Origin of the sequence: Bradyrhizobium sp. AUGA SZCCT0160 (assembly GCF_018130105.1) — a bacterium.
Lineage (GTDB): Bacteria > Pseudomonadota > Alphaproteobacteria > Rhizobiales > Xanthobacteraceae > Bradyrhizobium.
In genome coordinates this window covers 1-228,120 of sequence record NZ_JAFCMD010000006.1, presented here as the reverse complement: position 1 = coordinate 228,120, position 228,120 = coordinate 1, and the positions used below count along the sequence as shown (strand labels likewise).

The 228,120-nt window shown below is 63.0% G+C and carries 215 protein-coding genes, 3 tRNA genes and 3 pseudogenes (1 of these 221 only partly in view); 137 read left to right on the top strand and 84 right to left on the bottom strand.

Annotated elements, in window-relative coordinates; translation table 11 throughout:
- Window positions 1–114, bottom strand: partial view of a hypothetical protein gene (locus tag JQ558_RS12825; protein ID WP_212293839.1) — the 5' end (the start) only. 915 nt of this gene lie to the left of the window's left edge; only the first 114 of its 1,029 coding nucleotides appear in the window; it begins with the start codon at window positions 112–114; the stop codon falls past the left edge of the window.
- A 118-nt stretch (window positions 115–232) separates the two neighbouring features.
- Window positions 233–913 (bottom strand): leucyl/phenylalanyl-tRNA--protein transferase, encoded by a 681-nt coding sequence (gene aat / locus JQ558_RS12820; protein ID WP_212293838.1) that lies wholly within the window; start codon window positions 911–913, stop codon window positions 233–235.
- Between the two features lie 115 nt (window positions 914–1,028).
- Here aat and JQ558_RS12815 point away from each other — a divergent pair, with 115 nt between their 5' ends.
- A complete protein-coding gene (locus JQ558_RS12815) occupies window positions 1,029–2,000 on the top strand; it encodes a tripartite tricarboxylate transporter substrate binding protein (RefSeq protein ID WP_212293837.1) in 972 nt (323 codons plus the stop codon).
- Window positions 2,001–2,116: 116 nt separating this feature from the next.
- Here the strand turns inward: JQ558_RS12815 and JQ558_RS12810 are convergent, their stop codons facing one another.
- From JQ558_RS12810 to JQ558_RS12765, 10 genes are all read right to left on the bottom strand, one after another.
- Complete coding sequence (locus tag JQ558_RS12810) at window positions 2,117–3,208, bottom strand: sensor histidine kinase (RefSeq protein WP_212206689.1); 1,092 nt, start codon at window positions 3,206–3,208, stop codon at window positions 2,117–2,119.
- Window positions 3,205–3,645 (bottom strand): response regulator, encoded by a 441-nt coding sequence (locus tag JQ558_RS12805; protein WP_212206692.1) that lies wholly within the window; start codon window positions 3,643–3,645, stop codon window positions 3,205–3,207. Before JQ558_RS12805 ends, JQ558_RS12810 begins: the two co-directional genes overlap by 4 nt.
- Window positions 3,642–5,174 (bottom strand): CHASE3 domain-containing protein, encoded by a 1,533-nt coding sequence (locus JQ558_RS12800; RefSeq protein WP_212293836.1) that lies wholly within the window; start codon window positions 5,172–5,174, stop codon window positions 3,642–3,644. Before JQ558_RS12800 ends, JQ558_RS12805 begins: the two co-directional genes overlap by 4 nt.
- 122 nt (window positions 5,175–5,296) lie before the next feature.
- Window positions 5,297–6,658: an acetyl-CoA carboxylase biotin carboxylase subunit gene (gene accC, locus JQ558_RS12795; protein ID WP_212206696.1), complete on the bottom strand. Its 1,362-nt coding sequence runs from the start codon at window positions 6,656–6,658 to the stop codon at window positions 5,297–5,299.
- 24 nt (window positions 6,659–6,682) lie between these two features.
- Complete coding sequence (gene accB, locus JQ558_RS12790; protein ID WP_192739824.1) at window positions 6,683–7,174, bottom strand: acetyl-CoA carboxylase biotin carboxyl carrier protein; 492 nt, start codon at window positions 7,172–7,174, stop codon at window positions 6,683–6,685.
- A gap of 56 nt (window positions 7,175–7,230) precedes the next feature.
- Window positions 7,231–7,698: a type II 3-dehydroquinate dehydratase gene (aroQ, locus tag JQ558_RS12785; RefSeq protein WP_212293835.1), complete on the bottom strand. Its 468-nt coding sequence runs from the start codon at window positions 7,696–7,698 to the stop codon at window positions 7,231–7,233.
- A gap of 234 nt (window positions 7,699–7,932) precedes the next feature.
- On the bottom strand, window positions 7,933–8,652 hold the full coding sequence (locus JQ558_RS12780; protein ID WP_212206716.1) for a DUF1236 domain-containing protein: 720 nt from the start codon (window positions 8,650–8,652) through the stop codon (window positions 7,933–7,935).
- A gap of 200 nt (window positions 8,653–8,852) precedes the next feature.
- Window positions 8,853–9,785, bottom strand: a complete 933-nt coding sequence (locus JQ558_RS12775; RefSeq protein WP_212293834.1) for a hypothetical protein — start codon at window positions 9,783–9,785, stop codon at window positions 8,853–8,855.
- A 137-nt stretch (window positions 9,786–9,922) separates the two neighbouring features.
- Complete coding sequence (locus tag JQ558_RS12770) at window positions 9,923–10,690, bottom strand: DsbA family protein (protein WP_212293833.1); 768 nt, start codon at window positions 10,688–10,690, stop codon at window positions 9,923–9,925.
- A 114-nt stretch (window positions 10,691–10,804) separates the two neighbouring features.
- Entirely contained in the window at window positions 10,805–12,205 is a 1,401-nt protein-coding gene (locus JQ558_RS12765; RefSeq protein WP_212293832.1) for a M48 family metalloprotease, read from the bottom strand.
- 237 nt (window positions 12,206–12,442) lie between these two features.
- Between JQ558_RS12765 and JQ558_RS12760 the strand changes: the two genes are divergently transcribed.
- The 3 genes from JQ558_RS12760 to JQ558_RS12750 all read left to right on the top strand — a co-directional run bounded on the left by JQ558_RS12760 (window position 12,443) and on the right by JQ558_RS12750 (window position 15,729).
- Complete coding sequence (locus JQ558_RS12760; protein ID WP_212293831.1) at window positions 12,443–13,630, top strand: pyridoxal phosphate-dependent aminotransferase; 1,188 nt, start codon at window positions 12,443–12,445, stop codon at window positions 13,628–13,630.
- A 108-nt stretch (window positions 13,631–13,738) separates the two neighbouring features.
- Window positions 13,739–14,290 (top strand): biotin transporter BioY, encoded by a 552-nt coding sequence (locus JQ558_RS12755; RefSeq protein ID WP_212293911.1) that lies wholly within the window; start codon window positions 13,739–13,741, stop codon window positions 14,288–14,290.
- A 110-nt stretch (window positions 14,291–14,400) separates the two neighbouring features.
- The gene (locus JQ558_RS12750; protein WP_212293830.1) at window positions 14,401–15,729 is read left to right on the top strand and encodes a dicarboxylate/amino acid:cation symporter; all 1,329 of its coding nucleotides are present in this window, start codon (window positions 14,401–14,403) and stop codon (window positions 15,727–15,729) included.
- 86 nt (window positions 15,730–15,815) lie between these two features.
- Here the strand turns inward: JQ558_RS12750 and JQ558_RS12745 are convergent, their stop codons facing one another.
- Entirely contained in the window at window positions 15,816–18,992 is a 3,177-nt protein-coding gene (locus JQ558_RS12745; RefSeq protein WP_212293829.1) for a ribonuclease E/G, read from the bottom strand.
- A 741-nt stretch (window positions 18,993–19,733) separates the two neighbouring features.
- Here JQ558_RS12745 and JQ558_RS12740 point away from each other — a divergent pair.
- The 5 genes from JQ558_RS12740 to JQ558_RS12720 all read left to right on the top strand — a co-directional run bounded on the left by JQ558_RS12740 (window position 19,734) and on the right by JQ558_RS12720 (window position 27,022).
- Window positions 19,734–21,038 carry an N-acetylmuramoyl-L-alanine amidase gene (locus JQ558_RS12740; protein WP_212206732.1) on the top strand — a complete coding sequence of 435 codons (1,305 nt, stop codon included), beginning with the start codon at window positions 19,734–19,736 and terminating at the stop codon, window positions 21,036–21,038.
- A gap of 257 nt (window positions 21,039–21,295) precedes the next feature.
- Complete coding sequence (locus tag JQ558_RS12735; protein ID WP_212206734.1) at window positions 21,296–23,809, top strand: penicillin-binding protein 1A; 2,514 nt, start codon at window positions 21,296–21,298, stop codon at window positions 23,807–23,809.
- A gap of 181 nt (window positions 23,810–23,990) precedes the next feature.
- Window positions 23,991–25,122 (top strand): peptide chain release factor 2 gene (gene prfB, locus JQ558_RS12730; protein WP_212206736.1). Its coding sequence is split into 2 segments (ribosomal slippage): window positions 23,991–24,059 and window positions 24,061–25,122, totalling 1,131 coding nucleotides; the frame shifts between segments, so codons are not numbered across the junction.
- A gap of 17 nt (window positions 25,123–25,139) precedes the next feature.
- Window positions 25,140–26,012 (top strand): NAD(P)-dependent oxidoreductase, encoded by an 873-nt coding sequence (locus JQ558_RS12725; protein WP_212293828.1) that lies wholly within the window; start codon window positions 25,140–25,142, stop codon window positions 26,010–26,012.
- Between the two features lie 80 nt (window positions 26,013–26,092).
- Entirely contained in the window at window positions 26,093–27,022 is a 930-nt protein-coding gene (locus tag JQ558_RS12720) for a DMT family transporter (RefSeq protein WP_212293827.1), read from the top strand.
- Between the two features lie 6 nt (window positions 27,023–27,028).
- Here the strand turns inward: JQ558_RS12720 and JQ558_RS12715 are convergent, their stop codons facing one another.
- The 4 genes from JQ558_RS12715 to JQ558_RS12700 all read right to left on the bottom strand — a co-directional run bounded on the left by JQ558_RS12715 (window position 27,029) and on the right by JQ558_RS12700 (window position 30,790).
- Window positions 27,029–27,223, bottom strand: a complete 195-nt coding sequence (locus JQ558_RS12715) for a hypothetical protein (protein ID WP_212206742.1) — start codon at window positions 27,221–27,223, stop codon at window positions 27,029–27,031.
- Window positions 27,224–27,381: 158 nt separating this feature from the next.
- Window positions 27,382–29,565: a carbamoyltransferase C-terminal domain-containing protein gene (locus JQ558_RS12710; protein WP_212293826.1), complete on the bottom strand. Its 2,184-nt coding sequence runs from the start codon at window positions 29,563–29,565 to the stop codon at window positions 27,382–27,384.
- A 3-nt stretch (window positions 29,566–29,568) separates the two neighbouring features.
- Window positions 29,569–29,757 (bottom strand): hypothetical protein, encoded by a 189-nt coding sequence (locus tag JQ558_RS12705; protein ID WP_212293825.1) that lies wholly within the window; start codon window positions 29,755–29,757, stop codon window positions 29,569–29,571.
- Between the two features lie 19 nt (window positions 29,758–29,776).
- Window positions 29,777–30,790, bottom strand: coding sequence for an AraC family transcriptional regulator (locus JQ558_RS12700; RefSeq protein WP_212293824.1), 1,014 nt, complete (start codon window positions 30,788–30,790; stop codon window positions 29,777–29,779).
- A 114-nt stretch (window positions 30,791–30,904) separates the two neighbouring features.
- On the opposite strand from JQ558_RS12700, the gene JQ558_RS12695 reads away from it, so the two are divergent.
- From JQ558_RS12695 to JQ558_RS12685, 3 genes are read left to right on the top strand one after another with little or no spacing between them, the layout of a single operon-like run.
- Entirely contained in the window at window positions 30,905–31,096 is a 192-nt protein-coding gene (locus JQ558_RS12695; protein ID WP_212293823.1) for a hypothetical protein, read from the top strand.
- On the top strand, window positions 31,065–31,514 hold the full coding sequence (locus JQ558_RS12690; RefSeq protein ID WP_212293822.1) for a cupin domain-containing protein: 450 nt from the start codon (window positions 31,065–31,067) through the stop codon (window positions 31,512–31,514). The genes JQ558_RS12695 and JQ558_RS12690 overlap by 32 nt, the downstream gene beginning before the upstream one ends.
- A 29-nt stretch (window positions 31,515–31,543) precedes the next feature.
- Window positions 31,544–33,034 (top strand): NAD(P)/FAD-dependent oxidoreductase, encoded by a 1,491-nt coding sequence (locus tag JQ558_RS12685; RefSeq protein ID WP_212293821.1) that lies wholly within the window; start codon window positions 31,544–31,546, stop codon window positions 33,032–33,034.
- 257 nt (window positions 33,035–33,291) lie between these two features.
- Here JQ558_RS12685 and JQ558_RS12680 read toward each other — a convergent pair whose 3' ends face one another.
- Window positions 33,292–34,641: a M23 family metallopeptidase gene (locus JQ558_RS12680; protein WP_212273714.1), complete on the bottom strand. Its 1,350-nt coding sequence runs from the start codon at window positions 34,639–34,641 to the stop codon at window positions 33,292–33,294.
- Between the two features lie 101 nt (window positions 34,642–34,742).
- The gene (locus JQ558_RS12675) at window positions 34,743–35,552 is read right to left on the bottom strand and encodes a peroxiredoxin (RefSeq protein WP_212293910.1); all 810 of its coding nucleotides are present in this window, start codon (window positions 35,550–35,552) and stop codon (window positions 34,743–34,745) included.
- 228 nt (window positions 35,553–35,780) lie between these two features.
- Here JQ558_RS12675 and JQ558_RS12670 point away from each other — a divergent pair, with 228 nt between their 5' ends.
- Window positions 35,781–39,521, top strand: a complete 3,741-nt coding sequence (locus tag JQ558_RS12670; RefSeq protein WP_212293820.1) for a DUF3971 domain-containing protein — start codon at window positions 35,781–35,783, stop codon at window positions 39,519–39,521.
- A 95-nt stretch (window positions 39,522–39,616) separates the two neighbouring features.
- Window positions 39,617–40,720, top strand: a complete 1,104-nt coding sequence (locus JQ558_RS12665) for a mandelate racemase/muconate lactonizing enzyme family protein (RefSeq protein WP_212293819.1) — start codon at window positions 39,617–39,619, stop codon at window positions 40,718–40,720.
- Between the two features lie 9 nt (window positions 40,721–40,729).
- Here the strand turns inward: JQ558_RS12665 and JQ558_RS12660 are convergent, their stop codons facing one another.
- The 3 genes from JQ558_RS12660 to JQ558_RS12650 form a co-directional block, all read right to left on the bottom strand.
- Window positions 40,730–41,491, bottom strand: a complete 762-nt coding sequence (locus tag JQ558_RS12660; RefSeq protein WP_212293818.1) for a Crp/Fnr family transcriptional regulator — start codon at window positions 41,489–41,491, stop codon at window positions 40,730–40,732.
- Between the two features lie 103 nt (window positions 41,492–41,594).
- Complete coding sequence (locus tag JQ558_RS12655) at window positions 41,595–42,014, bottom strand: response regulator (RefSeq protein WP_212273717.1); 420 nt, start codon at window positions 42,012–42,014, stop codon at window positions 41,595–41,597.
- A gap of 25 nt (window positions 42,015–42,039) precedes the next feature.
- A complete protein-coding gene (locus JQ558_RS12650) occupies window positions 42,040–42,207 on the bottom strand; it encodes a hypothetical protein (protein ID WP_212206770.1) in 168 nt (55 codons plus the stop codon).
- Window positions 42,208–42,450: 243 nt separating this feature from the next.
- On the opposite strand from JQ558_RS12650, the gene JQ558_RS12645 reads away from it, so the two are divergent.
- The 3 genes from JQ558_RS12645 to JQ558_RS12635 all read left to right on the top strand — a co-directional run bounded on the left by JQ558_RS12645 (window position 42,451) and on the right by JQ558_RS12635 (window position 44,504).
- A complete protein-coding gene (locus JQ558_RS12645; protein WP_212293909.1) occupies window positions 42,451–43,659 on the top strand; it encodes a sensor histidine kinase in 1,209 nt (402 codons plus the stop codon).
- A gap of 111 nt (window positions 43,660–43,770) precedes the next feature.
- The gene (locus JQ558_RS12640; RefSeq protein ID WP_192739493.1) at window positions 43,771–44,085 is read left to right on the top strand and encodes a hypothetical protein; all 315 of its coding nucleotides are present in this window, start codon (window positions 43,771–43,773) and stop codon (window positions 44,083–44,085) included.
- A gap of 128 nt (window positions 44,086–44,213) precedes the next feature.
- Entirely contained in the window at window positions 44,214–44,504 is a 291-nt protein-coding gene (locus tag JQ558_RS12635; RefSeq protein WP_211994952.1) for a GlsB/YeaQ/YmgE family stress response membrane protein, read from the top strand.
- Window positions 44,505–44,534: 30 nt separating this feature from the next.
- Here JQ558_RS12635 and JQ558_RS12630 read toward each other — a convergent pair whose 3' ends face one another.
- Window positions 44,535–45,782, bottom strand: coding sequence for an MFS transporter (locus tag JQ558_RS12630; protein WP_212293817.1), 1,248 nt, complete (start codon window positions 45,780–45,782; stop codon window positions 44,535–44,537).
- 55 nt (window positions 45,783–45,837) lie between these two features.
- A complete protein-coding gene (gene tyrS, locus JQ558_RS12625) occupies window positions 45,838–47,091 on the bottom strand; it encodes a tyrosine--tRNA ligase (protein WP_212293816.1) in 1,254 nt (417 codons plus the stop codon).
- A 176-nt stretch (window positions 47,092–47,267) separates the two neighbouring features.
- Here tyrS and JQ558_RS12620 point away from each other — a divergent pair, with 176 nt between their 5' ends.
- The gene (locus JQ558_RS12620) at window positions 47,268–48,371 is read left to right on the top strand and encodes an anhydro-N-acetylmuramic acid kinase (protein WP_212293815.1); all 1,104 of its coding nucleotides are present in this window, start codon (window positions 47,268–47,270) and stop codon (window positions 48,369–48,371) included.
- Window positions 48,372–48,489: 118 nt separating this feature from the next.
- Window positions 48,490–49,167: a glutathione S-transferase family protein gene (locus JQ558_RS12615; RefSeq protein ID WP_212293814.1), complete on the top strand. Its 678-nt coding sequence runs from the start codon at window positions 48,490–48,492 to the stop codon at window positions 49,165–49,167.
- 95 nt (window positions 49,168–49,262) lie between these two features.
- Here JQ558_RS12615 and JQ558_RS12610 read toward each other — a convergent pair.
- The 3 genes and pseudogenes from JQ558_RS12610 to JQ558_RS12600 all read right to left on the bottom strand — a co-directional run bounded on the left by JQ558_RS12610 (window position 49,263) and on the right by JQ558_RS12600 (window position 51,638).
- Window positions 49,263–49,773 (bottom strand): annotated as a pseudogene (locus JQ558_RS12610) (DUF1697 domain-containing protein).
- A 15-nt stretch (window positions 49,774–49,788) separates the two neighbouring features.
- Window positions 49,789–50,436: an alpha/beta hydrolase gene (locus tag JQ558_RS12605; protein ID WP_027536583.1), complete on the bottom strand. Its 648-nt coding sequence runs from the start codon at window positions 50,434–50,436 to the stop codon at window positions 49,789–49,791.
- 260 nt (window positions 50,437–50,696) lie between these two features.
- Window positions 50,697–51,638 carry a LytTR family DNA-binding domain-containing protein gene (locus tag JQ558_RS12600; protein ID WP_212293813.1) on the bottom strand — a complete coding sequence of 314 codons (942 nt, stop codon included), beginning with the start codon at window positions 51,636–51,638 and terminating at the stop codon, window positions 50,697–50,699.
- A 31-nt stretch (window positions 51,639–51,669) separates the two neighbouring features.
- On the opposite strand from JQ558_RS12600, the gene JQ558_RS12595 reads away from it, so the two are divergent.
- The 11 genes from JQ558_RS12595 to JQ558_RS12545 all read left to right on the top strand — a co-directional run bounded on the left by JQ558_RS12595 (window position 51,670) and on the right by JQ558_RS12545 (window position 61,297).
- The gene (locus JQ558_RS12595) at window positions 51,670–52,884 is read left to right on the top strand and encodes an acyltransferase family protein (RefSeq protein WP_212293812.1); all 1,215 of its coding nucleotides are present in this window, start codon (window positions 51,670–51,672) and stop codon (window positions 52,882–52,884) included.
- Window positions 52,885–53,060: 176 nt separating this feature from the next.
- Window positions 53,061–54,221, top strand: a complete 1,161-nt coding sequence (locus JQ558_RS12590; protein ID WP_212293811.1) for a cysteine desulfurase family protein — start codon at window positions 53,061–53,063, stop codon at window positions 54,219–54,221.
- Window positions 54,222–54,311: 90 nt separating this feature from the next.
- Window positions 54,312–55,793, top strand: a complete 1,482-nt coding sequence (sufB, locus tag JQ558_RS12585; protein ID WP_212206809.1) for a Fe-S cluster assembly protein SufB — start codon at window positions 54,312–54,314, stop codon at window positions 55,791–55,793.
- A gap of 5 nt (window positions 55,794–55,798) precedes the next feature.
- On the top strand, window positions 55,799–55,987 hold the full coding sequence (locus JQ558_RS12580) for a hypothetical protein (protein ID WP_212293810.1): 189 nt from the start codon (window positions 55,799–55,801) through the stop codon (window positions 55,985–55,987).
- A 30-nt stretch (window positions 55,988–56,017) separates the two neighbouring features.
- A complete protein-coding gene (gene sufC, locus JQ558_RS12575) occupies window positions 56,018–56,773 on the top strand; it encodes a Fe-S cluster assembly ATPase SufC (protein WP_192739479.1) in 756 nt (251 codons plus the stop codon).
- 20 nt (window positions 56,774–56,793) lie between these two features.
- Window positions 56,794–58,119 (top strand): Fe-S cluster assembly protein SufD, encoded by a 1,326-nt coding sequence (gene sufD, locus JQ558_RS12570; RefSeq protein ID WP_212293809.1) that lies wholly within the window; start codon window positions 56,794–56,796, stop codon window positions 58,117–58,119.
- Complete coding sequence (locus JQ558_RS12565; RefSeq protein WP_212293808.1) at window positions 58,116–59,363, top strand: cysteine desulfurase; 1,248 nt, start codon at window positions 58,116–58,118, stop codon at window positions 59,361–59,363. The genes sufD and JQ558_RS12565 overlap by 4 nt, the downstream gene beginning before the upstream one ends.
- The gene (locus tag JQ558_RS12560; RefSeq protein WP_212206817.1) at window positions 59,360–59,731 is read left to right on the top strand and encodes an SUF system Fe-S cluster assembly protein; all 372 of its coding nucleotides are present in this window, start codon (window positions 59,360–59,362) and stop codon (window positions 59,729–59,731) included. The genes JQ558_RS12565 and JQ558_RS12560 overlap by 4 nt, the downstream gene beginning before the upstream one ends.
- Before the next feature lie 9 nt (window positions 59,732–59,740).
- The gene (locus JQ558_RS12555) at window positions 59,741–60,154 is read left to right on the top strand and encodes a VOC family protein (RefSeq protein ID WP_212206819.1); all 414 of its coding nucleotides are present in this window, start codon (window positions 59,741–59,743) and stop codon (window positions 60,152–60,154) included.
- 145 nt (window positions 60,155–60,299) lie between these two features.
- Window positions 60,300–60,689, top strand: coding sequence for an iron-sulfur cluster assembly accessory protein (locus JQ558_RS12550; protein ID WP_212206826.1), 390 nt, complete (start codon window positions 60,300–60,302; stop codon window positions 60,687–60,689).
- Between the two features lie 149 nt (window positions 60,690–60,838).
- Complete coding sequence (locus tag JQ558_RS12545) at window positions 60,839–61,297, top strand: TfoX/Sxy family protein (protein WP_212206834.1); 459 nt, start codon at window positions 60,839–60,841, stop codon at window positions 61,295–61,297.
- Between the two features lie 63 nt (window positions 61,298–61,360).
- On the opposite strand, the gene JQ558_RS12540 is transcribed toward JQ558_RS12545, so the two are convergent.
- The 3 genes from JQ558_RS12540 to JQ558_RS12530 form a co-directional block, all read right to left on the bottom strand.
- Entirely contained in the window at window positions 61,361–62,428 is a 1,068-nt protein-coding gene (locus tag JQ558_RS12540; protein WP_212293807.1) for a GGDEF domain-containing protein, read from the bottom strand.
- A gap of 149 nt (window positions 62,429–62,577) precedes the next feature.
- A complete protein-coding gene (locus JQ558_RS12535) occupies window positions 62,578–64,107 on the bottom strand; it encodes a DEAD/DEAH box helicase (RefSeq protein ID WP_212293806.1) in 1,530 nt (509 codons plus the stop codon).
- Between the two features lie 317 nt (window positions 64,108–64,424).
- A complete protein-coding gene (locus tag JQ558_RS12530) occupies window positions 64,425–65,465 on the bottom strand; it encodes an AraC family transcriptional regulator (protein WP_312014983.1) in 1,041 nt (346 codons plus the stop codon).
- Between the two features lie 159 nt (window positions 65,466–65,624).
- On the opposite strand from JQ558_RS12530, the gene JQ558_RS12525 reads away from it, so the two are divergent.
- The 4 genes from JQ558_RS12525 (at window position 65,625) to JQ558_RS12510 (ending at window position 71,552) form a co-directional block, all read left to right on the top strand.
- Window positions 65,625–67,511: a winged helix-turn-helix domain-containing protein gene (locus JQ558_RS12525; protein WP_212293805.1), complete on the top strand. Its 1,887-nt coding sequence runs from the start codon at window positions 65,625–65,627 to the stop codon at window positions 67,509–67,511.
- Window positions 67,512–67,660: 149 nt separating this feature from the next.
- Window positions 67,661–69,163 (top strand): caspase domain-containing protein, encoded by a 1,503-nt coding sequence (locus JQ558_RS12520; RefSeq protein WP_249127937.1) that lies wholly within the window; start codon window positions 67,661–67,663, stop codon window positions 69,161–69,163.
- Between the two features lie 150 nt (window positions 69,164–69,313).
- Window positions 69,314–70,573, top strand: a complete 1,260-nt coding sequence (locus JQ558_RS12515) for an FAD-dependent oxidoreductase (RefSeq protein WP_212293804.1) — start codon at window positions 69,314–69,316, stop codon at window positions 70,571–70,573.
- Window positions 70,574–71,219: 646 nt separating this feature from the next.
- A complete protein-coding gene (locus JQ558_RS12510; RefSeq protein ID WP_212293803.1) occupies window positions 71,220–71,552 on the top strand; it encodes an outer membrane protein in 333 nt (110 codons plus the stop codon).
- A gap of 92 nt (window positions 71,553–71,644) precedes the next feature.
- Here the strand turns inward: JQ558_RS12510 and JQ558_RS12505 are convergent, their stop codons facing one another.
- From JQ558_RS12505 to parE, 4 genes are all read right to left on the bottom strand, one after another.
- Window positions 71,645–72,415, bottom strand: coding sequence for an SDR family NAD(P)-dependent oxidoreductase (locus JQ558_RS12505; RefSeq protein ID WP_211994988.1), 771 nt, complete (start codon window positions 72,413–72,415; stop codon window positions 71,645–71,647).
- A 35-nt stretch (window positions 72,416–72,450) separates the two neighbouring features.
- Complete coding sequence (locus JQ558_RS12500; protein ID WP_211994991.1) at window positions 72,451–72,636, bottom strand: hypothetical protein; 186 nt, start codon at window positions 72,634–72,636, stop codon at window positions 72,451–72,453.
- Between the two features lie 285 nt (window positions 72,637–72,921).
- Window positions 72,922–73,773, bottom strand: coding sequence for an outer membrane protein (locus JQ558_RS12495; RefSeq protein ID WP_212273736.1), 852 nt, complete (start codon window positions 73,771–73,773; stop codon window positions 72,922–72,924).
- Between the two features lie 254 nt (window positions 73,774–74,027).
- A complete protein-coding gene (gene parE, locus JQ558_RS12490; RefSeq protein ID WP_212293802.1) occupies window positions 74,028–76,085 on the bottom strand; it encodes a DNA topoisomerase IV subunit B in 2,058 nt (685 codons plus the stop codon).
- 228 nt (window positions 76,086–76,313) lie between these two features.
- Between parE and JQ558_RS37215 the strand changes: the two are divergent.
- The 7 genes and pseudogenes from JQ558_RS37215 (at window position 76,314) to JQ558_RS12455 (ending at window position 82,676) form a co-directional block, all read left to right on the top strand.
- Window positions 76,314–76,761 (top strand): annotated as a pseudogene (locus JQ558_RS37215) (PEGA domain-containing protein).
- A gap of 249 nt (window positions 76,762–77,010) precedes the next feature.
- Complete coding sequence (locus JQ558_RS12480; RefSeq protein ID WP_192740860.1) at window positions 77,011–77,541, top strand: DedA family protein; 531 nt, start codon at window positions 77,011–77,013, stop codon at window positions 77,539–77,541.
- Between the two features lie 217 nt (window positions 77,542–77,758).
- A complete protein-coding gene (locus JQ558_RS12475) occupies window positions 77,759–78,748 on the top strand; it encodes an MBL fold metallo-hydrolase (protein WP_212208773.1) in 990 nt (329 codons plus the stop codon).
- A 260-nt stretch (window positions 78,749–79,008) separates the two neighbouring features.
- Window positions 79,009–79,704 carry an FMN-binding negative transcriptional regulator gene (locus JQ558_RS12470; protein WP_212208771.1) on the top strand — a complete coding sequence of 232 codons (696 nt, stop codon included), beginning with the start codon at window positions 79,009–79,011 and terminating at the stop codon, window positions 79,702–79,704.
- Window positions 79,701–80,678: an N-acetyl-gamma-glutamyl-phosphate reductase gene (gene argC / locus JQ558_RS12465; RefSeq protein WP_212208770.1), complete on the top strand. Its 978-nt coding sequence runs from the start codon at window positions 79,701–79,703 to the stop codon at window positions 80,676–80,678. Before JQ558_RS12470 ends, argC begins: the two co-directional genes overlap by 4 nt.
- 194 nt (window positions 80,679–80,872) lie before the next feature.
- Window positions 80,873–81,466: a class I SAM-dependent methyltransferase gene (locus JQ558_RS12460; RefSeq protein WP_312014848.1), complete on the top strand. Its 594-nt coding sequence runs from the start codon at window positions 80,873–80,875 to the stop codon at window positions 81,464–81,466.
- A gap of 28 nt (window positions 81,467–81,494) precedes the next feature.
- Window positions 81,495–82,676 (top strand): MFS transporter, encoded by a 1,182-nt coding sequence (locus tag JQ558_RS12455; RefSeq protein ID WP_249142443.1) that lies wholly within the window; start codon window positions 81,495–81,497, stop codon window positions 82,674–82,676.
- 21 nt (window positions 82,677–82,697) lie between these two features.
- On the opposite strand, the gene JQ558_RS12450 is transcribed toward JQ558_RS12455, so the two are convergent.
- Both JQ558_RS12450 and JQ558_RS12445 read right to left on the bottom strand, forming a co-directional pair.
- Entirely contained in the window at window positions 82,698–83,096 is a 399-nt protein-coding gene (locus tag JQ558_RS12450; RefSeq protein ID WP_212208766.1) for an MAPEG family protein, read from the bottom strand.
- 71 nt (window positions 83,097–83,167) lie between these two features.
- Window positions 83,168–84,973 (bottom strand): alpha/beta hydrolase, encoded by a 1,806-nt coding sequence (locus JQ558_RS12445; RefSeq protein WP_212293799.1) that lies wholly within the window; start codon window positions 84,971–84,973, stop codon window positions 83,168–83,170.
- A gap of 299 nt (window positions 84,974–85,272) precedes the next feature.
- On the opposite strand from JQ558_RS12445, the gene JQ558_RS12440 reads away from it, so the two are divergent.
- From JQ558_RS12440 to JQ558_RS12415, 6 genes are all read left to right on the top strand, one after another.
- Window positions 85,273–85,563 (top strand): hypothetical protein, encoded by a 291-nt coding sequence (locus JQ558_RS12440; RefSeq protein WP_212273814.1) that lies wholly within the window; start codon window positions 85,273–85,275, stop codon window positions 85,561–85,563.
- Between the two features lie 279 nt (window positions 85,564–85,842).
- A complete protein-coding gene (locus tag JQ558_RS12435; protein ID WP_212273740.1) occupies window positions 85,843–87,063 on the top strand; it encodes an LL-diaminopimelate aminotransferase in 1,221 nt (406 codons plus the stop codon).
- Window positions 87,064–87,142: 79 nt separating this feature from the next.
- Window positions 87,143–88,462, top strand: coding sequence for a homoserine dehydrogenase (locus JQ558_RS12430; protein WP_212293798.1), 1,320 nt, complete (start codon window positions 87,143–87,145; stop codon window positions 88,460–88,462).
- A 107-nt stretch (window positions 88,463–88,569) separates the two neighbouring features.
- Window positions 88,570–89,568, top strand: a complete 999-nt coding sequence (gene glpX / locus JQ558_RS12425) for a class II fructose-bisphosphatase (RefSeq protein ID WP_192740849.1) — start codon at window positions 88,570–88,572, stop codon at window positions 89,566–89,568.
- A gap of 11 nt (window positions 89,569–89,579) precedes the next feature.
- Complete coding sequence (locus JQ558_RS12420; protein WP_212208760.1) at window positions 89,580–90,029, top strand: GNAT family N-acetyltransferase; 450 nt, start codon at window positions 89,580–89,582, stop codon at window positions 90,027–90,029.
- A 105-nt stretch (window positions 90,030–90,134) separates the two neighbouring features.
- Window positions 90,135–90,854 carry a haloacid dehalogenase type II gene (locus JQ558_RS12415; RefSeq protein WP_212293797.1) on the top strand — a complete coding sequence of 240 codons (720 nt, stop codon included), beginning with the start codon at window positions 90,135–90,137 and terminating at the stop codon, window positions 90,852–90,854.
- Window positions 90,855–91,003: 149 nt separating this feature from the next.
- On the opposite strand, the gene JQ558_RS12410 is transcribed toward JQ558_RS12415, so the two are convergent.
- Both JQ558_RS12410 and JQ558_RS37850 read right to left on the bottom strand, forming a co-directional pair.
- Entirely contained in the window at window positions 91,004–92,089 is a 1,086-nt protein-coding gene (locus JQ558_RS12410; protein WP_212293796.1) for a methyl-accepting chemotaxis protein, read from the bottom strand.
- 243 nt (window positions 92,090–92,332) lie between these two features.
- Complete coding sequence (locus tag JQ558_RS37850) at window positions 92,333–92,467, bottom strand: hypothetical protein (RefSeq protein WP_283814169.1); 135 nt, start codon at window positions 92,465–92,467, stop codon at window positions 92,333–92,335.
- Between the two features lie 282 nt (window positions 92,468–92,749).
- On the opposite strand from JQ558_RS37850, the gene JQ558_RS12405 reads away from it, so the two are divergent.
- The 3 genes from JQ558_RS12405 (at window position 92,750) to JQ558_RS12395 (ending at window position 95,606) form a co-directional block, all read left to right on the top strand.
- Window positions 92,750–93,175: a hypothetical protein gene (locus JQ558_RS12405; RefSeq protein WP_212208751.1), complete on the top strand. Its 426-nt coding sequence runs from the start codon at window positions 92,750–92,752 to the stop codon at window positions 93,173–93,175.
- 202 nt (window positions 93,176–93,377) lie between these two features.
- Window positions 93,378–94,418, top strand: coding sequence for an HD-GYP domain-containing protein (locus JQ558_RS12400; protein ID WP_212208749.1), 1,041 nt, complete (start codon window positions 93,378–93,380; stop codon window positions 94,416–94,418).
- Window positions 94,419–94,499: 81 nt separating this feature from the next.
- Complete coding sequence (locus JQ558_RS12395) at window positions 94,500–95,606, top strand: DUF2336 domain-containing protein (RefSeq protein ID WP_212293795.1); 1,107 nt, start codon at window positions 94,500–94,502, stop codon at window positions 95,604–95,606.
- 129 nt (window positions 95,607–95,735) lie between these two features.
- Here JQ558_RS12395 and JQ558_RS12390 read toward each other — a convergent pair whose 3' ends face one another.
- Window positions 95,736–95,948, bottom strand: a complete 213-nt coding sequence (locus tag JQ558_RS12390) for a dodecin (RefSeq protein ID WP_212208747.1) — start codon at window positions 95,946–95,948, stop codon at window positions 95,736–95,738.
- Between the two features lie 977 nt (window positions 95,949–96,925).
- On the bottom strand, window positions 96,926–98,119 hold the full coding sequence (locus JQ558_RS12385) for a GNAT family N-acetyltransferase (protein ID WP_212293794.1): 1,194 nt from the start codon (window positions 98,117–98,119) through the stop codon (window positions 96,926–96,928).
- 129 nt (window positions 98,120–98,248) lie between these two features.
- On the opposite strand from JQ558_RS12385, the gene JQ558_RS12380 reads away from it, so the two are divergent.
- Window positions 98,249–99,301 (top strand): polysaccharide deacetylase family protein, encoded by a 1,053-nt coding sequence (locus JQ558_RS12380; protein WP_409410509.1) that lies wholly within the window; start codon window positions 98,249–98,251, stop codon window positions 99,299–99,301.
- Between the two features lie 9 nt (window positions 99,302–99,310).
- Here JQ558_RS12380 and JQ558_RS12375 read toward each other — a convergent pair whose 3' ends face one another.
- Window positions 99,311–99,517 carry a DUF2842 domain-containing protein gene (locus tag JQ558_RS12375; protein WP_192733494.1) on the bottom strand — a complete coding sequence of 69 codons (207 nt, stop codon included), beginning with the start codon at window positions 99,515–99,517 and terminating at the stop codon, window positions 99,311–99,313.
- Between the two features lie 107 nt (window positions 99,518–99,624).
- On the opposite strand from JQ558_RS12375, the gene JQ558_RS12370 reads away from it, so the two are divergent.
- A complete protein-coding gene (locus JQ558_RS12370; protein ID WP_212293792.1) occupies window positions 99,625–100,716 on the top strand; it encodes a COX15/CtaA family protein in 1,092 nt (363 codons plus the stop codon).
- A 119-nt stretch (window positions 100,717–100,835) separates the two neighbouring features.
- On the top strand, window positions 100,836–101,648 hold the full coding sequence (locus tag JQ558_RS12365) for an FTR1 family protein (protein WP_212208140.1): 813 nt from the start codon (window positions 100,836–100,838) through the stop codon (window positions 101,646–101,648).
- Between the two features lie 14 nt (window positions 101,649–101,662).
- Here the strand turns inward: JQ558_RS12365 and nadC are convergent, their stop codons facing one another.
- The 8 genes from nadC to JQ558_RS12325 all read right to left on the bottom strand — a co-directional run bounded on the left by nadC (window position 101,663) and on the right by JQ558_RS12325 (window position 109,873).
- Window positions 101,663–102,532, bottom strand: a complete 870-nt coding sequence (gene nadC, locus JQ558_RS12360; RefSeq protein WP_212293791.1) for a carboxylating nicotinate-nucleotide diphosphorylase — start codon at window positions 102,530–102,532, stop codon at window positions 101,663–101,665.
- On the bottom strand, window positions 102,529–104,082 hold the full coding sequence (locus JQ558_RS12355) for an L-aspartate oxidase (RefSeq protein WP_212293790.1): 1,554 nt from the start codon (window positions 104,080–104,082) through the stop codon (window positions 102,529–102,531). The genes nadC and JQ558_RS12355 overlap by 4 nt, the downstream gene beginning before the upstream one ends.
- Window positions 104,079–105,065: a quinolinate synthase NadA gene (nadA, locus tag JQ558_RS12350; protein WP_212293789.1), complete on the bottom strand. Its 987-nt coding sequence runs from the start codon at window positions 105,063–105,065 to the stop codon at window positions 104,079–104,081. Before nadA ends, JQ558_RS12355 begins: the two co-directional genes overlap by 4 nt.
- Window positions 105,066–105,119: 54 nt before the next feature.
- Entirely contained in the window at window positions 105,120–106,076 is a 957-nt protein-coding gene (locus JQ558_RS12345; RefSeq protein WP_212272913.1) for an NrtR DNA-binding winged helix domain-containing protein, read from the bottom strand.
- 31 nt (window positions 106,077–106,107) lie between these two features.
- Entirely contained in the window at window positions 106,108–106,644 is a 537-nt protein-coding gene (locus tag JQ558_RS12340; RefSeq protein ID WP_212293788.1) for a hypothetical protein, read from the bottom strand.
- A gap of 230 nt (window positions 106,645–106,874) precedes the next feature.
- Entirely contained in the window at window positions 106,875–108,155 is a 1,281-nt protein-coding gene (locus JQ558_RS12335) for an O-acetylhomoserine aminocarboxypropyltransferase (RefSeq protein WP_192733486.1), read from the bottom strand.
- 182 nt (window positions 108,156–108,337) lie between these two features.
- A complete protein-coding gene (locus tag JQ558_RS12330) occupies window positions 108,338–108,922 on the bottom strand; it encodes a CoA-binding protein (RefSeq protein ID WP_212293787.1) in 585 nt (194 codons plus the stop codon).
- Between the two features lie 126 nt (window positions 108,923–109,048).
- Entirely contained in the window at window positions 109,049–109,873 is an 825-nt protein-coding gene (locus JQ558_RS12325; RefSeq protein WP_212293786.1) for an enoyl-CoA hydratase, read from the bottom strand.
- Between the two features lie 95 nt (window positions 109,874–109,968).
- On the opposite strand from JQ558_RS12325, the gene JQ558_RS12320 reads away from it, so the two are divergent.
- The 6 genes from JQ558_RS12320 (at window position 109,969) to JQ558_RS12295 (ending at window position 113,643) form a co-directional block, all read left to right on the top strand.
- The gene (locus JQ558_RS12320) at window positions 109,969–110,397 is read left to right on the top strand and encodes a PaaI family thioesterase (RefSeq protein WP_192733483.1); all 429 of its coding nucleotides are present in this window, start codon (window positions 109,969–109,971) and stop codon (window positions 110,395–110,397) included.
- A 154-nt stretch (window positions 110,398–110,551) separates the two neighbouring features.
- Window positions 110,552–111,016: a 50S ribosomal protein L13 gene (gene rplM, locus JQ558_RS12315; protein ID WP_212032288.1), complete on the top strand. Its 465-nt coding sequence runs from the start codon at window positions 110,552–110,554 to the stop codon at window positions 111,014–111,016.
- Between the two features lies 1 nt (window position 111,017).
- Complete coding sequence (rpsI, locus tag JQ558_RS12310) at window positions 111,018–111,494, top strand: 30S ribosomal protein S9 (protein ID WP_212272920.1); 477 nt, start codon at window positions 111,018–111,020, stop codon at window positions 111,492–111,494.
- A 239-nt stretch (window positions 111,495–111,733) separates the two neighbouring features.
- Window positions 111,734–112,951: a GGDEF domain-containing protein gene (locus tag JQ558_RS12305; RefSeq protein ID WP_212208131.1), complete on the top strand. Its 1,218-nt coding sequence runs from the start codon at window positions 111,734–111,736 to the stop codon at window positions 112,949–112,951.
- A gap of 51 nt (window positions 112,952–113,002) precedes the next feature.
- The gene (locus tag JQ558_RS12300) at window positions 113,003–113,239 is read left to right on the top strand and encodes a hypothetical protein (protein WP_192733479.1); all 237 of its coding nucleotides are present in this window, start codon (window positions 113,003–113,005) and stop codon (window positions 113,237–113,239) included.
- Window positions 113,240–113,340: 101 nt separating this feature from the next.
- Window positions 113,341–113,643 (top strand): antibiotic biosynthesis monooxygenase, encoded by a 303-nt coding sequence (locus JQ558_RS12295; protein WP_212208130.1) that lies wholly within the window; start codon window positions 113,341–113,343, stop codon window positions 113,641–113,643.
- Window positions 113,644–113,649: 6 nt separating this feature from the next.
- Here the strand turns inward: JQ558_RS12295 and JQ558_RS12290 are convergent, their stop codons facing one another.
- The gene (locus tag JQ558_RS12290; RefSeq protein ID WP_212208129.1) at window positions 113,650–114,756 is read right to left on the bottom strand and encodes an AI-2E family transporter; all 1,107 of its coding nucleotides are present in this window, start codon (window positions 114,754–114,756) and stop codon (window positions 113,650–113,652) included.
- 253 nt (window positions 114,757–115,009) lie between these two features.
- Here JQ558_RS12290 and JQ558_RS12285 point away from each other — a divergent pair, with 253 nt between their 5' ends.
- From JQ558_RS12285 to JQ558_RS12270, 4 genes are all read left to right on the top strand, one after another.
- Window positions 115,010–115,711, top strand: coding sequence for a hypothetical protein (locus JQ558_RS12285; protein ID WP_212293785.1), 702 nt, complete (start codon window positions 115,010–115,012; stop codon window positions 115,709–115,711).
- Window positions 115,712–115,934: 223 nt separating this feature from the next.
- Window positions 115,935–116,705, top strand: a complete 771-nt coding sequence (locus JQ558_RS12280; protein ID WP_212208127.1) for a gamma-glutamyl-gamma-aminobutyrate hydrolase family protein — start codon at window positions 115,935–115,937, stop codon at window positions 116,703–116,705.
- 385 nt (window positions 116,706–117,090) lie between these two features.
- On the top strand, window positions 117,091–119,397 hold the full coding sequence (locus JQ558_RS12275) for a PAS domain-containing sensor histidine kinase (RefSeq protein ID WP_249142441.1): 2,307 nt from the start codon (window positions 117,091–117,093) through the stop codon (window positions 119,395–119,397).
- 48 nt (window positions 119,398–119,445) lie between these two features.
- On the top strand, window positions 119,446–119,844 hold the full coding sequence (locus JQ558_RS12270; protein WP_212272930.1) for a RidA family protein: 399 nt from the start codon (window positions 119,446–119,448) through the stop codon (window positions 119,842–119,844).
- Between the two features lie 113 nt (window positions 119,845–119,957).
- On the opposite strand, the gene glnA is transcribed toward JQ558_RS12270, so the two are convergent.
- Together glnA and JQ558_RS12260 are read right to left on the bottom strand one after the other, a co-directional pair.
- Window positions 119,958–121,367 (bottom strand): type I glutamate--ammonia ligase, encoded by a 1,410-nt coding sequence (glnA, locus tag JQ558_RS12265; protein ID WP_212293784.1) that lies wholly within the window; start codon window positions 121,365–121,367, stop codon window positions 119,958–119,960.
- Window positions 121,368–121,523: 156 nt separating this feature from the next.
- Entirely contained in the window at window positions 121,524–121,862 is a 339-nt protein-coding gene (locus JQ558_RS12260) for a P-II family nitrogen regulator (RefSeq protein WP_027537227.1), read from the bottom strand.
- Window positions 121,863–122,227: 365 nt separating this feature from the next.
- On the opposite strand from JQ558_RS12260, the gene JQ558_RS12255 reads away from it, so the two are divergent.
- Complete coding sequence (locus JQ558_RS12255; protein WP_212293783.1) at window positions 122,228–123,727, top strand: NAD(P)H-hydrate dehydratase; 1,500 nt, start codon at window positions 122,228–122,230, stop codon at window positions 123,725–123,727.
- 516 nt (window positions 123,728–124,243) lie between these two features.
- Here JQ558_RS12255 and JQ558_RS12250 read toward each other — a convergent pair.
- Both JQ558_RS12250 and JQ558_RS12245 read right to left on the bottom strand, forming a co-directional pair.
- A complete protein-coding gene (locus tag JQ558_RS12250) occupies window positions 124,244–125,329 on the bottom strand; it encodes an enolase C-terminal domain-like protein (RefSeq protein WP_212293782.1) in 1,086 nt (361 codons plus the stop codon).
- 10 nt (window positions 125,330–125,339) lie between these two features.
- On the bottom strand, window positions 125,340–126,668 hold the full coding sequence (locus JQ558_RS12245; RefSeq protein ID WP_212293906.1) for a multicopper oxidase domain-containing protein: 1,329 nt from the start codon (window positions 126,666–126,668) through the stop codon (window positions 125,340–125,342).
- A 137-nt stretch (window positions 126,669–126,805) separates the two neighbouring features.
- Here JQ558_RS12245 and JQ558_RS12240 point away from each other — a divergent pair.
- The 8 genes from JQ558_RS12240 to JQ558_RS12205 all read left to right on the top strand — a co-directional run bounded on the left by JQ558_RS12240 (window position 126,806) and on the right by JQ558_RS12205 (window position 135,360).
- A tRNA-Leu gene (locus JQ558_RS12240) sits at window positions 126,806–126,890 on the top strand.
- A gap of 164 nt (window positions 126,891–127,054) precedes the next feature.
- Window positions 127,055–128,416 carry a trigger factor gene (gene tig, locus JQ558_RS12235; protein ID WP_212272938.1) on the top strand — a complete coding sequence of 454 codons (1,362 nt, stop codon included), beginning with the start codon at window positions 127,055–127,057 and terminating at the stop codon, window positions 128,414–128,416.
- A gap of 250 nt (window positions 128,417–128,666) precedes the next feature.
- Window positions 128,667–129,302 (top strand): ATP-dependent Clp protease proteolytic subunit, encoded by a 636-nt coding sequence (locus JQ558_RS12230; protein WP_212001188.1) that lies wholly within the window; start codon window positions 128,667–128,669, stop codon window positions 129,300–129,302.
- Window positions 129,303–129,731: 429 nt separating this feature from the next.
- A complete protein-coding gene (clpX, locus tag JQ558_RS12225) occupies window positions 129,732–131,006 on the top strand; it encodes an ATP-dependent Clp protease ATP-binding subunit ClpX (RefSeq protein WP_027537232.1) in 1,275 nt (424 codons plus the stop codon).
- Window positions 131,007–131,329: 323 nt separating this feature from the next.
- Window positions 131,330–133,753: an endopeptidase La gene (gene lon / locus JQ558_RS12220; RefSeq protein WP_212208120.1), complete on the top strand. Its 2,424-nt coding sequence runs from the start codon at window positions 131,330–131,332 to the stop codon at window positions 133,751–133,753.
- A 105-nt stretch (window positions 133,754–133,858) separates the two neighbouring features.
- On the top strand, window positions 133,859–134,260 hold the full coding sequence (locus JQ558_RS12215) for a GFA family protein (protein WP_212293781.1): 402 nt from the start codon (window positions 133,859–133,861) through the stop codon (window positions 134,258–134,260).
- A gap of 52 nt (window positions 134,261–134,312) precedes the next feature.
- Window positions 134,313–134,389, top strand: a tRNA-Val gene (locus tag JQ558_RS12210).
- Between the two features lie 110 nt (window positions 134,390–134,499).
- Complete coding sequence (locus tag JQ558_RS12205) at window positions 134,500–135,360, top strand: class I SAM-dependent methyltransferase (RefSeq protein WP_212293905.1); 861 nt, start codon at window positions 134,500–134,502, stop codon at window positions 135,358–135,360.
- A 64-nt stretch (window positions 135,361–135,424) separates the two neighbouring features.
- Here JQ558_RS12205 and JQ558_RS12200 read toward each other — a convergent pair whose 3' ends face one another.
- The 3 genes from JQ558_RS12200 to JQ558_RS12190 form a co-directional block, all read right to left on the bottom strand.
- Window positions 135,425–135,592, bottom strand: a complete 168-nt coding sequence (locus JQ558_RS12200; RefSeq protein WP_212208119.1) for a hypothetical protein — start codon at window positions 135,590–135,592, stop codon at window positions 135,425–135,427.
- Between the two features lie 111 nt (window positions 135,593–135,703).
- Window positions 135,704–136,960, bottom strand: a complete 1,257-nt coding sequence (gene pepT, locus JQ558_RS12195; RefSeq protein WP_212293780.1) for a peptidase T — start codon at window positions 136,958–136,960, stop codon at window positions 135,704–135,706.
- 104 nt (window positions 136,961–137,064) lie between these two features.
- Window positions 137,065–137,364 (bottom strand): HU family DNA-binding protein, encoded by a 300-nt coding sequence (locus JQ558_RS12190; RefSeq protein WP_212208117.1) that lies wholly within the window; start codon window positions 137,362–137,364, stop codon window positions 137,065–137,067.
- A 227-nt stretch (window positions 137,365–137,591) separates the two neighbouring features.
- On the opposite strand from JQ558_RS12190, the gene JQ558_RS12185 reads away from it, so the two are divergent.
- A tRNA-Asp gene (locus tag JQ558_RS12185) sits at window positions 137,592–137,668 on the top strand.
- Window positions 137,669–137,828: 160 nt separating this feature from the next.
- On the opposite strand, the gene JQ558_RS12180 is transcribed toward JQ558_RS12185, so the two are convergent.
- A complete protein-coding gene (locus JQ558_RS12180) occupies window positions 137,829–138,029 on the bottom strand; it encodes a hypothetical protein (RefSeq protein WP_212208116.1) in 201 nt (66 codons plus the stop codon).
- An 829-nt stretch (window positions 138,030–138,858) separates the two neighbouring features.
- Here JQ558_RS12180 and JQ558_RS12175 point away from each other — a divergent pair.
- The 26 genes from JQ558_RS12175 (at window position 138,859) to JQ558_RS12050 (ending at window position 161,191) form a co-directional block, all read left to right on the top strand.
- Complete coding sequence (locus JQ558_RS12175; protein ID WP_192733458.1) at window positions 138,859–139,224, top strand: NADH-quinone oxidoreductase subunit A; 366 nt, start codon at window positions 138,859–138,861, stop codon at window positions 139,222–139,224.
- Window positions 139,215–139,811, top strand: a complete 597-nt coding sequence (locus JQ558_RS12170) for an NADH-quinone oxidoreductase subunit B family protein (RefSeq protein WP_192733457.1) — start codon at window positions 139,215–139,217, stop codon at window positions 139,809–139,811. The genes JQ558_RS12175 and JQ558_RS12170 overlap by 10 nt, the downstream gene beginning before the upstream one ends.
- Before the next feature lie 12 nt (window positions 139,812–139,823).
- Window positions 139,824–140,435, top strand: coding sequence for an NADH-quinone oxidoreductase subunit C (locus JQ558_RS12165; protein WP_212293779.1), 612 nt, complete (start codon window positions 139,824–139,826; stop codon window positions 140,433–140,435).
- A gap of 2 nt (window positions 140,436–140,437) precedes the next feature.
- Window positions 140,438–141,628, top strand: coding sequence for an NADH-quinone oxidoreductase subunit D (locus JQ558_RS12160; protein WP_192733455.1), 1,191 nt, complete (start codon window positions 140,438–140,440; stop codon window positions 141,626–141,628).
- Window positions 141,625–141,945, top strand: a complete 321-nt coding sequence (locus JQ558_RS12155) for a hypothetical protein (RefSeq protein ID WP_212272942.1) — start codon at window positions 141,625–141,627, stop codon at window positions 141,943–141,945. The genes JQ558_RS12160 and JQ558_RS12155 overlap by 4 nt, the downstream gene beginning before the upstream one ends.
- Window positions 141,946–141,947: 2 nt before the next feature.
- Complete coding sequence (locus JQ558_RS12150) at window positions 141,948–142,916, top strand: FkbM family methyltransferase (RefSeq protein ID WP_212293778.1); 969 nt, start codon at window positions 141,948–141,950, stop codon at window positions 142,914–142,916.
- A gap of 3 nt (window positions 142,917–142,919) precedes the next feature.
- Window positions 142,920–143,531, top strand: coding sequence for an NADH-quinone oxidoreductase subunit NuoE (gene nuoE / locus JQ558_RS12145; RefSeq protein ID WP_212293777.1), 612 nt, complete (start codon window positions 142,920–142,922; stop codon window positions 143,529–143,531).
- Window positions 143,528–143,743: a hypothetical protein gene (locus tag JQ558_RS12140; RefSeq protein ID WP_212272943.1), complete on the top strand. Its 216-nt coding sequence runs from the start codon at window positions 143,528–143,530 to the stop codon at window positions 143,741–143,743. The genes nuoE and JQ558_RS12140 overlap by 4 nt, the downstream gene beginning before the upstream one ends.
- Before the next feature lie 18 nt (window positions 143,744–143,761).
- On the top strand, window positions 143,762–145,087 hold the full coding sequence (gene nuoF, locus JQ558_RS12135; protein ID WP_212293776.1) for an NADH-quinone oxidoreductase subunit NuoF: 1,326 nt from the start codon (window positions 143,762–143,764) through the stop codon (window positions 145,085–145,087).
- A 9-nt stretch (window positions 145,088–145,096) separates the two neighbouring features.
- Window positions 145,097–145,306, top strand: coding sequence for a hypothetical protein (locus JQ558_RS12130; protein WP_212293775.1), 210 nt, complete (start codon window positions 145,097–145,099; stop codon window positions 145,304–145,306).
- A 13-nt stretch (window positions 145,307–145,319) separates the two neighbouring features.
- The gene (locus JQ558_RS12125; protein WP_212293774.1) at window positions 145,320–145,808 is read left to right on the top strand and encodes a hypothetical protein; all 489 of its coding nucleotides are present in this window, start codon (window positions 145,320–145,322) and stop codon (window positions 145,806–145,808) included.
- Between the two features lie 7 nt (window positions 145,809–145,815).
- Window positions 145,816–147,891: an NADH-quinone oxidoreductase subunit NuoG gene (gene nuoG, locus JQ558_RS12120; RefSeq protein WP_212293773.1), complete on the top strand. Its 2,076-nt coding sequence runs from the start codon at window positions 145,816–145,818 to the stop codon at window positions 147,889–147,891.
- A 10-nt stretch (window positions 147,892–147,901) separates the two neighbouring features.
- A complete protein-coding gene (gene nuoH, locus JQ558_RS12115) occupies window positions 147,902–148,942 on the top strand; it encodes an NADH-quinone oxidoreductase subunit NuoH (RefSeq protein WP_212293772.1) in 1,041 nt (346 codons plus the stop codon).
- A 7-nt stretch (window positions 148,943–148,949) separates the two neighbouring features.
- On the top strand, window positions 148,950–149,444 hold the full coding sequence (gene nuoI, locus JQ558_RS12110) for an NADH-quinone oxidoreductase subunit NuoI (protein WP_192733447.1): 495 nt from the start codon (window positions 148,950–148,952) through the stop codon (window positions 149,442–149,444).
- A 9-nt stretch (window positions 149,445–149,453) separates the two neighbouring features.
- Window positions 149,454–150,092 carry an NADH-quinone oxidoreductase subunit J gene (locus JQ558_RS12105; protein WP_212293771.1) on the top strand — a complete coding sequence of 213 codons (639 nt, stop codon included), beginning with the start codon at window positions 149,454–149,456 and terminating at the stop codon, window positions 150,090–150,092.
- A complete protein-coding gene (gene nuoK, locus JQ558_RS12100) occupies window positions 150,089–150,397 on the top strand; it encodes an NADH-quinone oxidoreductase subunit NuoK (RefSeq protein WP_028162793.1) in 309 nt (102 codons plus the stop codon). Before JQ558_RS12105 ends, nuoK begins: the two co-directional genes overlap by 4 nt.
- Before the next feature lie 8 nt (window positions 150,398–150,405).
- A complete protein-coding gene (gene nuoL / locus JQ558_RS12095; protein ID WP_212293770.1) occupies window positions 150,406–152,487 on the top strand; it encodes an NADH-quinone oxidoreductase subunit L in 2,082 nt (693 codons plus the stop codon).
- Window positions 152,487–153,995, top strand: coding sequence for an NADH-quinone oxidoreductase subunit M (locus JQ558_RS12090; RefSeq protein WP_212293769.1), 1,509 nt, complete (start codon window positions 152,487–152,489; stop codon window positions 153,993–153,995). Before nuoL ends, JQ558_RS12090 begins: the two co-directional genes overlap by 1 nt.
- A gap of 10 nt (window positions 153,996–154,005) precedes the next feature.
- Window positions 154,006–155,445 carry an NADH-quinone oxidoreductase subunit NuoN gene (gene nuoN, locus JQ558_RS12085; protein WP_212208105.1) on the top strand — a complete coding sequence of 480 codons (1,440 nt, stop codon included), beginning with the start codon at window positions 154,006–154,008 and terminating at the stop codon, window positions 155,443–155,445.
- Window positions 155,446–155,506: 61 nt separating this feature from the next.
- Entirely contained in the window at window positions 155,507–156,319 is an 813-nt protein-coding gene (locus JQ558_RS12080) for a biotin--[acetyl-CoA-carboxylase] ligase (RefSeq protein ID WP_212293768.1), read from the top strand.
- A complete protein-coding gene (locus tag JQ558_RS12075) occupies window positions 156,319–157,989 on the top strand; it encodes a ribonuclease J (RefSeq protein WP_212272950.1) in 1,671 nt (556 codons plus the stop codon). Before JQ558_RS12080 ends, JQ558_RS12075 begins: the two co-directional genes overlap by 1 nt.
- 40 nt (window positions 157,990–158,029) lie before the next feature.
- On the top strand, window positions 158,030–158,434 hold the full coding sequence (gene mce, locus JQ558_RS12070) for a methylmalonyl-CoA epimerase (RefSeq protein ID WP_212208102.1): 405 nt from the start codon (window positions 158,030–158,032) through the stop codon (window positions 158,432–158,434).
- Between the two features lie 6 nt (window positions 158,435–158,440).
- On the top strand, window positions 158,441–158,716 hold the full coding sequence (locus JQ558_RS12065; protein ID WP_212272951.1) for a DUF1467 family protein: 276 nt from the start codon (window positions 158,441–158,443) through the stop codon (window positions 158,714–158,716).
- 72 nt (window positions 158,717–158,788) lie between these two features.
- Window positions 158,789–159,136 (top strand): hypothetical protein, encoded by a 348-nt coding sequence (locus JQ558_RS12060; protein WP_212208100.1) that lies wholly within the window; start codon window positions 158,789–158,791, stop codon window positions 159,134–159,136.
- Window positions 159,137–159,175: 39 nt separating this feature from the next.
- Window positions 159,176–160,486 (top strand): S-methyl-5-thioribose kinase, encoded by a 1,311-nt coding sequence (gene mtnK / locus JQ558_RS12055; RefSeq protein WP_212293767.1) that lies wholly within the window; start codon window positions 159,176–159,178, stop codon window positions 160,484–160,486.
- A gap of 333 nt (window positions 160,487–160,819) precedes the next feature.
- Window positions 160,820–161,191, top strand: a complete 372-nt coding sequence (locus tag JQ558_RS12050; protein ID WP_212293766.1) for a hypothetical protein — start codon at window positions 160,820–160,822, stop codon at window positions 161,189–161,191.
- Window positions 161,192–161,587: 396 nt separating this feature from the next.
- On the opposite strand, the gene JQ558_RS12045 is transcribed toward JQ558_RS12050, so the two are convergent.
- The 4 genes from JQ558_RS12045 to JQ558_RS12030 form a co-directional block, all read right to left on the bottom strand.
- Window positions 161,588–162,619, bottom strand: a complete 1,032-nt coding sequence (locus JQ558_RS12045) for an ABC transporter permease (RefSeq protein ID WP_212293765.1) — start codon at window positions 162,617–162,619, stop codon at window positions 161,588–161,590.
- Between the two features lie 12 nt (window positions 162,620–162,631).
- Window positions 162,632–164,134, bottom strand: a complete 1,503-nt coding sequence (locus JQ558_RS12040) for a sugar ABC transporter ATP-binding protein (RefSeq protein WP_212293764.1) — start codon at window positions 164,132–164,134, stop codon at window positions 162,632–162,634.
- A gap of 6 nt (window positions 164,135–164,140) precedes the next feature.
- Entirely contained in the window at window positions 164,141–165,160 is a 1,020-nt protein-coding gene (locus JQ558_RS12035; RefSeq protein ID WP_212272961.1) for a sugar ABC transporter substrate-binding protein, read from the bottom strand.
- A gap of 155 nt (window positions 165,161–165,315) precedes the next feature.
- Window positions 165,316–165,720, bottom strand: a complete 405-nt coding sequence (locus JQ558_RS12030) for a globin (RefSeq protein ID WP_212272963.1) — start codon at window positions 165,718–165,720, stop codon at window positions 165,316–165,318.
- Window positions 165,721–166,220: 500 nt separating this feature from the next.
- Between JQ558_RS12030 and JQ558_RS12025 the strand changes: the two genes are divergently transcribed.
- The 16 genes from JQ558_RS12025 to dnaE all read left to right on the top strand — a co-directional run bounded on the left by JQ558_RS12025 (window position 166,221) and on the right by dnaE (window position 185,054).
- Entirely contained in the window at window positions 166,221–166,595 is a 375-nt protein-coding gene (locus JQ558_RS12025; RefSeq protein WP_212272964.1) for a DUF2946 domain-containing protein, read from the top strand.
- 93 nt (window positions 166,596–166,688) lie between these two features.
- On the top strand, window positions 166,689–168,875 hold the full coding sequence (locus tag JQ558_RS12020) for a TonB-dependent receptor domain-containing protein (protein WP_212293763.1): 2,187 nt from the start codon (window positions 166,689–166,691) through the stop codon (window positions 168,873–168,875).
- A 94-nt stretch (window positions 168,876–168,969) separates the two neighbouring features.
- Window positions 168,970–169,473, top strand: a complete 504-nt coding sequence (locus tag JQ558_RS12015) for a copper chaperone PCu(A)C (protein WP_212293762.1) — start codon at window positions 168,970–168,972, stop codon at window positions 169,471–169,473.
- Window positions 169,474–169,568: 95 nt separating this feature from the next.
- On the top strand, window positions 169,569–170,090 hold the full coding sequence (locus tag JQ558_RS12010) for a YcnI family protein (protein ID WP_212293761.1): 522 nt from the start codon (window positions 169,569–169,571) through the stop codon (window positions 170,088–170,090).
- Between the two features lie 5 nt (window positions 170,091–170,095).
- Complete coding sequence (locus JQ558_RS12005) at window positions 170,096–171,661, top strand: CopD family protein (RefSeq protein ID WP_212293760.1); 1,566 nt, start codon at window positions 170,096–170,098, stop codon at window positions 171,659–171,661.
- A gap of 6 nt (window positions 171,662–171,667) precedes the next feature.
- A complete protein-coding gene (locus tag JQ558_RS12000) occupies window positions 171,668–171,925 on the top strand; it encodes a hypothetical protein (RefSeq protein WP_212293759.1) in 258 nt (85 codons plus the stop codon).
- Window positions 171,926–172,439: 514 nt separating this feature from the next.
- A complete protein-coding gene (locus tag JQ558_RS11995; protein WP_212293758.1) occupies window positions 172,440–173,732 on the top strand; it encodes an IS4 family transposase in 1,293 nt (430 codons plus the stop codon).
- Between the two features lie 328 nt (window positions 173,733–174,060).
- A complete protein-coding gene (proS, locus tag JQ558_RS11990) occupies window positions 174,061–175,383 on the top strand; it encodes a proline--tRNA ligase (protein WP_212032165.1) in 1,323 nt (440 codons plus the stop codon).
- A gap of 94 nt (window positions 175,384–175,477) precedes the next feature.
- Window positions 175,478–176,758 carry a lipoprotein-releasing ABC transporter permease subunit gene (locus JQ558_RS11985; RefSeq protein WP_212001436.1) on the top strand — a complete coding sequence of 427 codons (1,281 nt, stop codon included), beginning with the start codon at window positions 175,478–175,480 and terminating at the stop codon, window positions 176,756–176,758.
- Entirely contained in the window at window positions 176,758–178,038 is a 1,281-nt protein-coding gene (locus tag JQ558_RS11980; protein ID WP_212293757.1) for a lipoprotein-releasing ABC transporter permease subunit, read from the top strand. Before JQ558_RS11985 ends, JQ558_RS11980 begins: the two co-directional genes overlap by 1 nt.
- A gap of 7 nt (window positions 178,039–178,045) precedes the next feature.
- Complete coding sequence (locus JQ558_RS11975; protein WP_212208240.1) at window positions 178,046–178,744, top strand: ABC transporter ATP-binding protein; 699 nt, start codon at window positions 178,046–178,048, stop codon at window positions 178,742–178,744.
- A gap of 352 nt (window positions 178,745–179,096) precedes the next feature.
- Window positions 179,097–179,843 carry an outer membrane protein gene (locus JQ558_RS11970; protein ID WP_212208086.1) on the top strand — a complete coding sequence of 249 codons (747 nt, stop codon included), beginning with the start codon at window positions 179,097–179,099 and terminating at the stop codon, window positions 179,841–179,843.
- A 250-nt stretch (window positions 179,844–180,093) separates the two neighbouring features.
- Complete coding sequence (locus JQ558_RS11965) at window positions 180,094–180,258, top strand: hypothetical protein (protein WP_312014766.1); 165 nt, start codon at window positions 180,094–180,096, stop codon at window positions 180,256–180,258.
- A 45-nt stretch (window positions 180,259–180,303) separates the two neighbouring features.
- Entirely contained in the window at window positions 180,304–180,459 is a 156-nt protein-coding gene (locus JQ558_RS11960) for a hypothetical protein (RefSeq protein ID WP_212208084.1), read from the top strand.
- A gap of 56 nt (window positions 180,460–180,515) precedes the next feature.
- Window positions 180,516–180,770: a hypothetical protein gene (locus tag JQ558_RS11955; RefSeq protein WP_212208083.1), complete on the top strand. Its 255-nt coding sequence runs from the start codon at window positions 180,516–180,518 to the stop codon at window positions 180,768–180,770.
- 777 nt (window positions 180,771–181,547) lie between these two features.
- A complete protein-coding gene (gene dnaE, locus JQ558_RS11950) occupies window positions 181,548–185,054 on the top strand; it encodes a DNA polymerase III subunit alpha (protein WP_212293756.1) in 3,507 nt (1,168 codons plus the stop codon).
- 12 nt (window positions 185,055–185,066) lie between these two features.
- On the opposite strand, the gene JQ558_RS11945 is transcribed toward dnaE, so the two are convergent.
- Genes JQ558_RS11945 through JQ558_RS11925 form a run of 5 tightly spaced genes read right to left on the bottom strand, consistent with a single transcriptional unit; the run spans window position 185,067 to window position 189,128 of the window.
- Window positions 185,067–186,212, bottom strand: a complete 1,146-nt coding sequence (locus JQ558_RS11945) for an acyl-CoA dehydrogenase family protein (RefSeq protein WP_212293755.1) — start codon at window positions 186,210–186,212, stop codon at window positions 185,067–185,069.
- 12 nt (window positions 186,213–186,224) lie between these two features.
- Window positions 186,225–187,052 (bottom strand): SDR family NAD(P)-dependent oxidoreductase, encoded by an 828-nt coding sequence (locus tag JQ558_RS11940; RefSeq protein ID WP_212293754.1) that lies wholly within the window; start codon window positions 187,050–187,052, stop codon window positions 186,225–186,227.
- Window positions 187,053–187,065: 13 nt separating this feature from the next.
- The gene (locus JQ558_RS11935) at window positions 187,066–187,482 is read right to left on the bottom strand and encodes a MaoC family dehydratase (RefSeq protein WP_212208080.1); all 417 of its coding nucleotides are present in this window, start codon (window positions 187,480–187,482) and stop codon (window positions 187,066–187,068) included.
- Window positions 187,479–187,934: a MaoC family dehydratase N-terminal domain-containing protein gene (locus tag JQ558_RS11930; RefSeq protein ID WP_212208079.1), complete on the bottom strand. Its 456-nt coding sequence runs from the start codon at window positions 187,932–187,934 to the stop codon at window positions 187,479–187,481. Before JQ558_RS11930 ends, JQ558_RS11935 begins: the two co-directional genes overlap by 4 nt.
- Window positions 187,935–187,943: 9 nt before the next feature.
- Window positions 187,944–189,128, bottom strand: coding sequence for a lipid-transfer protein (locus JQ558_RS11925; protein ID WP_212293753.1), 1,185 nt, complete (start codon window positions 189,126–189,128; stop codon window positions 187,944–187,946).
- 97 nt (window positions 189,129–189,225) lie between these two features.
- Here JQ558_RS11925 and JQ558_RS11920 point away from each other — a divergent pair, with 97 nt between their 5' ends.
- The 3 genes from JQ558_RS11920 to JQ558_RS11910 all read left to right on the top strand — a co-directional run bounded on the left by JQ558_RS11920 (window position 189,226) and on the right by JQ558_RS11910 (window position 192,111).
- Complete coding sequence (locus tag JQ558_RS11920; RefSeq protein ID WP_249142440.1) at window positions 189,226–189,924, top strand: TetR/AcrR family transcriptional regulator; 699 nt, start codon at window positions 189,226–189,228, stop codon at window positions 189,922–189,924.
- Window positions 189,921–191,477, top strand: a complete 1,557-nt coding sequence (locus tag JQ558_RS11915) for a long-chain fatty acid--CoA ligase (RefSeq protein WP_212293752.1) — start codon at window positions 189,921–189,923, stop codon at window positions 191,475–191,477. The genes JQ558_RS11920 and JQ558_RS11915 overlap by 4 nt, the downstream gene beginning before the upstream one ends.
- 214 nt (window positions 191,478–191,691) lie before the next feature.
- Window positions 191,692–192,111, top strand: a complete 420-nt coding sequence (locus JQ558_RS11910; RefSeq protein WP_212208076.1) for a CBS domain-containing protein — start codon at window positions 191,692–191,694, stop codon at window positions 192,109–192,111.
- Between the two features lie 113 nt (window positions 192,112–192,224).
- Here the strand turns inward: JQ558_RS11910 and JQ558_RS11905 are convergent, their stop codons facing one another.
- A complete protein-coding gene (locus JQ558_RS11905) occupies window positions 192,225–192,692 on the bottom strand; it encodes an aminoacyl-tRNA deacylase (RefSeq protein WP_212208075.1) in 468 nt (155 codons plus the stop codon).
- A 384-nt stretch (window positions 192,693–193,076) separates the two neighbouring features.
- Here JQ558_RS11905 and JQ558_RS11900 point away from each other — a divergent pair, with 384 nt between their 5' ends.
- The 11 genes from JQ558_RS11900 (at window position 193,077) to fabZ (ending at window position 205,011) form a co-directional block, all read left to right on the top strand.
- Window positions 193,077–194,075 carry a 30S ribosomal protein S2 gene (locus JQ558_RS11900; protein WP_192733409.1) on the top strand — a complete coding sequence of 333 codons (999 nt, stop codon included), beginning with the start codon at window positions 193,077–193,079 and terminating at the stop codon, window positions 194,073–194,075.
- A 129-nt stretch (window positions 194,076–194,204) separates the two neighbouring features.
- Window positions 194,205–195,128: a translation elongation factor Ts gene (gene tsf, locus JQ558_RS11895; RefSeq protein ID WP_212293751.1), complete on the top strand. Its 924-nt coding sequence runs from the start codon at window positions 194,205–194,207 to the stop codon at window positions 195,126–195,128.
- 70 nt (window positions 195,129–195,198) lie between these two features.
- Entirely contained in the window at window positions 195,199–195,915 is a 717-nt protein-coding gene (gene pyrH, locus JQ558_RS11890) for a UMP kinase (protein WP_212208073.1), read from the top strand.
- 71 nt (window positions 195,916–195,986) lie between these two features.
- Entirely contained in the window at window positions 195,987–196,550 is a 564-nt protein-coding gene (gene frr / locus JQ558_RS11885; protein WP_212001459.1) for a ribosome recycling factor, read from the top strand.
- Between the two features lie 57 nt (window positions 196,551–196,607).
- Window positions 196,608–197,363 carry an isoprenyl transferase gene (locus JQ558_RS11880; RefSeq protein WP_212293750.1) on the top strand — a complete coding sequence of 252 codons (756 nt, stop codon included), beginning with the start codon at window positions 196,608–196,610 and terminating at the stop codon, window positions 197,361–197,363.
- The gene (locus JQ558_RS11875; protein WP_212293749.1) at window positions 197,360–198,208 is read left to right on the top strand and encodes a phosphatidate cytidylyltransferase; all 849 of its coding nucleotides are present in this window, start codon (window positions 197,360–197,362) and stop codon (window positions 198,206–198,208) included. Before JQ558_RS11880 ends, JQ558_RS11875 begins: the two co-directional genes overlap by 4 nt.
- 4 nt (window positions 198,209–198,212) lie before the next feature.
- Window positions 198,213–199,436, top strand: a complete 1,224-nt coding sequence (dxr, locus tag JQ558_RS11870) for a 1-deoxy-D-xylulose-5-phosphate reductoisomerase (RefSeq protein WP_212293748.1) — start codon at window positions 198,213–198,215, stop codon at window positions 199,434–199,436.
- Window positions 199,437–199,478: 42 nt separating this feature from the next.
- A complete protein-coding gene (gene rseP / locus JQ558_RS11865) occupies window positions 199,479–200,630 on the top strand; it encodes an RIP metalloprotease RseP (protein WP_212293747.1) in 1,152 nt (383 codons plus the stop codon).
- Window positions 200,631–200,803: 173 nt separating this feature from the next.
- Window positions 200,804–203,356 carry an outer membrane protein assembly factor BamA gene (gene bamA, locus JQ558_RS11860; protein ID WP_212293746.1) on the top strand — a complete coding sequence of 851 codons (2,553 nt, stop codon included), beginning with the start codon at window positions 200,804–200,806 and terminating at the stop codon, window positions 203,354–203,356.
- 132 nt (window positions 203,357–203,488) lie between these two features.
- Window positions 203,489–204,553: a UDP-3-O-(3-hydroxymyristoyl)glucosamine N-acyltransferase gene (gene lpxD, locus JQ558_RS11855; RefSeq protein ID WP_212293745.1), complete on the top strand. Its 1,065-nt coding sequence runs from the start codon at window positions 203,489–203,491 to the stop codon at window positions 204,551–204,553.
- A complete protein-coding gene (gene fabZ / locus JQ558_RS11850) occupies window positions 204,553–205,011 on the top strand; it encodes a 3-hydroxyacyl-ACP dehydratase FabZ (RefSeq protein ID WP_212208065.1) in 459 nt (152 codons plus the stop codon). The genes lpxD and fabZ overlap by 1 nt, the downstream gene beginning before the upstream one ends.
- On the opposite strand, the gene JQ558_RS11845 is transcribed toward fabZ, so the two are convergent.
- The gene (locus JQ558_RS11845; RefSeq protein ID WP_312014981.1) at window positions 205,008–205,301 is read right to left on the bottom strand and encodes a KTSC domain-containing protein; all 294 of its coding nucleotides are present in this window, start codon (window positions 205,299–205,301) and stop codon (window positions 205,008–205,010) included. The genes fabZ and JQ558_RS11845 overlap by 4 nt on opposite strands.
- 154 nt (window positions 205,302–205,455) lie before the next feature.
- Here JQ558_RS11845 and lpxA point away from each other — a divergent pair, with 154 nt between their 5' ends.
- Genes lpxA through lpxB form a run of 3 tightly spaced genes read left to right on the top strand, consistent with a single transcriptional unit; the run spans window position 205,456 to window position 208,321 of the window.
- Window positions 205,456–206,259 (top strand): acyl-ACP--UDP-N-acetylglucosamine O-acyltransferase, encoded by an 804-nt coding sequence (gene lpxA / locus JQ558_RS11840; RefSeq protein ID WP_212293743.1) that lies wholly within the window; start codon window positions 205,456–205,458, stop codon window positions 206,257–206,259.
- A 20-nt stretch (window positions 206,260–206,279) separates the two neighbouring features.
- Window positions 206,280–207,137, top strand: coding sequence for an LpxI family protein (locus tag JQ558_RS11835; protein WP_212272999.1), 858 nt, complete (start codon window positions 206,280–206,282; stop codon window positions 207,135–207,137).
- The gene (gene lpxB, locus JQ558_RS11830) at window positions 207,137–208,321 is read left to right on the top strand and encodes a lipid-A-disaccharide synthase (RefSeq protein ID WP_212293742.1); all 1,185 of its coding nucleotides are present in this window, start codon (window positions 207,137–207,139) and stop codon (window positions 208,319–208,321) included. The genes JQ558_RS11835 and lpxB overlap by 1 nt, the downstream gene beginning before the upstream one ends.
- A gap of 104 nt (window positions 208,322–208,425) precedes the next feature.
- Here the strand turns inward: lpxB and JQ558_RS11825 are convergent, their stop codons facing one another.
- From JQ558_RS11825 to gltX, 3 genes are all read right to left on the bottom strand, one after another.
- Entirely contained in the window at window positions 208,426–208,830 is a 405-nt protein-coding gene (locus tag JQ558_RS11825; RefSeq protein ID WP_212293741.1) for a GFA family protein, read from the bottom strand.
- A 149-nt stretch (window positions 208,831–208,979) separates the two neighbouring features.
- Window positions 208,980–210,284: a citrate synthase gene (gene gltA / locus JQ558_RS11820; RefSeq protein WP_212293740.1), complete on the bottom strand. Its 1,305-nt coding sequence runs from the start codon at window positions 210,282–210,284 to the stop codon at window positions 208,980–208,982.
- 159 nt (window positions 210,285–210,443) lie between these two features.
- Entirely contained in the window at window positions 210,444–211,868 is a 1,425-nt protein-coding gene (gene gltX / locus JQ558_RS11815) for a glutamate--tRNA ligase (RefSeq protein WP_212208059.1), read from the bottom strand.
- 163 nt (window positions 211,869–212,031) lie between these two features.
- On the opposite strand from gltX, the gene JQ558_RS11810 reads away from it, so the two are divergent.
- Complete coding sequence (locus JQ558_RS11810) at window positions 212,032–213,711, top strand: glutamine--tRNA ligase/YqeY domain fusion protein (protein WP_212293739.1); 1,680 nt, start codon at window positions 212,032–212,034, stop codon at window positions 213,709–213,711.
- Window positions 213,712–213,749: 38 nt separating this feature from the next.
- Window positions 213,750–214,142 (top strand): nuclear transport factor 2 family protein, encoded by a 393-nt coding sequence (locus JQ558_RS11805; RefSeq protein ID WP_212208057.1) that lies wholly within the window; start codon window positions 213,750–213,752, stop codon window positions 214,140–214,142.
- Between the two features lie 21 nt (window positions 214,143–214,163).
- Here the strand turns inward: JQ558_RS11805 and JQ558_RS38110 are convergent, their stop codons facing one another.
- Window positions 214,164–214,550 (bottom strand): SPOR domain-containing protein, encoded by a 387-nt coding sequence (locus tag JQ558_RS38110; RefSeq protein ID WP_212293738.1) that lies wholly within the window; start codon window positions 214,548–214,550, stop codon window positions 214,164–214,166.
- A pseudogene (locus tag JQ558_RS37205) lies at window positions 214,454–214,962 on the bottom strand (hypothetical protein); the annotation flags it as partial. The pseudogene JQ558_RS37205 and the gene JQ558_RS38110, both read right to left, overlap by 97 nt.
- 429 nt (window positions 214,963–215,391) lie before the next feature.
- On the opposite strand from JQ558_RS37205, the gene JQ558_RS11795 reads away from it, so the two are divergent.
- The gene (locus JQ558_RS11795) at window positions 215,392–215,754 is read left to right on the top strand and encodes an SPW repeat protein (RefSeq protein WP_212293737.1); all 363 of its coding nucleotides are present in this window, start codon (window positions 215,392–215,394) and stop codon (window positions 215,752–215,754) included.
- 662 nt (window positions 215,755–216,416) lie between these two features.
- Here JQ558_RS11795 and JQ558_RS11790 read toward each other — a convergent pair.
- Together JQ558_RS11790 and JQ558_RS11785 are read right to left on the bottom strand one after the other, a co-directional pair.
- Entirely contained in the window at window positions 216,417–217,487 is a 1,071-nt protein-coding gene (locus JQ558_RS11790; protein ID WP_212293736.1) for a dienelactone hydrolase family protein, read from the bottom strand.
- A gap of 728 nt (window positions 217,488–218,215) precedes the next feature.
- Window positions 218,216–219,214, bottom strand: a complete 999-nt coding sequence (locus JQ558_RS11785; protein ID WP_212293735.1) for a tripartite tricarboxylate transporter substrate binding protein — start codon at window positions 219,212–219,214, stop codon at window positions 218,216–218,218.
- 295 nt (window positions 219,215–219,509) lie between these two features.
- On the opposite strand from JQ558_RS11785, the gene JQ558_RS11780 reads away from it, so the two are divergent.
- The gene (locus tag JQ558_RS11780) at window positions 219,510–221,819 is read left to right on the top strand and encodes a ComEC/Rec2 family competence protein (RefSeq protein WP_212293734.1); all 2,310 of its coding nucleotides are present in this window, start codon (window positions 219,510–219,512) and stop codon (window positions 221,817–221,819) included.
- 42 nt (window positions 221,820–221,861) lie between these two features.
- Here the strand turns inward: JQ558_RS11780 and JQ558_RS11775 are convergent, their stop codons facing one another.
- The 5 genes from JQ558_RS11775 to JQ558_RS11755 form a co-directional block, all read right to left on the bottom strand.
- Window positions 221,862–222,284, bottom strand: a complete 423-nt coding sequence (locus JQ558_RS11775) for a hypothetical protein (RefSeq protein ID WP_212273022.1) — start codon at window positions 222,282–222,284, stop codon at window positions 221,862–221,864.
- Window positions 222,285–222,423: 139 nt separating this feature from the next.
- Entirely contained in the window at window positions 222,424–222,663 is a 240-nt protein-coding gene (locus JQ558_RS11770) for a hypothetical protein (protein ID WP_212001546.1), read from the bottom strand.
- A gap of 228 nt (window positions 222,664–222,891) precedes the next feature.
- Window positions 222,892–223,599, bottom strand: coding sequence for a transcriptional repressor LexA (gene lexA / locus JQ558_RS11765; RefSeq protein ID WP_192733386.1), 708 nt, complete (start codon window positions 223,597–223,599; stop codon window positions 222,892–222,894).
- Between the two features lie 213 nt (window positions 223,600–223,812).
- The gene (gene glp, locus JQ558_RS11760) at window positions 223,813–225,024 is read right to left on the bottom strand and encodes a gephyrin-like molybdotransferase Glp (RefSeq protein WP_212293733.1); all 1,212 of its coding nucleotides are present in this window, start codon (window positions 225,022–225,024) and stop codon (window positions 223,813–223,815) included.
- 12 nt (window positions 225,025–225,036) lie between these two features.
- On the bottom strand, window positions 225,037–225,663 hold the full coding sequence (locus tag JQ558_RS11755) for an HAD family phosphatase (protein WP_212293732.1): 627 nt from the start codon (window positions 225,661–225,663) through the stop codon (window positions 225,037–225,039).
- A gap of 160 nt (window positions 225,664–225,823) precedes the next feature.
- Between JQ558_RS11755 and JQ558_RS11750 the strand changes: the two genes are divergently transcribed.
- A complete protein-coding gene (locus tag JQ558_RS11750; RefSeq protein WP_249119724.1) occupies window positions 225,824–226,120 on the top strand; it encodes a hypothetical protein in 297 nt (98 codons plus the stop codon).
- Window positions 226,121–226,294: 174 nt separating this feature from the next.
- Here the strand turns inward: JQ558_RS11750 and JQ558_RS11745 are convergent, their stop codons facing one another.
- The 3 genes from JQ558_RS11745 to JQ558_RS11735 all read right to left on the bottom strand — a co-directional run bounded on the left by JQ558_RS11745 (window position 226,295) and on the right by JQ558_RS11735 (window position 227,484).
- Entirely contained in the window at window positions 226,295–226,534 is a 240-nt protein-coding gene (locus JQ558_RS11745; RefSeq protein ID WP_212273027.1) for a PilZ domain-containing protein, read from the bottom strand.
- A gap of 68 nt (window positions 226,535–226,602) precedes the next feature.
- Window positions 226,603–226,785: a hypothetical protein gene (locus JQ558_RS11740; protein WP_212293731.1), complete on the bottom strand. Its 183-nt coding sequence runs from the start codon at window positions 226,783–226,785 to the stop codon at window positions 226,603–226,605.
- A 219-nt stretch (window positions 226,786–227,004) separates the two neighbouring features.
- Window positions 227,005–227,484 (bottom strand): GNAT family N-acetyltransferase, encoded by a 480-nt coding sequence (locus JQ558_RS11735; RefSeq protein WP_212208045.1) that lies wholly within the window; start codon window positions 227,482–227,484, stop codon window positions 227,005–227,007.
- Between the last annotated feature and the right edge of the window lie 636 nt (window positions 227,485–228,120).

Sequence of the window (228,120 nt, the reverse complement as noted above, 5' to 3'; positions counted from 1 at the left end):
CATGATGAATGTGAGCGGCGGCGGCACGCTGGCAACGGCCTGTTCGGCGCCGTGGATCGCGACGAAGTTTTCGCCGGGCCGGGCCGCCGGTGTCGCGTGCAGCGCGTTGCTCATCTGAGCGATCCCTGTCGTTGTCGGAGGCGGAGCATTCCCAGCGGCCCTGCAAACAGGGATAAGAGAGGTCACGGGGAGGGGCTGTGACGGATGTCACAATGCCAAACAGGACAGGTCTTCAGCCGCGCGCCGCGATGATCGCGAGTGCGTCGGCGCCGCTGACCGGGCGATCGGACGGCAATTTCAGAAAATCCGCTGGCTCGCCCGTGATCGCCCGGTCGAGCATGGTGCGGTAACGGCGCCTGGAAATTTCGACCGCGCCGAAGCTCTTCAAATGCTCCGTGACGTATTGCGTGTCGAGCAGCTCAAACCCTCCCGCGATCAGACGCGCCACCAGATGCACCAGCGCGACCTTCGAGGCATCTCTGGCGGTGTGGAACATGCTCTCGCCGAAGAAGGCGCGGCCGAGGCTCACGCCATATAATCCGCCGACCAGATCGTCGTTCTGCCAGACCTCGACGCTGTGGCAGTGCCCGATCTGGTGCAGTCCGACATAGAGATCGCGGATCCGCTTGTTGATCCAGGTGTCGTCACGCCCGGTCTGCGGCGCCGCGCAGCCCGCAATGACCGCCTTGAAGGCGGTGTCGACGGTGACGGTGAAGGCGTCGGAGCGCACGGTGCGCGCAAGCCGCGAGGCGATGCGAAAGCCGTCGAGCGGGATCACTCCGCGCATTTCCGGCTCGACCCAGAACAGGGTGGGGTCGTCGGCGCTTTCGGCCATCGGGAAGATCCCGCAGGCATAGGCGCGCAGCAGCACCTCTGGCGTGATTTCGGAAACGGCAGACTCGCGCGATGTCATGGCGGGAGAATAGCAGGGAGCCGGTGGCCTGTGCTATGCCTTGAAAAAAAGCGGCGGCACGGCCTGGATCCCGGGAAAGAAGAAGTACGGCCGCCGGAGGACTGGACGAAAGAAAATGAACCGACGCCGCTTCCTGCAATACTCGATTTCAACCGCTGCAGCCGCCGTATTGCCTACCGCCTCACGCGCGCAGCAGTACCCATCAAAAATCATCCGTTTTCTTGTCGGATTCCCTCCGGGCGGCTCGGCCGATTTGACGATGCGCCAATTTGCACATCGCCTCGATGCAGTATTGGGCGCCAAGCATCTGATCGAGAACGTTCCTGGCGCATCTTCGACACTGGCGGCCGTGCAGGCCCTGCGCGCCGAACCGGATGGACATACGCTTTATCTCGGCTCGAACGTCGCCCAGGTGATCGCGCCGACGATGCTGAAATTATCGTATGATCCACTGACGGCGCTTGCGCCGATTTCCCAGGTTACAACGAATTCGAATCTCGTCGCCGTATCAGCCGGGTATGGCGTGAAGAACTGGGCAGAATTCCTGGCGAAAGCCAAGGGAGAGCGCGATGGGGTGTTCTATGGAACCTCCAACGTCGGCTTCCAGATCCCGGCCGTCCAGATCTCCAAGATCGCCGGGATCAAGCTTGTCAATATTCCCTTCAAGGGCGGCGCTGAAACCGTTACCGCGGTGCTGGGTGGCAACATTCCGATGATCATCGGAACGCCCCCATCGATCCTGCCGCATGTCAACTCAGGTGCACTTGTAACGCTGTGCGCAACGAGCGCGGAACGCTCCTCCGTCATGCCGGAAATTCCGGGAGCCAACGAAGTTGGCCTCAAGGGAATGGATTCGGTTGGGTGGTTTGGCCTCTTCGCACCCGCGAAGACCCCTGTTGCCGTCGTGAAAAGGCTGCACGAGGCGATCCAATCGGTGATAGGGGACAAGTCGCTGCAACAGGCACTCAGCAAGGAAGGTTTGGAGCTGCGGGGCTCCGCGAGTCCGGAGCGCTTTGCGAGCTTCCAGAAGAAGGAGTTCGAAGAGACCGCAGCGATCATACGCGAGGCCGGACTTGCGCCGACCTAAAGCGTTTTCGAGCGAAGTGGATGCCCGGTTCGCGTGAAGAAAACGCGTCAAAATAAGAGTCTAGGCGCCGGGGCGCTTTCTTAGCAGGTCGCGGTTCAAATTCCGCAAAAGGCCTATTACCCCGCCGCGGCTTCATTCGGCCGCGGCGCCGGCTTGTTGACGCGGGCAAAGCGCAGCACGATCTTGGTGCCGGCATGATCGGGATCGCGCGCGACGTCGGCTTCGAGCTTTGATGCCATGGCCGAGACGATGCGCTGTCCCATGCCGGTCGAACGCGGGTCGGCCTTGACGTTGAGGCCCACGCCGTCGTCGGTGATCGACAGCAGGAGTTCGTCGCCGAGAGGCTTGAGCTCGACGTGGATCGGGCCGGCGCCGTCGGGGTAGGCGTATTTGACGGCGTTCATGATCAGCTCGTTGACGATGATGCCGATCGCGACCGCACGATCGGGGTCGATCTCGATGGGCTCGGCCTTGAGCGTCAGCCGCGACATCCGATTGCCCTCGGCCGAGCGCCGCAGGTCCTCCAGCAGCGCCTCGAGATACTGGTTCAAGAGCACACTCTTCAGATCGTGCGAGGTGTAGAGCCGGCGATGGACCTGGGCGACCGCGGCGACGCGCCCCATCGCATTGGTGAGCGCCGCCTTGACGTCGTCCTGAACAGCGGAATTGGCCTGCAGGTGCAGCAGCGAGGCGATGATCTGCAGAGAGTTGCCGACGCGGTGATTGACTTCGCGCAGCAGCACCTCGCGCTCGGCGGCCAGCGCCGCGTAGCGGTCGCGCGAGGCGTGGACTTCGGCCTCGGCCTCGTCGCGGGCTCTTTGAATCTCCGCCTGCCGCAGCGCGCCGTTAACGGCGACCTGGAGCAGGGGAATGAACTCGCCCTGCACGTCCTTGACGAGATAGTCCGCCGCGCCCGCCTTCAGCGCGGTGACGGCAATCGCCGAATCCTGCGAGGCCGTGACGAACACCACCGGCGGCGCCCCCGGGATCGCCAGAATCCGTTCCAGCGTTTCGAGGCCGTCGAGACCCGGCATGTACTGGTCGAGCGCAATGGCGTCGATGCCGCCTTGCGCCAGGCGGTCGAGGCCCTGCTGGCCATCGGCGGCATGCACCACCTTGAAGCCGAGCCGCGTCAGGCCGCGATCGACCAGCCGCGCCAACCCGGCGTCATCATCGATATACAGCAGTGTCGGCGTGGCTGTTGTCATGTGGCGGCTGGCGGTACCTGGATGACGGAAAAGAACAGGCCAAGCTGGCGAATGGCGTTGGCGAAGCTTTCGTAATTCACCGGCTTGGTGATGTACACGTTACAACCGAGGTCGTAGCAACGCTTTATTTCATGGGAATCGTCGGTCGTGGTCAGCACCACGACCGGGGTCGTCTTGAGATATTTGTTGTCCTTGACCTGCTTCAGGATATCGATGCCCGACGCGTCGGGCAGGTTGAGATCGAGCAGGATCAATAGCGCGTTGCCCTTGTGAACAAGGCCCGTTCCATCCTTGCCGAACAGGTACTTCAGCGCGGCTGTACCGCTGGTGAACGGGATGATCTCGTTGTTGACACCGGAACGGCGGATGTTCCGCTCGATCAGGCGGGCGTGGCCCTCGTCGTCCTCGATCATGATGATAGTGACTGGATTACTCATGACTGTGTGTTCCGGTTACGAATGGTCCAATTGATCGGCAGTGTAATCGTGAATGTGCTGCCGTTGTGAAGTTCCGAGGCGACCGACAGGGTTCCGCCGAGCCGCCGCACCAGCGCGCGGACGTGCGCAAGGCCGATGCCTTGCCCAGGTTTGTCCTGGGTTCCGGCGCGGCGGAACAGCTCGAAAATGCGCTGATGGTCCTTGGGGTCAATACCGCGCCCATTGTCGGTGATCTCGAAAATAGCAAAGCCGAGTTTGGTGCGGCCGCGCACCTGGATGTCGCCGGGAACGCCGGTCTTGAGGTATTTCAGTGCATTTTCGATCAGATTGGAGAAAATCTGCTCCAGCGCCAGGCGGTCGCTGACGATGTTCGGCAGCGGCTCGATGCGGATCTGGGCCTGGGCTTCAGCGGCCTGGTGCGCCACCGTCGCGACAATGCCCTCGATCAGTTCGCGGGTTTCGATCCGAACCGGTTCGAATTCGCGCCGGCCTTCGCGGGTGAGGTTGAGGATGGCCGAGATCAGCCGGTCCATCTTGGCGATCGAGGATTTGATGAAGCCCAGCGCCTCGGTGAAGTCTTCCGACAATTGCTTGTCGGGTCCTTCGAGGACGGGCTCGGCGCTATCGGTGGCGTTGTCAGCCGTCGCCGGCGCGGCCGATTGCGCGCGCGCCAGGGTCGCGATCCGCTTGAAGATGTCGCTGCGCAGTTCCTCGAGCTCGCTGGTAAAGCCCATGATGTTCACCAGCGGCGAGCGCAGATCGTGGCTGACGATATAGGCGAAGCGCTGGATCTCGTCGTTGGCTTCGCGCAGATCGGCGGTGCGCTCGTCGATCGTGGTCTCGAGGTGGATATTGTTGTCGCGCAATTGGGTTTCGGCATCGTCGCGGGCGCGCGAGGAGCGGCGCACCAGGAAGATCGAGATGCCGGCGAGCGCGATCACGAGGCCGGAACCCGCCACCGTCACCGCCGAGGCCAGTTGCTGCGTGCGGTCCGCGGTCGCGGTGCGCAGGGCGAACAGCCGGTTCTCCTCGGCGCGCATCGCGTTGCTGAGGTCGCCGATCTTCTGGACGGCGTCGCTGTTGCCGGCCTCACGCAGCATCGCGATGCCGCCGGCGAGGTCGTTGCGTTTGACGAATGCGATGGCCTTGGCAAATTCGGCAAGCCGGGCTTCGACCGGCGGCCGCAGCCGCCGGGCGTTCTCGGCCTGGACCGGATTGTCCGAGGTTAGCCGGATCAGCTTGTCGATATCGGGGAGGATGGTCGCGGTGGCGGACTCGTGCTCGGTCAGGAAGCGAGGCTCTGAGGTCAGGAGATAGCCGCGCGCCGAGCTTTCGGCGCGGCGGATCTGCAACAGCAAGGTCGAAAGCTGGTTCTCGACCTCGACCGTATGCACGACCTTGCCGCTATCCTTGCGGGCCTCATGGACGAGAATGACCGATAAGGCGCTGATCCCCACCAGCACCGAAAATCCCGCCGCAAGCAGCAGGATTTGCCCCAAAGCGCGGCGGCGCTGGGCTTTAGTGTTCACAATGATCTCGCGTCATGAACAAACGAAACAAACCGCCCCTGCCAGACAGGCCCCCAATACCGCTCAACGCCCAGGGGGAACGATTGGTTCCACGGGCAAAAGGGGCCGGTTCAGGGCGTTACTCAGGAAGTCTTGGTCTTTTCGGCCTGGCCGGCGAGATACTGCTCCAGCCAATGGATGTGGTAGTCGCCGTCGATGATACCGGGCTCGCGGACCAGGGCGCGGAACAGCGGCAGGGTGGTCTCGATACCTTCGACCACCATCTCGTCCAGCGCGCGGCGCAGCCGCATCAGGCATTCGCCGCGGGTCTTGCCGTGAACGATCAGCTTGCCGACCAGCGAGTCGTAATAGGGCGGGATGACGTAACCCTGATAGACGGCGGAATCGATCCGGACGCCGAGGCCGCCGGGTGGATGGAATTGCGTGATCTTGCCCGGCGAGGGACGAAACGTCTGCGGATTTTCCGCATTGATGCGGCATTCGATGGCGTGGCCGATGATGGCGATCTCGTCCTGCGTCGCCGGCAGGTCGCCGCCGGCGGCGATGCGGATCTGTTCCAGCACGAGGTCGATATCGGTGATGCTTTCGGTGACGGGATGCTCGACCTGGATGCGGGTGTTCATTTCGATGAAATAGAACTCGCCGTCCTCGTACAGAAACTCGATGGTGCCGACACCGAGATATTTCATGTCCTGCATCGCCTTGGCGCAGGTGGCGCCGATCTTGGCGCGTGCGGCGGCAGAGAGAACCGGTGAGGGGCCTTCCTCCCAGACCTTCTGGTGACGGCGCTGCAGCGAACAGTCGCGTTCGCCGAGATGGATGGCACCGCCGCGGCCATCGCCCAGCACCTGGATCTCGATGTGGCGCGGCCTGGTCAGATATTTCTCGAGATAGACCGAAGCGTCGCCGAACGCGGATTTGGCCTCGTTGGAGGCGGTCGAGAGCGCCATCAACAGCTCATCGGCCGTGTGCGCGACTTTCATGCCGCGTCCGCCGCCGCCGGCAGCGGCTTTGACCAGCACCGGAAACCCGATCGCCTTGCCGATCGCCATCGCGTCGTCTTCGGGGCCGACCGCGCCATCGGAGCCGGGCACCACGGGAATGCCGAGCTTCTTGGCGGTCTTCTTGGCTTCGATCTTGTCGCCCATCAGGCGGATGTGCTCGGCTTTCGGGCCGATGAAATGCAGATTGTGCTCGGCGAGGATTTCGGCGAAGCGGGCGTTCTCGGACAGGAAGCCGTAGCCGGGATGCACCGCATCGGCGCCGGTGATCTCGCAGGCCGCGAGCAGCGAGGGGATGTTGAGATAGCTGTCTTTTGACGGCGGCGGCCCGATGCAGACGCTTTCGTCGGCAAGCCGCACATGCATCGCGTCGGCGTCGGCGGTGGAATGCACGGCGACCGTGGAGATGCCGAGTTCCTTGCACGCACGCAGCACGCGAAGGGCGATCTCGCCGCGATTGGCTATCAGGATCTTGTCGAACATCGCAGCGCCTGACGTTGACGGATTCTATTCAATGATCACCAACGGCTCGCCGAATTCGACCGGCTGGCCGTCCTCGACGAGAATCTGCGTCACGGTGCCCGCGCGCGGCGATGGAATCTGGTTCATCGTCTTCATGGCTTCGATGATCAGCAGGGTCTGTCCCACCGACACCTTGGTGCCGACCTCGATGAATGGTTTGGCGCCGGGTTCGGGCGCCGAGTAGGCGGTGCCGACCATCGGCGAGGGGACTGCGCCGGGGTGTTTGGCCAGATCGGCGATCGCCGCCGGCGTCACGTTCGCGGCCGGTGCCGCATGCGCCGACGGGGCCTGCTGGTAATTGCCCGGCATCGAAGCCGTGACGGTGATGTTGCGCGCCACGCGTACCCGCAGGCCCGCGCGCTCGATCTCGATTTCGGTGAGGCTGGTTTCGTCGAGCAGCAACGCCAGTTCGCGGATCAGCGCACTGTCGTCGCTCTTGAAATTTGCGGCTGATTTGTTGTCAGGCTTGCTAGCCATATGCGGGGTCCGGAATTCTCTGGGTGATGACGGCTGAAGCGCCAGGCTTTTGATTATCAGGCTTTTGCCTTGACGCCGATTTTGGCGGCAAGGCCGTTGATTGCGAGCCGGTAGCCGTCGATGCCGAAGCCGCACAGCGACGCGAAGGCGGCCTTGGCCGTGAACGAATGGTGCCGGAAACTCTCGCGGGCGTGGATATTGCTGATGTGCACTTCAACGGTCGGGATTTTCACCCCGACCAGCGCGTCATGCAGCGCGATCGAGGTGTGGGAATAGCCGCCGGCATTGATGATGATGCCGACCATTTGCTTGGCGCGGGCCTCGTGGATGAAATCAATCAGCTCGCCTTCGCGGTTGGACTGCCGGCAATCGGCCACGAGGCCGAATTGCGTCGCCGTCTCCGCGCACAATTTCTCGACATCGGCGAGAGTGGCATGGCCATAGGTCTCGGGCTCGCGCGTCCCCAACAAATTGAGGTTCGGGCCGTTGAGGACGAGGATTGTCGGGGCAGGGGCCTGGGCCATCCAGAATTCCAGCAAAAGGGGGCGGGTAGGTCGCGGGGTTATAGGTAACAACGCGGCCAAGGGGAAGCCTGATGGGGGTTTTGAACACCCTTCAAGCGCCTCAACCGGTTCGTAAAAAGGCCTATGGAACCTACGGAAATCACTCATTAACCAAGGTTAAAGAGCGCGAAGTCCCGACGCAAAAGGGGCGGGCATTGCTGCCCACCCCCCAATTGCCGTCACTTGCGAAGGACGTTAGCCCTCGATGATGTAGACGATCTCATGCGTCTGCGGGCGCACGATCACATAGCGGCCTTTGACCAGGATGACCTGATAGCCGCGCCATTCCGGATAGATCTCGACGATCCGCGGCGGAAGCGGATAGAAGGTGACCGAGCTCGGAACCCGCGTGCCAACCGAGATATTGAAGTTGACGTTGGTGGTTTCCCGGATGCTCGTCTCCGACTTGATGGCGGTTGTGATCTGCGAGCGCTTTTCAGCCGGAGGTGCTGCGGTTGCCGAAGTCGCGGCGTTGCCGGTGGTGGCGCCCGACTTGCTGTCGGTCTGGGCCGTGCCGGTCTTGCTGTCCGCCGCACCCTTGCTGTCGGTTGCGCTCTTGGAGTCCATGCCGGTCTTGCTATCGCGGCCCTCGGCCTTCATGTCCTTGCCGCCCTTGGGTTCGGTCTCGGAGCGCATGCTCTTCTCACCGGCGGGCGACTTGGTGTCCTGAGCGCTCTTGCTCGACGGCATCTTCTCGTTGGATTCCGCGCCCTTTGCGCCCTTCATGTCGGAAGCGCCGCCGCTATCGCGCTGCATCGTGCCCGACCCGGCACCGCCCGGTGACGGCGCGGTCTGCTGGGTCGCGGGACCAGCCGACGGCGACTCTTTGCTCATGCCGGTGCCCTGCGCATTTGCAAAGCCCGTTCCGGCGATCAGTGCCGCGACGGCGGCTGAAATCAGAAAACGATTAGACATAGAATTCTCCTCACGTGGATGCATTGCCCGCACCGACAACGAAAGGAGATGTGCGATGTTCCTGCCCAATCGCGGTTCCATCAGATTAGTTTGATGAATGCGGGGTGAATTTGAAACTCAACTTGGCAAGACGCGTTTTCTTGACCCGAACCGTTGCCCCCCGCATCAAGTTCGGGGCAGGCGTTCGCTCGAAAACGCTGTTAACCGCAGGCCCAGTCGAACTCCATCGTTTCGAGATCGAGCTGAGCGTTGCCGCCGCCGAAATTGAAGCCGCCGAAATGCTCTTCGATTTCGAGATAGGTCGCGCTGTACTTCGGCGTCCATTGGCAGGGAAACATCGTGCCGCCGAGATGATTGCGCCCGGACAGCCGCTCCAGTTCGAACCGCTCGGCGCCCTTGCTGTAGGGCGCGATGTAATCGCCGAGTTCATCCTTGTGCAACAGCTTGTCGCGCGGCGGACGGCCGACATTGGGATCGCCGTCACGCACCGCGACCGCAATGCCGTAGGCGTGGTGGCCGATCTCGGGCACGCGCCCGAACAGCCGGTACCAGTACTTGTTGGCGATCTCATCGACGCTGTCATAGCTGGCGATCTGAAGATCGAAAACCGCGCGCGCCGAACCGCTCTCAAGCCAAGGCGGCGCCGGATTCGCTTGCAGCAGCGCGTTGCCGGCGAGGCGAGGGGGCTGACACAGCGGTCCTGCGAACTCGGCTTCCGTCAACCAGATCGCTGCGAAATTGTGGTCGATGACGTCTTTCATCCGGAATTCCATCCGGTGCCGGTTCTGCTTGTAGAGCCAGAACGGCAACAGATCGGGATCGGCCGGACGGTCCGATGCCTCCGACGTGAGATATTCGGCGATCGTCTCGACTTCGCTCGGCTCGTCATGCTGCTGATCGGCGAACATCGTGAGCGCGACATAGTCCGCGCCTTTGGTGCGATACTGCTCGGGCAGCTTCAGCGTGAAGCAGGGCTGCATCGGAAAGCCGTCATACGGGCTGAGCGGCCATTGGCTCTCGCTAATTCCGGGCGGCAGGCCGTAGCACCAGCCGTGATCGGTATTGGTCCCGCGGGCGGGCGCGGTCTTGAGGAGTTCGAGGTCGTAGGCGGTGGTTGGCGGCGTCAGGCTCATGCGGGGGTCCTGTTGGTGCGAGCCCTGTTAGTGCCTGGTAGCGTCGCCGCGGTTCAGCCTCAGCAGGCATGCGGCAAAAAAAATCCGGCTGCGATGCAGCCGGATTTTGTCCGTCGAATGATACAGGGCGTCTGGCTTCAGCAGGTCGCCTTGCCGCAGCGGGCGATGCTGATCTTTTCCTTGAGGGTCTCGACGCCGACTGCGCCGATCACGACCTGCTTGCCGATCACATAGCTCGGGGTGCCGTTCATGCCCATGGCCTCGGCGAGCTTCATGTTCTCCTCGAGGGTGGCGCGGATTTCGGGGCTTGCCAGATCCTTTTCGAGCCTGGCCATGTCGAGGCCGGCTTCCTTGGCGACCGCAAGCGCGCGGGCCTTGTCGGCGGCACCGCGGCCGGTGAGCAGCTTCTGGTGGAAGTCGAGATATTTCTTTCCGGTCGGATCCTGCATCCGCACCGCGACCCCGACCTGGGCGGCTTCGACTGAACCTGTGCTCAGCACCGGGAATTCCTTAAGCACGACCTTCAGCTTGGGATCGCCCTTCATCAATTCCATCATGTCGAGCATCGCGCGCTTGCAGTAGCCGCAATTGTAATCGAAGAACTCGACGAAGGTGACGTCGCCGTCCTTGTTGCCGAGCGTCACGTTGCGCGGCGAGTTGAAGATCGCATTGGCGTTCTTGGCGATGCTGGCCTGATGCTTCTCGGCTTCGGCGGCGGACTGGCGCCTGGTCAGTTCGGCCATCGCCTCTTCCAGCACCTCGGGATGGGCGATCAGGTACTCCCGGACGATGTTCTCGATGTCTTTGCGCTGGACATCGGAAAAGCTCTGCGCGGAAGCCGGCAGCGACGCGCCGCACAGGGCGATCGCGAACAGGGCGGAAGCAAGGTGACGGAGCAAAGGCATCGGTAAATCCTTGGGTGGCGAGTTCCGGGCCGTTCTCATGAAGGCCGGCACTTGGAATACGCTTGGTGTCCAGGTTCGGTTGTCGTGCAACTCAGTTTATTTCCGGTAGCGGCGCTAGTTGCTTCTTTGGCCGGGAAGCGGTTTGGCGCTCACAATATCGTCAGCTTTGACCCATCCCGGGGTCCCGATCGCGAACCGCGTCTTGGCTCGCGAGGCGAGGTCGCGCGCGGTCTTGTTGTCGCCGCGGAGGTACGCGGCCTGGGCCGATGCCAGATCGGCCTGCGCGTAGTCGCCCTTGCGGCCATAGGCCATCGCGAGCTGCATGTAGCCGATCGGGGCTTCGGTCTCGCGCGCCAGCGCCGCGCGCAGGATGGCGATCGCCTCTTCAGTGTAGGCCTTGTTGTCGGACGCCACCAGCGCCTGCCCAAGCAGCATCTCGATGAGCGGGGCGTTGTTGGAAAGCTGTACCGCCTTGCGCAGCGGCGCGATGGCCTCGGCCGGCTTGCCGCCTTCCAGCAAAGCCTGTCCGCGGAGTTCGTAGAAATAGGCATTGGCCGGTTGCAGCTGGATCAGGCTGTCGATCTGGGCCAGCGCGCTGCGCAGGTCGCCATGCAGATAGGTGGTGATGGCGCGCGCATAACGCGCGGGCACGCCGGTGTTGGACAGCGGATAGCGCCGGAAGACGGTGTCCTGCCGCTCCATGAAGCCGGAGATCTTGGCGCGCACCATGTCGTGGCGCATTTGCAGGGCGGGGTCGTCCTTCTTGTCCCAATAGGGGCTGGAACGCGCGAGCTCTTCCAGGGCGCGGACGCGCTCGGCCGGCATCGGGTGCGACTGCACGTAGGGGTCGGCGCCGCGCGCCGCGAACAGGCTCTCATCGGAGAAGCGCTTGAAGGTCTCAAACATGCCGCGGGCCGACTGGCCGGTGGCATTGAGGAATTTCACCCCGGCCTTGTCGGCGTTTTCCTCCTGCTGCCGCACATAGGAAAGCAGAGTGCGCTTGATCACCTCGGCGGGTGCCGACATCGCGGCGGCGCCGGCATTGGCCAGGCCGCTGTTGCCGCCACCGCGCGAGCCCGCCACCATCGCGCCGGCACCGAGCAGCATGGCGATGATCATCTGGGTCTGCGCTTCCGCCAGCCGCTCGCGAAGTTTTGAGAGGTGACCGCCGGCCAGATGGCCGGTCTCGTGCGCGAGCACGCCGATGATCTGGTTCGGTGTCTCCGATTGCATCATCGCGCCGTAGTTGACGAAGATGCGGCGACCGTCGGCAACGAAAGCGTTGAAGACGCCTTCGTTGATAATCACCATCTGGATGTTCTGCTTCTCCATGCCGGCGGCGCGCAGGATCGGCCTTGTGTAGTCGCGCAGCAATTGCTCCGACTCGGTGTCGCGCAGCACCGGGGGGCCCTTGTTCTGGGCCGCCGCGAGCGTCGGCGTCATGACAAGCGCGGCCGCCGTGGCGAGGGCGGTCAGTTTCAGCGTCGTTTTGCGGTGCGCATGGCGGAACAACATGAAGCGATCTATTGGGCGTTGGCGGCGGAACTGGCAGTCATCGGCGCTCGGGCCGAGCAGCCCTGATTAGATCAGAACCGAACGCCAGTCTCTTGTTTTGACGCTTTTTTTCTTCCCGCGGACCAGTATCCACTTGGCTTGAAAGCGCTATAAGGAGCCACCGAATACGGCCAGTCTGGGGCGGTAACGGGCGCCGGAACTCGAAATCGGGCTTGACCGATCAAATTGCAGATAGCGATGCTCGAATCGACTCTTAGGGACGCTGCGAACACCCTGCTAACGGCTTCCAGCCGGAGCGATGTTCCACCTTTCATGGTGATGGACGTGATGGCGGCGGCGGCCCGCATCGAGGCGGCCGGCGGCCACGTCATTCACATGGAGGTCGGTCAGCCGGCAGCGCCCGCTCCAAAGACCGCGCTGGCGGCGGCGCGTCTTGCGCTCGACGACGGCCGGATTGATTATACCTCCGCGCTCGGCATTCCCTCGCTGCGGGCGCGCATCGCCCGGCACTACCGCGATACTTACGGCTGTAGCATTGATCCTGAGCGGATCGTGGTCACCACGGGCTCGTCGGGCGGCTTCATCCTGGCCTTTCTTGCGATGTTCGAACCGGGCGACCGCGTGGCGGTGACCGTGCCCGGTTATCCGCCGTACCGGCACATCCTCACCGCGCTCGGCTGCGAGCCGGTGCTGATCGAGACCACGAGCGCGACACGCCACGCGCTGACCGGCGAAGCCTTGCTGGCGGCGCATCGCAAGACGCCGCTCAAGGGCGTGCTGGTCGGCAGTCCCGCCAATCCGACGGGAACCATGATGTCGCGGGAGGCGCTCACCAGCCTGATGGCGGCGGCCGAGAGCGCCGGCATTCGCTTCATCTCGGACGAGATCTATCACGGTCTCGATTACGCGTTCCCGGCGGTGTCGGCCGCCGAGTTGTCGCCGCAGGCGCTGGTGATCAATTCATTCTCGAAATATTTCTGCATGACCGGCTGGCGCGTCGGCTGGATGGTGGTGCCGGAGCCGCTGGTGCGGCCGATCGAGCGGTTGCAGCAGAACCTGTCGATCTCGGTGCCTACGCTGTCGCAGATCGCAGCCGAGGCCGCGTTCGAGGGGGCGGCGGAAATGGAAGCGATCAAGCGCGGCTATCAGGAGAACCGCCGCATCCTGATCGATGGATTGCCGAAGGCCGGCCTGACCAATTTCCTGCCGGCCGACGGCGCGTTCTATCTCTATGCCGACGTCTCGCAGTTCACATCCGACAGCTTTGAATTCGCCAGCCGGATGCTGGAGAAAGCCCACGTCGCGGCCACGCCGGGCGTCGATTTCGACCCGATCCACGGACGCGCCTTTGTTCGCTTCTCCTATGCGCGCTCTTCCGACGAGATGCGCGAAGCCGTGGCCCGCATCGCGAAGTGGCTCGGGTAGGGCGCATCAGCCACCATCACTCATCCATATCTGCCATCTAATCGGGGAACCATCTTGTCCGACACATCTCAGCCTGTCGCTGCACCGCATTTTCCGCTCGCCGCCGTTCTGTGGCCGCATCCTGCAGATCGCTCCGGTCTGTTGCGCGGCGTGATCCTGGTTGCATTGGGAACCGCGCTGCTGACCCTGTCGGCAAAGGTCAACCTGCCGTTGCCCTACGTGCCGATGACGCTGCAGACGCTGGTCGTATTGATGATCGGGGCGGCCTATGGCTGGCGCCTCGGCAGCGCAACCATCGTGGCCTATCTCGCCGAAGGCGCGATCGGATTTCCGGTATTCGCGGGCCCCACCGGCGGTCTTGCGCCGTTGCTCGGTCCCACGGCCGGGTATCTCTACGGCTTCGTGGCGGCGGCCTTCGTCACGGGATGGCTGAGCGAGCGTGGCTGGGATCGGTCAGTACCCCTGCTTTTCGTCGCCATGGGACTCGGCCACGTCATCATTCTTGCGGCCGGGTTTGCCTGGCTGGCATTTGGCATCAAGCTCGGCGTTGAAAAGGCGTGGCTGGTTGGAATAGCGCCGTTCATCGCGGCGTCGCTGATCAAGAACGCGCTCGGCGCTACGCTCATGCCTTTGTTGCGGCGCCCATTCGACCGCCGCTGACCGATCAACCCCGCAGCAATGCCCCTGATTTCCGCTGGCTGAAATAATTTTGGCTATGCTAGCGGGCGGAGGTGTGGCAGAACGCCGCAGGTTGAACGGGAATATACGTCATGGCGGCAACGATTGCGGCTGACGCGCCGGTGCGAGCAGGCAAGGCCTGGTACAAAATCCTCTACGTCCAGGTGCTGATCGCCATCGTGCTCGGTGCGCTGGTCGGCTGGCTGTGGCCGGCGCTCGCGACCAACGACTGGATCAAGGCGCTCGGTGACGGCTTCATCAAGCTGATCAAGATGGTGATCGCGCCGATCATCTTCTGCACCGTGGTGTCGGGCATCGCCCATATCCAGGACGCCAAGAAGGTCGGCCGCATCGGCATCAAGGCGCTGATCTATTTCGAAATCGTCTCGACCTTTGCGCTGGTGATCGGGCTGCTCGTCGGCAATCTGGTCAGGCCGGGCCACGGCTTCGGCGGCGCGATGGCTGACGCGGCCAAGGTCGCCGGTTTTGCCAAACAGGCCGAGGCCCAGAAGTCCGTCGATTTCTTCCTGCACATCATTCCCGACACCGTCGTCGGCGCGTTCGCGCAGGGTGAAATCCTGCAGGTGCTGCTGTTTTCGATCCTGTTCGGCTTTTCGCTGATGGCGCTTGGCAAGCGGGGCCATACGATGCGTTCCTTCATCGACGACGCCGCGCACGCGGTGTTCGGCGTGATCGCAATCGTGATGCGGGCCGCGCCGATCGGCGCGTTCGGCGCCATGGCCTACACGATCGGCAAGTTCGGCACCGGCGCCATCGTGAACCTGATCGGGCTGATCGCGACCTTCTATCTCACGGCGGCGCTGTTCGTCCTGGTCATGCTCGGCACCATCGCGCGCATGGTCGGATTCTCGATTCTCAAGTTTCTGTCCTACATCAAGGACGAACTCCTGATCGTGCTCGGCACCTCGTCGTCCGAAAGCGCGCTTCCGTCGCTGATGGAAAAGCTGGAGCGGCTCGGCTGTTCCAAGTCGGTCGTCGGCCTCGTGGTGCCGACCGGCTACTCGTTCAACCTCGACGGCACCAACATCTACATGACGCTGGCGACGCTGTTCATCGCGCAGGCGCTCGGTTTCGATCTCACGATAGGCCAGCAGATTACTATCCTGCTGGTGGCGATGCTGACCTCGAAGGGCGCCTCGGGCATCACAGGTGCGGGCTTTATCACGCTGGCGGCGACGCTCGCCGTGGTCGATCCGCGGCTGGTGCCCGGCATGGCGATCGTGCTCGGCATCGACAAGTTCATGAGCGAGTGCCGCGCGCTGACCAACCTCTGCGGCAACGGCGTCGCCTGCGTCGTGGTGTCGTGGTGGGAGGGCGAACTCGATCAAGAGAAGCTGCACGCCAATCTCAACAGGCAGATCGATCCGACCGACATGGAGACGGCGCTGACGACCGATTGACGATCGCTTTTTTGAGGATCGCGTTGTTGCAACAAAAAACCGCCCGGTGTTGCCGGGCGGTTTTTCCGTTTGAATTCAGGTCGTCCTTACTCGCCGCTGCCGAAACGCCGTGACCACCAGCCGGCCTTGCGCGGCGCGGCTTCGCTGGCCGCGGCAGGCGCGGGTTCAACAGGCGCGGGAGCAGGGGCCGTTGCCGCCGGCTCCGCCTCGCTATGGCTGACGGCCGGTGCGGGCTCGGACGGGGCGCTGGTCAGGAACGAGACTTTTTCGCGCACGGTCGAACGCCGCCGCGCGGCGGCCCGGTCGGCCTCCTGTGCGGTTTCCTCGGGCGTCGGCGTCGGCGCGCTGCTGACGGTTTCGGGCGAGGCGTGTTCGGCGGGCTGCCACTGCGGTTGCGGCGGCTGCGAAACGGGCTCGGGTTCGACCAATGTCGGCGCCGGCTCGGCCGAGGGGCCGTCGAAATCGGCAACCGCGCTGGCGACTTCCGAAACCGGGGTCGGTCCGAGTTCGTCCGAGATCGATCCGGCGAGACCATCTTCCGGTCCGCTGCCACGCCGGCGGCGTCCACCGCGACGTCCGCGACGGCGCGGGCGGCGCTCGCCGTTTGGTCCCTGTTCGCCGCGCGCAACAGCACCCTGTTCGTCGCCCTCGTCGTCGTCGGCTTCGCCGTCGTCGGCAACCGTGACCGCGCCATCAGCGCTTTCGGGTGCAACGCGCAGGGCGTCATTGTCGTCGCGCGGGGCTGCCCCTTCACGCGGCTCGCCACGGCCGCGGCGGCGCCGGCGGCGCTTGCGGCGGTGGCCGTCGGCTTCGCTTTCACCGGCGACTTCTTCGCCGCCGGCGGCTTCCTCGGTCAGGCCTTCGGTTTCTTCGGTCTCGACTTCACCTTCGATGTCGAACGGCTCTTCGTCGTCATAGGCTTCCTCGACCTGGGACGGGAACGCCGCGGCCTGCGCCGCCAGCAAGGCCTTGGCGGCTTCCAGCGTGTGCACCTGTTCGCCGCGATCGATGATGAACGATTGCTGGCCGGCCACCGTGGGATCGGCAACGATCGCAAGCGTGACCTTGAAGGCGTTTTCGAGATCGCGCAGATGGCCGCGCTTGTGGTTGAGGACGTAGAGCGCGACGTCGGTGCGGGTGCGCACCACCAGATTGTGGGTCGCGCCCTTCATCAGAATTTCTTCGATGCCGCGCAGCAATTGCAGCGCCACTGACGACACCGAGCGGACATGGCCGCTGCCGCCGCAATGCGCGCAGGGCTCGGTCGAACTCTCCAGCACGCTGGCGCGGATGCGCTGGCGCGACATTTCCAACAGGCCGAAATGCGAGATGCGGCCGACCTGGATGCGGGCGCGGTCCTGCCGCAGGCAGTCGCTTAGCTTGCGCTCGACCGCGCGGTTGTTGCGCTTCTCGTCCATGTCGATGAAGTCGATGACGATCAGGCCGGCAAGATCGCGCAGACGCAGCTGCCGCGCGACTTCCTCTGAGGCTTCGAGGTTGGTCTTGAGCGCGGTGTCCTCGATGTGGTGCTCGCGGGTCGATCGGCCGGAGTTGACGTCGATCGAGACCAAAGCTTCGGTCTGGTTGATGACGATGTAGCCGCCCGAGCGCAGTTGCACCGTCGGCGAGAACATCGCATCGAGCTGGCTCTCGACGCCCATCCTTGAGAACAGCGGCTGGCCGTCGCGATATTGCCGGACCGCCCGCACGTTCGAGGGCATCAGCATCTTCATGAAATCGCGGGCTTCATCGTAGCCGGCCTGGCCGGCGACCTGGATTTCGTCGATTTCCTTGTTGTAGAGGTCGCGCAGCGAGCGCTTGATCAGCGAGCCTTCCTCGTAGACCAGCGTCGGGGCCTGCGACTTCAGCGTCATGTCGCGCACGGTTTCCCACATGCGGATCAGATATTCGAAGTCGCGCTTGATTTCGGGCTTGGTGCGCGAGGCGCCGGCGGTGCGCAGGATGATGCCCATGCCCTCGGGCACGTCGAGATCCTGCACCACTTCCTTGAGCCGCGAACGGTCCTGGGCCGAGGTGATCTTGCGGCTGATGCCGCCGCCGCGGGCGGTGTTGGGCATCAGCACGGCGTAACGGCCGGCCAATGACAGATAGGTGGTCAGCGCCGCACCCTTGTTGCCGCGCTCTTCCTTGACGACCTGCACCAGCATGACCTGGCGGCGCTTGATGACTTCCTGGATCTTGTACTGGCGGCGCGGACGGAAGGCGCGCTCCGGCACTTCCTCGAGCACATCGTCGCCACCGACGGATTCGACGACTTCCTCTTCGGCATCGTCGCCATCGTCTTCATCATCGTCGTCTTGCTCGTCGCCTTCCGGCGCGGGGGCACGATCCTCATGGGAGGCGGCGGCGTATTCCTCGCCGGCATACTCGGCGCGCGGCGCGTCATCGGCATGGGCGGCGTTTTCGAGCGCGTGTTCGTCGCCGTGCCGTGCATCGTGCGCCGGCTCGTCGTGATGCGCATGAACCTCGTGGCTTTCGGCGCTGGCCGTTACCTCTGCCGGCGCGGCGACGGCCTCAACCGGTGCCGCATCGGATTGGAATGAAGCTACCGGGGCTTCGGCCGCGGCATGATCAGGGGTGTTATCCTGGACGTGTTCTTGGACGCGATCTTGGGCGTGCTCTTCGAGGTGGTCTTCCTGGGGGCGACCCTGTTCATGCGAATGATCGTCGTGATCATGCGCAACATACCCATGATCGTGGCCGTGGTCGGCTGTATCGGCGGGATGGTGATCGCCATCATGGGCGCGGGCTTCGTCGGGGTGTGCGCCTTCATGCAAGCGCTGCGCCTCGCCCTCATAGGGCTGGGCGGCCTGCGCCGGATCGATCGCGGCGTTTTCGACGACGTCGCTCTGGACCCGTTCGCCATGGCCGCGGCGGCGGGCGTTGCGGTGGCGCGAACGGCCGCGGTGACGGTTGGAGGAGCGGTTCTCGCTCTCTTCCTCGGCCTCGCGATGGGCGCGTTCGTCGGCCTCGATCAGCGCCTGCCGGTCGGCGACCGGGATCTGGTAATAGTCGGGATGGATTTCGCTGAAGGCCAGGAAGCCGTGGCGGTTGCCGCCATATTCGATGAAGGCCGCCTGCAGCGACGGCTCTACGCGCGTGACCTTAGCGAGGTAGATATTGCCGCGCAGTTGTTTGCGCTGGGCGGTCTCGAAATCAAATTCTTCGACGCGATTGCCGCGGACCACGACGACCCGGGTCTCTTCCGGGTGGGTGGCATCGATCAACATCTTGTTGGGCATTTTGGAGCTCTTGACGGCGGCGGGCGCGGTGCATGGCGCGCGCATATTGCGCGGCCCGGTGACGCGACGGTCCACCTGATTCGGGGGTGAGGGGAAGGCCAAAACGCAAACCTTGGCGCCGCGCCGAACGGGGAGCCACCGGAACAAAACGACGTGCGAAGCTTTCGCTTCGCGTCGGCGCGATCGTTCCGTGGATCCTGGTCGGCAACACAGTCTGGCGCATCAAGCGTCGGCCCGTCTGAACATGTTGGCGGCAAAATTGACCGCCGTGTCTATCGCTGAAGGCCCGGCGCGGCGCATTCGCGCTCGCCGGCCATCGCATATCGGACCATTTTGGGGTCCAGATAATCAGTTCTGCCGTGTCTCAAACCGTCCCTGGAGCAAGATAGTACCTTGCAAGTTAGTACCTGGGATCGGACGCCGCTCGGGCTCGAAACCGCCTCTCCGTGTCAGCCGCGCGCAGCGCTGGCTGGTGGAGGGATCGGGAAAGACGCAGGTCCCTTCGACTTGGAAGGTTCCGGCGCTGCACCGGGAGGCTGAACGCGACACAACCGGGAGTATTAGCCGTCAGCACCTCGTACATACGTGGATTGCCCGCCGGGTGCAAGGGAGCGTCAGGGAGCGTCAAGGGCAGCGTCGCAGCACGGCAACACTCATCCCTTTTCGCTTTTCGACCCTTAAGCTTCGATTAACCCTGTGGTTCTAATGCGGTAAGAGGGCTGCCTCGGAGGCGTCGAATCGTTGGCTAACCGCGCAAATCACCGGGTTTTGCTGGGGTGCGGCCTGTTGTGCGCCGCAGCATTGGCGTGTGCCAATTTCATCACCCCGAGCGCTGCGCAGGGGCCTTCGCCTGGACCGGCTGCGGCAAGCGCCTCGAATTTTCCGGTCGCCTCCGATGCAAGGCTGGCCGGCGACAGCAAACAAACCCGCTTCGTCCTCGATCTCGACAGGCCGATCCAGTTTCGCGCCTTTGCGCTGGCCGATCCCTATCGCGTGGTCGTCGATATTCCCCAGGTCAGCTTCAAGCTGGCCGCGGGCACCGGCAGCACGGGGCGCGGGCTGGTCAAGGCGTTCCGCTATGGCCTCGTCATGCCGGGCGGTTCGCGAATCGTGTTTGACCTGACGGGACCGGCCAAGGTCGCCAAATCCTATGTGCTGGAAGCGGCCAACGACCAGCCGCCGCGGCTGGTGCTGGAGCTGGAAGAGGTGGACCGGACCGCCTTCGTGCAGTTGCTGGCGCCCGAGAATCGCCCCGAACTGCGGCCGGCGATTGCTTCCGCCAATGCCGCAGTCGGGCCGGACGATGCACCGGCGGCGGCAAAGCCCGCGCAGGCGCAGGATACCCGTCCCCTGATCGTGATCGATCCCGGCCATGGCGGCATCGACAACGGCACCCAGGCCGGCGGCGAGATGGAAAAGAATCTGGTGCTGGGATTTGGCCTCGCGCTGCGCGATCGCATCGAGAAATCAGGCAAATACCGCGTCGTCATGACCCGTACGGACGATACGTTCATTCCCTTGAACGACCGCGTCAAGGTCGCGCGCACCCAGTCGGCCGCGCTGTTCGTCTCGATCCACGCCGACGCCCTGCCGCGCCGGGAGGGCGATGCCCACGGCGCCACCATCTACACCTTGTCCGACAAGGCCTCCGACGCTGAAGCCGAGCGGCTGGCCGAGGCCGAGAACAAGTCGGACGCCATTGGCGGCGTCAATCTCACCGACGAGCCGACCGAAGTCGCCGACATCCTGATCGACCTCGCGCAGCGCGAGACCCGAACGTTTTCAAACCGGTTCGCCCGCATCTTGATGGGCGAGATGAAGACCACGGTGCGGATGCACAAGCACCCGTTGAAATCCGCCGGCTTCCGCGTCTTGAAGGCGCCGGACGTGCCCTCGGTGCTGGTCGAACTCGGCTATGTCTCGAACAAGGGCGACCTTGAGCTCCTGATGTCGGAGAACTGGCGGAACAAGACCGTCGGATCGATGGCGCAGGCGATTGATGCATTTTTCGCCAAACGGCTGGCAACCGCCGGACCCGGCAAATGAAAAGCCGTATGAAAATGCTGATTAAATGCACGCGATGCTGTGAAGGAAGCCCTAGTTTGGCCACAGCGGCAGCGGTATAGAAAACTACCGCAGGGTCTTCGGAATCGGCCATTATTGTCCGTCGGCCCCTTTATTGTTGGTACGCGCAACGACGGGTCCGTCGGGCGAGGGCTTGAGCGCTTCGATTTGCGCTTGGATTTTGATGGCAAGGCAGACGCCGCAAGTCACGGCGCAAGGGTTGGAACGGAACTTCGATCATGCGCTTGCTGGTGCGGTTTTTGGGATTCTTGTTCGCTGCCGGAACCGTGGTGTTCCTGGTGGGCGTCGCCGGCGTCGCCGGCGCGATCTGGCATTTCTCCAAGGACTTGCCGGATTATTCGCAGCTTCAGGATTATGAACCGCCTGTGATGACGCGCGTGCACGCCTCAGACGGCGCGCTGCTCGGCGAGTATTCCAAAGAGCGCCGACTCTATCTGCCGATCCAGGCGGTGCCGAAACTCGTCATCAACGCGTTCCTCGCCGCCGAAGACAAGAACTTCTACGAGCATGGTGGCATCGACTTCACCGGCATGGCGCGCGCGGCGGTGCTGTATGCGCAGAACTACGGCTCCAACCGCCGGCCGCAGGGTGCGTCGACCATCACCCAGCAGGTCGCAAAGAACTTCCTGTTGACCAATGAGGTCTCCTTCGCCCGCAAGATCAAGGAAGCCTTGCTGGCGATGCGTATCGAGCGCGCCTATTCGAAGGATCGCATCCTCGAACTCTATCTCAATGAAATCTATCTCGGCCTCGGCGCCTACGGCATCGCGGCGGCGTCGCTGGTCTATTTCGACAAGTCGGTGAACGAGCTTACGATCTCGGAAGCCTCGTATCTGGCGGCGCTGCCGAAAGCGCCGGCGGCGCTGCATCCGGTGCGCAACCGCGACCGCGCGATCGAACGCCGCAACTACGTTGTCGATCGTCTCGTCGAAAACGGCTGGATCAAGCAGGCCGATGCCGACAAGGCGCGCAAGGATCAACTCCTGGTCACCAGCCGCGGTACCGGCGCGCATATCTTCGCCGGCGAGTATTTCGCCGAGGAAGTCCGGCGCGACATCTTCGAACGTTACGGCGAAAAGAAGCTCTATGAAGGTGGCCTCTCGGTCCGGGCGACGCTCGACCCGAAGATGCAGGTGATGGCGCGCAAGACCATGGCGGCCGGCATGGTCAATTACGATGAGGCGCAGGGCTGGCGGGGTGCGCCAAGCAAGCTCGACATTACCGGCGATTGGGGCGTGAAGCTGGCCGACGTCAAGGCGCTGAGCGATATCTCGCCCTGGCGGATGGCTGTGGTGCTGGAGACCAGCGACCAGTCGGCCCGGGTCGGTTTCCAGCCCGGTCGCGAGCTCGGCGGCGCCGTCGCCAAGCAACGGCAGACCGGCATCATCACCATCGATGGCGTCAAATGGGCCAAGGCGGCGTCGGGGCCGACCAAGGGCAGAACGCCGACTTCGGTCGCGCAAGTGCTCGCACCGGGCGACGTGATTTATGTCGATCCGCTGTTCGGCAAGGACGGCAATCCGGTGGAGGGGCAGTATCGCCTGCGCCAATTGCCTGAAGTGTCGGGTGCGATGGTGGCAATGGATCCCTGGACCGGCCGCGTGCTGGCCATGGTCGGCGGATTCTCGTTCGACCAGAGCCAGTTCAACCGCGCGACGCAGGCGTACCGGCAGCCGGGTTCCTCGTTCAAACCGCTGGTCTATTCAGCGGCCATGGACAATGGCTACACGCCGTCGACCGTGGTGGTCGACGCGCCGATCGAAATCGATCAGGGGCAGGGCGCCGGCGTCTGGCGCCCGGAAAACTATTCGTCCGGCAAGTACAACGGTCCGGTGACGCTGCGCAATGCGCTGCGGCAGTCGCTCAACACGGTGACGGTGCGGCTGGCGCAGGACATCGGCATGCCCCTGATTGGCGAATATTCGCGGCGCTTCGGCGTTTACGACGAACTGCCGAACTATCTGTCCTATTCGCTCGGCGCCGGCGAAACCACGGTCATGCGCATGGTCACGGCCTATTCGATGTTCGCCAATGGCGGCCGCCGCGTGAAGCCGACTTTGATCGATCGCATCCAGGACCGCTACGGGCACACCATCTACAAGCATGACGCGCGCGAATGCCGCGGCTGCGACGCGCCCGGCGGCTGGAAGAATCAGCCCGAACCGCAACTGGTCGACCGCCGCGAGCAGGTGCTCGATCCGATGACGGCCTATCAGATCACCTCGATGATGGAATATGTCGTGCAGGCCGGCACCGCGACTGTCGTGAAGGAAGTCGGCAAGCCGATCGCCGGCAAGACCGGAACCACCAACGATGCGAAGGACGCGTGGTTCATCGGCTTCTCGCCGGACCTCGTGGTCGGCATCTATGTCGGCTACGACAAGCCGCGCACCCTCGGTGGCAAGGCGACCGGCGGTGCGCTGGCCGCGCCGATCGCACGCGACTTCCTCAAGCTCGCGCTCGCCGACAAGGCCGCGATCCCGTTCAAGGTGCCGGCCGGAATCAAGCTGGTTCGCGTCGATGCCAAGAGCGGCATGCGCGCAGGTCCCGGCGAAGGTGGCCGGACCATCCTGGAAGCCTTCAAGCCGGGTACAGCTCCGCCGGATAATTACTCCGTCATTGGCGTGGCCGATGCCGATGGGCGCGCCCCGCAGGGATATCAAGGCGGATATCAGGGGGGATACCAGTCGCCCGACTCCGGCCACATCATGCGGCCCGGCGGGCTGTACTAGGCTCGTTGGTGTGAAGAAACCGCTTGGGACCGAACCCCAGGCGGATTGCGCTTTGTGAGAGACGCCGCTACATCCCTGCGAACACTAACTCTATATGTTGACGCGTTTTCTTCACGCGAACCAGTACCCACTTCGCTTGAAAACGCTATATTAGCGGTTTGCACCGCAGATCAGAGACACCATGCGCGCCGAAGTCGAACGCCTCGTTGAAGAGATCAAGCAGTCAGTCGGGCTGCTGAGGAGGCATCTTTGACGTTGAACAGTCCACGGCACGGCTAGCCGAGCTGAACAAGCTCGCCGAAGATCCCAATCTCTGGAACGATCCGCAGAAGGCCCAGAAGCTGATGCAGGAGCGCACCTCGCTGGAGGATGCGCTGCAGGGCATCGGCAAGGTCGAGCGCGAACTCAGCGACAATGTCGAGATGATCGAACTCGGCGAAGCCGAGAACGATGCCGGTGTCGTCACCGAAGCCGAGAACGCACTGAAGGCGCTGAAAAAGGAAGTGGCGCGCCGCGAGCTCGAGGCGCTGCTGTCGGGCGAGGCGGACCGGTTCGATTCCTATCTCGAAGTCCATGCCGGCGCGGGTGGCACCGAAAGCCAGGACTGGGCCGAGATGCTGCTGCGCATGTATACGCGCTGGGCCGAGAAGCACGGCTTCAAGATCGAATACCTGGAAGAGACGCAAGGCGAAGAAGCCGGCATCAAATCCGCCACCATCCAGATCTCGGGCCACAACGCCTATGGCTGGCTCAAGACCGAGGCGGGCGTGCACCGGCTAGTTCGGATATCGCCGTACGATTCCAACGCACGCCGGCACACCTCGTTCTCGTCGGTCGCGATCTTTCCCGTGGTCGACAACAGCATCAAGATCGACATCGCGGAGTCCGACGTGCGCACCGACACCATGCGCTCCGGCGGTGCCGGCGGTCAGCACGTCAACAAGACCGAATCCGCGGTGCGGCTGACGCATATTCCGACCGGCGTCGCCGTGGTCTGTCAGGCCGGCCGCTCGCAGCACAAGAACCGCGCGCAGGCCTGGGACATGTTGCGCGCGCGGCTCTACGAAATCGAGCTGAAGAAGCGCGAGGAACAGGCCGCGGCGGATCAGGCCGCCAAGACCGATATCGGCTGGGGTCACCAGATCCGCTCCTACGTGTTGCAGCCCTACCAGATGGTCAAGGATCTGCGCACCGGTGTGCAGACCTCGGACACGTCGGGCGTGCTCGACGGCGATCTCGATGAGTTCATGGCCGCGACGCTGGCACAGCGTGCGTTCGGCACCTCGCCCGGTTCGGTCGAGGATGTGGATTAACCCATGACAATTTGCCCATGACGACAGTCGCTTTCATCGGCCTCGGCCGCATGGGGCACGGCATGGCGGGCCGCTATCTCGATGCCGGCTTTTCGGTTGCGATCTGGAATCGCAGCAAGGCGAAAGCCGAAGATCTAATCACGCGCGGCGCGCGCTGGGCGGCCTCACCGGCAAACGCGGCCGATGGCGCGGATGCCGTCGTCACCATGGTCGCCGATGACGGAGCGTCTCGCGCCGTGTGGCTCGGCCAGGATGGCGCGGCCGCGAAGATGAAGCCCGGCACGCTGGCGATCGAATGCTCCACGGTGTCGTACCAGCACGCGCTCGACCTGGCGCGTGAACTGCGCGGGCGCGAGTTGATCTACATCGATTGCCCCGTCACCGGCCTGCCGAGCGCGGCGGCCGCCGGGAAGCTGACGCTGCTGGTTGGCGCCGACACAGCTGATCTCGATCGGGCAAAACCATATCTGGCGCCGATCAGCGACATAGTCCGGCACTTTGGCGCTGTCGGCACCGGCACCGTCTTCAAGCTGATCAACAATCTGATGGGCGCGGTGCAGATCGCAAGTCTGGCCGAAGGCATCGCGATGGCCGAGCAGGCAGGGCTGGACATGAACCTCGTGGCGGAAGCGCTGGCGACCGGCGCGGTCGCGAGCCCGCAGGTGATCCGCCATTCAAAGCGCATGGTGGCGCGCGACTTCTCCGGCGCGTCGTTCACGGCGGCGCTCCGCCACAAGGATGCCGCCTATGCGGTGCAGTTGGCCGAAAGCCTGCTGGCCCGAACGCCGCCGGTCGGCCGCGCCGCGGTGGAAGCCTATGCCCATGCCAAGGCCGAGATGCCCGACGACGACGAAGGCAGGATGATCGAGATCGTGTCGCGCCCGAAATAGGCGCGTACGTGTTCGGAAATCGGGTGGGCAAGGCTCGCGGGCCGGAATAGATCTGCGCCGAATGCAGATATGAGCCGTACATGACCACCGCCGACAACCGGATCGACGCCCGCGACTGGTCGCTGCTCGGCGTGCTTTCGATCCTGTGGGGCGGCTCGTTCTTTTTCAACGGCGTGGTGCTGCGCGAATTGCCGCCGTTGACACTGGTGCTGCTGCGCGTGGCGCTGGCCTCGATCATCCTGCTGCCGCTGCTATGGGTCTACCGGATCGATTTTCCAAAAGGCATTGCAGGCTGGAAGCCGTTCTTCGCGATCGGGCTTTTCAACAACGTGCTGCCGTTCTCGCTGATCGTGGCGGGGCAGACGACGATCCCGAGCGGGCTGGCCTCGATCCTCAACGCCACCACGCCGTTGTTTACCGTTGTGGTGATGGCGGCGGCCGGTGAAGAGAAGCTGCAGGTGCGGCGGATCGCGGGCGTCGTGGTGGGCTTGATCGGCGTCGTCATCCTGCGTGGCTGGAGTTTGGACGGCGACGGATTCTGGAGCGGGCAGGGCATCGGCATCCTGCTCTGCCTCGCCGGCGCGTTCAGCTATGGCCTGTCGGCGCTCGTGGCGCGACGGCTGCTGTCGAACTCGCCGCCGCTGGGGACGGCGACGTTTCAGTTGCTCGCTTCGAGCGTCATGATGGTGATTGTCGCCGGCTTCGTCGAACGCCCCTGGCAATTGCCGATGCCAGGCGTTGCGACGTGGCTTGCGGTGATCGGTCTGGCTGTCCTGTCGACGGCGCTGGCCTATATCGTGTTCTTCCAGATCCTGCGGCGCTCCGGCGCCACCAATGTCATGCTGGTGACGCTATTGATTCCGGTCACCGCCATCGTGCTCGGCTATCTGGTGCTGGGCGAGCAGATTTCGCCGCGCGAGATCGCGGGCGCGCTGGTGATCGGCAGCGCGCTGCTGTTGATCGACGGGCGGGTGCTCGGGTTGGTTCGACGGCCGGCTGCCATAGGATAGATGGCGCTAGCCGTTGTTTTCGGTGAATTTCTTGTAGATCCAGCGCCTGCCGTCATGGCGCCGCCAAACCTTGCCGGTCAGCAACCGTCCGGTGATGGATCGCCGAGGAATGAAAATCTTCCGCAAGTGCCAGACTTCGGCCCAGGCGGGCTTCGGACTGAGGCTCAATATTCGTAACCGCTCCTGGCTTTCCGCATGCATGGCGCGCGCTCACGATTTAACGAGGCCGCCGGGCGGAAAATGATCGCCCGACGGCGAAGTTAACAGGGGTTGGAACGAACAAATCGTCCACTGCATGCACGATAGCCCGCGGCGGTCGTGATGCAATTGAAGTCGCTGGTTAAGCTAACCTGTCAACCTTACCGGCGGCTCTTCCATTGCGCGAACCAGCTTGAAAATCTTCCGTTGTCGCGCTCGCCGCCGTGCCAGGCGGCATAGACCGCGCCGTTGTCTGCCACCAACACGACGGCATCGAGGCCTTTGGAACGGCGCAGCGTGTCGATGGCTTGCTGCGGCGTTTGCGCGATTGGACCTGCGACATTGAAGGACGTGTTGACGGATATCTCGACGCCGATGTGACGGCCGAGCGCCTTCAGATAAGCGTGGGTGAGGGGATCGTCATCCGCATTGACGATCTGAATCCGGCCGGTGCCGTCGGCATGAATCACGGCCGGAATCTTGTCGCGTGCGCCCGGCTTCGATTGCGCCGTCAGCACCATGTAATTGTAGGCGTTGTAACCGGCATCGGAGGCGCCCGGCAGCAGCTCGAAATATTGGTGGGCAGCTTCCAGCGTTGCCATCGGCGCCAGCGGGCGGATCGCCTCGCGGTATTTGACGCGCTCGTTGAGCCGCTCTCGCGCGTTGTGGTCACAGGGATTGGCGAGGATCGAGCGGTGGCCGAGCGCGCGCGGTCCGGTCTCGGCGGCGCCCTGATAGAGCGCAATCACGCCGCTCTGCGCGACCACAAACGCCATCAGATCGGCGATAGCGTCGCGTCCATCCGCGGTCGAGATATCACCAATGCGTTGCGAGGCGATATCATCGGCTCCGAGCGCGCTCGCAATGGATTCATTTGACGGCGGCAGGCCGCAATAGAACGCATGTGTCATCGGCGCGCCGCGCGGGGCGCCCGCCAGATGCGCGAACAGCCACGCCGCGCCGATGGTGACGCCGGGATCGCCGGGCACCGGCGGCACCCACAAATGCAGGCGCGCGTTGCGCTGCTGGGCGCCGGCGAACCAGGCTTCATTGAAATGTTCGAGCAGGCGCATGTTGCCGATCGCGTTCAGCGCCACGCCGCCGGTCAGCACCAGCCGGCTCGCGCCTGTGACGCGCAACAGGTGATCGACGACGTGGATCATGGCGTCCTCGAACACCAATTGCGTCGCGGCGGCCTTGTCGAGGCGATCCTTGGTGTCGGGACGGTGATGGATGTCCTCGACACGCAGCACCGCGTCGGGATTCCAGAGCTGCTCGGGCTTGAGCGCTGGTCCAAGGATGTCGGTGAGCGCCGTCTTGTAAGGGTTGTCGAACGGGTCGCAATACCAGTTGGCCATCGCGCGGTTGAGCCTGACTTCGCCGGCTTCGCCGAAGTGCAGGACGTTTCGCAGCCGCGCGTAATACGGATTTGTCGCGCGGTTCATGTCGCCCCAGGCGGCCGCGCCCATATAGCGGCCCTCGCTGGAGAGCCAAGTCCAGCCGCCCTGCGTTGAAGAGATCACGCTGTAGAACGCACCCAATGAATCGAACATGCTGTCGTTGCAGTAGAGCCGGCGCATCTTGCCGTGCTGGACGACGTACAACGAGATCGACCCCTGATCGCCGGTGCCATCGAGCACCGCGACCGCCACCGGCTCGCCGTCGTCGGCGAAGGGCGATGCCGCATAGGAAAACCAGGCATGGTTGTCGTGATGCGGCAGGCAGATCAGCGGCAGGCGTTCGGAAAGCCCCATTTGCTTCGCAAGGATCTTCGGCGTGCGCGTCATCTGGTCGAGACGTCGTCCGTCGAAGCCCGCGGCTTCGGTGGTGCGCAGCAGCTTGAGGCTTTGCGGGATTTCTTCCAGCACCGCGCGTGCCAGTGTTCCCGCCAATGTCGGGTAGTCCCAGCTGGTCAGCCAGGCGTCGATATCGGCGATGTCGCGCCCGATGCCACGCAAGGCTGCAACCATCGCATCGACAGAGGCGCGCGGATATTCCGTCGTGTGCTTGTTGCCGGAAAAACGTTCTTCCTCGTTGTTGAGGATCAGGCGGGGGCCATGGGCCTGCGTTACCTCGACCAGCGCCACGCCCGAATTGTGCGTGCCGGGCGCGCCGAGGCCGGCGAGATAGACCGTTTCCCCGCGCGCGAGCTTGTCGCGCACCTGCGCGATGCGCGCATCGGCAAATTTCGAGCCGAGCTGGTGAAAGCCGGCCGCGCCAAACGTCTTCGCCGCCAGCCATCGCGCGGCGCGGAATCCGCCGGCGGCGAGCTTCGGATGTCGGGGACCAATGCGTGTCGTCGGGTTCAATTCCAAGGGGGCCTTGCAGGGGAAACGTGTCGCCATGCATCAATCATAAAAGGCGGCGCGCAACAATGCTGTTTCATCCAGCGGAATAAGCGGCCGCTTGCCAGCCCGCGCGCGGCTTGCGACACTTTGCCGAACGACTTCTTTCCGATCGATCAGATGCAGCTGATGAAGTTCAACGGCATAAGCTGGGAGCTGTTCGGCGATATCATCGCGGGTGAGGTTGGGCACTAAGCCAGCATTGATTGGTTCAGCTCATCCTGCGCAGGGTCGAGGACGGGGTTTCGCCGAATTTCTTGCCGTAAGCGCGCGCCATGCGGCTGAGATGGGTAAATCCGAGTTCGAATGCGATCTCCGTGATGCTCTCGCCGGGGCGTGCGCTGGTCAGCCGGGCATTGAGGTGCGCCAGCCTGATATCGAGCAGCATCTGCGAAATCGACGTGCCGAAATGGCGGCGGAAGCCGATCTGCAGCGCGCGGATGCCGATGCCGGTGATTTCGGCGAGTTGGGCCAGATCGAGCGGCTCGGCGGCGTGGGCATGCAGGCAATCCCGCGCCCGCCGCAACGGCCGCGGCAGCGTTTCGGCGCGGCCGCCGAACACCTGCATCGCTACGCTCCGGCTGTGGTGCTGACCGTGGAGCAGGGCGCCGAGCAGCGCCTCGCGCAATTCGGCCGCGGCAACCGATGCCAGGCGGCGGCTGGGTCCGAGACGCTCGGCCAGATCGACCAGGTCAGCGGCCCCTGACAGCAGCTCGCGCCCGCAGGCCTGGTTGAGATCGATCGCCGGCGTAAACTCGACCGCACCCGCCGGCTTTCCTGAAAGCGCTGCGGCCCGCTGTTCGACCAGCCGCCGGTCCACCAGAAGGATGAGTTGGGCGCAATCGCCATCCCATGTCATCCGCGTCGGGATGGTCGGGGAAAGCAGCGAAGCGCGCGTGCCCGGGCTGCTTTCAACCTCGCAGGCCGCGGTTGCGATCCGCGCTGATCCGTGCAGCGGAATCTGCAGCAGAAAAAAGCGGTCGAGGCAGCCGGGATCGATCGATACCGATCCGCCATAGGCGACGTAGTTGATGGAGAACCCTTCGAAGGCGGCGCAATTGTGCAGGGCGTAGAAATCGGGCGCGGATGAGCGAACAGGCTTCAATTCATGGGGGCAGAAGATGCGTCCGATCGCCTCGGCGGCGGCATCGACATCGCCGGTCGATACGCGATTGAACGCGGCCAGCCTCGCGTCTTGAACCCTTTCCGCAACGGCTGCGCCCATCGTCCTCACACGGCCTTCGGGGTTGTTTGAACCCTATAATATCTCCGGGACGGGGTGCTTGGAAAGGCGGTTTGGCAGGGCACAGTGCCCGATCATTGCGCAGTAGGTGCTGCGATGATCGTGCGCCGCAACATCGCCCGTGCCGGCCAAAAGAAATTCTTGGGCGCCGATGGCGGATTCGTTTTGCGGCTAGACGGCCCGGCGGGTTCGCCGCAGCCTGCGCAAACACGACTGATTGATCCGGTCGGACAAATTATTCAACAGGAGACGGCACATGGCAGCACTCGAAAAGGGGATCACCGCTGATGGTACCGGCTACGGCGGCGTGACCTGGAATATCCTGGGCCAGGTCTATTTCCCGAAGGCGGTGACCGATTCCACCTTCGCCTTCGAGACCAACAGCGACCCCGGCCAGTTCGTGCCGGTCCATATCCATCCGACGCAGGATGAATTCATTCTGGTGCAGGAAGGCGAACTCGATCTCAAGCTCGACGGCGTCTGGGTCAAGGCGAAGGCCGGCGACCTGGTGCGGCTGCCGCGCGGCATTCCGCACGGTTACTTCAACAAATCAGACAAGCCGGCGCGCGCGCTGTTCTGGGTGTCGCCGATGCAGAAGCTCGAAGCGCTGTTTCACCGGCTGCACAACATGACCGACCCCGCGGAGGTGGTCCGGGTTTCCGCCGAGCACGAGGTGAACTTCCTGCCGCCCGAGGCCAACGAATAGCGGCGCGAGCTTTCACGACGGAGACAACCATGGTCAAGCAAAAGCAGGTCTGCATCATCGGCGCCGGCGTGTCCGGGCTGGCTGCGGCCAAGGCATTTTCGTCGCGCGGACATCGCGTCAGCATTGTCGAGCGCAGCGGCGATCTCGGCGGCGTGTGGGAGCCGGCAAGATCCTATCCTGATGTGCAGACCCAAAGCCCGAAGGAGCTTTACCGCTACACCGACAAGGCCATGCCGGCATCCTATCCGGAATGGCCGAAGGGTCCGCAGGTCCATGCCTATCTTGCCGAATACGCCCGCGATCATGGCCTCGATCGCCTGATCCGCTTCAATACCGAGGTGGTGCAGATGAATAGCCGCCCGGACTCCAAGCCGGGCTGGCGGCTCGACCTTCGCGGCCCCGCCGGCAGCACGCCGGAGGACTTTGACTTCGTCGCGGTTTGCATCGGGCAGTTCAACGAACCGCAGACCCTCAGCCTTCGCGGCGAGGACGCGTTCAAGGCGCAGGGCGGACGCATCCTGCACTCCTCGCAATACAACGATGCCGGCCTCGCCAAGGGCAAGAAGGTGGTTGTGCTGGGCGGCTCGAAATCGGCCACCGACATTGCGGTCAACGCGGTCAATTCCGGCGCCAGCGCGGTCACGCTGGTGTACCGCGAGCCGGTGTGGCGGATTCCCTACTTCATCGGCGGCCTGATCAACTTCAAGCGCATCCTCTACATCCGCGCGCAGGAGGAGATGTTCAAGAGCTGGGGCATCGGCGCGCTGTCGCGGTTCAAGCACGCGGTGGCGAAGCCGTTTGTCTGGGCCAACTGGCGCGGCCTGGAAAGCATGCTGAAGCTGCAGCTCAAGCTGAAGAAATGCGACATGGTTCCGAAGCAGCGCATCGAGGATGGCGTCAATTGCTCGGTGCCGATCGCCACGCCGGACTTCTTTCCGATGGTGGCCGATGGCCGGATCAAGGCGATCCGCGGCAGCTTCAATCACTATGACGGCAACAGCATCGTGATGACCGGCGGCGAGCGCGTTGCAGCCGACCTCGCCATCCTGGCCATCGGCTACAAGCTCGGCGTGCCGTTCCTGCCGCAGGCGCTTCGTGACCGTCTGGTGGACGGCGACGGCCAGTACAGGCTCTACCGGCTGATCGCCAATCCGGATCTGCCGGACATGGGTTTTGTCGGCTTCAACTCCAGTTTCTGCACGGTGCTGTGCGCCGATCTGGCGGCAAACTGGCTGGTCCGTTACGCCGACGGCCAGCTTGCGCAGCAGCCGAGCCCCGCCGAGATGCGTGACAACATCGAACTGATGCTGCATTTCAAACGCGTGGAGCGGCCAGCGGCCGGCGTCTATGGCGGGCTGTGCGTTGCGCCCTACCATTTCAAGCATTTTGACGAGTTGCTCGCCGACATCGGGACAACAACACGCCGGCGCAGCGCGCTGGCGGAGAAATTTACCCCACCCGACGCGGATGCGTATGCGCGGTTTCTCGCTTCTGCACCGGACTACAAGGTATCAGCATGACGCGGGGAGACGGCCAATAACCGAGCTAGGCCGCGCTCCGGCTCGCAGGATTTCCCAACGATCGAGGCCGCCGGATTGTCAGGTGGCCCGGGCGGCTGCGGCGGCGGTGGAATGGGCGGAGGCGGTGGTCGACGATAAGGGCGCGGACGGTGCATTAATACCGCTGGTCGAGGCTCATTTTACTTTGCATGGGGTTGTTTTCGCGATTTTTTATCTGCGGAGGCGGGAACGGGATCATTGGCGCTTCGCGCTGACCTCTAGCCGGAGCTGAGCCGCACACCGGCGCGCAAAAACTTCTGCGGGTCGACCGCGTCGCCGTCGATCCGTGTTTCATAATGCAGATGCGGACCGGTCGAGCGGCCGGTTGAGCCGACCGCACCGATCACCTGTCCGATCTTGACGACGTCGCCGACCCTGACGTGGATCTCCGACAGATGGCCGTAGCGGGTCGATAGCCCGTTGCCGTGGTCGATCTCGACCATGCGGCCATAGCCGCCCATCCATCCCGATGAAGCCACTTTGCCGTTCGCGGTCGCGCGCACGGGATCGCCGGTCGCGGCGCGGAAATCGAGGCCGGTATGCATCGCCGGCCGACCAAGGAAAGGATCGCTGCGGACGCCGAAGCCGGAGGTAAACTCGACTTCGCCGACGACGGGTTTGCGATAAGGCACCAGCGCCAGCGTGCGATTCAACCGCTCGACCTGGGCACGGGTGGCGTTGATCCGGTTGAGCTGGCGCTCGAACGGGCCGGCATCGGCGCCAAGCTTCACCGGCACGAAGGGGCCGCCGACGCCCGAACGTGGCGTCGCGGCTTCGAGCTGCGCCATGTCGAGGCCGAGATCGGTGAACACGCCGCGCATCCGGCGGACGCGCGATTCCATGCTGTCTTCTACCGAGCTCAGCGCCGCCATCTGGCGCCGCTCGACCTGGTCAAGCGACGTCTGCAGCCGGACCAGGACGTTGTCGACGCCTTGAACCTTGGCGTACTGGTTGGCTTGCTGCTTGGCCACGACCGGAGCGCGCGACTCCAGACGGGCTTCACGATCCGGCGGCGCCACAAAGATCACGGTGTCGCTGATCGGGCTGGGCTTCGGTGTCCCGGAAGCGGGGCTCTCGGCGGCGGCGCCGCGGGCCGGCGGCCGGATCGATCCGGTGGCCGTGCTGTCCGGAATCGAGCCGAGCGCGGTGGCGCGGGATTCCAGCGCGGTTTGGCGCTTCATAATCTGGTCGAGCTTCTGGTCGAACTGTTCCTGGTCGAGCAATTGGCGGCTGGTGGTGCGATCGACCTTGGCGCGCAGCTCGGCGATGCGGTCTTCATAGGCGTACTGCATCTCGGCCTGGCGGGCGATTAGCCGGGTCAGGACGTCGTCGCGAAAGGCGAAATAGGTGGCGGTCGCCGCTGACCACATTCCGAGCACGACGACCGTGCCGACGACGATCCAGAACACCACGGGCCCGAACCGCACCTGCTTGCCGGCATGGACAATGGCATAGCCGTCATTGGCCGGGGGGAGTGCCGCGGCCTGCGCCACGGGACGTCGCGCCCGGCTGTCATGGGGATGATGGTGCTGGTGGTACTCGGAATGATGACCGGAACGGTACGACATCGGCTCTCCCGCGCCGGTCGGACAGGGGTTCCGTACGGCTGAATTTGCGAGGCCGATTTGACCCACTCATGGTTAATTTTTGGGAAATGGAACCTGGAAAACTATAATCCTTGCGCTGCGGCCAACACGTCGTCGGCGTGGCCATCGACCCGTACATTGCGCCAGATTTTCGCGATCTTGCCGTCCTTGCCGATCAGAACGGTGGTGCGAAGAATCCCAAGGAAAGTCCTGCCATACATGGATTTTTCGCCCCAGGCGCCATAGGCCTCCAGCATCTCATGTTTCTCATCCGAAATCAGAGGAATCGAGAGCTGGTGCTTGTCGCGAAAGGACTCCTGGGCCCTCACGGTGTCGGCAGATATGCCGAGCACCGCCGTTCCGCTTTCGGCGAACGCGTCCTTGAGCCGGGTGAAGTCGATCGCCTCCCTGGTGCAGCCCGGGGTGTCGGCGCGGGGGTAGAAGAACAGCACCAGTTTTTGGCCGGCGTAATCGGCCAGGGCGACGCTGTCGCCGCCGTCCCGGGGCAGCCGGAAGCCGGGCGCTTTGGCGCCTTCAGCCAGCGCAGCCGCCGGTCCGGGCGCGGGGAGCGGCTTTTCGGCCGGCTTGGGAATCGGCCCGGAATCGGATTTCGGCGTCGCCGATAGGTTGGATTTTAACGATTTCGACGCCGGCTTGTGGGATTCTTTGGTCGAAGCGCTTTTGGCTGCTTTGCCTGATTTTGTTGCGACCGCCTTGCCGGCCTTGGCCGCGGGCGCTTTGACTGGAGCTTTCGAGCCACTGCGGGCTGCCTTCGCCAGGATCGTTTTTTTGGCGGATTTCTTGGCAGGCGCCTTCGCGGATGACTTGGCAGGTGTCTTTGCGGGTGTCTTTGCGGATCCCTTGGAGGATTTCTTGCGCGTTTTCTTGGACATACGCCTTCCTTTCGTCGCTTTCGGCGGATCAACCAATAGGGTATTGCGGGGCTTGTCCCGGCCTATCGGATTCGCTCCGGCTGCTGGGCAAGTTTGATGACCTCGGAGTATGGTTACAAGGAATTCGACGCACCACCCGTCCGCTCGTTGACGGCCCGTTTGATTAAGTCGGCGATTGAGTCCTTGGGCTGGGCTACGAGTAACAGTATTAATCGAGGATTGGCAGCGATGCCGGCACGGGAGCGCTCGATACAGATCGATGGGCGCGCCTGCGGCGACGATCAACCTCAGCGCCAGCACCGAGAGGCAATGGCTAGGAATAGTTCGCCCCAAAGTCCTGGGCTCCAAGGTTCTGGGCTCAAAGGTCTTGGACCCCAAGGTTCGGGGCGCCAAGATCTTGGGCGACAAGGGTCGAATCCGCGTGCTGAGGCCCAAATCTCGCAATGGGATGACGAGGCCGGCTGGGATACCGACCAGGACGAGGCGGCGCGCCACCGCGCACGGCGGCTATTGTCCCGGTCCAATTCCCGTTTTCACCGCTTCAGCGACAATGTTTCGGCGCTGAACCGATGGATCAGCGGCGAACGTTGGGTCAAGCGCCTATCGGTCGTGATTGCGGTGCTGGCCGTGATCTTTGCCAGCTGCTTCGGCGGGCTTTGGTGGCGGCTTGGCGCCGGCCCGATCAATCTCGACCTGGCGACGCCCTGGCTTGCGAAGGCGATCGAGGAAAATATCGGGCACGGCAATACGGTCGAGGTCGGTGGCACGCAAATCGAGCGCGCCGGCAGAATTCGAATCGCGGTGCGTATCCGCGACATCGTGGTCAGGGATCGCGACCAGGCCATTGTCGCAAGCGCCCCGAAGGCCGAGGTGAGATTATCCGGCACCGCGTTGTTGATGGGGCGGCTTCGCGCCGAGAGCCTCAATCTGGTCGATGCCGAACTCGCGGTACGAATCACGCCGGATGGCCAGGTGACGGTATCGGCTGGTGACACGGCCAAACCATTGGCGACCGGCGTAGCCTCGAAGCGCGACGCTGGCCTGGCGCCCACATTCCCGCGGCCGGCACCGCCACCCGGCACGCCGGCGCCCGAGACGGCACAGAACGGATTGCTGGCCGGCCTCGATTGGCTCGACAGCCTGAGCCTGACCGGTCTCGACGGACAAAATCTCAACGAGATCGGCTTGAAGAACGGCAATCTGGTCGTCGACGACCAGCAGCGCGGCAACAAGTGGACCTTCGACAATATCAGCATGAGCCTTCGCCGGCCGAACGCCGGTGGGGTGGCGCTGAGCGTTGGCGAGGAGGGCGCCCGGCCATGGTCGCTGCGGGCGGTGATCGGGCCACCGACCAACGGCGTGCGCTCGGTCGATCTGCGTGCCGACAAGGTACCGGCGGCCAATATTCTGCTGGCGATGCGGGTCAAGGATCTCACCTACAGCGCAAACCTGCCGCTGTCGGGTGAACTGAAAGGCGAACTCGGCCGCGATGGCCTGCCGACCTATTTCCGTGGCAAGCTGACCGCTGGTGCCGGCAACATCATCGACAGCGATACGCCCGATTATCCGATGGCGATCGATGCGGCGGAAATGAACGTCGAATGGGATTCCGCGCGGCGCGTTTTGGTCGCCCCGTTCAAGATCGTTTCCGGCGCCAACCGGGTCACGCTGCTCGGCCATCTCGAGCCGCCGAATGGAACCACGACCGAATGGCAGGCCGGGTTGAGCGGCGGCACTATCGTGCTGGCCGGCAATGAGGGCGAACAGCCGCTGATCTTCAATCGCATCGCGATCGGCATGCGCTTCGACACTGACAGGAAGCGCTTTCTGCTGACGCAGGCAGATATCAGCAATGGCGAGATCGGCGTCGCCGGAACCGGCAGCGTCGATTATTCCGGCGAGGCGCGGCTCCAGCTTGGCTTTGCCGGTACGCCGATGTCGGCCTCCGCGCTCAAGCGGATGTGGCCGGTCCTGATCGTGCCGGAAGTGCGCGAATGGGTGATCGAGCGGATCGAACGCGGCACGCTCCAGCGCATCGAGGTCGGCGTCAATTCGCCGGTGCGAAACTTGTCGCGCAAAGGCCCGCCGATTCCCGACGACGGCCTGGCGGTCACTATCACGGCGACCGGCGTGACGGTGCGCCCCGTCGATGACATGCCGGTCGTGCGCGACGCCGACCTGAAGGCACGCGTGACGGGTCGCACCGCTACCGTCAACATCGGCCAGGGCATCGCCGATACGCCGGCCGGTCGCAAGGTCACGATTTCGGATTTCACCTTCGAGGTGCCGGACATGGCGCCGAAGCCATCGCCGTCGAAGGTGAAATTCCGCATGGATGGAACCATTGCGGCCGCGGCCGAGATCCTGGCATCCGATCGCCTCAGCGACGTCTCCGCCAATTTCATCGATCCGAACGCGAGCAAGGGGACAGTGACGGCTAACATCATGCTCGGCATGCCGGTCAAGGGCGTGCTGACCAAGGCCGACACGACTTATGCTGTGACCGCCGATCTCGGCGGGGTCTCCATCGACAAGCTGGTGATGAACCAGAAGCTGGAGGCGAACACGCTGAAGGTCGTTGCCAACAACAACGGCTATCAGGTCAGGGGCGACGTCAAGATCAATGGCCAGCAGGCGTCGCTGGATTATCGCAAGCCGAACGAGGGCGACGCCGATATCAGGCTGTCGGCGACGCTGGATGACGCCAGCCGCGCGCGGCTTGGGCTTGATCTTGGTCCAGCCGTTAGCGGCGCGATTCCAATCAAACTGGTCGGCAAGATCGGCGATAACGACAGCCGCGTCGGCATCGAGGCCGATCTTACCTCGCTCCGGCTCGACAACATCCTGCCGGGTTGGGTCAAGGTGCCGGGCAGGTCCGGCAAGGCGACGTTCAGCGTCGTCAAGAAGGAGCAGTCGACGCTGTTCCAGGACATCGTCGTCGACGGCGGCGGCGTCTCGATCAAGGGCTCGCTGGAAGTCGACGCGAATGGCGAGCTAATGACCGCGAACTTCCCGACCTATTCGCCGTCGGAAGGCGACAAGACCTCGCTGAAAGCGGAACGCAATGCCGATGGCGTCGTGAAGGTGACGATGCGCGGCGACGTGTTCGATGGCCGCGGCTTCCTCAAATCGGCCATCTCGGGCAAGGAAGCCGACGCCAAGAAGACCAAGAACATCGATCTGGATATCGACGTCAAGCTCGGCGCGGTCGCCGGCCACAATGGCGAGGCGCTGCGCAGCGTCGATGCCAAGATGTCCCGGCGCAATGGCGTCATCAAGGCGTTTGCGATGACCGGCAAGGTCGGGCGCGATACGCCGGTGACCGCCGATTTGCGCGGTCGTGTGCAGGGGCAGGGGCGTGACCTGATCATTCTGCAGACCAATGACGCCGGCGCGTTCCTCCGCTTCACCGACACCAACTCGAAGGTCTTCGGCGGTCAGCTCTCGCTCGCGATGGAGCCGCCGACGGTCGAACCATCAGCCAAAGATGGCCTGATCAATATCCGCGACTTCTCCGTCAAAGGCGTCCCTGAACTGGAGCGCGCTGCGGCGGGCGGACCGGCAGGCGTACAGAACGGCGTGTCGTTCTCGGCGTTGCGCGCGGAATTCACCCGGCAGAGCGGACACCTCACGATCCGGGACGGCGTCGTGAAGGGCCCGACCATCGGCGCCACCATCGAAGGCACGCTCGACTATATCGGCAACTCCGTACGCATGAGCGGGACCTTCGTTCCGATGTACGGGCTCAACAACATGTTCGGCCAGATTCCCGTGCTCGGCCTGTTCCTCGGCGGCGGCAGTAACGAGGGCCTGATCGGCGTCACCTATGAGGTCGTCGGCACGCCGGCCGCGCCGGTGCTGCGCGTCAATCCGATTTCAGCGATGGCGCCCGGCGTGCTGCGCAAGATCTTCGAATTCAACACCGGCAAGCAGAACAACCCGATCGAATTCCCGCCGACCAATAATTAGGGCGTGAGCCGTTGAGGGGTTTTGTCATCAGTGATTGATCTGGCCAATCGGCATCGTCCCGCGCTAGCTTTAAAAAAAACCGGGAGGCTGGCGTCATGCAGATCACCAACGTCCGTGCGCACCATATCCGTATCCCGTATGACGCCGGCGTGGCGAGCTTCAAGCAGGGCGCCTCGGCGATATCGGCACTCGAAATCGTTCTTGTCGAGGTCTCGACCGATGCGGGACTGACCGGCTGGGGGGATGCCTTCAGCTATGTGTGCCCGCGATCCTGTGCCACCGCCATCGATGAAATGATTGCGCCGCAGGCCCGGGGTCTCGAGGTCCCCGACGCCGCCGGCATTCCCGCCTTCATGGACCGTATCCAGCGCAATCTGCATCTGTTCGGCCGCTACGGCATCACGATGTTCGCGATCTCCGCGCTCGATATCGCGTTGTGGGATCTCGCGGCACGCGTGCAGGGCGTCCCGCTGCACCGCCTGTTGGGTGCGCGCAAACGGGCGCGGATTCCGGCCTATGCCAGCCTGCTGCGGATCGGAACACCCGATCTCGTCGCCAGCGAATGCGAGACGGCGCTGCGGCGCGGTTACACCGCCATCAAGCTTCATGAGACGACGGCGCCGGCCGTATTCGCCGCACGGCGCGCGATCGGCGACGGCATCCCGCTGATGGTCGATATGAACTGCCCGATGACGTCGGCGGAAGCCATCGCCTTCGCGCATGAATGCAAGGCGGCCGCACCGATGTTCCTGGAGGAGCCGGTGTGGCCGCCGGAAGATTATGCCGCGCTGGCCGAGACCCGCACGAAAGGCGGGCTCGATATCGCTGCCGGCGAGAACGCCTGCACGGTTTACCAGTTCCGCCAGATGATGGAGGCGGGTGCGGTCAGCTACGCGCAGCCCTCGGTGACCAAGGTCGGCGGCATCACCGAATATCTGAAGGTGGTTGATCTGGCCGACGAAAGGGGCGTCCGGCTGGCGCCGCATTCGCCCTATTTCGGTCCGGGCCTTCTGGCGACACTGCAATTGCTGTCGCTGCGCGACGACAAAACCTTCGTCGAGTTCTTTTACATGAACCGTGCCGCGTGCCTCTGGCGCGGCGCGATCGATGTCGGCGCCGATGGCGCGGTCGCGGTGCCGGAAGGGCCGGGGCTTGGCTACGAGCCGGATCGCGAGGTCATGGAGCGGTATCGGGTCTAAGCGGGTGCTTCACCTGGCCGTACGGCCCTTGTTGTGGCCCTGTACCGCCGTCGAAGGCGGCGTCAGGAACGCATCGAAGCGTTCCTTGACGATGGCGTAACATTCGCATGACGCCTTCTCCAGGCCCGCCCGGTCGAGTACCTGGATGGTGCCGCGGCGATAATGGATGAGACCGGCGGTCTGCATCGATTGTGCGGCAAGCGTTACGGATTTCCGGTTCGCGCCGAGCATATGCGAAAGAAACTCGTGGGTGTAAGGCAGCGCTTCCCCGCCGGCGCGGTCGTGCATCATCAATAGCCACCTGCACATTCGCTCTTCCGTCGTGTGCATGGAATTGCAGGCAACCGTCTGCTGAACCTGGGAAAGCAGGGTCTCCGAGTAACTAACGAACAGGTCGCGCACGTGTTCGCTGTTTTTGAATTCGTGTTGCAATAGCTCGATCGGGCAGCGAACCGTATGACCCGGGAGTTGCACGAGACAGCGGTTGAACGAGACACGGCTATACATGGCTGCAAACAGGCCGAACGCGCCTTCGCGTCCGATGTTGGCCGTCTCGATGGCGGCGCCATTCTCCAGAACGGTCAATAGCGACAGAACCGAGCCTTGCGGAAAATAGGCGTGTTTGAGCAGACCGCCGGCATCGCAGACCATCTCTTCGAGTTCGAAATCGATCGGCTCGAGGTGGGAATCTATTCGCCTGCGGCTGTCTGGCTCCAGGGCGCCGAGCAGTTGATTGCTTCGCGGGTCATAATCCATTTGCGCCTGGGGCATCGCTTATGGCCGTGATGATCCGAGTGCTTCGGACCGATTTTAGGCACGGCGATTGGCGGATCAGATTTGCACTAATAAGCGGCTCAAGTCTGAGCAAAACAGCTCAGTGGACATTGCTGGGTTCCCGATAGGGATGGCCCAAGGGAGGCGCCAGCGTACACAGCGCCTCGACCAGCGCCGCAGTCTGGTAAGGCTTTGCGAGAAAGCAGCTGTCCTGCGGAAGTTCGAAGGGCTGTAGCCGAACTTGTCCCGATACGACGAGAATTTTGATTGGCGGCCAGCGGTTGCGCACCGCGTGGGCCAATTGTAATCCGTTCATGCTGCCGGGCATGTCGATATCTGTGAGCAGCAACGCAATGTCCAAGCGGGATTCCAGCAGCGCCATCGCCGCGTCTGCATCAGCAGCTTCTATGACTGCAAAGCCTGCTTCCTCAACAATCTCTGCGACGCACATCCGCAGCAGTGTGTCGTCCTCTACGATCAGAACGATGGTCGGTGATTTGCTGGGCAATTCTGCAGCCATATTGACGGGAACTTTCCAAAACGGGCTACTGGCTGCCGTGTCCCTGATTGGCCTGCTCGGTCAAATCGGCTGCCATCCGCAGACACTGCGCCTTCAATTCCGGGGCGAGCGACATGGATGCGAGTTCAATGAGGTCCGATGCCAGGCGCAGGCACTCGAGGTCGCGCTTTCGGTTGCTTTCGGAATCGGGCATGCGCACCTCCTGGAAGGTGTGAGTGATCGCACACCGCCTTTCGTGCTGTCGGTGGTCCACACCACAGACCATGACCCACGTATTCGTGATGCTGCAGGAGCGGGCGCTCACGCACCGGGGCGCTGAAGTGAGCTGTTTTGCTCAGACTGACCAACGCCGGGCTGCCATAATGCTCTGAAAGCACTGGCTGAAATCTGAACTGATCCTTGGCGAAGGCCGTGCTCGGGAGGTCCGCGATTGCATTTGCCGTCTGACGCAGTTCAGGAACTATTCAAGTTTCCTGCAGAATCGCCTGATCGGGACGAGCTTCCATACCGACTTCGGCAGCAATCCCTGCTCGGCGAGTTCGGCCGCATCGCCATGCAAACCCGCGACTACCGACAAATCCTGCAGCGGGCCACGGAGTTTTGCGCCGACGGGCTTCAGACGCGATTCGCCAAAGTCTTGGAATATGTGCCGGAAGAAGACCACCTGAGGGTGCGCGCCGGCGTCGGCTGGGACCTCGACACCATTGATAACGTGTCGCTCACCGCCGATCTCGGATCGCCGGCCGGATACGCCTACCAAACCGGGGCCACGGTTATCTCGAATCACCTGGATGTGGAGACCCGTTTCCGGACACCCCAGCTCCTGAAGGATCACGGCGTCAGGCGCGCGATCAACGTGCTGATCGAAAAGGGCGGGGAGGGCAAAACGTTCTTCGGCGTATTGGAGGTCGATAGCGCCGATCCCGGCCAGTTTGACGAGGCGGATGCCGACTTTCTGGCCGGCTTTGCCGGCCTGCTCGGCGTCGCCATCGAACGTCAGCAGGCGGACGCCAAACTGCAGGAGGCACTTGAGCACCAGGCGCTGCTGACGCGGGAGATGAGCCACCGCGTCAAGAACAGTCTAACTTCCGTGGTCGGATTGCTGCGCGTCCAGGCCCGTACGGCTCTATCCCCGGATGTCAGAAATGCGCTTGAGGATGCAAGCCTGCGCGTCGACACCATCGCCCAGGTACATGATCATCTATGGCGTAGTTCGCACGTCGGTTTTGTCGAACTCGTAGACTTCATGAACGAGCTTTGCAAAAAGCTGAAAGGTACGACGGATGGCCATACGCTGCACTGCCATGCCGACCCAATGCTGCTTTCGGCTGACCATGCCATTCCATTGGGACTCCTGATCAACGAACTCGTTACAAACGCGGTGAAATACGCCTACCCCGAAGGCGGTGGCGTCATCGAGGTCAGTGCGCGGGAAATCGATGAACATCTTCATGTCGAGGTTTCCGACCATGGCGTCGGCCTTCCGCACGGCTTCGACATTGATCAGCCGCAAACCAGTCTGGGGTTCAAGGTGATCGTCGGCATGGTGCGGCAGCTTCAAGGCCACCTGACGCTCACCTCCGGAAATCCCAAAGGGGCACATTTCCTGCTCGACCTGCCTATCCTTCCCCAAGTCAAAGAATAGATTGCTTCGCCTCTCGCGCTGTTCGATCCAGGCAGAACACGTGAAGATGTCGCAGGAACCAAAGGGCCAGCGGCCTATTGGTCTCCTGACACATCAACCCCCGGAGAAATTATGAAAACGCTCACCCTCGCGCTGGCAGCCGGCGCTGCGGCGTTGTTTGCCACTGCTGCCTCGGCGGCTCCGCTTTCCATTGGCCCGGTCGCATCGGACAGCCATATTCAGAACGTACGCATGGTTTGCGACGAAGACGGCCGTTGCTGGCGTGAGCGCGGGGAGCGCCGCGTCATCCTTCGCGAGTCTCGCGACTCGTATGGCTATGCGCCGCGCGAGCGCTATATCGAGCGCCGCGGCTATGAAGAGCGCGGACCCGGTATTGGAATTCATGCGCCCGGCGTGAGCATTGGTGTCGGTGGCGGTCGCTACTGAGCCACGCGCTGCGAATGACCAAAGATCTGCCCGGCCGACTTTGTTCGGTCGGGCATGATCAATCTTATACAGGCAGATGCGGACCAGCCTGCAATGCTGGCGCTGCGGCCAACCGCTGAGGTGACGATATGCATATGTCGGGCGAGAGTTTGCTGGTCATCTTGTTTGTCGGTCTCGTGGCCGGCTGGCTCGCGGGCCAAATCGTGCAGGGGACTGGTTTTGGGATCGTCGGCGATCTCCTTATCGGGATTGTGGGCGCCTTTATCGGAAGTTGGCTGTTGCCGCAGCTCGGCATTCATCTCGGAACCGGAATCATCAGCGCAATCATCAATGCGACCATCGGCGCGATATTGCTACTCGTCGTCGTGCGGCTGGTTCGTGGTGGCGGTCGATGGCGAAGGAGCTGGTGGCGCCCGTGATGACAATTGCGCCGTCCCTGGATTGTATCGTCAGCGCCGCAGCGCCGGCACCACCAGGAACGGGATCAATCCCAGCACCACGTTGACCAGCGCGAACACGAACAGCGCGTTATAGCTGTGGGTCCAGTCATGGATCAGGCCGCCGGCCCATGAGCCCAGTCCCGAGCCGAGGCCGCTGCCGATCGAAATGGTGCCGAAGATGGTGCCGACCCGTTTGCCGCGGAAAATGTTCAGTGCCGTCGCGGTGATCAGCGGCCCGCGCGAGCCGATCATGCTGCCGAAAGAGATGATGAAGCCGGTCAGCAGCCAGTAGTTCGGATAATATTGCAGCAGCCAGAGCAGGATGATGCCGACGATCGAAACGCCGTAGCTGAACAGCACTGACGGCCTGCGGCCGATGATGCCGTCCAGCGTCGAGATCCCGAGCATGCCGAACAGCAGCACCACGCCGGAAAAACCCCAGGCCGTGGCGGCCTCGAGGGGCGGGAAGCCGGCGTCGATCAGATACGCCACGATCTGCGCTGTGATGGCGTACATCGCCACCGCGGTGAAAAAGAAGGTCGAGAACAGCGCCCAGAAGACGTGGTTGAGCATCGCGCTCTTCAGTGTCCAGCCATCATCGACCAGGCCGTCGTCGGTCTTCTTGACGACATGCGGCGAGCCGGTCGCGAACAGCCGCCACGGCATCAGCAGCAGCGGCAGCAACAGACACAGCGCGGCGATGCCGAACCATTGATAGGCATCGCGCCAGCCGATGCGGTCGATCAAGAGCTGCGAGGCCGGCAACAGCACCAGGATGCCCGCACCGGTCGCCGAATAGAGGATCGCCATCGCGGTTGGCAATCGCGGCCCGAACCAGCGGCCGAGCAGGATCGAATTCGGCACCACGCCGATCAGCGCGATGCCGATGCCGACGCACAATCCGGTGGAGAGCTGGAACTGCCACAGCGCCTGTGCGCGCGAGGCGACCAGGAACGAGCCGCCGAGCAGCAGCAATCCAAGCGAATAGACGAGGCGGGGTCCTGAGCGGTCGAACAGCCGGCCGACGAACGGCGCCATCAGCCCGCCCGCGAGCCAGGTCAGCGAATAGACCGAGACCACTTCGGCGCGGTCCCAGGCGAAACTCTCCGCGATCGGTTTCAGGAAAACCGTAAAACTCTCGCCAAGGCCGCGGCCGACCACCGACAACGCAAAGCACAGCGCCAGCACGTTGAGGGCCGTGCGCGCCGGCTTGAGCGGCGGAGTCAACGAGTCTCCCCTTGGCGTCTTTTGATCCATGGAAGGCAGGGAGCGCGTTTCTGCGCCGCCGAGCAAGCGCGTAAAGCGAATGCGCCTATGCAGGCTTGAGCAGGACGTGCTTCTTCTTGCCCATCGACAGCTTGATGACGCCTTCCTGCGTGAGATTATCCGCGTTCAGGACCATCTTCTCGTCGGTCACGGCAGCATCATTGACGCGCAGCCCGCCGCCTTTGATCTGGCGGCGCGCCTCGCCGTTCGATGCGACGAGGCCGGCCTTGACGAATGCTGCGAGGACGCCGATGCCGGCATCAAGTTCGCCGCGCGGAATTTCTACCGTCGGCAGGCTTTCCGAGACCGCGCCTTCCTCAAACGTCTGCCGCGCGGTTTCGGAAGCGGTGTCGGCGGCATCGCGGCCGTGCAGCAGCGCGGTTGCTTCGGTTGCCAGCACCTTCTTGGCTTCGTTGATCTCGCCGCCCTGCAGCGCCGCAAGCTTGTTGATTTCGCTCATCGGCAGGATCGTGAACAGCTTCAGGAATTTCACGACGTCGGCGTCCTCGACGTTGCGCCAGTATTGCCAGAAATCGTATGGCGAGAACGCGTCGGCGTTGAGCCACACCGCGCCTTGCGCGGTCTTGCCCATCTTGGCACCCGAGGCGGTGGTGAGCAGCGGCGTGGTCAGCGCGAACAACTGCTCCGTGCCCATGCGGCGGCCGAGATCGACGCCGTTGACGATGTTGCCCCATTGGTCGGAGCCGCCCATCTGCAAGCGGCAGCCGGTGCGCCGGGCCAGCTCGACGAAGTCATAGGCCTGGCAGACCATGTAGTTGAACTCGATGAAGCTCATCTCCTGCTCGCGTTCGAGCCGCAGGCGCACCGAGTCCATCGTCAACATGCGGTTGACCGAGAAATGCCGGCCGATGTCGCGCAGCATTTCGATCCAGTTCAGCTTGGTCAGCCATTCGGCGTTGTCGAGCATGATGGCGTCGCTGGCGCCGTTGCCGTAGCGCAGCACCTTTGAGAACACGCCGCGGATCGAGGCTTTGTTGGCCTCGATTTCCGCGATCGAGCGGATCGCCCGCGACTCGTCCTTGCCGGAGGGATCGCCGACCATGGTGGTGCCGCCGCCCATCAGGGTGATCGGCTTGTTGCCGCTTTGCTGCAGCCAGTGCAGCATCATCATGGTCAGGTAATTGCCGATATGCAGCGACGGCGCGGTACAATCGTAGCCGACATAGGCGGTCGCCTGGCCTTTCGCGGCGAGCGCGTCGAGGCCGTCGAAATCGGAACATTGGTGGATGAAGCCGCGTTCCTGTAAAATGTTCAGGAAATCTGATTTAAATGCGGTCATTGGCCTGCGACTCTGATCATTCTATTTTCACGGTAATTGTAACGAGTTGCGGAACCATAGCGGAATGGGCTGCCGCAAGCGCGTGCGGTGTGGCATTATAAGATGTCCGTGTTTGGCACAAGCTGGTCGTCGTCGGCGGGACGATTCGAGCAGGGCGTGGCGAAGGCACGATTACAATGATGTTGACGGCCATAGGTTTGATGAGCGGTACCTCGCTCGACGGGGTCGATGTCGCCATGATCGAAACCGATGGCCGGAAGGTCCGGGCTTTTGGGCCATCCGGATATCGACCCTACAGCGAAATGGAGCGCCGCCTGCTGCGCCAGGCGCTGTACGAGGCCGTCAACCTGCCGCAGCGCGATGCGCGGCCGGGCGTCCTGCGGGACGCCGAACAGGCCGTCACTTTGGCCCATGCCGAGGCGGTTGCCGCCTTTACCGCGCAACACCGCATTTCCGCCCAGGACATCGACATCGTCGGCTTTCACGGCCAGACCGTGCTGCACCGGCCCGAGCGCCGATTGACGGTGCAGATCGGCGACGCCGCAGCCCTGGCCAAGGCGATCCACATCCCCGTCATGCATGATTTCCGCGCCGCCGACGTCGCCGCCGGCGGGCAGGGCGCGCCGTTCGTGCCGGTCTATCACCGCGCGCTGGCCCAGTCGCTCGAGCGCGAGGGTCCGATCGTCGTGGTTAACATCGGCGGGGTCTCCAACATCACCTATATCGACGGGACCGACACGCTGATCGCCTGCGACACCGGGCCCGGCAACGCGCTGCTCGACGACCACATGTACCGTGTCCTGAACCAGCGCTTCGACACCGCCGGCCAGACCGCCGCGCAAGGCAAGGTCAATGACGCCTGGATTGCCCGCGCGCTGGCGCTGCCGTTCTTCACAAAACCGCCGCCCAAATCGCTCGACCGCAATGATTTTGCCGCGCTCAAGGTCGACGCGATGTCGCCCGCGGACGGCGCCGCGACCCTGACCGCGTTCACGGCCGCATCGATCGCCCGGATCGTGCCGTTGCTGCCAAAGGTGCCGAAGAGCTGGATCGTGGCCGGCGGCGGTGCCCGCAACCTGACCATGCTGCGGATGCTGCGCGAGCGGCTTCAGCCCGCCACCGTCGAGGCCGCGGATGGGCTCGGCTGGGCCTCGGACGCGATCGAGGCGCAGGCCTTTGGCTTCCTGGCGGCGCGAGGGCTCAAGGGCCTGCCGCTGAGCTATCCGGCCACCACGGGGGTGCCGATCCCGATGACCGGGGGGCTGATGGCCCGGCCGTAGCGGCCGGGATCAAGATCTGTTGATGCAACTGCATTGATTTTGACGACTACATGCACATGCATCTAATTTGATGCAGATGCATGAAGCGAGCCGTTTGGCCTCGCCCTTGGAGGTCGTCATGACGGCAAAACTCACTTTGATCAGCCACAAGCTTTGTCCCTACGTGCAGCGCGCCGTGATCGCGCTGAACGAGAAGGGTGTGCCGTTCGAGCGCGTCGATATCGACCTCGCCAACAAGCCGGACTGGTTCCTGAAGTTGTCGCCGCTCGGCAAGGTGCCGGTGCTGATCGTGCGCAGCGAGGACGGCGAGGTCGCGCTGTTCGAGAGCAACGTGATCTGCGAGTACATCGAGGAAACCCAAACGGGTGCAAAACTGCATCCGCAGGACGCGTTGCAGCGGGCGCGGCACCGCGCATGGATGGAATTCGGCTCGACGATCCTGAGCGAGCTGTGGGGCCTCGAGACGACAGGCGATGCCGCGGTGTTTGAAGCCAAACGCGTCGCGGTGGCCGCGAAGTTCGCACGCGTCGAGGAGGCGCTGGGTTCGGGTCCATTCTTTGCCGGCGAAAAATTCAGTCTCGTGGACGCCGTGTTCGCGCCGATCTTCCGGTACTTCGATGTGTTCGACGAGTTGATCGACCTCTCCATCTTCGCACAAACGCCGAAGGTGCGCGCATGGCGGACGGAGCTGGTAAAACGGGACAGTGTTCAGAGCGCCGTCGGCGCCGATTATCCGCAATTGCTGCACGCCTTCCTGGTTCGCCATAACGCGCATATGCTGAAGCTGGCAGCGTGAACGCGTAGGATGGGTTGAGCTCTTCGCGAAACCCATCACTCATTCTCGGGCAGCAATTGATGGGTTTCGCGAAGAGCTCAACCCATCCTACAATTCTACAAATCCGTGGCCATTTTCGCGAGCGTCGCGATCGTGTTCATGGCGCGCGGTGCCTGCTTTCGCGGCAGGGATCACCAGTTTCGATTGCCCGATGCCGTCGCCGTAGTGGACGTAGATCTCGCGCGAGCCCAATCCGATTTCTTCGTCCTTGCGGCCTTTGACGGCGGCCAGCGTATCCGTCGGCGGCTTGGCATCGAGGAATATCGCTACCGTCCGGTTGCCCGGCGCCTTTGGAAACGGATTGTTGTTCAGAACGGCCTGCATCTCGGCCGCGGTGCGCACCATGACGCCGATCGCCTTGCCGGCATAGGCTTCAAGCCGCGCTTCCAGCGCCTTCTTGACGGCGGATTCGGCTTTGCGGCTGGTGAAGACGACATTGCCGCTGGCGATGTAGGTGCGGACGGCCTCGAACCCGAGCGCCTCGCACATCGCCTTGAGTTCGCTCATCGGCAGCTTGCCGGTGCCGCCGACATTGACGGCACGCAGCAAAGCGACGAAGGCGGTCATCGCAAACCGCTTGATTTAGCGGACGTTGGCGAGCCGCATGTCGAGATAGCCGGTCACCGTCTCCATCAGCGGCTGCAATTTGCCGTCGAAGAAATGGTTGGCGCCGGGGATGACCTGCTGGTCGATCACGATGCCCTTTTGCGTCTTGAGCTTCTCGACCAGCGTGTTGACGTCCTTCGGCGGCACCACCGCATCCTTTTCGCCATGCACGATCAGGCCCGACGACGGGCAGGGCGCGAGGAACGAGAAGTCGTAGAGATTGGCCGGCGGCGCGATCGAAATAAAACCTTCGACCTCGGGCCGGCGCATCAACAGCTGCATGCCGATCCAGGCGCCGAACGAAAAGCCCGCGACCCAGCAGGCGCGCGCTTCGGGATTGATGGTCTGCGCCCAGTCGAGCGCGGACGCCGCGTCCGACAATTCGCCGGTGCCGTGGTCGAACGATCCCTGGCTGCGGCCGACGCCGCGGAAATTGAAGCGCAGCACCGAAAAGCCGCGATGCGCGAAGGCGTAGTAGCACTGGTAGACGATCTGGTGATTCATCGTGCCGTGAAACTGCGGATGCGGATGCAGGATCATCGCGATCGGCGCGTTCTTCTGCTTCGCCGGATGATAGCGGCCTTCGAGACGGCCTGCGGGACCGGTGAAAATAACTTCGGGCATGGATGATCCTTGGAAGTGCTTCTTGGCGACGGAATTGATCCGCGGAGAAACGGCAATCAGGCGTCGTTTGGGAGATGCGCGCGCGGCGCCCCGTGAACTGTCGGCCGCGTTCTAACATGAGGCGAGGGGCAAAATGCAAGGTTTTTATGCGCCCGCCGCCGGGCAAGGGTGAATCCGGCGCTCGGGATAAGTATTTGATGGATTTTAGAGATTTGTTTTCGCCGACAGCCGCCTCGGTGCCGCCATGGCAAGTCGGCCGCTCAACTTGAAGCGGTGATGCGTTCAAGCGAGGCGATGGCGTTGCGGTAGCGCCGGCTGCCCACAGTGGTCTGACCGGTGTCAAAGGTAAGCTCGAAATCTCCCGATGGCTTCAACGCCACGGCGGTTACCCGGTCGAGATTGGCCAGCCGTGTGCGGTGGACGCGTGCCAGTTTGAATCGCGCAAGCTGAGCCTCGGCTGCCGCCAGCGTTCCGCGAACCAGATGGCTGCGACCATCGGCGAGGCTGTACTCGACATAGTTCCCGGCCGAACTGATCCAGATAATCTCTTTGGGTTCGATGCGGATACGGGTGGTGCCGTCGCGCAGCCAGACCATGTGCGGCAGCGTTTCCGCTGCCGTGGCGGGGGCCGCCATCGCAACCGCCCCGACCTCCCGTCGGCTGTCGATCAGCCACATGCCGCCACCGATCAACAGGCAGGTGACCGCGTCCTTGCGAGCCTCATAGAGCACGGTCGCGAGCGAGAGGTGGAAATCATAGCTACCGCCGAGCATCCACAACACGAGTTTACGCAAGGCCACCATCCCGGTGATGTGCACGGCGGAGAAGACGATGATTACCGCGATTACCAGCGCGATACGGACCAACCGGCGCGGTTCCCGGCGGATTCGCCTGACGGCGGCGAACAGGGCCGGCGCCAGCAGGATGATGACGGCAATGCTGGTCATCTCCCAGAGCAGCGGCGTCTTGAGGTTATACGGGCCGCCGCGCCGGGCGATGTCGTCCGCGATCGACAGCGCATTGACGCTGCCGATCGCAAGCGCGACCGCCCCGACCCCGGCATAGACCAGCCAGTCGGCGCCGGTTATCCCGCGAAGCAATCCGCTGGTCCCACGCGAGGTCGTCTCGTCCCAAGCAGGCTGGTTTTGATCCCAAACCGGCTCGACGCCACGGCCATCAGGCGCATTTTTGACGTCGGTCATCCAACTTCGTCGCACATTGAGGGATCAAGCCATGTGGCAGCAAACCATATCACAATCACCGGACAGCGCTCCCGGCTCCGATCGGCGCATCGATCTCGACTGGGTGCGGATCGCAGCCTTCGGCCTCCTGATCTTCTACCATGTCGGCATGCTCTACGTTTCCTGGGGCTTCCACATCAAGAGCGCGCATCGGATCGTTGCGCTGGAACCGGTAATGCTGGTGCTCAATCCGTGGCGGCTGGCGCTGTTGTTCCTGGTTTCGGGCGTGGCGACCCGCTTCATGCTGGACAAATACAAACTGGGGCCGCTGCTGCGGTCGCGGTCGGCGCGGCTATTGATACCCCTGGTGTTCGGCATGCTGGTGATCGTGCCGCCGCAGGCCTATGACCAGATCGTCGAGGCGCTTGGCTATCCGGCCGGCTTCGTCGATTTCTACCAGCGGCATTATTTCGCTTTCGGGCCGCAATTCTGCCCAACCCCCTGCATCCTGCTGCCGACCTGGAACCATCTCTGGTTCGTAGCCTATCTGTGGGTCTACACGGTGGCGCTGGGCGGCGTGCTGTGGCTGGCTCCGGGGCTTCTCGGCTGGATCGAGCGGCGGCTGGCATCCGCGCTGTCGGGCGTGCTGCTGCTGGTCGTGCCGCCGCTGCTGCTTGCGGCCTATCGCCTGGTCCTGCTGCCGCACTTTCCATCGACGCACGCGCTGTTCGGCGACTGGTACAATCACGCGCTGTTCGCGACCGTCTTCCTGTTCGGCTTCGTGCTGGCCCGCGCTACGGCCGTCTGGGAGGCGATGGAGCGTCTGCGCTGGCTGGCGCTGTCGCTGGCGGCCGGATTCTTTCTGTGCTTTCTCGCCGTGCGGGCGAACAGGTACGGCGGCGTGCCGCTGAAAATGTATGCCGGCGTTGCCTACGCTTCTTATCAATGGCTTTGCATGGTCGCGCTGCTCGGCTTCGCGCGGCGATGGCTGACCGCGGATTCGCCGGCGCGGCGCTATCTCACCGATGCGATCTTCCCGTATTACATCGTGCACCAGACCGCGATCATCATGATTGCGCATGCTTTGCACGGACAGGGTCTGCCAGCCTGGCTTGAGGCGGGGATCGTCATTTTTGGAACGATCGCGGCCTGTGTGGCGACCTATGAGATCGTTCGGCGCGTCACTATCTTGAGGCCCTTGTTCGGATTGCGGATGGCATCCGAACCGGCCATGCCGGTGCGGGCGAGGAGCCAGCCCGCGCAATGATTGGCCGCCTGGAAGCGTTTTCGAGCGAAGTGGATGCCGGTTCGCACAGCAATCAAGTTTACGCAGATTGCGTAGACTTATCTGCGGTAGAAAACGCGTCAAAACAAGAGACTAGAACTTCGGTTCTGATTCAATCAGAACCGATAATGCTCTAGGGAAACGTGCTAAGACGGCGCATGCCCGACCGGATCTATCTCGACTGGAACGCGACCACGCCGCTTCGCCCGGAAGCCAAGGCGGCGATGGCGGCGGCCTGGGAGCTCGCCGGCAACCCGTCCTCGGTCCACGCCGAGGGCCGCCAGGCGCGCCGGTTGGTCGAGGACGCCCGCGCCGCGGTCGCCGCGGCGGTCGGCGCCCGGCCGCAGGATGTGGTCTTTTCATCAGGTGGCACCGAGGCCAACGTGCTGGCGCTGACGCCGGGCTTGCGGCGGGGCGCGGGGCAGCCGGTTCAACGGCTGCTGGTGTCGGCCATCGAACACGCCTCTGTGCTGTCGGGCGGACGCTTTCCACCCGACACCATCAAGACCATCAAGGTCACGGCCTCAGGCCTTGTTGACCTCGACCATCTGCGCGAGCTGTTGAACGGCCCTCCCGCGCTGGTATCGGTGATGCTGGCCAATAATGAGACCGGTGCCATTCAGCCGGTGGCGGAGGTGGCCCGGATCGTCCATCAGGCCGGCGGGCTGCTGCATGTCGATGCGATCCAGGCATTCGGGAAAATAGCCTCTGATATCAACTCGATCGAAGCCGATCTGATCACGCTTTCTGCGCACAAGATCGGCGGCCCCAAGGGTGTCGGTGCTGTGGTGTTGGCCGGGGACGTGCAGGGGCTGGAGCCGCTGCTGCGCGGCGGCGGACAGGAACTGGGCCGCCGGGCGGGCACCGAGAATGTAGCCGGGATTTCGGCGTTCGGCGCCGCTGCCAGGGCGGCAATGGCAGCGCTGGGCACGGATGCGGGACGGCTGCAGGGGCTCAAGGATCGCCTCGAGGACGGTCTGAAGCAGACGCCGGGGATGATCGTGTTCGCTGAACCTGCTCCGCGGTTGCCCAATACCACACTATTCACCGTTCCCGGCCTAAAGGCCGAAACGGCCGTAATTGGCTTCGATCTCGCCGGTATTGCGGTATCGTCTGGCTCGGCCTGCTCGTCGGGCAAGGTCCAGCCGTCGCATGTCCTGGACGCGATGGGCCAGGGCCGGGAACGGGCTCAGGGAGCTGTGCGGCTCAGTCTGGGGTGGTCTACATCACAGACAGAGATTGAATTGGCCCTCAAGGCTTGGCGAAAGCTCTCCAATACCTTACTTAAGGGCGACGAAACACAGGTTGAACGGTTCTAAGCAAATCGGTTCTGAACCAATCAGGATCGATTAGGCCGGAACCGCCGGATTGATCCACCGCGGTCCTTGAAACCGCGAGCGGAGGATGAAATGGCTGCCGTACAGGAGACGGTCGATCGCGTCAGGCAGATCGACGTCGACCAATATCGATATGGATTTGAGACGCTGATCGAGTCCGACAAGGCTCCAAAAGGGCTGTCGGAAGACACCGTCCGCTTCATCTCCGCAAAAAAGAACGAGCCGGCCTGGATGCTGGAATGGCGTCTGGAGGCCTATCGCCGCTGGCTGACCATGACCGAGCCGCAATGGGCCCGCGTCAACTACCCCAAGATCGACTACCAGGATCTCTATTACTATTCGGCGCCGAAGCCGAAGAAGACGATCGGCTCGCTCGACGAGATCGATCCGGACATCCTGAAGACCTACGAGAAGCTCGGCATTCCCTTGCGCGAAGTCGAAGTGCTGGAAGGGGTCGTGCGGCCCGAGGGCCAGCGCAAGATTGCGGTCGACGCTGTCTTCGATTCGGTATCGGTTGCGACCACGTTCCAGAAGGAGCTGAAGCAGGCCGGCGTGATCTTCATGCCGATCTCGGAAGCGATCCGCGAACACCCTGAGCTCGTAAAGAAGTATCTCGGCACGGTCGTGCCGACTTCGGACAATTATTTCGCGACGCTGAATTCGGCGGTGTTTTCCGACGGCTCGTTCGTCTACGTGCCGCCGGGCGTGCGCTGCCCGATGGAGCTGTCGACCTATTTCCGCATCAACGAGCGCAATACCGGCCAGTTCGAGCGCACGCTGATCATCGCCGACAAGGGCTCTTACGTCAGCTACCTCGAAGGCTGCACCGCGCCGCAGCGCGACGAGAACCAGTTGCACGCTGCCGTCGTCGAACTCGTCACGCTCGACGATGCCGAGATCAAATATTCGACGGTGCAGAACTGGTACCCCGGCAACTCCGAGGGCAAGGGCGGCATCTACAATTTCGTCACCAAGCGTGGCGACTGCCGCGGCAACAATTCGAAGATCTCCTGGACCCAGGTCGAGACCGGTTCGGCGATCACCTGGAAATACCCGAGCTGCATCCTGCGCGGCGACAATTCACGCGGCGAGTTCTATTCGATCGCGATCTCGAACGGTCACCAGCAGGTCGATTCCGGCACCAAGATGATCCATCTCGGCAAGAACACCACGAGCCGGATCATCTCCAAGGGCATCGCCGCTGGCGTCTCGCAAAACACCTATCGCGGCCTCGTCACCGCCCACAGGAAAGCGACAGGCGCGCGCAACTTCACCGCCTGCGACTCGCTCCTGATCGGCGATAAATGCGGCGCGCACACCGTGCCGTATGTGGAAGCCAAGAACTCCTCGGCGCTGTTCGAACACGAAGCCACCACGTCGAAGATTTCCGAAGACGTGCTGTTCTACTGCGTGCAGCGCGGCCTCAGCCAGGAGGAAGCCGTCGGCCTCGTGGTCAACGGCTTTGTGAAAGACGTGCTGCAGCAACTGCCGATGGAGTTCGCGGTTGAGGCGCAGAAGCTGATCTCGATCTCGCTGGAGGGCAGCGTCGGGTAACCCAGATGATTCGAAACATCTTCGGCTTCATTCGGTTTGCACCGCTTGCGCTGTTTTTGACGATTGCGATCGTCGGATTGTTTGCGGTGTTGATCGGGAGTTTGGCGGGATCGGTTGAAGTTACCGAATTCGGCAAACTGGCTGCAGGTGGTGGGTCTCTGGGTTTTTTGCCTGGCTTTTTTTGCCAGTTCTAGTTCGGGCGTTTTAGGCCAGAAGGAAAGAATATGACTGCGTTACTTGAAGTGAAAGACCTGAAAGTCCGTGTCGAGGAGCGTGAGATCCTCCATGGGCTGTCGCTCACGGTGAATCCGGGCGAGGTGCACGCGATCATGGGGCCGAACGGCTCCGGCAAATCGACGCTGTCGCACGTCATCGCCGGCAAGCCCGGCTATGAAGTCACCGGCGGTGAAATCCTGTTCAAGGGTGAAGACCTTCTGGAAATGTCGCCGGACGAGCGCGCCGCCAAGGGCGTGTTCCTGGCGTTTCAGTATCCGGTCGAAATTCCCGGCGTCGCCACCATGAACTTCCTGCACGTGGCGCTGAATGCGCAGCGCAAGGCGCGCGGCGAGAGCCAGCTGACGACGCCGGAATTCCTGAAGAAGGCCTATGCGGCGGCGGCCAGCCTGAACATTCCGCGCGACATGCTCAAGCGCGGCGTCAATGTCGGGTTTTCCGGCGGCGAGAAGAAGCGCAACGAGATTCTGCAGATGGCGCTGTTCGAGCCGGCCGTCTGCATCCTCGACGAAATGGATTCCGGCCTCGACATCGACGCGCTGCGCGTCGCGGCCGACGGCGTCAACGCGCTGCGTTCGCAGGGCAGGGCCATGGTCGTCATCACCCACTACCAGCGGCTGCTCAACTACATCGTGCCGGATTTCGTGCACGTGATGTCCAAGGGCCGCGTCGTCAAAAGCGGCGGCAAGGAACTGGCGCTGGAGCTCGAGGCTTCCGGCTACGCCCAGTTCGAAGACGCAGCCTGAGGCGGGATACGGATTTTGTGATGAATGTGGCTTTGGTAAAAAACGAGACCGGGAGCGCGCTGAGCGACAGCTTTGCGATCGCGCGCGACCGGCTTCCCGGCACCGGCAAGGTCGCTGCGGCGCGCGAGGCGGCTTTCGCAGCCTATGCGCAAGCGGGCCTGCCGCATCGCCGGATCGAGGATTGGAAATACACCGATCTGCGCGCGCTGATGCGCGAGGTGCTGCCGCTGGCGCCTGCGCCGGACACCGCGGAGTTTTCGCGCGCGGCTAGCGCCGCCAAGCTGCACGCCATCGAAGGCGTCCGCCGGCTGGCCTTGGTCGACGGCGTGTTCGCCCCCAAACTCTCCGAACTCGGCGGTCTCGAGAAGGGCCTTGGCATCCGCACCCTGCGCGAGACGCTGGAAACCGGCGACGCCGCGCTGCAGGCGCTGTTGTTCACGCCTGACAATGCCAATCCCATGGTGGCGCTCAACAGCGCGATGATGACCGACGGCGTGGTGATCGATGTCGCGGACGGCGTCGTGCTGACGCAGCCGCTGCAGATCGTCCATATCGCCAGCGGTACGGTGCCGGCGGCGATGTTCACGCGCTCGCTGCTGCGCCTCGGCAAGGATGCCGGTGCGACCCTGGTTGAAAGCTATATCGCGGCCGAAGGCGCCAAGGCCTATCAGGTGCACGATTCCCTGATCATCTCGATCGGCAACAATTCACGCCTCGATCATGTCCGTCTCAACGAAGACGGCCGCGACGCGTCAAATATTTCCTCTGGTGTGGTGAGCCTCGGCGCACACGCGCACTTCAACACCTTTGGCATGATGTCGGGGGCCGGCGTCAGCCGCTACCAGGCGACCATCGCGTTTGCCGGCGAGGGCTCCAGGGTCGAGACCAACGGCGTCAATCTGCTCAACGGCAAGCAGCACGCCGACACCACGCTGTTCATGGACCACGCGGTGCCGCATTGCGACAGCCGCGAAATCTTCCGCGCCGTCGTCGACGACCGCGCCCATTCGGTGTTCCAGGGCCGCATCATCGTGCGTCCGCATGCGCAGAAGACCGACGCCAAGATGATGACGCGGGCGCTGCTGCTGTCCGACGACGCCGAGGCGGACAACAAGCCGGAATTGGAAATCTTTGCCGACGACGTCACCTGCGGCCATGGCGCGACCACCGGCGCGCTTGACGAGAGCCTGCTGTTTTACCTGCGCGCGCGCGGCCTGTCCGAGAAGGAAGCCCAGGCGCTCTTGATCCAGGCCTTCGTCGGCGAGGCGATTGAATCGATTGTGAATGACGGCCTGCGCGAGCTTGCGATTGCAGCGGCGCAGCGCTGGCTGGAGGCGAGGGGTTGACCATGCATCCGGCGGTGAAAAATGGCGCCTATGACGTCGCGCGGGTGCGGGAGGATTTTCCGGCGCTGGCGATGAAGGTTTATGGCAAGCCGCTGGTCTATCTCGACAACGCCGCCTCCGCCCAGAAGCCGACCGCCGTGCTCGACCGCATGACGGAAGCCTACAAGAGCGAATACGCCAACGTGCATCGCGGGCTGCATTACCTCGCCAACGCCGCCACCGAAGCCTATGAAGGCGGCCGCGCCAAGGTGGCAAAATTCCTCAACGCCGCGCGTACCGAAGAGATCATCTTCACCCGCAACGCCACCGAGGCGATCAACCTCGTGGCGTCGTCCTGGGGTGAGCCCAACATCAAGCCCGGCGACGAGATCATCATCTCGATCATGGAGCACCATTCCAACATCGTGCCCTGGCATTTCCTGCGGGAGCGCCACGGCGCGGTCATCAAATGGGCGCCGGTCGACGACGAAGGCAATTTCCTGATCGAGGAATTCGAGAAGCTCTTGACCGACCGCACCAGGCTGGTCGCGGTCACCCAGATGTCGAACGCGCTCGGCACCATCGTGCCGGTCAAGGACGTGGTGAAGCTGGCGCATGCCCGCGGCATTCCGGCGCTGATCGACGGCAGCCAGGCCGCCGTGCATCTGGCGATCGACGTGCAGGACATCGACGCCGACTTTTACGTCTTCACCGGGCACAAGCTGTACGGCCCGACCGGCATCGGCGTACTCTACGCCAAGCATGAGCATCTCGTCGCGATGCGCCCCTTCAACGGCGGCGGCGAGATGATCCGCGAAGTTTCCCGGGATTGGATCACCTATGGCGATCCGCCGCACAAATTCGAGGCCGGCACGCCCGCGATCGTGGAATCGATCGGGCTCGGGGCCGCGATCGACTACGTCAATTCGATCGGCAAGGAGCGCATTGCCGCCCACGAGCACGACCTCGTGACCTACGCCCAGGATCGCCTGCGAGAAATCAATTCGCTGCGGCTGATCGGCACCGCGCGCGGCAAGGGACCGGTGATCTCGTTCGAGATGAAGGGCGCGCACGCCCACGATATCGCGACCGTGATCGACCGCCAGGGCATCGCGGTCCGCGCCGGCACCCATTGCGTGATGCCGCTTTTAGAGCGGTTCAATGTCACAGCCACCTGCCGGGCGTCCTTTGGGATGTATAATACCCGTGAAGAAGTCGACCATCTGGTGCAGGCGCTGATCAAGGCGCAGGAATTGTTTTCATGACCGACACAGCCGAAGTCAAAACCGCCAACATGGAAACCCAATCGGCGCTGCCGCCGGAGGAGACCGAGCGTCTCGGCGGTGAGATCGTGGCTGCGCTGAAAACGGTGTTCGACCCGGAAATTCCGGCCGACATCTACGAACTCGGGCTGATTTACAAGGTCGATTTCAAGGACGATCGCAGCGTCGACGTGATGATGACGCTGACCACGCCGAACTGCCCGGCGGCGGGCGAACTGCCGACCATGGTGGAGAACGCGGTTGCCAGCGTTCCCGGCGTCGGCGTCGTCAACGTCAATCTGGTGTGGGAGCCGGCCTGGACGCCGGACCGGATGTCCGACGAGGCCCGCCTCGTCCTCAATATGTGGTGAAGGGTCCTGGTGCCGAAACTATCCGGTGTTCTCGAGACCGCACTTTACGTCGATGACCTCGACCGCGCCCGTGCATTCTACGAAGATGTGCTTGGGCTGGTCGCGCTGACGCGTGATTCGCGATTTTTTGCTTTCGATGTCGGCGGCAGCAATGTGCTTCTGCTGTTTCGTCGCGGCGCGACGCTCGACACGCTCCATTTGCCCGGCGGGACTATTCCGCCGCATGACGGCAACGGCCCGATCCACGTGGCCTTTGCCATCACGGCGGACGAACTGGCGGCCTGGGAAACGCGGCTTGGCGAGCACAGTGTCGCTATCGAAGGCAGGACCGACTGGCCGCGCGGCGGAAAGAGCATCTACTTCCGCGACCCGGACCGGCATCTGCTGGAACTGGTGACACCGGGAGTTTGGGCGATTTATTAGGGGCGATCTGCGAGTAGGAATACGGTTTCGTTCGGACGGGTTCTAACCAAATTCGGGATATCAGACCTTCACAGCAGGAATTTCGTTGTTATTTTAACGGTATAGGATTTCGTCGCCACCGCGCGGCGTAAGGAGATCCACTGCAATGGACACCACCGCACCCGTCTCCAAGCCGAAGCCCCGGCCGCGCCCGCAGGTCATGAAACTGACCGAAGCGGCGGCGCAGCGCATTACGGAGCTGACCAAGCGCGCCGATTCCGAAATCGTCGGCCTGCGCGTCGGCATCAAGAACGGCGGCTGCGCCGGGCAGTCCTACACCGTCGAATACGCCCACGAGGTCCGTCCCACCGACGAGGTGGTCGAAGACCGCGGCGTCAAGATCCTGGTCGATCCCAAGGCCGTGCTGTTCCTGCTCGGCACCGAGATGGACTACAAGGCCGACAAGATGCAGGCCCAGTTCATCTTCAACAACCCCAACCAGGTCTCCGCCTGCGGTTGCGGCGAGTCGGTGCAGCTGACGCCTGCGAAGGTCTGACAGTCGACCCGGCCTTGAGCCGGGACCCATAGCCACCGGCCGCAGTTGGTTTGCGCGCTAGTCGTTATCTTCCTTTTCCAACAACGCGGGCCGCGGCGTATGGGTCCCGGCTCGAGGCCGGGACGACAGCGAGGGTGTGAGCCACACGCATGGATCGCGATTTCCTGATCGACCTGTTTGCCGATTTCGGACCGGTGACGATCCGCCGGATGTTTTCCGGCTTCGGCATTTCCGCTGACGGCACCAACTTCGCCCTCGCGCTGCGCGCCGGGCTGTATTTCAGGGCCGATGAAACCACGATCCCGCAGTTCGCGGCGGAGGGCTCGCAGCCGTTTTCGTATCAGACGCGTACGAAAACCGTGACCGTGAACTCGTATTGGCAATTGCCGGCGCGGCTGTTCGACGACTCCGAAGAGCTGAGCGATTGGGCGAGGGCGGCGCTGGCCGCCGCGCAGCGCGCCGCGTTGCGCAAGCGTCCGAAGGCGCGCAAGGCGGCGAAGAAAACCGTTGCCAAAGCCGCGAAGAAGGTTGCCGCGAAAAAGCCGGCGGTCAAGAAGAAGTCAGTTCGTAGGGTGGGCAAAGCGAAGCGTGCCCACCATTCAAGATAACGAACCGGAGGTTGGTGGGCACGGCGCAAGCGCGCCTTTGCCCACCCTACGGACCGAGCGGACCTACGCCACCTGGCTGCGCTGGTCGGCGGCGTATTCGGGGTCGACTTCGCAGATCACGCGGTTGCGGCCGTTGCGCTTGGCGGCGTAGAGGCAGGCATCGGCGCGTTCGATCAGCGAATCCGTGTCGTCGTCCGGCTTCAGCATCGACACGCCGACCGAGATGGTGACGCGGCCGAGGATTTCGCCGGTGGATTTCTTCTTCAATTCCTTCGCCATCACGGCGCGGCGGATGTGATCGGCAACCGTCAGCGCCTGGCGCAGCGCGGTGTTGGGCAAGACGACCGCGAATTCCTCGCCGCCATAGCGCGCGGTGATGTCCTGTCCCTTGATGGTCTGCTTCAAGGACATGCCGACCAGACGCAGCACCTGATCGCCGGTGAGGTGGCCGTAGGAATCGTTGAACGATTTGAAATGATCGATGTCGAACATCAATAGCGACAGCGGCTCGCCGTTGGCCAGTGCCGCCTGTACCGCCATCTCTATCGAGCGGTCGAAATATTTGCGATTGCCCAGGCCAGTGAGCGGATCGGTCAGGCTCTCGGCGCGGATGGCTTCCAGGCTGTGCTGGAGATTGCTGATCTCGCTCTTCGACAGCGACAGCCGGTTCTCCAGCGCCTTGTTGGTATCGCGCATCTCGCGGGTGGATTTCACCAGCTGTTCGACCACTGCCTTGATCTGGTCGCGGTTCTGCGCGGTCGACAGTTTCTGGCTGGCGCCGCTCAGGCTGGCGTCGTAGCTCGCCGACATGGCCAGCGCCTCGGTGATCAGCGTCATCACGTCGTCGATCTCGCCGATCACGCGCGCGCCGACCTTGTCGATGCGGTCAGAGGTCTTGATGTGGGAGAGGTAGGTTTCGTAGATCTGTTCGAGGTCGGCTTCGCTGAGCCTGCCGTTGCGCGCCAGCGTCTCGTTGATGATCTTGTTGAGGGGGGCGTTGTAACCGGTGGCGTAGACGTACCAGATTTCATAATTGCGAGGCACGGCGGTCTGCCGAAGCGACTTGATCTGGCCCATCGCGACTTCGGCGAAGGCCAACGTGCGTTCGTGTTCGTCCAGCAGTTTCACCACTGATCCGTCCCTAATGGCGAGCAACGCTTCGCGCCGCCCAGCAGGCAATGACTAAAATTATCGCTGCGAAGTTAAGGGAGGAGAATGAACGCCCGGTAAACAGGGCTGTACCCTGTTCACCGCGTGGACGGCGTTGAAGGCGTTTTCTTCTAGACGCGGGCGCGCACGGGCCGCAGCAGAAACGCCGGAAGATGCGAGTGATCGGCAGGCTCGGATTCGACTTCGCGCTGGGCGCGCCGCGGTTCGGCCCGGCCGATCGAGGGCACGCGGGAGGCCGGTGCGGGCGCTGGCGGTGTGAACGCTTCGGTCGCTGCCTGCGGCTGCGAGCCGGAGTTGCGCTCGCCTCCCTTGGCGTGGCGCGGCTCGCGCTCACCGTGGCGCGGTTCGCGCTCACGTCGCGGCTTGCGTCCGCCACGTGAACCTTCCCGCGAACCTTCCTTGACGCTTTCCCTGGAGCCTTCTCGCGCACCGTGGCGGGAGCCTCCGCGAGAACCTTCTCTGCCGCGCGCCTCGCGCGGCTGGTCGATATCGCCTGACGCTTCCGATCGCACGGAATAGTCGCCTTCCGCGCGGGGAATGGATTTTCCGATCAGCCGTTCGATCGCGGCCAGCGATTTGGTGTCGAGCGATGTGACGATCGAAATCGCGGTGCCGGCCCGGCCGGCGCGACCGGTGCGGCCGACGCGGTGGACGTAATCGTCGGGATGATGCGGCACGTCGAAATTGTAGACGTGGCTGACGGCGGGAATATCGAGACCGCGGGCGGCGACGTCGGAAGCCACCAGCAGCGGAATTTCGCCCTTGCGGAATGATTCGAGCGCCGCGGTGCGGGCCGACTGGTCCATATCGCCATGGAGCGCGCCGACGCTGAAGCCGTGCTTCTGAAGCGATTTGGCAACGACGGCGACTTCACGCTTGCGATTGCAGAAGATAATCGCGTTCTGAAGGTCCTTGGCGTCGCGCAGCAGGCGGCGCAGGATCTCGCGCTTCTCGTGTACCTCGCGCCCGCAGGCGACCTGGAATTGAGACACGCCCACAGCTGTCGTCGCAGGCTTGGAGACTTCGATACGTTCGGGATTGTGCAGGAAGGCTTCGCTGATGCGGCTGATCTCGGGCGGCATCGTCGCGGTAAAGAACAGGGTCTGTCGCGTGAACGGGACCAGCTTGCAGACCCGCTCGATGTCGGGAATGAAGCCCATGTCCAGCATGCGGTCGGCTTCGTCGATGACCAGGAGTTCAACGCCGGTGAGCAGCAGCCCGCCACGCTCGGTATGGTCGAGCAGCCGGCCCGGGGTCGCGATCAAGACGTCGACGCCGCGGGTCAATTTGGTGTCCTGATCGCCGAACGAGACGCCGCCGATCAGCAGCGCGACATTGAGTTTCTGGCCAATGCCGTATTTGTCGAAATTCTCTTTGACCTGGGCCGCAAGTTCGCGGGTCGGCTCCAGGATCAGGGTGCGGGGCATTCGTGCCCGGGCGCGGCCCTTTTCCAGCATGGTGAGCATGGGCAGGACGAAGGCAGCGGTCTTGCCGGTGCCGGTCTGGGCGATGCCGAGAACGTCACGGCGGGCCAGAACGTGGGGGATCGCCTGTTCCTGAATGGGCGTAGGGGTGGTGTAGCCGGTGGCCGCAACAGCGGCGAGAACCTTGTCGGAAAGTCCGAGATGGGAAAAAGACATTGAGCCTCTAGTCGACACCGCCGTTCGGAATCGAGGGTAATAAGGCTGTCGCGTTCAACCCCGAAACGGCGCGCTTTAAGAAGCTGGGGGCTCTGACTTACGCAGACGAGCGGCTAACCTTAGGGAATCGCGTGTCGATCCTAGGCCGCGTTGAGCCGGAACATAGGCGCGAAACGGCCAAAGTCAATCTGGGAACCAGCGAAAAGGCCGAAAAAGCTTAATGTTTTCGCACAAATAACGGCCAAACCGTCATTTGGCCGTCAAATGCGTCGAGCTTGCCGAGCTTGCTGCCACGCGACCGGTCGCGCGCTCATACCCTATTTCCTTGTCGCCGCTTCCCTGAAGTCACCGGGCGTGATGCCCTGAACCGTGCGAAACACGCGATAAAACGTTGCGAGGCTGTCGAAGCCGCTGGCAAAGGCGATCTCGGCGATGGTCATGGCCGGCGCCTTGCGCAGCAGGCGGCGGCTTCGCTCGATGCGCAGCGCGGTGACGGTTTGCGAGAAGCTCATGCTGGATTCTTCGAACAGCACGTGCAGATGACGAACCGAGATCGCGAGCCGACTTGCGACGAACGCTGGCGAGAGTTGCGGCTCGGCGATGTGGCTGGCCATCAATCGCCGCGCCAGGGACAGGCGGCCAGCCCGAACCGCGTACTGCGCCATCCGGCTGGTCGGCCGGACAACGCCGCGCTCGATCAGCGTGAGGTGCGTGAGCGTCCGCACCAGCGCCTTCGTTGTCGCCGGATCGCTGTCGTCATCCGCTTCGGTCAGGTCGGTGAAACAGGATTCCAGAAGCGGGGTGAGGACGGCGCGGTCGGTAAACGGTTTCGGGACGAGGTCGTGCAGGCCGGGTAGCGGCAGCAGAATGTCGGCCACCGGCACCTTCAGAATGCGAAGATCGAAACCGTCAGCGGCGATCGGGACGGTGTGGTAGGGCAGGTCCGAATAGCTTGTCGCAAACGTTCCGCCGGCGACGTGGAAGTCATCGACATTGCGGACCCTGAACCAGCCGCCGCCGCCAAGCTGCTGGCAGATGCAAAGGCTGTGGCTGGGTGCGCTGGCGATATCGGTCGCACTGCGCTCGACATGATAGCTCGAGGCGCGGAGGCCAATCAGGCCCGCGGAGCCGAACTTTCGAAGCGAGAATTCCCCGGCGAACTTTGGGCGGTGCTCCCGGTCGAGTTCGGCGGTCGCCCCAAAAAGCCCCTTGGAGCGCACCTCGCGCCAATAGTCGAAGCGGTCCTTCGGATCGACCTGATCGGTGGACCATCTAAAGGCAGAGGTACCCTGATCTCCGGGAGGGGCGTAGGCGACCGGCGCCGGACGTGCCGCTCCTCGTATAGCCGAAATAGCCACCCCAGCATTCCTCCCCAAGATATGCCGCGGAGCGGCAAATCACCCGGGAATCATGCCACGGTGGGGGTAGCCCGGTCCTGATGGGACGGCGGTGACTTTCTGAAATTTCTCTGATATTCGCTGTGCGCAGCCCAGCCCCGAGAAGATTGCGGACACAAGTTGCTCTGTTTCGCCGGATTTGAACTTGACCCGGAACGCGCCAGGCTCCGCGGGCCCGGTGGCGAAGCGATCCGGCTGCGCCCGAAATCCTTCGACATGCTGCAACTGTTTGTGACCAACGCCGGGCGCGTTCTCAGCAAGCAGGACCTGATCGACGCGATTTGGCCGAACGTCCATGTCGGCGACGACAGCCTTTTCCAATGCGTCCGCGAAATCCGTGCCGCGCTTGGCGACGACCAGCGCCAATTGATCAAGCTGGTTTCCGGCCGCGGCTACCTGTTCGACGGGCAAGTGACGGTCGGGCCGGGCGTCCTTGGCGCGGCTGATGAAGCACAGCCTCCGGTCGCGACGGCCAACGCCGATCCTGTCGCCGCGGTGCCGCCGGCGCTGGCGACGGAGCCCGCCCGGAAACGGCTCCGGTTCGGCATGCGCGCCGGGCTTGCAACGGCGGCCGGGCTCGGTGCGGTTATCGGCCTTGCCGTCGCCGCGCCGATCTTCGTGCCCGATTTCATCTTCGCGCGAAAACCCCCGGCCGTTGCCTCAGAGCAGCTCGTTGGGGTGGGCGAGGGCCAGAAACTTGCCGAGTTGGCGGCGAGCGTGGCTGACCGCCTCAGCGCGGCCGTCAGCATTGCCGCCGCAGCACCGGTGCTCACGCCCGATTCCATGTTTCCACGAAAATCACCGACCATCGCCATGATGCCGATCGTTGGCGTCGGTGACAGCCAGTTGGTTGCCGAGATGGCGGGGGACGTGACCGACCGGCTCACCGACGGCTTGGCCAGGATCGACAAGTTGCGCGTGCTGGCGCCGCGATCTCAAACGGCTTCCGCGGTGCCTCACCAGCCCGTCGCCGCGCACCCGGAAGCCGACTTCGTGGTGAGCGGCGAACTGCGGTTGGAAGGCGGGGCCTGGACTATCCAGGCGCGCATGAGCAATGGCGCCACCGGCGAGGTACGCTGGACCAACTCGGTTTCGGTCGGCATCGAGAAGTCGGATATGACGCTGCAGCAGATCCGGCTCGCCGCCGGCGTCGGCCATCCGCTGGCGCTTCGCATCAATGCGATGATCAATGCCGGCCCGGCCGCGACCGACGACGAGCTGGCTGGCGGCACCGCCAAGGTCGTGATCGAGCAGGCGATGGCCTCGATCAACCAGACCACGCCGGAGCGTTTCAAGGCCGCGCAAACCATGCTGGAGAAAGCCATCGCGGCCGATCCAGGCAATGTCGACCTCGCCGCCGCGTTGTCCGCGCACTTGCTGCGCGGCATCCAGATGACCTGGTACAGCAAGGCCGATGTTGCCGACACCCAACGTGCCGCGCAGTCGATGCTCGAGCAGGCGCTGCGCGCGAAGCCAACCTACATCCCCGTGCTGGAGGCGTATTGCCGGCTCCTCAACGCGACAAACCAGTTCATCGAAAGCCTGGTGGCCTGCGGCAGGGTCTTGACCTTTGATCCCTGGGACGGGCTCGCGATCTACAATCTGGGCCTCGGGCAGCTTCGGCTCGGGCGGTTCGAGGATGCGCTGGCGACGTTCAAACTGGCCGAACAATTCGATACGCCGCGAACGGCGCGCTGGACCTGGTTGCTGGGAGCGGGACTGACCCTGGTGGTGATGGACCGCGACGAAGAGGCGATCCCATATCTCACGAGATCGATTGCGATCACGCCGGCCACCGGACGATCACACGCGGTGCTGGCGACAGCCTACCAGCGTTTGGGACGCACCGACGAGGCCAAGGCTGCCCTGGCCAAGACGATGGAACTGCGGCCCGGTTCGACCGCTGTCAACATCGCGTTCGACCCGAAGAACGCCAGCCCGCTTTATACCGAGGCCGCAAAACGCGTGGCTGATGTGCTCGTGGGGCTCGGCTTGCCGGATAAATAGCGCTTCTGCGAAGGCGGCTAGGTCCGCAATGTGAAATCGGGACAGCAATCCGGTCTGCGGGCGGATTGAACCGGCGGCACGGCTTTGCCGACTATGGCATGAGGCAATCGCAAGCGGTTGCGGACGATTTCGTTCAAGTGGGGAATTCGATGAGGCGCTGGTATTCCAGGTTTTTGGCGGTGACGGGCGTTGCCGCCGTTTTGGCTGTTTTCGCTGTCCCCGCTCATGCCGAAAAACGCGTCGCGCTCGTGATCGGCAATAACGACTACCGGAACGTGCCGAAGCTGCAGAAGGCCGTCAACGACGCCCGCACCATGGGCGACACGCTGAAGCAACTCGGTTTCACCGTCATGGTCGCCGAGAACCAGACGCGCCAGGCTTTCAGCCAGAGCCTGCTCGCGTTCGACAAGGCGGTCAGCAAGGGCGACACCGCGTTCTTCTTCTATGCGGGCCACGGCTTTGAGATCGCCGGCCAGAACTTCCTGCTGCCGACCGACGTGCCGGCGGCAACCGAAGGCCAGGAGGAACTGGTGCGCGACGCTTCCATCCTCGCGGACCGGATCATCGAGCGCCTGCAGAACAAGGGCGCGCGAACCGCCATTCTGGTGTTCGACGCCTGCCGCAACAATCCGTTCGAGCGCTCCGGCACCCGCGCCGTTGCCGGTGGCGGCGGCCTCGCGCCGATGACGCAATTGCCGGAAGGTGTGTTCTCGATATTTTCAGCGGGTCCGCGGCAGACCGCGCTGGACCGCCTGTCGAACGACGATGCCAATCCCAATTCGGTGTTCACCCGAACTTTTACCAAGGAACTGACGCAGCCCGGGGTCAACCTCGTGCAGGTCGCGCAACGCACGCGGCGGCTGGTCAGCGAGCTGGCGGAGACCGTGCGCCACAAGCAGATCCCGGTCTATTTCGACCAGATGGTCGACGACGTATTCCTGAGCGGCACGGCGAAAGCCGCGCCCGAGGTTGCCGTCGCCAAGCCCACGGAGCCATTGCAGAAGGTTGCAGCGTTGCCGCCGGTGCACCGGCTTGCACCGTCGAGCGATTCCGTCAACGCGCCGATCGCGATGTTCTCGCGCCATAACAGCGGCTGGACCGTGGTGTTCTCGATCGCCGATCCGACGCTCGGGATTTCCTGGCGGATGGGCGAGGCCGGCGATTTCCGCGAGACCGGCTTCATCGACACGCTCGATCCTCGGACCCGCAAGCGGATGCCGAACCCGTCGATCGAGCTTCCGGCCGACGCGCCGGCCGCCACGATCCAGGTGCGCTATGTCGATACGTCAGGCGAAGTGCAGGGGCCGTTTCCGATCCGCTTCGATCCCGAGGCCGCGCTGATCCGCGACCAGCGCAAGGTGCTCGACATGACCGCGACAAGCTGGCTGTCGTTTCGCGAATACAACGGCCTCATGGTCTATTACACCCATCTGATGTCGTACCGCTGCGCGATCCGCGAGGTGCGCGTCGGCATCGACAGCACCGTGCCCGACCAGGTTCTGAAAATGCCGCCGTGCGATCCCAAGGATCCCAGTGTCATCCCGCGCGAGGCGCAGCCCTACCTCAAGCTTGCGCCGGCGACCAAGTCGGTTTCGGTCGAACTGGTCTACCGCGACGGCAGCGTGTCCGAGATCAAGAGCTTCCGGCGCTAAAGCGTTTTCGAGCGAAGTGGATACCGGTTCGCGTCAAGAAAACGTGTCAAATCAAGAATGTAGAGCCCCGTTCCGATTCCATCGGAACGGAAAAGGCTCTAATCCAGCCGGCGTCGTCCGATTGAGCTACATTCCGCTCGGAGGTCGATCATGGACGCAGGCAGTTTTTCGCGGCAGCCCGCGGGGCGCACGATGAAGGTCCGCTGCTGCATCGTTGGCGGCGGGCCCGCCGGCATGATGCTCGGATATCTGCTTGGCCGCGCCGGGATCGATGTCGTGGTGCTGGAAAAGCACGCCGACTTCTTTCGCGATTTTCGCGGCGACACCGTGCATCCCTCGACCCTGCAGGTGATGGACGAACTTGGATTGATCGACGGATTTCTCAAGCTGCCGCATCAGCGGCTGCAGAAGATGGAGGGGTTGTTCGGCGGCGCAACGGTCCGGCTCGCCGACCTCAGCCGGCTCAAGGTGAAGTACCCCTTCATCGCCTTCATGCCGCAATGGGATTTTCTGAATTTCCTGCGCGAGAGCGGCAAGCGGTTTGCCTCGCTCAAGGTGATGATGAGCACCGAAGCAACCGATCTCATTGAGGACGGCGGCCGCGTCGCGGGCGTGCGCGCGAACACGCCGGAGGGCATGCTCGATATCGAGGCCGATCTCACCATCGCCTGCGACGGCCGCCATTCACTGGTGCGCGAGCGCGCGGGCCTTGCGACCGAGGAAATCGGCGCGCCGATGGACGTGCTGTGGTTCCGCGCGGGAAAAACGGCAAATGAAACCGAAAGCGTGTTTGCGCGTGTCGAGCCCGGGAGGATGATGGTGACGTTCGATCGCGGCGACTACTGGCAATGCGCCTATATCATCGCCAAGGGTCAGTACGACGCCGTCAAGGCGAGGGGCCTGCCGACACTTCTGGACGACGTCGCGCGGGTCGCGCCGATCCTCAAATCCGGTCTTGCTGACGTCAAAAGCTGGAATGACGTCAAGCTGCTCACGGTTGCGATCAATCGTCTGACGCGCTGGACGCGGCCCGGCTTGCTTTGCATCGGCGATGCCGCGCATGCGATGTCGCCGATGGGTGGTGTCGGCGTCAACCTCGCGGTTCAGGACGCGGTCGCGACCGCCAATCTTCTCGCGGCCAAGCTCGTGAACGGCTGCCCGCCAGAGAACGAACTGGATGCGGTGCGCCAGCGCCGCGAATTCCCGGTGCGGATGACGCAGCGGATGCAGGTCGTGGCGCAGGACAACATCGTCAGCGCCGCGCTGAAGGGCGGCAATCAGCCGCTGAAAGCGCCACTGGTGATGCGGCTGATCACGGCGGTGCCGTGGATGCAGGGCATCACGGCGCGCTTCATCGGACTCGGCGTCCGGCCCGAGCATGTGCAGTCGCCGGCATCTGCGGAATACTGAACAAGCTGGCTGCGGCCACTACATCACGCGGTGAGTCTGTAGCGGCCCCGCCACAGTAAGTGACAATCCGTCTGGTTCGCGACGTTGTAGCCCTCGCAGTGCCCACGGCGAACAAGCCTGGTGCCAGCAGGGACACGTCAGGATTTCGGTTGTCGATGTACGCTCCCCAATTCTTATAGAGGGGATTATTCAACGTGAAGAAACTGGTACTCGCAGCTTCGATCCTTGCCGTCAGCGTGGCGAGCGCGTTCGCCGCCGACATCGCGGCTCGCCCGTACACCAAGGCACCGGTTGCACCCCCGGTTATCACCTATGACTGGTCCGGTATCTATATCGGCGGCGCGGTCGGCGGCGGATGGGCCACCACCGATGGCGTTCTCTACAATGCTTTTCCCGGCGCTCTCTGGAGGACGGATAGCCAGAGTCGGTTGATCTACGGCGGCTTTGCCGGAATCCAGAAGCAGTGGGGCAGCCTTGTTGTCGGTATCGAAGGCGGCTGGAACGGCTTGGACAATGGCTTCAACAACAGCCCTGGCACTGGGTTTTCGGCCAAGGCTGCATTTACGGCGGTGGGGCGTCGTGCCAAAGCCGCATCAATGATATCGGCTACATCGGCGGCCGGCTCGGCTATGCCTGGAATCGCTTTATGGTGTACGGCCAGGGCGGCTACGCTCGCGCTGACATCGATACCCGGGTCTACCTGCCCGCGGCCAACCTTGCGATCGCGGCGGCCAGCGCCGCTCATGACGGCTGGTATGCCGGCGTCGGCGGCGAATACGCGGTTCTGGACAACCTCGTTCTCGGCATCGACTGCAAGCACTACGAGTTCGACAGCGAGCAGCACAATTGTAACCGGGCTGTCGTCGGCTGCACCGTGGTGGACCTCCGTAATGTCTCGGCGAAGGTCGATTCGGTGATGGGGCGAGTGAGCTTCAAGTTCAATCCGTGGTCGACCGGACCGGTCGTCGCCAAGCACTGAGAAGCCAAGTACTAAGGATCACGACCTGCTTTGAAAAGCCCCGGCATGCCCGGGGCTTTTCGTTGCGGAAGTGCTTCAATGTGACGTCGGTGCTATCCCATGACCGAGAAACCACCGTCGATCGGGATCGCGGTGCCGGTGGTGAAGTCGGACGCGGGCGAGGACAGAAACACCGCAATGCCGGCGAAATCGTCGATCACGCCCCAGCGCGCTGCCGGGGTGCGCGCCAGCACCTTGTCGTGCAGCCCGTCGATCTGCGCGCGGGCGCCTCTGGTGAGATCGGTATCGATCCAGCCCGGCAGCACCGCGTTGACCTGGATGTTGTCAGGAGCCCACGCCACGGCGCAGGCGCGCGTGAACTGCACGATGCCGCCCTTGCTCGCCGCGTAAGCCGACGCAAAGCTGGCGCCGAAGATCGACATCATCGAACCGATATTGATGACCTTGCCGCCGCCGGCTTGCTTCATCGCAGGGTAGACCGCCTGCGAGACCAGGAAGGCGCTGGTGAGGTTGGTCTGGATCACGCTGTTCCACTCGGCGAGATCGAGCACGTGCGGCGGTTTGCGGATGCTGATGCCGGCATTGTTGACGAGGATGTCGATCCGGCCGAGTTCGCCGGCGACGCGCGCGGCCATCGCATCGACCGCCGCCTTGTCGGTGACATCTGCGACCACCGAAATTGCCTTGGCGCCGCTGCGCGCGAGCTCGGCGGCTGCGGCAACCGATTTGGCTTCATTGCGCCCGACGACCGCAATCGCTGCACCGGCGTCCGCCAGACCGCGGGCCATGCCGAGCCCGATGCCGCCATTGCCGCCGGTGACGATGGCCACCTTGCCGCTGAGATCGAAAAGTTTTGTTTTCATTGTTGTTGTCCCATTGTTGGTATCGAGAGCCGCGATCAGCTCTTGCCTTGCCAGATCAGGATCAGGCCGACGGCGCCGAGCACGGCACCATAGCCCGCCCATTGCAGCTGGTTGATCATGAAGCTCGATTGCGGCCAGGTGATCGCGCCGGTGCCCTGGCCGATCCAGAGCAGGCCGACGGCGAGCGCCAGAAAGCCAACGATCAAGAGCAATCTGGCCATGAATACTCCCCGCTGCCGCTTTCGAACGGCGTGACCGGCGCCCCGGGAAACCATTGCCGGATCGGCCGTAGCTTTCGATCGAATACAATGCAGGCGGCTTCGGCAAGGGCGGAGATGATCAGGGGATTGGTGATCGGGGGGGCAAGTGCGCCGCGCCTACCTGCGACTAGAGACGGCCTCTGCAGGGGGCAGCAGCAGTATCGGTGCGGCAACGGATTGACGCTAGCAGGCAACAAAAAAGCCCCGGACGATGCCGGGGCTTTTGAGTTGATCAATCGGGAGAGATCAGTACCGCGTAGCTGGGGCACCCCAGTTGAAGCGGTAGACCAGCGAAGTGCTGATGGTCTGCACCCACGGCTCGTGGGTCACTGCCCCGCCGGTGAGCGCTGCTGATCCAGGAACGAACACGTTAGTGGGTGCGAACCGCGTGGGGATCGTGGCCCGGTCGTAGTACGCGCTACGATATTCGGTTTTCATGAACCAGCCGGGGGCAGAGATACCGAAAATGTCGAGGTTGTTTTCGACACCGCCGCCAATAAACCAGCCATGTCGATCAAAAGAACCTGTGGTCGTTTGGGCGGCGAAAGACCCTGCGATGCCGCCAGCAGCCACAGGAAATTGCGTAGTGCCCGACCATTCAGAACCCGAGTAACCAGCATTGACGTAGGAAAGCACGTTCGGCGCAACCAAGTAACCCAACCGCGCGCCAGCTGCGTAGCTGGTCCGGAGCTTCAGGGTGCCTTCGGTGCCGAAAAGAGGATCGGCCAAGGAACCTTCCAATTCGCCAAACTGAGCGTCGCCGAAAATACCGGCCACCCACTTGCCTGCGAACTGCACGTCATAACCGCCGCCGACAGTTCCGAACCATCCGGAACCGCCATGGCGCACATCACGGGTGAGCGCGGTACCGGCTGGTCCGAAAGCTCCCAGAGGTCCAACCACGCCGGTGCTCACTGCATTGCTGTCAGCAGACCACAGGCCGCCGCCGCCGCCGCCGAAGATGTAGAAACCGGTCCAGTTGTAGATCGGAGCCAGGGGGGGCGGAGCCTTGGTGTACGGACGGGCCCCGAGGTCAGCGGCCGAGGCCGATCCGGTCATTGCCGCTACCGCAGCCAGAGCGATCGCTAATTTCTTCATTGTCCAAACCCTCAATCTTAAGCGTCGTAACCGACCGCCCAAATGGTGCGCTTGCACCGATTCCTGAAACCCAGTGTCAGGACTATACGCAGTTCCACCCAAAATGCTGTTGCGGGGACAACACACCCGCCCGAAAACGATTTGAGGGAAAGCGCCTGAAAAATGGGCAAGATCAGGCGCGCACGGGGTCAAATAGGCCGAAAACGGCCCGCAATCGGACAAACGACGTGCCGTCGCCGAGGTCGCCCCGGAGGTCAGACGTCCAGCAGATCCTCGCTGGCAAACTCCGCCTTGTCGGTGATGAAGGCGAATCGGGCCTCGGCTTTGGTGCCCATCAGCCGCTCGACCGAATCGGCGGTGCCTTCGCGGTCGTCGGCCAGCAGGACCACGCGCAGCAGGGTGCGCTTGGCCGGGTCCATCGTGGTTTCCTTGAGCTGCGCCGGCATCATCTCGCCAAGCCCTTTGAAGCGGCCGACATCGACCTTGGCATTGGCGTTGAATTCGCTTTTGAGCAGCGCGTCCTTGTGGGCGTCGTCGCGGGCGTAGACCGTCTTGGCGCCGTGGGTGAGCCGATAGAGCGGCGGCACCGCGAGATAGAGGTGGCCCTCGTCGATCAGCCGCGGCGTCTGCCGGTAGAAGAAGGTGATCAGCAGCGAGGCGATATGGGCGCCGTCGACGTCGGCGTCGGTCATGATGATGATGCGGGAATACCGCAGGTCTTCCTCGCGGTAATGCGCGAGCGTGCCGCAGCCGATCGCTTGCATCAGGTCGGAGAGCTGGGCGTTGGCGGTGAGCTTGTCCTTGCCGGCGGAGGCGACGTTGAGGATTTTTCCGCGCAAGGGCAGCACGGCCTGGGTCTTGCGGTCGCGCGCCTGCTTGGCGCTGCCGCCGGCCGAGTCGCCCTCGACGATAAACAGCTCGGAGCCTTCGGTCGCGGTGTTGGTGCAGTCGGAAAGCTTGCCGGGCAGGCGCAGCTTCTTCACCGCGGTCTTGCGCGACGTTTCCTTCTCGGCGCGGCGACGCAGCCGCTCGTCGGCGCGCTCGACGACAAAATCCAGCAGCTTGTTGGCCTGCAGCGGATTGCCCGACAGCCAATGGTCGAACGGGTCCTTGATCGCCTGCTCGACGATCTTCTGGGCCTCGGCGGTGGCGAGGCGATCCTTGGTCTGGCCCTGGAATTCCGGTTCGCGCACGAACACCGAGAGCATCACGGCCGCGCCCACCATGACGTCTTCCGAGGTGATCGGTGCGGCGCGCTTGCCCTGGCCGATGCGCTCGGCGTGGTCTTTCAGGCCGCGCAGCATCGCGCTTCGCATGCCGGATTCGTGGGTGCCGCCGTCGGGCGTCGGCACGGTGTTGCAATAGGAGGAGAGGAAGCCGTCGGCGTCCGCCGTCCAGGCCACCGCCCATTCGCAGGCGCCGTGGGCGCCGTTGCGCCCCGATTTGCCGGAGAAGATATCCGGGTGCACCAGCGTGTCGGCATGGATCGCGGCGCCGAGATAATCCTTCAATCCTCCGGGGAAATGGAATTCGTCCTCGGCCGGCACCTCTTCGATGCCGCGCAGCAGTTCCGGATCGCAGCGCCAGCGAATCTTCACGCCGCCGAACAGGTAGGCCTTCGAGCGCGCCATCTTGAACAAGCGTTGCGGCCTGAAGGCGGCCTTGGCGCCGAAAATCTCGGTGTCGGGCTTGAAGCGGATGGTGGTGCCTCGGCGGTTGTTGATCTTGCCGAGTTCCTGCAGCTTGCCCTTGGGATGGCCACGCTCGAAGGTCATCTTGTAGAGCTTTTGTTCGCGCGCGACCTCGACCTCGAGGAGCGAGGAGAGGGCGTTGACGACGGAGACGCCGACGCCGTGCAGGCCGCCCGAGGTCTCGTAGACCTTGGAGTCGAACTTGCCGCCGGAATGCAGCGTACACATGATGACTTCGAGCGCGGACTTCTTCGGAAACTTCGGATGCGGATCGACCGGAATGCCGCGGCCATTGTCGGTCACAGTCAGGAATCCGTCCGCGCTCAGCGTAACCTCGATAAACGAGGCGTGCCCGGCGAGCGCCTCGTCCATGGAGTTGTCGATGACTTCGGCGAACAGGTGGTGCAGCGCCTTTTCATCGGTACCGCCGATATACATGCCGGGCCGGCGGCGGACCGGCTCAAGCCCCTCCAGCACCTCGATATCCGCTGCGGTATAGCCGGCTTCCGCGCTGCTGGATTTGGCGGCGACCCTCAGCGAGGCGCGGCCCTTCGGTTCATCGGCTCCGAACAAGTCGTTGGCGGTTTTGCTTTTAGCAGATGTTTTCAATGGTTTGGGCATGGTTCTTCATGTGATGCGCGCAACTTGGCGCCGCGAATCGGTCTGTCTGACTATGCCACGGATGGGCTTAAAAAGTGACGGCCGGCGCCAAGGCAGAGCGCTTCTGTCGGGCGCAGCAATGACTGGAACTTCCACGGTTAACAATATCTAAACGTAGGTGAGGCGCCGGCTTGCTTTCAGCCCAAGGTTGCGTGAAGGTCGCTACGGGCTTGGGGAAAATAATCAATGATGAGGCTGGTTTTGGCGGCGGCAATCGCGCTGCCCTGTGTTGGCTGCGCGTCGGTAACGCGTGGAACGACAGAGAATATTTCCATCTCGAGCACGCCGGCAGGCGCGACCGCCGAGATATCGGGACTGGATGTTCCCACCGCCTGCGTGACGCCGTGCGTGGTCCAGGCCAAACGCAGCGCCGACATCATCGTGACAGTGGAACAAAGAGGGGTATGAACCGCAAATCATTCCTCTCACCAAGGAAGTTCCCGCCACCGGCGCCGCAGGCTTCGCCGGCAACGTTCTGCTTGGCGGCGTGGTCGGCATGGGGGTGGATGCCGTTACCGGCGCGGCGCTGGATCACAAGCCAAACCCGGTCATCGTGACCCTGCAGCCGCTCCCGCCGGCACAACCCCGTCCGGCAAAGCCTCGACCGCCTAAGCGGCCGCCGCCGCCGCAGAGCTAAGCTCTGGTCGTTGCGGCCATTGATACCTGGTGCATGATCGCCGCGAACCGCGCCCTTACCGATTTTGTGGGGAAATTCCCCGTTTTGGGTAGGGAAAGCGGGCGGGGGGCGCGAGCGGGCGTTGAAATCACGCCCAGTGTCCGCCTTTGTGACTTGAAGTCACGCAACGGGCTGGCGTACCTGTTCCAAGGCCATGGGCCCGCGGGTTTGATTCAATGGCCGGATTTGGGGCTGGAAGGCGTTTAAGGGATGCAAGATTTTGCGCGCGCCCTGGCTGATTTCGTGCGCGATCATCAGGCCTGGGCAGCACCGATTGTGCTGCTGCTGGCGTTCGGCGAATCGCTGGCGTTCGTTTCACTGGTCGTTCCGGCCTGGGGGGCTCTGGTCGCGATCGGCGCCCTGATGGGCGTCAGCGGCATCAACTTCTGGCCGATCTGGATCGCCGGCGGCATTGGGGCGGGGCTCGGCGACTGGGTCTCCTACTGGGTCGGCTTTAAATACAAGGAGCAGGTGGCCCAGATCTGGCCGCTGTCGCGCTATCCGGAAATCCTGCCGCGCGGCGAGGCTTTCGTGAAAAAGTGGGGCGTGCCCTCGATTTTCATCGGGCGGTTCTTCGGACCGTTGCGGGCGTCGGTGCCGCTCGCCGCCGGCATTTTCGAGATGCCCTATTGGCCATTCCAGATCGCCAATTTCGTCTCCGCGCTGGTCTGGTCGGCAGCGTTGTTGCTGTTTGGCGACGTGATCGCTCACATCATCGAATGGGTGTGGCGGTTGTTGTGAACGCAGACGCTCGCGCTGCCGGAATAAGCCGGCGGGGGCAGGGGTTAGCTCTCATGATGGGGAACACCGGGCTTGCCTGCCGTCGCACCGCCGTCATCGCGTTAGCATTGAAACGCTGATAGAAGCGGCGGCAACCAGGGCCGAGAATCACACGGACACGTCAACAAAGCGGGAAATCCCGCGAACCGCATTCATCGTCTCACTGGGAGGACATCACATGGATTTGACACGACGTCACGCACTCGCTGGAGCTGCGGCTCTCGCTGCTTCGCCTCTGTTGCCCAGCATGCCGGCCAAGGCGGCCGCGCCGGTCGCCGAGAAGCAAGCGCCGAGTTTCTATCGTTACAAGGTCGGCGACGCCCAGGTGAACGTCATCTCCGACGGCGTCAACAACTTCGCGCTGGGCGACACATTCGTGCTCAACGTCAAGAAGGACGAAGTCAACGCCGCGCTCGAAAAGGCGTTCATGCCGAAAGACAAGATCAGCATCCAGTTCGCGCCGCTCGTGATCAATACCGGCGGCAAGCTTGTCGTCATCGACACCGGCAACGGCCCGGGCGCTTTCGCCTCGAGCAAGGGCAATGTCGGACAGTTCGCCAGCAACATGGTCGCCGCCGGGCTCGACCCCAAGGCCGTCGACATGGTGGTAATCTCGCACTTCCACGGCGACCACATCAACGGCCTCTTGACCGCGGACAACGTGCTGGCATTCCCGAATGCCGAGGTGCTGGTGCCGGCCGCCGAGTGGAAATACTTCATGGACGACGGCGAGATGGGCAAGCAGACCACGGAGCGCATGAAGGGCGTGTTCGCCAACGCGCGCCGCGTGTTTGACGCCGGGCTGAAGAAGAAGGTCACGCCTTACGAAATGGGCAAGGACGTCGCCCCCGGGCTGCAGGCGATGGCTACCCACGGTCACACGCCGGGCCACACCTCGTATGTCCTGTCGTCCGGTTCGGACAAGGTCTTCATCCAGTCCGACGTCACCAACCTGCCGGCGCTGTTCGTCACCAATCCGGGCTGGCACCTGATGTTCGATCAGGACCCGGCCATGGCAGAAGCCACCCGCCGCAAGGTCTACGACATGCTGGTTGCCGACAAGATGCGGGTCCAGGGCTTCCATTATCCGTTCCCGGCCAATGGCTTTGTCGAAAAGGACGGAACTGGATACCGGCTGGTGCCGGCGCCGTGGAATCCGGTGATCTAGCTCGTCTGCTGACCGTTGACCAAAGGCCGCCCTGGGGCGGCCTTTGTGTTTTGGCTTGACCCTGAAACCGGGCGGCCTTATAGCCCCGCCATGATCAACGCTTCGACCAGCCTCATCGCCCGCCGCCGCCGCATTCTCGCGGTACGGGCGGTTGTCTGCGTTTAAGATCATCGCCTCTGCCGCCGGATACGATCCGCGGCTCTTTCCCTTCAAGACACGCGGTTTGATCTGGCGGCTCCTACGTCAAGCAGGAGTTTGAAATGTATACGCCGCCTCCGTTCAAGCCCGACCGTGCCGCCAGCCTGGCGTTTGCGGAAGCGCGCGGCTTTGGCCTCGTCTGCGCGTGGGATGGCGCCAAGCCGATTGCCTCGCCGCTGCCGTTCTATCTCGGCTTTGCCGATGACGGGACGCCGCGCGCGCTGTTTCATGTTGCCCGTCATAATCCACTGGTAAAGCTCGCCGGCGGGACCTCGTCCTGGCTGCTGGCCGTCAACGGCGCGGATGCCTATGTATCGCCCGACTGGTACGTCTCGCCCGATCAAGTGCCGACCTGGCTCTACCAGGCCGTGCACCTGACAGGCACGGTACGGGCACTGTCCGACGACGAACTGGCCGAGCAGATCGATACGCTCAGCGCCAAGTTCGAAAACAGGCTGTTGCCGAAGAAGCCCTGGTTGTCGTCGAAGATGACGGCCGGGCGGCTGGACGCAATGAAGAAGGCGATCGTGGGTCTGGTGATGACGGTTGAGGAAATCGAGGGCAGCTTCAAATTGAACCAGCACAAATCCGACGCGGACTACTCAGCCATCAGCAATGCGCTGGCGTCACAGGGTGACGCTGATGCAGCCGGGATCGCAGGACTGATGCGCGAGGCGCGCCCGCAAGCCTTCATGACCGACATTACCGACACAGCAGCAGCGAACGAAACGACGACGCTTGAAAGGAACGCGCCATGACCCTGACCGATATCAAGCCGCACACGACCGGCGACACCAGGAAGCCCACCATCTTTGTCGATGGCGCGTCCGGAACGACGGGCCTTGGCATTCAGGAGCGGCTGCGCCTGCAGGGCGACGTCGCGCTCAAGAGCATTGCCGAGGACAAGCGCAAGGACGCCGGAGCCAAGCGGGCGCTGATGGAGGAGGTGGATCTCGTGATCCTCTGCCTGCCGGACGATGCGGCGAAGGAAACCGTGGCGTTGATCGACGGCATGGGCGCCAAGGGACCCAAGGTGCTCGACGCCTCGACGGCGTTTCGCGTCGCGCCCGACTGGACCTATGGTTTTGCGGAACTCGCGCCTGACCAGGCCGACAAGATCAAGGCGGCACGGAAGGTCTCGAACCCGGGCTGCTATCCAACAGGCGGGATCGCCCTGCTGCGCCCGCTCGTGGACGCGGGACTGCTGCCGTCGGACTATCCCGTCACCATCAATGCGGTCAGCGGTTATTCCGGCGGCGGCAAGTCGATGATCGAAAGTTTCGAAGGCGGCACCGCGCCGTCCTTTGAACTCTATGGTCTCGGCTTCGAGCACAAGCATCTGCCGGAGACGCAGCTGTACTCACGGCTCACGCGGCGGCCGATATTCGTTCCGTCGGTCGGCAACTACCGGCAGGGCATGCTGGTGTCGGTGCCGTTGCATCTCGACGCGCTCCCGGCCAAGCCCGATGGCGCGGCACTCCATGCCGCGCTGGCCAAGCGCTACGCCGGCAGCAAATATGTTTCCGTGATGCCGCTCGAATACGCGACGTCAAAAACCGGACGGCTGGAACCCGAAGCGCTCAACGAGACCAACAAGCTCGAGCTCTACGTGTTTGCAAGCCAGCAGCATCCCCATGCCGTTCTGGTCGCGCGTCTCGACAATCTCGGCAAGGGCGCCTCCGGAGCCGCCGTGCAGAACATGCGGCTGATGCTGGGGTTGGCCGACAGCTAGGCCCAAAGCGCCTTACGCTCACGCCGGCATCACGCTATCAGCGCGATGCCGGCGCTGCCGCCCGTTCGGCCGTCGGGGCTTGCGAGCGCATCCCAGAACCGCAGAATCCATAGTTGCGTCCGGCGAAGGCAGGTCTAGTGTTTTTGCTGCAACACGCGGCTGATGCTGGGCCTCGCCGATTGCGAGAGGGATTCGTGGACGAGGCGACGCTTCAATTCTACCGCGGCCATGCCGAGGCTTACGCGGCGCGCGAGATCACCTCGCGTCGGGCAAGGCTGGAGGCGTTCCTTGCGCTGCTTCCACCTGGCACTGCCATTCTCGAACTCGGATGCGGCGCCGGCGGCGACACCGCGGAAATGCTGGCGCGGGGCTTCGACGTGTCGCCGACCGACGGATCGCCGGAAATGGCTGAGGTGGCGTCGCGCCGTCTTGGCCGCCCGGTCGGGACGCTGCTGTTTCATGACATCGACGCAGTCGGGACCTATGACGGCGTGTGGGCCAACGCCTGCCTGCTGCACGTTCCGCGCGATGACCTGGCGCAGGTGCTGTCGCTGATCTGGCGCGCGCTGAAACCCGGCGGCGCTTTCTTTGCCAGCTTCAAGACCGGTGACGCCGAAGGCCGCGACACGCTAGGCCGCTACTACAATTACCCGTCGCCTGATTGGCTGCGCGAAACCTACGCCAGCGCGGGCAACTGGAATTCGCTTGAAATCGAGACCGGCGAGGTCATCGGCTTCGACAACCAGTGGGCCCCGATGCTGTTTGTCGTGGCCCGGAAAAGCCTCTGATCTGATGATCCCCGAGTCCGGCAAGTCAATGTTCCGCGTCCTGGTCGTTCTCGCGATTACGCAGGTCATCGGATGGGGCACGATCGGACTGCTTGCGGTCGTCGGCGGGCAGGTCGCCGCCGATCTTCACATGGACATCTCAGCGGTGTTTGCCGGCAACTCGATCTTCTATGTCCTGATGGGTCTGTGCGCTCCTGTCCTGGCAAAGCCGTTCACGCAATTTGGTGCCCGCCGGGTGATGATTGCAGGCACCGTCATCGGTGCGCCGGGCTTCGTTTTGCTGTCGTTCGCGCAGGGCCCGATACAGTTTTTCGCGGCGTGGGTGATCCTCGGCGCGGCCGGCAGCGCCACGCTGGCCACCGCCGCCTACATCTTGCTCAACGAGATCGCCGGGCGCGATGCGAAGCGTGGCATCGGCGCCATGATGCTGGTGACCGGGCTTTCCAGCAGTGTTTTTTGGCCTACCACGTCGTTTCTGTCAGAAGCTGTGGGCTGGCGCGGAACCTGTCTGGTCTATTGCGGCATGCTGCTGCTGTTGTGCCTGCCGCTGTATTATTTCGGATTACCGCGTCGACCCGAACGGGCCGGTGAAGCTGTCGCCACAGCGTTGCCGGCGAGCGCGTCGCCGATCGTGTTGAAAAGCACCTTCTACCTGATCCTGGTGGCTCTCGCGTTCAATGCGTTCGTTTCCTTCGGATTCAGCGCGGTCATGATCGAGCTTCTGAAAGCGGAGGGCCTGTCGCCGGCGACGGCCGTTACCTTCGGCTCGATGCTTGGCGTGATCCAGGTCAGCGCGCGGGGACTCGATTTCCTTGGTGGCGGGCGGTGGGACGGGATCACGACGGCACTGTTTGCCGGCTCGGCCATTCCCGTGGCGATGTTGTTTCTGATGGTCGGCGGCGGATCGCATTGGGCGATCGCGGCCTTCATTCTGCTGTACGGCATGGGCAGCGGCGCGTTCGCGGTCGCCCGTGCGACCATACCGCTGGTGTTCTACGACCAGGCCGAATTCGCCAAGGCGACCTCGCGGCTGGCGTTGCCGCTAAATATCATTTCCGCAGCTTCGCCCCCGCTTCTCGTCGGCCTGCTGACGAATGTCGGCAGCAACGCGCTGCTTGGCGTTGCCATGGCATGTTCGTGCGGGGCGCTCCTGATCCTGCTTCGGCTCAGGAAGCTTCGCCCGGCGATCGCTGCAATTGCCGCGGGTTGATGGAGATGCGGGGGCCGGCGCTCAAAGCACCTGGAAAATCGCCAGCGCCAGCACGGCCTGCGCGAGGAAGCCGACGGTGAAGGCGAGCGTCCGGAACACCGGCAGGCCGAGCGTGTAGACGATCAGATGCGCGACGCGGGACCAGAAATAGACCATGCAGGCCATCACGGTCCATTTGGTGGAATAGTCGGCCAGGTTGAGGATCAGCACCAGGGGGGCGAAGATGATGAGGTTCTCGACCGCGTTGTCATGCGCGAACATCAGCCGGTTGGCCCATTCCGAATGCGGCTTGTCGTTGCGCGAGGGGTTGGCCATGGCGCCGGAAAGGCCGCGGATCTGACAGCGGTTGATGATGTAGGGGACCCACAGTAGGCCGGTCAAAATCACCGTCAGCGCAAGCCAGAACAATTCACGCGTCATGGTTTCCCCCTCATTCGATTTTCGAATCCCGATACGGGATATCAGCTTATAGCCAACCCCGCGGGCTTGCGCTACGCGCGGACCCGAACGTAGCTGCCGGGCGCATCCTCGATCGGCGGCATCGCCTCGGAGCCGACCGCGCGCGCGGGCACCATCTCCGCGTCGAGACCCTCCAGCCATTGACGCCAGTCCGGCCACCACGATCCCTTGTGCTCGGTGGCGTTTTTGAGCCACTCGGCCAGCGTGACGTCCTTGATGTTGTCGTTGGTCCAGTACTGATATTTTCCGGACACCGGCGGATTGACCACGCCGGCGATGTGGCCGGATCCGGACAGCACGTATTTGACCGGCCCGCCGAAGAACTGCGAGCCGTACAGCACCGAATCCGCGGGCGCGATGTGATCTTCGCGCGTCGCCAGATTATAGACCGGCACCTTGACCTTCGAGAGGTCGAGCAGCGTGTTATCAAGCACCATGCTGCCGGTGGACAGCCGGTTCTCCAGGTAGCAATTGCGCAAGTAGAAGGAATGGTTGGCTGCCGGCATTCGCGTCGCGTCCGAATTCCAGTGCAGCAGGTCGAAGGAGGAGGGCGGTTGTCCCTTCAGGTAATTGCTGACGACGTAGGACCAGATCAGGTCGTTCGAGCGCAGCATGTTGAAGGCCATCGCCATCTTGCTGCCTTCGAGCACGCCGGCTTCCTGCATGTCGCGCTCGAGCGCCGAGATCTGGCCTTCGTCGACGAACACAAGCAGATCGCCGGCATGGGTGAAGTCGACCTGGGCCGCAAAGAACGTCGCCGAGGTGACGCGCACGCGGCGCTTTTCGGCGAGCCACGCCAGCGTCGAGGCGAGCAGGGTGCCGCCGACGCAATAGCCCGCGGTATGAACCTTCATCTCGCCCGTGACCTTTTCGATGACGTCCATCGCGGTCAGCGGTCCCTGCCTCATGTAGTCGTCAAATGTCTTCTTGCCGAGTTCCTTGTCTGGATTGACCCAGGAGATCACGAACACGGTGATGCCCTGATCGACGCACCATTTGATGTAGGATTTTTCCGGCTTGAGATCGAGGATGTAGAATTTGTTGATCCAGGGCGGCACGATCAGCAGCGGCGTGCGCAGCACGGTCTCCGTGGTGGGCGTGTACTGGATCAGCTGCATCAGTTCGTTCTGGAAGATCACCTTGCCCGGCGTCGTCGCCATGTTGACGCCGACCACGAGGTTGGTGGGATCGGACTGGCGGATGCGCAGCGTGCCGCGGCCGGCTTCGATGTCCTCGGCCAGCATCTTCATGCCGCGCACCAGATTGTCGCCGTTCGACGCCAGCGTCTCGCGCAGCACTTCCGGATTGGTGAAGACGAAATTCGACGGCGAGATCGCATTGCTGATCTGCTGGACGTAGAATTCGGCCTTCTTGCGCGTGTGCGGATCGATGCCTTCGGCGTTCTTCACCAGTTCCTGCGCCCATTGCGTGGTGAGCAGGTAAAGCTGCATCACGAAGTCGAAGAACTTGTTGGTCTTCCACTCCGGATCCTTGAATCGCTTGTCGCGCGGCGACGGCTCGATCGCGGGCGGGGCCTCTTCGCCGGCCATGCGGCGCACCGTCGAGCCCCAGAGATCGAGATAGGCTTTGGCCATCTTGACCTGCAGATCGGACGCCCGCTCTTTGTCCGAAAGCCAGTATTCGGCGACCGTGCTGAAGGTCTTGATCACCTCGGCGATCTCATTCGGCGGTTTGTCCTTCAGCTCACCGTTTTCGCGCGGCTTCAGGTAGGCCGCGAGCGCCTGGCCACTGCTCTCCATGGCCCTGGCGATGTTCATGGCGAAGGCTTCAGCGTTGAACGATTTCGCAGCGTGGATTTCGGTGTTAACGTCGGTCATGTCAGGGACACTATAACTTCATTTCGAGTTCGTCACCGCGCCTGACGGCGGCGGTAGGTTTGGGTTAATCCTGTTGCACTGCGATAAAATTTCTCCGTTCGGACACATTGAAGCCGCACCGCTTGAGTTACCTGTTCTGGCTTTAATCGTTTCGGGCGACAATGGTTTGAAGGGTTGCGGAGAATTTGACGCAGCTCGACGACCCGGCGCGCTGCAAGGCGCATACCAACAGCTCTTGCCAACGCGCGCTGTGCAAACGATCTAAGGCAACGGGACAGGTATTGGGGACTTCCGGACGGATGCCGGTGAATCGGATGATAAGGCTGTGGTCGATGGCCGCGCTGTTCGCAACCGCGCTCGCGGTCAGCGGCTGCTCGACTTCGATCGCGGATTTGCCAGGTGTCGGCGTGCCGGGCGAGGCGCCCGCGCGTCCGAAGGAAGCCGGGGGCTACCTGCCGGTCCACGACCTGCCGCCGGAGCGCGACGAGGCGGTCATCAAGCCGGCGGAGCAGGCCAAGATCGAGGCCGAACTGCGTGCCGCGCGGGATCGCCAGGCGGCCGCGGCCGCAGCAAACCCTGCCGCCAAATAAGCTGTCTGTTTTTTAAGCGTTTCGTGACGCGATCCGGCTACCGCCCCCAAATGAAGTCCCGGCAGGCTTTCGCTTGAAACGCTATAGTCTCTGGCGCTGCGGGACGCCCGTGCTAAAAGAGCCTTAATTCAACCGCATCACGGTCCGGCACTCAGGATGCTGCGCCTGAATTCGCTCTAAATCATTGATTGAGCGCGAGTTTTGGACGAAGCCGAATTCGGCTTCGAAAACCGCAGATTCTGTCGATTCTGTCCCGCTGGTCGTCGGAGCAAGGGTCCCATGGAAGATTTCTACCGCATCCGCCGTCTGCCGCCTTACGTGTTCGAACAGGTCAACCGGGCCAAGGCGGCCGCGCGGAACGCGGGTGCCGACATCATCGACCTCGGCATGGGCAACCCGGATTTGCCGACGCCGGCTCATGTGATCGAGAAGCTGAAGGATACGCTGGGCAAGCCGCGGACCGACCGTTATTCGGCCTCGCGCGGTATTACCGGGCTCCGCAAGGCGCAGGCCGGCTATTACGCGCGCCGGTTCGGCGTCAAGCTCAACCCGGAAACCCAGGTCGTCGCGACCCTGGGCTCCAAGGAAGGCTTTGCCAATGTGGCGCAGGCGATCACCGCGCCCGGCGATGTCGTGCTGTGCCCCAATCCGAGCTATCCCATTCACGCCTTCGGCTTCCTGATGGCGGGCGGCGTGATCCGCTCGGTACCGTCGGAGCCGACGCCGCAATTCTTCGAAGCGGTGGAGCGCGCGATCATCCATTCGATCCCGAAGCCGATCGCGCTGATCGTCTGCTATCCGTCCAATCCGACCGCCTATGTCGCCGACCTCGATTTCTACAAGGATCTGGTGGCGTTCGCGAAGAAGCACGAGATCTTCATCCTGTCGGATCTGGCCTACGCCGAAGTCTATTTCGACGACAAGAACCCGCCGCCCTCGGTGTTGCAGGTTCCCGGCGCGATCGACGTCACCGTCGAATTCACCTCGATGTCGAAGACGTTTTCGATGGCGGGCTGGCGCATGGGCTTTGCCGTCGGCAATGAGCGGATCATCGCCGCGCTGGCGCGGGTGAAATCCTATCTCGATTACGGCGCGTTCACGCCGGTCCAGGTCGCGGCCACCGCTGCCTTGAATGGCCCGGATGATTGCATTCGCGAAATGCGCGACACCTACCGCAAGCGCCGCGACGCGCTGGTGGAAAGTTTTGGCCGCGCGGGATGGGATATTCCGCCGCCGGCCGCCTCGATGTTCGCCTGGGCGCCGCTGCCGAAAGCCTTTGAGGGCGTCGGCAGCATGCAGTTCGCCACCCTGATGGTGGAGAAATCGGGCGTGGTGGTGTCGCCCGGGGTTGCCTTCGGCGAGCACGGCGAGGGCTATGTCCGCATCGCCATGGTGGAAAACGAGCAGCGTATTCGCCAGGCCGCGCGCGGCGTGCGGCGCTTCCTTGAAAGCGGCATTGAAACGTTGCACAACGTGGTTCCTCTCGCCAACCGGCGGTAGGCATGATCCCGAAAAGCGGACTTCCGGTTTTCGGAACCAGATCGTGCTTGGTTAGCTCTCTTCGGCAGGTTTTTTGGTCATGGTCGCACCCCTGAAAGTGGGCATCGCGGGGCTCGGCACTGTTGGCGCCGAAGTCGTCCGCCTCATCGAAGCACAGGCGCGCACCCTATCGGCGCGCAGTGGACGCGGCGTGAAGGTCGTCGCCGTCACCGCGCGCTCCAAGGTGAAGAAGCGCAAGCTCGATCTGCGCGGCATCGAATGGGTCAAAAGCCCGCTGGCGCTGGCCAATCACCCCGGCATCGATTGCTTCGTCGAACTGATGGGCGGTTCCGGCGATCCGGCGCTGTCGGCGATCGAAGCCGCGCTCAAATCAGGCAAGTCGGTGGTGACCGCCAACAAGGCGCTGATCGCCAAGCACGGCGTGCGGCTGGCGAAGGCCGCCGAGAAGCATGGCGGTGCGCTGAACTACGAGGCGGCGGTGGGGGCTGCGATCCCCGTCATCAAGACCCTGCGCGAGGGGCTGGCCGGCACGTCAGTCAATCGCGTCTATGGCATCCTCAACGGCACCTGCAATTACATCCTGACCCGGATGGAGCAGGAGGGCCTGTCGTTTGCCGAATGCCTGAAGGACGCGCAGCGGCTCGGCTATGCCGAGGCCAATCCGTCGTTCGACGTCGATGGCCACGACACCGCCCAAAAGCTTGCGATCCTGGCCAGCCTCGCGTTCGGCACGAAGGTTGCACAGAGCGCGGTGTACGTCGAAGGAATCTCCTCGATCGCGCCGGAAGATCTGCGCGCCGCTGAGGAACTCGGCTATCGGGTCAAATTGCTTGGGGTCGCGGTGCGGACGGCGAAGGGTATCGAACAGCGCGTGCATCCGACCATGGTGCCGAAATCCTCCTCGATTGCGCAAGTCATGGGCGTCACCAACGCCGTCACCATCGACGGCGAGGGCATTCCGCCGATCACGCTGGTCGGCCCGGGCGCCGGAGGTGCGGCTACCGCGTCCGCCGTCGTTGCCGACATCGCCGATGTCGCGCGCGGGATTCGCGCCACGCCGTTTGGACGCCCGGTGGAGCGCCTGCGCGCCACCACAAAAGCGCCGATGGAACGCCATGAGGGCGGCTATTATATCCGCCTGATGGCGCGCGACCTGGCTGGAACCGCGGCCACCATCGCGACCCGTCTGGCGGAACAGAAGATATCGCTGGAATCGATCGTACAGCGTCATCCCGACGGCGTTGACGCCAACGGGTCGACCAAGAAAGCGTCACCGGTTCCGGTTATTCTGATTACGTATGCAACGTCGGAAGATGCGGTCTATCGTGCGCTGGAAGCGGTGCAGCGCGACAAGGTGATCAGCGGCCGGCCGCAGGTGATACGGATTGAGAAGAACTAGCGCGATTCCCGTGATCGCGCGTACGCGCGGTCCACGGATTGTGCGCCACAAAGAAACGAATAGGCGGACCGAATGGTCCGCTGTGAAGACTCAAAGGAGTGCTTGGTATGTCGACCCATATTTCCGTTCCGCCGCAGCTATTGCTCGAGCGCATTCTCACGCTTGAAATCGTGCGGGTAACGGAACGCGCTGCGGTTTCGGCCGCGCGTTTGCGCGGCCACGGCCAGGAAAAGGCGGCCGACCAGGCTGCGGTCGACGCGATGCGGCGCGAACTCAACAAGCTGCCGATCGAAGGCACCATCGTGATCGGCGAGGGCGAGCGCGACGAGGCGCCGATGCTGTTTATCGGCGAGAAGGTGGGCCTCAACGCCGGCCCGCAGGTCGACATCGCCGTGGATCCGCTCGAAGGCACCACGCTGTGCGCCAAGAACATGCCGGGCGCGATCGCGACCATGGCGATGGCCGATGGCGGCACGCTGCTGCACGCGCCCGACGTCTACATGCAAAAGCTCGCGGTCGGTCCCGGTTACGCCAAGGGCGTGGTCGAACTGGACGCTTCGCCCGCCGACAATGTGCGCCGGCTCGCCAAAGCAAAGGGCGTCGATCCCGCGGCCATCACCGTGCTGGTGCTCGATCGTCCGCGCCACGCCGACATCATTGCCGGCGTTCGCAGCACGGGCGCCGCGGTGCGGCTGATCACCGACGGCGACGTCGCCGGCGTAATCCATTGCGCCGACCCTGACAATACCGGCGTCGACATGTATATCGGCACGGGCGGTGCGCCCGAGGGCGTGCTGGCAGCAGCGGCGTTGCGCTGCATCGGCGGCCAGATGCAGTGCCGCCTGATCCTCGACTCCGAGGAAAAGCGCGAGCGCGCCCACAAGATGGGCGTCACCGACCCCAAGATGATTTATGGCATCGAGGACATGGCGCGGGGCGACTGCCTGTTCGCGGCGACCGGCGTTACCACCGGTTCCCTGCTCTCCGGCGTCAAGTTCCGCAAGGACGTCATCGAAACCGAAACCGTCGTGATGCGTTCGGTCACTGGTACTGTCCGCTACATCAAGGCCGAGCACCGGCAGCTGGACAAGTTCCACCTCGACTGAGGAACATGCATATGGCTGGAGAAATCATCATCCGGCCGATCGGCGAAGACGAACGCGCGGCGTGGAATCCGCTGTGGGACAGCTATCTCGCCTTCTACAAGACGGCGCTGACGCAGGACGTCAGCGATCTTGCCTGGTCGCGGTTTCACGATCCGGACGAGACGATGTTTGCGCTCGGCGGCTATGTCGATGGCCGGCTCGCCGGGTTCGCGCACTACCTGTTCCATCGCTCGACCTGGGCGCCGAAGCGATACTGTTACCTCGAAGATCTGTACGTCGCGGATGACGCGCGCCGCCATGGGCTCGGGCGTGCGCTGATCGAGGCGGTGTATCAAAAGGCCGAGGCGGCGGGGGCAAGCCGGGTCTATTGGCTGACGCAATCCAGCAACGCGCAGGCGCGTGCGCTCTACGACAAGGTTGCCGACAATCTCGGATTCATCCAATACCGAAAGGTGATTTAGTCGTCGTCGTTCCGGGGCGCGAAGCGAACCCGGAACCTCGAGATTCCGGGTCGCATGTTCGATGCGCCCCGGAATGACAACAACAACAAAAAACAGGGAGCAAGCATGTCCGATATTTCCGCCGTCAAGGCCCTGGTGTTCGATGTGTTCGGCACCGTCGTCGACTGGCGCAGCAGCCTGATCGCGGATTTTACAAAGTGGTCCGAGAAGCGCGGCATCGAGGCGGACTGGACCGCGCTCGTTGACGGCTGGCGCGCGGTCTATTCGGCCTCGATGGATGAAGTGAGAAAGCATCCCGAACGCGGCTACATGATCCTCGACACGCTGCACCGGCAATCGCTGGAAAAGCTGGTCGCGCAGCTCGGCATATCAGGCCTCGACGACGCCGATTTGCATTACCTCACCATGGGCTGGCACCGCCTGCATCCCTGGCCGGACAGCGTCGCCGGCCTGACGCGGCTGAAGACAAAATACATCATCTCGCCGCTGTCCAACGGCAACGTCGCGCTCTTGACCAACATGGCGAAATTCGCCGGCCTGCCGTGGGACCTGATCATGTCGGCCGAACTGTTCGAGCACTACAAGCCCGATCCCGAAACCTATCTCGGCGCGGCAAAACTGCTGTGTCTGCCGCCGGAGCAGGTGATGATGGTCGCCGCGCATAACCAGGATTTGAAAGCCGCGCAGAAGTACGGTTTGAAAACCGCCTTCGTCGCGCGCCCGACCGAATACGGCCCCCTGCAGAAATACGATTTCAAAGCCAAGGGCGACTGGGACATCGTCGCGAAGGATTTTGGCGGCATTGCCGACAGGATGGGGTGCTGACGCCTCTCGTGTCCCGGACGCGGTGCAGCGCTTCTTCAGCGGTGCACCGCAGAGCCGGGACCTGTTTCGTCGCCATGGGCCCCGGCTTAGCAGCGCACCGCTTAGCGCCGCGCAGCATCCGGGGCACATGCCACCCGTCTTCTTCGTTCTTATCCCGCGTTGCTCAATATCACCCCGTACCAGCCAAGCCCCCGATACGTCTCGTACCCCGGCGTCGCGTGAAACGCGACCAGCGTGCCTGATCGGTCCTGGTAGAAACCGCTGCGCCGTCCATCCAGTGAAAGCTGCACGCGCTCGCTGAGGATGCCCTGGCCGTCGGAGGCTGCGATGACGCGGAATTGCGAATCGACCAGCAGCACGCGGGCCTTGTCGGCGGCGCCGACGCGCACGCCCTGGACAATGGCGCGGGCCTGCGCTTCCCAATCGAAATGGATCGCCAGAATGCCGGTCGCGGCGGCATTCGCCCTGCCACCGGTGCGCACGCTGGCGCAATAGGTGGCGACCTGGGCATGGCCGAGCAGGGGCTGGGATTCGACGTCGCCTGCGACATAGTCGTCGCCCGTTCGCAAAGCCCGCGCGTCGCGAAACCATTTGGTCGACGCCACGTTTTGGCCGACGACGCCATAGCGATCCGCCCGGCCGTTGGCCAGCACGTTGCCGTCGAGGTCGCAGAGCCACAGATCCAGATACACGGTGTAGGCGCCAAGAATTACCGCGAGGCGCTCCGAGACATGCGCGACGGCCGAAGCATCGGGGGAGGCGGCGCAGTCGACGACGGCTGAATCGGTGGCCCACCAGCGCACGTCGCAGGTGCGCTCATAGAGGTTGCGGTCGATCAGTTCGATGGCGTTGAGCGACAGATCCACCATGCGCTCGCCGCGCGACCGGTCGCTCATTCGCGCGATCGAGTTCATCAGATCGCCGGTGCGGTTGGTGAGCTGGCTCTCGAGCTCCCGCGCAATGGTCTCGACCTGCTGTCCGACATTGCGGACTTCCTGCGCGACCACGGCAAAGCCGGCGCCTTGCGCGCCGGCGCGCGAGCTTTCGATCAACGCGTTCAGCGCCAGCATCTTCATCTGGTTGGTGATCTTCTGGATCGATCTGGTCTTGTCGCAGGCGACCTGGTTGACCTCGGCAGTGAGCCGCGAGATCAGCGCGGAGATGTCGGATTCATCCGTGTCGGTCGCTGAATAGGCCGCGGTTTTGGCGGTCGATCTTGCAAGCGCGACGGACATTTCGAATTTCCTCTGCCTTCGCCCCCTCGATCGATCTCCTGCAGAGCGAATCGGGATTTAGGTGGGCGCACGTTCCCTCCGTTGTCGCGAGTCTTGCCTAATAGGTGGTTTAATTTTGAGGTCCGCTTGGGTAGTTGTACGGAGGTGAATTGCACGTTGTTTGTGCAGGTCATTTTTTAGGCAGTGGCCGGGCTCCGCGGGATGCGAAGCCCGACGGGTGTGGTCGGGGTCGCCGGCGCTGGCTCAATAGATCTTCTTCGGGACCGAGGGCGGGGAAAAGGGATTGAACGGCAGGGTGCCGTTGCCCAGCTTGCCGCCGGTCACCGCGTCCAGTTTTTTTGCGGTCAGTTCGATCGGCTTTTCGTTCGCGCGTTCCATGTTGCTTCTCCTGTTGCTGTCCCGGTGCAACATTGCATCGGTCTGATCAGGACAATGACGGCTCGGCGACGGCGGCGCTGTTCCCTGGGTGACAATCGAAGCGGCAACAGCCGGCGGGCGGATTGGAGCCGACCTGTCCGACGTCGCTCGCAGAAGGCGCAATCCGTGCTGCGTGCTACTCCGACCAAAGCCCAATAGTGTGGCAGCTATCTTCCGGCGGATATTGCGGTAAGCTTTCGCCGGAAAAACCCGCGCCCGCTGGGCAAGAAAGGGTGGTCGATCATGCCAGATCCCGTCGCCTTGTTCGCCACCGTCGTTCTGCTGTTTCCGATGGGTTATTTCCTTTTGGCGGCGCCGGCCTTTCTGCTGGTGTCGCTCGACATCCCGCCGGTCACCCAGCTGTTGCGCGGCATGTTCAGTTCCTATTTCCTGATGGTGGCCATTGCCGGCGCCATCGGGACGGTCGCCGTTGGCTTGACGGGCCGGCTGTTTGTCGCCCTTGCTATTGCATCGATCGCGGCTTTCGCGGTCTGGACGCGCCGCTGGTTTCTGCAGCGGTGGGATGCGCAGCTCCGAGCCAGGGACGCCGGCGACGCCGAGGCGGTACGCCGGTTGCGGCGGCTGCACTGGGGCGGCATGCTGTGCAACGCGGCAGAACTCGCCGTTATCCTGATCAGCATTCCCTACGTCGTCGTCACGCCGGCTTGATCAGGGCCGCAGGGCGGTTCCGCCGTTCCATCACCCAACAAGGTTACGTAGAAGTCCGGAGCGAAGCCGGCTTCGTAGCAATCTCCCGTTAGGGAGGTTTGCGTACAATTGCGCGTTATTGATTGCATTGCTCGGAATGATTGTACGCCGTTACCTTCGCTGAACCGGAAAGACCGCAGAGGCGGCTTTCACAGGTGGCACCATGCTTGTTCATTTCGTGACGGATGAGCCTGCGAAAATTCCAGCCATCCGCGCGATGCTGGAACCGCAGTATGATGTTCAGTCCCAACTGCTGGGGGCCGCCAGCGCGAAGATCAGCTCAAGCGGCGTATTAATGATTGACGCCGATCTGCGCAAGCCAGTTCCTGTGGAACAGATTAAGCGCGTGCTGCAGGACCTGCGTAGCGCTTCGGAAAAGCTGTTTGTCGTTCAGAGCCATCTGCACCACATGGTGGCGCAGGCGTATGCACTTGGCGCGACCGCCGTGGTTTCGCGTCCAAAGGAAATCATTTCGAAACTGGAGCAAATCGACGTCGCCCAGAAAGCGGCGCAGGCCGGCATCGCCGTTGCATCCACCGAGATCACCAGTGGTGCGGCGGCCTTCGCATCCATGTTCTCGGCGATACGCGAGGGCAAACCGATAACGCTTTCGAGTGCCGAGGACGCCACATCGGAGATCATCAACGGTATCGAGCAAAACGGACTTGGCGTCTGGCTCGACGACGTGCGCCGCTATCACCAAGGCACGTTCCAGCACTGCCTGCTGGTAACGGGCGTGGCGGTCGGCTTCGCTCTGAGCATCAAGTTCTCCAACGCAGACGTAAAGCGGCTCGGATTGGCCGCCACGCTGCACGATGTCGGCAAGGCACGCATTCCCCTGGCTATTCTCGACAAGCCCGGACGTCTTGATCCGGACGAAGAAGAGATCATGAAGCGCCATCCGATTATCGGTTACGAACTATTGAAGGCTCTGCCGGGAATTAGCCCGGAGACTCTGGATGGCGTGAGGCACCATCACGAGTTTCTGGACGGCTCCGGTTATCCCGATGCGCTGACGGCGCCGGAGATTTCCGACCTCGTACGATTGCTGACGATATCCGACATCTTCGCCGCGCTCATCGAGGCGCGGCCATACAGACCGCCAATGTCCCGGCAGGATGCCTACAATATCCTGTGCGCCATGGATGGAAAGCTGGAACGGTCGCTCGTGAAGGCGTTTCAGAGCGTGGCGCTAAAGGCATGACCCACAACTGCAGAATGAGGTTTGCGCCGTTTTCTGCAAGGCAATTTCAGCCCGGACTTTTCACATGGAGCTAGACTAGTCATGGTTGCCGCAGCATCGCCGGATTCAACCGCGGAACTGACCGGTGCCGCCAAGGATGAGTCGGCCCAGCGGGATGCCCGAATTCTGAAGCAGGTGGCGGCCCTGTTCTTGTCCAATGTCGATCGCCTCCGTGAATCCCAGATAGCTGCGTTCGATGGCGTCCTGGTGCCCCTGATCGGGCGGATCGAGCCAGCAACGCTGGTCCATCTGAGCGAAGCCCTGTCCACGACAGATCTGGCGCCATGCGAGACCATCCGCAAGCTCGCGTTTCACGATGACCCCTTGGTGGCCGCGCCCGTTCTGCGAAACTCCAATCGTCTGTCGGAAGCGGACATTGTTGAAATCGTCCAGACCCGCAGTCAGCAGCATTTGTTGGCAATCTCCGGCAGAAATACTCTCAGCGAAACGCTGACCGATGCGCTGATGAGGCTTGGCGACGTCAGCGTCTCCAACGCACTGGCCCGAAATGCGGGAGCACGGTTCTCCGAATGCGGTTACGCGACACTTGTCGGAAGGGCGGAACGTGACGAAAGCCTCGCCGAAAAACTCGGCCTCCGCCTGGACATTCCTGCGAACTTGCTGCGCGAGCTGCTGACAAAGGCGACCGACATCGTGCGGGCGCGATTTTTGACGGCACCGCGACCGGCTGCGCAGGCGCGAGCGACGAACGCCAAACCGAACAGCGCTGCTCCGCGTAAGAAGATTGACTACACCCAGGCGCAGAGCGAGGTCCTGGCGCTCAATCGCGCCGGCAAGCTCAACGATTCAACAGTGAACCGGTTTGCGGTTCGGAGCGAATACATCCACGTGGTGGCGGCACTGTCATTGTTGTCTGAGGTGAAGATCGAGGCGATAGAGCCGTTGCTCGAACCCGAGCGGTTGTATGGACTGATCGTGGCGTGCAGGGCCAGCAGGTTAAGCTGGTCGACAATGACCATGATCATTCGCAATCGGCCCGGTTGTCCGCCTCCGACGCAACGCGAGCTTGATCAAGCTCACGAGGTATTTGACACCTTGTTGCTGTCTGTGGCGCAATGGACGGCGCGGTTCGGAGCCGATCGAATGGCGGCGAAGAAGATTGATTGTGCAACTGCTGTGTCACGGTAGCAAACGTAGCGGCAGCTCGTAGGATGGGTAGAGCGTAGCGAAACCCATCATAGTCCATCAACGACGGCGGTTGATGGGTATCGCGGAGCCTGTCATCGGGCGCGCATTCTCCACCCATCCTACAAGGGCCTATTGCGTCTCCAGCGTAAAGCCGATCTTGAGGGCCACCTGATAGTGAGCAATCTTGCCGTCCTTGATGTGCCCGCGGGTTTCGACAACTTCAAACCAATCCATGTTCCTGACTGTCTTGCTGGCCAGTTCGATTGCCGTACTGATTGCATCTTCAATGCTGGTTTGCGAAGAACCGACGATTTCGAGAATTTTGTAAACGTGATTTTTCATTTTGGTGCTCCTGGCCAGTTGCGCCGCTGATGCATCCTTTCGCATCGAGTGAAGACGACGATGCGACCAGGACAATAACCGGATGCGACCAAGGTGGTTCCTGAGCAGGTTCGGTCATTTGCGAGGAGCGGCTTGTCCGCCGAGTTTCAAAGGGCGAAGGCGGAAGCAATCATCCTTGCGTTAGCGACGCCATGGAATGTTTCGCGGAGCCTGTCATCGGGCGCACATGCGCGCGACCCTTTGGCTCGCAATGACGATGTGGTTCGAGAAGACGCGACAAATTGACCCGACGGGCAAATCACTTCCGATTTACGGAAATCGTGTCAAGCCCCGAAATAAAAAATATTTCGCTTTCGCCGTCGGGCAAATCATCTCTACGAGTTTGCGTTATCCCGTCCCACACAGAGGGGCGTCGGCCGTCGTCACGACGAGGGGCGGGTTGCGGTGGACGTGACAGTTGCGATGGACGGTCGCGGCTGAAGCGTACGGCGAAAGCGTGTGGTCCTGACGCCCGTAACGGCGTCAAGCCTTGTGGGAGCTAACGCTTCCGAGGGGCGACGGTGGCAATAGAGGCCGTCTCACCGGGGAGAGCGCGTCATAAGCCGTAAAGCCATTGCGCAGGGAAGGCCGGGTGTTCTCCGCTGCCCTGTATGCTCGTGTGCAGCTTTCTTAGCACAATCCGCACACGGGACCGCGGGTGCAGCGCGCACCCGGTCTTCCCTGCGCCCTCTGTTTGGAGGGTGGGAAGTTTGATCAACAACTCGGGCGCAATGCGTCGCGAGAATGCGAAGGTGCGTTTTGCATGATGGTGCAGCAACAAACACCACCGTCGTCCCGGCCTTGAGCCGGGACCCATAACCACAGGAAGACGTTTTGCGAAAGGTCTCTGCTACCGAGCTTCTATTGAGAGATCACGCGGTATGGGTCCCGGCTCAAGGCCGGGACGACAATTTGGATGTTTGGTGGCGTTCCCAGACTCAGCTAAACGCGTTCCGCAGCTTCTGCGCCATATCGAGCAGGGCCGGATTATGCTTCACCATGCGCTTGGTGCGGTTCAGCCCCGACATCACGCCCGCGGCGAGCTTGCCGCGCTGGCTCAGGGGGATGAAACTGTCGAAGATCGGCTCGTCGTCCTTGCAGAACAGCCGCTTGTAATCGTCCGATCCGATGCCGAGATCGAAGGCGCGATAATCCTTAGCGGCGAAGTGATCGATGATGTCGCGCATCAGGATCAGGCCGGGGCTGTATTTCGAATTGGCCGACATCGTGTAGGTGTTGAACATCATCGAGAAGCGATGGCCGTCGTCGACGCCGGTGAAGATCGCGATCACTTCCTCGTCGCATTCGAGCGCGTGGATATCGATGACGCGATTGCCGCCGGCCACTTGTGCCGCGCAGGCGCTGCGGATGAAATTCTCGATGCCGGGCTCTGCGAATACGTCAGGCAGTTTTTGCTCGGCCATCCGCTGCGGCTTGATACGGAAGAACCAGTCGAGCAGCCGCGTGATGTCGGCGTCGGTGCTGGCGACGTAGTAGCGATAGCCGGGCAGGGCCTGCAGCTTGCGCGCCTTGCCCTTCAGGCGCTGCCGGAACGACTTGCTGATCAGCGTCGTAGGCTCAGCACCGCTCGCCATCTTCAGGAGCGGGCAGTCGTTGGCGGAGGGTTGATGCGGCAGCAGTGCGATCGGGTTCGGCAGATCGCGCCAGTGCAGGGGCTGTTGGTGCAGCGCCAGCACGTCGGCCTCGGCGCGTTGCGCGATGGCCGCGATCAGGCCTTCGATTTCGGCCTTCGTTGCGGTCGCGGCAAAATCCTTGTCCCACAGCGCCATGTTGAAGGTCGAGTGCTTGCCGCCCATGAAGCTGGCGCAGCGCGCGCCGTAGACATGCCTGACTGCGAGCGGCAGCAGCATCAGCGGCCGGCGCTCCGCGTCGTAGGCGATCACGATGAAGGGGACGAGGCCTTCGCGCGCGCCGACATTGCGCTGCCAGGCGCTGACGAAGTCGAAACGCTGAAAGGGCGTGGAGGATTGCTGCTGCGCGTTTTCCAGAGCGCGCCAGACCGCTTCGGCGCCGGCCAGATCGCGGATGATGTCGATGCCGGTGATGCGCCCCGGTTTCGACCAGGTTTGCGTATCCGCCGTTCCGTTTTCAATCGCGGCAGCCATGGTCATCGCAGAACCTGTATAGGAAATTGTTTACAATTTTCGGCTTTGGCCGACCTTCGCAGGGAAATGTCAACAAAGAGTAATAACAATGCAGGCGCGGCGGGGCACCGCGCGGCCGTATGTGGGGACGGGACGTTGGGTCAGGACGTCGGGTTTTTGAGGCGGGCCCAAATGGAGCTCGCTTATTTCAGCGGCTACGCGCGGCTGAAGCAGCGCCGAAGCGGCGGCGCCGGTGTCGTGCTGCGGTTCGAACGCGTGCGCGCGCGGCAGCAACGGCGGTTCCAGCCGCTCAAATCGAGCGAGATCACTCCGCAATTTCTCGACCGGATGATCCGGGCTCTGAAGCGCTGGAAATATGACATCGTCTCGATGGACGAGGTATGCCGGCGCGCGGTCACGTTGCCGACGGCCAATCGGTTTGTCGCGCTGACATTTGACGGCGGCTACAAGGACGTGATGACAGCGGCCTATCCGGTGCTGGCGAAGCACGCCGTTCCCTTTACCATCTATCTGCCGACGGCGTTTCCGGACGGCCTTGGCGAAGCGTGGTGGCTGGCGCTGGAGGACATGATCGCGCGGGAAAACCGCATCAGCCTCGTGATCGATCGCCAGGAGCGGCACTTCGCCATCCGGGACGCTTCCGATAAATATCAGGCGTTCGAATTTCTTTCGAGCTGGATGCGGTCGCTGTCGCCGCCGGATCTGTCATTCGCCATCAACGATCTCTGCAAGCGCTATTCGGTCGACCTTGCGGGCCTCTCGCGCGGCGCGTCGATGGACTGGGACGACCTGACCAGGCTTGCGGCCGATCCGAATGTGACGATCGGTAGCGCCACGGTGAACTATCCGGTTCTGTCGAAGCTGAAAGACGCTGACGCCCAGCGCGAGATGGCGATGGGCAAGGCGGTGACGGAAGCGGCCTTCCAACGCACCATCAAGCATTTCGCCTATCCGTTCGGCGATCGCGATGCCTTTCGCCGGGCGCACGTGGCGATGGCTCAGGAGCTAGGCCTTGCCAGCGCGGCAACCGTGTTGCCTGGCGTGGTCGAACCGAAGGGATATACCAATCTGCATGCATTGCCGCGCGTCGCCTGGGACGGACGGCAGCGTTCGCTGCGCATGATGCGGGTGATGCTGTCGGGGGCGTTTCTTCCGCAGGTAAAGGCGAAACCAACCAATCGCGGGTGAGTGCAAAATTCAGGCGTCGGGCCGCGACATCCAGCTGATGATCGGCATCGCCGGCAGCACCCATCCAAGGCCCGCCACGACGTAGAAAATCGATTGCAACAGCCCCGAATTGGCCAACCACGGCGTCTGCGCGATGGTCATGCCGAGCAGGGACCAGACCACGACCAGGACCAGCAAAAAGATGGTTCCGACGAATTTGCGGGTACGGATTGTCATGGCGGATATGTGAAGCCTTTACTGAACTTAGAGCCTGTTGCGCGCGGGAAGGGGCGGACTATAAGGGGCGCAGCAATTCAATCAAGCATGGGCATCGAACGGGTTCAATGACCGGTATTTCCAGGAGCGAGGGGCTGCCAAACCGCGCTGTCAGATGGTGGTTGTTTGCGGTCGCGGCCCTGATCGCGATCATGGTGCTGGTCGGCGGCGCCACGCGGCTGACGGAGTCCGGATTGTCGATCGTCGAGTGGAAACCCGTCACCGGAACCTTGCCGCCGCTGACCGATGCGCAATGGGCGCAGGCGTTCGAGGGCTACAAGACGATTCCGCAGTATCGCGAACTCAATGCCGGCATGAGTCTGGCTGAGTTCAAGACCATCTTCTGGTGGGAATGGAGCCACCGGCTGCTCGGGCGCGTGATCGGCGCGGTCTATCTGCTGCCGTTCCTGTTCTTCCTCTGGCGCGGCATGCTCGGTACGGAGCTGAAGCGGCGGTTGTGGGTGATCTTCGGCCTCGGCGCGCTGCAGGGCGCGGTCGGCTGGTGGATGGTGGCCTCGGGCCTCACGCAGCGGGTCGAAGTCTCGCAATATCGGCTGGCGGCGCATCTGATGCTGGCGCTGGTGATTTTTGCGGCGATCGTCTGGACTCTGCTGCGGCTGGCGGACCGGCCGCGACCGGCCGCCTCTTCGCGCCTCAAGATCACCGGTGTCGCGCTGCTGGCGCTGACATTCGTGCAGATCTATTTCGGCGCGCTGGTCGCTGGCCTGCGCGCGGGCAGGGTGTACAACACCTGGCCGCAGATCGACGGCGCCTTCATTCCCTCCTCGGCGCGGCTGTTCTTCGAAGAGCCATGGTGGCGCAATCTGTTCGACAACACGCTCACGGTGCAGTTCGAGCATCGCATGACCGCCTATGCGCTGCTGGCGCTGGCGGTGCTGCATGCGATCGATGCGGTCGCCTCGCGCGCCGGGCCGGCCGTGGTCCGCGGCGCCTGGTGGCTGGTCGCCGCGATCGTCGTACAGGCGGTCCTCGGCATCCTCACGCTGCTGCACCAGGTGCCGATCGATCTGGCCTTGGCCCATCAGGCGGTTGCAATGGTCGTCCTGACGCTGGCGATATTTCAGACCGAGCGGCTGGTCGCCCGCCGCGCGGAACCGGGCCGCGAAGGATTGGTTCAGCCGGTGGGGCAGCCCGGCTGAAAGGGAGAACTCTAAAGCTATTCTAATCTATTGCGATGGCTTGACGCGCTTGTGCCCGGCGTCGCGCTTTACTTGAAATATCCGGACGATAAAACGAACCGGAAATCAGGGTTCGCATCATGTCCTCAGCATTCATCCAGGCCGCAATCATCCTGCTCCGCGAGGGGCTTGAAGCCATGCTGGTGATCGCGGCGCTCGCCGGCTATCTGAGAAAGGTCGGCTCCGCGCACCGTGTCGGCGCGCTGTATGGCGGCGCACTGGTGGCGGTCGGCGCCAGCTTCATCGCCGCCTGGGTGTTTGCGGTGTTCAATTCCGGCGACCACAGCGACGTCCTCGAAGGCGTCATCATCCTGTTCGCCGCCGCCTTGATGCTCTATGTCAGCGGCTGGCTGATGGTGAAGCAGGATCCGCGCGGCTGGCAGGATTATCTGGCGCACAAGGCCGACAGCGCGCTGGCGCAGGACACGGTGTGGGCAGTCGGCGCGCTCGCCTTCCTCGCGGTGTTCCGCGAGGGCGCCGAAACCGTGCTGTTCATCAATGCGCTGGCGAAGACCGAAGGCGGCTGGAGCGCCGGGCTGTTCGGCGGCCTTGCGGCGGCGGCGGTCGGACTTGCCGTGCTGTTCTATTTCATCAACATGATCGCGCAAAAGCTTCCGCTGCGTCCGCTGTTCGTTATCACGTCGGCGTTCCTATTCGCCATGGCGATCAAGTTCATCGGCGAAGCCGTGCAGGAATTCCAGGAGCAGACGATCATCACGGTGACCGAGGTCAAGGGCAGCGCGTTCTTCACCGCGATCGGACTCAATCCGAGCATCGAAGCCCTGTCGATCCAGCTGCTGGTCATCCTGTTTGCGCTCGCGACCTATTCGGTATTCCAGCGCAACAGCCGTCTGATGCGCGAAGACAAGGCGGCGTCGCGTCCGGCCGAGTAGTCCTCACGTAACTCTCAAGCGGCCTGCCGCTTGAGATCGAGATAGTCGAGCCCGATATCGAGCGCGGCCGAGCTGTGGGTAATCCACCCCGCCGAAATCAGGTCGACGCCCGTCGCCGCGATCGCCTTCGCGGTGGCGGCGGTGATGCGGCCGGAAGCCTCGGTGATCGCCCTGCCGCCCGTCATGGCCACGGCCTGCCTGAGCTCCTCGTTCGTCATATTGTCGAGCAGCACGGCGTCGACGCCGAGCGCCAGCGCCTGTTCGAGCTGCGCCAGCGTATCGACCTCGACCTCGATCTTGACGAGGTGGCCGGCATGGGCCTTCGCGCGTTCAATGGCGGTGCGGATGTCGCCAGCCAGCGCGATGTGGTTGTCCTTGATCAGGATGGCGTCGTCGAGGCCAAAACGATGATTGCCGCCGCCGCCGGCGCGCACCGCGTATTTCTCCAGCGCGCGCAGCCCCGGCGTCGTCTTGCGGGTGCAGACGATCTGCGCCTTCGTCCCCTTCGCGGCGGATACCAGCGAGGCAGTAGCCGTCGCAACGCCGCTGAGATGACACAGGAAGTTCAGCGCCGTCCGCTCGCCGGTCAGCAAACCGCGTGCGGGCCCTTCGATGGTCGCGATGATTTCGCCCGGCGCGACGACGCTGCTGTCGGGCCGCTCCACACGAAACGTGATCGCAGGCGATGCGAGCTGGAAAGCGCAGCGCGCGATGTCGAGGCCCGCCACGACGCCTTGCTGCCGCGCGCGCAGCACCAGCGCGGCCTGCTGGTCGGTGGGAACGATCGCGTCGGCCGTGATGTCTCCGGCGCGGCCGAGATCCTCGAGTAGGGCGGTTCGCACGATCGGCTCGTACATGAGGGGCAGTAGGGCATTCAGCGTCATGATTGGGCACTCCCAAGAGACAAGGTGTCGGATTCCACAATCTCGCGAGCGGCGTCGAGCGCCCCGGAAAGCGATAGCGACGACGGCGTGGCGGTAGCCGGCGTGTCGGGATAATCGGTACGAAAGTGCCCGCCGCGGCTCTCCTCGCGCTGGTATGCGGCGACGGCGATCATCAATCCCACCAGCGCTGGATCGGATGCCGCGCCGTCTCTGTGGGCGATCGGCAAGAGGCCCCGAACCAGCCGACCGATTGCGCTGCGGTCGCGGAGCACACCGAGGCCTTGCGACATCATCGGCCGTATCGTCGATGGATCGGAGGCGGGCAGGGGCGTAAGGGGCGCACGCGCCTTCAATGGGCCGCGGCTCGCCCGGCTGACGCTCCCCGCAACCCACTCGGCGCAGACGATGGCTTCCATCAGCGAATTGCTGGCGAGACGATTGGCGCCGTGCAGGCCGGTGCGGGCGACCTCGCCGCAGGCCCAGAGGCCATTGACCGTGCTGCGTCCTTCGAGATCAACGGCAATGCCGCCCATGTGGTAGTGCACGGCGGGCCGAACCGGAATCGGATCGGTCGCAGGATCGATCCCGGCCATCTTGCAGAACGCGGAGATGACGGGATAGCGCTCGGCAAAATCCTTGCCCGGATGCTTCCGCGCATCGAGGAATACCCGATGTCCCTCGGCGCGGCGTCGCCAGACGGCACGCGCGACGATGTCGCGGGCTGCGAGTTCGGCGCCGGGCTCATCGGCCATGAAGCGCTGGCCGGTCTCGTCGATCAGGGTTGCGCCGTCGCCTCTGATAGCTTCGGTGAGCAGCGGCATCGGCCGCGACGGTCCATCGAACGCGGTCGGATGAAACTGGACGAACTCGATATCCGAAAGCTGCGCGCCCGCGTGCGCTGCGAGTGCCAAGCCCTGGCCGAAGCAGCCGGACGGATTGGTGCTGTCGAGAAACAGTCCGCCGATGCCGCCGGTCGCGATCACGACCCGGCCGGTGTCGATTACCAGCGGACCCTGCGCGTTGGCGGCGAGCACGCCCTTGACGGCGTTGTCCTCGACGATCAGCCGGCGCGCCTCGACACCCTCGAGCAGCGTGATCGACGGACAGCGGCGCACCGTCAATATCAGCGCCCGCATGATTTCCCGGCCGGTGCCGTCGCCGGTGGCATGAACGATCCGGTTGCGGCCGTGGGCGGCTTCGAGGCCAAGCCGCCAGCGTCCATCCGGCCGCCGGTCGAAGGCGACGCCGAGTTGTGCGAGATGTTCGACCGCCGATGGCGCAGCGTGGACGATCCGGCTTGCGGTGGCCTCATCGCACAGGCCGGCGCCGGCCGCGACTGTGTCGGCGAAATGCAGAGCAGGGTCGTCGTCCGCACCCATCGCCGCGGCGAGCCCGCCTTGCGCCCACAGGCTGGAGGCCTCCGCGCCCAGCGGGGCCTTCGACACCACCAGCACCGGCTCCGGCGCCAGGTGCAGCGCCGTCATCAATCCGGCGGCGCCGCCGCCGATGATCACGGGACGGTTGGCCAGCGCAGAAATATCCGTGCTCATATCGCCAGCATCCTCTCAACGGCGCGCCGCGCGGGGGCGGCGATCGCGGGATCGATCGTCACCTGGTGCTGATTGGCCTCCAGCGCATGGCGGATATTTTTCAGCGTGATCCGCTTCATGTGCGGGCACAGATTGCAGGGCCGGATGAATTCGACATCGGGATGCAGCACCGCGACGTTGTCGCTCATCGAGCACTCGGTGAGCAGCACGACGCGGGGCGGGCGCCGCTGTTCGACATAGCCGGACATCGCCGCCGTCGAGCCGGAGAAGTCAGCTTCCGCCACCACCTCGGGCGGGCACTCCGGATGCGCCAGAACGGTGACGCCGGGGTGGTTCTCCCGGATCTGCCTGATGTCGTCGGACGTAAAGAGCTCATGCACCTCGCAGTGGCCCTTCCACGCGATGATTTTCACGTCGGTCTGCTTGGCGATGTTCTGCGCCAGATATTCGTCCGGCAACATGATGACGCGGTCAGTGCCCAGCGACTCCACGACCTTGAGCGCGTTGCCCGAGGTGCAGCAGATGTCGGATTCCGCCTTCACCGCGGCCGACGTGTTGACATAGGTGACGACGGGCGCGCCGGGATAGCGCTGCCGCATCAGCCGCACGTCCGCCGGGGTGATTGAGTCCGCGAGCGAGCAGCCGGCCGCAAGGTCGGGGATCAGGACGATCTTCTGCGGATTGAGCAGCTTGGCCGTCTCGGCCATGAAGTGCACGCCGGCGAGCACGATGATATCGGCATCGACCTTGGTGGCTTCGCGCGCCAGCAGCAGGCTGTCGCCGACGATGTCGGCGACGCCGTGGAAGATTTCCGGCGTCTGGTAGTTGTGCGCCAGGATGACCGCGTTGCGCGTTCGCTTCAGCTCGAGAATGGCGTCGACGTCGCCTGCGAAGGTTGCCCATTCGGGTGGCGGGATTACGCGTTTCACCCTCTCATAAAGCGGCGCGGTGCGGGCGAGGGCGTCGGCGTTGAGACTGGCCATTTATACTCTCCATGAGCATATTATGGCTTATACTTATCCTGAGCATAACCTAAGTCAAGTGCGCGAAAGCGGCAGCTTGGTTCCCGCGACCGCCCGTTCGGCGAGGACGGCGTGGCGGAAGCGGAACAGCTTGGCGGGGCGGCCGACCGTGTCGGCGGCGATTGCGCCAGTCTCCTCAACGAGTTGCTGCTGTTCCATCAGGCGGCGGAAGTTCTGCTTGTGCACCAGTCGTCCTGCAAGCGCTTCAACACTGCGTTGCAGTTGCAGCAGGGTGAATTCCGCCGGCATCAGTTCGAACACCACGGGGCGGTATTTGATCTTGGCGCGCAACCTGGCGATTCCGGTCGCGAGAATGCGGCGATGATCGGCTGTCATCGGCCGGCCGGGCACCAGCGTGGCTGCGTTACCGCTTTCGCGAACCGCTTCCGGAATGAGCGCGGCCTCAAACAGCAACTCGTAGCGCTGCAGCACGAGCTCTTCATTCCACTCACGATCCTCAAAACCGAACGTGATCGCGACGCGCTGCCAGCGCTCCCGCTGCAGCGCCGGCGAGGCGGCGGATTTCGCCCATGCGCGCAGCCGCGGTGTCAGCAGCTTTGCGAGCAGAGCAGGCGGCCCTTCCCGATGATCTTCCCAGGGGAAATAATCATACCAGCCGGACCAATGCGCCGCTGCCCCGTCGGCGACTTGATCCTCCCGGGTCAGCCCGAGATAGCTGATTGAGACGGAGTGGGGTGATGAGCCATCGCCGGTCCGTCCGCGGTCGGCAAACGTATAGAGCTGCTCGACATAGCCGAGCGGATGGCCGGTTTGCGCTTCGACCCACGCCCGCAAACCTGATTGCAGAGAGCGGTGCTTGAATTCGAACGGCCCGCTCGGCAACGCACCCGCATTGGCGATCGTCATGATCTTGGGTTGGCCGTCGGTTACGGCGACCAGCACGGCGACCAGGTCGGCGGTGATCGCGCGCGCGGAATCCGGTGTTTTAGTTTTTCGCGGTGGCCCTGCCACGTCCAAAAGTCCGTTTCTGTTGCAGTCGCGGCTAGCGATAGCCGTAGACGCCGCCGGCATAAGGCAGGCGACTCCAGTAGGGCGTGTAGGGGCCGCCGTAATAGGGGCCATCATAGCTGTAGGAATGGCTGGTCCCATAATAGCCCGGCAGGGTGTTGGAGCCCGGCAGCAACGGCACGCCATTTACGAGCGGCGCATAGGGGACGACGCCGACCGGCGTGAACAACACGTCGGGATCGGCTTCCTCGACCACCACCAATTGCCGGCCGCGCCGCACGTAAAGAGGCGCTGCAGCAGGAGCGACCGTGGTCCGGTAATTGTAGTGCGCGCGGGGCAGGCCCGGCGGCAATTGTTTTGTGGCGCGAACCGCGGCCCGCCTGGAGGCGGCGACGTTATTGACGCGCTTCGCCACGGCTGGACTTTTGGCGGATGTGGTCGCGGCCGGGCTGTCGGCAGGCTTTGCTGCCGCGGGGCTATCGGTGGCCTTGGCGGCCCCGGGGCTCTCGTCCGCGGCAGCAACTCCGATCGCGAAAATCGCGACCAGAAATGGCGTCATCCAGCGCAGCATCGTTTGCTCCGAATCATCAAGGGCGGCTCAGCGCCACTTTATGCCGGAATGAGCGTTAATGAGAGGCCTGTGATTTCAGGCCGGATGGCCGGCTGAGAGGCGGCGGCCACCAGTTGTCGTCACCCGCGAAGGCGGGTGACCCAGTATTCCAGAGACGTCGGTGATGATTCGATAGGCCGCGGCGTACTGGGTACCCGCTTTCGCGGGGTACGACGACTGAGTTGCTTGCCTTACGCCGTCAGCGCCTGTTCCAGATCGGCGATCAGATCTTCCTTGTCCTCGATGCCGATCGACAGCCGGACCACGTCGGGGGCGGCGCCTGACTTCACCTTGGCGGCGTCGTCGAGCTGGCTGTGCGTGGTCGAGGCCGGGTGGATCACCAGCGAGCGGGTGTCGCCGACATTGGCCAGATGCGAGAACAGTTTCAGGTTCGACACCAGGTTGACGCCGGCGTCATAACCGTCCTTGAGGCTGAAGGTGAACACCGCGCCGGCGCCCTTCGGTGCGTATTTGCGCGCCAGGTTGTTGTACCTGTCGCTGGCGAGACCCGCATAGTTCACCGCGGCCACCTTGGGATGGCCGGCGAGAAATTCCGCGACGGCCTTGGCGTTCTCGCAATGCTTCTGCATGCGCAGCGGCAGCGTCTCGATGCCGGTCAGGATCATGAAGGCGTTGAACGGCGACAGTGCCGGGCCGAGGTCACGCAGGCCGAGCACGCGGCAGGCGATCGCGAAGGCGAAATTGCCAAAAGTCTCCTGCAGCTTGATGCCGTGATATTCGGGGCGCGGCTCGCTCAGCATCGGATATTTGTTGTCCTTCGACCAGTCGAAGGTGCCGGCATCGACGATGATGCCGCCGAGCGAATTGCCGTGGCCGCCCAGAAATTTCGTCAGCGAATGCACGACGATGTCGGCGCCGTGATCGATCGGGCGGATCAGGTAGGGGGTGGCCAGCGTATTGTCGACGATCAATGGCACGCCGGCCTTGCGGGCGACGGCGGCGATCGCCTCGATATCGGTGATGCTGCCGGAGGGATTGGCGATCGACTCGATGAAGATCGCCTTGGTATGCGGCGTCACGGCGCGTTCGAAACTTGCGATATCATCTGAATCCGCCCATGCGACGTTCCAGCCGAAACTCTTGAAGGCATGGGTGAACTGGTTGATCGATCCGCCATAGAGTTTGCGCGCGGCAATGATCTCGTCGCCGGGCATCAGCAATTGCTGGAACACGACCACCTGGGCGGCGTGTCCGGACGCGACCGCAAGCGCGGCGGTGCCGCCTTCGAGTGCGGCGACGCGTTCTTCCAGCACCGCGTTGGTCGGATTGCCGATGCGGGTATAGATGTTGCCGAACGCCTGCAGGCCGAACAGCGACGCGGCGTGGTCGGCATCGTTGAAAACGAAAGACGTGGTTTGATAGATCGGTGTCGCCCGCGCGCCGGTGGTCGGATCAGGCTGCGCGCCCGCATGCACGGCGAGGGTCGAAAATCCCGGGTGACGATCGGTCATTCTGTGCGTCCTGTTTTGGTTCGTCGAAAATGCGCGGCATGCTGATCGCAAGCCGCGTCCGCCGTCAAGGCGACCGTTTCACATATCGTGGATTAGGAACGGACGTGCTTCATGGCAGCCTGCAGACGGACGGCGCTCCGCGCCATTGGCCACGTTTGGGAAACAATCGTTTCGCATTTGCGTTACGGCTGTTCGCTCTTGTTTTTCGCGGCGCGGTCGGAGGCCGCGGTTTCGCCGCCGCCGACGCTCATCCGGTTCAGCGACAGCCGCATGCCCTGCGTCGGGATCGGCGCGCGCTTGGAACTGAGCGTGCGTGAGTTGACGCCCATCCAGGAAATCTCCGATGACAGCCTTCCGTATTCGATCTTCGGACAGCGGTTCATCACGACCTTGATGCCGGCGGCTTCGGCTTTTTCGGCCGCAGCGTCGTCGCGCGCGCCGAGTTGCATCCAGATCACTTTCGGCAGCGGCGACAATTTCAGGGCTTCATCGACCACAGGCATGATGTGGCTGGAGTTGCGGAAGATGTCGATCATGTCGATCGGACGGTCGATATCCGCAAGCGAAGCAACGAAGGGTTTGCCGAGCAGGCTCTTGCCGACATGCCCTGGATTGACCGGGATCATGTCGTAGCCGCGCTGCGCCAGATACTTGAATGCAAAGTAGCTCGGCCGCACGTTGACCGGCGAGGCGCCGACCATCGCGATCGATTTCACGCTGTTGAGGATCGCGCGGATGTAATTGTCGTCGTAGGAGTCGTGGTTCATTCGTTTTCCTTAGACCCTCATGGTGAGGAGCGCGGGACGCGCGTCTCGAACCATGAGGCCGCAGACGGGCCTGCATCCTTCGAGACGCGGCGAAGACGCCGCTCCTCAGGATGAGGAGATGCAGTCTTACTTATCCTGCCATTTCGGCGCGCGTTTCTCGATGAAGGCGCCGATGCCTTCCTCGGCGTCGCGCGCCATCATGTTTTCCGTCATCACCTCCGCGGCATAACGGTAGGCGTCGGCAAGGTTCATCTCGGCCTGCCGGTAGAACGCTTCCTTGCCGAGCTTAATGGTGTAGGCGGATTTGAGCGCGACCTTCTGCGCCAGTGCAATCGCGGCATCGCGTTCGCTGCCTGATGGAACTACGCGGTTGACGAGGCCAAGGCCCTGCGCGGTCGTGGCATCCACAGGCTCGCCGGTGAGCAGCATTTCCATCGCCTGCTTGCGCGGCACGTTGCGCGACAGTGCCACCATCGGCGTCGAACAGAACAGCCCGATATCGACACCGGGCGTGGCAAAACTCGCGTTCTCGGAGGCGACCGCCAGATCGCAGCTCGCCACCAGCTGGCAGCCGGCGGCGGTGGCGACGCCCTGAACGGCAGCGACCACGGGCTTCGGCAGCTGCACGACGGCCTGCATCATCGCGCTGCAGGCGTTCATGATCTCTGCGAAATAGGCGCGGCCGCGATCGGCATCGCTGCGGCGCGCGGTCAGTTCCTTCATGTCGTGACCGGCCGAAAACGCCGGGCCGTTGGCGGCGATGACGAGCGCGCGTACATTCTTGTCGTCGTGAATGTCTTTCAGCGCCGCATGCAGTTCGGCGATCAGGGCCTCCGACAGGCTGTTGCGCGCCGCTGATCGGTTCAGGGTAAGCACAGCGACGCTGCCGACCTGCTCGCGCAGCAGGATCGGCGATTGAGGGGCGGGCGCGCGGGCGGTCTGGGGCGACATCTCAAAATTTCCACTAAGTGGTTTTCTTGGGTTTTGTTTGGGCTTTGATGACAACTTAATGTAACAGGCGGTCTGAAGCGAGGGCAGGGGTCAGCATGGCGGCAGCGAAAATGAGCGTGGCTGAACTGGAGAAGTTCCTCCACGACGAATTCCCGCAGGCGTTCAAGGGTGGCGATATCACCATCGAAAGCGCCGATGGCGAAACCTGCCTGCTGCGCCAGCGCTATAACGAGAACATGCTGCGCCCGGGCGGTACGGTGTCGGGCCCGACGCTGATGGCGATGGCCGATTTCGCAATGTATGTGGTGCTGCTGTCGGCGATCGGGCCGGTTGGGCTTGCCGTGACCACCAATCTCAACATCAATTTCCTGCGCAAGGGCCAGCCTGGACAGGACGTGCTGGCCGCAGCGCGGCTGTTGAAGCTCGGCAAGCGGCTGGCGGTGGGGGAGGTCAACCTGCTGTCGGGCACGTCGCCCGATCCGATCGCGCACGTGACGTCGACCTATTCCATTCCAAACAAATAGGGTTTTATACGGTAATATAACACCATATTTATAAGTCGTTGTTTTTGCTGTTGTAATTATCGTCATTTGGCATTGACGCGCCGCGCGCGGTTCTCTAGAAACCGCGCAGTTCGGCGCAGCCTGCGCCGCAGTCCCCTTTCACGGATTTCCTCACATGAAAACCTTTTCGGCAAAGCCCGCCGAGGTGACGAAGAAGTGGGTGCTGATCGACGCCAAAGGTCTGGTGGTCGGACGGCTCGCTACCCTGGTCGCCATGCGTCTGCGCGGCAAACACCTGCCTACCTACACGCCCCACGTCGATTGCGGCGATCACGTCGTCATCATCAATGCGGCGCACGTCGTTCTGACCGGTCGCAAGCGCGACCAGAAGGTCTATTACAAGCACACCGGCTTCATCGGTGGCATCAAGGAACGCACCGCGAAGTCGATCCTCGAGGGTCGCTTCCCCGAGCGCGTCGTCGAGAAGGCCATCGAGCGCATGATCCCCCGCGGTCCGCTCGGCCGCGTGCAGATGGGCAATCTGCGCGTTTACCCCGGCGCCGAACATCCGCATGAAGCCCAGCAGCCCGAGACGGTTGATATCGCTTCGATGAACCGCAAGAACATGAGGGCCGCATAAGATGTCCGATACCATGCAGTCGCTCGACCAGTTGTCGCAGCTGAAGCCGGCAACGCCGGATGCCCCGAAATACGTCAAGAAGGTCGACAAATACGGCCGCGCTTACGCCACCGGCAAGCGCAAGGACGCGGTCGCCCGCGTCTGGATCAAGCCGGGCGCCGGCAAGATTGTGGTCAACACCCGCGAAGTCGAAGTCTATTTCGCGCGTCCAGTGCTGCGTATGTTGATCCAGCAGCCGCTGGTCGCAGCTGCCCGTGCCGGCCAGTACGACGTCATCTGCACGGTCGCCGGCGGCGGTCTGTCGGGCCAGGCGGGTGCCGTGCGTCACGGCATCTCCAAGGCGCTGACCTGCTTCGAGCCGGATCTGCGCGGCGTATTGAAGAAGGGCGGCTTCCTGACCCGCGACTCCCGCACCGTGGAGCGCAAGAAGTACGGTCGCGCCAAGGCGCGCAAGTCGTTCCAGTTCTCGAAGCGCTAATTGCTTCGCTAAAATTTGCAGCGATTGCTGCATTCATCAACGAGGAAAAAGGGCGCTTTTCAGCGCCCTTTTTGTATTCAGTTTAGAGATGAATTAACGCAGATTTTCACGAAAACTTTCGTGCGCGTACACACGAAATTGGAACCCGAGCGGCCTAGCGTGCCAGGACTGCGGGGGCGCAGCATCACATTTCCAAATACGCGCTCCCAGCATTGCATCACACTTTTACGGTGGGGCTCATGTCGTTCGATACGTCCACGCTATATCTGTTCGCAACCATGGTTGCGGGCATGCTTGGGGCCATGCTCATTTTCTTCGGCAAGCAGGAAAATGTCCCGGCGTTGAAGTGGTGGGGCACGGCCTATCTGCTCGGTGCGGCCTCGGTCGCGATCTGGACCGTCGGCGGCGCCGCACTTGGCGGACCGCTGACGCTGGCGTTGAACGCGGTCGGCTTCATCGCCTGCGGCATGGTCTGGAATGCCGCGCGCGTCTTCCTCGGCCGCGCGCCCAACCTGCCGGGGCTGGTGTTCGGCGCGATCGCCTGGGTCGGTGTATCGGTAGGCTTGCCGTGGCTCGATCCGGCGATGCGCCTGACCGCCGGTGCGCTGATCGTTGCGATCTATGCAGCGCTGACGGCCTCGGAATTGTGGAGCGAGCGGCGGCGCAGCATGCAGAAGCGCTGGCCGACCATTGCGGTGCCCGTCATGCATGGCTGCGTGCTGATGCTGCCGATCCTGCTCGGCGACCTCCTGCGTCCGCATGACGAAACCTTCTACAGCAGCATCTGGGTGACGGCGTTTTCGATCGAGCTCGTGCTCTATGCGATCGGCACTGTGTTCGTGATCTTCATGCTGGTGTCGGATCGTGCCGTGACCGTGCACAAGACGGCAGCGTCGATCGATCCCTTGAGCGGCATGTTCAACCGCCGTGGCTTTGCCGAAGCCTGCGCGCGGGTGATCGAACGCGAGGCCACGGCCGGCAGACCGGTGACGGTGATGATCTTCGACATCGACCATTTCAAGGGCATCAACGACCGTTTCGGCCATCCGGCGGGCGATGAGATCCTCAAACTGTTTGCCACCGTCGTGGTGAGCAATCTGCGCATCAGCGATCTGTCGGGCCGCATCGGCGGTGAAGAGTTCGCCGCGCTGTTGCCGTGTGCGCTGGAAGAGGGCGTGCTGGTGGCCGAGCGCGTGCGTGAAGCGTTCGAGGCGTCCGGAATCGTGTGCGAGGAAGGGCCGGTCGATACCACCGTCAGCATCGGCGTGGCCGGTGGGCCGGCGGGCACCGAGCTCGAGGTGCTGCTGGCGGCGGCTGACACCGCGCTCTATCAGGCCAAGCGCAGCGGCCGCAATCGCGTCGAGGCCGCGGAAGAGCTGCCGCTGTCACTGGAGCACTGGCGGCGCAAGACCGCGGGCCTTCCGGCGCCGGCCCGTGCGCAGGCTGCCACGACCTGAAGAAGCGCGGCGGTAACTCCGCGTTTACCATTCCATCCATATTATTTACTTATGGAATCGATACGCTCGCGAAATCCCCAGGCTGCCCTGATGTCGCTCGAAGCGGCCGCAGTTTCCGCCCGTGGCGGCTTCGCCTGCATGTTCTCCAGCTCGGAAGAATTCGAGACGGCGCTCATCACCGAGCGCCGGGCGCAGGGCCGTTACGATCAGCGCAGAACGCGCTGGCCTGCCATCCTGTTCATCGGTTGCGCGATGATGGTTGTGGGCGCAGTGTTGCTGTTCAACTGAGGCCGACTTTTCGGGATGCTGATGCCGGGCGCCGCAAGGCGCCTTTTTCTTTTCGGCGCCTTCAGCTAGAGACGGTTATTCCCAGCAGAAGGGCTTCATCAATGATCACCGAAATCGCACAGATCGACGTCAAGCCCGGCACCGAGAAGGATTTTGAAGCCGCCGTGGCCAAGGCGCGCCCGCTGTTCCTGCGCGCCAAGGGCGGCAAGGGATTTGAACTGCACAAGTCGATCGAGAAGCCGCAGCGCTATCGCCTGATGGCGCAATGGGAAACGCTGGAAAATCACACCGTCGATTTCCGCGGCTCGGAAGATTTTACGGCATGGCGCGGCCTGGTCGGGCAGTACTTTGCGGCGCCCCCCGAGGTCGAGCACACCGAGACGGTGCTGACGTCGGAGGGTTAAAGCGGCTTACACCATCGTCTTTTCGGCCTTGAAATGGTCGATCATGACCTTGGCGATCGCCATCAGGGGCAGGGCAAGCGCGAGGCCCCAGATGCCAAAGACGACGCCGAGCAGGATCTGGAACGCGAACAGCGTGGCGGGCGGAATATCCAGCGCCTGACGCTGGATGATCGGCGTCAGCACGTAGCTTTCCAGCGCGTGCACGCCGAGGAACAGGATGAACGCGCTGAGCGCCGCGACCCATCCGGAGGCGAGGCTCGCCAGCACCACGATCAGCCCGCCGAGGATCGCGCCGACGGTCGGAATGAAGGCGAGCAGGCCGGCCTGGATGCCCAGAATAAACGAGCTGGGGATGCCGATGATGGCAAGCCCGATCCAGGTGACAAAGAACACCGCTGCCATGGTGATGATCTGCGCGATCAGCCAGCGCTCCAGCGTCCAGCCGATGCGGTCGATAATGATGGTGGCGCGGGCGCGGTGCCTGGCCGGCGCCATGAACAACAGCCCGTTGCGGTAAACGCTTGGCTGCACGGCAAAGGCGAGGCCCAGAAACAGCACGATAAAGAAGTTTCCGACCGCGCTCACGGTGCCCAGGATCAGCTTCAGGCTCTGGCTGAAAATGGCGCCGCCGCTGGACGCGATGGTGCTGGCGCTGGGAAGGCTATGCGGCGTTGTTGGCGCCGCCGGCGCAGACGCATCCGAAGCCGCATTGAGGCTGCCGAAGTCGAAAAAGCTGGTATCGACCCCATTCCTGTCCAGGAAGGCTTTGAGGTCGACCAGCTGCGACTTGATCGTGTCGCTCAACACCTTGGTCTGTTGGGCGATGGTGGCGCCGCCGAGGAAAAGAATTCCCGACAGGATACCGGCCAGCACCAGGCAGACGACGGTGAGCCGCAGCGAATGCGGAAGTTTGACCACGCGGCCGAGCATACCGGCCATCGCGGTGAGGGCGACGCCGAGCAGCACGCCGGCAAAGATCAGGAACAGGGTCGCGGCGAAATACCAGGTGAACAGCAAGAGTGCCGTGAACAGCACGACACCGATGCCTCCGACCGAGATCGCCCACGCCAGATCGTTGCGGGCCAAAAGACGACCGTCAGCCGGACCTGTCACGTTGATTCCTTCCCCCAAAATATTCCTGCGCCAGTCTTTCGCGAAAATTCGCCCGGGATCAAGCGGCGAGGCACGCGCCGGTTTGACGCTGCCATGCCCGGTGTGCCAAGCGGTGCAGGCTAACTAAAGCGTTTTCCAGCGAAGTGGACGCCGGTTCGCGTCAAGAAAACGCGTCAAATCAAGAATCTGGAGCTCCGTTCCGATTCCATCGGAGCGGAAAAGCTCCAGCGACGGGCGCTTCGGCGAGGATGAGATGAATTTCAAATGGTTGGGGCCGGTTGCGCTGCTGGCGGCGATCTATATCGGCGACCAGATCAGGATCAACCGACCCGGCCACAAATATCGCTTGACCGTTGAAGTCGAGACCCCCGATGGACGCAAATCGGCGAGCGGAGTCTTGGCGGTCCACCCGTATCGCGGCTACAGCGGCATCGGCCCAACCCGCACCGTGGGTGATGCCGTCTACGTCGACCTCGGCGGCGGCAAAAATCTGGTCGCGCTGCTGGCGCATATCGACAAGAAACTCGAACTCGACGGCATCAATTATGTAGCCCTGCGCGCCTATACGGCGGCCGCCGGCGACGGCAAGCGCGTGTCGTTCAACGAAATGAACCGCCAGACCGGCGTCGTGCCGGTAACGGGCGCGCTGATCCCGGTACTCGTGACGTTTGCCGACCCGGCCAATCCCGCGACCGCACGCAATGTGCAGCCTGACGAAGCGGAAAGTGCACTGGGGAAGGGATATCGCCTCCGCGGGATATCGGCCGAGGCGGTGCCGAACGGATTTTGGCCGCTCGATTTCGGCGGCGTGCTGGGCGAGCCGGTGACCCGTGCCATTCAGGCGAAACTGCCGTGGCTGAACGGCGCCGACAATTCCGCCGCGACTGCGCTTCGGGCGGCCGGGCTGCCCGGCGTCGAGGCTGTCGAAGCCAGGGAAGCCTTTACGCGGAAGTAGCTGCCTTTGCCGCGCGTCAGGCCGCTCCACGAGCCAAACGCGTGCCTTTGCGCCTGTTCTGACGCCGGGCTTGCCGGCACGGCCTGGGCTTCGCGCGGAGCTGTAAAGCAGAAGTAGGCAGCATATCATGTTGATCCGGCACGATCTCGCAGGCATGATCGGCCAAAATCATGGCTCAACCTGGAAGATCCTTGCGCAGGACGATGAAAGCAGAAACTTGGCGATGAGACGGCCCGTGGTCGGTGTGATCGGGAACGCCCATCGCATCGAAAATCGTTTCACAACCCAGATGGTCGGAGAGCGCAATCTCCGCGCTGTAGCCGACGTGTCGGGCGCACTGCCGCTGATGTTTGCTGGATCGCCCGAGATTACCGATATCGGCGCCTTGCTCGAAGCCGTCGACGGAGTGGTGCTGACAGGCGCCCGCGCCAACGTCCATCCGACCCGCTTCAAGACCGAGCCGCATGAGAGGCACGAGCCCTACGATATTCACCGCGACGACGTCGCCCTTGCGCTGGCGGAAGCCTGCGTCGCCCGCGGCGTGCCGATATTCGGTATCTGCCGCGGCCTGCAGGAAATGAACGTCGCCTTTGGCGGCTCGCTGCACCCGGAGATTCGCGACATCCCCGGCCGCATGAATCACCGCATGCCGCGGCTGGAGAACGGCGAGATCCACCCCGATCCGTTGGTGATCTTTGCCGACCGGCATGACGTCCATCTGACGCCTGATGGCGCCTTTGCGAAGCTGCTTGGCTGCGAAACCATTCGCGTGAACTCGCTGCATGGGCAAGGCATTCTCGATCCCGGCGAGCGCGTCGTCATCGAGGGCGTGGCGGAAGACGGCACCATCGAGGCAATTCGCATTGCCGATGCACCGAGCTTTGCGCTCGGCGTGCAATGGCATGCGGAGTACGACCCGCAGCGCAATCCGATCAACCGTGCGCTGTTTGAGGCGTTCGGCGAGGCGCTCAAAGCGCATCAGCGGGCGAGCTAGCTGCTGGTCGAAATGTTCGCACACCGCTCATGAGCAGGTGAGGGGGAAGGGCGAGCACATCCCGCTGGCGAATCTGAAATTGCTCAAGGCTGATCCCGCCGCCGTGCAAGCGCAAAGCGAGGAGATCAAGGCGCGTTACTCCAGGATATTCGGGGTATAATTTGATTCGAAATATCCATTTCTCCGGGGTGCTGTCCGTAATTCTACGGAACCGAAAACGCGGGAGCGCGGCCCAGAACTCGGCTATGCATTGGGGTAGCTGAGGGCGCCGAACAACCGGCGCAAGGCGCCGGACCCGCATTCATACTCACACCATTGTCGTCATCATTTCCTGGGCGGTTTCTCTGGCGGTTTTCTTAGCGATTTTATTGGGCAGTTGGTCGTCATGACTTTGTGGAGCCGTCTAGCATTCGCGATGGTGTTCCTGGTCGTGGGCACCATTTGCGCACTTGCTGTGTTCGGTGATGGTTTCGGTCGCGCGACCCTGGTCGTCGGGGCGATCGCGATTTTGCTCGCGCTGGTGCTTGGGGCCGCCATCGCGGGCTCGCTGTCCCGACAGCTGACCCGAATGACCCGGGCGGTCGAGGGGCTGTCGCGCGGCAAGCCCGTTGCGATGCCTGCCGAAGGTAGCCGGGAGATGGCCCCGCTATCGGCGGCTTTCGCCGAATTGTCGGACCAGCTCGGCGCCAGGCCAAACCTGCTGGAAAACACGGTCGAAAGCATCCGCGATTGCGTTGTCGTGGCCGACGAGAACGCGGTGGTCGTCGTTGCCAACGGCGCAGCCCGCCACCTGCTGGGTCTGGACCGCGGCTTCGACAGCCTGACGGGGGTCAGAAAATTCGCCTGTTTCCTTGTCGACGGTACCACACCGCTGCCGATCCCGGATTCGCCGCTGGCGCGGGCGCTGCGCGGCGAACATGTCGATGATTTCGAACTCATGGTGCAGTCCGAAGGATCCTGCGCGAAAGCCCACATCGTCGCCAACGCCCGGCCGTTGCGCGACGAACGCGGCAGGCTTTGCGGGGCGGTGACCGTGCTCCGCGACGTCACCGAACAAAAGCGCGCCCTGCAGGCCCTGGTCGACAGCGAACAGATGGCGCAGACCATCGTGAGCACCGCGCTCGACGCCTTCGTCCAGACCGACGAAAACGGCTTCGTTCTCGAATGGAGTCCGCAGGCCGAAGCCTTGACCGGGTGGACGCGGGCGGAGACGGTTGGTGTGAAGCTGGTCGAGCTGGTGTTTCCCGAGCACCTTCGCGCGGCGCACCGGCAGCGGATCGCCAAATTCCTGCGTGAGACCGCCGGTGGCGCCATGGGCATGCGCTATGAGGCGCCGGCGCTGCACCGGGACGGTCACGAATTTTTTGTCGAAGTGTCGCTCACGGCGCTGCGCCGCGGCGACGGTTACATCATCAACGCCTTTGTCCGGGACATCACCCAGCGGCGCATCGCCGAGGAGCGGCTGATTCAGGCGCAAAAGATGGATACCGTCGGGCAATTGACCGGCGGCATTGCCCACGACTTCAACAACATGCTCACGGTGATCACAGGCACGATCGAAATTCTGGCCGATGGCGTCAAGGACGTTCCGCACCTGGCTTCGATCACCAAGCTGATCAGCGACGCCGCCGACCGCGGCGCAAACCTCACCGCCAGCCTGCTGGCGTTCGCGCGCAAGCAGCCGTTGCAGCCGGCCGAGATCGACGTCAATGATCTTGTTCGCGAGGCCGTTCGATTGCTCGCGCCGACCGTCGGCAAGGATATCGAAATCGAGGCCGCCTTGAGCGACGAGGCGTGGCCGGCATTCGTCGATCGTAGCCAACTCTCCTCCGCGGTCGTCAATCTCGCCATCAATGCCCGGGACGCCATGGCAGATGGCGGAAAGCTGACCATTGCGACCGGCAACATCACTTTGGGCGTGCCCGAGGCGGTGGCCCGCGGCGTCGAACGCGCCGGCGATTATGTCGTGGTCGAAGTGAGCGACACCGGCACCGGGATTCCGCAGCTCATTCTCGACAAGATATTTGAACCGTTCTTTTCCACCAAGGAGGTTGGCCAGGGAACAGGGCTCGGACTCAGCATGGTGTTTGGCTTCGCCAAGCAGTCGGGCGGAAGCGTCGACGTGCGCAGCGAGGAGGGAAGCGGCACGACGTTCACGATCTATCTGCCCAAAGCCGACACCAGCGCGCTACAACCGTCGACACACGACGAGGATTCGCCGGTGCAGGGCGGCAGCGAAACGCTCCTGTGTGTCGAGGACGACCGCAAGATCCGCGACTATGTGACGATGCAGCTCGAGAGCCTCGGCTACAAGGTGATCGTGGCCTCGAATGCCGACGAGGCCCTCGCCATCGTCAATCGGGGCGCCGCGTTTGATTTATTGTTCACCGACGTCGTGATGCCCGGCAGCATGAACGGCAGGCAGCTGGCCGAAACGCTGATGGCCCGCCGGCCGTCGCTGCGGGTGCTCTTCACCTCCGGCTATAGCGACGGCGCGCTGCCGCTGAAAAACCGCGCAGGCCACGGGATTCCGCTTTTGACCAAGCCTTATCGGCGCGCGGAGCTGGCGCGAACGTTGCGCCGTTGTCTTGATATTGCGGTCGATCCGGCCGGCGATCCGATCCCGACGCCTTATTCCGTGCAGCCGGAGCTCGAGCGTTTCCTGCGCAAGTATCCGCCGAAGGAGGGATAGGTTATTCTTTGGCAGCCTCAACTTCTCTGGACTTGAACAGGCCGCCACATGAAGTCTCGCGTAGAGACACTCACGCCGCCGAACACGCCGAAGCCGATCGGCCCTTACAATCATATCGCCAAGGTCGGCCAACACATCTCGATTGGGGGGACGGCCGGCTTCGATCCGGCGACGGGACAATTGGCTGGCGCTGATGTAGGCGCGCAGACACGGCAAATCCTGAAATCATTCGCGGTCATGCTTGAAGCCGTGGGGTCCGATCTCAATCATGTGCTGCACATCAATATCTTCTTGCAGCACATGTCCGACTTCGAGGCGATGAACGCGGCCTATGTCGAGATGATGGGAGATCACAGACCGGCGCGGACGGTCATTGCGGTGAAGGAGCTGCCCAAGCCCGGCGTGTTGCTGACGATGAATCTCACCGCCGTAACGCGAGAGGGATGATCCTGCGTTCCGAGCACCGGTGTTCAGATGTGTTCAAAAACAAAAGGCGCCCCGTTCGGAGCGCCTTTCGCATTTGTGAACCGTGACATCAGCGGCGCGAACGCCGCGAAAAATCACAGCGAATAGTACATGTCGAATTCGACCGGATGCGGGGTCATCTCGAAGCGCTCGACTTCGGTCATCTTCAGCTCGATGTAGCTGTCGATGAAGTCGTCGTCGAACACGCCGCCGTTCTTGAGGAACGCGCGGTCCTTGTCGAGGTTTTCCAGCGCCTCGCGCAAGCTGCCGCACACCGTCGGGATCTGCTTCAGCTCTTCCTTCGGCAGGTCGTAGAGGTCCTTGTCCATCGCCGGTCCGGGATCGAGCTTGTTCTTGATGCCGTCGAGGCCTGCCATCAGCATCGCGGCGAAGCCGAGATACGGATTGGCCATCGGGTCGGGGAAGCGCACTTCGACGCGCTTGGCCTTCGGGTTGGCGGTGTAGGGGATGCGGCACGAGGCCGAACGGTTGCGCGCGGAGTAGGCGAGCAGCACGGGGGCTTCATAGCCCGGGACCAGACGCTTGTAGGAGTTGGTCGACGGGTTGGTGAAGGCGTTGATCGCCTTGGCGTGCTTGATGATGCCGCCGATGTAGTGGAGGCAGGTCTCGGAGAGGTCGGCATATTTATTGCCGGCGAACACCGGCTTGCCGTCTTTCCAGATCGACTGGTGGACATGCATGCCCGAGCCGTTGTCGCCATAGATCGGCTTCGGCATAAAGGTGGCGGTCTTGCCGTAGATGTGCGCGACCTGATGGATGCAATATTTGTAGATCTGCATCTGGTCGGCCATCAGCGTCAGCGTGTCGAACTTCATGCCGAGTTCGTGCTGGGCGGAAGCGACTTCATGGTGATGCTTCTCGACCTTGACGCCCATCTTGGCCATCGCGCCGAGCATTTCCGAGCGCATGTCCTGCACCGAATCCTGCGGCGGGACCGGGAAGTAGCCGCCCTTGGTGCGGATGCGGTGACCGAGATTGCCGCCTTCATATTCGGTGTCCGAATTGGTTGGCAGTTCCGAGGAGTCGAGCTTGAAGCCGGTGTTGTAGGGATTGGCGGAAAAGCGCACGTCGTCGAATACGAAGAACTCGGCTTCCGGTCCGACGAACACGGTGTCGCCGACGCCCATCGACTTGACCATCGCCTCGGCCTTCTTGGCCATGCCGCGCGGGTCGCGGTTGTAGGGCTCGCCGGTGGTCGGCTCGAGCACGTCGCAGGTGATGACCATGGTGGTTTCGGCGAAGAACGGATCGATCGTCGCGGTGACCGGATCGGGCATCAGGCACATGTCGGATTCGTTGATCGCCTTCCAGCCGGCAATCGACGAGCCGTCGAACATGGTGCCTTCGGCAAAGATTTCCTCGTCGATCATGCCGATGTCGAAAGTCACGTGCTGCCACTTGCCGCGCGGGTCGGTGAAGCGCAGGTCGACGTATTTTACGTCGTTGTCCTTGATCGATTTCAGGACGTCTTTGGCGGTCTTCATGAATACCCCTTTTGGTTTCCAGGACTCTGCGACAACGACATTTTCGCAAACAACACGCACACACAGACAAAGTGGTGAGATATCGCAAACGAAATCAGGCCGCCGAAGCAGCCCTTTTCTTGTTTTTCAGTCGCAAAATGCGGGATAGCACCCGGCTTAGATAGCGTCCAGCCCGGATTCTCCGGTTCTGATCCGGATCGCTTCTTCGATGTTGGAGACGAAGATTTTGCCGTCACCGATGCGGCCGGTCTGGGCGGCGCGGCGGATCGCGTCGATGGCTTTCTCGACCAGTTCGTCGGATATCACGATCTCGATTTTGACCTTGGGCAGGAAGTCCACGATGTATTCCGCACCGCGATACAGTTCGGCGTGGCCCTTTTGCCGGCCGAAACCCTTGGCCTCGGTCACGGTGATGCCCTGCAGTCCGACCTCCTGAAGCGCCTCTTTCACCTCGTCGAGCTTGAACGGCTTGATGATGGCTTCGATTTTTTTCACTGAGCGCCTCCCGGGCATTACAAATTGCAGAGCAGTTAGTTTCGATGTCGCGCGTGGCGCCGTCTGGTCGTCGATCCCTGATCAGGGCCCGAAACGCTCGCATTTGCCGCGAACGACGACGGTCCTGAGCCGGCTTCCTTACCGACTTCCCCAAAAGCAGGGTCTATGCCAAGTTGTTAATGCGCCTGATTTTGGAATGTTATCAGACTTTTAACGGGCAATCGGCAGAGGTCGAACCGGACGCTGCATGATACCCAAGCCTACCAAATAGGCAAACCGATCAATCGGTATGCAGCTAGTGGAAGTTTGGCTGCGGCCGATATCGGAAATGCCTCTGGAAAAGGCTGATAGATCGAGGATTCGGCATGGAAGTTCTGACCACCACTGAGATGGAGCGTGCCGACCGAATGACCATTGCCGCCGGCACGCCCGGCTTCGCGTTGATGATGAGCGCGGGCCAGGCCGTTGCCGAAGCCGCGATGGAACTGGTCGAGGAGGGCCCGATCGTGGTGGTTGCCGGCCGTGGCAACAATGGCGGCGACGGGTTCGTTGCTGCGGCCGAACTTGCCGCGCGCGGCCGCGAGGTTTCGGTGATCCTGCTCTGCGAGCGGGACAGCCTGACGGGCGACGCGGCAATCGCGGCGAAGGGCTGGAAATATCCGGTGCTGCCGTTCAATCCGCAGGCGATCGGCAAGCCTGCGCTGATCATCGATGCGCTGCTCGGCGCAGGTCTCAACCGTCCCGTGAAAGGCGATCCGTTTGAGATGATCGAGGCGATCAACGCCAACGGCGCGCCGGTCCTCGCTGTCGATCTGCCGAGCGGCATCAATGGCACCACCGGTGCCGTGATGGATGTTGCGATCAACGCCGTCGAAACCGTGACGTTCTTCCGCAAGAAGCCGGCGCATCTGTTGCTGCCCGGGCGGATGCATTGCGGCCGCGTCCGCGTCGCCGACATCGGCATCGATGCGCATGTGCTGGGCGAGATCCAGCCGCAGACAACGGAAAACGTCCCGCAGGCCTGGCAGGGATGTTTTCCGGTGCCGCGTATCGACGGCCATAAATATGCGCGTGGTCACGCTGTCGTCGTCTCCGGCGACGTGGCCTCAACCGGCGCGGCGCGGCTGGCGGCACGCGCCGCGCTGCGGGCCGGCGCTGGCCTCGTCACGCTGGCCTCGCCGCGCGAGGCGCTCGCGGTCAATGCTTCGGCGCTGACCGCGGTGATGATCCGCGCGGTCGATAGCGCGGTCGAATTCGCTGACATGCTGAATGACAAGCGGCTCAACGCCTGCGTGATCGGGCCGGGCGCCGGAATCAGCGCGCGCACGCGCGATATCGTCCACACCGCCTTGTCGGCAAAACGTCACCTCGTGCTCGATGCCGACGCGCTGACGAGTTTTGCGCAAGAACCGGAGCGGCTGTTTGAATCGATCAAGGCGTCCAGCGATCCGCAGGTCGTGCTGACCCCCCATGAGGGCGAGTTTCCGCGGCTGTTCAGCGACATCAGCAACAAGCATCCGGGCCGCTCCAAACTCGAGCGGGTGCGTGACGCCGCCTTACGCTCTGGCGCCGTGGTGCTGCTGAAGGGGCCGGATACGGTGGTGGCGTCGCCCGACGGGCGCGCCAGCATCGCCGCCAACGCGCCGCCCTGGCTCGCCACCGCCGGCGCCGGCGACGTGCTGGCGGGGATCATCGCAGGGTTCCTGGCCCAGGGCGTGCCGGCCTTCGAGGCCGCCTGTATCGGCGTCTGGATGCACGGCGAGGGCGCCCGCGAGGCGGGTCCCGGCCTGATCGCGGAAGATCTGACCGAGGTGCTGCCCGCGGTGTTCCGGCGGCTCTATGATGAGTTCGGTGTTGATTATTAGGACCGCCTCATCATGGCGCTCGATCTATGCCTACGCTCGATCAGTCCAAATCTGCGCGGCACGCGCGCGACGGACGACGATATACATTTCTTGAAATCTCGATTGCCCACCGGTTTGACACCTGACTGGCTCATGGCCCTTTTGAGAGGGTATGCGCTAGCGGGCGTTGGCTTCAGCTTAAACGAGGATCACGACGAGTCTGGGATCGGAGCCGAAGTTATTTGGCTAACGCCTGAACAGATTGTGTCCGAGAGCGTCGAATGTGAGCCCGGGATGTCAGTGCTGTCCTATGGATTTCTCGCAGTAGGAGCGTGTGCGGAGGGATCAGGAGATCCATATTTTCTGGATCTCAGGAATTCTTCTGACGATCCGCCCCTTGTCAGGATTCCTCACGACTACGCGGTTTCGGTCCCCTATCCACTCGATAAAATTGAAGTTGTGACTTCGAGCATGTCCGAGTTCTTTCGGAATTCCCATCTCTGGGGCGCCTAATCCGCGGACGAGCGGAGCTTTCCGCTAAGTCACCAGATATTTCGCCACCGCCGCCTCGTTCCATTCCAGCCCAAGGCCGGGACCTCGCGCGGTCAGCGTGCCGTCGATGATCTCGGCGGGGTGGGCGAGGATGACGCCGGCAAAATCGAGGAATTCGAGCCAATGCGCTGATGGCGTCACCGCCAGCATGTGGGCGCTGGCTTCGGCGAACAGATGGCTCGACACCGGAATGTTGGCGGCTTCGGCTTGCGCTGCGACTTGCAGCCAGCCGGTGACGCCGCCGCATTTCATCAGGTCGGGCATGATGAAGTCGCTGGCGCCGGCCGCGATCGCCTCGGCAAAGCCGCGCGGGAACCACCAGTTCTCGCCGGCCTGGATCGGCGTCGGCGACGTCTGGCGCACCTTGGCATGGCCCAACAGACTTTCCTGTGGCACCGGCTCTTCGATCCAGTGCAGGTCATAAGGGGCGAGGCGGGCGATGCGCCGGCCGGCTTCCGCAGGATCGAGCGACTGGTTGAAGTCGATCATCAATGCGATGTCCGGGCCGAGCAGGGCGCGCACGCCCTTGACCACCCGCTCGTCATTGGCGGCGTCGCCATCGCCGCCCTTGATCTTGATGCCGCGAAACCCCTGCTCCAGCGAGCGGCGCAGCGCCTTCTCGTCGGCAATGGGATCGACCACGCCATAGCTGTCATAGGCCTTGATCGGCCGCGGCGCGCCACCGAGCAACTCGGCCAATGGACGACTAGCCATCTGGCCGAGCGCGTCCCAATAGGCCATGTCGAGGCCGGACACCGCCATGCCGACGAGGCCCTGCCAGCCGAGCAGGCGGAATTTTGCGTCCATCGCCTTCATCAGGTCAAACGGCGCGACCGGCTTGCCGACGAGTTCGCGCCCGATCTCCTCAATCAGGTGCACCAGCGGCTTCACTGTCAGTTTGGCGTAGGCAAAGATGTAGGCGCGTCCGGTAACGCCCTGATCGGTCGCGACATCGATCAGCACCATCGGTGCGGCATCGATTGTCGAGAAAGCGGTCTTCACGGGCCGCGCGATCGGCACCACCAGGCCGCGGGCGGTGACGCTGCGAATGGCGGGTACGGATGAGCTCATGCTGACCTCCTCATTCCACACTGTACCATCGCACCAGGCGGGGGGCCGCCCAATCGGTCGCGACGGATTCGATCAGCCAGCGTCCGGCATATTCGGCGGCGAAGGCGATGCGGTGCGTTTGGCCGGGTTCGATGGCCAGCGTATCCAGCCAGAACGGTTTCCAGCCGTCGTCGAGCCGGTCGAGCAGCCGGAAGTGATGGCCGTGAAGGTGGAACACCGTCGGGATGGCGCCGCGGTTGTTCAGGGCCAGCACAACGGTACGTCCCGCCTTGGTACGGAAGGCGGGCGCGGCAGTCGCCGCGAAGTTCGCCGGCGGCACCCAGTCGCCTTGCGGCCCGCCAAGGGCCAATTCGGCCCGGGTGGCACCCTTGAGGTCGAGTCGCTCCGGCAAGCCGTTGGAAGGTAACGGCGGCGCCGGGGGAAGCGGGGCGGCGCGGACCGGCGGTTCGCCCGACACGATCAGCCTGCCGATGGGGCGGGCCTCCTTGCCGTCATGGACCAGAATCGTTGCGGTGGTCCCGGCGGGCGCCGTCACATCGATAAAGACATCGACGCGGCCGCCGGGGGGCAGCACAAGCGCGCCGTTTCGGGCCTGGAACGGCTCGGAGGGCTGGCCGTCGATGGCCATGACGCGGACGTCGAGATTCTCGATTTTAGCCGCGATAACAGACCGCTGGCAGCCACTGATGAAGCGAATCCTGATCCGTTCATTGGTTCGCGCTGTAATATCGAGCGAAAGCCGGCCGTTGGCCGTCAAAACCGTTGCGGCGTCCTTGGGATCTAACCCGGGCGCGATGGCGGTTCCGTCCGGGCGCAGCCGCCAGTCCTCGATCAGAAACACCTCGTCGCGATCGACGGCGACAGTCTCGCTTTCCCGGACCACCACTGCGCGAGCCCGGGATGGCCGTGCCTGGCCGTCGCCGAGAAGGGTCAGATCACACAGCTGCGTTCCGGCATGTCGCAGCGGCAGTTGTAGAGTTTCCCTCATCCCGGCGGCGAGCGGCGCGCGGGCCGTCAGCGATTCGGCGCTCGCGGCGCCGTCGAGCCCTCGCCAATTGAGGGCAACGGGCTGCGGCAGCTCATTGGCGAGTGTGACTTCAACGGTGTCGCCGCGCTTGAACCTGACCTCCGGCGATCCAAGCGACCAAACCGGCGTCGCCGGCGCTCCTGGCCGAAGCGCAACAACATCGCCTTTGGCTTGCAGCGCCAGCGCTGCGCGGCCTTGAGCAGAGCCAATGGCGGGCCATATCGGGAGCAGGGCGGCAGCGCCCAGTCCGGCCATCAGCTCGCGTCGGTGCAGCAGGGATTTGGGGCTTGCCATGAGACCGATGCGGACCATTTTCTGAAGGTCCTGTCCAGCTGTGACGCCTTGCCTCGGGCGGCGTTCAAAAAGCGCCATTTTTTTGCTGCGGACCGGTGGGCGCATGTTATAAGCCCGCCGCTCGCGGCATCGCGGCCGGACTGGATGCTTTTTACGCGGGCGTGGCGGAACTGGTAGACGCGCTGGATTTAGGTTCCAGTGACGAAAGTTGTGGGGGTTCGAGTCCCTCCGCCCGCACCAAGCGCTCTATTCAAGCGTTTGCATGATGAATACTGGAGGGCCTGTTTCCCCGGTTGGGGAGTTGGGTCAGCCGAACCACCGGCGCAGGCTTTAAGGGCCCCGCGTCGACCCAATTGACAATGTCGGGGCCATGCGCCCTGCCGAAACGGAAGAAGATTGACGCCATGCAGGTCACCGAAACCCTCGTCGAGGGATTGAAGCACGAGTTCAAGATCAGCGTCCCCGCATCGGATCTCGATGCCAAGGCCGGCGCCAAGCTGATTGATCTCAAGGACAAGGTGAAGCTCAACGGCTTCCGTCCCGGCAAGGTGCCGGTGAGCCACCTGAAGAAGGTCTATGGCCGCTCTGTCATGGCCGAGACCATCGACCAGACCATCCGCGACACCAACACGCAGATTTTTACCGATCGCGGCTTCCGCCTTGCGACCGAACCGAAGATCACGATGCCGACCGAGGAAAAAGAGGTCGAGGAACTCCTCGCCGGCAAGACCGATCTCACCTACACGGTGGCGATCGAGGTGGTGCCGACGATCCAGCTTGCCGACTTCAAGAGCTTTACCGTCGAGAAGCCGGTCGTCGACGTGTCCGACAGCGATGTCGACGACGCCATCAAGCGCATCGCCGACCAGAGCCGCCCCTATAACGCCAAGAGCGAAGGCGCGAAGGCCGAGAACGGCGATCGCGTCACCATCAACTTCACCGGCCGCATCGACGGTACGCCGTTCGAGGGTGGCACCGGCGAGGGCATCCAGGTCGTGATCGGCACCGGCCAGTTCATTCCGGGCTTTGAAGAGCAGTTGATCGGCATCGGCGCGGGCGAGACCCGCAACCTGAAGGTTTCCTTCCCGAAGAACTACGCGAGCGAAAAGCTCGCCGGCCAGCCCGCCGAGTTCGAAACCACCGCCACCGCCATCGAAGCTCCCGGCGAGACCACCGTCGATGACGAGTTCGCCAAGACGCTGGGCCTCGAATCGCTCGACAAGCTGAAGGAAGCCGCGCGCGAGCGCCTGGTTGCTGAGTTTGCCGGTGCGACGCGCCAGCGCGTCAAGCGCGCGCTGCTCGACCGTCTCGACGAGAGCCACAAGTTCGAAGCGCCGCCGTCGCTGATCGCTGAAGAGTTCAATCTAATGTGGAACTCGATCAAGGCCGAGATGGAGTCCAGCGGCAAGACCTTTGCCGACGAGAACACCACCGAGGACGCCGCCAAGGAAGAGTACCAGAAGATCGCCGACCGCCGGGTCCGTCTCGGCCTCGTGCTGTCGGAGATCGGCGAGAAGAACAAGATCACCGTCACCGACGACGAAGTCAGCCGCGCCGTAATCGAGCGGGCGCGGTCGATGCCGGGCCGCGAGAAGGAAGTCTGGGACTACTATCGCAACAACGCCAATGCGCTGGCCCAGCTTCGTGCGCCGATTTATGAAGACAAGGTGGTCGATTTCATCCTCGAGCTCGCCAACGTGACCGAAAAGAAGGTTTCGCGTGAAGACCTGTTCAAGGATGAGGACGCTGAGAAAACTGCCGCTTAATCCCGGCACCTGATGTTAATGATGAACGGCGAAAGCGGCGGGGCTCCGGCATCCGTCGCTATGAGTTCGGCTGCGAATCAGTTTGAACTCGTCTAGCTCAGCCCGCCATTGTCCGGCCTTGTCGCCGGGGAATTGGCTCATATCTGAGTTCTGTCTGTGAAGTCCTGCATCACGGGACGTTCGTCCACTTCTGGCAAATCAAGTCTGGTTGCCGCTGGATGTTCGCCCCCGCCAACCCTTTAGGTGATACATGCGCGATCCCGTTGAAACCTACATGAACCTTGTTCCGATGGTGGTCGAGCAGACCAACCGCGGTGAACGCGCTTACGACATTTTCTCGCGCCTGCTGAAGGAGCGCATCATCTTCCTGACCGGTCCGGTCGAGGATGGCATGGCGACGCTGACGGTCGCGCAGCTGTTGTTCCTTGAAGCCGAGAATCCGAAGAAGGAAATCTCGATGTACATCAACTCGCCCGGCGGCGTGGTGACATCGGGCCTGGCGATCTACGACACCATGCAGTTCATCCGTCCGCCGGTGACGACGCTGTGCACCGGGCAGGCGGCCTCGATGGGCTCGCTGCTGCTGGCGGCCGGCCACAAGGACATGCGCTTCTCGCTGCCGAATTCGCGCATCATGGTGCATCAACCCTCAGGCGGCTTCCAGGGCCAGGCCACCGACATCATGCTGCACGCGCAGGAGATCTTGAATCTCAAGAAGCGGCTCAACGAAATCTACGTGAAGCACACCGGCCAGACCTACAAGGCGATCGAGGATGCGCTGGAGCGCGACAAATTCCTGACCGCCGACATGGCCAAGGACTTCGGTATTGTCGACAAGGTGATGGATAAGCGTCCGGAAGAGCCGGCGATGACCAAGACCCCGTAAGGTAACGGGTGGAGGTACCCACGCGTTGACCTTGACAGGTGGGCCCAATCGGCAAATTACGCTCTAAGCGGCTGTCCATGCCCGAACGTAGGCAGAAAGTTCCGCTTTCGTGCTGGTTTGGCAGCGTGGTAATCGCGCAACGCTTGGGTGATTTCGGCAACTTCTCCACGTGCGAAGGCCGAAAATCACGGTATTGTCACGGTGTCCGCTCCGTGCCCGGTTAGCGAATTCTTGATAGTCGGGTGTCAGCATGGTTGGCTGTGACGGATCGGGTAGGATCTCGGGGATTCGAGTAAACCGTGATTCGAACGACGCGTATTGAGTTAAGGTCTTTTTTGGTACGGAATTTGCTCTATCTACTTTCAGGTCCGGCTTGGTACCGGAATGGGTCGATCGAGTGACGGGATCGAACGGCGGACGGAGAATAGAATGAGTAAGGTCGGCACGAGCGACTCCAAGAACACGCTGTATTGCTCGTTCTGTGGCAAGAGCCAGCATGAGGTCCGCAAACTGATCGCGGGACCCACCGTATTCATCTGCGACGAATGCGTTGAGCTCTGCATGGACATCATCCGTGAGGAGAACAAGTCCTCGCTGGTGAAGTCTCGCGACGGCATTCCGACGCCGAAGGAAATCTGCAAGGTGCTGGACGACTACGTGATCGGCCAGAGCCACGCCAAGAAGGTGCTCTCGGTCGCCGTCCACAATCACTACAAGCGGCTCAACCACCAGACCAAGCACAACGACGTTGAACTCGCGAAGTCGAACATCCTGCTGATCGGTCCGACCGGTTCGGGCAAGACGCTGCTGGCCCAGACGCTGGCGCGGATTCTCGACGTGCCGTTCACGATGGCGGATGCAACCACGCTGACCGAAGCCGGCTATGTCGGTGAGGACGTCGAGAACATCATCCTGAAGCTGCTGCAGTCGGCCGACTACAACGTCGAGCGCGCGCAGCGCGGCATCGTCTATATCGACGAAATCGACAAGATCAGCCGCAAGTCCGACAATCCGTCGATCACCCGCGATGTTTCGGGCGAGGGCGTGCAGCAGGCGCTGTTGAAGATCATGGAAGGCACCGTTGCCTCCGTGCCTCCGCAGGGCGGCCGCAAGCATCCGCAGCAGGAGTTCCTGCAGGTCGACACCACGAACATCCTGTTCATCTGCGGCGGCGCCTTCTCTGGGCTCGAGAAGATCATCTCCGCACGCGGCCGTTCGACCTCGATCGGTTTCGCAGCGCAGGTCCTGGCGCCGGAAGACCGCCGCACCGGCGAAATCTTCCGCCATGTCGAGCCGGAAGATCTCTTGAAGTACGGCCTGATCCCGGAATTCGTCGGCCGCTTGCCGGTCGTCGCGACGCTGGAAGATCTGGACGAGGCTTCGCTGAAGAAGATCCTGACCGATCCGAAGAACGCGCTGGTCAAGCAGTACCAGCGGCTGTTCGAAATGGAGAATATCGAACTCACCTTCGCCGACGAGGCGCTTGGCGCGGTCGCCCGCAAGGCGATCGAGCGCAAGACCGGCGCGCGGGGCTTGCGTTCGATCCTCGAAAGCATCCTGCTCGAGACCATGTTCGATCTTCCGGGTCTGGAAGGCGTCGAAGAGGTGGTGATCTCGCGCGAAGTGGTCGAGGGAACTGCCCGTCCGCTCTACATCTACGCGGACCGTTCCGACCGCGCGGTCGAGAGCAGCGCCAGCGCCTGATAGGGCCCTGGTCGGGGATGGATTTCTGTCCCAAACAGGACGGCTGCCGGGACATTCCGGCGGCCACAGCGGCGTAGTTGTTGCGCAGCAATCCTTCGCGTTTAGCCCCATTTGACGGGCATTTTTCGTGACTTGACACCCCCGTACCCGATAGCCACCTAATGCTCTCGGTGGCGAAGCTCATGCCTGAGATTCGTCGCCAAACGATCCGGAAAAACAGGCTGCGAAGGTGGCTTGCAGCCCCGGAACCTCCCGGCACCTTGTGGCGGTTGCGCACAAAGAGCGGACTGCGTGCAAGGGGGCACAACAAAAGGAATTAGGCTATGACTTCAGCCAAACCCCGGCCATCTATCGTTCACGGCGAAAGCCACTCTTATCCGGTGCTGCCGCTCCGCGACATCGTCGTATTCCCGCACATGATCGTGCCTCTGTTCGTCGGCCGCGAGAAGTCGATCCGCGCGCTCGAAGAGGTGATGAAGAACGATGCGTTGATCCTGCTCGCCACGCAGAAGAACGCCTCCGACGATGATCCGAGCCCGGATTCGATCTACGAAGTCGGCACGCTCGCCAGCGTCCTGCAGCTGCTCAAATTGCCCGACGGCACCGTGAAGGTGCTGGTCGAGGGCTTGGAGCGCGCACGCGTCCAGAAATATTCCGACCGCAGCGAATATTACGAAGCCACCGCCGTTGCGCTCGCCGATACCGATGCGACCTCCGTCGAGGCCGAGGCGCTCGCGCGTTCGGTCGTGTCCGACTTCGAAAGCTATGTGAAGCTGAACAAGAAGATCTCCGCCGAAGTCGTCGGCGTGGTTCAGGCAATCACTGATTTCGCCAAGCTGAGCGATCAGGTCGCCCAGCATCTCGCCGTCAAGATCGCCGATCGCCAGGGCATCCTGGAGACGTTGTCCGTCACGCAGCGCCTGGAGAAGGTGCTGGGGCTGATGGAGAGCGAGATCTCGGTGCTGCAGGTCGAGAAGCGCATCCGCTCGCGCGTCAAGCGCCAGATGGAGAAGACCCAGCGCGAGTATTACCTGAACGAGCAGATGAAGGCGATCCAGAAGGAACTCGGCGACGACGAAGGTCGCGACGAGCTCGCCGATCTGGAAGAGAAGATTGCCAAGACCAAGCTCTCCAAGGAAGCGCGGGAGAAGGCGCAGCACGAATTGAAGAAGCTGCGCCAGATGTCGCCGATGTCCGCGGAAGCCACCGTCGTGCGCAACTATCTCGACTGGCTGCTGTCGATCCCGTGGAACAAGAAGTCCAAGGTCAAGAAGGACCTGGTCGCCGCGCAGGCGGTCCTGGACAGCGACCATTACGGGCTTGAGAAGGTCAAGGACCGGATCGTCGAGTATCTGGCGGTGCAGTCGCGTGCCAACAAGCTGACTGGACCGATCCTGTGTCTGGTCGGACCTCCCGGCGTCGGCAAGACCTCGCTCGGCAAGTCGATCGCGAAGGCGACTGGCCGCGAGTTCGTGCGCGTGTCGCTTGGCGGCGTGCGCGACGAGGCCGAGATCCGCGGTCATCGCCGCACCTATATCGGCTCGATGCCCGGCAAGATCATTCAGTCGATGCGGAAGGCGAAGTCCTCGAATCCGCTGTTCCTGCTCGACGAAATCGACAAGATGGGCGCCGATTTCCGCGGCGATCCGTCGTCGGCGCTGCTTGAGGTGCTGGACCCCGAGCAGAACGGCACATTCGCCGACCATTATCTGGAGGTCGACTACGATCTGTCGAACGTCATGTTCATCACGACCGCGAATACGCTGAATATTCCGGGCCCGCTGATGGACCGCATGGAGATCATCCGGATCGCCGGCTATACCGAGAACGAGAAGGTCGAGATCGCGCGCAAGCATCTGATCCCGAACGCCATCTCCAAGCATGGCCTGGATTCCAAGGAATGGTCGATCGACGACGATGCGCTGCTGTTGATGATCCGCCGCTACACCCGCGAGGCGGGCGTGCGTAACCTGGAGCGTGAGCTCTCCACACTCGCCCGCAAGGCGGTGAAGGAGCTGATGATCTCCAAGAAGAAGTCGGTCAAGGTCACCGAGAAGTCCCTCGAGGAATTTTTGGGTGTGCCGAAGTACCGCTACGGCGAGATCGAGAGCGAGCCGCAGGTCGGCATCGTGACGGGCCTGGCCTGGACCGATGTCGGTGGCGAGCTGCTCACCATCGAAGGCGTCATGATGCCCGGCAAGGGCAAGATGACGGTGACCGGCAACCTGCGCGACGTCATGAAGGAGTCGATCTCGGCGGCGGCGTCCTATGTCCGCTCGCGGTCGATCAACTACGGCATCGAGCCGCCGCTGTTCGACCGGCGTGACATCCACGTCCACGTTCCCGAGGGCGCAACCCCGAAGGACGGACCGTCGGCGGGTGTCGCGATGGCGACCGCCATCATCTCGGTCATGACCGGCATTCCGGTCCGGCACGATGTCGCCATGACCGGCGAGATCACGCTGCGAGGGCGGGTGCTGCCGATCGGCGGCCTGAAGGAGAAGCTGCTCGCGGCCGCCCGTGGCGGCATCAAGACGGTGTTCATCCCCGAGGACAACGCCAAGGATCTCACGGAGATTTCCGATGCGATCAAGGGCGGCATGGACATCATCCCGGTCGCCCGGCTTGATGACGTCGTCGCCAAGGCGCTGGTGCGCCCTCCGGTGGCGATCGTGTGGGAAGAGGACACCAAGGTGCCGGTCAAATCCGACGCCACGGACGAAGCCGGTGGCCTGACCGCTCACTGATCGAACGATTTGCAAGATGAGAGAACGGCGCCTTCGGGCGCCGTTTTTGTTTGTGCCGTTTGTGGTTCACCGTGAACCCGGCCCGGCAAGCGGCGTTGAACTGTCATGAAAATCGACGGGCAATGCCATTGCGGGCGCGTGAGGTATCAGGCCGACATCGATCCTGGAAAAGTGTCGATCTGTCACTGCACCGATTGCCAGACCCTGACGGGCTCGCCGTACCGGGTGACGGTGATCGGTTCCGCCGACCAGGTCCGCTTGACCAGCGGGACGCCGAAAATCTACGCCAAGACCGGCGACAATGGCCGAACCCGGTTTCAGCATTTCTGTGCCGAATGTGGTTCCCCGCTGTTCACCAGCGGCGACGGTGGGCCAGATGATTGGGGCATCCGCTGGGGCAGCATTCGCCAGCGCGGCGAACTCAAGCCGGCGCGGCAAATCTGGTGCCGCTCCGCGGCGCCGTGGGTCCATGACCTCAAGGGATTGCCGGCGCGCCCAATGGATTGACTGGATCCGACCTTGCGCCAAAGGGGCGGGCAGGGCTAAACACGGGGCCTGAGGGCGGCTAGCTCAGCTGGTTAGAGCATCTCGTTTACACCGAGAGGGTCGGCGGTTCGAATCCGTCGCCGCCTACCAGCCTTCGCGCTTCGCGCTACGGCTGGGCAAGCCAGCCAGGGTGCGAAGCGCAAAGGCTGTCGCGCCGTAGCTCGTAGAGCGAAGGCGGACCAACAATGAGTATTCCCCACATGGAATCCCCCACCGGGCACGAACAAAACGCCGACCAGATCGCCTACTGGAACGGTCCCGCCGGGCAGCGCTGGGCTGACCGGCAACAGGCGCAAGACATTCTGCTTGGACCCGTCGCCGATCTTGTGATCGATCGCGCCAAGCCCAAGCCGGGCGAGCGGGTCATCGATATCGGGTGCGGCAGCGGAGTCACGACGATCGGCTTCGCGCAAAAGGTTGCTCCATCAGGTCATGCGTTGGGCGTCGACATATCAGGTCCGATGCTGGCGCGGGCGCGGGCGAGTGCGCCGCAGGGTTTGCCGGTTGATTTCGTTCAGGCGGACGCCACCGTCTACCCGTTCGATCCCGCAAGTTTTGATCTGCTGGTTTCGCGCTTCGGCGTGATGTTCTTTGCCGACCCGGTGGTGTCGTTTGCGAACATGCGCAAGGCGCTGAAGCCTTCGGGGCGGCTGGCCTTCGCCTGCTGGCGCGAGCCGCGCGAAAACCCCTGGATGATCGCGCCGCTGCAGGCGGTCTACAAACACGTGCCGAAACTGCCGCCGCAGGGACCTGAAGATCCGGGCCCGTTCGCGTTCGCCTCCGAAGAGCGCGTGCACCGGATACTCGGCGGCGCCGGCTTCACCGGCATCGCGATGGAGGCATGTCCGCTTTCGATGGATATCGCGATCGGAGGCGGCCTCGATGCGGCCGTGCAGGGCGCCCTTGAAATCGGCCCCACCCATCGGGCGCTGGAAGGCCAGCCGGCCGAACTCCGCGACGCGGCGATCAACTCGCTCCGCGAAGCGCTGGCGCCTCTCGCCAAGGGCGACACGGTGGTGCTTCCCGGTTCGATCTGGATCGTCACCGCGCGCGCTACCTGAATACCGCTAGCTGCGCCCCATGTTACTTTGCATGGGGTTGTCGCGATTTGTGTCCGGGCCCCAGCTACTCGACCGGCTTGCAATATTCCGTCGCAACCGTTGCCGATTGCCGGGTCTCGGAAACGAAGCAGAAATAGAGTTTTGGACCCTTGCGCAGAAACAGTCCGGCGCCGCCGCTCGCCGGCGCCGAGGTCCCGGCGATTGCGTAGTCCTGCGCGAGCAGGGAGCTCACGGTTACTTTCTCGGCTGAGGTTTGCGCCAGGGAAGGCGCTGCACCAAACGCGAACAACCACACAACACAAATCGAACTTCTGATTTTCACACGATCGCTCCCGCTCGTCAGCTAGGCCTTTTCTTCCCAGATCATCGCCAGATGGACGATGGTCTGCACGGCTTTCTCCATGTCCTGAACGCTGACCCATTCAAGCCGCGAGTGGAAGGCGTGTTCGCCGGCAAAGATGTTGGGGCAGGGCAGTCCCATGAACGACAGCCGCGAGCCGTCGGTGCCGCCGCGGATCGATGAGCGCACCGGCGTCAGGCCGGCGCGGCGGATCGCCTCGATCGCGTACGTGACGATTTCGGGGTGGCGGTCGATCACCTGCTTCATGTTGCGGTACTGGTGCTTGACCTCCATCCGGTAGGTCGAGCGCGGATAGTCTTTCATCACGTCCTTGACGATGCCCTCCAGCAGCGCCTCTTTTTCCTTCAAGCCCTCGTCGGTGAAATCACGCACGATGAAGCCGACGGTGGCTTTTTCCAGCGCACCGGAAATGCCGATCGGATGCAGGAAACCCTGCTTGCCTTCGGTGGTCTCCGGCGAGCAGGTGTCTTTCGGCAGGCGATCGACGATAGCGGCGGCGATCTTGATGGCGTGCTCCATCCTGCCCTTGGCAAAACCGGGATGGGTGCTGACGCCCTCGATGGTGATGGTGGCGCCATCGGCCGAAAACGTCTCGTCCTCGATATTCCCCGCGGTCTCGCCATCCATCGTGTAGGCGAAGTCGGCGCCGAGCTTTTTCAAATCGACCTTGTCGACGCCGCGGCCGATCTCCTCGTCCGGCGTGAACAGGATCTTGATGGTGCCGTGCTTCACTTGCGGATTGTCGATCAGGAACTGCGCGGCATCCATGATCTCTGCAAGACCGGCCTTGTTGTCGGCGCCCAATAGCGTGGTGCCGTCCGTCGTGACGATGTCGTTGCCGATCTGGTCGGCCAGCGCCGGATGATCGGCGAATCGAATCACCTGCGTTGCATCAGCCGGCAGCACGATGTCGCCGCCACGGTAATTGCGCACGATCTGCGGCTTGACGTCCTTGCCGCTGCAATCCGGCGAGGTGTCCATGTGCGAGCAGAAGCAGATTACCGGCACCTGCTTGTCTGAATTGGCCGGGATGGTCGCGTAGACATAGCCGTGCTCGTCGAGATGGGCGTCGGAGAGGCCCATTGCCTTGAGTTCGGCCGCGAGCACGCGACCGAGGTCTCTTTGCTTTTCGGTGGAAGGGCAGGTCGGCGAGGCCGGATCCGACTGGGTGTCGATCACGACATAGCGCAGGAAGCGCTCGGTGACACCGTGGGTAAAGGCGAGGGGCGAAGCCAGCATGACAACCGCAACCGGATTTGAGAAACGACGGCGCTCTATAACAGAAAAGCGCCATTCCGAGCCCCCGGAACGGCGCTTGAATTTCGGATCGGAAGTACCGTGACTTAAACGGCTTCCTTGAGTTCCTTGGCCGCGCGGAAGGCAACCTTCTTGCTGGCCTTGATCTGGATCGCTTCGCCCGTGGCGGGGTTGCGGCCCATGCGGGCGGCGCGCTTGCGAACCTGGAGAATGCCGAGACCGACGATACGGATGCGCTCGCCCTTCTTCAGGTGCTTGGTGATCATGGTGACCATGTCGCTCAGAATCGATTCAGCCTGCTTCTTGGACAATTCCTGGTCCTCGGCGATAGCCGCTGCCAGATGCTTCAGCGTGATCGTCGCCGGAGTCGCTGCTTTCTTCGCCATATTCGGCCCTCCTCGGTGATGAATGGCTTTACGGAAACTTAGGCGTATCAGGCCTTAAACGATTCGGGAGGCGGGTGCCTACGCTGTTTTGCCTGCAAATAGGCCATTATTCGCATCGGCATCGCAAAAAGGCCCATTTGACAAGGGGATTCGCAACGTCCTTGACTAAAACAAGGAGGGCCTTTAAGTCCTCGCTTCTGCGCGGATCAAGACGTGATTACGCATCCGCGGGAGTAGCTCAGTTGGTTAGAGCGCCGCCCTGTCACGGCGGAGGCCGCGGGTTCGAGTCCCGTCTCTCGCGCCATTTTTCAATGGCTTAATGACAAATCCCCCTATCGTCGGACTGGAACTCGGTTGCGCTCAAACGCGGCCCGATAGTTCCAGCGTGCGGCAGAAGTGGCGGCGCGGCCAACAAAAAAGCCGCCCGAAGGCGGCCGTCTTGCCGGTGCTGAGAACAAAACCCCTTAGCGGACCGTCGAGGTCTGCGAGCTGGTGATGACCACCGGCTTGCCCGCCTTCACGACCTGGGTCTGGGCCGTCTGGGTGTATTCCGAATTGGTGCGCGCCGAGATGCCGAAAGCTGCCACCGCGATACCAGCCACGAGCGCCACAACCACGATCTTCAGGTGGGTCGAACGGTCTGCCGAGTGAATTGAGTGGTTCATGTGATGCCTCCGAGGCGTCTATGCGCCATCTGATGGCAAGAGATGTACGCCTCGTCTGTTTCGGGACGGTTTCGTGGATTCCGTGAAATGGTTTCGTCCGGCGGGTTTTTGGGGCGGTTTTGCGCCTTTTCGGCGTCCTTAGGCGGTTCCCTGTTGGCGCGGCGAAGGCATAATCCAGCCAGGCCGGGATGAAATATAAGCAATAACAATAGGATAAGACGAGGTCGGCTGCTTACCCGTTTGTTTGATGTCCGCGCGTATCGACACCGGACGAGATGAACAGCAGCGCGCCTACACGTGACCTCGGCCGGCAGAAGCGAATAGCGCGCGGCGCCTGCGCCACGGTCGTTCTTTAGTTCGTCCGTTGATCATGCCGGACGCGAGCGGGCCGACGCCCCGGCCAACGCAGTTTGGCGGTCACTCAGGATGATCGCGTACGCCGGCGCTCGCATGCTCGGCGACGTGTGTGCGATCGCCAAAAATCGGCCCGAGGCGGAAGCGACGCCCTGGTTTTGAAATCCTGCGTCAGCATGCACATCGCGAACACCGGAGCGGCGAGCCCGGACATCCTGTTGGTTGATCGGCACACCAATTGCGCGCCGCATGAGCAGGGTTCGCATGGATGGATTGCGCGTGGAGCACGGCGCGAAACGCAGGCCGGGGTGGCGACGGCAACGCCCTGCTTTCCTGAGTTGTCCACGGCGTGGGAGCGCCGGTTAGACCACAAAATAGCTTGTCTTGCGCCCTCTGTTGCGCTGCGCTAAGCCTCAAGAATAATTCCAATCAGCGAATCTGCGGCTGTCCGAAACCGCAGGAAAAGGTCCCGCCGATGAACGGCATCCTGCAGAATTACCTTCCACTTATAGTGTTTGTCGGGGTGGCAAGCCTGATCGGTCTGGCGCTGTTGATCGCCCCGTTCCTCGTCGCGTTCCAGCAGCCCGATCCGGAAAAGCTTTCCGCCTATGAATGCGGATTCAACGCTTTCGATGACGCCCGCATGAAGTTCGACGTCCGCTTCTATCTGGTGGCGATCCTTTTCATCATCTTCGACCTCGAGGTGGCGTTCCTGTTTCCGTGGGCGGTGGCTTTCGGCAAGCTCGGCGCCACCGGCTTCTGGTCGATGATGGTGTTCCTCGCCGTCCTCACGGTCGGCTTTGCCTACGAATGGAAGAAAGGCGCGCTCGAATGGGATTGAGCCCCACCGCCGTATCGCACGGGTCTTCGCCGGTGATCGCGCCGGCCGCGACCGGCATTATCGATCCCTCTACCGGCAAGCCGGTCGGCGCCAATGACCCGTACTTCCTCGAGGTCAATCACGAGCTTTCGGACAAGGGCTTCTTCGTCGCCGCGACCGACGATCTCATCACCTGGGCGCGCACCGGCTCGCTGATGTGGATGACGTTCGGTCTCGCCTGCTGCGCCGTCGAGATGATGCAGGTGTCGATGCCGCGTTACGACGTCGAGCGCTTCGGCTTTGCGCCGCGCGCTTCGCCGCGGCAGTCCGACGTCATGATCGTGGCGGGTACGCTGACCAACAAAATGGCGCCGGCGCTGCGCAAGGTCTACGACCAGATGCCGGAGCCCCGCTACGTGATCTCGATGGGGTCGTGCGCCAATGGCGGCGGCTATTATCACTATTCCTACTCGGTCGTGCGCGGCTGCGACCGGATCGTGCCGATCGACATCTACGTGCCCGGCTGCCCGCCGACGGCGGAAGCGTTGCTCTACGGCGTGCTGCTGCTGCAGAAGAAGATCCGGCGCATCGGCACCATCGAACGCTAAGGTTTCAGGTCAATGGATGACGGCAAGCTCGACGCCTTGGGGCAGACGATTGTTAGCGCGCTTCCGGGTGCGGTCAGCGGCCATGCGGTCGCGTACAACGAACTCACGATCACGATCGATGCGACCAAAATCGTCGAGGTCGTCAAATTCCTGCGCGACGATCCCGCCTGCCGTTTCGTCAGCATCATCGACGTCACGGCGGTGGATTATCCCGGCCGCGAAAAGCGCTTCGACGTGATCTATCACTTCCTGTCCCCTGTGCTGAACGGGCGCCTCCGCGTGCGCACCGAGGCCGACGAGACCACGCAGGTGCCGTCGATCATCGACGTGTTTCCCGGCGCCGACTGGTTCGAGCGCGAATGCTACGATCTCTACGGCGTGATCTTCACCGGCCATCCCGACATGCGCCGCCTGCTGACCGATTACGGCTTCGACGGCCATCCGCTGCGCAAGGATTTCCCGCTCACCGGTTTCGTCGAGGTGCGCTACGACGACCAGGAGAAGCGGGTGCTGTACGAACCCGTCCGTCTCAACCAGGAATTCCGCAAGTTCGATTTCCTCTCGCCATGGGAAGGCGCCGATTATCCGCTGCCCGGCGACGAGAAGGCGGAGCCGAAGGCCTGACCATGAACGAACAAAATCTTCGCAATTTCACGATCAATTTCGGACCGCAGCATCCGGCAGCGCACGGTGTGCTGCGTTTGGTGCTGGAGCTTGACGGCGAAGTCGTCGCCCGCGTCGATCCGCATATCGGGCTCTTGCATCGCGGCACCGAAAAGCTGATCGAGCAGAAGACGTACTTGCAGGCGATCCCGTATTTCGACCGGCTCGATTACGTCGCGCCGATGAACCAGGAGCATGCGTTCTGCCTCGCAGCGGAAAAGCTGCTTGGCATCACGGTGCCGCGCCGCGGGCAATTGATCCGCGTGCTCTATAGCGAGATCGGCCGCATCCTGTCGCATCTGCTCAACGTCACCACGCAGGCGATGGACGTCGGCGCGCTGACCCCGCCGCTGTGGGGTTTTGAAGAGCGCGAAAAGCTGATGGTGTTCTACGAGCGCGCCTCCGGCTCGCGCATGCATGCGGCTTACTTCCGCCTCGGCGGCGTGCATCAGGATTTGCCACCAAAACTGATCGACGACATCGACGCCTGGTGCGATCCGTTCCTGCAGGTCGTCGCCGACCTCGAAACGCTGCTCACCGGCAACCGCATCTTCAAGCAGCGCAACGTCGATATCGGCGTGGTGCCGCTGAAGGAAGCCTGGGAGTGGGGTTTCTCCGGCGTGATGGTGCGCGGCTCCGGCGCGGCCTGGGATCTGCGCAAGGCGCAGCCTTACGAATGCTATGCCGAGATGGATTTCGACATTCCGATCGGCAAGAACGGCGACTGCTACGACCGCTACTGCATCCGCATGGAAGAGATGCGCCAGTCGGTGCGCATCATGAAGCAGTGCATCGCCAAGCTGCGGGCGCCGGACGGGCAGGGGCCTGTCGTCGTCGAGGACAACAAGATCGCGCCGCCGCGTCGTGGCGAAATGAAGCGCTCGATGGAAGCGCTGATCCATCACTTCAAGCTCTATACCGAGGGCGTTCGCGTGCCGGCCGGCGAAGTCTACGCCGCGGTCGAGGCGCCGAAGGGCGAGTTCGGCGTCTACCTGGTCGCCGACGGCAGCAACAAGCCCTACAAGTGCAAGATCCGCGCGCCGGGCTTTGCCCATCTGCAGGCGATGGACCACATCTGCAAGGGCCATCTGCTCGCCGACGTCTCGGCCATCCTCGGTTCGCTCGACATCGTGTTCGGAGAGGTCGATCGATGAGGATGGTTGCGCTGACCGCGATACTCGCAGGCACGTTTGGCCTGATCGGCGGCGCGCATGCGCAGCTATCGCAAGCATTCCGCGCGGCTTGTGACGGCAGCCCGACGGGCGCCCGCTGGTGTCCAGGCCAAATATCGAAGGAAGGCTGGACCCTCAAATATAAGGCAGAAAGCCCTCAAGACATGGCTGACGGTTATTCGCGCTACGAGGTTTGGATTCGCGAGAAGCTGGCGGTCGTCTGTGTGCAGTTAGTCAGCGAGCGTAGTGGTTCGCGTTCGCGCGTCAACTCTTGCCAAGAACTGAGTGAGGTCCACTAGTGATGGCGCAGCCGCCAATCCAGTTTGACCGGGCTTCGGGTGCGCTTGAAGGCGCCAACCCGTGGGAGCGGCTGGCTGCGGTGGCGCTGACGCTGGGATCGAAAATATCGTCGAACTTTTCGCATCGCGGCTACAACATGTGCGCCAATCTCCTGCGCAGGACGTTGCCCGCGCGCGACATCGACGTCCGGCTGAATGCGGACGCGACGTTCGCATTCCCCTATGGCGACGGCTACTGGAGCAAGCTGCTCAACCGCACGTTCGCCTATGAGGACGAACTCGAATTGCTGTTCAGGCATTCCGCCGACGTCGACTACACGCTGCTCGATTGCGGCGCCAATTACGGCTACTGGTCGGTGCTGGTCTCGAGCAAGCCGTTCGGTTCGCACAAGGCGATCGCGATCGAGCCGTCGGGCCAGAATTTCCCGAAGCTGGCCAACAACGCCAGACTCAACGGCAACCGTTTCGAGGCGATGAAATGCGCGATCGGCGCCGCGCGCGGCACCGCGCGATTGAGCGGCACCAAGCATGAAGCCTTCAGCATCGCCGGCGACCAGACCGCTGGCGAGGAAGTGCCTGTCATTGCGCTCGACAATCTGATCGACGACGGCAAGGTTACGGCCGGCGGAAAATTCCTGATCAAGCTCGACGTCGAAGGCGTCGAGATCGAGGCCATGAAGGGCGGCAAGCGGCTGCTGGAGGCCGACAGCGTGATCCTGTGCGAGGAGCACGGCAACGATCCCCAGCATACCGTGTCGCGCTACATCCTCGACCAGACCCCGCTGAAGCTGATCGTCTACGATCCGCGCAGCAATCGCCTTGAAACCGTGACCGACCTTTCCATCCTCGATCGCATCAAGGTTTCAACCCACGTCGGCTACAACGTGTTCGGCACCGCAAGCGCATTCTGGCTCGACCGGATCAATGCGCTCAATGCGAAAGCCGCAGCCCCGCGCGCAATGAGAGACTGAACGATGTCCGTCCGCCGCCTTGCACCAAAGGAACTGCAGCCAGCGAGCTTTGTGTTCTCCGACGAGAACCTCGCCTGGGCGAAAAAGCAGATCGAGAAGTATCCGCCCGGACGCCAGGCGTCCGCGGTGATCGCGATCCTGTGGCGTGTGCAGGAGCAGCACGAGGGCTGGGTTTCGGAAGCCGCGATCCGCGCGGTCGCGGATCTGCTGGATATGCCCTACATCCGCGTGCTCGAGGTCGCGACTTTCTACACCATGTTCCAGCTGCAGCCGGTCGGCAAGAAAGCCCATGTCCAGGTCTGCGGCACCACGCCGTGCCGCCTGCGCGGCGCGGAAGACATCATCAAGGTGTGCCAGAGCCGCATCCATCACGACCCCTTCCATCTGTCGAAGGACGGCAATTTCAGCTGGGAAGAGGTCGAGTGCCTGGGCGCCTGCGTCAACGCGCCGATGGTGCTGATCTGGAAGGATACCTACGAGGACCTGAACAAGGAAAACTTCGGCAAGGTGCTGGACGGCTTTGCTTCCGGCAATCCGCCGAAGCCTGGACCGCAGATCGACCGTCAGTTCTCGGCGCCGGTAGGCGGACCGACGACGCTGAAGGAAACCACATGACGCGCGGTCGCACTTTGCGAGCGGGCGGGCCGGGGAGGGCCGCTGCGATGAAAACCTGGCAGTTGATGACCCTTCACGCCCTGGCCGCGGCCACGTTCATTTTTCTGCTGCAGCGCTACGCGCTGGGCGCCTCGCTTGATTCCGCTTTGTTGTGGGCGCTGACCTTCGGCGGATGCGCCGCGGGGCTCGCTTACTCTCAGTCCAAACGTTGATCCCGGAAAGTTCTGGTCATGCTCGACGACAAGGATCGCATCTTCAAGAATCTCTACGGCCTGCACGATTGGGGCCTTGAGGGTGCACGCCGCCGCGGCGCCTGGGATGGCACCAAATCGATCATCGACAAGGGCCGCGACTGGATCATCAACGAGATGAAGGCCTCCGGCCTGCGCGGGCGCGGCGGGGCGGGTTTTCCGACCGGGCTGAAATGGTCGTTCATGCCCAAGGAGTCCACCGACGGCCGGCCGAGCTATCTCGTCGTCAATGCCGACGAGTCCGAGCCCGGCACCTGCAAGGACCGCGAGATCATGCGGCACGATCCGCATCTCCTGGTCGAGGGCTGTTTGCTCGCAAGTTTCGCGATGAACGCGCACGCCTGCTACATCTATGTGCGCGGCGAATTCATCCGGGAGCGCGAACATCTGCAGGCCGCGATCGACCAGGCCTATGACGCCAAGCTGGTCGGTAAGGACAACCTCAATGGCTGGCCGTTCGACATCTATGTCGCGCACGGCGCCGGCGCCTATATCTGCGGCGAAGAGACCGCGCTCCTGGAAAGCCTCGAGGGCAAGAAGGGCCAGCCGCGGCTGAAGCCGCCATTCCCGGCCAATGTCGGTCTCTATGGCTGCCCGACCACCGTCAACAACGTCGAGTCGATTGCGGTCGCGCCCGATATCCTGCGCCGTGGCGCGGCATGGTTCGCCGCGATCGGCCGGCCCAACAATGTCGGCACCAAACTGTTTTGCGTTTCCGGTCATGTCGAGCGGCCCTGCAACGTCGAAGAGGCGATGGGGATTCCGTTCCGCGAACTGATCGACCGTCATTGCGGCGGCATTCGCGGCGGCTGGGACAATCTCAAGGCTGTGATCCCCGGCGGCTCGTCGGTGCGCATGGTGCCGGCCGAACAGATCATCGATACACCGATGGATTTCGACAGCCTCGGCAAGCTGCGCTCCGGCCTCGGCACCGCCGCTGTGATCGTGATGGACAAGTCGACCGATTTGATCCGGGCGATCGCGCGCATCTCCTATTTCTACAAGCATGAGAGCTGCGGCCAGTGCACGCCGTGCCGCGAAGGCACGGGGTGGATGTGGCGGGTGCTGACGCGCATGGCCGACGGCCGCGCCCACAAGCGCGAAATCGATATGCTGCTGGAGGTGACCAAGCAGGTCGAAGGCCACACCATCTGCGCGCTGGGCGACGCCGCGGCGTGGCCGATCCAGGGCCTGATCGCGCATTTCCGTCACGAGATCGAAGAGCGTATCGATCAGTATTCGCACAAGGCCGACATCGACGATATCGGCGTGCGCGACCCCGTCAACATGGTCGCGGCGGAGTGAGAGGCAGCAATGGCAAAAGAACCTGACAGCATCGTCCTTGCGATTTTGCGCAAGATCGATCAACGCACCGAACGGATGGCAGAGGACCTTCAGGACATCAAGGTTCGCGTTACCTCTGTCGAGGAAGGGCTGGCGGGGGTCAACCGAAGGCTGGATCGCCTCGAAAATCGCGTCGAGCGAATTGAACAACGTCTCGAACTATCTGACGCAGCGCACTGAGATCGTGGGACCAATGTCGCAACCGAGCTTCTGGTGGCAGAGATACGGAACGCTGGCGCAGATGGCGCAGGCGACCGTGGCGCTGCTCGGCTTTGTTGCGATCCTGCTTCAGATCAACGAGATCCGCACCGGCAACCGCGCGACCAGCGCGCGGCAGGCGTTTCTGGGCTACACCGATTTGGCGTTCAAGAATCCGAAATTCGCGCAGCCGGACTACGAGAAGATCAAGGCCGGCGGCCGCGACGAGCAGGTCCAGTACGAGAGTTTTGTCACTTACTTCCTCTACGCCTGCGAGGAAGCGCTCGGCGCGTTCGCGGGAAAGCGCGAGTGGCTGGCTTCCTGCGATTACGACCTGAAACCGCATCTGCCGTTCCTGTGCGATAAGAACGCGGCGCAGCCGGCCTATCTCGCCACCTATGGCGCCGAGACCCAGCAATGGATCAAGGCGTCGCTGAAGACATCAAGCGTTACACCACCCGACTGCAAGCTCGGAAAGACTTGAGAGCGCAATGACCAAACTCATCGTCGATGGCAAAGAGATCGATGTCCCCGCGGAATACACGCTGCTGCAGGCGTGTGAGGCCGCGGGCGCCGAAATTCCGCGCTTCTGCTACCACGAGCGGCTGTCGATCGCCGGCAATTGCCGGATGTGCCTCGTAGAGGTGAAGGGCGGCCCGAAGCCGGTGGCCAGCTGCGCCTGGGCCGTGCGCGATTGCCGTCCGGGTCCGAAGGGCGAGCCGCCGGAAATCTCGACGCGTTCGCCGATGGTGAAGAAGGCGCGCGAAGGCGTGATGGAATTCCTGCTGATCAACCATCCGCTGGATTGCCCGATCTGCGATCAGGGCGGCGAGTGCGATTTGCAGGACCAGGCGATGGGCTACGGCGTCGATACCTCGCGCTTTGCCGAGAACAAGCGCGCGGTCGAAGACAAATATCTGGGCGCGCTGGTCAAGACCTCGATGAACCGCTGCATCCAGTGCACGCGCTGCGTCCGTTTCTCCGCCGAAGTCTGCGGCGCGCCGGAAATGGGCGCGACCGGCCGCGGCGAAGACATGGAAATCACGACCTATCTGGAGTCGGCGCTGACTTCGGAGTTGCAGGGCAATCTCGTCGATATCTGCCCGGTCGGCGCGCTGACCTCGAAGCCCTATGCCTTTGCGGCACGGCCCTGGGAGCTCGGCAAGACCCAGTCGGTCGACGTGATGGACGGCGTCGGCTCGGCGATCCGGGTCGATACCCGCGGCCGCGAGGTGATGCGGATCCTGCCGCGCATCAACGAGGCGGTGAACGAGGAATGGATTTCCGACAAGACCCGTCACATCGTCGACGGCCTGCGGACCCAGCGGCTCGACCGGCCCTATATCCGCCAGAACGGCCAGCTCCGCGCCGCATCTTGGTCGGAGGCGTTTGCGGCGATCGCCGCCAAGACCGGCCGGATCGACGGCAAGCGGATCGGTGCGATCGCCGGCGACCTTGCCGCGGTCGAAGAAATGTTCGCGCTGAAGGAGCTGCTGGCCAAGTGCGGTTCAAGCAATCTCGCGGTGCAGGGCGGCGACGCCTTCGATCCCAAGGCAGGCCGCGCGTCCTATATCTTCAACCCGACCATTGCCGGGATCGAGCAGGCCGACGCGCTGCTGATCGTGGGATCGAACCCGCGCAAGGAAGCCGCCGTCCTCAACGCCCGCATCCGCAAGCGCTGGCGCACGGGCAGGCTCAAGGTCGGCGTCATCGGCGCCAAGGCCGACCTGACCTATGATTACGATTATCTCGGCGCCGGCACGGATTCGCTCGGTGATCTCGCGGCCGGCAAGCATTCCTTCGCCGAGGTGCTCAAGGGCGCCAAGAACCCGATCGTGCTGGTTGGCGCCGGTTCGCTGGCGCGTCATGACGGCGCGGCGGTGCTGGCGCTCGCTGCCAAACTCGCGGTCGACGTCGGCGCACTCAAGGACGGCTGGAACGGTTTTGGCGTGCTGCAGGACACGGCGTCGCGTGCGGGCGCGCTCGATATCGGTTTTGCGGCCGGCAAGGGCAGCCTGAATCTCGCGCAAATGACCACCTTCGGCACGCTCGACGTGCTGTTCCTGCTCGGCGCCGATGACGTCAAGGTGCCGGATGGGACCTTCGTGGTCTACATCGGCACCCATGGCGACCGCGGCGCGCATCGCGCTGACGTCATCTTGCCGGGCGCGGCCTATACCGAAAAATCCGGCATCTACGTCAACACCGAGGGCAGGGCGCAGATTGCCAACCGCGCCGCGTTCCCGCCGGGCGAGGCGCGCGAGGACTGGGCGATCGTGCGTGCGCTGTCGGATGTGCTGGGCAAGAAGCTGCCCTATGACTCGCTTCAGGCGTTGCGGCAGGAGCTCTTCAAGGCCGTGCCGCATCTGATCCGGATCGAGCAGATCGAGCCCGGTAAGCCGGAAGAGGTGAAGGCGCTGGCCGGCAAGGGCGGCAGCGTCGACAAGACGCCGTTCAAGACGTCGGTCGAGGATTTCTACCTCACCAACCCGATCGCGCGCGCGTCGGCGGTGATGGCGGAATGTTCCCGGCTGGCGTCCGGGCAAATGCTGACGGCAGCGGAGTGAGCGTGACCTGATGGCTGAATTCTTCGCAAGCTCGTTCTGGACCGGTTTCCTCTGGCCGCTGATCATCATGGTCGCGCAGAGCCTGCTGCTGCTGGTCGTGCTGCTGATCGCGATCGCCTACATCCTGCTTGCCGACCGCAAGATCTGGGCGGCGGTGCAGATCCGCCGTGGTCCCAACGTCGTCGGCCCGTGGGGCCTGCTGCAATCCTTCGCCGATCTTTTGAAGTTCGTGCTGAAGGAGCCGGTTATTCCCTCCGGCTCCAACAAGGGCGTGTTCCTGCTGGCGCCGCTGGTCAGCTGCGTGCTGGCGCTGGCGGCCTGGGCCGTGATCCCGATGGATTTCGGCTGGGTGATATCAGACATCAATGTCGGCGTGCTCTACATCTTTGCGATCTCGTCGCTGTCGATCTACGGCATCATCATGGCCGGCTGGTCGTCGAACTCGAAATACCCGTTCCTCGCCGCGCTGCGTTCGGCGGCGCAGATGGTGTCCTACGAAGTCTCGATCGGCTTCGTCATCATCACGGTGCTGTTGTGCGTCGGCTCGCTGAACCTGACCGACGTGGTGCAGGCCCAGAACACCAGATTCGGGCTGCTCGGCTGGTACTGGCTGCCGCTGTTTCCGATGTTCGTGATCTTTTACGTCTCGGCGCTGGCCGAAACCAACCGGCCGCCGTTCGACCTCGTCGAAGCCGAGTCGGAGCTGGTCGCGGGCTTCATGACCGAGTACGGCTCGACACCGTATTTGCTGTTCATGCTCGGCGAATACGTCGCGATCACCACGATGTGCGCGCTGGCGACGATCCTGTTCCTGGGCGGCTGGCTGCCGCCGGTGCCCTATGCACCGTTCACCTGGGTGCCCGGGATCATCTGGTTCGCGCTGAAAGTGTTCTTCATGTTCTTCATGTTCGCGATGGCGAAGGCGATCGTGCCGCGCTACCGCTACGATCAACTGATGCGGCTCGGCTGGAAGGTGTTCCTGCCGCTGTCGCTGGCGATGGTGGTGATCGTCGCCGGGGTCCTGCAATTCACGGGGCTCGCGCCGAAATGAGGTCGCTATGAGTGTCAATATCAACGCAACAGCCCGCTCGCTTCTCCTGACCGAGTTCGTATCGGCGTTCTTCCTCGCCATGCGCTACTTCTTCAAGCCGAAGCCGACGCTGAACTATCCGTTCGAGAAGGGCCCGATCTCGCCGCGCTTCCGCGGCGAGCATGCGCTGCGCCGCTATCCGAACGGCGAGGAGCGCTGCATCGCCTGCAAGCTGTGCGAGGCGATCTGCCCGGCGCAGGCCATCACCATCGAGGCCGGCCCGCGCCGCAACGACGGCACTCGCCGCACCGTGCGCTACGACATCGACATGGTGAAATGCATCTATTGCGGCCTGTGCCAGGAAGCCTGCCCGGTCGATGCCATCGTCGAGGGACCGAATTTCGAATTCGCGACCGAGACCCGCGAGGAACTGTATTATGACAAGGCGAAATTGCTCGCCAATGGCGACCGTTGGGAGCGTGAGATTGCAAAATCGATCGAACTCGACGCGCCGTACCGGTGAGGTGAGGGCATGATCCTTCCCGCGCTGTTCTTTTATCTGTTTGCCGGCATCTGCGTGGCGTCGGCGGTGATGGTGATTGTCTCGCGCAATCCCGTCCACTCCGTGCTGTATCTGATCCTGGCCTTCGTCAACGCCTCGGGCCTGTTCATCCTGATGGGCGCCGAATTCCTCGGCATGATGCTGATCGTGGTCTATGTCGGCGCGGTCGCGGTGCTGTTCCTGTTCGTGATCATGATGCTCGATGTCGACTTCGTCGAACTGCGCGAAGGCTTCATGCAATATCTGCCGATCGGGCTCGTGATCGGCGGCATCTTCGTGTTCGAGCTGCTGCTGGTCGTCGGCGGCTGGGCGATCAATCCGTCGGTGACCAAGAACATCACGGCGGCGATCCCGTCCAATATCAGCAACACCGAGGCGCTCGGCCTCGTGCTCTATACGAAGTACATCCATTACTTCCAGCTCGCCGGCATGGTGCTGCTGGTGGCGATGATCGGCGCCATCGTGCTGACGCTGCGCCACAAGGTCAGCGTCAAGCGGCAGGACATCAACGTGCAGAACGCGCGGACGCCGGAGCTCGCGATGAGCGTGCGCAAGGTGGCCGCGGGGCAGGGCCTGCAGGACGCGGACGCGGCGGAGTGGGTGAAATGACGATCGGGCTCGGACATTACCTCTCGGTCGGCGCGATCCTGTTCACGCTCGGGATCCTCGGCATCTTCCTCAACCGCAAGAACATCATCGTCATCCTGATGTCGATCGAGCTGATCCTGCTTTCGGTCAACATCAATTTGGTGGCGTTCTCGACCTTCCTCGGCGACATCGTCGGCCAGGTGTTTGCGCTGCTGGTGCTGACGGTCGCTGCGGCGGAAGCGGCGATCGGTCTCGCCGTGCTGGTGGTGTATTTCCGCAACCGCGGTTCGATTGCGGTTGAAGACGTTAATTTGATGAAGGGCTAGGCGCAGCTATGATTCAGGCAATCGTCTTTCTGCCGCTGCTGGGCGCCATTCTGGCCGGCCTGATCGCGCTGTTCGGGGCGCATGCGCGCAACCCGAGCGGGGATACGGTCGAGCATCATGATGACGGGCATCATGGGCACGACGCGCACGCGCATGCGTCAGCCGCCCATGACGACCATGGCCACGATGACCACGGCCATGACGACCACCACGTGGCGGAACCGCCGGCCGCCGGCTCGCGCGCGGCCGAACTGATCACGACCGGCCTGCTGATGATTTCGGCCGGCCTGTCCTGGGTCACGCTGGTCGATGTCGGCTTCATGCACCATGACGCCCGCATTGCCTTGTTCCCCTGGATCAATTCCGGCGATCTGCAGGTCGCGTGGTCGCTGCGCGTCGATACGCTGACCGCGGTCATGCTGGTCGTGGTCAACACCGTCTCGGCGCTCGTGCACCTCTATTCCATCGGCTACATGGACGAGGATCCGCACCGGCCGCGCTTCTTTGCCTATCTGTCGCTGTTCACCTTCGCGATGCTGATGCTGGTGACCTCGGACAATCTGGTGCAGATGTTCTTCGGCTGGGAAGGCGTCGGTCTCGCCAGTTATCTCCTGATAGGGTTCTGGTACCAGAAGCCGTCGGCCAATGCGGCGGCGATCAAGGCCTTCGTGGTCAACCGCGTCGGCGATTTCGGTTTCGCGCTCGGCATCTTCGCCGTGTTCATGCTGCTCAAGTCCACCGATTTCGAAACCATCTTCGCGGGCGCGCCGGGGCTCGCCGGCAAGACCATCGACGTGTTCGGCTGGCAGGCCGACGCGCTGACGCTGACGTGTCTCTTGCTGTTCATGGGCGCGATGGGCAAATCCGCCCAGTTCCTGCTGCACACCTGGTTGCCGGACGCCATGGAAGGCCCGACGCCGGTCTCGGCGCTGATCCATGCCGCGACCATGGTCACCGCCGGCGTGTTCATGGTGGCGCGCCTGTCGCCGCTGTTCGAGCTGGCGCCGAATGCGCAGGCCGTGGTGATGTTCTTCGGCGCCACCACCGCCTTCTTTGCGGCGACGATCGGCCTCGTGCAGAACGACATCAAGCGCATCGTCGCTTACTCGACCTGTTCGCAGCTCGGCTACATGTTCGTGGCGATGGGGGCAGGGGCCTACTCGGTCGGCATCTTCCATCTGTTCACGCACGCCTTCTTCAAGGCGCTGCTGTTCTTAGGCTCAGGCTCGGTGATCTACGCGATGCATCACGAGCAGGACATCCGCAACATGGGTGGGCTGAAGGACCGGATTCCCTTCACCTATATCGTGATGGTGATAGGTACGCTGGCATTGACCGGATTCCCGCTCACCGCCGGCTATTTCTCCAAGGATGCGATCATCGAATCTGCCTACGTCTCGCACAATCCGTTCGCGATGTACGGCTTCCTGATGACGGTGGTCGCAGCCGGCCTGACTTCGTTCTATTCCTGGCGTCTGATCTTCAAGACCTTCCACGGCGAGCCGCACGACCAGGCGCATTATGAGGCCGCCCACGAGGCGCCGCTGTGGATGCTGGTCCCGATCGGCGTCCTCGCCGCCGGCTCGATCCTGGCCGGCTTCCCGTTCAAGGAGTTGTTCGCGGGCCATGGCGTGGCCGAGTTCTTCCGTGAATCGCTGAAGATGCACCCCAACATCATCGAAGAAATGCACCACATCCCGGCGTGGATCGCGTACCTGCCGACCGTGATGATGGTGGTGGGCGCCTACATCTCCTACGTCTTCTATATTCGCCGGCCCTATCTGCCGGTCGAACTCGCCAGTCAGCACCCGATGCTCTACCAGTTCCTGCTCAACAAATGGTACTTCGACGAGCTGTATGACCTGATCTTCGTTCGCCCGGCCAAGTGGATCGGCCACTTCCTGTGGAAGAAGGGCGATGGCTATGTCATCGACGGCTTCGGCCCCGACGGCATTTCCGCAAGGGTGCTCGACGTCACCCGCAACGTCGTGAAGATCCAAACCGGCTACCTCTATCACTACGCGTTCGCGATGCTGATCGGGGTTGCCGGACTAATCACCTGGTTCATGTTCGGCTTGGGAGGCCAGTGATGACAACCTGGCCCATTCTCTCGGTCGTCACCTTCCTGCCGCTGTTCGGCGCGCTGGTGATCTACATCAGCCGCGGCGACGACGAGGCGGCGAGAAGCAACTCGCGCTGGATCGCGCTGTGGACCACGCTGGTCACCTTTGCAGTCTCGCTGATCCTGGTCTGGCGCTTCGATGCGACCAATCCGGACTTCCAGTTCATCGAAAAGGCGTCGTGGCTGGCGAGCGGCATCACCTACCACATGGGTGTCGACGGCATTTCACTGCCGTTCGTGATCCTGACCACCGCCTTGATGCCGCTCTGCATCATCGCGAGCTGGAAATCGGTGACGATGCGGGTGCGCGAATACATGATGGCGTTCCTGCTGCTGGAAACGCTGATGATCGGCACCTTCTCGGCGCTCGACCTCGTGCTGTTCTACCTGTTCTTCGAGGGCGGCCTGATTCCGATGTTCCTGATCATCGGCGTCTGGGGCGGCCCGCGCCGGGTCTACGCGTCCTTCAAGTTCTTCCTCTACACGCTGCTCGGCTCGGTCTTGATGCTGCTCGCCATCATGGCGCTGTACTGGAACGCCGGCACGACGGACATCCCGACGCTGATGAACACCGCGGTGCCGCGCAGTCTGCAGACGTGGGCGTGGCTGGCGTTCTTTGCATCGTTCGCGGTCAAGATGCCGATGTGGCCGGTGCACACCTGGTTGCCGGACGCGCACGTCGAGGCGCCGACCGCGGGCTCGGTGATCCTGGCTGCGATCCTGTTGAAGATGGGCGGCTACGGCTTCCTGCGCTTCTCGCTGCCGATGTTCCCGCTGGCGTCGCATGATTTCGCCTGGATCATCTTCTCGCTGTCGGCGATCGCGATCATCTACACCTCACTGGTGGCGTTGATGCAGGAAGACATCAAGAAGCTGATCGCCTATTCGTCGGTGGCGCATATGGGCTTCGTCACCATGGGCATCTTCGCCGGCACCACGCAGGGCGTGGCCGGCGGCGTGTTCCAGATGATCTCGCACGGCATCGTCTCGGGCGCGCTGTTCCTTTGCGTCGGCATCGTCTACGACCGCATGCATACCCGCGAAATCGCCGCCTACGGGGGGCTGGTGAACCGGATGCCGCTCTACGCGCTGGTGTTCATGGTCTTCACCATGGCTAATGTCGGGTTGCCCGGCACCAGCGGCTTCGTAGGCGAATTCATGACGCTGCTCGGCACCTTCAAGGTCTCGATCCCGACCGCGACCTTCGCCACGCTCGGCGTGATCCTGTCGGCGGGCTACGCGCTCTGGCTCTATCGCAAGGTGGTGTTCGGCACGCTCACAAGACCGGCGCTCGCGAGCATCAAGGACCTCACGTTCCGCGAAGGCCTGATGCTGTTCCCGCTGGTGTTCCTCACCATCCTGTTCGGCGTCTATCCGAAACCGGTGCTCGACATGTCGGCGGCCTCGGTTCAGCAACTCGTCAACAATTACAACACCGCCGTGACTGCCGTGAAGGCAGCCGCGTTGATCAATTAAGGCCGCCACCATGAGCTTCCAGAGTGCAGGTTATCAGTTGCTGCCGGTGTTGCCGGAGCTGGTGCTGGCCGCGGGTGCCATGGCGCTGCTGATGCTCGGCGCCTATCGCGGCGGCGAGGGGACGACCCGCCTCGTCACCACACTTGCAATATGCCTGCTGGTGGTGACCGGCGCGCTGGAGCTGATGTTGCCGGCCGGCAAGCTCACCACCTTCGGCGGCAGCTTCATCGTCGACGATTTTGCGCGCTTCCTGAAGATTCTGGCGCTGATCGGCTCGGGCGCAACCCTGATCCTGTCGGCCGAATTCCTGTCCGACCCGTCGCGGCGGACCTTTGAATTTTCGATCCTGGTGCTGCTCTCGAGCCTCGGCATGATGGTGCTGATCTCGGCCGGCGACCTGATCATGCTCTATCTCGGATTGGAATTGATGTCGCTGGCGCTCTACGTGGTCGCCGCCAGCAACCGCGACAACGCCAAATCAACCGAAGCCGGCCTGAAGTATTTTGTGCTGGGCGCGCTGTCCTCGGGCATGCTGCTGTACGGCGCCTCGCTGATCTACGGCTTTACCGGCACCGTCAGCTTCGCCGGCATCGCGGCGGCTGCGAAGACCGGCAATATCGGGCTCGTGTTCGGCCTGGTGTTCCTGCTCGCTGGCCTCTGCTTCAAAGTCTCGGCCGTGCCGTTCCACATGTGGACGCCCGACGTCTACGAGGGCGCGCCGACGCCGGTAACCGCGTTCTTTGCCTCCGCGCCGAAGGTCGCGGCCTTGGCGGTGTTTACGCGGGTGGCGCTGACGGCATTCCCGGGCATCGTCTCGCAGTGGCAGCAGATCATCGTGTTCGTGGCGATCGCCTCGATGGTGCTGGGCTCGTTCGCCGCCATCGGGCAGAAGAACATCAAGCGCCTGATGGCCTATTCCTCGATCGGCCACATGGGTTTTGCGCTGGTCGGGCTCGCGTCCGGCACCGTCGAGGGCGCGCAGGGCGTGCTGGTCTATATCGCGATCTATGTCGCGATGACGCTCGGCACCTTCTCGGTCATCCTGACCATGAAGCGCAACGGCCAGCCGATGGAGCAGATCAGCGACTTTGCCGGCCTGTCGCGCACCAATCCGCTGCTCGCCTTCGTCTTTGCGATGCTGCTGTTCTCGCTGGCCGGCATTCCGCCGCTCGCGGGCTTCTTCGCCAAATGGTACGTGTTCGTCGCCGCGATCAAGGCAGGCCTGTTCACGCTCGCTGTGGTCGGCGTGCTCGCCAGCGTCGTGGGCGCGTTCTACTATCTCAGCATCATCAAGGTGATGTATTTCGACGAGCCGGAGGGCCAGCTCGATCCGATGCGCACCGAATTGCGTGCGGTGCTGGCGATCACAGGCGTCTTCACCATCTTCTTCTTCGTCTATCCGGGGCTGCTGGTCAGCGTAGCCGCGGCCGCGGCGAAGTCGCTGTTTTAGCGCGCATGATCCCGAAAAGTGGAAACCGGTTTTCGGAGAAGATCATGCGCAGAAATTTGAAATGACCTTCGCGCTCGGTCCCCGGGCTATATCGGCGGGTTACCGTCTCGCCGCCTTTGACCAGGTCGGTTCGACCAATACCGAGGCCATGGCGCACGCCCGCGAGGGCGAGCGCGGCTCGATGTGGTTTGCCACCACGGAACAGACGGCCGGAAAGGGACGGCGCCAGCGCGCCTGGATCGCGCCGCGCGGCAACCTCGCCAGCAGCGTTCTCGAAGTCATCGACGTCCCGCCCGCGACCGCCGCGACATTGGGCTTTGCCGCCGGGCTCGCGATTGCAAGCGCCCTGCAGCAGGTGAGCATCGAAGCCAATCTGCGAAGGGCCGGCTCTGACCCGTTGAAATTCCAGCTGAAATGGCCGAACGACGTGCTGGTTGAGAAGCAGAAGCTGGTCGGTATTTCACTCGAAGCCGAAGCTGTCGCCGGCAACCGGCTGGCTGTCGTGGTCGGGATCGGTACCAATGTGGTCGCAGCCCCCACGGGCACGCCGACGCCGGCCATTTCGCTGGCGGCGCTGGGTGTCCATGTCGGCGCCGAGGAGCTGTTCGCCGTGCTCTCGGACGCCTGGGTCGAGTTCCGCGGTATCTGGGACAATGGTCGCGGCTTTGCCGAAATTCGCCGGCTGTGGTTGGAACGCGCCGCCGGCCTCGGCGAGCCGGTCGCTATCCAGACCGGAACTGCGACTATCGCAGGCACGTTCGACACGATAGATGAAACCGGCTGCCTGATCGTCCGGACCGCAGAAGGCAAACACCTCCCGATCGCCGCGGGCGAGGTTTATTTTGGCTCGGCGGCCTCCGTGGGAGCTGCCTGATGGCTAGACCAGATGAACTGACCTTTGCGCCGCTCGGCGGCGTCGGCGAGATCGGCATGAACCTGTCGATCTACGGGCTCGGCAACCGCCACGAACGGTCCTGGCTTGCGGTCGATCTCGGCGTCTCCTTTGGCGACGAGGAGCATCTGCCGGGTATCGACCTGATCATGCCCGACATCCGCTTCCTGGAGAAGGAACGCAAGAATTTAATGGGGCTGGTGCTGACGCACGCCCATGAGGACCATTTCGGGGCCATCATCGACCTCTGGCCGAAGCTGCAATGCAAGATCTACGCGACCAAGTTCAGCGCCGCGCTGTTCGAGGCCAAACTGGCGGCCGAGCGCAATCCGCCAAAAATCCCGGTCACGGTGGTGCCTTCAGGGGGACGTGTCCATCTCGGCCCGTTCAACGTCGAATTCATCCCGGTTGCGCATTCGATTCCGGAATCGCACGCGCTGGCGATCCACACTTCGGTCGGCACCGTGCTGCACACCGGCGACTGGAAGATCGATCCGACGCCCATCATCGGCCTGCCGACCGACGAGCGGCGCCTGCGCGAACTGGGCGACGAGGGCGTGCTGGCGCTGGTCGGCGATTCCACCAATGCGGTGCGGGACGGGCGCTCGCCTTCGGAAACCGAGGTCGCCGCCACCATTACGAAATTGGTAAAGGCCGCCAAGGGCCGGGTCGCCGTCACCACCTTCGCCTCCAACGTCGCGCGCCTGAAGGCGGTCGCGGACGCCGCCAAGGCCGCCGACCGCGAAGTGGTCGTGGTCGGCCGCGCCATGGAACGGGTGGTGCAGGTCGCGCGTGAAACCGGTTATCTCGACGGCGTCCAGAGTTTCCGCGGCGCTGATCTCTACGGCCATTTCCCGCCGGACAAGGTGCTGGCGCTGTGCACGGGAAGCCAGGGCGAGCCGCGCGCGGCGCTGGCGCGCATCGCCAATGACGACCATCCGCAGGTCACCCTGAACAAGGGCGACTGTGTGATCTTCTCCTCACGCACCATTCCCGGCAACGAAAAGGCGGTCGGCAGCATCATCAACGGCCTGGTCACGCAGGGCATCGAGGTTATCACCGACCGCACCGATCTGGTCCATGTCTCCGGCCATCCGCGCCGCGACGAGCTGCGCGACATGATCTCCTGGGTGCGTCCGCAGCTCTTGATCCCCGTGCATGGCGAAGCGCTGCATCTGGCGGAGCATGCCAAGCTGGCGCGCACCGCGGGCGTTCCGAAAGTGTTGATTTGCCGCAACGGCGACCTGGTCAAGCTCGGCCCCGGCGACCCCGGCATCATCGACCAACTGCCTTCGGGCCGTATTTACAAGGACGGCACCATCCTGGAGGATTCCAAGTCGCGCGCCGTGGTGGAGCGGCGGCGGATGGGATTTGCCGGCTGTGCCTTCGTGGCGATCGCGATGACCGACAAGGGCGAGCTGGCCGACGATCCCGAGGTCGATCTGGTCGGCATCCCCGAGAAGAATACGGCCGGCGAGCCCCTCGACGACATCGTGTTCGATGTGGTGGTATCGACGGTGGAAGGCCTGCCGCGGGCGCGGCGGCGCGATGCGGACGCCACCGCGGAATCGGTGCGCCGCGCGGTACGCGCCGTGCTGAACGAACATTGGGGCAAGAAGCCGATCTGCCTCGTGCATGTGCTGACGATCTAGCGCGTGTTCCGCGGAATTGGGTACTAGAGGAGGAGCAACGATGCTGGGCCGGCTCAATCATGTCGCGATCGCGGTCAGGGACGCCGAGAAGGCGGCCAAAATCTATGGCGGCGCGTTCGGCGCTGAAATCTCTGGCGCGGTGCCGCTGCCGGAGCATGGTGTCATCACCGTGTTCGTGACGCTGCCCAACACCAAGATCGAGTTCATCCAGCCGCTCGGCGACGCCTCACCGATCGCCAAATTCGTCGAGCGCAACGCCGACGGCGGCATCCATCACATCTGCTACGACGTGCCCGATATCATTGCGGCGCGCGACAAGCTGATCAGCGAGGGGGCGCGCGTGCTCGGCGACGGCGTGCCGAAGATCGGCGCCCATGGCAAGCCGGTGCTGTTTTTCCATCCGAAGGATTTTTCCGGCGCGCTCGTCGAAATCGAACAGGCCTGAACCCTCATGGTCTACAACATCTCGACGATGTTCGCGATCTACTTCGTATTGTGGTGGGTCGTGCTGTTCGTGACGCTGCCGTTCGGCGTTCGCAGCCAGCACGAGGACGGCGAGGGCGCTCCCGGCACGGATCCCGGCGCGCCGGTCCTGGCGCGGATGGGCCGCAAGCTGATCTGGACCACGATCATATCGGCGGTCATTTTTGCGATCGCGATGTGGGCCTATTATCAGGGATTCCTTAATATCGAGCGGCTGGCCAAGCTGATGGGGACGCCGTTCTAGGAGCAATTTGAGTACCTCAATGCATACAGGCGGCGCGGCGAGGCCAAGCGTTAGCGTGCCGGGAGAACAAGAATGAGTTTCCAACGCATCATGATCGCGCTGGTGATCCTGCTCGCCGCCGGCCTTGGCGGGTCGTTCTACATGAACTGGAAGACGCTGAACCAGCTTCGAACGGTGAAAGCCTTCGTCGAGCAGGCGGTCTTTCCCGACGCCGTCGTGGCCTGCGAGAAAGCACAGAGCTCGACGCCGTTCAAATGGACCGGCGGCAAACAGACCGCGGCGATCGGCCTGAATGCGGTCAAGCTCAACAAGGACACGATCATCGCGAGCTACACGCTGGTCGCCGACAGCGTCTACTGCGACTACGATCCGATCAAGAAAAAGGCTGACATCGGTTCCAACTTCCTCGAGCGGGACTGAAGCCGAACTTCACGCGCCAGCAACCGGAGGCGACGACCGATGACCGCACAAGGGCGAGTGTTGGATATCCCCCGGCCGGACCACTACCGAATTCTGCGGGAAGCCGATCTGCGCGACTACCTTGCGCAGCTTCCCACGATCGCAAGCCAGCTTGGCGGTGTGCCGGCGGCGTGGTCGATCAGCGAGGTCGGCGACGGCAACCTCAACCTCGTCTTCATCGTGCGCGGCGGGGCTGGCAGCATCGCCGTCAAGCAGGCGCTGCCCTATGTGCGGCTGGTCGGCGAGAGCTGGCCGCTGCCGCTGTCGCGCTCGCACTACGAACATCTGGCGCTCACCCATCAGGCCCGGCTGGCGCCCGCCCTGGTGCCGGCGGTGCTCCACCACGATGCGGCGCTTGCCCTGATCGCGATGGAGTTTCTCGAGCCGCATATCATCATGCGCAAGGGGCTGGTGGCCGGAACCAGCTATCCGCGGTTCGTCGAAGACATCACGAATTTTCTGGCGCGAACGCTGTTCTTCAGCTCCGATCTTGCGGTCCCCGCCGCGGAGAAGAAGGAGGGCATTGCCGCCTTTGCCGGCAATCATGCGCTGTGCAAGATCACCGAGGATCTGATCTTCACCGATCCCTACCGCGTCGCCGAACAGAACCGCTGGACACAGCCCTGGCTGGATGCGACCGCGGCGCGCTTTCGCGGCGACCTCGATCTTCATGTCGCGATCTCCAGGCTCAAGCTGAAGTTCATGGCCTCGCCGGAAGCGCTGATTCACGGCGACCTCCATACCGGCTCGATCATGGTGACCGAGCGCGAGACGAAGGTGATCGATCCCGAATTCGCGTTCTATGGGCCGATGGGGTTCGATATCGGCGCGGTGATCGCAAATCTCCTCATGGGCTATCTGGCCTCCAGCGGCCACGAAACGTCGCCTGGCGATAGGCGCGCCTTCGAAGCGTGGCTGCTGCAGACGGTCGAGGGCGTATGGGCGGAATTTGCGCGAAAATTCGTCGGGTTGTGGCGCACCGATGCGAAGGGCGATGCCTATCCGGCATCGCTGTTTGCCGGCGCGGATGGTGCTGTTCGCCTCGAGGCCGAACGGCAGGCCTACATGGCGCGATTGTTCGGCGACACCGTCGGGTTTGCCGCGGCCAAGATCGTCCGCCGTATCCTCGGTCTCGCACACAATATCGACTTCGAGCTGATCGAGGAGCCGAAGCTTCGCGCGGTCTGCGAAGCGCGAAGCCTGCGCCTGGCGCGGGCGATGCTGGTGGATACGGCGTCGTTTGCGTCCATCGGTGCGGTCACAGGGGCGGCGCGGGAAATGCGCGAGTGGCAGCCGGATTTTGGAGGGTGAGGGTTAGCGGCTGGCCAGACGTGATCTACTTCCGCTTTCGGCGGAATGCGGACTTAGCCTGAAGTTCGCGGCGCGCTGTCAAAGTCACGCGATTGACCCGAAGCGGACATGATGGATTTTTTACTCGTCTAGGTTTTTGATCCAAGCGGTATGTAGCAAGCTGCAAGAAACTGGAGCTTAACAATGCTATCAAGGAGAGCATTATTACCGTTGCTCACCCTCGTTTTTCTCCTGAACTCCCTTGAATGTTCCCCGGCCAAAGCGAGTCAGAGTTTGTCGGTGCTCGTTGGACCGATATGCATCTGGGTGTTCGAACTTTCCGGGAGTCCGAATGTGCAAACGCGCAACGATCTCGCGGAACGCGTCGCTAGCGCCGTACAAGGCAAGGTCCAAGAAGCAGAAAGCGCAACACAGAGCAAGTACACGAGGAAGGTCTGGGCTGCCATGGACTGTATCAAAGCGAATCAACCGGGATTTGATCGGCAGTTAACGATGCAGCTCACAGTCAAGCGTCAGACTACTTTCGTTGACGGTGCCAATCAAAACGTGGTTGTGGCGAGCGGAACTTCTCCGGACGGCCTGTTTCAAGACCGCGAAGTACAGCCGGAAATCATTATCCAAAGCGGTGCGATCGCTGACGATGCTGTATCGGATGCCCTCGTAAAATTCATGGATCGCACCGTCGTTGCAAGGTTGCGGCACTGAATGCGGCGACGAGGGCGTCCCCCTAGACCGACGGGCATGGCCGCTTTTGGCACTTAACGGGCATACGGCGACCGCAAAGCGATGTCGCCTTCTGACCCTTAAGAGAAATCCGCCGAACGACTAAAGTCGAGGGCCATGAGTGCTTCATCGTAATATTTATCGCCATACTTTGAGGCTTTTGTCTCCACACCGAATTCTAAAAAAACTACGCTTTCATAGAGCCTTCGGGCAGGTCGGTTTTCTCTGACGACGCTCAACTGGATGGTCTTCGTCTGTTCTCGGCACTAAGGGGACATCACGATCCGTTCCGACGACGTCGGGTCATCGACGCAATGCGACCACTGGCAATTGTCCGCCCGCGGCAGATTTATGGGTTCACGGCCTAGAAGGCCGCGCCTATTCGACAGCTCTCTCCCGCAGCTTCTGCGCATAGACGTTGATCACCAGCGCCGCGAGCAGGATCAGGCCGCGGATCAGGATCTTCAGAAAACTGTCGATGTTGACGTGGTCGAGGCCGTTGTTGAGGACGCCGAGCACGAACAGGCCGACGACGGTGTTGCCGATGCCGCCGCGGCCGCCGAACAGGCTGGTGCCGCCGACCACGACGGCGGCGATCGAATCGAGCAGGTAGGTGTCGAACTCGTTCTGCTGCGCGCTGCCGAAATGGGCGACGCCGAGCATGCCGCCGATCCCCGAGCACACCGCCGCGATCACCATCACGCTGCCGAGGATGAGCTTGATGTTGAGCCCGGAATATTCCGCCGCCTCGCGATTGCCGCCGACCATGTAAACGTAGCGGCCGAAGCGGGTGTAGGTCAGCACCAGGTGGCCGCCGAGCAGCATCAGCGCCGCCACGATCACGATGCATGGAACGCCGCCGATCGATCCCGATCCGAGCGTCGTGATCACGTCGGGCACCTTGTAGGCGATCTGGCCGCGCACCAGCAGCGCGGAAATGCCCGCGGCGATCTGCATCATGGCCAGCGTCATGATGAAGGAGGGAATGCCGATCACGGTGAGCCCGAACGCATTGACGACACCGAGCAGGGCGCAGAGCGCGAGCGCCAGCATGACCGCCGCCCAGCCGGGCATCGGGACGTTGGCGATGTTCACGTAGGATTCCTGCAGGGTGAAATAGGCGACCGCGATGCCGGTGACGTTGGCGATACTGGCGATCGACAGGTCGATCTCGGCGCACAGGATCACGAAGGTAAGGCCGACGGCGATGATGCCGGTCACCGAAACCTGGGTCAGGATATTGCCGAAATTGTCGAGCGTCGCAAACGATGGACTGGCGGCGGCAAAAAAGCCGGTCAGGCAGATCAGCGTCAGGAACGGCGCGATGTTGCGCATCTGCGAGCGCAGGAACCTGCCGACGCTGTGCGGCCGCTTGCGATCCGCCGGGACTGTCGCGCCTTCACTTGCCATTCAAGTTTCTCCTCAAGCCGCTTGCAGCAGGCGGTCCTTGCTGACCATCTCATGAGCGAATTCGCGCACCACCGCGCCGCGCTTGAGGACGATGATGCGGTCGGCCAGCGACAGCACCGTCTCCGGTTCGGTCGAAAGCACGATCACGGCCAGTCCCTTGGCGCGCAGTTCCCTGATGATGTTGATGACGTCGTTCTTGGCGCCGACGTCCATGCCCCGCGTCGGCTCGCACAGCACGAGCAGGCGCGGTGGATAGCTCAGCCATTTCGCCAGCGCCACCTTCTGCTGGTTGCCGCCGGACAGCATGCCGAGTTCGAGGTCGACGGCCGCGGGCCTGATCTGCAATTGCTCGACCTGCCGCGCGGCGATCGACCGCTCGCGTGCCGGCTTGAGCAGCAGCGCGGAAATCCGGCCCAGCACGCTGATCGAGATGTTCTTGTAGACCGGCTCCTGGTGGAACAGCATGGCGCGGCGGCTTTCGGGGACGAAGGCGACGCCGGCGCGCCGCGCCGCCGCCGTGCTGGCGAAGGTCTTGGGTTCGCCGCCTACGATCAACGTGCCGCGGTCGGGCTTGATCTTGCCGAACAGGATCCGCGCCAGCTCGAGCTGCCCGCAGCCCATGAAGCCGTAGATGCCCAAAACTTCACCGCCGCGGGCCTCGAACGAGACGTCCTGCAGGCTGCGGGCGAGCGTGAGTTCGTCCGCCTTCAGCACCGCCGGACGATCGGTCGGCGGCGGCAGCATGATGTCGTCGGTATAGGTCTCGCCCAGCGCCTCGCTGCCCTTGCCGATCATGGCCTCGATCAGCGCGGCCTTGCTGGTCGCGGCGGATTCCGTCTCGGCGACTTTCCGTCCGTTGCGGAACACCGTCACGGTGTCAGAGACGCGCAAAATGTCCTCGATGAAATGAGAGATGAAGACGATGGCGCAACCCTCGTCGCGCAGCCGCCGCAGCGTCGCAAACAGCCGCTCGACCTCGGGCGGCGAGAGGGCGGAGGTCGGCTCGTCGAGAATGACGATGCGGGCGCCCGAGAACAGGACGCGGGCGATCTCGATCAACTGCTGCATGCCGATCGGCAGATCGCCGAGCCGCGACATTGGATCGACGTCGATGCCGAATTTGGCGAGTTGCTCGCCGGCCTCGCGCGCCATGCGCCGCCACTGCACGAGGCCGAAGCGGTTGGTTGGCTGGGTGCCGAGAAAGACATTTTCGGCCACCGAGAGATCAGGAGCCACGCTCAGCTCCTGATGGACCATGGCGATGCCGGCGGCATGCGCGTCGCGGGTTGAACGGAAGCGGGTGTCCTTCCCGTCGAGTATAAAGCGGCCGGAGAACTCCGCATGCACGCCGGCGATGATCTTCATCAGCGTGCTTTTTCCCGCGCCGTTTTCGCCGACGAGACCGTGGATCTCGCCGGCGAACAACGCAAAATCAACACCCCGAAGCGCCTCGACGCCGCCGAAGGCTTTGGTGATGCCTCGAAGTTCGAGGATGGGTGCGCGTTGCGGCGTCATCAGGCTTCAGATCAGGAAATGATTCTCCATCCACTGCATGCCCGCCGCGTTGGCCTTGGTCACGACCGGGCCGTCCGTTATCACGTGCTTCGGAATGCCCTGACCGCTCTTCTCGCCCCCGGTCACCGCGGCGACGCCGGCGACGATGGCGCCGCCATGGATACGGCACGAGGGATTGCGGACGGTTGCGAACATCCGGCCTTCGCTGACCGCCTGGATCGCCGGCGGCATGGCGTCGACGCCGCCAATCAGGATGTTGGTGCGGTTGCGCGCCTTCATGATGTTGTAGGCGGCGAGCGCCATGTCGTCATTGTGGAAGAAGGCGGCGTCGATCTGCGGGTATTTTGTCAGGTAGGTCTCCCATAGGCGCGCCGTCTTTGACACGTCCCAATCCGCCGGCTGGGTGTCGAGCACCTCGATATTCGGGAATTGCTTCACGACGGAGGTGAATCCCTTGGCGCGGCCTTGCGCGCCGGTGTGGCCGAGGGCGCCCTGGGTCATGATGATCTTGCCCTTGCCGCCCATGGCGTTGCAGAGCGCCTGCGTCACCGAAGCGCCCATGAATTCATTGTCGGGGGCGAGGAAGGAGTGGACGTTGATCTGGTCGAGCGGCGCGATCAGCGTGTCCATGTCGATGACCGGGGTGCCGGCGCTGATCATCTTCTGCACCGGCTGGGTCAGGGTGCCGATGCCGAACGCCTGGATGGCGACGAAATCCCATTTCTGCGACGCCATGTTGTCGATCGCGGCGCGCTGCTTGACGGCGTCGAGCTGGCCGTCGAACCAGGTGACCTCGACGTTGAACAGCTTGCCCCACCATTCCGCGGCCTGCTTGCCCTGCGCGCACCAGGTGGCCTGCAGGCCGGCGTTGGAGAACGCGGCCTTCAGCGGTTTTTCGGAACGTGCGGCCTGCGCGAGCGCCGGGCTTAACCCCAAACCGCCGAACAGCGCGGTCGCTGCGCCGGCGAACGCCGCCGACTGAAGAAGGTCACGCCTGGTCGTAGAGGATTTGTCCGTCCCTGACATTGCTTGCTCCCTCGCTTTCATTTTTATGACCGAGGGCGTTACACGCACCGCGGATGCCCGCAGTGTCTCACACTCGCCGCGCACGCGCCACCCGTTCGCTGATCACGTCATTGCTGAGGGTGCGGAATCGACAAGCAAGTTGAACGGAAGCGGTCCTAGCTTGTGCGCTGCAAGACCAACTGCTCGATCTCATCCAGCAATTTCCGCCATGCAGCATCGATCTCAGGCGACCAGTCCTGATCGAGGATTTCGCGCAGGGTCTCGGCGATCACACCGAAGAATGCGATGAACAGGTCGCGCGGCGTACCGTAGGCGTCGTGCGAGGAAATCTCGCACTCGATCATGCGGAAGTGCCCGGTGCGGGGACCTGCGAAATCCAGGATCGCATCGATCGTCAGCGCCAGCATCGAGCCCTTGACGAGTTCGCTGCCCTCGGTCCGGAACATCGTGTGTGTTTCGGGATGTTCGCTGTGCAGGCGCGCATACACCAATGGCGTCAGGTCCGCGCAGCGGCTGGCTGCGATCTCAAAGCTTCGCAGAATCGGATTGGACGCGATCATGAGGGCGTACGCGGTTCGGAGATTCTTCGAACGACTTTAAAGAGGGCGATCATCGAAAAAAAAGAGCAGGGCACGGAGCCCTGCTCAAAAATTGTGTCGACCCTTTTACCTCGAAAATTTGGGTTTGATCTTGATTGACGAGGCGACGCTGCTTGTGCGCGTCAGGGCTCCTCCCGAGACTTGGACCACCAGACTTCAACCTTTCGGCCAGCCTGAGCCAGCACGTGTAGACTATCTTTTTCCCCTTGTCACCATTTTCAGCAACGATTGTTCAAAATTCTATCAATCTGCGAAATGATTGGAATTTCACCACTATTCCTTGTGGCGGAGGGGCAGTACCCGCGGCGGGTCATGGGCGCGGAGGGCCGGAATCGCCGTCTCAATCGGCTGGAACGCATCGGAAACGCCGGTATTTGCGCAACACAAGCGGATAAACCGCAAAACCCGATCTCGACTTCGAACGCTCCCGGTGATTAGTTCTCGTTCCGGATGGGTTTGCGATGCGCGCGCGGCTGAAAAATTTCCTACCCATAGTCCTGATCGCCCTGATGGTGCAGATTTTCGCACCGATCGGCGCGTGCTGGGCGGCGAGCATCGCGGCCTCCGATCCGATCGCCGCGGCCGTGATCTGTCACGGCAATGCAGATGGCAGCACAGGGCAGAGCGACCAGACCGGGCACCGCGCGCACGATGGCTGCTGTTCGGTCTGCAGCGTGCTTCACACCGGTGCGCCGGTCGACGCGCCGCAAACCACCAACGCCATCGTCATCGAACGCCAGCACGCGCGCGTGGTCTGGGTCGAATTCACAACGGACCGCTTCGGTTCCCGCGCCGGCTCGCACGCGCAAGCGCGCGCGCCACCTTCTATTTCCTGACCTTTCGAACATCCGAACGATCGGTGCGGCTTCGGCTGCGCTGATCGCTGCAGTTCATTAACCGGCCGCTAGAGCCGGTGTCAGGAATACCACATGTTTCGCTATCATTTGCCCGCGCGCGCGCTTGCTTGCGCCGCCGTCTTTGCATCCGTTCCGGCGGGTGCTCAAACCAATACGCAAAGTTCGCTTCCGCCCGTCACCGTGGATGCCCCAACGCCGCAGCGGACAGTTTCAGCCCGTGCTCCGCAGCGCAGTGCGGCGCGCACGGCGCGTGCGTCTCGCGTCCGAAATCCGTCCCCGGTTGCGCCGCCGGCTGCAAGCGAACCGGCGAGGGGACCGGCGCTGACGGTCCTTACGGTGCAACAGGCGATCCGCGATATTCAGCAGACCCCGGGCGGCGTGGCGCTCGTTCCGGCCGAGGCCTACCGGAATTCGACCGTCGCCAATACGATCAAGGATGTTCTCGATTACGTCCCCGGCGTCTTCGCGCAGCCCAAATGGGGTGACGATACCAGGCTCTCGATTCGCGGTTCCGGCCTGTCGCGCAACTTCCATCTGCGCGGCGTCCAGCTCTACATGGACGGGATCCCGATCAACACCGCTGACGGCTATGGCGATTTCCAGGAGATCGATCCGACCGCCTACAAATATGTCGAAGTGTTCAAAGGCGGAAACGCCTTGCGGTTTGGCGCGAATTCCCTGGGCGGGGCCATCAATTTCGTCACGCCCAGCGGGCGCGACCCGTTCGTGAACGGCGTCAGTGTCGATGGCGGTGCTTTCGGGTTTCGCCGGCTGCAGGCCAACGCGGGCGGCGCCAACGGGCCCTGGGATGGTTTCGTGACCGCATCGACCCAGGCTGCGGACGGCTTTCGCGATCACAGCAACGGCAGTGCAACGCGCGTCAGCGGCAATGTGGGCTACCAGTTCTCACCCGATTTCGAGACACGGTTCTATGTGAACGCCAATCAGGTCCGGCAGCGCATCCCCGGCACGGTTACCAAGCAGTCGGCGCTCACGTCTCCCGAGACGGCTGCGCCCAACAACATCCTGATGGACCAGCAGCGCAACATCGATACGGTGCGGCTGGCGAACAAGACCACCATCCGGTTCGAGGACACGATCGTTGATTTCGGCGTGTTCGGCGTCGACCGCCATTTGATGCATCCGATCTTCCAATGGCTGGACTATCGCTACAAGGATTATGGCGGCTTTGCCCGCGTCACCGACGATCGCAACATCGGCGGCTACCGCAACGTTCTCGTGGCCGGCGTCAATGTCATCAACGGCAGCATCGACAACCAGCAATTTGCCAATATCGCCGGACAGAAGGGAGCGCTGCTGTCCTCGTCGGTCGACAAATCCCAGAACACCTCGGTCTATATCCAGGACTCGTTTTACTTCCTGCCGAACGTCGCGGCCGTCGCCGGTACGCAGTTCCTGTACGCCACGCGCGATCGTCGCGATCGTTTTCTTAGCAATGGAGATCAGTCGGGGCGCACGGAATTCAACCTGTGGAGTCCCAAAGGCGGTCTGCTGTGGAATATCGATCCAACCTGGCAGGCCTACGCCAATGTTTCGCGCAGCGCCGAGGTGCCGAGCTTCGGCGAGAGCGCGTCCGCTCCGTTCATCCCGTTCACCAGCATCCGGCCGCAGCGGGCGACCACCTATGAAATCGGCACCCGCGGCCGGCGTCCCGATTTGACCTGGGAACTGACCGGCTATCGCGCCGACATCAAGGACGAGCTGCTCTGCCTCTTCTTCGCGAACGGCAGTTGCAACGTCACGAACGCCGATCGCACTATCCATCAGGGCATCGAAGCCGGTTTGGGCGCCGCTGTCTTCAAGGGGCTGTTCGTGCCGGGTAACGCGCCAGACAAGGTCTGGGTGAACCTTGCCTACACTTTCAACGATTTCCGCTTCGACAACGATCCCGTCTTCGGAAACAACCAGTTGCCCGGCGCGCCGCGTCATTACCTGCGGGCCGAACTGCTCTACAAGCATCCGACGGGAATCTATGTCGGCCCCAACGTCGAGTGGGTACCGGAATCCTACTACGTGGACAGCGCCAATACCCTAAAGACGTCGGCCTATGCGATCGTCGGGTTGAAGGCGGGCGTCGACAATGGCGGCACCTATTCGATGTATATCGAGGCTCGAAACATCACCAACAAGGCCTACATCAGCTCCGCCAGCATCACCGACCGGGCAAATCCGAACCTGCCGTTATTCGAGCCCGGCACTGGCCGTGCCGTGTACGCGGGCGTAAAAGCGCGGTGGTGATTGATTGCGACTCCCGGCGCGCGCACCTTGCGCCGGGGGGATTCGAGACGCCGTTTGCGGGCGCGAGCCGCAAAAGAAAACCAAGGAAAATCCGATGAATTCTTTCTCTCGTACCGTTGCCTGCGTCGCTTTCGTGGCCGCGCTATTCACAGCTCCCTTGCACGCCCAAGACGCCAAGGTTGGCGATCTCGTGATCACGCAAGCCTGGAGCCGCGCCACACCGGGCGGTGCCAAGATCGCGGGTGGATACCTCACCATCGAGAACAAGGGGCAGGCGCCTGATCGGCTGATCAAGGGCGCGGCCGATATCTCCGGCAAGATCGAGGTCCACGAGATGGCGATGAACAATGGCGTGATGACGATGCGCTCGCTCGACAAGGGGCTCGCCATCGAACCCGGCAAGACCGTAAAACTCGCGCCCGGCGGCTATCATCTGATGCTGATGGATCTCAAGCGCCCGCTCAAGCAGGGCGACAAGGTGCCGGTAACGCTCGAGTTCGAAAAGGCGGGCAAGGTGACACTGTCGCTCGACGTGCAGGGCGTCGGCGCCCAGGCGCCAGCGCATGATCATTCGGGTCATTCCGGCATGAAGAAGTAATGGCGATGGAAAGCGTTCGCCGTTCAGAGCCAGGCTGCTCGCGCCTGATGCGGCGGGCGTCCGATTCAATCCAGCATGAATATTTGAGGCCAAAAATGAAGCCAGGTTTGCTAGTCGCTGCCGCTGCGCTCTGCGCCGCGTCTTCCGCCAACGCGCACGTGACGCTGGAGAAGCGCGAGGCGGCCGTCGGCAGTTATTACAAGGCGGTATTCGCCGTGCCACATGGTTGCGCGGGATCGGCCACCGTCAAAATCCGGGTGCAAATCCCCGAAGGCGTGATCAGCGTCAAGCCGATGCCGAAGGCCGGCTGGACTCTCGAGACGACAAAGGGAAAATACGCCGCCGAATACGAATATCACGGCAGCAAATTCTCCGAAGGCGTCAAGGAAGTGTCCTGGAGCGGGGGCAAACTTGCCGACGACAATTACGACGAATTCGTCATGGCAACCTTCCTCACCGGCGGCCTGAAGCCGAACACGACGCTGTATTTTCCGGTGGTGCAGGAATGCGAGAAGGGGGTTAGCCGCTGGATCGATATTCCGAAGGCCGGGGCCGGGTCGCATAGTCATGACGGCTCGTCACCGGCACCGGGCCTCAAGCTGATTTCGAGGCCGTAAATTCGATGTTACGCGCCATCGCAGCCGTCGCGGCACTGCTGGTGGCGCTCTGTCTTGCAACGGAAGCGTTTGCGCATGCGTCGCTGGTGGCTGCCGAACCTGCCGATGGCAGCGTCGTGGCCGAGGCGCCAAAGACCGTGCAATTGCAGTTCAACGAAAGCGTCACACCCGCTGTCGTCAACCTGATCGATGCCGCGGGCAAGACACGCGCTGTCACCGTTCGTGCGGTCGACCAATCCGTCGTGATCGTGTTGCCTGACGATCTGCCGCGCGGGACGCAGGTCGTCAGCTATCGCGTGGTTTCCCAGGACGGGCATCCCGTCGCGGGATCGCTGGTGTTTTCGATCGGCGTTGTGACGGCCAGTGCTGCCAAGTCGAATGGCGGCCCGGTTGCGATCCTGATCTGGCTGGCCCGCATCGGGGTTTATGTCGGCTTGTTCGCAGGCGTCGGCGGCGCGTTCTTTGCTGCATGGATCGGGCGGGGCACCGGCGGTGCGCGCGTGATCACGGGCGCGCTTGCCGTCGGTGTCGCGAGCGCCGTCGCCTCGCTTGGCCTGCAGGGTCTCGACTTGCTCGATCGTCCGCTCGGCGGGCTGGCGACAGCAGCGCCATGGACCAGCGCGCTCGGAACCAGCCTCGGGCCGTCGCTGCTGATTGCGATCGCGTCGATGGTCATCGCCTGGTTTGCGTGGCGCAGCCCGACCGGGATGACCGCCCGGGTATTGACTGTTCTTGCGCTGGCAGGCGCCGGGCTGTCGCTGGCAACGAGCGGGCACGCCGCAACGGCGTCTCCGAAATCGCTGACGGCGCCGGCGATGTTCATCCATGGCGTTGCCATCGCCTTTTGGGTCGGCGCACTCGCGCCCCTTGCGGTGCTGGCGCGCCAATCAACGGCCGCGGTGGTGCCGGTGCTGCAACGGTTCTCGCGCCTGGCTGTGCCGGTCGTCGGTTTTCTGGTGTTGAGCGGACTGGGTCTGGCAATCGTCCAGCTTGAGAGTTTTCGTGCGCTGATCGACACCCGCTACGGCATTATCCTGCTGGTCAAATTGATACTGGTCACGGTCCTGCTTGGGCTAGCCGCGCTGAACCGGTACCGCCTGACACCGGCCGTGGCGGCCGATCCGCAGAAAGGGCGGTCATTGATCGGCTCGATCCTGATCGAATGCGTCGTGGTGGTGGGTATTCTCGCCGTCGTCGCTGGCTGGCGTTTCACGCCGCCGCCGCGTGTGCTGGCGGCCGCCGCGCAGGCGCCGCTGGCGATCCATATCCACACCGAGACGGCGATGGCTCAGGTGTCGATTTCGCCGGGCAAAGTGGGTTCGGATGATTTTGTCCTGCAATTGCTGACCGGCGACTTCGGTGCATTATCGGCCAAGGAGGCGACGCTGACGCTGAGCCTGCCGGAGCGCGGCATCGAACCATTCGCGCGTGAGGCGACGCGCGGGCCGGATGGGTCCTGGCACGTGCGCGGCGTGCCGTTGCCGCTCGCCGGCCGCTGGCACATGCGGATCGACGCGCTGGTAACCGATTTCGAGAAAATCACGCTGGAAGGCGACTTCGACGTGCGGTGACGGAGTATGCTGCGTCGCCTCGCCCGCAAGTGCAATCTCGCCGCCAGCATGCGACAAAACAACCCGACGGGCAAATTAGTTCCGGTTTTCGGAAATCATGTCAAGTCCAAAAATTCCGAAAATCAAAAATATTTCTCTTTCCTTCGACCCCAAATCACCGGTTCATTCTTGGCCATCCCGTCCCACTCAGAGGGCGTCGGCCGTCGTCACGACGAGGGGCGGGTTGCGGTGGACGTAACAGTTGCGATTGACGGTCGCGGCTGATGCGTACGGCGAAAGCGTGTGGTCCTGGCGCCCGTAACGGCGTCAAGTCTTTCGGGAGCCAACGCTTCCGAGGGGCGACGGTGGCAATAGAGGCCGTCTCACCGGGGAGAGCGCGTCATAAGCCGTAAAGCCATTGCGCAGGGAATGTCGGATGTTCTCCGCTGCCCTGTATGCTCGTGTGCAGCCTACTTAGCACAATCGCACACGAGACCGCGGGTGCAGCGCGCATCCGGCATTCCCTGCGCCCTCTGAATTTCGGGGGCGAAAGTAACCTGCAAACCTCGGGCGCAAGGCGCCGCGAGAATGCGAAACTATATCCGCGTGTCGTCCCGGCGAAGGCCCTAGAGCATGCACACATCTGATGTCGGGGATTCCCGAATCGGCATTTTGTGTGATTCATATTGTGACACTTCGGCTTTGGCAGAGGTGTCGACATGCTGGCGGAAATTGACTGGTCATTGGGTCGGTTCGGGGATCGTCGTCTCGATAAAGGGGGGCGGCGCTCGTCGAATGCATGGTCGCGGGCAAGGATGTCTGCCTGCGACGGCTTGCGAAGGGGGTTCGGGCGCAGGAGGTGCGGTTCAACCGCTTTCTCGGCAATTCCAAGGTGACGACCGCGCGGGTGATCGAAAGCTGGAGCGAGGGCACGGTAACCGCGGCCGAAGGCCGCCATGTGCTGGCGATCCAGGATACCAGCGAAATCAATTTTGCCACGACGGCACAACGCCGGCGCGGGCTCGGCGAGATTGGCCACGGCAACACTCGCGGGGTGTTGCTGCACCCGATGCTGGCGGTAGACGCGCAGAGCGGCAATTGCCTTGGCCTGTTGCACGGCGAGATTTGGACCCGCAAGGGCCGCCGCACCGTCTCGCACGATCAGCGCGCCCTCTCGGACAAGGAATCGCAGCGCTGGATCTCGACCGCGCTGGCGGCCAAGCCGCGGCTGGCCAAGGCCGCCATGGTGACCATGCTGGGCGACCGCGAGAGCGACATCTTCGCTCTCTATGCCAGCGCCCTGGAAGAGCAGTTCCACGTCATTGCTCGCAGCATGCACGATCGCAAGCTGGCGGATGCTTCCGGCCTGTATGCAGCCAGCGAGGCCATGCCCATCATCGAACAACGGGCCATCGTGCTGCCTGCGCGGGCACAGCGGGCCGAGCGAGCCGCGCGTCTCGATCTGCGCTTCGGCGCCGTGAAGCTGGCCAGACCGCAAACCAAGTTCCTGCGCCATTTGCCGAAAAGTCTCTCGCTGACCCTGGTCGATGTGCGTGAGGTCGAGCCTCAGGCCGGCATTGAGCCGCTGCATTGGCGGCTGCTCACGACGCATCCGGTGACCACGGCAGAAGAGGCTTGGCGCATCGTCGAATGGTACAAGCGGCGGTGGCTGATCGAGCAGTTCTTCCGCATCCTCAAGACGCAAGGCTTCAAGCTCGAAGACAGCCAGGTCGGGACTGCCGAGCGGCTCCTCAAGTTGGTCGCGATCGCAGCCAAGGCGGCGATCATTACCCTCCAACTCGTGCAGGCACGCGATGGCCGTGATCACCAGCCCATTCAGGTTGCCTTCGATGCCGAGGAAGTCGCTACCCTTGCCGCCTTCAACCGCAATCTCGAAGCCCAAAGCAAACGGCTCAGAAATCCGCATCCGCCCGATAGCCTCGCGTGGGCCGCCTGGATCGTCGGCCGGCTCGGCGGCTGGGACGGTTATCCCTCGTCCAAGCCGCCAGGTCCCATCACCATGAAGCACGGCCTCGAATACTTCCACGCCGCCGCCGCAGGATGGAGCCTCAGACATGTGTGCATGCCCTAGGGCGAAGGCCGGGACCCACACGCCGCGGCCGGAATTGTTGGAAAGAAAGATAACGACCAGCGCGCAAACAATTGCCGCCGGTGGTTATGGGTCCCGGCCTTCGCCAGGACGACAGAATCGTACGGGAGACGCACCATTCCCGTCATTGCCTGCGGAGACCGACCCGGACCTGATCGCGCCGCAATTATGCGGTCAAGATCGGTGATCAAAACGGCCGGAAATCCGCGCATCTTGCGGCTTTTTAAGGTGTTCCGGCCTTGTATTTTCGTAGCCGATCCGGTTTCACTGCCATTCTTCCTTTCGTCCCCCTGATTCCCTGAGTTGACCCATGCGATTGTCGCGGTTTTTTCTGCCCATCCTGAAAGAGAATCCGAAAGAGGCGGAGATCGTCTCGCACCGCCTGATGCTGCGTGCCGGCATGATGCGGCAGGAAGCGGCGGGCATTTACGCCTGGCTGCCGCTGGGTTTTCGGGTGTTGAAGAAGATCGAGCAGATCGTCCGCGAGGAGCAGGACCGCGCCGGCGCCCTGGAACTGCTGATGCCGACGCTGCAGCTTGCCGACCTCTGGCGCGAGAGCGGCCGCTACGACGCCTATGGTCCGGAAATGCTGCGCATCAGCGACCGCCACAAGCGCGAATTGCTGTACGGGCCGACCAACGAGGAAATGATCACCGAGATTTTCCGCGCCTACGTCAAATCCTACAAGAGCCTGCCGCTCAATCTCTACCACATCCAGTGGAAGTTCCGCGACGAGCAGCGTCCGCGTTTCGGCGTAATGCGCGGCCGCGAATTCCTGATGAAGGATGCCTATTCGTTCGACATCGACGAGGCCGCGGCGCGGCGCTCCTATAACCGGATGTTCGTCGCGTACCTGCGCACCTTCGCGCGGATGGGGTTGAAGGCGATCCCGATGCGCGCGGAGACCGGCCCGATCGGCGGCGATCTCAGCCACGAATTCATCGTGCTGGCCGAGACCGGCGAGTCCGGCGTCTATTGCGACAGCGACGTGCTCAATCTGCCGATCCCGGGCGACGACGTCGATTATGACGGCGATCTGACCCCGATCATCAAGCAATGGACCTCGGTCTATGCCGCGACCGAGGACGTGCACGATGCCGCGCGCTTCGACAGCGAAGTGCCTGCCGACAAGAAGGTGCACACCAGGGGCATCGAGGTCGGCCAGATATTCTACTTCGGCACCAAATATTCCGACGCCATGAAGGCGATGGTCGCGGGCGCCGACGGCGTCGACGTGCCGATCCATGGCGGCTCCTACGGCGTCGGCGTGTCGCGCCTGGTCGGCGCCATCATCGAGGCCTGCCATGACGATGCCGGCATCAAATGGCCCGAGGCGGTGGCTCCGTTCACCGCCGTGATCCTGAACCTGAAGCAGGGCTCCAGCGATACCGATGCCGCCTGCGAGGCGCTGTATCGCGAGCTCGAGGCCAAGGGCGTCGATGTCCTCTACGACGACACCGATCAGCGCGCAGGGGCGAAGTTTGCCGCCGCCGACCTGATCGGCATCCCCTGGCAGATTCTGGTCGGCCCCAAGGGCCTCGCCGAGGGCAAGCTCGAGATCAAGCGGCGCAGCGACGGCTCGCGCGAGAATCTCAGCCCGGCCGAAGCGGTCGCCAGGATAGTTGGACGATAAGCGGTCGATCGCGGGATAAAGATTATCCACGGGGGGCGGGTATTCTTGGCCATTCCCGGCCACATTTGGCCCCGAATCATGGGATTATCGAAAGATGGATGAGACCATGAACGAGACAGTCCGAACCCCGCCGTTTTCGCAGTTCGAATGGCTGTTGTCGGGACGTTACCTGCGGGCGCGTCGCAAGGAAGGTTTTATTTCCGTCATCGCCGGTTTTTCGTTCCTCGGCATCATGCTCGGCGTTGCGACGCTGATCATCGTGATGGCCGTGATGAACGGCTTTCGCAAGGAACTGCTGGACAAGATCCTCGGCCTCAACGGACATCTCTTGATTCAGCCGCTGGAATCGCCGCTGACCGACTGGAAGGATGTCGCCGAGCGTATCAACCAGGTTCAGGGCATCCGGCTGGCCGCGCCTGTCGTGGACGGCCAGGCGCTGGCGTCCTCGTACTTCAACGCCTCGGGCGTGCTGGTGCGGGGCATACGTTCCGCGGACCTGACCAACCTCACCTCGGTCGCCAAGAACATCAAGCAGGGCACGCTGGAAGGTTTCGACGAGGGGCAGGGCGTTGCGATTGGGCGTCGGCTCGCCGATACGCTGTCATTGCATGCCGGCGACAGCATCACCTTGGTTGCTCCGAAGGGGGCCGTGACCCCGATGGGCACCACACCGCGCATCAAGGCCTACAAGGTCGCCGCGGTGTTCGAGATCGGCATGTCGGAATACGATTCGAGCTTCGTGTTCATGCCGCTGCCGGAGTCGCAGGCCTATTTCAATCGCAAGGACGACGTCACCGCGATCGAGGTGTTCACCTCGAATCCGGACAGGATCGACGCTTTCCGCAAACTGGTGACCGAAGCGGCCGGGCGGCCGGTGTTCCTGGTCGACTGGCGGCAGCGCAACTCGACCTTCTTCAACGCGCTGCAGGTCGAACGTAACGTGATGTTCCTGATCCTGACCATGATCGTGCTGGTCGCAGCGCTCAACATCGTGTCCGGCCTGATCATGCTGGTCAAGGACAAGGGCCAGGACATTGCGATCCTGCGCACCATGGGCGCCTCGCAGGGCTCGATCATGCGGATATTCCTGATCACTGGGGCTGCGATCGGCGTGGTCGGCACGCTGACCGGCTTTTTCGTCGGCATGCTGGTCTGCCTGAACATCGAATCGATCCGGCAATTCCTGTCGTGGATGACCAATACCGAACTGTTCTCGCCGGAGCTCTACTTCCTGTCCAAGCTGCCCGCCGAGATCGATTTCGGCGAGACCACCGCGGTGGTGATCATGGCGCTGACGCTGTCGTTCCTGGCCACGCTTTATCCGTCCTGGCGCGCCGCGCGCCTCGATCCCGTCGACGCACTCCGGTACGAGTGATGGGTGAGACCATGAAGGAGACAGTTCGTACCCCTCCGTTTTCGCAGTTCGAATGGCTGTTGTCCGGGCGCTACTTGCGGGCGCGCCGCAAGGAAGGCTTCATTTCCGTCATCGCCGGTTTCTCGTTCCTCGGCATCATGCTCGGAGTTGCGACCCTGATCGTCGTGATGGCCGTGTTGAACGGCTTTCGCAAGGAACTGCTGGACAAGATCCTCGGCCTCAACGGGCATCTGCTGGTTCAACCTCTGGAATCGCCGCTGACCGACTGGAAGGATGTCGCCGAGCGGATCAGCCTGATTCAGGGTGTCCGGCTGGCCGCGCCGGTGGTTGACGGTCAGGCGCTGGCGTCGTCGGCCTTCAACGCCTCGGGCGTGGTGGTGCGCGGCATGCGCGCCGCTGACCTGAACAACCTCACCTCGATCTCGGCGAACATCAAGCAGGGCACGTTGCAAGGCTTCGACGAGGGGCAGGGCGTCGCGATCGGTCGCCGGCTCGCCGATACGTTGTCGTTGCGTGCCGGCGACAGCATCACACTGGTTGCCCCGAAGGGGGCTGTGACCGCGACGGGCACCACGCCGCGCATCAAGCCCTACAAGGTCGCTGCCGTGTTCGAGATCGGCATGTCGGAATATGACTCAGGCTTCGTGTTCATGCCGCTGCTGGAATCGCAGGCCTATTTCAACCGCAAGGACGACGTCTCCGCGATCGAGGTGTTCACCTCCAATCCGGACAGGATCGACGCTTTCCGCAGGCTGGTGACGGAAGCGGCCGGGCGGCCGGTGTTCCTGGTCGACTGGCGGCAGCGCAACTCGACCTTCTTCAATGCGCTGCTGGTCCAACGCAACGTGACGTTCCTGATTTTGACCATGATCGTACTGGTCGCGGCGCTCAATATCGTCTCTGGCCTGATCATGCTGGTCAAGGACAAGGGGCAGGACATTGCGATCCTGCGCACCATGGGCGCCTCGCGTGGCTCGATCATGCGGATATTCCTGATCACGGGCGCTGCGATCGGCGTGGTCGGCACGCTGACCGGCTTTTTCGTCGGAATGCTGATTTGTCTCAACATCGAATCGATCCAGATATTCCTGTCGTGGCTCACCAACACCGACATATTTCCGCGAGAGATCTATTTCCTCTCGAAGCTTCCGGCCGAGATCGCCTTCCGCGAGACCTCTGCCGTCGTGATCATGGCGCTGACGTTGTCGTTCCTGGCCACGCTCTATCCGTCCTGGCGCGCGGCGCGCCTCGATCCTGTGGACGCGCTCCGGTATGAGTGAGGACAAAATGGCCGAGGGCGCGGAAGATGTACCGGTGGTCTATCTCCACGAGATAAAACGCCAGTACACGCAGGGTGAGGCGACGCTGACCATTCTCAACGGCGCCAAGCTCGCGCTGTGGGCCGGGCAGTCGGTGGCGCTGGTGGCGCCGTCGGGCTCGGGCAAGTCGACGCTGCTGCATATCGCGGGCCTGCTCGAAAGCCCCGATGACGGCGAGGTCTATGTCGCGGGAGCGCCGACCTCGCAATTGTCGGACATCGAGCGCACCCACATCAGGCGTTCCGACATCGGCTTCGTCTACCAGCAGCACCGGCTGCTGCCGGAATTTACCGCGCTCGAAAACGTCATGCTGCCGCAGATGATCCGTGGTCTCAAGCGCAACGAGACGATCAAGCGTGCAACGGAGATCCTGGCCTATCTCGGTCTTGGCGAACGCATCACCCATCGCCCGGCCGAACTGTCCGGCGGCGAGCAGCAGCGCGTCGCGATCGCACGCGCGGTCGCCAATGCGCCGCGGGTGCTGCTGGCGGACGAGCCGACCGGCAACCTCGATCCGCACACCGCCGATCACGTGTTCAACGCCCTGATGCAGCTCGTAAAGGCGACCCGGGTCGCGATGCTGATCGCAACTCACAATATGGAATTGGCCGGGCGCATGGACCGGCGGGTGTCGCTGGTGGACGGTCAGGTCGTCGAGCTGGAATGACGACAGCTCCACAATGGAATTGGAATCGCTCCATGCATCCGAATCTCGTTGAGCTCGGGGCGCGCTCGCCGGTTCGATCACGGATCGTTGAACATCTTTAGCGGCGCACGCGCGCCATCTCTTCAACACAATCTCACACGCCGATACCGCCGCAAGGTTCCATTGTGATTTTTCTGCGGCGAACGTGCACACAATGTTTCGAAAAGTGCCTGTTACACAATATTAACTTACATTTTCACGGAAGACGTTTCGCGTCCGCTGTTGCAGCCAAGTTACAGTAATTCAAACGAACAATGGTATGACGCTGCCACGGCCTTGGGGGCTGTACCAACTGGAACGGGAATTAAAAAAGATGAAGAAGGTTTTGCTTGTAACGGCCAGCCTGATCGCGCTCGGCGCGGCTGCGCCGGCAGTGGCTGCGGATCTCGCTGCGCGTCCTTACACCAAGGCGCCGCCGATGATCGCCGCTGTGTATGACTGGAGTGGTTTCTACATCGGCGTCAACGGTGGCGGCGGTTGGAGCCGCACTGATTGGGACGCGGTCGCCCCGAACGTTCTGGTTGGCCCCGAGGGTTCCCATGACGCATCCGGCGCCACGGTCGGTGGTCAGGTCGGCTATCGCTGGCAGGCCGGCACCTGGGTGTTCGGTTTGGAAGCGCAGGGCAACTGGGCTGACTTCAAGGGCTCGAACACCAGCCTGCTGTTCCCCGGCTTCGTCAACCACTCGAAGATCGACGCATTCGGCCTGTTCACCGGTCAGGTTGGCTATGCCGTCAACAACGTCCTGCTCTACGTCAAGGGCGGTGCTGCTGTGACCTCGAACCGTAACCACATCAACACAGTTGCTGGCGCGCTTGCTGCGTCCACCGGCGACGACACCCGCTGGGGTGGCACGGTCGGTGCTGGCCTCGAATACGGCTTCGCCCCGAACTGGTCGATTGGCGTCGAGTACAACCACATCTTCCTGCAGGATCGGACCTACACCTTCACCACGCCGGCTGGCGCGTTCTTCGGCACCGATCGCATCAGCCAGGACGTCGACTTGGTCACCGCTCGCCTGAACTACAAGTTCGGCGGCCCGGTCATCGCGAAGTACTGATCTAACTAAGTACTGATTTCGCTACTCGCTAGCGAGACCATTGAAGCCCCGGGCGTCGCCCGGGGCTTTTTTGTTGAGCCCACTGGTTCGACATTGCGGAAGTTTTTGTTAACGCGAGAGCGCGAGTCCATTTATCGCGCCCTTAACTACAGGAACTTCGCGGACTTGAATCGCCTCGCCGCCGGCGCATAGTTGCGCAATGGCAAGCAGCATCTGGACTACAGAAGAATTTACCTGCCCGGGTTGCGGGATGGATTACTCCGCGACGAGGGAGCAGCATCAGCACAAGCATTCGGGCAAATTCGAATGCATGGTCTGCCAGACCGAAATCCACGCCTGGTCCGGTACCCATGATTATTTCGGCTGGAAGCCGATCAAGAAGACATCACCGGTCTTTGGACGAAAGACCGCCTAGCCGCGCGGGCTGGAATTGGTCAGCTCCCGAAGGCATATTCGGGACATGAAAATAAGATTCCCGATCATCGTTTCAGCCGTCCTGCTCGCCGCCGCAGCCCTGCTGATTTTCAACGGCCGCCTTCACGCGCGCGGTCCCCATCACCCCACCACGGAATGTGGCTTCTGGGGGCCGATGGAAGCGGGGATGTCGTGCCAGTGACAAGCAACGGTCCCTGAGGGCTGGCAAACGCGCCGGGCCGGGCGCATATTTGGGACATGGAAAACGTACACAAATGTACCTCCGCGCTGTCTCCGCTGATTGCGGAGGCTAAGACGAGCGCCATTCCTCTGGCAGAAAATGCCATCAACGAGTTGGTCGCCGTGACGCCCGCACCCCAGCAAAGGGACGCCTTGGAAAGCGTTCGGTCGGTGGTGAAAGCTCACGGAGACGCGGCCGGACCCGGCTCTCAGTGCGACTTTGCAGATGCCGTGAATGACTACATCGAAAAGCTGATGCGGCGTCTCATCTGACTCCGCGACCTCAACCAGTCGCCAAGTCGATCAGTTTGATTGTGGCAGGGTTGCTGGCTGGAAAACGGGCGGTTCCGGGCGCATATTCGGGACATGGCGACGATTGTTCAATGCAATTGCGGCGCCGAGTACAGACGTACGGAAGAGAAGTTCTTGGTACCGCAAACAGGTGACGCGGTCTGCACGGTCTGCGGGGCCGCGCTGGAGTCGTGGTGGAATAGCGGCCACGTGCCCACATACGAGCTTATTGAACGGCCTCGGACAGAAGGCGGGAACGGCAAGCCACCCGAAACGCCCTAGGGACCCCAACCAACCAGCTCGCAAGATCATAGGCATTGCGACGGGCAGTCGGGTCCGAGAATTAACCACGGCGGTCATTCTTCAAACTGACCCGCCAGGCGCGCTTGACTCCTAGAACAAAAAAGGAACAATGTTCCTCATATGTTCTTGGATCGGGAGTGCCTGCGATGTTGAGGATGTTTGTGGAAGAAGCCGCTGCTCTGGCGTCGATTACGCTGTTTGTCGGGATGATCGCGGTGTGGGCGCAGCTGATTCCCCAGCTCTGAGGTGGGGGTGGGATCGGGGCCGGCGTATCCCCAAAACAGGCTTCGACAGCCCCTTGGGGAAAAGCCGGATGGCGGGCGCAAGCTGAGCGTTCCGCGTGGACTCCGCTAGCCCAACGCATCACCATTGGAGCTGGCGAGTCGGCGCCCGGGGAAGTTTTCCGGAGAGCCTGGCGATCGCTCCCATCCACGATGCAAGAGCCCTCAAAGCGACATGTCCAGCGCCGGATTCGTTCATCTCCACGTTCATTCGGCCTATTCGCTGCTGAAGGGTTCGATCAAGATCGCCAAGCTCGGCGAGCTTGCCAAGGCCGACCGCCAGCCGGCGCTGGCGCTGACCGATACCGACAACATGTTCGGGGCGCTGGAATTCTCCGACAAGATGGCGGGCTATGGCATCCAGCCGATCGTCGGGTTGGAACTCGCGATCGATTTCGGTGACCAGGATCCCAACGCGCGCAATGCGCTGGCCGCCGCGCCTGCGCGAATCGTGCTGCTGGCGGCGCGCGAGCGCGGCTACCGCAGCCTGATGCACCTGAACTCGCGGGCGTTCCAGGAGACGCCGGTTCATCAGTCTCCGCACATCAAGCTCGAATGGCTTGAAGGCTACTCGGAGGACCTGATCGCGTTGACCGGCGGCCCCGAGGGGCCGATCTCGCTGGCGCTGCTCGGCGATCATTCTGCGCTGGCGGCGACGCGCTGCGATCGGCTGACCAGCCTGTTCGGCGACCGCCTCTATGTCGAATTGCAGCGCCACGGCATCGACAAGGAGCGCCGCGTCGAATCGGGCCTGATTGATCTCGCCTATGCCAAGGGCCTGCCGCTGGTCGCGACCAACGAGCCGTATTTCGCCAGCACTGACGACTACGAAGCCCACGACGCGCTGCTCTGCATCGCCGGCGGCCGGCTGATCGCCGAGACCGACCGCCAACAGCTGACGCCGGATCACCGCTTCAAGACCCGCGCCGAGATGGCGGTCCTGTTCGCCGATATTCCGGAGGCGCTGGCTTCCACCGTCGAGATCGCCGAACGCTGTTCGTTCCGGCCGATGACGCGCAAGCCGATTTTGCCGCGCTTCACAGTGGGCGCGGGATCCGGGTCCGATGCGGCAACCGAAGAGGCTGCGGAGCTCAGGCGTCAGGCCGAAGAGGGGCTTGCAAGGCGCCTTTCGGTGCATGGCCTGTCGCAGGGCACCTCGGAGGAGGACTACAAGAAGCGGCTGGCGTTCGAGATCGACGTCATCAACCGCATGAACTATGCGGGCTACTTCCTGATCGTTTCCGACTTCATCAAATGGGCCAAGGACAACGACATTCCGGTCGGGCCGGGCCGCGGCTCGGGCGCGGGATCGCTGGTGGCCTATGCGCTGACCATCACCGACCTCGATCCGCTTCGGTTTGGCCTGCTGTTCGAGCGCTTCCTCAATCCGGAACGCGTCTCGATGCCGGACTTCGACATCGACTTCTGCCAGGATCGCCGCGGCGAGGTCATCGACTACGTGCAGCAGCGCTACGGCCGCGATCAGGTGGCGCAGATCATCACCTTCGGAACGCTGCAGGCGAGGGGCGTGCTGCGCGACGTCGGCCGCGTGCTGCAGATGCCTTACGGGCAGGTCGACAAGCTGACCAAACTGGTGCCGCAGAATCCCGCAGCCCCGGTAACGCTGGCCGCGGCGATCGAGAGTGAACCGAAACTGCAGGCGTTCCGCGACGAAGACCCCGTTGTGGCGCGCGCCTTCGATATCGCGCAGCGCCTGGAAGGACTGACCCGGCACGCTTCGACCCACGCCGCCGGCATCGTGATCGGCGATCGCCCCTTGAGCGAACTGGTGCCGCTCTATCGCGATCCAAAATCCGACATGCCGGTGACCCAGTTCAACATGAAATGGGTCGAGCCCGCCGGCCTCGTGAAGTTCGACTTTCTCGGCCTGAAGACGCTGACCGTGCTCGACGTCGCGGTCAAATTGCTCAGGCAACGCGATATCCAAGTCGATCTGGCAACGCTGCCGATCGAAGACGCCCCGAGCTACCAGATGCTGGCTAGGGGCGATGTGGTCGGCGTGTTCCAGGTGGAAAGCCAGGGTATGCGGCGCGCGCTGGTCGACATGCGGCCCGACCGCTTTGAGGACATCATCGCGCTGGTGGCGCTCTATCGCCCCGGCCCGATGGCTAACATCCCGACCTACTGCGCGCGCAAGCACGGTGACGAGGAGCCGGAATATCTGCATCCGATCCTGGAGCCGATCCTGAAGGAAACCTTCGGCGTCATCATCTACCAGGAACAGGTGATGCAGATCGCCCAGGTGATGGCCGGCTATTCGCTCGGCGACGCCGACCTGCTGCGCCGGGCGATGGGCAAGAAGATCCGCGCCGAGATGGAGAAGCAGCGCGCGATCTTCGTCGCCGGTGCGGTCAAGAACGGCGTGCCGAAGGGGCAGGCCGATACGATTTTCGAACTGCTCGCAAAGTTCGCCGACTACGGCTTCAACAAGAGCCACGCCGCGGCCTACGCGCTGGTGTCGTATCACACCGCCTATATGAAGGCGCACTATCCGGTCGAGTTCCTGGCCGCGTCGATGACGCTCGAACTCAACAACACCGACAAGCTCAGCGAGTTTCGCGCCGAGGCGCAGCGGCTCGGCATCAAGGTCGAGGCGCCCAACATCAACCGCTCGGGTGCGACCTTCGAGGTTGGCGAAAACACCATCTATTATGCGCTGGCCGCGCTGAAGGGCGTCGGCCCGCAGGCGGTCGAACTGATCGTGGAGGAACGGCGCAAAGGGCTGTTCACCTCGCTCGCCGATTTCGCCGCGCGCGTTAATCCGCGCGCCATCAACAAGCGCGTCATCGAAAGCCTGGCGGCCGCCGGCGCTTTCGACACGCTCGATTCGAACCGCGCGCGGGTATTCGGCGGCGCCGAGGCTATTCTGGCCGCCTGCCAGCGCAGCCATGAGGCGTCGACGATCGGGCAGAATGACATGTTCGGCGGCGCCGCGGATGCTCCGACCATCATGCTGCCGCAGATGGAACCGTGGTTGCCGGCCGAGCGGCTGCGGCGCGAATACGACGCCATCGGCTTCTTCCTGTCCGGCCATCCGCTCGACGACTATGCCACGGTGTTGAAGCGGCTGCGCGTGCAGTCCTGGGCGGAATTCTCACGCGCGGTCAAAACTGGCGCGACCGCCGGCAAGGTCGCGGCCACGGTCGTCTCGCGCATGGAGCGGCGGACCAAGACCGGCAACAAGATGGGCATCATGGGCCTGTCCGATCCGACCGGCCATTTCGAAGCGGTGCTGTTCTCCGAAGGCCTCGCGCAATATCGCGACGTGCTGGAGCCGGGGGCGGCCGTGCTGCTGCAGCTCGGCGCCGAACTGCAGGGCGAGGACGTGCGGGCGAGGGTGCTGCACGCCGAGCCGCTGGATGACGCCGCGGCCAAAACCCAGAAGGGTCTTCGCATCTTCGTTCGCGACACCAAGCCGCTGGATTCGATCGCCCGACGGCTGAACATGCCGGAGCCGGTCGTGCCCGGCGCGCCAAAGGGCCTGCCGATGAAACCGGCGCCGACGCCGGCGGGGGGCGCCGACGGCGACGTCTCTCTGGTGATCATGCTGGACCTCGAAACCGAGGTCGAGATGAAGCTTCCCGGCCGCTTCAAGGTCTCGCCGCAGATCGCCGGCGCGATCAAGGCGGTGTCCGGCGTGGTCGACGTGCAGACGCTGTAACGCGTTATCTCGTTACAGCGACCGCGCGATCAACAGCTTCATGATCTCGTTGGTGCCGCCGTAGATCTTCTGGATGCGCGCATCCACGAACATTCGCGCGATCGGGTATTCCTCCATGTAGCCGTAGCCGCCGTGGAGCTGCAGGCATTCATCCGCGGTCTCCACCTGCTTCTGCGAAGTCCACCATTTCGCCATGGAAGCGGTCACGGTATCGAGTTCGCCGGCGACGAGGCGTTCGACGCACCAATCGACAAACACGCGCGCGATCATGGCTTCGGTCTTGCGCTCGGCCAGTTTGAAGGCGGTATTCTGGAATTCGATGATCGGCTTGCCGAAGGCCTTGCGTTCCCTGGTGTAGTCGGCGGTCAGCTTGATCGCGCGCTCCATCGACGCCACGGCGCCGACGGCCAGTGAGAGGCGTTCCTGCGGCAATTGCTGCATCAGCTGCACGAAGCCGTTGCCTTCCTCGCTGCCCAGCAGGTTCTCCGGCGGCGCCACCGCATTATCGAAGAACAATTCGGACGTATCGGATGCGTGCAGGCCGATCTTGTCGAGGTTGCGCCCGCGGCGGAAACCGTCATTGCCTTCGGCTTCAAGCACGATCAGCGAGATTCCCTTGGCGCCGGGCTCGCCGGTGCGCGCGACCACGATGATCAGATCGGCGGCCTGCCCGTTGGTAATGAAGGTCTTCTGGCCGTTGATGACGTAATTGTTGCCTTGCTTTCGGGCCGTCGTGCGCACGCCCTGCAAATCGGAGCCGGTGCCGGGTTCGGTCATGGCGATGGCGCCGACGAACTCGCCGCTGGCCATTTTCGGCAACCAGCGCCGCTTCTGTTCCTCGGAGCCGTAATTCAAAATGTAATGCGCGACGATGGCGCTATGCACCGAGTACCCGGTCGTCACTTCCGGCACCACGGTTTCGAGATCCTCGATCACGGCAGCTTCATAGGCGAAGCTGGCACCCAGCCCGCCATAGGCTTCCGGGACGCTCGGCAGCAGGGCGCCCATCTCGCCCAGCGCCCGCCAGGCCGAGCGATCGACCATTTTTTGATCGCGCCAGGCTTCGGCGTGTGGCGCCAGGTCCTTGGCGAGGAATTTGCGAAACTGGTCGCGAAAGACGTCCAGCTCCTCCGTCATCCAGGAAGAACGATATTGCATTGGATCCCCGCGCTAGATGATGAGGCCGCCACCGCAGACGACGACTTGCCCACTGATGTAGTTCGATTCCGGGCTGCAGAACAGATAGACCGCATCGGCGGCTTCTTCCGGCGTGCCGCCGCGCCCGAGCGGAATCATCCTCGCCATCGCATCGAGCATCTGGGGCTGGACCCCGACCTTGATGTCACAGCCGGCGACGTCGATGGTCTTCTGCTGGGTTTCGATCGGCTGGGTCAAGCGGGTATTGATCAGGCCGAAGGCAACGCAATTGACGTTGACCTTGTAGCGTCCCCATTCCTTGCAAAGCGTGCGCGTCAGCCCGACCAGCGCCGCCTTGGCCGACGAATAGCTGGCCTGTCCGGCGTTGCCGTAGAGCCCCGCAATCGAGGAGATGTTGACCACCTTGCGAAACACTTCGCGGCCGGCTTCGGCCTCTTTCTTTGCCATGATCCGGATCGGCTCGGAGGCGGCGCGCAGCAGGCGGAACGGTGCGACCAGGTGGACGTCGAGCATGGCCTGGAACTGCTCGTCGGTCATCTTCTGGATCGTCGAGTCCCAGGTATAACCGGCGTTGTTGACGATGATGTCGAGGCCGCCGAATGTTTCCATGGCTGCGCCGACGAAACGGTCGGAGAAGCCGGTCTCGGAAACACTGCCGTTGATCGCGATGGCTTCGCCGCCGCCCTTGCGGATTTCCGCGGCGACGGCGTCGCCCGGCGCCGCATCGAGATCGTTGACCACGACCCTCGCGCCCTCGCTGGCAAGTTTCAGCGCAATCGCGCGGCCGATGCCTCGCCCCGATCCCGTGATCAGCGCGACTTTTCCCTTGAGTTTTGTCATTTGTTTTTCCCGATCAGAGCGCGATGATTGCTTCGCCTGATAGTTTGAGATCGCCGCTCTCGTCCTTGGTCGTCAGCGCCAGCTTCGCGCATCGCTCGCCATCATGTTCGACGAACTCGGAAACATGCCCCTCGCAGGTCAGGCGTGCACCGAGCTGCGTGATCGCGACGAAGCGCGTCGAGAACATGCGAAGCCGCGGGGGAGGGACCGCATCGGTGAGCGCCTGGCCGAGATAGCCCATGACCAGCATGCCGTGGGTGAAGACGTCCGGATATCCGGCGGCCTTGGCGAAATCCAGGTCGACATGGATCGGATTGTGGTCTCCCGAGGCGCCGCAATAGAGCGCCAGCGTGTGGCGGCTGATCGGCGGAAACACCTTGTGGACGATGCGGTCGCCTATCGCGGGTTGAGTTTTCACGGCGGTACTCATGCGGTTGCCGGATTGAGCACGACAACGGTGCGGGCGCAGTCCGCGACGTGGGTGCCGTTCTGATTGGTGACTTTGGTTTCGATGCCGACCAGCGTCATCGCGCCACCCTTTTTGTCGGCGACGCTGACGATGCGCGGCTGGAACTTGAGCGTGTCGCCGACTACCACGGGCGCCTTGTAAGTAAAGCGCTGTTCGCCATGCAGCAGGCGCCCGATGTCGACGCCGATGACGGTGATGAACTCGAAGGCCTGTTCCGCGTCCATCATCTCAAGGCAGAACAGATAGGTCGGCGGCACCGGCGTCGCGGCATAGCCGGCAGCCTGCGCGGCCCTGGCATCGCCATAGACCGGATTGGTCTCGCCCAGCGTTTCGCGGAAATAACGCAGACGTCCGGGCTCGACATGCGCGGTGACAGGCGAAAGGCTGCGGCCGATGAGGGAAGGGTCAATCATATCAGGGCCTCAGACGCGTTCGTAGAGCGTGACGACGCAGGCGCCGCCGAGGCCGAGATTGTGCTGCAGGGCGCGCCTTGCGCCGTCCACTTGTCGTGCTTCCGCCGAACCGCGCAGCTGATGCGTCAGTTCATAGCATTGCGCGAGGCCGGTGGCGCCGAGCGGATGGCCCTTGGACAGCAGGCCGCCGGACGGATTGGTCACGGTGTTGCCGCCATAGGTGTTGTTGCCGTCGTCGATGAAGCGCTCCGCGCCTCCGTCGGGGCACAGGCCGAGCGCCTCATAGGTGATCAGCTCATTATGCGCGAAGCAGTCGTGCAGTTCGACGACGTCGAGATCGTCAGGGCCGATGCCGGCGGCCTCATAGACCTTGTTGGCGGCGGCGCGCGTCATGTCGAAGCCCACCACCTGCATCATGTCGCCGGCCTTGAAGGTGGAGGGCGTATCGGTGGTCATCGCCTGCGCCGCGATCCGGACGTCCTTGCGCAGGCTGTGCTTGCTGGCGAATTTCTCCGAGACCAATACTGCCGCCGCACCGCCGCAGGTTGGCGGGCAGGCCATCAGCCGCGTCATCACGCCGGGCCAGATCACCTGGTCGTTCATGACGTCGTCAGCGCTGACTTCCTTGCGGAACAGCGCCAGCGGATTGTTCTTGGCATGCCGGCTCGCCTTGGCCCGCACCTTGGCGAACGAGGTCAGCGGCGTGCCGTATTTCTTCATGTGGCTGAGACCGGCGCCGCCGAAATAGCGCAGCGCCAGCGGGACGCCTTGCGCGTCGACCAATTTGTCGGCTGCGGCGTCGAATTCGTCGAACGCGCTCGGCCGGTCGGTGAAGACGGCGCCGAGCGCACCGGGCTTCATCTGCTCGAAACCGAGCGCCAGCACGCAATCGAGCGCGCCTGATTCAATCGCTTGCCGCGCCATGAACAGCGCGGTCGAACCGGTCGAGCAATTGTTGTTGACGTTGATGATGGGGATCCCGGTCATGCCGACCTGGTACAGCGCGCGCTGTCCGCAGGTTGAATCGCCGTAGACATAGCCGGCATAGGCCTGCTGGATCATCTCGTAGCCGACGCCGGCGTCAGCCAGCGCAAGCCTGGTCGCTTCCGCGCCCATCACCGGGTAGGGCGCGTTCGCGCCCGGTTTGACGAACGGGATCATGCCGACGCCGGCAACATAGACGCTGGATGCCATGGTGCGCTCCCTTTATTACCCATTGGACTTTTTATTACCCACGGGTAATATACGGACACCCTCGCTTTCGAGTCAACCGCGCCGGATGAATGCAAAGATGGATGGATCAGCCTCATCCCCCACCGGACAGTCGCCCTGGATGCCGTTCGAAAGCCGTCGCCGCGCCCGCGACGAGAAGCGCGAAGCCGTGCTGCGCACCGCAGTGCGGCTGTTTCTCGAGCAGGGCTATCACCGCGTCACGCTCAACGATGTCGCCGAGCGGCTGAACATCACCAAGCCGGCGCTGTACAATTATTTCCGCAGCAAGGACGAAATCCTGTTCGAATGCTGGGCGTTGGGTCAGGAAATCGTCGACGAGTTCATTGCTGAAATCGACAATGGCGGCGGCAATGCGCTCGCCAAGCTGCGCAAGCTGATCCAGGCTTACGCCGAGCAGATGACGACTGATTCCGGCGCCAGTCTGGTGCGGTTCGATGCGCGCGACCTGACCGCGGAAAACCAGAAGATCGTCCGCGCCGCCAAAAAGCGCATCGACCGGACCTTTCGCAAATACCTCGCCGACGGCGTCGCCGACGGTTCGATCAAGCCGTGTGACCCGAAACTCACGGCTTTTGCCATCGCAGGTTCACTGAACTGGATCGGTCATTGGTATCAGCGCGACGGCGCGTGGTCGGCGGAAGCCGTCGCCAGCCGGTTCGCGGCTCAACTCACCGAAGGGTTGGCAAAAGACCAGCCAGGGAAACGCGGCCCGGCAACACTCAAGAAAAGCCGGCCGGCAAAGGGAGGACGGAAATGAACATCACGCACGGCCTGCGGCGCGCGCTGCAGATCAATCCGAACGGCCTTGCCATCGTCTGTGGCGAGCGGAAGAAAAGCTGGCGCGAGGTCGGCGACCGCGTGGCACGCCTTGCCGCAGGCATCCGGGACCTCGGCGCGCAGGCCGGCGACCGTGTCGCGATCCTGTCGCTCAATTCCGACCGCTATCTCGAGCTTTATCTTGCGGCCGGCTGGTCCGGCACCGTGATCGTGCCGCTCAACATCCGCTGGAGCCCGCTGGAGAACGAAGACGCCATGCGCGACTGCCGCGCCGGCATCCTGTTCGTCGACAAGGCTTTTGCTGCGGTCGGCGCTGTTCTCGCTCAGGCGATCCCGGGCCTCAAGCTGATCTATGCCGATGATGGCGACGCCCCCGCCGGCATGGAGGGGTATGAGGCGTTGATCGCGCGCAGCACGCCGATGCAGGATGCGATGCGCAAAAGCGAGGATCTCGCCGGCATCTTCTATACCGGCGGCACCACCGGACGCTCCAAGGGCGTGATGCTCAGCCACGGCAATCTGATGGTCAACGCGCTGAACGCCCTCGGCGAAGGCCTGTGGCCGAGCAGCACGGTCTATCTGCACGCCGCGCCGATGTTCCACCTTGCCAACGGGGCGGCGATGTATTCGGTGCTGCTGAGCGGCGGCTCCAACGTCATCATCCAGGGTTTTACGCCCGACGGTGTCGCCGGCGCGATGCAGCGCGACCGCGTGACCGACGTGCTGCTGGTGCCGACCATGATCCAGATGTTCGTCGATCATCCGAAACTCGGCGACTACGACTTGTCGTCGCTGACGGGGATCGCCTATGGCGCCTCCGTCATCAGCGACGCCGTGCTCAGCCGCGCAATGAAGGCATTGCCGAACGTGCAGTTCACGCAAGCCTATGGCATGACGGAATTGTCGCCGATCGCGACGATACTGCACTGGAAGGAGCATGTCGGCGATGGCCGCGCCAAGGGGCGGCATCGCGGCGCCGGCCGTCCCACGCTCGGTTGCGAGGTCAAGATCGTCGACGCCGACGACAAGGTGGTGCCCACAGGCACCGTCGGCGAGATCGCCGTGCGCGGTGACAATGTGATGATGGGCTATTGGGAGCGGCCCGAGGAAACCGCCAAGGCCGTCATCGATGGCTGGATGCACACCGGCGACGGCGGCTACATGGATGAGGACGGCTTCGTCTACGTGGTCGACCGCGTCAAGGACATGATCATCTCCGGCGGCGAGAACGTCTATTCGGCCGAGGTCGAGAACGCGCTGGCGCAGCATCCGTCGGTGGCGCAATGCGCCGTGATCGGCATTCCGAGCGAGCGCTGGGGCGAGCAGGTCCACGCCATTGTCGTTCCCAAGCCCGGCGCGACGGCAACCCCCGACGAGTTGATGGATTTCTGCAAGACACTGATCGCAGGTTACAAATGCCCACGCAGTGTCGAGGTCACCGAGACACCGCTGCCGCTGTCCGGTGCCGGCAAGATCCTGAAGCGCGAGTTGCGCAAGCCGTACTGGGAAAACCGCCAGCGCATGGTGAGCTGAGGCCGGCGTCTGTGCGCCGGCCTCGCCATTCGACGCTGGCGAGGCATCCTGGATTGATGGACGCGCTGCCGGTGCGGGCTTTCCCTGCATTGCGGAGTTGTCATCGCATTTTTTTGCGATGCCGTCCGATCCGATCCGTCGTATAGTCGAGTCAAGGGGGAACTGTTCTGCATCACGGGGATACCACCTGAAATCGCAGCAACGGAGGTCCGCCATGAAAGTCAAAGAAGCGATGCACAAGGGCGTCGACTGGGTCAGCCCCGACACGCCTGTCACCGAAATCGCAAAGCTGATGCGAGCGCATGATATCGGCTGCATTCCGATCGGGGAGGACGATCAGCTGATCGGAATGGTGACCGATCGCGACATCGTCTGCAAAGGGCTTGCTGGCAACGGCTTCGATGCCAGCCGCGCCAAGGCGCGCGACGTGATGACCGAAGGTATCCACTGCTGCCGGGAGGACGATGACCTCGCCAAGGCGGTGCACCACATGGAGACGCTGAAAGTCCGCAGGTTGCCGGTGATCAACAAGAGCAAGCGGATGGTCGGCATGATCAGCTTGGGTGACATCAGCCATTCAACGTCCGGCGACCTGGTGTCCGGGTACGTCAAGAGCGTTTCAGCCCATCACTGAAACACGGCGGGGCCTTGCGATCGAGGCGCCTTGGAGCAATTGGTCGCGGCTGTTCAACGGTGAACGCGCGCGATGGCGTTGCGTGAGGCCGCTCGACCGGCGCTCGAGCGGCCTCAATCGTGCGTGGTGAAGTGGCCGTGCCAGGCCTTCGCGGTCAATCGCGCGAACTGCTCGCGGTCCAGGCGGATGAGTGTGGCGTGGTCGCCGCCCTCCATGTAGATCTCGCTCTGCGTGTCGATGCTGTCGTCGACGATGACATCGAGCCCAAAGCATTCGCCAACCGGCGGTACGGCGCCACGCTCGCAGTCGCCAAACAGCTTCGCGACCTCCTCTTCGCTCGCCAGATCAACCTTGTGGCCGAGCTGCATTTTCAGGGCCGGCAAATGCAGATGGCGGGAGGCCGGAAGGATCGCCATCATGTAGCCGTCCTCACGGCGAAGGACGACGCCTTTGGCCAGCGCGTCGCCCGGCACATGGCAGGCCTCGGCCGTGCGCGTCGACGACATGGTGCGGGCATGAGGGATCAGGTCGTAGGTGACGGTCTGGTCCAGGTAGTTCTGCAGGGTCGGGGAGACGGTCATAGCAGTTCCTCCATTGCAACGGGCAATCCGGACATCGGGAGGAACTCGCGTCGTCGCCTCACGATGCGGGCGCTTGCGAATTGGGTGGAGATTACGCCTGCCCGTGGCCGGCGACAATGCGAATCGTTCTCACCATCCCGGCCGAGACAGGGTCTCCGCGGGGGTTTTCGGCGGATTCGGGCCCCGAATGCCCGCATTTATGGGCCCGGACCGGGCCGCCCGCGACAAAAACCGGCCGTATTTCCTTGCTTCTGGCTGGAATCCGGCTATATACCGCGGCATCTCACACGGAAGCATGGCTCTCAAAGGCCGTCCGGTGGCAGCCGGGCCATAAGGCTCGTCTGCTCACACGCTTCCGGAGGAACCAACCGGAGAAGTATTACCATGGCGCTACCCGATTTTTCTATGCGTCAGCTGCTTGAAGCTGGCGTTCACTTTGGCCACCAATCGCACCGCTGGAATCCCAAGATGGCGGATTTCATCTTCGGTGCCCGCAACAACATCCACATCATCGACCTCGCGCAGACCGTGCCGTTGCTGCACACCGCGTTGAAGGCGGTCAGCGACACCGTCGCCAAGGGCGGCCGTATCCTGTTCGTCGGCACCAAGCGGCAGGCGCAGGACGGCGTTGCCGAGGCCGCCAAGCGGTCGGCGCAGTATTTCGTCAATTCGCGCTGGCTCGGCGGCACGCTGACCAACTGGAAGACCATTTCCGGTTCGATCAAGCGGCTGCGTCATCTCGATGAAGTGCTCAATTCCGGCGATGCCAACGCCTACACCAAGAAAGAACGGCTGACGCTGCAGCGCGAGCGCGACAAGCTCGACCGTTCGCTCGGCGGCATCAAGGACATGGGCGGGCTTCCCGACATGATCTTCGTGATCGACACCAACAAGGAAGACATCGCGATCCAGGAAGCGCAGCGGCTCAACATTCCCGTCGCCGCGATCGTCGACACCAATTCCGATCCCAAGGGCATCACTTATGTGGTGCCGGGCAATGACGACGCCGGCCGCGCCATTTCGCTGTATTGCGATCTGGTGGCCCGCGCCGCCATCGACGGCATCTCGCGCGCCCAGGGCGACCACGGCATCGACATCGGCGCTTCCGCGCAGCCGGTCCGTGAGGAAATCCCGGCCGCTCCGCAGCCGGCCGGCTTCCAGGGTCTGGCGGGCCCCCGTGGCACCGCCGACAACCTCAAGAAGCTCACCGGCGTGTCGGGTGCGATCGAGAAGAAGTTCAACGATCTCGGTATCTTCCACTATTGGCAGCTGGCCGAACTGGACCACGATACCGCGCACAAGATCGGTGAAGAGGTCGGACTTCCGAGCCGGGCCGATGGCTGGGTTGCCCAGGCCAAGGCGATGACCGCGGAAGCGGAATAATTGTAACGCCGCGTGGCCGGCCTTCCGGCCACCGGTTTGATTTCCCTGTTACGGCATTCCTGTAGCTGATGGCGGCACGGCGCAAGGCGCGCCGCGCTTGCGGCTAACAGGCAAGAAGGACATTCAACGATGGCAACGATCACTGCGGCGATGGTCAAGGAACTGCGCGAGTCGACCGGCGCAGGCATGATGGACTGCAAGGCTGCGCTCACCGAAACCGCGGGCAACATGCAGGAAGCGCAGGATTGGCTGCGCAAGAAGGGCTTGTCCAAGGCCGCGAAGAAGGCCGGCCGCGTCGCAGCCGAAGGTCTGATCGGCGCGATGACGTCGGGCAACAAGGGCGTCGTCGTCGAAGTCAATTCGGAGACCGATTTCGTCGCCCGCAACGAACAGTTCCAGGGCCTCGTCAAGATGGTCGCGCAGGTCGCGCTTCGCGTCGGCGCCGACGTCGAAACGATCAAGGCTGCGAAAGTCGGCGACTTCACCGTCGAGACCGCGATTTCGGATGCGATCGCCACCATCGGCGAGAACATGTCGCTGCGCCGTGCGGCGTTGCTCGAGGTCGCCAATGGCGTGGTGGCGAGCTACATCCACGGCGCTGTCATCGACAACGCCGGCAAGATGGGCGTGCTGGTGGCGCTCGAATCGACCGGCAAGACCGATGAGCTCTCGGCGCTCGGCCGCCAGCTCGCGATGCACGTTGCCGCGACCAATCCGCAGGCGCTCGATCCGTCCGGCCTCGACCCGGAAACCGTGAAGCGGGAAAAGGACGTGCTGGCCGACAAGTATCGCCAGCAGGGCAAGCCGGAGAACGTGATCGAGAAGATCGTCGAGTCCGGTCTGAAGACCTATTACAAGGAAGTCTGCCTGCTGGAGCAGGCGTTCATCCATGACACCGGCAAGTCGGTGGCGCAGGCCGTGAAGGAAGCCGAGGGCAAGGTCGGCGCGCCTGTGAAAATTACTGCGTTTGTGCGCTATGCTCTCGGCGAGGGAATCGAAAAGCAGGAATCCGACTTCGCAGCCGAAGTCGCGGCGGCCAGCGGCAAAAAGTAACCGCGGTCGACAATCTTCCGGCGCCATTGCGCCGGAAGATGCCTGCGCGGAATGAAGGAAGCGACAAGCTATGGCAGAGCCGGTCTATCGTCGCGTCGTGATCAAGATCTCGGGCGAATATCTCGCCGGCAGCCAGTCCTTCGGCATCGACCAGCCTACCGTGGACCGTATCGCCGACGATTTGATCGCCGCGCGCCAGCTTGGGGTTGAGGTGGCGGTGGTGGTCGGCGGCGGCAACATCGTTCGCGGCGTCGAGGTATCCTCGCGCGGCGTGTCGCGCCCGACCGGCGACACCATGGGCATGCTCGCCACCATGATGAACTGCCTTGCGGTCGAGGCGGCCATCGAACGCAAGGGGACGCCGGCGCGAACCCTGTCGGCGTTCGTGATGCCTGAAATCTCCGAACTGTTCACCCGCGGTGCGGCGCACAAATACCTCGCCGAGGGCCGTATCGTCCTGCTCGGCGGCGGAACCGGCAATCCATTCTTCACCACCGATACCACGGCGGTGCTGCGGGCGGCCGAGATCGGGGCGCAGGCGGTGCTGAAGGCCACCAATGTCGACGGTGTCTACAGCGCCGATCCCAAGAAAGACCCGTCGGCCAAGCGTTTCGACCGCCTGACGCATTCGCAGGCCATTGAAGGTGGCTACAAGGTGATGGATGCGACCGCATTCGCGCTTGCCCGCGAGACTGCGCTGCCTATCATCGTATTCTCGATCGCCGAACCCGGTTCGATTGGTGCGATCCTGCGCGGTACCGGCCACGGCACGGTGGTCGCCGGCTGACAGGCCCGCGCCACGTCGAACCGCGGGCCTGATAATGCCGGCGGATGGTTTTCTGAGGAGGGGAGAGCGTTATGCCCACACCTGGTTTTGACATCAACGAATTGAAACGCCGCATGCAGGGCGCCACCCAGGCGCTCAAGCATGAACTGGGCGGTTTGCGCACCGGTCGTGCGGCCGCGTCCATGCTGGAGCCGGTCCAGGTCGATGCCTACGGCACGCACATGCCGCTCAATCAGCTCGCAACCGTCAGCGTGCCCGAACCGCGGCTGCTTTCCGTCCAGGTTTGGGACAAATCCATGGTCAAGGCCGTGGAGAAGGCGATCGTCGACTCCAACCTCGGCCTGAGCCCCGCGACCGAAGGGCAGGTGCTGCGCCTTCGGATTCCGGAACTCAACGAGGAACGCCGCAAGGAACTGGTCAAAGTCGCGCATAAATACGCCGAAGCGGCCAAGGTTGCGGTCCGGCACGTCCGCCGCGACGGGCTCGATACGGTCAAGAAGCTCGAGAAGAACCACGAAATCTCCGAGGACGACCAGGAGCGCTTGGCCAATGACGTGCAAAAGGCGACCGACGGGATGATTTCCGAGATCGATCAATTGCTGGCGGCGAAGGAAAAGGAAATCCTTACCGTTTAAGGCCTTAAGATCGAAACTTGAGACCGAGACTTTAGGACTGGTCCTGGAACTTTAACGATGCCGAACGCCGCCGCCCCCGCAACCGAAGGACCGGATCGAACCGGTCCCTTGCACGTGGCGATCATCATGGACGGCAACGGGCGCTGGGCGGCCGCGCGGGGATTGCCGCGCGCGGAGGGCCATCGCCGCGGTGTTGATGCGCTGCGCCGCGTGGTGCGTGCCGCCCATGAACTCGGGGTGATCTATCTGACCATCTTCTCGTTCAGCTCCGAGAACTGGTCGCGACCGGCGACCGAAATCGGCGACCTGTTCGGATTGCTGCGTCGCTTCATCCGCAACGATCTGGCGACGTTGCACCGCGACGGGGTGAGGGTGCGCGTGATCGGCGAGCGCGAAGGACTGGAGCCGGATATCTGCGCGCTCCTGAACGAGGCCGAGGAACTAACGCGGGCCAACACCAAGCTCAATCTCGTCGTCGCTTTCAATTACGGGTCGCGCCAGGAAATCGCCAACGCGGTGCAACGGCTCGCGCGCGAAGTGGCCGAAGGCAAGCGCGATCCCGCATCGATCGACACAGACACGCTCGGCCAATATCTCGACGCGCCGGATATTCCCGATCCCGACCTGATCATCCGCACCAGCGGCGAGCAGCGGTTGTCGAACTTCCTGATGTGGCAGGCGGCCTACAGCGAGCTCGTCTTCGTGCCGATCCACTGGCCGGATTTCGACAAGGCGGCACTTGAAAGCGCTATCGCAGAATATGCCAGACGGGAGCGCCGTTTCGGCGGTCTGGCCGCGAAAACCGGATCGTGACCGAGGGCAAGGCCGCGCCGGCGGCCGCTGCCGAACAGGATACGCGCAACCTCTCGACGCGCATCATTGCAGCCGCCGTGCTGATTCCGCTCGCCGTCGCCATCGCCTATGCCGGCGGCTGGTTTTGGGCCGCACTGGTGACGGCGGTCGCGATCGGACTCTATGTCGAATGGCTGATGGTGGTGGGCTGCGCGGCTGACAAGCGCGTGGTCGCAACAGGTATTGTCGCGCTGGCCGTGGCGGGGCTTTGTCTCGCCATCGGGCGGATCGATGCTGCGCTGGCGGTGCTGGCTGTCGGCCTAGTGGCGGTCTTCCTGATCACGCCGGCGCAGCGAAACTGGAGCGCTGCGGGGTTTTGCTATGCGGCGGTAGCGGAGGTCGCGTCTGTCCTGCTGCGGCTCGATCCCGTGAAGGGTTTTATCGCGCTGATCTTCCTGCTGGTCATCGTGTGGGTGACCGATAGCGGCGGCTACTTCGCCGGCCGCGGCATCGGTGGCCCAAAACTCTGGCCGCGCGTCAGCCCCAAAAAGACCTGGGCCGGCGCCATTGGCGGCTTTGTCGCAAGTCTTGCCGTGGCCGGTATATTCGCGGTGCTGGATCTGGGGAAAATCGGACCGCTATTGATGATATCCGGCGTTCTTTCGGTGGTTTCTCAACTCGGCGATCTCTTTGAATCCGCGGTAAAACGGCGCTTTGGCGTCAAGGATTCCAGCCAGATCATTCCCGGCCATGGCGGGCTGCTGGATCGCCTGGACGGATTTGTTGCAGCTGTCGCGGTGGCGGCGCTGATCGGTTTCCTCCGGGGCGGCGCCGATGGCGTTGGCCGCGGTCTTATGATTTGGTGAACAAATGAGCGCGGTTCCATTGCGTAATAACAAGGCCGCGGCATCCGCCGCGCGCACCGTCACAGTGCTGGGCGCCACCGGTTCCATCGGCGACAGCACCATGGATTTGCTGCGCGGCGACCGCGCCCGCTACCAGGTCGAGGCGCTGACCGCCAATGGCAATGTCGAGGGGCTCGCCAAACTGGCACGAGAATTCGGCGCGCGCTTTGCGGCGGTCGCCGACCCCACCAAACTCGGCGCATTGAAGGAAGCGCTGGCCGGCACGCGGACCGAATGCGGCGCCGGCGAAAGCGCGATCATCGAGGCCGCGGCGCGGCCGGCCGACTGGGTGATGGCCGCCGTCAGCGGCGCCGCCGGGCTGAAGCCGGCGCTCGCCGCTGTTGACCGCGGGGCGGCGGTCGCGCTTGCCAACAAGGAGTGCCTGGTCTGCGCCGGCGATTTCTTCATGCAGCGCGCCGCCAAGGCAGGCGCCTGCATTCTGCCTGCGGATTCCGAGCATAATGCGCTGTTTCAGGCGCTCAGTTCCGGCAACCGTGACGAGCTTGTGCGCGTGATCATCACCGCGTCGGGCGGGCCGTTCCGCACCTGGACCTCTACCGACATCGAGCAGGCGACGCTGGCGCAGGCGCTGAAGCATCCGAACTGGAGCATGGGCCAGAAGATCACCATCGATTCGGCGTCGATGATGAACAAGGGGCTCGAAGTGATCGAGGCGTCGTATTTGTTCGCGCTGACGCCCGACGAGATCGATGTGCTCGTACATCCGCAGTCGATCATCCACGGCATGGTCGAATTCTCCGACCGTTCGGTGGTGGCCCAGCTCGGCGCGCCTGACATGCGCATCCCGATCGCCCATTGCCTCGGCTGGCCCGATCGAATCGTCGGTCCCTCGGCGCGGCTGGATCTCGCCAAAATCGGCCAGCTGACCTTCGAGGCACCGGATTTCGAGCGATTTCCCGGCTTGCGGCTGGCCTACGACGCGCTGCGCGCCGGCGGCGGTTTGACCACGGTGTTCAACGCCGCCAATGAGGTGGCGGTGGCAGCCTTCATCGCCGGCAAGATCAGATTCGGCGCGATCGCACGGCTGGTCGAGGCGACCATGAACGACTGGGTCCGCTCCGGAAACCTGGCGCCTTTGAGCTCGGCGGATGATGCGATTTCCGTTGACCATAATGCGCGAAATAAAGCTGCCTCCCTATTGCCTCAAATTGCCTTAAAGGCATCCTAGAGGGTTGGGGGCGCAGCCTTAGGCTCGCGCGAGGGGAATCGAATGACTGAGTTTTTTCTACATAGTTTCAATACGTTGAGCAGTGGGCTCATCGGCTACATCATTCCCTTCCTGTTCGTCCTGACCATCGTTGTTTTCTTCCACGAGCTCGGCCATTTCCTGGTCGCCCGCGGGTGCGGCGTGAAGGTGTTGACGTTCTCGCTCGGTTTCGGGCCGGAGCTTGCAGGGTTCAACGACCGCCACGGCACCCGCTGGAAAATCTCGGCGATCCCGCTCGGCGGCTATGTGAAGTTCTTCGGTGACGACACCGAAGCGTCAACGCCCTCGACCGAGGCGCTTGCCAGCATGAGCGCGGAAGAGCAGGCAGGCAGCTTCCACCACAAGAAAGTCGGTCCGCGCGCGGCGATCGTTGCCGCCGGACCGATCGCGAATTTCATCCTGGCGATCGTGATCTTCACCTGCCTGTTCACCTTCTTCGGCAAGCCGAGCACGACCGCGCGCGTCGACAAGATCGAAGCCAACAGCGCCGCTGCGAAGGCGGGTTTTCAGGTCGGCGACATCGTCACCGCGATCGACGGCAAGACCATCGGCAGCTTCTCCGACATGCAGCGCGTCGTTGGCGTCAATGCCGGCGTTCAGCTGAACTTCACCATCAAGCGCGGCGATGCCACGCTGCAAATGAAGGGCACGCCGGAGCAGCGCGAAGTAAAGGATCCGTTCGGCAACGCCCACCGGCTCGGCGTTTTGGGCATCACCCGCGCGACCGCGCCGGGCGATGTCGTGACCGAACGGGTCGATCCGGCAACCGCGATGTGGCTCGGCGTCAAGGAAACCTGGTTCGTGATCGATCGCACGCTGGCCTATATCGGCGGCGTCTTTACCGGCCGGGAAGCCGCCGACCAGGTCGGTGGCCCGATTCGGATTGCCCAGATTTCGGGGCAGGTGGCCACCATCGGCTTTACCGCGCTGGTGCACCTTGCAGCGGTGCTGTCGATCTCGATCGGCCTGTTGAACCTGTTCCCGGTTCCGCTGCTCGATGGCGGTCATCTTTTGTTCTATGCCGTGGAGGCGGTCCGGGGACGCCCGCTGTCGAATCGGGCTCAGGAGATGGGGTTCCGGATCGGACTGGGTTTGGTGCTGATGCTGATGGTGTTTGCGACCTATAACGACATCCTGCATCTGGCGGCATCGTGAAGCGGCTTTTTTGTGGCGTTGCCCATCGGCAACGTCTTGGAATGAAAATGGAATTGCGGAGCGATGTTCCGTTTGCCGCCTTGGGGAAATTGGCTACAAGACATGCGGAAAATGGGAATCTGCTGGTTCGTGGGGGTGCGGGCCAGCACAAGAATGACAAGGGCGCTTGGCGCATGATGTTTGGAATGCGAGTGCGGGGGGGCTTGTTGGCCGCCTCGATCATGTTCGCCGTGCCGGTGGCTGCCACGGTGGCGGGGGTGCTTTTTGCTGCGCCGGCTGCTGCCCAGACGGTGGCTTCGATCTCCGTGGAAGGGAATCGGCGCGTCGAAATCGAGACCATTCGCTCCTATTTCAAGCCGGGACCCGGCGGCCGCCTCGGGCAGGCCCAAATCGATGACGGCCTGAAGGCGCTGATCGAAACCGGCCTGTTCCAGGACGTGCGAATCAATCAGGCCGGCGGCCGGATCATCGTGGTCGTGGTCGAAAACGCTGTCATCGGGCGCATCGCCTTCGAGGGCAACAAGAAGGTCAAGGACGACCAGCTCTCGGCCGAAATCCAGTCCAAGCCGCGCGGCACGTTCTCGCGCCCGATGGTTCAGTCGGACGCCCAGCGTATCGCTGAAATCTACCGCCGCTCGGGCCGCTATGATGTCAGCGTCACCCCGGAAATCATTGAACAGCCGAACAACCGCGTCGACCTGATCTTCACGATCAGCGAAGGCGGCAAGACCGGCGTCAAGAACATCGAATTCATCGGCAACCGGTTCTATTCGTCCTACCGGCTGAAGGACGTCATCAAGACGCGCGAATCCAACCTCTTGAGCTTCCTCGGCGGCGCCGACGTCTACGATCCGGACCGGGTCGAGGCCGACCGTGACCTGATCCGCCGATTCTATCTCAAGAACGGCTTTGCCGACGTGCAAGTGGTGGCCGCGCTGTCCGAATACGATCCGGAGCGCAAAGGCTTCCTCGTCACCTTCAAGATCGAGGAAGGGCAGCAATACCGCGTCGCCACCGTCGATTTCCAGACCAGCATTGCAACCCTCGATGTGAACTCGATGCGCAGCTTCTCGCGTGTCAGCGTCGGATCGCTCTACAATGCCGAGGCGCTCGAAAAGTCCGTCGAGGAAATGCAGATCGAAGCCTCGCGGCGCGGCTATGCCTTCGCCATCGTGCGTCCGCGCGGCGATCGCAATTTCGAACAGCACACCGTCTCGATCGTGTACTCGATCGATGAAGGCCCGCGAACCTATATCGAGCGCATCAATATCCGGGGCAACACCAGGACCCGCGACTACGTGATTCGCCGCGAGTTCGACCTTTCGGAAGGCGACGCCTACAATCGCGCGCTCGTCGATCGTGCCGAACGCCGGCTGAAGAATCTCGACTTCTTCAAGACCGTGAAGATCATCACCGAGCCGGGGTCGTCCAGCGACCGTGTGGTCCTGATCGTCGATATAGACGAGAAGTCGACCGGCGACTTCTCGGTGTCGGGTGGCTATTCGACTACCGACGGCGCGCTCGCCGAAGTCAGTATCTCGGAACGCAACTTCCTCGGCCGCGGTCTGTATGCGAAGGCGGCTGTCACCTATGGCCAGTATGCGCGTGGTTACTCGCTGTCGTTCGTCGAGCCGTATCTGCTGGACTATCGCGTCGCGCTCGGCCTCGACCTGTTCCAGCGCCAGCAACTCGCCAACAGCTACATCTCGTATGGAACCAAGACGATGGGCTTCAGCCCGCGCCTCGGCTTCACCTTGCGCGAAGATCTGGCCTTGCAGCTGCGCTATTCGATCTATCAGCAGGAAATCCAGCTGCCGAGTTCGCTGTCGAACTGTAACAACAACCCGAACAACGGATTGCTGGCGTTCAACCCGTCGCCGGCCTGGGTGAATCTGAACGGTGTGCCGGCCGCGACCGCACTGGGCGCTACCGACGCCTCTGGCGTCGGCCTGTGGTGCTACAGCGACGGCGAAGCCTCGCTGCCGGTCCGCAAGGAGCTGCAGAGCGGCAGGACCTTGACCTCGTCGGTCGGCTATTCGCTGAACTACAACACCCTGGATAACAACAAGAACCCGACCACCGGCTTGCTGGTCGACTGGAAGCAGGACTTCGCCGGCATCGGTGGCGACGTTTCCTACGTCAAGTCCGCGATCGATGCGAAGTACTACACGCCGCTGGTCGCCGATATCGTCGGCTTGCTCCGTTTCCAGGGCGGCATGCTCAACCAGCTCGGCAACGACCAGCTGCGCATGCTCGATCACTTCCAGATGGGTCCCAACCTGGTCCGCGGCTTTGCGCCGAACGGCATCGGCCCGCGCGACATCAACCCCTACGGTACGGGTGACGCGCTCGGTGGCACCAAATATTGGGGCGCGTCGGCGGAATTGCAGATGCCGTTCTGGTTCTTGCCGAAGGAAGTCGGGCTCAAGGGCGCGATCTATGCTGACGCCGGCGGCCTGTTTGACTACCGGGGCACGACCTCGTGGGCGCAGACCGGTGAAGTCAACGTTCCCGGCTGCGTGCGGCCGACGACCAATCCGGCGACGCCGGGCACCTGCCTCGGCCTGCAGTATGACGAAGGCAATGTCGTCCGCAGTTCGGTCGGTGTCGGCTTGATCTGGGCGTCGCCGTTCGGTCCGCTGCGCTTCGACTATGCGGTTCCGATCACCAAGGGTAAGAATGACCGCACGCAGGAATTCAGGTTCGGCGGCGGCACATCGTTCTAAGCGTAGCGTTTTCAAGCGAAGTGGATTCCCGGTTCGCGTGAAGAAAACGCGTCAAAACAAAGAGAGGCGTCGGTTTTGATTATTCAGAACCGGGCCTCTGAAGCGACAGCCGGCCGGACTGCGACGGGTGGAATGGCGCAGCCGATGTTCTTCAAGCAACCGCCTTCGTCGACGCTGGCTGATATCGCCGCGTTGACGAAATCGGTATTGGTCGACCCCGCACATGGCGGCCATCTCATCCGGGGCCTCGCGTCGCTCGACGAGGCCGGCCCGATGCATCTGGCGTTCTTCGACAACCTCAAATACGCCGACCAGCTCGCCGCGACAAAGGCCGGTGCCTGCCTGGTCAGCCCGCGTTTTGAAGCGCAGGTACCGCCTCATGTCGCGGTGCTGCGGACCGCCCAGCCGTTCCGCGCGTTCGTGCAGATCGCGCGCCAGTGGCATGAAGACGCGCTGCGTCCACAGTCCTGGTTCGACAATGACGGAATTGCCCCGTCGGCGATCATCGACCCGTCAGCCCATCTGGAAGACGGCGTCATCGTCGATCCGCTGGCGGTGATCGGCCCTCGGGTCGAGATCGGGGCGGGAACGGTGATCGGTGCAGGGGCCGTGATCGGGGCCGAGGTGCGCATCGGCCGGGACTGCAATGTCGGTGCGCGTACCGCGATCCAGTTCTCCCTGATCGGCAACAACGTTTTGATCCACCCCGGCTGCAGCATCGGCCAGGACGGCTACGGCTTCATTTTCTTCGGTCCCGATGGCCATCTGAAGGTGCCGCAGACCGGCCGCGTCCTGATCCAGAACAATGTCGAGATCGGCGCCAACACCACCATCGACCGCGGCAGCCTGCGCGATACGGTCATCGGCGAGGGCACCAAAATCGACAATCAGGTCCAGATCGGCCACAACGTGACCATCGGCAGGCACTGCCTGCTCGCAGCCCAGATCGGGCTCGCGGGCAGCCTGACGATCGGGGACAATGTCGCGCTGGGCGCCAAGGTGGGCATCAATAACCATCTCAAGATCGGCGACGGTGCCCAGGTCACCGCCATGAGCGGGGTCAAGGACGACATCCCGCCCAATGGCCGCTGGGGCGGTTTTTTTGCAAAACCAACCAAACAGTGGTTTAGGGAGATTATTGCAGTGGAGCGACTGGCGCAGGACGCCGCCGATCCGAAGAACGAGGGACGGGAGTGATGGAGGAGGTGCCGGTCAGGTTTGAACTCGTTGATATCAACGAGATCCTCAAGACGCTTCCGCATCGTTTTCCGATGCTGCTGATCGACCGGGTGATCAACATCCGCACCGATTACTCCGGCATCGGCGTCAAGAACGTGACCTTCAACGAGCCGGCGTTTCAGGGACATTTCCCGGAACGGCCGGTCTATCCCGGCGTGATGATGATCGAGGCCATGGCGCAGACCGCCGGCGTGATCGGCATCAAGTCGGTCGAAGGCACCGAGAAGCCGCGCGCGGTGTACTTCCTGACCATCGACAAGTGCAAGTTCCGCAAACCCGTGCTGCCCGGCGACACCATCGAATACCACATGCGCTCGATCGGCCGCCGCAAGGCGATGTGGTGGTTTCACGGCGACGCCAAGGTCAATGGCGCCGTGGTCGCCGAGGCTGACGTCGGCGCGATGCTCACGGATTAATTCGGGCAAGCGAAGCGAGCGCCCGACGCTGGCCTGATATGGCGGTTGAAGAACCCGCCCATCGACGGCGCGCCCAGCAAGGCGTCGTAAGTCTCGGCCGGCAGATCGCAATACTGGTCGTAGGCTCCCTTGACCGCGACGATCAGATGGCGCCTCGCGCGGTCGTAGCAAACGCGTTGCACGATGCTGCTGCGGGTGATGTCACGGCACTCGAAACTGTTCAGGTCGATGCTGCTGCGGCCGACGACATCGATCGTTTCGGAAACGACCGGCGTGGCCAGCAGGTGCATGAAAATCGCCGCGGCAACTCGGACCATGGTGTCACAAATGCTGAAACAAGCCGAGATCATACGTCACTGGACAGATCAGGCAAAGTCGCGGTAACCACCGGAAAACCCGACGATTTAGCGTCTTCCTTGTTAACGAATGGCCGGACCTGTCCTGATGAGCATGATCGATCCCACCGCGCGGATTGAAGATGGCGCTGTGATCGGCGAGGGCACCTCGATCGGTCCCTATTGCATCATCGGGCCTCACGTCGTGATCGGCGCCAATTGCAAGCTGATCGGCCATGTGCACATCACGGCGCGGACATCCATCGGCGACGGCTGCACGATCTATCCGTTCGTCTCGCTCGGCACCCCGCCGCAATCGCTGAGCTATCGCGGCGAACTGACCAGGCTTGAAATCGGCGCCGGCTGCACCATCCGCGAATCCGTCACCATGAACGCCGGCACCGTTGCCGGCGGCGGCGTCACGCGGGTCGGCGAGCGCGGCTACTTCATGAACTGCAGCCATGTCGGTCATGATTGCCAGGTCGGCAATGACGTGATCTTCGCGACGTCCGCGACACTCGGCGGCCATTGCGAGATCGGCGATTTCGTCTTCATCGGCGGGCTTTCCGCCGTGCATCAGTTCACCCGGATCGGGCCGCAGGTGATGGTCGGCGGCGTCTGCGGCGTGCGCGGCGACGTCATCCCGTTCGGCCTCGTCAACGGCCAGTATGCGAGCCTCGAGGGCCTCAACATCATCGGCATGAAGCGGCGCAAATTCACCAAGGACCGGCTCGTCACGGTGCGCGCGTTCTATCAAAAGCTGTTCCATGGCCCCGGCATCTTTGCCGAGCGGCTGAGCGAGGTTCAGCCGCTGGCGGCGGACGATCCGGCGATCGCGGAAATCCTTGCCTTCATCGATGCGGGCAAGCATCGCGCGCTGTGCCTGCCGGCCGACGACGCTCATAAATCCTGATGACGGGATCGCCGCAGCCCATGAGTTCAGCGGCTTCAGAGATTTCTTCGCCGGTCGGCGTGATCGCGGGCGGTGGCGCCATGCCGTTCGCGGTCGCGGATTCGCTTGCCGCTCGCGGCATCGCGCCGGTGCTGTTCGCGCTGCGGGGCTCCTGTGACCCGGTCCGGGCCGAACGTTTCCGCCATCACTGGATTTCGGTCGGGCAGATCGGCCGGGCGAAAAAGCTGTTGCGCAGCGAAGGCTGCCGCGACCTGATCTTCATCGGCACGCTGCTGCGGCCGGCGCTGTCGGAAATCAGGCTGGACTGGGGGACGATCCGCGTTATCGGCCCTATCCTGGCGGCGTTTCGCGGCGGCGACGACCATCTGCTGTCGGGGATCGGCCGGATTTTCGAGCAGGACGGCTTTCGCATGGTCGGCATCAGGCAGGTTGCCCCTGATATGCTGATGCCCGAGGGGCGGATTGCCCGCGCAACGCCGGATCCGGCCGGCACCGCCGACATCGAGAAGGGGCGGGAGGTGTTGCGCGCGCTAAGCCCGTTCGACATCGGCCAGGCCGTCGTGGTGATCGACGGTCACGTGGTGGCGGTGGAAGACATCGAGGGCACCGACAGGCTCTTGGCGCGCGTGGCGCGCTTGCGCAGCGAGGGCCGCATCCGCGCCAGCACGGGCCGTGGTGTGCTGGTCAAGGCGCCCAAGACCAGCCAGGATTTGCGCTTCGACCTGCCGACGGTGGGGGCAACGACGGTCGAAGGCGCGGCCAAGGCAGGGCTTGCCGGCATTGCCATCATTGCCGGACAAACCATCGCGGCGGACGCGCAGGCCATGATCGATGCGGCCGACAGCGCCGGCCTCTTCATCCAGGGGCTGCCGGCGTGATGCCGCCGCGTCCGACCACCGACACGGTGCGCAAGATCGTCCTGATCGCGACGGAGGAATCCGGCGATCGCCTCGGCGCCAATCTCATGAAAGTGTTGCGCCAGCGCCTCGGCGACGCGGTGCAGTTCGAAGGCGTCGGCGGCCGCGCGATGGCGCGCGAGGGCATGAATTCGTGGTTTCCGATCGAGGAACTCTCGATCATCGGCCTTGCCGCCGTGGTCAAGCAATTGCCGAAGATCCTGCGGTTGATCAAGCAAACCGCCGCTGCGGTCACGGAGGCTGCGCCCGACATTCTCGTCATCATCGACAGCCCCGATTTCACCCACCGCGTGGCGAAGCGTGTCCGCGCCAGCGATCCCGACATTCCGATCGTCGACTATGTCTCGCCCTCGGTCTGGGCGTGGCGGTCGGGCCGCGCCCGCGCGATGCTGACTTATGTCGATCACGTGCTGGCTTTGCTGCCGTTCGAACCAGAGGCGTACCAGAGGCTTCGCGGGCCGCCCTGCAGCTATGTCGGCCATCCCCTGACCGAACAGCTCGCCTCGCTCCGGCCCACCTCTGAGGAGCGACAGCGGCGCGACGCGCCGCCGCCGGTACTGCTGGTGCTGCCGGGAAGCCGCCGCAGCGAGATCCGCCACCACATGGCGGTGTTCGGCCAGGCGCTGGCGCGGCTCAATGCCGAGGGCGTCGCGTTCGAGCTGATCCTGCCGACCATGCCGCATCTGCAGGAGGCAGTCGCGGAAGCGCTGAAGACCTGGACGGTGCAGCCCCGCGTCGTGATCGGCGAACAGGAGAAGCGGGCCGCGTTCCGGATCGCGCATGCGGCACTGGCAAAATCCGGCACCGTAACGCTCGAGCTTGCACTATCAGGCGTGCCGATGGTGACGGCCTACCGCACCGGCGCGACGGAAGCCTGGATCCTGCGGCGGGCGATCAATGTGAGTTCGGTGATCCTGGCCAATCTCGTGATCGGCGAAAATGTCGTTCCCGAATTCCTGCAGCAGGACTGCACGGCGGAAAAACTATCGCAGGTGTTGCGCGAGTTGCTTGGCGAGTCGACACTGCGTCGAAAGCAGCTCGAAGCCTTCGCGAAAATCGACCGGATCATGTCGACCGGCAACACGCCGCCGAGCGCCCGCGCCGCCGATATCGTGCTCGCGACGATGCGCAAGGCGCGGCGGTAGAGCGTTTTCCAGCGAAGTGGACGCCGGTTCGCGTTAAGAAAACGCGTCAAACCAAGAATCTAGAGCCCCGTTCCGATACAATCGGAACGGAAAAGGCTCTAGCGCTAACCCTTCGGTGCCGAACCTTCCGGCCACTCCGGCAATTGATCCTTCGGGTCGAACCACGTCGCGCAATCCGATCGCCAGATGTGTGCGACGGCCCGCTTGGTGATCGGTGTGTCCAGACACCCCATCCGCAGCAGGATGTTGCCGGTGCCGGCGCGCTCGGCGACGATTTGCGAGCCGCATTGCGTGCAGAAATAGCGCTGCTTGCCGGGCGAGGATTCAAAACCCCGGAGCAGGGTTTCGCCTTTGGTCCAGCGAAAGCGGTCGCGCGGGACGCTGGTCACCGTCGAGAACGCCGAGCCATGCGCCTTGCGGCAGGTGGCGCAGTGGCAGTGCACGATGGCGCCGGGTTCGGCGTCCACCTCATAGGCCACGCTTTTGCACATGCAGCTTCCGGTGAGCATGAGGGTCTCCTGGAATCGTAGGGTGGGTGGAGCGCAGCGATACCAACCAACTTTCTTCGGCTTGGCGGTGGGTATCGCTGCGCTCCATACAAAAAAAGCCGGAAGCGACTAACGCATCCGGCTTTCTTCGGTCTCGTATCCGTCAGGCCTTACTTGCGCTTGCCCATCTCGACGTAGTCGCGGCGGGCGACGCCGGTGTAGAGCTGGCGCGGACGGCCGATCTTCTGCTGCGGATCCTCGATCATCTCGCTCCACTGGCTGATCCAGCCGACGGTGCGGGCGACCGCGAACAGCACGGTGAACATCGAGGTCGGGAAGCCCATCGCCTTCAGCGTGATGCCCGAATAGAAGTCGACGTTCGGGTAGAGCTTGCGGTCGATGAAGTAGGGATCGCTCAGCGCGATCTTTTCCAGCTCCAGCGCGACCTTCAGCATCGGGTCGTCGCCATGGCCGGTCTCGGCCAGCACGGCGTGACACATCTTCTGCATGATCTTGGCGCGCGGATCGTAGTTCTTGTAGACGCGATGTCCGAAGCCCACCAGGCGGACTTCCGAATTCTTGTCCTTCACCTTGGCGATGAACTCGGGAATCTTGTCGACCGTGCCGATCTCGGCCAGCATCGCCAGCGCAGCTTCGTTGGCGCCGCCATGCGCCGGTCCCCACAGGCAGGCGATGCCCGCGGCGATACAGGCGAACGGATTGGCGCCGGAAGAGCCGGCGATACGCACCGTCGAGGTCGAGGCGTTCTGCTCATGGTCGGCGTGCAGGATGAAGATCTTGTCCAGCGCGTCAGCCAGCACCGGGTTGATCTTGTAGTCCTCGCAGGGGACGGCAAAGCACATGTTGAGGAAGTTCTCGGCAAAGGTGAGCGAGTTCTTCGGGTACACGAAGGGCTGGCCGACGGTATATTTGAAGGCCATCGCCGCCAGCGTCGGAACCTTGGCGATCATGCGCATCGAGGCGATCATGCGCTGCTTCGTATCGTTGATGTCGGTGCTGTCGTGATAGAACGCGGCCAGCGCGCCGACGGCCGCGACCATGATGGCCATCGGATGGGCGTCGCGGCGGAAGCCCTGGAAGAAGCGGGCCATCTGTTCGTGAACCATGGTGTGATGGATCACGCGGTGGTCGAAATCTTCCTTCTGCGCCTTGGTCGGAAGGTCCCCGTACAGCAGCAGATAGCAGGTCTCGAGGAAATCGCCCTTTTCGGCGAGCTGCTCGATCGGATAGCCGCGGTATTCCAGGATGCCGGCGTCGCCGTCGATATAGGTGATCTTCGACTGGCAGCTGCCGGTGGAGGTGAAGCCGGGGTCGTAGGTGAACATCCCGGCCTGGCCGTAGAGCTTGGCGATGTCGATGACATCCGGCCCCACCGTGCCGCTCAGGATCGGGAAATCGTAGGTCTTGTTACCTACCGTTAGCGTTGCGGTCTTGTTGCTGGATTTTGCGTCCATCGTGTAGTCCCCGATGAAATCGTTGCGAAAACCGGCTGTTCCTGATGCCATTCTCTGGGGCGAAAAGGGGCAGGCCGGATTGTCTAGAAGGCGGCTGGAAAGGGGTAGCTTATTGCCCTGTGCACTGCAAGATGGCCGCCGCTAGCACATAGCAGGGGTTCATCCCGCGGCTTGATCGCCGAGCCGGGCCAGGCATTGATCCCGCCCCAGCACCGCCAGCACGTCGAAGATTCCGGGCGACGTCGTCCGCCCTGTCAGCGCCACCCGCAGCGGCTGGGCGACCGCGCCCAGCTTGAGGTTATTCTGCTCGGCGAAATTCCGCATGGCGGCTTCGGTGGTTTCCGAATTCCAGTCGGTGACGGCCTCCAGCGCATCGCGCAGCTTGCCGATCAAACCGCGGGTTTCCGGCGTCAGCAGGGCGGCCGCTTTCGGCTCGAGCTCGAGCGGACGGTCGGCAAAGATGAAGTAGGAGCCCGCGATCAATTCGAGCAGCGTCTTGGCGCGCTCTTTCAGGCTCGGCATTGCCCGCAGCAATTGCGCCCGCGTGGTGTCGTTGAGCTTGGCCTTCAGTTCGGCGCCATCAGGAACGTGATCCAGCAGCTGCTCGAACATGGTCACGAGCGCTTGATCGTCGGCCTGGCGGATGTAGTGGCCGTTGAGGTTTTCAAGCTTGGCGAAATCGAAGCGCGCCGCCGAACGGCCGATGGCGGGCAGGTCGAACGCGGCGATCATCTCCTCCGTCGAGAAAATCTCCTGGTCGCCATGGCCCCAGCCGAGCCGGACCAGGTAATTGCGCAGCGCCGCCGGCAGATAGCCGAGTGCGCGGTAGGCCTCGACCCCGAGCGCGCCATGACGCTTCGACAGCTTCGCGCCATCGGCCCCATGGATCAGCGGGATATGGGACATGTTCGGAAGCGTCCAATCCAGCGCGTCGTAGATCTGCTTCTGGCGCGCGGCGTTGATCAAATGATCGTCACCCCGGATCACGTGGGTGACGCCCATGTCGTGGTCGTCGACCACGACCGCCAGCATGTAGGTCGGGTTGCCGTCGCCGCGCAGCAGCACGAGATCGTCGAGGTTCTCGTTCTGCCAGACCACGCGGCCCTGGACCTGATCCTCGATCACGGTCTCGCCGGTCTGCGGCGCCTTGAGGCGGATGGTGGGCTTCATGCCCGCGGGCGCCTCCGACGGGTCACGGTCGCGCCACAGGCCGTCATAGAGGCGGGTGCGGCCCTCGGCGCGGGCCTTCTCGCGCATCGCCGTCAGTTCCTCCGGCGTGGCGTAGCAGCGATAGGCGCGGCCGCTGGCGAGCAGGGACTCGGCGGCCTCGCGGTGGCGGGCGGCGCGGCTGAACTGGTAGATGACGTCGCCGTCCCAACCGAGCTCCAGCCACTTCAATCCGTCGAGGATCGCGGCAATCGCCGGCTCGGTCGACCGCTCGCGGTCGGTATCCTCGATCCGCAGCAGCATCTTGCCGCCGTGTTTCTTGGCGTAGAGCCAGTTGAACAGCGCGGTGCGGGCGCCTCCGATGTGCAGGAAGCCGGTCGGCGAGGGGGCAAAGCGGGTGACGACGGAATCGGTCATGATTGGGGCAGGCCTATGCGTGAACGGCCGTGGTGTATAGCAGGACGGTGCATAACTAAAGTCTCGCCGTTAAAGTCAGGCTTTAGTGCTGCCTTGGCCAAAGCAGGCTTGGCGGGCCGGGGCGAATTTGGCAGAAGGGCCGCTTACCGAGCGGGAACACGTAATGACCACAGAACCGGCAGCGGCAGAAGCAGGGCGCGATTTCATTCGCGACATCGTCCAGGCCGACCTCGACACCCAGAAGCACAGCCGGATCGTGACCCGATTTCCGCCGGAGCCGAACGGCTACCTGCATATCGGCCACGCCAAGTCGATTGCCCTTAATTTCGGCATCGCGCAGGAGTTTGGCGGCAAGTGCCATCTGCGCTTCGACGACACCAATCCGACCAAGGAAGAGCAGGAATATATCGATTCCATCCAGGCCGACGTGCGCTGGCTCGGCTACGACTGGGGAACCGATCTCTACTACGCCTCTGACTATTTCGAGCGGCTCTACGACTGGGCGGAAGGCCTGATCAAGGCCGGCCATGCCTATGTCGACGACCAGTCGCAGGAGGAAATCCGCGTCAGCCGCGGCACGCTGACGGAACCCGGCAAGAACAGCCCGTTCCGCGACCGCCCGGTGGACGAGAACCTCGATCTGTTTCGCCGCATGAAGGCCGGCGAATTCCCGAACGGCACCCGCGTGCTGCGCGCCAAAATCGACATGGCCTCCGGCAACATCAACATGCGCGATCCCGTGCTGTACCGGATCCTGCACGCCCATCATCCGCGCACCGGCGACAAATGGTCGATCTATCCGAGCTACGACTACGCCCACGGCCAGTCGGACGCCATCGAAGGCATCACCCATTCGATCTGCACGCTGGAGTTCGAGGATCACCGGCCGCTCTATGAATGGCTGCTCGACAAGCTGCCGGTGCCGTCAAAGCCGCGGCAGTATGAATTCGCCCGGCTCAACATCACCTACACGCTGCTTTCGAAGCGGGTGCTGACGCAGCTCGTGCGCGAGGGACATGTCGCCGGCTGGGACGATCCGCGGATGCCGACCGTCGCCGGCCTGAAGCGGCGCGGCGTGCCGCCGGCAGCGGTGCGCGAATTCGTCAAGCGCATCGGGGTGGCGAAATCCAACAGCGTGGTCGATGTCGGCATGCTGGAATTCTGCATCCGCGAACTGCTCAACAAGACGGCCGAGCGCCGCATGGCGGTGCTGCGGCCGCTGAAGGTCGTGATCGAGAATTATCCTGAAGGCCAGGTCGAGGAGCTCGAGGCCGTCAATCACCCTGACAATCCCGATGCCGGCACCCGCCGCATCGCGTTCGGCCGCGAACTCTATATCGAGCAGGACGATTTCATGGAGAACCCGCCGAAGAAATTCTTCCGGCTTTCTCCGGGCAACGAAGTGCGGCTGCGCTACGCCTATTTCATCAAATGCACCGGCGTGATCAAGAATGACGCCGGTGAAGTGGTCGAGCTGCGCTGTACCTATGATCCTGCCACCAAGGGCGGCAACGCGCCCGATGGACGCAAGGTGAAGGCCACCATGCACTGGCTGCCGGCGGCGCAGTCGCGGCCTGCTGAAATCCGCGTCTACAACCAGCTATTTGCAAAACCGAGCCCCGACGCCGGCAATTTCGCCGCCGACATCAACCCGCAGTCGCTGGAAGTGCTGTCCGACGCGCGGATTGAGGTCGGCGTCGCCGAAAGCAATTCGAACGAGGTGATGCAGTTCGAGCGGCAGGGCTATTTCGTGCGCGACCAGGATTCGACGCCGGACAAACCAGTGTTCAACCGCACCATCGGCTTGCGCGACACGTTTGCCAAGGAAGTCGCCAAGGGCTGAGAAGGGCTGACGTCGCTTCAAAACGATTGGATATTCCGATGCACAGCGCGGCCGACGACATCGCATCCGGCACCATGGCGAAGTGGGCCGCGGCGTTCAGCAGGCTGGACGCCGACGCGCTCGCTTCGCTCTATTCGAGGCACGCGCTGTTCTTCGGCTCGAACCCGAAACTCTATCGCGGACGCGACGGCGTCACGGCCTACTTCAAGGGATTGCCGCGGTGGCGGACGTCGGCCGTCCAGTTCACCGATGTCGTGGCCGAGCAGGCCGGACCCGATTTGGTCAATGTCGCCGGCACGGCGTCGTTCGACGCCGATGAAGGCGCCGTAAAACTGTCGGTCAAGATCACCTGGGTGATCGCCCGCGAAGACGGCGACTGGAAAATCGTCAGCCATCACGTGTCGTCGAAGGCGCCGTTGATCCAGCAATAGGGACGCTGCGGCGTTCGCCCGTCAATTTCGCTGGACGATGCATTCTCCGCCGGCGGCCTTCAGGCTCTCGCACAAATCGAACGCTTCGTCGGCGGTCGAAAACGGGCCGACCATAGCGCGGTAGAGAACGCCGTGATTGCCGTCCACGCGTTTGACGATGGGGGCGCGTGATCCCAACACGGCGGGAAATTTGGTCTGCAGTACCTGATAGGAAGCCAGCGCGTCCGCTTCATTGTTCTGGGCGGATACCTGACAGCATAGCCCGGACCCGACGGCGCCGTTGCAGCCGGGAGAGCCGGATTCCCGGCACCGAAAGCGACCTTGAATGCATTGGTGCCGGGCGTTCCTTTTTCGATCGCGATGATGGCGCGGCGACCGCTGGAATACACCATCGGAATATCGAACCATGTGCGATCGAGCAGCAACTGCAGGTTCTTGACGCGGTCTGCAGGGACATCCGACAGGCCCACCATGAAGAAGTAGTCGGTGACCTTGACCGCGACGGCGGCGAGCGGAGCGCCACGGCTCTGTTCGCTCGATTTCGTCAGCAGTCCCGGAACGCTGCTGACGGCAATATCCGGTGGCAGGGTAAATCTCAGTTCCGCGGTGTGGCTGGCTGGCAGGGATTTGTCGGTATTGCGCCGGAATGACAGCGTCAGCTTGAGCTTGCGCCATGGAATCTCGACGTCGGCGTAGACGGCCAATTCGTCAGGCTGACCCGCGCCTTGATTGGGACGGTACGCCACGAGACCGAGCCTTCATATTTGGTGCCCTTGGGATCGGAAGGGTCCTCGTCATACAGCACAGCCCGCTGGGGGATATTGTTTTCCGATGCGGCCTTTGCGGTGCAGTTTGCAAGCAATGCAAACGAAGCGACGGCGAAGGTAAGAAGGAGGCGGCGGCGAGCCGCGTTGCCCGTTCGCCGCCAAACGCGGACAGCAAGTCTGGATTTTTGCATCTGAGCCGGGGTCTCGTACAACCATAAAGTGAAGTGAAATTATCGCTGCCGGAGGGCTTCAACAAGCCGCAATGCGTACCCGTTCCGCTGGCCCGCGAGACGTCGACACTGGTCAGGCCCACGCAGCCTGCGTCCTGCTGCAGCGCACTTGCAAGAGCGTTTTTGGGGTGATGGGCGGCCAGGGTGGGACGACGGCGCCGGGGGCAGCAGCAGCGTCAACACAACGCAGGTTGAGGAACGCGTTTTTCAGCGCGGCGCCACCATATTCATGGAGGAGAGGAGGTGAGTATCATGCGCATTCAACACTGGCAGGACGTTGCCAGCCTGGTGGTGGGTGTCTGGCTGGTCGTGTCGCCGTTCGCCCTGGGCATGGCTGGGGCAGAAGTCGTGATAACTATCGCCCTTGGCTTGTGCGTCATTCTGTTTGCCGTAGAGGGATTCGTCATTCCCTCCTATCTGGAGGAATGGGGAGAGATCCTCATCGGTTTGGCTCTGGTGGCGGTACCTTGGACGGTCGGCTACGAGTCGGTATCGGCCACGGCAAGCAGTGTGGCCTCAGGCATATTGGTGATTTTGCTTGCAGCCTGGGAACTAGCGACCGATCGCGATTTCAGCACCTGGTGGCACGATCGCTGGCATCATCCAGCCAGCTGAGAAGGGTGGTTGCCGAGCCTTTGGCCCGACCGTTATCTACTTGCGGTCGGGAGGAGAGGAATTGGCTCGGCGACGTGGGCCGGGATTTGAATTGCCACGTGCGGGTGCGCGACGCGACAGGCCAACATTCCAAGTAGCGGCCGCGACGCCTGGTCTCAGAGGAGCGTTGAACCACCTGAGAAAAGCTCCAGCGGCCTTCATGCCGCGAGCTTTCAATGCCTCTGTCCCCTCTGTCAGGGATCGGAGGCGCGACAGCAGTCTAATCCCCAATCGCACCTTCTGAGACTTTCGGCTCAATCGGCTGGACGACGGGCGGACATTCTTTCGTCCGCATTTCGCATCTGTTCCACTCACCCGCGGATAGCCGCTTCCAGTAGATTTGTGAAAACAGGCATACTCCAAGGCGTGGGATGGCGGAGCAGGGCGGAACGCCGGGCAGCAGGAGAGGCTACGCCGGCAGGGGGCGGCGCCGGCCGGCGGATTGCTCCCGTCGCGTCTTTCGAACTGGCCGCCGTTCATCGAGACTCTGCGCACATGGGTGCGCGCGGAGGCGGGGGCTGCTGCTGCCCTGTCTATGATAGCGGACCAAATTCCGCATCGTAGCGTAACGACGCCATGTGTCCGACCGGTCAGTTGAGGCCATGACCCCGCCTGTGCGGCGGTCAAAGCTTGAACAACGATCGCAGAAAATTCTGCACATCCGCTGTCGCTTGCTCGCGCGCCGCGGGATTGTAACCAAACGACCCCTCCGACACCACGCATGGCGATCCCGTTCCTGCCGGGCCGCCGGTCACCACGTCGATGATCTTGTCGTCTTGCTCGAGAAACGTACACTTGCTGTAGTTCAGGAAGCCGGTCGCCGTTTGACGGTTGGCGAGATCGGCGTTGTCAAACCAGTGCTTGGCGCCGACGTATTCGAACAGGGCGACGTCACGGCCGGCATTGCGGAGCCGTGCGACGTACTCCCTGCAGCGGCCGATGATCGTCGCGTCGTCGGCTGCGCCATGAAAGATCCGTATCGGGACATCGGCCACGCGATCTTCATCGATGAGCTTGATATGACAGCCTGTGGGGTAAAACGCGAGATGGGCTGCAAAGGGTGACAGCCCGGGACCGTAGCGTTGCTGGAACCGCAGGGAGGCTGCCCAGAGCGCGTTGCGGCCACCGAAGGAAAATCCCAACACCGCAATTCGTGAAGGGTCGATGCGCGGATGCACTGCCAGAAGATCCCGTGCGCGATAGACATCGGTGAGCACGCTGGCCGTGCTTATTGTGTGAGGACCTGAGCAGACTCGCGGAATACTCCTCCCGACAAAACTATTGACGACGAACGTAGCGACGCCGAGTTGAATGAGACTTTCCGCCCAGTACGTCTCCGCTCCCGTGATGCCCGAACAACCATGCGTTATGACGACGGCAGGAACCCGGTCCGTAGTCTCCGGAAGCCTCAGAATACCAAAGATCATTGCCGGCGACCCCTCCTGCGGGGCGGCCATAAAAGGAGGCGTAAACAGGCTGCCGGGGAAGGTAACGCTTTGGAAATTTACTATTTCAATGCGGCCTTGGGAAACAGCGGCGTGCGGGGCCCGGAGTGCGAACGCTGCCGTGCCAACCAGCACGGACGACGCGCGGCTCAAGGTAGGGATCATAGGGCGCCGATATCGTTGCGCGCATGAAGTGAAGAGCCGGGTGGCTAAAATCTTGCGCAAGAGTCCGATGATCGCCCGTCGCATCAAGCACCTCGCCGAAGTCAGGGTTGAACGGCGCTGAATGTCAGAAGGCAGTGTTGACTCACCCGCGACCAAGTTGATGGCCGAGAGGCCATGGCGCAGCAGCGGGCATTGATCACGAAAACAGAAAAGTGCCTATCAGCAAACCGGCTGCAAATGACCAGAGTCCCAGAGTACAAATCGAGACCACGCGGACAAGAATACGGAAGTCGTCGTCCGGCGCGATTTCGTGCGATCGGTCCGTCATTTCAGCCACCGCCTGCGTTGGCCGCTAGGTTAAGGGCTAGGATCGCTGTTTCCGTCGAAAAATAGGCAAAAAATGGGCAATCAAGCTTGCAGATTCAGGTGAAAACCAGATCAACCGTTGCTCAAAGTCACCAGCCGCACCGCGATCTGCGGCGACAAGGCGAATCATTTTGACTGTGCAGCGGGGCGAGTTGCTTACTTGAGCAACCCTGAGAGATCGCCAATGTTCGAGGCCATTGCAGCACTTCTCATAATTCTCAGCGTCGGCATCCTTGTCGCTCACGCGCTGGACGCCTACAGGTCGTGGAAATAGTGCAGCTTGGGGCCGTGCGGGTCACGGTTGCAGGAGCGCGCGCCTTACTGATCTATTTGAGATTCCGCTTGGACATGGCGGCAGGAGATGCTCCGGACATTAACCGGCCGGACCACTAAGCCTTCGCGGTCGTCGGGTTGCCGTCAGGCGACGACGAGGCTTGCGGTGCGCCTCACTTCGCCAGCCCCAGCGACTTCAGCGCCTTGCCGTTGCTCTCGTCGTCGGCCTTCATGAACTCGCCATACCTTGCCGCATCCAGATAGATCATGTCGAAGCCGCGCCGGGTCATGAAATCCTTGAACTCGTCGCTGTCCCAGGCCTTCTTGATCGCGGCCTCATACGTCTTGGCGATCTCTGGCGGCAGGCCCTTGGGCGCCGCAAAGCCGCGCCACACGCCCTTGTGAACCTTGTGACCGGTCGCCTCCTCGGTGGTCGGCACGTCAGGGAAGTTCGGCGCGCGCTTGGGCGAGAAGAAGGCGAGGCTGCGGATACGCCCCGCCTTGATCAGTGCCTCGGCTTCCGGCATCGAGCACGCGACGAAGTCGACGCCGCCGGCGGCCAGATCCGTCAGCGCGGTCGCAGCGCCCGTGGACGGCACCCAGCGGATCGAGGTCGGCGAAACGCCGTCGGCCTGCATCAGGCCGGCGAGCGCGACATGCCAGCTTCCGCCTTGCCCGGTGCCCGAAGCCGCCACCTTGTTCGGGTTCGCCTTGATATGCGCGAACAGCTCCTTGACGTTCTTGTAGGGCGAGTCCGCCTTGACGTGGATCGCGGCGAAGTCCTGGTTGACCAGCCCGAGCGGCGTGAACTTCTCGAACGTAAGATCGGTAAGCCCCGCCCAGTGCATCAGGGTGATCTCCAGCGTGATGAGGCCGAACGTGTAACCGTCGGGCGCTGCCGTCGCGATCGCCTGGTGGCCGACCACGCCCGATCCGCCGGTGCGGTTCACGACGTTCACCGGCTGCTTGAGATCGCGCTCCATGATGTTGGCGATCTGGCGCGCGACCGCGTCGGTGCCGCCGCCGGCGGCCCACGGCACGATCAGCGTGATGGGTCGCTCCGGGAAAGCCGCTTGCGCGTTGCCGGCGCCGAGCAGGCTTGCGGCTGCAAGCCAAGCAAGGGCAACATTTCTGGCCAGACTCTTGGCATCGCGGATTATTTGGCGAAGCATTCGCAAACCCTCCCCATTTTGTTTTTGATGCGCCGGGCATTGCACCGCGGCGCGCACTTTTTGCGCTACCCGCCATTCGGGCGGCGGAGCGCCGGCATGTCAAGGGGAAGTGCCGGCACGGGGCGCGGCGAGGCACCGGCGACGCCCTTGCAAAAGGCCCGATCACCTCGTTCTGCGACATCACGGCAGGATGAGCGGCGGCGCCTTTCCCCGATATTCCACTTCCGTTCTGCTAGCCGACACCTCACACCTTCCGGTAGCTTTGTGTCCGCGAGCGTATCGTGTGGGTAGCTTGATGTCGGAGCAGGGCAACACGCCGGGCCAAAGGCGAGGCTACGCCGGCACGTGGCCGCCGCGTGGGGCGGCGCCGGTCGGCGGTCTCGCGCCCCGGCGTCTTGCGCTGTGGGCGCCGCTGATCGAGACCTTGCGGCAATGGGCGCGCGCGGAGGCGGGGGCGGGGCGTTTGCTGCCCTGGGTGCCCGTCGCGTTCGGCACCGGCATCGCCTTGTATTTTGCCGCCGACCACGAGCCGGTGCTGACGGTCGTGGCGGTTACCGCCATCACGCTGTGCGCGGCGGCGTTCCTGCTGCGGCGGCACAAGGTGTTTCCGATCGCAGTCATGATCGCGGCCGTCGCCGCCGGCTTTGCGATCGCTACCTGGAAGACGGCGCGGATCGCGCATGGCGTGCTGGCGCGGCCGATGTTTTCGGTGTCGCTGACGGGATATGTCGAGACCCGCGACATCCGCGAACGCACCGACCGTTTTGTGCTGCGCGTCGTGACCATGGAGAGCGCGCGCGACGCGACAAAAATCGAACGCGTGCGGCTGTCGGTCAAGAAGGGCACCGCGCCTGACGTCGGCAGCTTTGTCGAATTGAAGGCGCGGCTGTTGCCGCCGATGTCGCCGCTCCGGCCCGGCAGCTACGATTTCGGCCGCGACATGTTCTTCTCCGGCATCGGCGCCTCCGGCTTTGTGATGGGTGCGATCAAGGCCGCGGAAGCGCCTGATGGCGGCGGGTGGAAGCTGCGCTATTCGGCGTTCATGCAAGGCATGCGGGATGCGATCGACGCGCGGATCCGGACCGTGCTGGAAGGCGACAAGCGCGCGATCGCGACCGCGCTTTTGACCGGCCGGCGCGACGCGATCTCCGAGCCCGTCAATGAGGCGATGTTCATCTCCGGACTTGGCCATGTGCTGTCGATATCGGGCTATCACATGGCTGTCGTCGCGGGCGTCGTGTTCTTTGCGGTACGGGCGCTGCTGGCGCTGTTCCCGACGCTCACGGTTGGCTTTGCGATCAAGAAATGGTCGGCGGTGGCGGCACTCGCAGCATCCGCGTTTTATCTGCTGCTGTCGGGGGCTGAAGTCGCGACCCAGCGTTCATTCTTCATGACGGCTGTGGTGCTGATCGCCGTCATGGTCGACCGCCGCGCCATCACGTTTCGAACGCTCGCGGTGGCGGCGCTCATTGTCCTGACCATTGCACCCGAGGCGCTGGTGCATCCGAGCTTCCAGATGTCGTTTGCGGCGACGCTGGGGCTGGTGGCGCTGGTGCAGCTCGGCATGCCGCGCCTGTTCGCGCAGCCGGATCATTCCGCGACCGCGCAGGTGGCGCTGTGGGGCGGCCGCGAGATCACGATGCTGCTGCTGGCCTCGCTGGTGGCGGGCCTCGCCACCACGCCTTATGCGGCGTTTCATTTCCACCGGGTGACGCCCTACGGCGTGCTCGCCAATCTGGCCGCGATGCCGGTGGTCTCGGCGCTGGTCATGCCGGCGGGATTGTTCGGGCTGGTCTTCATGCCGTTCGGCTTCGACGGCATCTGCTGGTGGGTGATGGGCGTCGGCATCGACTGGATGATCGTTGTCACGCAATGGGTCGCGGCCTTGCCGGGCGCGGTCGGCCGTGTGCCGGCGTTCGGCATCGGCCCGCTGATTGCGGCGAGTATCGGCATCATCCTGCTCGGCCTGTTACGAACGCCGCTGCGCTATACCGGCGCGGCCGTGGTGCTGGTGGCGGCGGTGTGGGCGGCGAGGGTGCCGCAGCCGGACATCCTGATCTCCGCCGACGGGCGCAATGTCGGTGTCCGCGGCCAGGACGGCAAACTGCATTTGATGCGGGCGGCCAAGGTGACTTCGACCGGAGCCTCGCGAGATGGCTTCCTCGTTAGGGAATGGCTGGCGGCGGATGCCGACGCGCGAAAGCCTGCCGATGCTTCGCTCACTGAGGGCGTCTCATGCGACGAGAGCGGCTGCGTGACGCAAGGCGCCGGTGGCGGGTTCGTGGCATTGGCGCTGCGGCCGGAAGCGCTGGCGGACGATTGCGAACGCGCGGCGCTGGTGGTGACCGCAAGGCAGGCGCCTGCGGCGTGCGGCGCTTCTGTGATCGATGCGGAGCGTCTGCGGCGGCAGGGCGCCATGGTGCTACGGCGAAGCGTCGGCGGATTTACCATCGATGCCGTCAAGCCTAGGGGCGTCGATCGCCCATGGTCGCAGGCGATCGCGGGCGAAGGTGACGCGGAGACAACCATCCTCGCGCCACGCCGTGCGGCGCCACGTGCGGTCGATGCGACCCCGTCGGAAGCGGACCTGCAGGCCGAGGAATAAGGATTCACGTTCCCCGGCGGGGCGCGACCGGCGGCGCGGAATTCAACCGGTGGAAAGCGGTGTCGTCGTCGTAGTGTCCGCCTTCGTTGCCGCGCGCTCGGGAATCGGATGCACCACCGGCAATTGCAGCACGGTGACGCGCTGACCCTCGCAAAGCTGCGTCACCAGCACATGGCTCCCGTCCGGAAACTCGATCGCGTCGTGATGACGTTCCTTGATGTGCGGATCAATGGTGTTGAACTTGCCGACGCGAAAACCGATCGTCCGCGTCCAGATCCAGCGATTGTCGTATTTGACGTCTTGCGCGAAGGCCAGTTCGGTCCCGGGCAGCATGCAGACCGCGACTGCAGGGTCGCGTTCGCTGGCAAAGCCGCGGGTCGAGGTGCCGCGGAAGGTGGTCGATATCAATGTCTCGCCGACCTCAGCAGGACGCGTTGCCATCGCGTGCAAACTATAGTCACACATCGGATCGCTCCCTCGTAAGAGATAGAGACCCGTGCCTCCCTCGAGGCGCTGGCCTCTATCAGAGTGGACTTGAGCAAAGTCTATTCCTGTTCTGGACATTTGTGCGACGGAAAGGCCGGCGCAACCGATCACAAACGCGCTACGGCGGCTGCGGATTTTCAGGCATCGGCGGCAGCGGAAGTTCGAAGGCGCCGAGATGGAATTGCTCCCGTCCGTCGTCGGCAATCCCGGGTAGCGCGACCAGCGTGAACGCGGCCTCCGGAAATTGCTGCCAGATCGCGAGATCTTCCGCCGTCACTGTCAGCCAGCCGAACCGGAGCATGTAGCGGCCCGGCTCGGTCACTAGGCCCGCCCGCTGCCAGGTGATCTTGGTGATCATATTGCTGACCACGTCGCGTCCCCCCGTTCGCACGCTTTCGAGCGCGCCTCAAACCAAACAGCGCGCTCACGCCGCCAGTTTTTGCTGCGTTCTGGGCAATTGTGGGACGTATGCAAGCGCACCGCGACGGTTAAGGCTGTCCCAACTTGCAGGCAACGAAAAGCCCCGGTCGATGGCCGGGGCTTTTTTGCGGTGCCGAACGCGGCTTGCATCTGGCGCGGGCCGCGCTCAGTACTTCCGGTACAGCCCGATCAGCTTGCCCTGAATCCGGACCCGGTTCGGAGGCAGGATGCGGACTTCATAGGAGGTGTTGGCGGGCTCCAGCGCGATCGAGGCGCCGCGGCGGCGGAAGCGTTTCAGGGTGGCTTCCTCCTCGTCGATCAGCGCCACCACGATATCGCCGGTGTCGGCGGTCTCGTTGCGCTGGATCAGCGCCATGTCGCCGTCGAGAATGCCGGCGTCCACCATGGAATCGCCGCGGACTTCGAGCGCGTAATGTTCGCCGGAGCCGAGCATGTCCGGCGGTACGCTGATGGTGTGGCTGCGGGTCTGCAGCGCCTCGATCGGCGTGCCGGCGGCGATCCGGCCCATGACGGGAACGGCGACCGGACGGTTGCCATCGTCCTCGGCGGGCGCGCTGGCGGCGCGGACCTTGCCGAGCGTGCCTTCGATGACGCTCGGGGTGAAGCCGCGGCGGCCGTTGCCGTTACCGGCGCCCGCAAGCTCGGGCAGCTTGATGACTTCGATGGCGCGGGCACGGTTGGGCAGGCGGCGGATGAAGCCGCGCTCTTCCAGGGCGGTGATGAGGCGGTGGATGCCGGATTTGGAGCGGAGGTCGAGCGCATCCTTCATTTCGTCGAAGGAGGGCGGCACGCCGGCTTCCTTGAGCCGTTCGTTGATGAAACGCAGAAGTTCATACTGTTTGCGCGTAAGCATCTCGAGCAATCCCCCGGTTGGCGCGTCGTAATTCGTGGTCGTTCAGCTTGCAGAGGCCGCGGTCTCAAATTCGGAAGTCCAAAACTCCCATTTGTAGACACTAGCTCTCGAAACAAATCATGAACGGACACTATATGTTCGATACATGTTCCGCAACCACTTAATTTCAGGTGAACGCGCGCCGAGTTCACTCGAACAGGCCGCCCGGACGCGTCATTCCGGCAGGCGCAGGAACTCGCATGGCGTGCCTTCAGGCACCGCCGGCGCAAACGGCGGACGTATCAAAAGCGCCCGTGCCGCAGCGAGATTCCCAAGCAGCGACGAATCCTGGTGGCTCACCGGCACCGCGATCAACGCGCCGTCTTCGCGCTGCTCAAGCCGTGCGCGAAGATAGTCTTCGCGCTGGTCGTTGGCGGGAAGATCGCGGCCGAGCAGGGCGGTCTCACGCGCGTGATGGATGGTTTTTCGGCCCGACAGCGCGCGAATCAGCGGCACCAGAAACAGGAAACCGCAGACATAGGACGAGACCGGATTGCCGGGCAGGCCGATCACCCGCATCGCCCCGAGGCGCCCGTGCATCATCGGCTTGCCCGGCCGCATCGCGATGCGCCAGAACGCCATCGCGACGCCCTCGGCCTCCAGCGAGCGCTTGACGAGGTCGTGGTCGCCGACCGAGGCGCCGCCCATCGTGATCAGGATGTCGGCGCCCGATGCGCGGGCGCGGCGGATGCCGTCGGTGGTCGCCTCGACCGTGTCGGCGGCGATGCCGAAATCGATGGTCTCGGCGCCCTCGGCCCGCGCCAGCGCGCGCAGCGCGTAGCCGTTGGAGTAGACGATCTGGCCGGGGCCCGGGATCGAGCCCGGCATCACCAGCTCGTCGCCGGTGGCGAGCACCGCCACCTTGGGGCGGCTGATCACGGCAAGTTCCGGATAGTTCATGCCGGCAGCGAGCGACAGATCGCGTTCGGTGAGGCGGCTTCCTTTGGTGAGCAGCACATCGCCCTCGCGGAAATCGGCGCCGGCGGCGCGGATATGCCGTCCCGGTCTTGCAACTTCCGTGATCGTGATGTGGTCGCCGCTGGCGGCCGTGTCTTCCTGGATGATGACGGCGTCGGCGCCATCAGGGATCACCCCGCCGGTAAAAATCCTGACCGCTTCGCCCGGGCCCACCTTGCGTTCGAACGGGCGGCCCGCCGCGACTTCGCCGATCACCTTCAGCCGCGCGGAGAGGTCGGCGGCATCGGCCGATCGCACCGCATAGCCGTCCATCGCCGACATCGCCCGCGGCGGCTGCGTGCGCTTTGCGGCAAGGTCGCGCGCGAGGACGCGATGCCAGGCGGTGTCGAGTGCGGCCATTTCTTCCGCCAGGGGATCGGCGCCCGCAAGGATCGCGGTCAGTGCATCAACGACCGGCATCAGGGCCACGGCAACACCCTCTCAAATTCCCAGCGCGGCAAGCGCCTTTGCGACATCATCCGGCCCTGTCACATGCACCGCGGCCAGGCCGCGGGCCCGCGCGCCGTCGATATTTGCTGCGGAATCGTCGAAGAACACGATGCGGGAGGCGGGAACACCGATCGCCTTGACGACATGATCATAGGCCGCCGCATCGGGCTTTCGAAGCCCGATCGTCGATGACAGGTAGATTTCGCGGAAATGGCCGAGCAGGCCGGCATAGGCCTGGCTGAAATGCACGACATGCGCGTTATTGGTGTTGGAGAAGGCATAAAGCGGCAGCCGTTGTCCGGCGCGCGCCAGCGATGCTGATATATCGGGCATTTCGCCGGCGAAGATCGCGTTCCAGCCTTCCAGGAACTCGGCGTCCGTTATTCCGATGCCCAACGAGACTCGCAGGCCTGCGAAGAATTCGGCATCGCTGATCTCGCCCCGCTCGTGACGATGCCAGGCGTCATTGGGTGAGAATCGCTCGACCAGCTGTGCGGGCTCGCAGCCGGCATGGCCGGCCCAAGTGGCGACCACCTTGCCGAAGTCGATATCGAGGACGACGCGTCCGAGATCGAACAGCAGCGCGTCGGCGGAGTTGGGGAGAAGCGGGGCGTTCATGCCAGACGTTTACAAAACTGGACAGCTCTGGGCAACGACTTGGCTGCAGCCAACGAAATGCGCGTTTTCGCGAGCAATTCCCGCCCAATCCAGCATTTAGGCCGGCGCGGGAGCTGTGCTATTCGTTTGGCAGGAAAGTCCGGGGAGTGATCGCATGAAAATGATTGGCATCGTGGCTGTGATGGTCTTGCTGGCCGGGCCGGCGTTGGCCCAGCAGGCACCCGTTCAAAGATACGGGGAGGAGGATAAGGAAAAGACGCGATCGGATATCGCGGCGGAGAAGGAGGCCGAGCGGGCTTACAAGCGGTCGCTGGGCAATATTCCGGAGCAAAAGAGCACCGATCCCTGGGGAACCGTGCGCAGCGACAATGCCGCCCCGAAAGCCGCCGCCAAGGCGCCCGCGAAACCAAAGGCGGCCAAAACGGATAGCAAGGCCGAGACCACCGCAAAACAATAACAGGCATCCGCCGGCAGCTTGCCGGGGCTGTGAGACCGGTAGCCCGCATGAGCGCCAGCGACATGCGGGTATCGGAGGAAATGCTGGAGTCCCGGATGTCGCGGAGCCTGTCATCGGGCGCGCGTTTGCGCGACCCGTTGGCTCATCCGGACTACGCAACCCCCGGCTACACAACTAATCGAAGGCGACACCGATCCGGTATTCCTTGCGCCAAACAATGTGGCACGGCAGCTTCAGGCCATCTTCCGGCACAATCAATGTGAAGCTTTGAGGCACCCGGACGATATCGAATATCTCAAGCGCTGCTCCCGTAGCGGAGATATCGCGGATCATGCATCTGATCTTGTCGCCGCCGTGATCAATCTTCGCGGGCTTGGCGACACGGAAGCGAGGCGCAATTCGAGTTTCGACCATAACCGGACTCTCCGGTTGAGCAAAAAAAATCATCGTCGGACTAAACGTCTGATGGTCGCGTCTTGGTTCTAGAATTTGATCTTTGAATTTTGATATTCCTGACTCGTCAGGATTTCTCGGGCCGCATCGCGCAGGTCTCTAATCATTTTGGCCGTTTCGTCCGCTGCTTTTCCAGTGGCCGCCCTGCCGTGCCCTTCGAGGCTATCCGCCGAGTCCTTCAGTAGATCAGAAATTTTCTTTAACTTGAGCATCGATTGGTCCAGCAACGAGATCAAATTTCTCGACAATGGAAACAATGCCAAGCCGGATGCGACCCGACAAACCGGGTCACCGCGCCATTGTGCGCCCGAAGCATTACCCCAATGCGACCCAACCTAACGTAGAAATACTGAGAGTTTCTTAACTGGAAGCAGCGCGGGTTCCGTTCTGTGGACAGTTTGAACCGTGGCTGGTTCCTGCCGCGATATGCTTCACATCCGCTTCTCGAAGAACACACTCGCCGCGGTGGATTGCGGCGCTTTCAGCGCGTAATCGCCAAACGCGGAACATTCCCGGAATCCCGTGCGAATATAGAGCCGCATCGCCGCGATCTGGCGCGTTCCTGTCTCCAGGCGCAACACAGGAAGTCCGGCGCCACGCACCTCGTCTTCGATGCGCGCGAGAATGGCGTCGGCAACGCCCTGGCCCCGCGCGATGCCGCGCACATACATGCGCTTGACCTCGGCATATTCAGGGAAGAGGGCGACGCCGCCGCAGCCCACCGCCGCGCCGTGACGTCGCGCGAGGAAGAAGCGGACATGCGGTTGAAAGATCGCATCGATGGAAAAGCCATGCCGCTGCTCCGGCGGATACTCCACCGCAAGCACGGCCTCGAGCTCGCCGATCAGCAGGCGCACCTCATCGGTCGCGGCCAGCGCAACTTCGATCTGCACGTCATCGCCCTTGCTCATCGGTGCTCCTTCTTGGACCCGTACGTTGGCGAGCTTGGCCCGGGCGGGCGAAGCGATATCAGGATTTTTTCAGATTCGTCCGCACAATTGCAACGAGATGCCGAAGATTGCGGGCAGCTTAGCGCGATCGATCAAATGTCGAGTAATTGACATTACCGCCCATCCGCAGGCGAGCCGTGTTTGGTGGCGTTGGGCACGATTCTTGGCGGCGTCATGCCGGGGTTCGGCGCAACTGCAAAGCTGTCTGTCGCCTGATCCGATGCGATCGGCTTGAAGGAGACCGGCCGCCGCGATGTCGCGAAAGCCGTTCAGGCTTGCGTGCAATGACGCCTGGGCGCGACAAAACGACCCGACGGGCAAATCAATTCTGGTTTTCGGAAAACGCGTCAAGCCCCAAAGTAAAATATATTTCTGTTTACCAGAAGGAAAATCAGGTGCATATCTTTGCCCATCCCGTCCTACTCAGAAGGGCGTCGGCCGTCGTCACGGACGTTGGACGGGTTGCGGTGGACGCTGGTTTGCGCTGAGACGACGGCGCGGACGAGCGTACGGCAAAACCGTGTGGTCCTGGCGCCCGTTGCAGGCGTCAAGCTGTCGGGTAGGCGAGAGCCGAAACGGCAGCGACGGAGTCAACCA

Coding starts and splice junctions, on each gene's coding strand:
- JQ558_RS12105 (WP_212293771.1), top strand. CDS start 149,454: ATGATCCTTCCCGCGCTGTTCTTTTATCTGTTTGCCGGCATCTGCGTG.
- JQ558_RS12655 (WP_212273717.1), bottom strand. CDS start 42,014: ATGGCTGCAGAATTGCCCAGCAAATCACCGACCATCGTTCTGATCGTA.
- JQ558_RS12075 (WP_212272950.1), top strand. CDS start 156,319: ATGGCTAGACCAGATGAACTGACCTTTGCGCCGCTCGGCGGCGTCGGC.
- JQ558_RS12330 (WP_212293787.1), bottom strand. CDS start 108,922: ATGAACCACGACTCCTACGACGACAATTACATCCGCGCGATCCTCAAC.
- accC (WP_212206696.1), bottom strand. CDS start 6,658: ATGTTCGACAAGATCCTGATAGCCAATCGCGGCGAGATCGCCCTTCGC.
- JQ558_RS12735 (WP_212206734.1), top strand. CDS start 21,296: ATGCGCTTGCTGGTGCGGTTTTTGGGATTCTTGTTCGCTGCCGGAACC.
- mtnK (WP_212293767.1), top strand. CDS start 159,176: ATGACCGCACAAGGGCGAGTGTTGGATATCCCCCGGCCGGACCACTAC.
- JQ558_RS11775 (WP_212273022.1), bottom strand. CDS start 222,284: ATGTGTGACTATAGTTTGCACGCGATGGCAACGCGTCCTGCTGAGGTC.
- JQ558_RS12405 (WP_212208751.1), top strand. CDS start 92,750: ATGCCAGATCCCGTCGCCTTGTTCGCCACCGTCGTTCTGCTGTTTCCG.
- JQ558_RS12325 (WP_212293786.1), bottom strand. CDS start 109,873: ATGTCGCCCCAGACCGCCCGCGCGCCCGCCCCTCAATCGCCGATCCTG.
- nadA (WP_212293789.1), bottom strand. CDS start 105,065: ATGGCCAGTCTCAACGCCGACGCCCTCGCCCGCACCGCGCCGCTTTAT.
- JQ558_RS12615 (WP_212293814.1), top strand. CDS start 48,490: ATGACGGCAAAACTCACTTTGATCAGCCACAAGCTTTGTCCCTACGTG.
- JQ558_RS12470 (WP_212208771.1), top strand. CDS start 79,009: ATGTATACGCCGCCTCCGTTCAAGCCCGACCGTGCCGCCAGCCTGGCG.
- aat (WP_212293838.1), bottom strand. CDS start 913: ATGACATCGCGCGAGTCTGCCGTTTCCGAAATCACGCCAGAGGTGCTG.
- rpsI (WP_212272920.1), top strand. CDS start 111,018: ATGTCCGATACCATGCAGTCGCTCGACCAGTTGTCGCAGCTGAAGCCG.
- JQ558_RS11825 (WP_212293741.1), bottom strand. CDS start 208,830: ATGCTCACCGGAAGCTGCATGTGCAAAAGCGTGGCCTATGAGGTGGAC.
- aroQ (WP_212293835.1), bottom strand. CDS start 7,698: ATGGCCCAGGCCCCTGCCCCGACAATCCTCGTCCTCAACGGCCCGAAC.
- JQ558_RS11955 (WP_212208083.1), top strand. CDS start 180,516: ATGGAAAACGTACACAAATGTACCTCCGCGCTGTCTCCGCTGATTGCG.
- JQ558_RS11925 (WP_212293753.1), bottom strand. CDS start 189,128: ATGGCATCCAGCGTCTATGTTGCCGGCGTCGGCATGATCCCGTTCGTC.
- JQ558_RS11905 (WP_212208075.1), bottom strand. CDS start 192,692: ATGACCGTCTCCCCGACCCTGCAGAACTACCTGGACCAGACCGTCACC.
- JQ558_RS12455 (WP_249142443.1), top strand. CDS start 81,495: ATGTTCCGCGTCCTGGTCGTTCTCGCGATTACGCAGGTCATCGGATGG.
- JQ558_RS12080 (WP_212293768.1), top strand. CDS start 155,507: ATGACCTTCGCGCTCGGTCCCCGGGCTATATCGGCGGGTTACCGTCTC.
- JQ558_RS12155 (WP_212272942.1), top strand. CDS start 141,625: ATGAGGATGGTTGCGCTGACCGCGATACTCGCAGGCACGTTTGGCCTG.
- fabZ (WP_212208065.1), top strand. CDS start 204,553: ATGGAGGAGGTGCCGGTCAGGTTTGAACTCGTTGATATCAACGAGATC.
- nuoN (WP_212208105.1), top strand. CDS start 154,006: ATGAGCTTCCAGAGTGCAGGTTATCAGTTGCTGCCGGTGTTGCCGGAG.
- JQ558_RS12435 (WP_212273740.1), top strand. CDS start 85,843: ATGGAAGATTTCTACCGCATCCGCCGTCTGCCGCCTTACGTGTTCGAA.
- JQ558_RS12355 (WP_212293790.1), bottom strand. CDS start 104,082: ATGAGCACGGATATTTCTGCGCTGGCCAACCGTCCCGTGATCATCGGC.
- JQ558_RS12630 (WP_212293817.1), bottom strand. CDS start 45,782: ATGGATCAAAAGACGCCAAGGGGAGACTCGTTGACTCCGCCGCTCAAG.
- lpxB (WP_212293742.1), top strand. CDS start 207,137: ATGCCGCCGCGTCCGACCACCGACACGGTGCGCAAGATCGTCCTGATC.
- JQ558_RS12590 (WP_212293811.1), top strand. CDS start 53,061: ATGCCCGACCGGATCTATCTCGACTGGAACGCGACCACGCCGCTTCGC.
- JQ558_RS12275 (WP_249142441.1), top strand. CDS start 117,091: ATGACTTTGTGGAGCCGTCTAGCATTCGCGATGGTGTTCCTGGTCGTG.
- JQ558_RS12320 (WP_192733483.1), top strand. CDS start 109,969: ATGGCGGCAGCGAAAATGAGCGTGGCTGAACTGGAGAAGTTCCTCCAC.
- JQ558_RS12375 (WP_192733494.1), bottom strand. CDS start 99,517: ATGACAATCCGTACCCGCAAATTCGTCGGAACCATCTTTTTGCTGGTC.
- JQ558_RS12010 (WP_212293761.1), top strand. CDS start 169,569: ATGAAGCCAGGTTTGCTAGTCGCTGCCGCTGCGCTCTGCGCCGCGTCT.
- JQ558_RS12640 (WP_192739493.1), top strand. CDS start 43,771: ATGAAAACGCTCACCCTCGCGCTGGCAGCCGGCGCTGCGGCGTTGTTT.
- JQ558_RS11910 (WP_212208076.1), top strand. CDS start 191,692: ATGAAAGTCAAAGAAGCGATGCACAAGGGCGTCGACTGGGTCAGCCCC.
- JQ558_RS12685 (WP_212293821.1), top strand. CDS start 31,544: ATGGTCAAGCAAAAGCAGGTCTGCATCATCGGCGCCGGCGTGTCCGGG.
- JQ558_RS11995 (WP_212293758.1), top strand. CDS start 172,440: ATGGTCGCGGGCAAGGATGTCTGCCTGCGACGGCTTGCGAAGGGGGTT.
- JQ558_RS12300 (WP_192733479.1), top strand. CDS start 113,003: ATGGAATCGATACGCTCGCGAAATCCCCAGGCTGCCCTGATGTCGCTC.
- nuoF (WP_212293776.1), top strand. CDS start 143,762: ATGCTCGACGACAAGGATCGCATCTTCAAGAATCTCTACGGCCTGCAC.
- gltA (WP_212293740.1), bottom strand. CDS start 210,284: ATGGACGCAAAATCCAGCAACAAGACCGCAACGCTAACGGTAGGTAAC.
- JQ558_RS12635 (WP_211994952.1), top strand. CDS start 44,214: ATGCATATGTCGGGCGAGAGTTTGCTGGTCATCTTGTTTGTCGGTCTC.
- JQ558_RS12445 (WP_212293799.1), bottom strand. CDS start 84,973: ATGACCGACGTTAACACCGAAATCCACGCTGCGAAATCGTTCAACGCT.
- JQ558_RS12760 (WP_212293831.1), top strand. CDS start 12,443: ATGCTCGAATCGACTCTTAGGGACGCTGCGAACACCCTGCTAACGGCT.
- JQ558_RS12365 (WP_212208140.1), top strand. CDS start 100,836: ATGTCCTCAGCATTCATCCAGGCCGCAATCATCCTGCTCCGCGAGGGG.
- pepT (WP_212293780.1), bottom strand. CDS start 136,960: ATGCTGGCTTCGCCCCTCGCCTTTACCCACGGTGTCACCGAGCGCTTC.
- rseP (WP_212293747.1), top strand. CDS start 199,479: ATGACTGAGTTTTTTCTACATAGTTTCAATACGTTGAGCAGTGGGCTC.
- JQ558_RS12335 (WP_192733486.1), bottom strand. CDS start 108,155: ATGACCGATCGTCACCCGGGATTTTCGACCCTCGCCGTGCATGCGGGC.
- JQ558_RS11740 (WP_212293731.1), bottom strand. CDS start 226,785: ATGCTCAAGTTAAAGAAAATTTCTGATCTACTGAAGGACTCGGCGGAT.
- JQ558_RS12410 (WP_212293796.1), bottom strand. CDS start 92,089: ATGTCCGTCGCGCTTGCAAGATCGACCGCCAAAACCGCGGCCTATTCA.
- JQ558_RS12475 (WP_212208773.1), top strand. CDS start 77,759: ATGGATTTGACACGACGTCACGCACTCGCTGGAGCTGCGGCTCTCGCT.
- JQ558_RS12025 (WP_212272964.1), top strand. CDS start 166,221: ATGCGCGCGCGGCTGAAAAATTTCCTACCCATAGTCCTGATCGCCCTG.
- JQ558_RS12060 (WP_212208100.1), top strand. CDS start 158,789: ATGAGTTTCCAACGCATCATGATCGCGCTGGTGATCCTGCTCGCCGCC.
- frr (WP_212001459.1), top strand. CDS start 195,987: ATGCCCACACCTGGTTTTGACATCAACGAATTGAAACGCCGCATGCAG.
- JQ558_RS12140 (WP_212272943.1), top strand. CDS start 143,528: ATGACGCGCGGTCGCACTTTGCGAGCGGGCGGGCCGGGGAGGGCCGCT.
- lpxA (WP_212293743.1), top strand. CDS start 205,456: ATGAGCATGATCGATCCCACCGCGCGGATTGAAGATGGCGCTGTGATC.
- JQ558_RS11975 (WP_212208240.1), top strand. CDS start 178,046: ATGGCCGAGGGCGCGGAAGATGTACCGGTGGTCTATCTCCACGAGATA.
- bamA (WP_212293746.1), top strand. CDS start 200,804: ATGATGTTTGGAATGCGAGTGCGGGGGGGCTTGTTGGCCGCCTCGATC.
- JQ558_RS12090 (WP_212293769.1), top strand. CDS start 152,487: ATGACAACCTGGCCCATTCTCTCGGTCGTCACCTTCCTGCCGCTGTTC.
- JQ558_RS12165 (WP_212293779.1), top strand. CDS start 139,824: ATGGATGACGGCAAGCTCGACGCCTTGGGGCAGACGATTGTTAGCGCG.
- JQ558_RS11940 (WP_212293754.1), bottom strand. CDS start 187,052: ATGACAAAACTCAAGGGAAAAGTCGCGCTGATCACGGGATCGGGGCGA.
- nuoK (WP_028162793.1), top strand. CDS start 150,089: ATGACGATCGGGCTCGGACATTACCTCTCGGTCGGCGCGATCCTGTTC.
- JQ558_RS12690 (WP_212293822.1), top strand. CDS start 31,065: ATGGCAGCACTCGAAAAGGGGATCACCGCTGATGGTACCGGCTACGGC.
- JQ558_RS11795 (WP_212293737.1), top strand. CDS start 215,392: ATGCGCATTCAACACTGGCAGGACGTTGCCAGCCTGGTGGTGGGTGTC.
- JQ558_RS11935 (WP_212208080.1), bottom strand. CDS start 187,482: ATGAGTACCGCCGTGAAAACTCAACCCGCGATAGGCGACCGCATCGTC.
- argC (WP_212208770.1), top strand. CDS start 79,701: ATGACCCTGACCGATATCAAGCCGCACACGACCGGCGACACCAGGAAG.
- JQ558_RS12430 (WP_212293798.1), top strand. CDS start 87,143: ATGGTCGCACCCCTGAAAGTGGGCATCGCGGGGCTCGGCACTGTTGGC.
- JQ558_RS11930 (WP_212208079.1), bottom strand. CDS start 187,934: ATGATTGACCCTTCCCTCATCGGCCGCAGCCTTTCGCCTGTCACCGCG.
- lpxD (WP_212293745.1), top strand. CDS start 203,489: ATGGCGCAGCCGATGTTCTTCAAGCAACCGCCTTCGTCGACGCTGGCT.
- JQ558_RS12515 (WP_212293804.1), top strand. CDS start 69,314: ATGGACGCAGGCAGTTTTTCGCGGCAGCCCGCGGGGCGCACGATGAAG.
- clpX (WP_027537232.1), top strand. CDS start 129,732: ATGAGTAAGGTCGGCACGAGCGACTCCAAGAACACGCTGTATTGCTCG.
- JQ558_RS12205 (WP_212293905.1), top strand. CDS start 134,500: ATGGAATCCCCCACCGGGCACGAACAAAACGCCGACCAGATCGCCTAC.
- JQ558_RS12390 (WP_212208747.1), bottom strand. CDS start 95,948: ATGAAAAATCACGTTTACAAAATTCTCGAAATCGTCGGTTCTTCGCAA.
- JQ558_RS12720 (WP_212293827.1), top strand. CDS start 26,093: ATGACCACCGCCGACAACCGGATCGACGCCCGCGACTGGTCGCTGCTC.
- JQ558_RS12725 (WP_212293828.1), top strand. CDS start 25,140: ATGACGACAGTCGCTTTCATCGGCCTCGGCCGCATGGGGCACGGCATG.
- JQ558_RS11965 (WP_312014766.1), top strand. CDS start 180,094: ATGGATTACTCCGCGACGAGGGAGCAGCATCAGCACAAGCATTCGGGC.
- rplM (WP_212032288.1), top strand. CDS start 110,552: ATGAAAACCTTTTCGGCAAAGCCCGCCGAGGTGACGAAGAAGTGGGTG.
- JQ558_RS12500 (WP_211994991.1), bottom strand. CDS start 72,636: ATGGCCAGATTGCTCTTGATCGTTGGCTTTCTGGCGCTCGCCGTCGGC.
- JQ558_RS11970 (WP_212208086.1), top strand. CDS start 179,097: ATGAAGAAGGTTTTGCTTGTAACGGCCAGCCTGATCGCGCTCGGCGCG.
- sufC (WP_192739479.1), top strand. CDS start 56,018: ATGACTGCGTTACTTGAAGTGAAAGACCTGAAAGTCCGTGTCGAGGAG.
- JQ558_RS12650 (WP_212206770.1), bottom strand. CDS start 42,207: ATGCCCGATTCCGAAAGCAACCGAAAGCGCGACCTCGAGTGCCTGCGC.
- JQ558_RS12780 (WP_212206716.1), bottom strand. CDS start 8,652: ATGTCTAATCGTTTTCTGATTTCAGCCGCCGTCGCGGCACTGATCGCC.
- JQ558_RS12495 (WP_212273736.1), bottom strand. CDS start 73,773: ATGAAGAAATTAGCGATCGCTCTGGCTGCGGTAGCGGCAATGACCGGA.
- JQ558_RS12710 (WP_212293826.1), bottom strand. CDS start 29,565: ATGGCGACACGTTTCCCCTGCAAGGCCCCCTTGGAATTGAACCCGACG.
- JQ558_RS12040 (WP_212293764.1), bottom strand. CDS start 164,134: ATGACGCCGCAACGCGCACCCATCCTCGAACTTCGAGGCATCACCAAA.
- JQ558_RS11960 (WP_212208084.1), top strand. CDS start 180,304: ATGAAAATAAGATTCCCGATCATCGTTTCAGCCGTCCTGCTCGCCGCC.
- JQ558_RS12255 (WP_212293783.1), top strand. CDS start 122,228: ATGGAAGTTCTGACCACCACTGAGATGGAGCGTGCCGACCGAATGACC.
- JQ558_RS12305 (WP_212208131.1), top strand. CDS start 111,734: ATGTCGTTCGATACGTCCACGCTATATCTGTTCGCAACCATGGTTGCG.
- JQ558_RS11735 (WP_212208045.1), bottom strand. CDS start 227,484: ATGAGCAAGGGCGATGACGTGCAGATCGAAGTTGCGCTGGCCGCGACC.
- nuoI (WP_192733447.1), top strand. CDS start 148,950: ATGAGTGTCAATATCAACGCAACAGCCCGCTCGCTTCTCCTGACCGAG.
- JQ558_RS12065 (WP_212272951.1), top strand. CDS start 158,441: ATGGTCTACAACATCTCGACGATGTTCGCGATCTACTTCGTATTGTGG.
- JQ558_RS11805 (WP_212208057.1), top strand. CDS start 213,750: ATGCACAGCGCGGCCGACGACATCGCATCCGGCACCATGGCGAAGTGG.
- JQ558_RS12675 (WP_212293910.1), bottom strand. CDS start 35,552: ATGTCCAAGAAAACGCGCAAGAAATCCTCCAAGGGATCCGCAAAGACA.
- JQ558_RS11845 (WP_312014981.1), bottom strand. CDS start 205,301: ATGCACCTGCTGGCCACGCCGGTCGTTTCCGAAACGATCGATGTCGTC.
- glnA (WP_212293784.1), bottom strand. CDS start 121,367: ATGAAGACCGCCAAAGACGTCCTGAAATCGATCAAGGACAACGACGTA.
- lexA (WP_192733386.1), bottom strand. CDS start 223,599: ATGCTTACGCGCAAACAGTATGAACTTCTGCGTTTCATCAACGAACGG.
- JQ558_RS12535 (WP_212293806.1), bottom strand. CDS start 64,107: ATGTCTTTTTCCCATCTCGGACTTTCCGACAAGGTTCTCGCCGCTGTT.
- dxr (WP_212293748.1), top strand. CDS start 198,213: ATGAGCGCGGTTCCATTGCGTAATAACAAGGCCGCGGCATCCGCCGCG.
- JQ558_RS12560 (WP_212206817.1), top strand. CDS start 59,360: ATGACCGACACAGCCGAAGTCAAAACCGCCAACATGGAAACCCAATCG.
- JQ558_RS12130 (WP_212293775.1), top strand. CDS start 145,097: ATGGCAAAAGAACCTGACAGCATCGTCCTTGCGATTTTGCGCAAGATC.
- JQ558_RS11750 (WP_249119724.1), top strand. CDS start 225,824: ATGATTGGCATCGTGGCTGTGATGGTCTTGCTGGCCGGGCCGGCGTTG.
- JQ558_RS12605 (WP_027536583.1), bottom strand. CDS start 50,436: ATGCCCGAAGTTATTTTCACCGGTCCCGCAGGCCGTCTCGAAGGCCGC.
- JQ558_RS11980 (WP_212293757.1), top strand. CDS start 176,758: ATGGGTGAGACCATGAAGGAGACAGTTCGTACCCCTCCGTTTTCGCAG.
- JQ558_RS12750 (WP_212293830.1), top strand. CDS start 14,401: ATGGCGGCAACGATTGCGGCTGACGCGCCGGTGCGAGCAGGCAAGGCC.
- JQ558_RS11985 (WP_212001436.1), top strand. CDS start 175,478: ATGGATGAGACCATGAACGAGACAGTCCGAACCCCGCCGTTTTCGCAG.
- JQ558_RS12035 (WP_212272961.1), bottom strand. CDS start 165,160: ATGTCAGGGACGGACAAATCCTCTACGACCAGGCGTGACCTTCTTCAG.
- lon (WP_212208120.1), top strand. CDS start 131,330: ATGACTTCAGCCAAACCCCGGCCATCTATCGTTCACGGCGAAAGCCAC.
- JQ558_RS38110 (WP_212293738.1), bottom strand. CDS start 214,550: ATGGTTCGATATTCCGATGGTGTATTCCAGCGGTCGCCGCGCCATCAT.
- JQ558_RS12670 (WP_212293820.1), top strand. CDS start 35,781: ATGCCGGCACGGGAGCGCTCGATACAGATCGATGGGCGCGCCTGCGGC.
- JQ558_RS12420 (WP_212208760.1), top strand. CDS start 89,580: ATGGCTGGAGAAATCATCATCCGGCCGATCGGCGAAGACGAACGCGCG.
- JQ558_RS12270 (WP_212272930.1), top strand. CDS start 119,446: ATGAAGTCTCGCGTAGAGACACTCACGCCGCCGAACACGCCGAAGCCG.
- JQ558_RS12510 (WP_212293803.1), top strand. CDS start 71,220: ATGGTGTACGGCCAGGGCGGCTACGCTCGCGCTGACATCGATACCCGG.
- JQ558_RS12580 (WP_212293810.1), top strand. CDS start 55,799: ATGATTCGAAACATCTTCGGCTTCATTCGGTTTGCACCGCTTGCGCTG.
- nuoH (WP_212293772.1), top strand. CDS start 147,902: ATGGCTGAATTCTTCGCAAGCTCGTTCTGGACCGGTTTCCTCTGGCCG.
- JQ558_RS11915 (WP_212293752.1), top strand. CDS start 189,921: ATGAACATCACGCACGGCCTGCGGCGCGCGCTGCAGATCAATCCGAAC.
- JQ558_RS12180 (WP_212208116.1), bottom strand. CDS start 138,029: ATGAACCACTCAATTCACTCGGCAGACCGTTCGACCCACCTGAAGATC.
- JQ558_RS12150 (WP_212293778.1), top strand. CDS start 141,948: ATGGCGCAGCCGCCAATCCAGTTTGACCGGGCTTCGGGTGCGCTTGAA.
- tyrS (WP_212293816.1), bottom strand. CDS start 47,091: ATGACCGCATTTAAATCAGATTTCCTGAACATTTTACAGGAACGCGGC.
- JQ558_RS11755 (WP_212293732.1), bottom strand. CDS start 225,663: ATGAACGCCCCGCTTCTCCCCAACTCCGCCGACGCGCTGCTGTTCGAT.
- proS (WP_212032165.1), top strand. CDS start 174,061: ATGCGATTGTCGCGGTTTTTTCTGCCCATCCTGAAAGAGAATCCGAAA.
- JQ558_RS11785 (WP_212293735.1), bottom strand. CDS start 219,214: ATGCTTCGCCAAATAATCCGCGATGCCAAGAGTCTGGCCAGAAATGTT.
- JQ558_RS12000 (WP_212293759.1), top strand. CDS start 171,668: ATGCTGCGTCGCCTCGCCCGCAAGTGCAATCTCGCCGCCAGCATGCGA.
- JQ558_RS11810 (WP_212293739.1), top strand. CDS start 212,032: ATGACCACAGAACCGGCAGCGGCAGAAGCAGGGCGCGATTTCATTCGC.
- JQ558_RS12395 (WP_212293795.1), top strand. CDS start 94,500: ATGGTTGCCGCAGCATCGCCGGATTCAACCGCGGAACTGACCGGTGCC.
- JQ558_RS12745 (WP_212293829.1), bottom strand. CDS start 18,992: ATGCCCAACAAGATGTTGATCGATGCCACCCACCCGGAAGAGACCCGG.
- JQ558_RS12015 (WP_212293762.1), top strand. CDS start 168,970: ATGAATTCTTTCTCTCGTACCGTTGCCTGCGTCGCTTTCGTGGCCGCG.
- pyrH (WP_212208073.1), top strand. CDS start 195,199: ATGGCAGAGCCGGTCTATCGTCGCGTCGTGATCAAGATCTCGGGCGAA.
- JQ558_RS11790 (WP_212293736.1), bottom strand. CDS start 217,487: ATGCGACGGGCGATCATCGGACTCTTGCGCAAGATTTTAGCCACCCGG.
- JQ558_RS11780 (WP_212293734.1), top strand. CDS start 219,510: ATGTCGGAGCAGGGCAACACGCCGGGCCAAAGGCGAGGCTACGCCGGC.
- JQ558_RS12385 (WP_212293794.1), bottom strand. CDS start 98,119: ATGACCATGGCTGCCGCGATTGAAAACGGAACGGCGGATACGCAAACC.
- sufD (WP_212293809.1), top strand. CDS start 56,794: ATGAATGTGGCTTTGGTAAAAAACGAGACCGGGAGCGCGCTGAGCGAC.
- JQ558_RS12340 (WP_212293788.1), bottom strand. CDS start 106,644: ATGCTGCGCTGGATGACGCCATTTCTGGTCGCGATTTTCGCGATCGGA.
- nuoE (WP_212293777.1), top strand. CDS start 142,920: ATGTCCGTCCGCCGCCTTGCACCAAAGGAACTGCAGCCAGCGAGCTTT.
- JQ558_RS12765 (WP_212293832.1), bottom strand. CDS start 12,205: ATGTTGTTCCGCCATGCGCACCGCAAAACGACGCTGAAACTGACCGCC.
- JQ558_RS12175 (WP_192733458.1), top strand. CDS start 138,859: ATGAACGGCATCCTGCAGAATTACCTTCCACTTATAGTGTTTGTCGGG.
- JQ558_RS12230 (WP_212001188.1), top strand. CDS start 128,667: ATGCGCGATCCCGTTGAAACCTACATGAACCTTGTTCCGATGGTGGTC.
- JQ558_RS12245 (WP_212293906.1), bottom strand. CDS start 126,668: ATGGTCCGCATCGGTCTCATGGCAAGCCCCAAATCCCTGCTGCACCGA.
- gltX (WP_212208059.1), bottom strand. CDS start 211,868: ATGACCGATTCCGTCGTCACCCGCTTTGCCCCCTCGCCGACCGGCTTC.
- nuoL (WP_212293770.1), top strand. CDS start 150,406: ATGATTCAGGCAATCGTCTTTCTGCCGCTGCTGGGCGCCATTCTGGCC.
- JQ558_RS37850 (WP_283814169.1), bottom strand. CDS start 92,467: ATGGAACGCGCGAACGAAAAGCCGATCGAACTGACCGCAAAAAAACTG.
- JQ558_RS12450 (WP_212208766.1), bottom strand. CDS start 83,096: ATGACGCGTGAATTGTTCTGGCTTGCGCTGACGGTGATTTTGACCGGC.
- JQ558_RS12440 (WP_212273814.1), top strand. CDS start 85,273: ATGCCGGTGAATCGGATGATAAGGCTGTGGTCGATGGCCGCGCTGTTC.
- JQ558_RS12810 (WP_212206689.1), bottom strand. CDS start 3,208: ATGACAACAGCCACGCCGACACTGCTGTATATCGATGATGACGCCGGG.
- JQ558_RS11945 (WP_212293755.1), bottom strand. CDS start 186,212: ATGCAATATCGTTCTTCCTGGATGACGGAGGAGCTGGACGTCTTTCGC.
- JQ558_RS12030 (WP_212272963.1), bottom strand. CDS start 165,720: ATGATCGCGTCCAATCCGATTCTGCGAAGCTTTGAGATCGCAGCCAGC.
- JQ558_RS12505 (WP_211994988.1), bottom strand. CDS start 72,415: ATGAAAACAAAACTTTTCGATCTCAGCGGCAAGGTGGCCATCGTCACC.
- accB (WP_192739824.1), bottom strand. CDS start 7,174: ATGGCTAGCAAGCCTGACAACAAATCAGCCGCAAATTTCAAGAGCGAC.
- JQ558_RS12170 (WP_192733457.1), top strand. CDS start 139,215: ATGGGATTGAGCCCCACCGCCGTATCGCACGGGTCTTCGCCGGTGATC.
- JQ558_RS12775 (WP_212293834.1), bottom strand. CDS start 9,785: ATGAGCCTGACGCCGCCAACCACCGCCTACGACCTCGAACTCCTCAAG.
- JQ558_RS12295 (WP_212208130.1), top strand. CDS start 113,341: ATGATCACCGAAATCGCACAGATCGACGTCAAGCCCGGCACCGAGAAG.
- JQ558_RS12480 (WP_192740860.1), top strand. CDS start 77,011: ATGCAAGATTTTGCGCGCGCCCTGGCTGATTTCGTGCGCGATCATCAG.
- nuoG (WP_212293773.1), top strand. CDS start 145,816: ATGACCAAACTCATCGTCGATGGCAAAGAGATCGATGTCCCCGCGGAA.
- JQ558_RS12280 (WP_212208127.1), top strand. CDS start 115,935: ATGAGACGGCCCGTGGTCGGTGTGATCGGGAACGCCCATCGCATCGAA.
- mce (WP_212208102.1), top strand. CDS start 158,030: ATGCTGGGCCGGCTCAATCATGTCGCGATCGCGGTCAGGGACGCCGAG.
- JQ558_RS12415 (WP_212293797.1), top strand. CDS start 90,135: ATGTCCGATATTTCCGCCGTCAAGGCCCTGGTGTTCGATGTGTTCGGC.
- JQ558_RS12660 (WP_212293818.1), bottom strand. CDS start 41,491: ATGCCCCAGGCGCAAATGGATTATGACCCGCGAAGCAATCAACTGCTC.
- JQ558_RS12045 (WP_212293765.1), bottom strand. CDS start 162,619: ATGGCAAGTGAAGGCGCGACAGTCCCGGCGGATCGCAAGCGGCCGCAC.
- tsf (WP_212293751.1), top strand. CDS start 194,205: ATGGCAACGATCACTGCGGCGATGGTCAAGGAACTGCGCGAGTCGACC.
- JQ558_RS12550 (WP_212206826.1), top strand. CDS start 60,300: ATGGACACCACCGCACCCGTCTCCAAGCCGAAGCCCCGGCCGCGCCCG.
- JQ558_RS12400 (WP_212208749.1), top strand. CDS start 93,378: ATGCTTGTTCATTTCGTGACGGATGAGCCTGCGAAAATTCCAGCCATC.
- JQ558_RS12020 (WP_212293763.1), top strand. CDS start 166,689: ATGTTTCGCTATCATTTGCCCGCGCGCGCGCTTGCTTGCGCCGCCGTC.
- JQ558_RS12160 (WP_192733455.1), top strand. CDS start 140,438: ATGAACGAACAAAATCTTCGCAATTTCACGATCAATTTCGGACCGCAG.
- parE (WP_212293802.1), bottom strand. CDS start 76,085: ATGCCCAAACCATTGAAAACATCTGCTAAAAGCAAAACCGCCAACGAC.
- nadC (WP_212293791.1), bottom strand. CDS start 102,532: ATGACGCTGAATGCCCTACTGCCCCTCATGTACGAGCCGATCGTGCGA.
- JQ558_RS12665 (WP_212293819.1), top strand. CDS start 39,617: ATGCAGATCACCAACGTCCGTGCGCACCATATCCGTATCCCGTATGAC.
- JQ558_RS12250 (WP_212293782.1), bottom strand. CDS start 125,329: ATGAGCTCATCCGTACCCGCCATTCGCAGCGTCACCGCCCGCGGCCTG.
- JQ558_RS12370 (WP_212293792.1), top strand. CDS start 99,625: ATGACCGGTATTTCCAGGAGCGAGGGGCTGCCAAACCGCGCTGTCAGA.
- tig (WP_212272938.1), top strand. CDS start 127,055: ATGCAGGTCACCGAAACCCTCGTCGAGGGATTGAAGCACGAGTTCAAG.
- sufB (WP_212206809.1), top strand. CDS start 54,312: ATGGCTGCCGTACAGGAGACGGTCGATCGCGTCAGGCAGATCGACGTC.
- JQ558_RS12215 (WP_212293781.1), top strand. CDS start 133,859: ATGAAAATCGACGGGCAATGCCATTGCGGGCGCGTGAGGTATCAGGCC.
- glpX (WP_192740849.1), top strand. CDS start 88,570: ATGTCGACCCATATTTCCGTTCCGCCGCAGCTATTGCTCGAGCGCATT.
- JQ558_RS11770 (WP_212001546.1), bottom strand. CDS start 222,663: ATGATCACCAAGATCACCTGGCAGCGGGCGGGCCTAGTGACCGAGCCG.
- JQ558_RS12125 (WP_212293774.1), top strand. CDS start 145,320: ATGTCGCAACCGAGCTTCTGGTGGCAGAGATACGGAACGCTGGCGCAG.
- JQ558_RS12005 (WP_212293760.1), top strand. CDS start 170,096: ATGTTACGCGCCATCGCAGCCGTCGCGGCACTGCTGGTGGCGCTCTGT.
- JQ558_RS12595 (WP_212293812.1), top strand. CDS start 51,670: ATGTGGCAGCAAACCATATCACAATCACCGGACAGCGCTCCCGGCTCC.
- JQ558_RS11835 (WP_212272999.1), top strand. CDS start 206,280: ATGAGTTCAGCGGCTTCAGAGATTTCTTCGCCGGTCGGCGTGATCGCG.
- JQ558_RS12600 (WP_212293813.1), bottom strand. CDS start 51,638: ATGACCGACGTCAAAAATGCGCCTGATGGCCGTGGCGTCGAGCCGGTT.
- JQ558_RS12545 (WP_212206834.1), top strand. CDS start 60,839: ATGGATCGCGATTTCCTGATCGACCTGTTTGCCGATTTCGGACCGGTG.
- dnaE (WP_212293756.1), top strand. CDS start 181,548: ATGTCCAGCGCCGGATTCGTTCATCTCCACGTTCATTCGGCCTATTCG.
- JQ558_RS12620 (WP_212293815.1), top strand. CDS start 47,268: ATGATGTTGACGGCCATAGGTTTGATGAGCGGTACCTCGCTCGACGGG.
- JQ558_RS11880 (WP_212293750.1), top strand. CDS start 196,608: ATGCCGAACGCCGCCGCCCCCGCAACCGAAGGACCGGATCGAACCGGT.
- JQ558_RS12700 (WP_212293824.1), bottom strand. CDS start 30,790: ATGGGCGCAGCCGTTGCGGAAAGGGTTCAAGACGCGAGGCTGGCCGCG.
- JQ558_RS12715 (WP_212206742.1), bottom strand. CDS start 27,223: ATGCATGCGGAAAGCCAGGAGCGGTTACGAATATTGAGCCTCAGTCCG.
- JQ558_RS12520 (WP_249127937.1), top strand. CDS start 67,661: ATGAGGCGCTGGTATTCCAGGTTTTTGGCGGTGACGGGCGTTGCCGCC.
- JQ558_RS12805 (WP_212206692.1), bottom strand. CDS start 3,645: ATGAGTAATCCAGTCACTATCATCATGATCGAGGACGACGAGGGCCAC.
- JQ558_RS12190 (WP_212208117.1), bottom strand. CDS start 137,364: ATGGCGAAGAAAGCAGCGACTCCGGCGACGATCACGCTGAAGCATCTG.
- JQ558_RS12285 (WP_212293785.1), top strand. CDS start 115,010: ATGAATTTCAAATGGTTGGGGCCGGTTGCGCTGCTGGCGGCGATCTAT.
- JQ558_RS11745 (WP_212273027.1), bottom strand. CDS start 226,534: ATGGTCGAAACTCGAATTGCGCCTCGCTTCCGTGTCGCCAAGCCCGCG.
- JQ558_RS11900 (WP_192733409.1), top strand. CDS start 193,077: ATGGCGCTACCCGATTTTTCTATGCGTCAGCTGCTTGAAGCTGGCGTT.
- JQ558_RS12770 (WP_212293833.1), bottom strand. CDS start 10,690: ATGCCTTTGCTCCGTCACCTTGCTTCCGCCCTGTTCGCGATCGCCCTG.
- JQ558_RS12815 (WP_212293837.1), top strand. CDS start 1,029: ATGAACCGACGCCGCTTCCTGCAATACTCGATTTCAACCGCTGCAGCC.
- JQ558_RS12695 (WP_212293823.1), top strand. CDS start 30,905: ATGATCGTGCGCCGCAACATCGCCCGTGCCGGCCAAAAGAAATTCTTG.
- JQ558_RS12680 (WP_212273714.1), bottom strand. CDS start 34,641: ATGTCGTACCGTTCCGGTCATCATTCCGAGTACCACCAGCACCATCAT.
- JQ558_RS11920 (WP_249142440.1), top strand. CDS start 189,226: ATGGATGGATCAGCCTCATCCCCCACCGGACAGTCGCCCTGGATGCCG.